The organism is Qipengyuania sp. (genome assembly GCF_048550555.1).
Lineage (GTDB): Bacteria > Pseudomonadota > Alphaproteobacteria > Sphingomonadales > Sphingomonadaceae > Qipengyuania.
The window spans coordinates 1-210733 of the sequence record NZ_JBLYYF010000018.1 but is presented as its reverse complement, the minus strand read 5'-3'; the positions used below and the strand labels follow the sequence as shown (position 1 = coordinate 210733).

219 protein-coding genes, 3 tRNA genes and 1 pseudogene are annotated in these 210733 nt (G+C 65.3%); 121 read left to right on the top strand and 102 right to left on the bottom strand.

All coding sequences use genetic code 11. The features are described 5' to 3' along the window. Both ACN4E0_RS05070 and ACN4E0_RS05065 read left to right on the top strand, forming a co-directional pair. The coding region (locus ACN4E0_RS05070; protein WP_419566262.1) for an agmatine deiminase family protein at window positions 1-727 on the top strand (727 nt) is incomplete at its 5' end. A gap of 34 nt (window positions 728-761) precedes the next feature. Further along, window positions 762-890 (top strand): hypothetical protein, encoded by a 129-nt coding sequence (locus ACN4E0_RS05065; RefSeq protein ID WP_419566260.1) that lies wholly within the window; start codon window positions 762-764, stop codon window positions 888-890. A gap of 4 nt (window positions 891-894) precedes the next feature. On the opposite strand, the gene ACN4E0_RS05060 is transcribed toward ACN4E0_RS05065, so the two are convergent. The 3 genes from ACN4E0_RS05060 to ACN4E0_RS05050 form a co-directional block, all read right to left on the bottom strand. After that, on the bottom strand, window positions 895-1638 hold the full coding sequence (locus ACN4E0_RS05060; RefSeq protein ID WP_419566258.1) for a sulfite exporter TauE/SafE family protein: 744 nt from the start codon (window positions 1636-1638) through the stop codon (window positions 895-897). A gap of 15 nt (window positions 1639-1653) precedes the next feature. Beyond that, the gene (gene thrS / locus ACN4E0_RS05055) at window positions 1654-3666 is read right to left on the bottom strand and encodes a threonine--tRNA ligase (protein ID WP_419566257.1); all 2013 of its coding nucleotides are present in this window, start codon (window positions 3664-3666) and stop codon (window positions 1654-1656) included. A 228-nt stretch (window positions 3667-3894) separates the two neighbouring features. After that, a complete protein-coding gene (locus ACN4E0_RS05050) occupies window positions 3895-5559 on the bottom strand; it encodes an alkaline phosphatase D family protein (RefSeq protein ID WP_419566254.1) in 1665 nt (554 codons plus the stop codon). A gap of 158 nt (window positions 5560-5717) precedes the next feature. Here ACN4E0_RS05050 and ACN4E0_RS05045 point away from each other — a divergent pair, with 158 nt between their 5' ends. The 10 genes from ACN4E0_RS05045 (at window position 5718) to ACN4E0_RS05000 (ending at window position 17493) form a co-directional block, all read left to right on the top strand. Then, window positions 5718-5891 (top strand): hypothetical protein, encoded by a 174-nt coding sequence (locus tag ACN4E0_RS05045; protein ID WP_419566251.1) that lies wholly within the window; start codon window positions 5718-5720, stop codon window positions 5889-5891. A gap of 3 nt (window positions 5892-5894) precedes the next feature. Next, window positions 5895-6317 (top strand): hypothetical protein, encoded by a 423-nt coding sequence (locus ACN4E0_RS05040; RefSeq protein ID WP_419566248.1) that lies wholly within the window; start codon window positions 5895-5897, stop codon window positions 6315-6317. After that, window positions 6314-6505 (top strand): helix-turn-helix transcriptional regulator, encoded by a 192-nt coding sequence (locus ACN4E0_RS05035; protein ID WP_419566246.1) that lies wholly within the window; start codon window positions 6314-6316, stop codon window positions 6503-6505. Before ACN4E0_RS05040 ends, ACN4E0_RS05035 begins: the two co-directional genes overlap by 4 nt. A 72-nt stretch (window positions 6506-6577) precedes the next feature. Then, on the top strand, window positions 6578-7669 hold the full coding sequence (locus tag ACN4E0_RS05030) for a YjgN family protein (RefSeq protein WP_419566244.1): 1092 nt from the start codon (window positions 6578-6580) through the stop codon (window positions 7667-7669). Window positions 7670-7673: 4 nt separating this feature from the next. Beyond that, a complete protein-coding gene (locus tag ACN4E0_RS05025) occupies window positions 7674-8750 on the top strand; it encodes a M48 family metallopeptidase (protein WP_419566242.1) in 1077 nt (358 codons plus the stop codon). Window positions 8751-8790: 40 nt separating this feature from the next. Further along, on the top strand, window positions 8791-9534 hold the full coding sequence (locus tag ACN4E0_RS05020; RefSeq protein ID WP_419566240.1) for an alpha/beta hydrolase: 744 nt from the start codon (window positions 8791-8793) through the stop codon (window positions 9532-9534). Beyond that, a complete protein-coding gene (locus ACN4E0_RS05015) occupies window positions 9531-10370 on the top strand; it encodes a tetratricopeptide repeat protein (RefSeq protein ID WP_419566238.1) in 840 nt (279 codons plus the stop codon). The genes ACN4E0_RS05020 and ACN4E0_RS05015 overlap by 4 nt, the downstream gene beginning before the upstream one ends. After that, a complete protein-coding gene (locus ACN4E0_RS05010) occupies window positions 10367-11344 on the top strand; it encodes an LLM class flavin-dependent oxidoreductase (protein WP_419566236.1) in 978 nt (325 codons plus the stop codon). The genes ACN4E0_RS05015 and ACN4E0_RS05010 overlap by 4 nt, the downstream gene beginning before the upstream one ends. A 177-nt stretch (window positions 11345-11521) precedes the next feature. Next, window positions 11522-16210, top strand: a complete 4689-nt coding sequence (locus tag ACN4E0_RS05005) for an NAD-glutamate dehydrogenase (RefSeq protein ID WP_419566233.1) — start codon at window positions 11522-11524, stop codon at window positions 16208-16210. A gap of 56 nt (window positions 16211-16266) precedes the next feature. Then, entirely contained in the window at window positions 16267-17493 is a 1227-nt protein-coding gene (locus tag ACN4E0_RS05000) for an NAD(P)/FAD-dependent oxidoreductase (RefSeq protein WP_419566231.1), read from the top strand. A 10-nt stretch (window positions 17494-17503) separates the two neighbouring features. On the opposite strand, the gene queG is transcribed toward ACN4E0_RS05000, so the two are convergent. Next, window positions 17504-18556: a tRNA epoxyqueuosine(34) reductase QueG gene (gene queG, locus ACN4E0_RS04995; RefSeq protein WP_419566228.1), complete on the bottom strand. Its 1053-nt coding sequence runs from the start codon at window positions 18554-18556 to the stop codon at window positions 17504-17506. Window positions 18557-18601: 45 nt separating this feature from the next. Between queG and ACN4E0_RS04990 the strand changes: the two genes are divergently transcribed. The 4 genes from ACN4E0_RS04990 (at window position 18602) to msrB (ending at window position 22880) form a co-directional block, all read left to right on the top strand. Next, entirely contained in the window at window positions 18602-19603 is a 1002-nt protein-coding gene (locus ACN4E0_RS04990) for an ABC transporter ATP-binding protein (protein ID WP_419566225.1), read from the top strand. Next, window positions 19600-20853, top strand: a complete 1254-nt coding sequence (locus ACN4E0_RS04985) for an ABC transporter permease (RefSeq protein WP_419566222.1) — start codon at window positions 19600-19602, stop codon at window positions 20851-20853. Before ACN4E0_RS04990 ends, ACN4E0_RS04985 begins: the two co-directional genes overlap by 4 nt. A gap of 105 nt (window positions 20854-20958) precedes the next feature. Further along, window positions 20959-22299 (top strand): cytochrome P450, encoded by a 1341-nt coding sequence (locus ACN4E0_RS04980; protein WP_419566220.1) that lies wholly within the window; start codon window positions 20959-20961, stop codon window positions 22297-22299. A gap of 83 nt (window positions 22300-22382) precedes the next feature. Then, on the top strand, window positions 22383-22880 hold the full coding sequence (msrB, locus tag ACN4E0_RS04975) for a peptide-methionine (R)-S-oxide reductase MsrB (RefSeq protein ID WP_419566218.1): 498 nt from the start codon (window positions 22383-22385) through the stop codon (window positions 22878-22880). Here the strand turns inward: msrB and ACN4E0_RS04970 are convergent. The 5 genes from ACN4E0_RS04970 to ACN4E0_RS04950 all read right to left on the bottom strand — a co-directional run bounded on the left by ACN4E0_RS04970 (window position 22867) and on the right by ACN4E0_RS04950 (window position 26690). Further along, complete coding sequence (locus tag ACN4E0_RS04970) at window positions 22867-24642, bottom strand: hypothetical protein (protein WP_419566216.1); 1776 nt, start codon at window positions 24640-24642, stop codon at window positions 22867-22869. The two genes, msrB and ACN4E0_RS04970, sit on opposite strands and share 14 nt — an antisense overlap. Window positions 24643-24824: 182 nt before the next feature. Beyond that, a complete protein-coding gene (locus ACN4E0_RS04965; RefSeq protein WP_419566215.1) occupies window positions 24825-25451 on the bottom strand; it encodes a PilZ domain-containing protein in 627 nt (208 codons plus the stop codon). Window positions 25452-25764: 313 nt separating this feature from the next. Then, window positions 25765-25849, bottom strand: a tRNA-Leu gene (locus ACN4E0_RS04960). Between the two features lie 67 nt (window positions 25850-25916). Further along, a complete protein-coding gene (locus ACN4E0_RS04955) occupies window positions 25917-26198 on the bottom strand; it encodes an integration host factor subunit beta (RefSeq protein WP_419566213.1) in 282 nt (93 codons plus the stop codon). 150 nt (window positions 26199-26348) lie between these two features. Beyond that, window positions 26349-26690 carry a GntR family transcriptional regulator gene (locus ACN4E0_RS04950; protein ID WP_221602439.1) on the bottom strand — a complete coding sequence of 114 codons (342 nt, stop codon included), beginning with the start codon at window positions 26688-26690 and terminating at the stop codon, window positions 26349-26351. A gap of 198 nt (window positions 26691-26888) precedes the next feature. Here ACN4E0_RS04950 and ACN4E0_RS04945 point away from each other — a divergent pair, with 198 nt between their 5' ends. From ACN4E0_RS04945 to ACN4E0_RS04925, 5 genes are all read left to right on the top strand, one after another. Beyond that, a complete protein-coding gene (locus ACN4E0_RS04945; RefSeq protein WP_419566211.1) occupies window positions 26889-28745 on the top strand; it encodes a peptide MFS transporter in 1857 nt (618 codons plus the stop codon). 104 nt (window positions 28746-28849) lie between these two features. Continuing rightward, entirely contained in the window at window positions 28850-30226 is a 1377-nt protein-coding gene (locus ACN4E0_RS04940) for an amidohydrolase (RefSeq protein ID WP_419566208.1), read from the top strand. Beyond that, window positions 30223-31611, top strand: coding sequence for an amidohydrolase family protein (locus tag ACN4E0_RS04935; protein ID WP_419566206.1), 1389 nt, complete (start codon window positions 30223-30225; stop codon window positions 31609-31611). The genes ACN4E0_RS04940 and ACN4E0_RS04935 overlap by 4 nt, the downstream gene beginning before the upstream one ends. Before the next feature lie 10 nt (window positions 31612-31621). Further along, a complete protein-coding gene (locus tag ACN4E0_RS04930) occupies window positions 31622-32113 on the top strand; it encodes an FKBP-type peptidyl-prolyl cis-trans isomerase (protein WP_419566204.1) in 492 nt (163 codons plus the stop codon). Between the two features lie 67 nt (window positions 32114-32180). After that, a complete protein-coding gene (locus ACN4E0_RS04925) occupies window positions 32181-32861 on the top strand; it encodes an NnrU family protein (RefSeq protein ID WP_419566201.1) in 681 nt (226 codons plus the stop codon). 28 nt (window positions 32862-32889) lie between these two features. Here ACN4E0_RS04925 and ACN4E0_RS04920 read toward each other — a convergent pair whose 3' ends face one another. The 9 genes from ACN4E0_RS04920 to rpe form a co-directional block, all read right to left on the bottom strand. Beyond that, complete coding sequence (locus ACN4E0_RS04920; RefSeq protein WP_419566199.1) at window positions 32890-33687, bottom strand: crotonase/enoyl-CoA hydratase family protein; 798 nt, start codon at window positions 33685-33687, stop codon at window positions 32890-32892. A gap of 84 nt (window positions 33688-33771) precedes the next feature. Then, complete coding sequence (locus ACN4E0_RS04915) at window positions 33772-34212, bottom strand: hypothetical protein (protein WP_419566198.1); 441 nt, start codon at window positions 34210-34212, stop codon at window positions 33772-33774. 94 nt (window positions 34213-34306) lie between these two features. Then, window positions 34307-36229 (bottom strand): 1-deoxy-D-xylulose-5-phosphate synthase, encoded by a 1923-nt coding sequence (gene dxs, locus ACN4E0_RS04910; protein WP_419566196.1) that lies wholly within the window; start codon window positions 36227-36229, stop codon window positions 34307-34309. Between the two features lie 74 nt (window positions 36230-36303). Continuing rightward, complete coding sequence (locus ACN4E0_RS04905) at window positions 36304-36771, bottom strand: Fur family transcriptional regulator (protein ID WP_419566194.1); 468 nt, start codon at window positions 36769-36771, stop codon at window positions 36304-36306. 37 nt (window positions 36772-36808) lie between these two features. After that, window positions 36809-37489: a peptide-methionine (S)-S-oxide reductase MsrA gene (gene msrA / locus ACN4E0_RS04900; protein ID WP_419566191.1), complete on the bottom strand. Its 681-nt coding sequence runs from the start codon at window positions 37487-37489 to the stop codon at window positions 36809-36811. Further along, on the bottom strand, window positions 37489-37620 hold the full coding sequence (locus ACN4E0_RS04895) for a hypothetical protein (RefSeq protein ID WP_419566188.1): 132 nt from the start codon (window positions 37618-37620) through the stop codon (window positions 37489-37491). The genes msrA and ACN4E0_RS04895 overlap by 1 nt, the downstream gene beginning before the upstream one ends. 109 nt (window positions 37621-37729) lie before the next feature. Further along, window positions 37730-39316, bottom strand: coding sequence for a bifunctional phosphoribosylaminoimidazolecarboxamide formyltransferase/IMP cyclohydrolase (gene purH, locus ACN4E0_RS04890; RefSeq protein ID WP_419566186.1), 1587 nt, complete (start codon window positions 39314-39316; stop codon window positions 37730-37732). Window positions 39317-39321: 5 nt separating this feature from the next. Further along, entirely contained in the window at window positions 39322-41181 is a 1860-nt protein-coding gene (locus ACN4E0_RS04885) for a heparinase II/III family protein (RefSeq protein ID WP_419566184.1), read from the bottom strand. Then, window positions 41178-41840: a ribulose-phosphate 3-epimerase gene (gene rpe, locus ACN4E0_RS04880; protein ID WP_419566181.1), complete on the bottom strand. Its 663-nt coding sequence runs from the start codon at window positions 41838-41840 to the stop codon at window positions 41178-41180. The genes ACN4E0_RS04885 and rpe overlap by 4 nt, the downstream gene beginning before the upstream one ends. Window positions 41841-42110: 270 nt before the next feature. On the opposite strand from rpe, the gene ACN4E0_RS04875 reads away from it, so the two are divergent. Next, window positions 42111-42608, top strand: a complete 498-nt coding sequence (locus tag ACN4E0_RS04875) for a DUF2141 domain-containing protein (RefSeq protein ID WP_419566178.1) — start codon at window positions 42111-42113, stop codon at window positions 42606-42608. On the opposite strand, the gene ACN4E0_RS04870 is transcribed toward ACN4E0_RS04875, so the two are convergent. Beyond that, the gene (locus ACN4E0_RS04870; RefSeq protein ID WP_419566175.1) at window positions 42599-43495 is read right to left on the bottom strand and encodes a hypothetical protein; all 897 of its coding nucleotides are present in this window, start codon (window positions 43493-43495) and stop codon (window positions 42599-42601) included. The genes ACN4E0_RS04875 and ACN4E0_RS04870 overlap by 10 nt on opposite strands. Continuing rightward, complete coding sequence (locus tag ACN4E0_RS04865; RefSeq protein WP_419566173.1) at window positions 43492-44529, bottom strand: diacylglycerol/lipid kinase family protein; 1038 nt, start codon at window positions 44527-44529, stop codon at window positions 43492-43494. The genes ACN4E0_RS04870 and ACN4E0_RS04865 overlap by 4 nt, the downstream gene beginning before the upstream one ends. 371 nt (window positions 44530-44900) lie before the next feature. Between ACN4E0_RS04865 and ACN4E0_RS04860 the strand changes: the two genes are divergently transcribed. The 6 genes from ACN4E0_RS04860 to ACN4E0_RS04835 all read left to right on the top strand — a co-directional run bounded on the left by ACN4E0_RS04860 (window position 44901) and on the right by ACN4E0_RS04835 (window position 52133). Next, window positions 44901-46229 carry a tyrosine-type recombinase/integrase gene (locus ACN4E0_RS04860; RefSeq protein ID WP_419566171.1) on the top strand — a complete coding sequence of 443 codons (1329 nt, stop codon included), beginning with the start codon at window positions 44901-44903 and terminating at the stop codon, window positions 46227-46229. Window positions 46230-46602: 373 nt separating this feature from the next. Continuing rightward, window positions 46603-47523, top strand: a complete 921-nt coding sequence (locus ACN4E0_RS04855; protein ID WP_419566287.1) for a HEPN domain-containing protein — start codon at window positions 46603-46605, stop codon at window positions 47521-47523. A gap of 143 nt (window positions 47524-47666) precedes the next feature. Next, window positions 47667-48770, top strand: coding sequence for a hypothetical protein (locus ACN4E0_RS04850; RefSeq protein WP_419566170.1), 1104 nt, complete (start codon window positions 47667-47669; stop codon window positions 48768-48770). Beyond that, on the top strand, window positions 48767-49798 hold the full coding sequence (locus ACN4E0_RS04845; protein ID WP_419566168.1) for a hypothetical protein: 1032 nt from the start codon (window positions 48767-48769) through the stop codon (window positions 49796-49798). The genes ACN4E0_RS04850 and ACN4E0_RS04845 overlap by 4 nt, the downstream gene beginning before the upstream one ends. A 222-nt stretch (window positions 49799-50020) precedes the next feature. Beyond that, window positions 50021-51109, top strand: coding sequence for an IS110 family transposase (locus tag ACN4E0_RS04840; protein ID WP_419566166.1), 1089 nt, complete (start codon window positions 50021-50023; stop codon window positions 51107-51109). 763 nt (window positions 51110-51872) lie between these two features. Further along, window positions 51873-52133 (top strand): helix-turn-helix domain-containing protein, encoded by a 261-nt coding sequence (locus ACN4E0_RS04835; protein WP_419566163.1) that lies wholly within the window; start codon window positions 51873-51875, stop codon window positions 52131-52133. Here ACN4E0_RS04835 and ACN4E0_RS04830 read toward each other — a convergent pair. Together ACN4E0_RS04830 and ACN4E0_RS04825 are read right to left on the bottom strand one after the other, a co-directional pair. Further along, window positions 52114-52521: a hypothetical protein gene (locus ACN4E0_RS04830; RefSeq protein WP_419566161.1), complete on the bottom strand. Its 408-nt coding sequence runs from the start codon at window positions 52519-52521 to the stop codon at window positions 52114-52116. The two genes, ACN4E0_RS04835 and ACN4E0_RS04830, sit on opposite strands and share 20 nt — an antisense overlap. Window positions 52522-53045: 524 nt before the next feature. After that, window positions 53046-55847 carry a TonB-dependent receptor gene (locus ACN4E0_RS04825; RefSeq protein ID WP_419566160.1) on the bottom strand — a complete coding sequence of 934 codons (2802 nt, stop codon included), beginning with the start codon at window positions 55845-55847 and terminating at the stop codon, window positions 53046-53048. Between the two features lie 500 nt (window positions 55848-56347). On the opposite strand from ACN4E0_RS04825, the gene ACN4E0_RS04820 reads away from it, so the two are divergent. The 5 genes from ACN4E0_RS04820 (at window position 56348) to ACN4E0_RS04800 (ending at window position 62185) form a co-directional block, all read left to right on the top strand. After that, on the top strand, window positions 56348-57526 hold the full coding sequence (locus ACN4E0_RS04820; protein ID WP_419566158.1) for an SGNH/GDSL hydrolase family protein: 1179 nt from the start codon (window positions 56348-56350) through the stop codon (window positions 57524-57526). Between the two features lie 171 nt (window positions 57527-57697). Then, window positions 57698-58753 (top strand): family 43 glycosylhydrolase, encoded by a 1056-nt coding sequence (locus ACN4E0_RS04815; protein WP_419566156.1) that lies wholly within the window; start codon window positions 57698-57700, stop codon window positions 58751-58753. A gap of 200 nt (window positions 58754-58953) precedes the next feature. Next, a complete protein-coding gene (locus tag ACN4E0_RS04810; RefSeq protein WP_419566285.1) occupies window positions 58954-60072 on the top strand; it encodes an aldose epimerase family protein in 1119 nt (372 codons plus the stop codon). Window positions 60073-60080: 8 nt separating this feature from the next. After that, a complete protein-coding gene (locus tag ACN4E0_RS04805; RefSeq protein ID WP_419566154.1) occupies window positions 60081-61223 on the top strand; it encodes a 1,4-beta-xylanase in 1143 nt (380 codons plus the stop codon). 227 nt (window positions 61224-61450) lie between these two features. Further along, the gene (locus ACN4E0_RS04800; RefSeq protein WP_419566151.1) at window positions 61451-62185 is read left to right on the top strand and encodes a FadR/GntR family transcriptional regulator; all 735 of its coding nucleotides are present in this window, start codon (window positions 61451-61453) and stop codon (window positions 62183-62185) included. Between the two features lie 43 nt (window positions 62186-62228). On the opposite strand, the gene ACN4E0_RS04795 is transcribed toward ACN4E0_RS04800, so the two are convergent. Next, window positions 62229-64028 (bottom strand): IlvD/Edd family dehydratase, encoded by a 1800-nt coding sequence (locus ACN4E0_RS04795; protein ID WP_419566149.1) that lies wholly within the window; start codon window positions 64026-64028, stop codon window positions 62229-62231. 280 nt (window positions 64029-64308) lie between these two features. Between ACN4E0_RS04795 and ACN4E0_RS04790 the strand changes: the two genes are divergently transcribed. Next, window positions 64309-65628, top strand: a complete 1320-nt coding sequence (locus ACN4E0_RS04790) for a sugar MFS transporter (protein ID WP_419566147.1) — start codon at window positions 64309-64311, stop codon at window positions 65626-65628. A 47-nt stretch (window positions 65629-65675) separates the two neighbouring features. On the opposite strand, the gene ACN4E0_RS04785 is transcribed toward ACN4E0_RS04790, so the two are convergent. Then, window positions 65676-66545 carry an SMP-30/gluconolactonase/LRE family protein gene (locus ACN4E0_RS04785; RefSeq protein WP_419566145.1) on the bottom strand — a complete coding sequence of 290 codons (870 nt, stop codon included), beginning with the start codon at window positions 66543-66545 and terminating at the stop codon, window positions 65676-65678. A 141-nt stretch (window positions 66546-66686) separates the two neighbouring features. Between ACN4E0_RS04785 and ACN4E0_RS04780 the strand changes: the two genes are divergently transcribed. Genes ACN4E0_RS04780 through ACN4E0_RS04765 form a run of 4 tightly spaced genes read left to right on the top strand, consistent with a single transcriptional unit; the run spans window position 66687 to window position 70150 of the window. Further along, window positions 66687-67562 (top strand): 2-dehydro-3-deoxygalactonokinase, encoded by an 876-nt coding sequence (locus ACN4E0_RS04780; protein WP_419566142.1) that lies wholly within the window; start codon window positions 66687-66689, stop codon window positions 67560-67562. After that, window positions 67559-68191, top strand: coding sequence for a 2-dehydro-3-deoxy-6-phosphogalactonate aldolase (locus ACN4E0_RS04775; protein WP_419566139.1), 633 nt, complete (start codon window positions 67559-67561; stop codon window positions 68189-68191). Before ACN4E0_RS04780 ends, ACN4E0_RS04775 begins: the two co-directional genes overlap by 4 nt. Further along, on the top strand, window positions 68188-69165 hold the full coding sequence (locus ACN4E0_RS04770; RefSeq protein WP_419566137.1) for a Gfo/Idh/MocA family protein: 978 nt from the start codon (window positions 68188-68190) through the stop codon (window positions 69163-69165). The genes ACN4E0_RS04775 and ACN4E0_RS04770 overlap by 4 nt, the downstream gene beginning before the upstream one ends. Continuing rightward, window positions 69089-70150, top strand: a complete 1062-nt coding sequence (locus ACN4E0_RS04765) for an SGNH/GDSL hydrolase family protein (RefSeq protein ID WP_419566135.1) — start codon at window positions 69089-69091, stop codon at window positions 70148-70150. The genes ACN4E0_RS04770 and ACN4E0_RS04765 overlap by 77 nt, the downstream gene beginning before the upstream one ends. Before the next feature lie 226 nt (window positions 70151-70376). Here ACN4E0_RS04765 and ACN4E0_RS04760 read toward each other — a convergent pair. The 4 genes and pseudogenes from ACN4E0_RS04760 to ACN4E0_RS04745 all read right to left on the bottom strand — a co-directional run bounded on the left by ACN4E0_RS04760 (window position 70377) and on the right by ACN4E0_RS04745 (window position 73986). Continuing rightward, a pseudogene (locus ACN4E0_RS04760) lies at window positions 70377-70841 on the bottom strand (KUP/HAK/KT family potassium transporter). A gap of 385 nt (window positions 70842-71226) precedes the next feature. Then, window positions 71227-71757, bottom strand: coding sequence for an outer membrane beta-barrel protein (locus ACN4E0_RS04755; RefSeq protein ID WP_419566283.1), 531 nt, complete (start codon window positions 71755-71757; stop codon window positions 71227-71229). 97 nt (window positions 71758-71854) lie between these two features. Then, a complete protein-coding gene (locus ACN4E0_RS04750; RefSeq protein WP_419566132.1) occupies window positions 71855-72430 on the bottom strand; it encodes a hypothetical protein in 576 nt (191 codons plus the stop codon). A gap of 56 nt (window positions 72431-72486) precedes the next feature. Further along, window positions 72487-73986 (bottom strand): hypothetical protein, encoded by a 1500-nt coding sequence (locus tag ACN4E0_RS04745; RefSeq protein WP_419566129.1) that lies wholly within the window; start codon window positions 73984-73986, stop codon window positions 72487-72489. 145 nt (window positions 73987-74131) lie between these two features. Between ACN4E0_RS04745 and ACN4E0_RS04740 the strand changes: the two genes are divergently transcribed. From ACN4E0_RS04740 to ACN4E0_RS04730, 3 genes are all read left to right on the top strand, one after another. Continuing rightward, window positions 74132-74698, top strand: coding sequence for an ECF-type sigma factor (locus ACN4E0_RS04740; RefSeq protein WP_419566126.1), 567 nt, complete (start codon window positions 74132-74134; stop codon window positions 74696-74698). 60 nt (window positions 74699-74758) lie between these two features. Then, window positions 74759-77581: a protein kinase domain-containing protein gene (locus ACN4E0_RS04735; protein ID WP_419566123.1), complete on the top strand. Its 2823-nt coding sequence runs from the start codon at window positions 74759-74761 to the stop codon at window positions 77579-77581. A gap of 144 nt (window positions 77582-77725) precedes the next feature. Beyond that, window positions 77726-78136 carry a hypothetical protein gene (locus ACN4E0_RS04730; RefSeq protein WP_419566121.1) on the top strand — a complete coding sequence of 137 codons (411 nt, stop codon included), beginning with the start codon at window positions 77726-77728 and terminating at the stop codon, window positions 78134-78136. Between the two features lie 129 nt (window positions 78137-78265). Here ACN4E0_RS04730 and ACN4E0_RS04725 read toward each other — a convergent pair. After that, window positions 78266-78342, bottom strand: a tRNA-Arg gene (locus ACN4E0_RS04725). Between the two features lie 18 nt (window positions 78343-78360). Next, window positions 78361-78503, bottom strand: a tRNA-Arg gene (locus tag ACN4E0_RS04720). Window positions 78504-78638: 135 nt separating this feature from the next. On the opposite strand from ACN4E0_RS04720, the gene ACN4E0_RS04715 reads away from it, so the two are divergent. From ACN4E0_RS04715 to ACN4E0_RS04680, 8 genes are all read left to right on the top strand, one after another. Further along, complete coding sequence (locus ACN4E0_RS04715) at window positions 78639-79040, top strand: hypothetical protein (RefSeq protein ID WP_419566119.1); 402 nt, start codon at window positions 78639-78641, stop codon at window positions 79038-79040. A 68-nt stretch (window positions 79041-79108) separates the two neighbouring features. Further along, window positions 79109-79588, top strand: a complete 480-nt coding sequence (locus ACN4E0_RS04710) for an MmcB family DNA repair protein (RefSeq protein WP_419566117.1) — start codon at window positions 79109-79111, stop codon at window positions 79586-79588. Window positions 79589-79636: 48 nt separating this feature from the next. Next, entirely contained in the window at window positions 79637-80353 is a 717-nt protein-coding gene (locus ACN4E0_RS04705) for a sterol desaturase family protein (protein WP_419566115.1), read from the top strand. After that, window positions 80317-80802 carry a DUF2141 domain-containing protein gene (locus ACN4E0_RS04700; protein ID WP_419566113.1) on the top strand — a complete coding sequence of 162 codons (486 nt, stop codon included), beginning with the start codon at window positions 80317-80319 and terminating at the stop codon, window positions 80800-80802. Before ACN4E0_RS04705 ends, ACN4E0_RS04700 begins: the two co-directional genes overlap by 37 nt. Before the next feature lie 108 nt (window positions 80803-80910). Next, window positions 80911-82785 (top strand): hypothetical protein, encoded by a 1875-nt coding sequence (locus tag ACN4E0_RS04695; RefSeq protein WP_419566112.1) that lies wholly within the window; start codon window positions 80911-80913, stop codon window positions 82783-82785. Between the two features lie 85 nt (window positions 82786-82870). Next, on the top strand, window positions 82871-83773 hold the full coding sequence (locus ACN4E0_RS04690) for an alpha/beta hydrolase (RefSeq protein WP_419566110.1): 903 nt from the start codon (window positions 82871-82873) through the stop codon (window positions 83771-83773). Between the two features lie 11 nt (window positions 83774-83784). Beyond that, on the top strand, window positions 83785-85164 hold the full coding sequence (locus ACN4E0_RS04685; RefSeq protein ID WP_419566109.1) for a M48 family metalloprotease: 1380 nt from the start codon (window positions 83785-83787) through the stop codon (window positions 85162-85164). A gap of 16 nt (window positions 85165-85180) precedes the next feature. Continuing rightward, a complete protein-coding gene (locus tag ACN4E0_RS04680; RefSeq protein WP_419566107.1) occupies window positions 85181-85867 on the top strand; it encodes a DsbA family protein in 687 nt (228 codons plus the stop codon). Window positions 85868-85871: 4 nt separating this feature from the next. Here the strand turns inward: ACN4E0_RS04680 and ACN4E0_RS04675 are convergent, their stop codons facing one another. After that, window positions 85872-86483: an HD domain-containing protein gene (locus ACN4E0_RS04675; RefSeq protein ID WP_419566103.1), complete on the bottom strand. Its 612-nt coding sequence runs from the start codon at window positions 86481-86483 to the stop codon at window positions 85872-85874. A gap of 82 nt (window positions 86484-86565) precedes the next feature. On the opposite strand from ACN4E0_RS04675, the gene ACN4E0_RS04670 reads away from it, so the two are divergent. The 6 genes from ACN4E0_RS04670 to ACN4E0_RS04645 all read left to right on the top strand — a co-directional run bounded on the left by ACN4E0_RS04670 (window position 86566) and on the right by ACN4E0_RS04645 (window position 91183). Further along, window positions 86566-87801 (top strand): sensor histidine kinase, encoded by a 1236-nt coding sequence (locus ACN4E0_RS04670; RefSeq protein WP_419566100.1) that lies wholly within the window; start codon window positions 86566-86568, stop codon window positions 87799-87801. Then, the gene (locus tag ACN4E0_RS04665) at window positions 87798-88595 is read left to right on the top strand and encodes a LytR/AlgR family response regulator transcription factor (RefSeq protein ID WP_419566098.1); all 798 of its coding nucleotides are present in this window, start codon (window positions 87798-87800) and stop codon (window positions 88593-88595) included. Before ACN4E0_RS04670 ends, ACN4E0_RS04665 begins: the two co-directional genes overlap by 4 nt. Beyond that, window positions 88595-89455, top strand: coding sequence for a carboxylating nicotinate-nucleotide diphosphorylase (gene nadC, locus ACN4E0_RS04660; protein ID WP_419566094.1), 861 nt, complete (start codon window positions 88595-88597; stop codon window positions 89453-89455). The genes ACN4E0_RS04665 and nadC overlap by 1 nt, the downstream gene beginning before the upstream one ends. Before the next feature lie 44 nt (window positions 89456-89499). Continuing rightward, window positions 89500-89922, top strand: coding sequence for a hypothetical protein (locus ACN4E0_RS04655; RefSeq protein ID WP_419566091.1), 423 nt, complete (start codon window positions 89500-89502; stop codon window positions 89920-89922). Window positions 89923-90048: 126 nt separating this feature from the next. Next, on the top strand, window positions 90049-90483 hold the full coding sequence (locus tag ACN4E0_RS04650) for a hypothetical protein (RefSeq protein ID WP_419566089.1): 435 nt from the start codon (window positions 90049-90051) through the stop codon (window positions 90481-90483). Beyond that, complete coding sequence (locus tag ACN4E0_RS04645) at window positions 90470-91183, top strand: ribonuclease T2 family protein (protein ID WP_419566086.1); 714 nt, start codon at window positions 90470-90472, stop codon at window positions 91181-91183. Before ACN4E0_RS04650 ends, ACN4E0_RS04645 begins: the two co-directional genes overlap by 14 nt. A 21-nt stretch (window positions 91184-91204) precedes the next feature. On the opposite strand, the gene ACN4E0_RS04640 is transcribed toward ACN4E0_RS04645, so the two are convergent. Beyond that, window positions 91205-91660 carry a nucleoside deaminase gene (locus tag ACN4E0_RS04640; protein ID WP_419566085.1) on the bottom strand — a complete coding sequence of 152 codons (456 nt, stop codon included), beginning with the start codon at window positions 91658-91660 and terminating at the stop codon, window positions 91205-91207. Between the two features lie 159 nt (window positions 91661-91819). Here ACN4E0_RS04640 and rpmB point away from each other — a divergent pair, with 159 nt between their 5' ends. Continuing rightward, on the top strand, window positions 91820-92107 hold the full coding sequence (gene rpmB / locus ACN4E0_RS04635) for a 50S ribosomal protein L28 (RefSeq protein ID WP_370190163.1): 288 nt from the start codon (window positions 91820-91822) through the stop codon (window positions 92105-92107). 52 nt (window positions 92108-92159) lie between these two features. Here rpmB and ACN4E0_RS04630 read toward each other — a convergent pair whose 3' ends face one another. The 4 genes from ACN4E0_RS04630 to xseA all read right to left on the bottom strand — a co-directional run bounded on the left by ACN4E0_RS04630 (window position 92160) and on the right by xseA (window position 95790). Continuing rightward, complete coding sequence (locus ACN4E0_RS04630) at window positions 92160-93140, bottom strand: esterase-like activity of phytase family protein (RefSeq protein WP_419566281.1); 981 nt, start codon at window positions 93138-93140, stop codon at window positions 92160-92162. Between the two features lie 44 nt (window positions 93141-93184). Beyond that, complete coding sequence (locus tag ACN4E0_RS04625) at window positions 93185-93937, bottom strand: M23 family metallopeptidase (RefSeq protein ID WP_419566083.1); 753 nt, start codon at window positions 93935-93937, stop codon at window positions 93185-93187. Window positions 93938-94095: 158 nt separating this feature from the next. Beyond that, window positions 94096-94305: a DUF2093 domain-containing protein gene (locus ACN4E0_RS04620; protein WP_419566081.1), complete on the bottom strand. Its 210-nt coding sequence runs from the start codon at window positions 94303-94305 to the stop codon at window positions 94096-94098. Window positions 94306-94329: 24 nt separating this feature from the next. Further along, the gene (xseA, locus tag ACN4E0_RS04615; RefSeq protein ID WP_419566078.1) at window positions 94330-95790 is read right to left on the bottom strand and encodes an exodeoxyribonuclease VII large subunit; all 1461 of its coding nucleotides are present in this window, start codon (window positions 95788-95790) and stop codon (window positions 94330-94332) included. Here xseA and purD point away from each other — a divergent pair. Further along, a complete protein-coding gene (purD, locus tag ACN4E0_RS04610; RefSeq protein WP_419566076.1) occupies window positions 95789-97063 on the top strand; it encodes a phosphoribosylamine--glycine ligase in 1275 nt (424 codons plus the stop codon). The genes xseA and purD overlap by 2 nt on opposite strands. Before the next feature lie 5 nt (window positions 97064-97068). Here the strand turns inward: purD and ACN4E0_RS04605 are convergent, their stop codons facing one another. Further along, entirely contained in the window at window positions 97069-97866 is a 798-nt protein-coding gene (locus tag ACN4E0_RS04605; protein ID WP_419566073.1) for a hypothetical protein, read from the bottom strand. A gap of 84 nt (window positions 97867-97950) precedes the next feature. Between ACN4E0_RS04605 and ACN4E0_RS04600 the strand changes: the two genes are divergently transcribed. Continuing rightward, window positions 97951-98454: a helix-turn-helix transcriptional regulator gene (locus tag ACN4E0_RS04600; RefSeq protein WP_419566071.1), complete on the top strand. Its 504-nt coding sequence runs from the start codon at window positions 97951-97953 to the stop codon at window positions 98452-98454. Between the two features lie 45 nt (window positions 98455-98499). Here ACN4E0_RS04600 and ACN4E0_RS04595 read toward each other — a convergent pair whose 3' ends face one another. The 3 genes from ACN4E0_RS04595 to ACN4E0_RS04585 all read right to left on the bottom strand — a co-directional run bounded on the left by ACN4E0_RS04595 (window position 98500) and on the right by ACN4E0_RS04585 (window position 101483). Continuing rightward, window positions 98500-99318 (bottom strand): proline dehydrogenase, encoded by an 819-nt coding sequence (locus ACN4E0_RS04595; RefSeq protein ID WP_419566068.1) that lies wholly within the window; start codon window positions 99316-99318, stop codon window positions 98500-98502. Beyond that, window positions 99315-100412 (bottom strand): GNAT family N-acetyltransferase, encoded by a 1098-nt coding sequence (locus tag ACN4E0_RS04590; RefSeq protein WP_419566066.1) that lies wholly within the window; start codon window positions 100410-100412, stop codon window positions 99315-99317. The genes ACN4E0_RS04595 and ACN4E0_RS04590 overlap by 4 nt, the downstream gene beginning before the upstream one ends. A 75-nt stretch (window positions 100413-100487) precedes the next feature. Next, on the bottom strand, window positions 100488-101483 hold the full coding sequence (locus tag ACN4E0_RS04585) for an adenosine kinase (RefSeq protein ID WP_419566063.1): 996 nt from the start codon (window positions 101481-101483) through the stop codon (window positions 100488-100490). Window positions 101484-101595: 112 nt separating this feature from the next. Between ACN4E0_RS04585 and ACN4E0_RS04580 the strand changes: the two genes are divergently transcribed. The 3 genes from ACN4E0_RS04580 to ACN4E0_RS04570 all read left to right on the top strand — a co-directional run bounded on the left by ACN4E0_RS04580 (window position 101596) and on the right by ACN4E0_RS04570 (window position 103683). Further along, window positions 101596-102279, top strand: a complete 684-nt coding sequence (locus ACN4E0_RS04580; protein ID WP_419566061.1) for an EI24 domain-containing protein — start codon at window positions 101596-101598, stop codon at window positions 102277-102279. Continuing rightward, on the top strand, window positions 102272-102691 hold the full coding sequence (locus tag ACN4E0_RS04575) for a hypothetical protein (RefSeq protein ID WP_419566058.1): 420 nt from the start codon (window positions 102272-102274) through the stop codon (window positions 102689-102691). The genes ACN4E0_RS04580 and ACN4E0_RS04575 overlap by 8 nt, the downstream gene beginning before the upstream one ends. A gap of 62 nt (window positions 102692-102753) precedes the next feature. After that, window positions 102754-103683, top strand: coding sequence for a hypothetical protein (locus ACN4E0_RS04570; protein WP_419566056.1), 930 nt, complete (start codon window positions 102754-102756; stop codon window positions 103681-103683). Window positions 103684-103701: 18 nt separating this feature from the next. On the opposite strand, the gene ACN4E0_RS04565 is transcribed toward ACN4E0_RS04570, so the two are convergent. The 12 genes from ACN4E0_RS04565 to ACN4E0_RS04510 form a co-directional block, all read right to left on the bottom strand. Beyond that, window positions 103702-104061: a HesB/IscA family protein gene (locus ACN4E0_RS04565; RefSeq protein WP_419566053.1), complete on the bottom strand. Its 360-nt coding sequence runs from the start codon at window positions 104059-104061 to the stop codon at window positions 103702-103704. Then, window positions 104061-104567, bottom strand: a complete 507-nt coding sequence (locus tag ACN4E0_RS04560; protein WP_419566051.1) for an SUF system Fe-S cluster assembly protein — start codon at window positions 104565-104567, stop codon at window positions 104061-104063. Before ACN4E0_RS04560 ends, ACN4E0_RS04565 begins: the two co-directional genes overlap by 1 nt. Then, window positions 104564-105778: a cysteine desulfurase gene (locus tag ACN4E0_RS04555; RefSeq protein WP_419566049.1), complete on the bottom strand. Its 1215-nt coding sequence runs from the start codon at window positions 105776-105778 to the stop codon at window positions 104564-104566. Before ACN4E0_RS04555 ends, ACN4E0_RS04560 begins: the two co-directional genes overlap by 4 nt. Continuing rightward, window positions 105775-106533 (bottom strand): SufD family Fe-S cluster assembly protein, encoded by a 759-nt coding sequence (locus ACN4E0_RS04550; protein ID WP_419566047.1) that lies wholly within the window; start codon window positions 106531-106533, stop codon window positions 105775-105777. Before ACN4E0_RS04550 ends, ACN4E0_RS04555 begins: the two co-directional genes overlap by 4 nt. After that, window positions 106533-106847, bottom strand: coding sequence for a hypothetical protein (locus ACN4E0_RS04545; protein ID WP_419566045.1), 315 nt, complete (start codon window positions 106845-106847; stop codon window positions 106533-106535). Before ACN4E0_RS04545 ends, ACN4E0_RS04550 begins: the two co-directional genes overlap by 1 nt. After that, window positions 106844-107590, bottom strand: a complete 747-nt coding sequence (gene sufC / locus ACN4E0_RS04540; RefSeq protein WP_419566042.1) for a Fe-S cluster assembly ATPase SufC — start codon at window positions 107588-107590, stop codon at window positions 106844-106846. Before sufC ends, ACN4E0_RS04545 begins: the two co-directional genes overlap by 4 nt. Window position 107591: 1 nt before the next feature. After that, window positions 107592-107927, bottom strand: a complete 336-nt coding sequence (locus tag ACN4E0_RS04535; protein ID WP_419566040.1) for a hypothetical protein — start codon at window positions 107925-107927, stop codon at window positions 107592-107594. Then, window positions 107924-108469: a DUF559 domain-containing protein gene (locus ACN4E0_RS04530; protein ID WP_419566038.1), complete on the bottom strand. Its 546-nt coding sequence runs from the start codon at window positions 108467-108469 to the stop codon at window positions 107924-107926. Before ACN4E0_RS04530 ends, ACN4E0_RS04535 begins: the two co-directional genes overlap by 4 nt. Further along, on the bottom strand, window positions 108462-108698 hold the full coding sequence (locus ACN4E0_RS04525) for a hypothetical protein (protein WP_419566036.1): 237 nt from the start codon (window positions 108696-108698) through the stop codon (window positions 108462-108464). Before ACN4E0_RS04525 ends, ACN4E0_RS04530 begins: the two co-directional genes overlap by 8 nt. Beyond that, complete coding sequence (sufB, locus tag ACN4E0_RS04520) at window positions 108695-110176, bottom strand: Fe-S cluster assembly protein SufB (protein WP_419566035.1); 1482 nt, start codon at window positions 110174-110176, stop codon at window positions 108695-108697. Before sufB ends, ACN4E0_RS04525 begins: the two co-directional genes overlap by 4 nt. After that, window positions 110173-110583, bottom strand: coding sequence for an SUF system Fe-S cluster assembly regulator (locus ACN4E0_RS04515; RefSeq protein WP_419566033.1), 411 nt, complete (start codon window positions 110581-110583; stop codon window positions 110173-110175). Before ACN4E0_RS04515 ends, sufB begins: the two co-directional genes overlap by 4 nt. A gap of 110 nt (window positions 110584-110693) precedes the next feature. Continuing rightward, window positions 110694-111611, bottom strand: coding sequence for a hypothetical protein (locus tag ACN4E0_RS04510; RefSeq protein ID WP_419566031.1), 918 nt, complete (start codon window positions 111609-111611; stop codon window positions 110694-110696). A 339-nt stretch (window positions 111612-111950) separates the two neighbouring features. On the opposite strand from ACN4E0_RS04510, the gene ACN4E0_RS04505 reads away from it, so the two are divergent. The 3 genes from ACN4E0_RS04505 to ACN4E0_RS04495 all read left to right on the top strand — a co-directional run bounded on the left by ACN4E0_RS04505 (window position 111951) and on the right by ACN4E0_RS04495 (window position 116607). Then, a complete protein-coding gene (locus ACN4E0_RS04505) occupies window positions 111951-112979 on the top strand; it encodes a quinone-dependent dihydroorotate dehydrogenase (protein ID WP_419566029.1) in 1029 nt (342 codons plus the stop codon). A 10-nt stretch (window positions 112980-112989) separates the two neighbouring features. Then, window positions 112990-114708 (top strand): gamma-glutamyltransferase, encoded by a 1719-nt coding sequence (gene ggt, locus ACN4E0_RS04500; RefSeq protein WP_419566027.1) that lies wholly within the window; start codon window positions 112990-112992, stop codon window positions 114706-114708. 96 nt (window positions 114709-114804) lie between these two features. Then, on the top strand, window positions 114805-116607 hold the full coding sequence (locus ACN4E0_RS04495; RefSeq protein ID WP_419566025.1) for an AMP-dependent synthetase/ligase: 1803 nt from the start codon (window positions 114805-114807) through the stop codon (window positions 116605-116607). A gap of 3 nt (window positions 116608-116610) precedes the next feature. Here the strand turns inward: ACN4E0_RS04495 and ACN4E0_RS04490 are convergent, their stop codons facing one another. From ACN4E0_RS04490 to ACN4E0_RS04475, 4 genes are all read right to left on the bottom strand, one after another. After that, window positions 116611-117210 (bottom strand): hypothetical protein, encoded by a 600-nt coding sequence (locus ACN4E0_RS04490; protein WP_419566023.1) that lies wholly within the window; start codon window positions 117208-117210, stop codon window positions 116611-116613. 50 nt (window positions 117211-117260) lie between these two features. Beyond that, window positions 117261-117788, bottom strand: a complete 528-nt coding sequence (locus ACN4E0_RS04485) for a hypothetical protein (RefSeq protein ID WP_419566021.1) — start codon at window positions 117786-117788, stop codon at window positions 117261-117263. A gap of 173 nt (window positions 117789-117961) precedes the next feature. Continuing rightward, window positions 117962-118933 carry a sulfur carrier protein ThiS gene (gene thiS, locus ACN4E0_RS04480; protein WP_419566019.1) on the bottom strand — a complete coding sequence of 324 codons (972 nt, stop codon included), beginning with the start codon at window positions 118931-118933 and terminating at the stop codon, window positions 117962-117964. Between the two features lie 10 nt (window positions 118934-118943). Next, window positions 118944-119348 (bottom strand): MerC domain-containing protein, encoded by a 405-nt coding sequence (locus ACN4E0_RS04475; protein ID WP_419566016.1) that lies wholly within the window; start codon window positions 119346-119348, stop codon window positions 118944-118946. 142 nt (window positions 119349-119490) lie between these two features. On the opposite strand from ACN4E0_RS04475, the gene ACN4E0_RS04470 reads away from it, so the two are divergent. From ACN4E0_RS04470 to rpsI, 5 genes are all read left to right on the top strand, one after another. Then, complete coding sequence (locus ACN4E0_RS04470; RefSeq protein WP_419566014.1) at window positions 119491-120513, top strand: COX15/CtaA family protein; 1023 nt, start codon at window positions 119491-119493, stop codon at window positions 120511-120513. After that, entirely contained in the window at window positions 120510-120815 is a 306-nt protein-coding gene (cutA, locus tag ACN4E0_RS04465; RefSeq protein ID WP_419566012.1) for a divalent-cation tolerance protein CutA, read from the top strand. Before ACN4E0_RS04470 ends, cutA begins: the two co-directional genes overlap by 4 nt. Before the next feature lie 21 nt (window positions 120816-120836). Then, window positions 120837-121568, top strand: coding sequence for a hypothetical protein (locus tag ACN4E0_RS04460; RefSeq protein ID WP_419566009.1), 732 nt, complete (start codon window positions 120837-120839; stop codon window positions 121566-121568). A 167-nt stretch (window positions 121569-121735) separates the two neighbouring features. Then, on the top strand, window positions 121736-122215 hold the full coding sequence (rplM, locus tag ACN4E0_RS04455; protein WP_221602372.1) for a 50S ribosomal protein L13: 480 nt from the start codon (window positions 121736-121738) through the stop codon (window positions 122213-122215). Next, entirely contained in the window at window positions 122215-122739 is a 525-nt protein-coding gene (rpsI, locus tag ACN4E0_RS04450) for a 30S ribosomal protein S9 (RefSeq protein WP_419566006.1), read from the top strand. The genes rplM and rpsI overlap by 1 nt, the downstream gene beginning before the upstream one ends. Window positions 122740-122807: 68 nt before the next feature. Here rpsI and ACN4E0_RS04445 read toward each other — a convergent pair whose 3' ends face one another. From ACN4E0_RS04445 to ACN4E0_RS04430, 4 genes are all read right to left on the bottom strand, one after another. After that, window positions 122808-123005, bottom strand: a complete 198-nt coding sequence (locus tag ACN4E0_RS04445; RefSeq protein ID WP_419566004.1) for a hypothetical protein — start codon at window positions 123003-123005, stop codon at window positions 122808-122810. A gap of 119 nt (window positions 123006-123124) precedes the next feature. Beyond that, a complete protein-coding gene (locus tag ACN4E0_RS04440) occupies window positions 123125-123985 on the bottom strand; it encodes a metallophosphoesterase family protein (RefSeq protein ID WP_419566002.1) in 861 nt (286 codons plus the stop codon). After that, complete coding sequence (locus ACN4E0_RS04435; protein WP_419565999.1) at window positions 123975-124829, bottom strand: diacylglycerol/lipid kinase family protein; 855 nt, start codon at window positions 124827-124829, stop codon at window positions 123975-123977. Before ACN4E0_RS04435 ends, ACN4E0_RS04440 begins: the two co-directional genes overlap by 11 nt. 40 nt (window positions 124830-124869) lie before the next feature. Further along, entirely contained in the window at window positions 124870-125136 is a 267-nt protein-coding gene (locus ACN4E0_RS04430) for a hypothetical protein (protein WP_419565997.1), read from the bottom strand. 191 nt (window positions 125137-125327) lie between these two features. On the opposite strand from ACN4E0_RS04430, the gene ACN4E0_RS04425 reads away from it, so the two are divergent. Continuing rightward, entirely contained in the window at window positions 125328-125621 is a 294-nt protein-coding gene (locus tag ACN4E0_RS04425) for a UrcA family protein (RefSeq protein ID WP_419565995.1), read from the top strand. Between the two features lie 96 nt (window positions 125622-125717). Here ACN4E0_RS04425 and ACN4E0_RS04420 read toward each other — a convergent pair whose 3' ends face one another. The 3 genes from ACN4E0_RS04420 to ACN4E0_RS04410 all read right to left on the bottom strand — a co-directional run bounded on the left by ACN4E0_RS04420 (window position 125718) and on the right by ACN4E0_RS04410 (window position 129291). Continuing rightward, on the bottom strand, window positions 125718-126467 hold the full coding sequence (locus ACN4E0_RS04420; protein ID WP_419565993.1) for a LytR/AlgR family response regulator transcription factor: 750 nt from the start codon (window positions 126465-126467) through the stop codon (window positions 125718-125720). Beyond that, entirely contained in the window at window positions 126460-127695 is a 1236-nt protein-coding gene (locus ACN4E0_RS04415; protein WP_419565991.1) for a sensor histidine kinase, read from the bottom strand. The genes ACN4E0_RS04420 and ACN4E0_RS04415 overlap by 8 nt, the downstream gene beginning before the upstream one ends. A gap of 78 nt (window positions 127696-127773) precedes the next feature. Next, window positions 127774-129291: a fumarate hydratase gene (locus ACN4E0_RS04410; protein WP_419566278.1), complete on the bottom strand. Its 1518-nt coding sequence runs from the start codon at window positions 129289-129291 to the stop codon at window positions 127774-127776. 161 nt (window positions 129292-129452) lie between these two features. Here ACN4E0_RS04410 and ACN4E0_RS04405 point away from each other — a divergent pair, with 161 nt between their 5' ends. The 4 genes from ACN4E0_RS04405 to ACN4E0_RS04390 are packed head-to-tail and all read left to right on the top strand — an operon-like array spanning window position 129453 to window position 132442. Further along, window positions 129453-130049 carry a protein-L-isoaspartate O-methyltransferase family protein gene (locus ACN4E0_RS04405; RefSeq protein WP_419565988.1) on the top strand — a complete coding sequence of 199 codons (597 nt, stop codon included), beginning with the start codon at window positions 129453-129455 and terminating at the stop codon, window positions 130047-130049. Beyond that, window positions 130050-131531, top strand: coding sequence for a TolC family outer membrane protein (locus ACN4E0_RS04400; RefSeq protein WP_419565986.1), 1482 nt, complete (start codon window positions 130050-130052; stop codon window positions 131529-131531). A gap of 51 nt (window positions 131532-131582) precedes the next feature. Further along, a complete protein-coding gene (locus tag ACN4E0_RS04395) occupies window positions 131583-132050 on the top strand; it encodes a DUF2497 domain-containing protein (protein ID WP_419565984.1) in 468 nt (155 codons plus the stop codon). Window positions 132051-132067: 17 nt separating this feature from the next. Further along, complete coding sequence (locus ACN4E0_RS04390) at window positions 132068-132442, top strand: (2Fe-2S) ferredoxin domain-containing protein (RefSeq protein WP_419565982.1); 375 nt, start codon at window positions 132068-132070, stop codon at window positions 132440-132442. Here ACN4E0_RS04390 and ACN4E0_RS04385 read toward each other — a convergent pair. Then, window positions 132439-132729: a hypothetical protein gene (locus tag ACN4E0_RS04385; protein ID WP_419565980.1), complete on the bottom strand. Its 291-nt coding sequence runs from the start codon at window positions 132727-132729 to the stop codon at window positions 132439-132441. The two genes, ACN4E0_RS04390 and ACN4E0_RS04385, sit on opposite strands and share 4 nt — an antisense overlap. A 115-nt stretch (window positions 132730-132844) precedes the next feature. Between ACN4E0_RS04385 and ACN4E0_RS04380 the strand changes: the two genes are divergently transcribed. Genes ACN4E0_RS04380 through xth form a run of 3 tightly spaced genes read left to right on the top strand, consistent with a single transcriptional unit; the run spans window position 132845 to window position 134460 of the window. Continuing rightward, a complete protein-coding gene (locus tag ACN4E0_RS04380) occupies window positions 132845-133276 on the top strand; it encodes a CBS domain-containing protein (protein WP_419565977.1) in 432 nt (143 codons plus the stop codon). A gap of 31 nt (window positions 133277-133307) precedes the next feature. Next, window positions 133308-133637, top strand: coding sequence for a HesB/IscA family protein (locus tag ACN4E0_RS04375; protein WP_419565974.1), 330 nt, complete (start codon window positions 133308-133310; stop codon window positions 133635-133637). 37 nt (window positions 133638-133674) lie between these two features. Then, a complete protein-coding gene (gene xth, locus ACN4E0_RS04370) occupies window positions 133675-134460 on the top strand; it encodes an exodeoxyribonuclease III (protein ID WP_419565972.1) in 786 nt (261 codons plus the stop codon). A 64-nt stretch (window positions 134461-134524) separates the two neighbouring features. On the opposite strand, the gene ACN4E0_RS04365 is transcribed toward xth, so the two are convergent. From ACN4E0_RS04365 to ACN4E0_RS04325, 9 genes are all read right to left on the bottom strand, one after another. Further along, on the bottom strand, window positions 134525-135181 hold the full coding sequence (locus tag ACN4E0_RS04365) for a cell wall hydrolase (RefSeq protein ID WP_419565971.1): 657 nt from the start codon (window positions 135179-135181) through the stop codon (window positions 134525-134527). A 201-nt stretch (window positions 135182-135382) separates the two neighbouring features. Continuing rightward, window positions 135383-135718 (bottom strand): DUF1491 family protein, encoded by a 336-nt coding sequence (locus ACN4E0_RS04360; protein ID WP_419566275.1) that lies wholly within the window; start codon window positions 135716-135718, stop codon window positions 135383-135385. Window positions 135719-135723: 5 nt separating this feature from the next. Then, window positions 135724-136188, bottom strand: a complete 465-nt coding sequence (locus ACN4E0_RS04355) for a PaaI family thioesterase (protein WP_419565968.1) — start codon at window positions 136186-136188, stop codon at window positions 135724-135726. Window positions 136189-136203: 15 nt separating this feature from the next. Then, on the bottom strand, window positions 136204-136773 hold the full coding sequence (hpf, locus tag ACN4E0_RS04350) for a ribosome hibernation-promoting factor, HPF/YfiA family (protein WP_419565966.1): 570 nt from the start codon (window positions 136771-136773) through the stop codon (window positions 136204-136206). Between the two features lie 79 nt (window positions 136774-136852). After that, window positions 136853-137548, bottom strand: a complete 696-nt coding sequence (gene dnaQ / locus ACN4E0_RS04345) for a DNA polymerase III subunit epsilon (protein ID WP_419565964.1) — start codon at window positions 137546-137548, stop codon at window positions 136853-136855. A 41-nt stretch (window positions 137549-137589) separates the two neighbouring features. Beyond that, window positions 137590-138204: a dephospho-CoA kinase gene (gene coaE / locus ACN4E0_RS04340; protein WP_419565962.1), complete on the bottom strand. Its 615-nt coding sequence runs from the start codon at window positions 138202-138204 to the stop codon at window positions 137590-137592. Next, window positions 138201-139055 carry a shikimate dehydrogenase family protein gene (locus ACN4E0_RS04335; protein ID WP_419565960.1) on the bottom strand — a complete coding sequence of 285 codons (855 nt, stop codon included), beginning with the start codon at window positions 139053-139055 and terminating at the stop codon, window positions 138201-138203. Before ACN4E0_RS04335 ends, coaE begins: the two co-directional genes overlap by 4 nt. Then, complete coding sequence (locus ACN4E0_RS04330) at window positions 139052-139657, bottom strand: Maf family protein (protein ID WP_419565957.1); 606 nt, start codon at window positions 139655-139657, stop codon at window positions 139052-139054. Before ACN4E0_RS04330 ends, ACN4E0_RS04335 begins: the two co-directional genes overlap by 4 nt. Continuing rightward, entirely contained in the window at window positions 139654-140532 is an 879-nt protein-coding gene (locus ACN4E0_RS04325; RefSeq protein WP_419565956.1) for a pyruvate, water dikinase regulatory protein, read from the bottom strand. Before ACN4E0_RS04325 ends, ACN4E0_RS04330 begins: the two co-directional genes overlap by 4 nt. A gap of 285 nt (window positions 140533-140817) precedes the next feature. Here ACN4E0_RS04325 and hemE point away from each other — a divergent pair, with 285 nt between their 5' ends. The 4 genes from hemE to ACN4E0_RS04305 all read left to right on the top strand — a co-directional run bounded on the left by hemE (window position 140818) and on the right by ACN4E0_RS04305 (window position 144235). Then, window positions 140818-141843, top strand: coding sequence for a uroporphyrinogen decarboxylase (hemE, locus tag ACN4E0_RS04320; protein ID WP_419565954.1), 1026 nt, complete (start codon window positions 140818-140820; stop codon window positions 141841-141843). Window positions 141844-141876: 33 nt separating this feature from the next. Continuing rightward, window positions 141877-142320 (top strand): CopD family protein, encoded by a 444-nt coding sequence (locus tag ACN4E0_RS04315; protein ID WP_419565952.1) that lies wholly within the window; start codon window positions 141877-141879, stop codon window positions 142318-142320. 196 nt (window positions 142321-142516) lie between these two features. Then, a complete protein-coding gene (gene rho / locus ACN4E0_RS04310; protein WP_221602346.1) occupies window positions 142517-143782 on the top strand; it encodes a transcription termination factor Rho in 1266 nt (421 codons plus the stop codon). Between the two features lie 69 nt (window positions 143783-143851). Next, window positions 143852-144235, top strand: a complete 384-nt coding sequence (locus tag ACN4E0_RS04305) for a BLUF domain-containing protein (protein ID WP_419565950.1) — start codon at window positions 143852-143854, stop codon at window positions 144233-144235. Window positions 144236-144253: 18 nt separating this feature from the next. Here the strand turns inward: ACN4E0_RS04305 and ACN4E0_RS04300 are convergent, their stop codons facing one another. The 3 genes from ACN4E0_RS04300 to ACN4E0_RS04290 are packed head-to-tail and all read right to left on the bottom strand — an operon-like array spanning window position 144254 to window position 146960. Next, window positions 144254-144649: a nuclear transport factor 2 family protein gene (locus ACN4E0_RS04300; RefSeq protein ID WP_419565949.1), complete on the bottom strand. Its 396-nt coding sequence runs from the start codon at window positions 144647-144649 to the stop codon at window positions 144254-144256. Then, window positions 144634-146202: an FMN-binding glutamate synthase family protein gene (locus ACN4E0_RS04295; RefSeq protein ID WP_419565947.1), complete on the bottom strand. Its 1569-nt coding sequence runs from the start codon at window positions 146200-146202 to the stop codon at window positions 144634-144636. The genes ACN4E0_RS04300 and ACN4E0_RS04295 overlap by 16 nt, the downstream gene beginning before the upstream one ends. Window positions 146203-146261: 59 nt before the next feature. Next, window positions 146262-146960, bottom strand: coding sequence for a dienelactone hydrolase family protein (locus tag ACN4E0_RS04290; protein WP_419565945.1), 699 nt, complete (start codon window positions 146958-146960; stop codon window positions 146262-146264). 94 nt (window positions 146961-147054) lie between these two features. Here ACN4E0_RS04290 and ACN4E0_RS04285 point away from each other — a divergent pair, with 94 nt between their 5' ends. From ACN4E0_RS04285 to ACN4E0_RS04260, 6 genes are all read left to right on the top strand, one after another. Next, window positions 147055-147315 carry a DUF6489 family protein gene (locus ACN4E0_RS04285; RefSeq protein WP_419565943.1) on the top strand — a complete coding sequence of 87 codons (261 nt, stop codon included), beginning with the start codon at window positions 147055-147057 and terminating at the stop codon, window positions 147313-147315. A 15-nt stretch (window positions 147316-147330) separates the two neighbouring features. Beyond that, window positions 147331-148602: a tRNA uridine-5-carboxymethylaminomethyl(34) synthesis GTPase MnmE gene (gene mnmE, locus ACN4E0_RS04280; RefSeq protein WP_419565941.1), complete on the top strand. Its 1272-nt coding sequence runs from the start codon at window positions 147331-147333 to the stop codon at window positions 148600-148602. A gap of 62 nt (window positions 148603-148664) precedes the next feature. Then, window positions 148665-150515, top strand: a complete 1851-nt coding sequence (gene mnmG, locus ACN4E0_RS04275; RefSeq protein WP_419565939.1) for a tRNA uridine-5-carboxymethylaminomethyl(34) synthesis enzyme MnmG — start codon at window positions 148665-148667, stop codon at window positions 150513-150515. After that, a complete protein-coding gene (gene rsmG, locus ACN4E0_RS04270; protein ID WP_419565937.1) occupies window positions 150512-151141 on the top strand; it encodes a 16S rRNA (guanine(527)-N(7))-methyltransferase RsmG in 630 nt (209 codons plus the stop codon). Before mnmG ends, rsmG begins: the two co-directional genes overlap by 4 nt. Continuing rightward, complete coding sequence (locus tag ACN4E0_RS04265; RefSeq protein ID WP_419565935.1) at window positions 151138-151929, top strand: ParA family protein; 792 nt, start codon at window positions 151138-151140, stop codon at window positions 151927-151929. Before rsmG ends, ACN4E0_RS04265 begins: the two co-directional genes overlap by 4 nt. Then, complete coding sequence (locus ACN4E0_RS04260; RefSeq protein WP_419565933.1) at window positions 151926-152906, top strand: ParB/RepB/Spo0J family partition protein; 981 nt, start codon at window positions 151926-151928, stop codon at window positions 152904-152906. The genes ACN4E0_RS04265 and ACN4E0_RS04260 overlap by 4 nt, the downstream gene beginning before the upstream one ends. 55 nt (window positions 152907-152961) lie before the next feature. On the opposite strand, the gene ACN4E0_RS04255 is transcribed toward ACN4E0_RS04260, so the two are convergent. Together ACN4E0_RS04255 and ACN4E0_RS04250 are read right to left on the bottom strand one after the other, a co-directional pair. Further along, complete coding sequence (locus ACN4E0_RS04255; RefSeq protein ID WP_419565932.1) at window positions 152962-153879, bottom strand: glycine zipper 2TM domain-containing protein; 918 nt, start codon at window positions 153877-153879, stop codon at window positions 152962-152964. A 122-nt stretch (window positions 153880-154001) separates the two neighbouring features. Then, window positions 154002-154484 (bottom strand): GAF domain-containing protein, encoded by a 483-nt coding sequence (locus ACN4E0_RS04250; RefSeq protein ID WP_419565929.1) that lies wholly within the window; start codon window positions 154482-154484, stop codon window positions 154002-154004. Between the two features lie 77 nt (window positions 154485-154561). Here ACN4E0_RS04250 and ACN4E0_RS04245 point away from each other — a divergent pair, with 77 nt between their 5' ends. Beyond that, complete coding sequence (locus ACN4E0_RS04245; protein WP_419565926.1) at window positions 154562-156022, top strand: PQQ-dependent sugar dehydrogenase; 1461 nt, start codon at window positions 154562-154564, stop codon at window positions 156020-156022. Window position 156023: 1 nt separating this feature from the next. Here ACN4E0_RS04245 and ACN4E0_RS04240 read toward each other — a convergent pair whose 3' ends face one another. Then, entirely contained in the window at window positions 156024-157763 is a 1740-nt protein-coding gene (locus ACN4E0_RS04240; protein WP_419565923.1) for an acyl-CoA dehydrogenase, read from the bottom strand. 46 nt (window positions 157764-157809) lie between these two features. On the opposite strand from ACN4E0_RS04240, the gene ACN4E0_RS04235 reads away from it, so the two are divergent. After that, the gene (locus ACN4E0_RS04235; protein WP_419565921.1) at window positions 157810-158739 is read left to right on the top strand and encodes an L-threonylcarbamoyladenylate synthase; all 930 of its coding nucleotides are present in this window, start codon (window positions 157810-157812) and stop codon (window positions 158737-158739) included. Here the strand turns inward: ACN4E0_RS04235 and ACN4E0_RS04230 are convergent. The 7 genes from ACN4E0_RS04230 to ACN4E0_RS04200 all read right to left on the bottom strand — a co-directional run bounded on the left by ACN4E0_RS04230 (window position 158736) and on the right by ACN4E0_RS04200 (window position 164864). Next, window positions 158736-159068 carry a hypothetical protein gene (locus tag ACN4E0_RS04230; RefSeq protein ID WP_419565920.1) on the bottom strand — a complete coding sequence of 111 codons (333 nt, stop codon included), beginning with the start codon at window positions 159066-159068 and terminating at the stop codon, window positions 158736-158738. The two genes, ACN4E0_RS04235 and ACN4E0_RS04230, sit on opposite strands and share 4 nt — an antisense overlap. Window positions 159069-159123: 55 nt before the next feature. Beyond that, window positions 159124-159942 (bottom strand): head GIN domain-containing protein, encoded by an 819-nt coding sequence (locus ACN4E0_RS04225; RefSeq protein WP_419565917.1) that lies wholly within the window; start codon window positions 159940-159942, stop codon window positions 159124-159126. Between the two features lie 135 nt (window positions 159943-160077). Beyond that, window positions 160078-160815 carry a head GIN domain-containing protein gene (locus tag ACN4E0_RS04220; RefSeq protein ID WP_419565915.1) on the bottom strand — a complete coding sequence of 246 codons (738 nt, stop codon included), beginning with the start codon at window positions 160813-160815 and terminating at the stop codon, window positions 160078-160080. 166 nt (window positions 160816-160981) lie between these two features. Next, complete coding sequence (locus ACN4E0_RS04215; RefSeq protein ID WP_115415586.1) at window positions 160982-161515, bottom strand: CarD family transcriptional regulator; 534 nt, start codon at window positions 161513-161515, stop codon at window positions 160982-160984. 255 nt (window positions 161516-161770) lie between these two features. Beyond that, the gene (fdxA, locus tag ACN4E0_RS04210) at window positions 161771-162109 is read right to left on the bottom strand and encodes a ferredoxin FdxA (RefSeq protein ID WP_221602298.1); all 339 of its coding nucleotides are present in this window, start codon (window positions 162107-162109) and stop codon (window positions 161771-161773) included. 51 nt (window positions 162110-162160) lie between these two features. Beyond that, window positions 162161-162418, bottom strand: a complete 258-nt coding sequence (locus tag ACN4E0_RS04205) for an RNA-binding S4 domain-containing protein (RefSeq protein WP_221602295.1) — start codon at window positions 162416-162418, stop codon at window positions 162161-162163. A 13-nt stretch (window positions 162419-162431) separates the two neighbouring features. Further along, window positions 162432-164864, bottom strand: a complete 2433-nt coding sequence (locus ACN4E0_RS04200; RefSeq protein ID WP_419566272.1) for a helicase-related protein — start codon at window positions 164862-164864, stop codon at window positions 162432-162434. 295 nt (window positions 164865-165159) lie between these two features. On the opposite strand from ACN4E0_RS04200, the gene ACN4E0_RS04195 reads away from it, so the two are divergent. Genes ACN4E0_RS04195 through ACN4E0_RS04170 form a run of 6 tightly spaced genes read left to right on the top strand, consistent with a single transcriptional unit; the run spans window position 165160 to window position 169761 of the window. Beyond that, on the top strand, window positions 165160-166746 hold the full coding sequence (locus tag ACN4E0_RS04195; RefSeq protein WP_419565911.1) for a M23 family metallopeptidase: 1587 nt from the start codon (window positions 165160-165162) through the stop codon (window positions 166744-166746). A 37-nt stretch (window positions 166747-166783) separates the two neighbouring features. After that, complete coding sequence (gene hemB, locus ACN4E0_RS04190) at window positions 166784-167782, top strand: porphobilinogen synthase (RefSeq protein WP_419565908.1); 999 nt, start codon at window positions 166784-166786, stop codon at window positions 167780-167782. Further along, on the top strand, window positions 167775-168338 hold the full coding sequence (locus tag ACN4E0_RS04185) for a GNAT family N-acetyltransferase (RefSeq protein WP_419565906.1): 564 nt from the start codon (window positions 167775-167777) through the stop codon (window positions 168336-168338). The genes hemB and ACN4E0_RS04185 overlap by 8 nt, the downstream gene beginning before the upstream one ends. After that, a complete protein-coding gene (locus ACN4E0_RS04180; protein ID WP_419565904.1) occupies window positions 168331-168903 on the top strand; it encodes a GNAT family N-acetyltransferase in 573 nt (190 codons plus the stop codon). Before ACN4E0_RS04185 ends, ACN4E0_RS04180 begins: the two co-directional genes overlap by 8 nt. Then, window positions 168900-169502: a gamma carbonic anhydrase family protein gene (locus ACN4E0_RS04175; RefSeq protein ID WP_419565901.1), complete on the top strand. Its 603-nt coding sequence runs from the start codon at window positions 168900-168902 to the stop codon at window positions 169500-169502. The genes ACN4E0_RS04180 and ACN4E0_RS04175 overlap by 4 nt, the downstream gene beginning before the upstream one ends. Further along, window positions 169483-169761 (top strand): DUF167 domain-containing protein, encoded by a 279-nt coding sequence (locus ACN4E0_RS04170; RefSeq protein ID WP_419565898.1) that lies wholly within the window; start codon window positions 169483-169485, stop codon window positions 169759-169761. Before ACN4E0_RS04175 ends, ACN4E0_RS04170 begins: the two co-directional genes overlap by 20 nt. Here the strand turns inward: ACN4E0_RS04170 and ACN4E0_RS04165 are convergent. From ACN4E0_RS04165 to ACN4E0_RS04140, 6 genes are all read right to left on the bottom strand, one after another. Continuing rightward, window positions 169758-170402 carry a YoaK family protein gene (locus ACN4E0_RS04165; protein WP_419565896.1) on the bottom strand — a complete coding sequence of 215 codons (645 nt, stop codon included), beginning with the start codon at window positions 170400-170402 and terminating at the stop codon, window positions 169758-169760. The two genes, ACN4E0_RS04170 and ACN4E0_RS04165, sit on opposite strands and share 4 nt — an antisense overlap. 34 nt (window positions 170403-170436) lie before the next feature. After that, entirely contained in the window at window positions 170437-170949 is a 513-nt protein-coding gene (locus ACN4E0_RS04160; protein WP_419565893.1) for a DUF1993 domain-containing protein, read from the bottom strand. A gap of 52 nt (window positions 170950-171001) precedes the next feature. Further along, window positions 171002-172594 (bottom strand): cisplatin damage response ATP-dependent DNA ligase, encoded by a 1593-nt coding sequence (locus tag ACN4E0_RS04155; RefSeq protein ID WP_419565891.1) that lies wholly within the window; start codon window positions 172592-172594, stop codon window positions 171002-171004. Window positions 172595-172597: 3 nt separating this feature from the next. Continuing rightward, window positions 172598-173605, bottom strand: a complete 1008-nt coding sequence (locus ACN4E0_RS04150; protein WP_419565888.1) for a ligase-associated DNA damage response exonuclease — start codon at window positions 173603-173605, stop codon at window positions 172598-172600. 64 nt (window positions 173606-173669) lie between these two features. Next, a complete protein-coding gene (gene clpA / locus ACN4E0_RS04145) occupies window positions 173670-176063 on the bottom strand; it encodes an ATP-dependent Clp protease ATP-binding subunit ClpA (protein ID WP_419565885.1) in 2394 nt (797 codons plus the stop codon). A gap of 130 nt (window positions 176064-176193) precedes the next feature. Next, complete coding sequence (locus ACN4E0_RS04140) at window positions 176194-176394, bottom strand: DUF1192 family protein (RefSeq protein ID WP_419565883.1); 201 nt, start codon at window positions 176392-176394, stop codon at window positions 176194-176196. A 106-nt stretch (window positions 176395-176500) separates the two neighbouring features. Here ACN4E0_RS04140 and ACN4E0_RS04135 point away from each other — a divergent pair, with 106 nt between their 5' ends. The 6 genes from ACN4E0_RS04135 (at window position 176501) to ACN4E0_RS04110 (ending at window position 182776) form a co-directional block, all read left to right on the top strand. Beyond that, window positions 176501-177511, top strand: a complete 1011-nt coding sequence (locus ACN4E0_RS04135) for an NAD(P)H-quinone oxidoreductase (protein WP_419565881.1) — start codon at window positions 176501-176503, stop codon at window positions 177509-177511. Further along, on the top strand, window positions 177504-178118 hold the full coding sequence (locus ACN4E0_RS04130; protein WP_419565879.1) for a glutathione S-transferase family protein: 615 nt from the start codon (window positions 177504-177506) through the stop codon (window positions 178116-178118). Before ACN4E0_RS04135 ends, ACN4E0_RS04130 begins: the two co-directional genes overlap by 8 nt. A 99-nt stretch (window positions 178119-178217) precedes the next feature. Further along, the gene (locus ACN4E0_RS04125; protein WP_419565877.1) at window positions 178218-179114 is read left to right on the top strand and encodes a UDP-2,3-diacylglucosamine diphosphatase; all 897 of its coding nucleotides are present in this window, start codon (window positions 178218-178220) and stop codon (window positions 179112-179114) included. A gap of 50 nt (window positions 179115-179164) precedes the next feature. Beyond that, window positions 179165-180151: a glycosyltransferase family 4 protein gene (locus tag ACN4E0_RS04120; RefSeq protein WP_419566270.1), complete on the top strand. Its 987-nt coding sequence runs from the start codon at window positions 179165-179167 to the stop codon at window positions 180149-180151. A 104-nt stretch (window positions 180152-180255) separates the two neighbouring features. Further along, the gene (locus tag ACN4E0_RS04115; protein WP_419565875.1) at window positions 180256-180987 is read left to right on the top strand and encodes a DUF1013 domain-containing protein; all 732 of its coding nucleotides are present in this window, start codon (window positions 180256-180258) and stop codon (window positions 180985-180987) included. A 97-nt stretch (window positions 180988-181084) separates the two neighbouring features. Continuing rightward, window positions 181085-182776, top strand: coding sequence for a long-chain-fatty-acid--CoA ligase (locus ACN4E0_RS04110; RefSeq protein WP_419565872.1), 1692 nt, complete (start codon window positions 181085-181087; stop codon window positions 182774-182776). Between the two features lie 104 nt (window positions 182777-182880). Here ACN4E0_RS04110 and ACN4E0_RS04105 read toward each other — a convergent pair whose 3' ends face one another. Further along, a complete protein-coding gene (locus tag ACN4E0_RS04105; RefSeq protein WP_419565869.1) occupies window positions 182881-183264 on the bottom strand; it encodes a bactofilin family protein in 384 nt (127 codons plus the stop codon). A 16-nt stretch (window positions 183265-183280) separates the two neighbouring features. Next, window positions 183281-184399 (bottom strand): M23 family metallopeptidase, encoded by a 1119-nt coding sequence (locus ACN4E0_RS04100; protein ID WP_419565866.1) that lies wholly within the window; start codon window positions 184397-184399, stop codon window positions 183281-183283. A 293-nt stretch (window positions 184400-184692) separates the two neighbouring features. Between ACN4E0_RS04100 and ACN4E0_RS04095 the strand changes: the two genes are divergently transcribed. From ACN4E0_RS04095 to wecC, 10 genes are all read left to right on the top strand, one after another. Then, the gene (locus ACN4E0_RS04095) at window positions 184693-185355 is read left to right on the top strand and encodes a nicotinate-nucleotide adenylyltransferase (RefSeq protein ID WP_419565864.1); all 663 of its coding nucleotides are present in this window, start codon (window positions 184693-184695) and stop codon (window positions 185353-185355) included. Window positions 185356-185412: 57 nt separating this feature from the next. After that, a complete protein-coding gene (gene rsfS, locus ACN4E0_RS04090) occupies window positions 185413-185832 on the top strand; it encodes a ribosome silencing factor (protein WP_419565861.1) in 420 nt (139 codons plus the stop codon). 112 nt (window positions 185833-185944) lie between these two features. Further along, window positions 185945-186367, top strand: a complete 423-nt coding sequence (locus ACN4E0_RS04085) for a 23S rRNA (pseudouridine(1915)-N(3))-methyltransferase RlmH (RefSeq protein WP_419566268.1) — start codon at window positions 185945-185947, stop codon at window positions 186365-186367. Window positions 186368-186385: 18 nt separating this feature from the next. After that, window positions 186386-187597 (top strand): murein hydrolase activator EnvC family protein, encoded by a 1212-nt coding sequence (locus tag ACN4E0_RS04080; protein WP_419565859.1) that lies wholly within the window; start codon window positions 186386-186388, stop codon window positions 187595-187597. A gap of 103 nt (window positions 187598-187700) precedes the next feature. Next, window positions 187701-189041 carry a S41 family peptidase gene (locus ACN4E0_RS04075; protein ID WP_419565857.1) on the top strand — a complete coding sequence of 447 codons (1341 nt, stop codon included), beginning with the start codon at window positions 187701-187703 and terminating at the stop codon, window positions 189039-189041. Window positions 189042-189056: 15 nt separating this feature from the next. Then, complete coding sequence (locus ACN4E0_RS04070; protein ID WP_419565854.1) at window positions 189057-189533, top strand: disulfide bond formation protein B; 477 nt, start codon at window positions 189057-189059, stop codon at window positions 189531-189533. Further along, window positions 189530-190057 carry a demethoxyubiquinone hydroxylase family protein gene (locus ACN4E0_RS04065; RefSeq protein ID WP_419565851.1) on the top strand — a complete coding sequence of 176 codons (528 nt, stop codon included), beginning with the start codon at window positions 189530-189532 and terminating at the stop codon, window positions 190055-190057. The genes ACN4E0_RS04070 and ACN4E0_RS04065 overlap by 4 nt, the downstream gene beginning before the upstream one ends. A gap of 91 nt (window positions 190058-190148) precedes the next feature. Then, the gene (locus ACN4E0_RS04060; RefSeq protein WP_419565848.1) at window positions 190149-190721 is read left to right on the top strand and encodes a hypothetical protein; all 573 of its coding nucleotides are present in this window, start codon (window positions 190149-190151) and stop codon (window positions 190719-190721) included. Window positions 190722-190760: 39 nt separating this feature from the next. Further along, the gene (gene wecB, locus ACN4E0_RS04055; protein ID WP_419565846.1) at window positions 190761-191885 is read left to right on the top strand and encodes a non-hydrolyzing UDP-N-acetylglucosamine 2-epimerase; all 1125 of its coding nucleotides are present in this window, start codon (window positions 190761-190763) and stop codon (window positions 191883-191885) included. Window positions 191886-192048: 163 nt separating this feature from the next. Next, window positions 192049-193314: a UDP-N-acetyl-D-mannosamine dehydrogenase gene (gene wecC / locus ACN4E0_RS04050; RefSeq protein ID WP_419565845.1), complete on the top strand. Its 1266-nt coding sequence runs from the start codon at window positions 192049-192051 to the stop codon at window positions 193312-193314. Window positions 193315-193320: 6 nt separating this feature from the next. On the opposite strand, the gene ACN4E0_RS04045 is transcribed toward wecC, so the two are convergent. The 4 genes from ACN4E0_RS04045 to ACN4E0_RS04030 are packed head-to-tail and all read right to left on the bottom strand — an operon-like array spanning window position 193321 to window position 196533. Beyond that, window positions 193321-193719 (bottom strand): GFA family protein, encoded by a 399-nt coding sequence (locus tag ACN4E0_RS04045; protein WP_419565843.1) that lies wholly within the window; start codon window positions 193717-193719, stop codon window positions 193321-193323. A gap of 46 nt (window positions 193720-193765) precedes the next feature. After that, the gene (fabI, locus tag ACN4E0_RS04040) at window positions 193766-194569 is read right to left on the bottom strand and encodes an enoyl-ACP reductase FabI (RefSeq protein WP_419565841.1); all 804 of its coding nucleotides are present in this window, start codon (window positions 194567-194569) and stop codon (window positions 193766-193768) included. Further along, window positions 194566-195582 carry a YihY/virulence factor BrkB family protein gene (locus tag ACN4E0_RS04035; RefSeq protein WP_419565839.1) on the bottom strand — a complete coding sequence of 339 codons (1017 nt, stop codon included), beginning with the start codon at window positions 195580-195582 and terminating at the stop codon, window positions 194566-194568. Before ACN4E0_RS04035 ends, fabI begins: the two co-directional genes overlap by 4 nt. 3 nt (window positions 195583-195585) lie before the next feature. Then, window positions 195586-196533, bottom strand: coding sequence for a DnaJ C-terminal domain-containing protein (locus tag ACN4E0_RS04030; protein ID WP_419565837.1), 948 nt, complete (start codon window positions 196531-196533; stop codon window positions 195586-195588). 191 nt (window positions 196534-196724) lie between these two features. Between ACN4E0_RS04030 and pdxH the strand changes: the two genes are divergently transcribed. Genes pdxH through ACN4E0_RS04015 form a run of 3 tightly spaced genes read left to right on the top strand, consistent with a single transcriptional unit; the run spans window position 196725 to window position 199073 of the window. Continuing rightward, the gene (gene pdxH / locus ACN4E0_RS04025) at window positions 196725-197333 is read left to right on the top strand and encodes a pyridoxamine 5'-phosphate oxidase (RefSeq protein WP_419565834.1); all 609 of its coding nucleotides are present in this window, start codon (window positions 196725-196727) and stop codon (window positions 197331-197333) included. Window positions 197334-197343: 10 nt separating this feature from the next. Beyond that, window positions 197344-198279 (top strand): cation diffusion facilitator family transporter, encoded by a 936-nt coding sequence (locus ACN4E0_RS04020; protein ID WP_419565831.1) that lies wholly within the window; start codon window positions 197344-197346, stop codon window positions 198277-198279. Then, the gene (locus ACN4E0_RS04015; RefSeq protein WP_419565829.1) at window positions 198276-199073 is read left to right on the top strand and encodes a PhzF family phenazine biosynthesis protein; all 798 of its coding nucleotides are present in this window, start codon (window positions 198276-198278) and stop codon (window positions 199071-199073) included. Before ACN4E0_RS04020 ends, ACN4E0_RS04015 begins: the two co-directional genes overlap by 4 nt. On the opposite strand, the gene ACN4E0_RS04010 is transcribed toward ACN4E0_RS04015, so the two are convergent. Further along, window positions 199070-200200 carry a serine hydrolase domain-containing protein gene (locus ACN4E0_RS04010; protein ID WP_419565826.1) on the bottom strand — a complete coding sequence of 377 codons (1131 nt, stop codon included), beginning with the start codon at window positions 200198-200200 and terminating at the stop codon, window positions 199070-199072. The genes ACN4E0_RS04015 and ACN4E0_RS04010 overlap by 4 nt on opposite strands. Before the next feature lie 31 nt (window positions 200201-200231). Between ACN4E0_RS04010 and ACN4E0_RS04005 the strand changes: the two genes are divergently transcribed. Next, entirely contained in the window at window positions 200232-200576 is a 345-nt protein-coding gene (locus ACN4E0_RS04005) for a hypothetical protein (RefSeq protein ID WP_419565824.1), read from the top strand. Here the strand turns inward: ACN4E0_RS04005 and mnmA are convergent. Further along, on the bottom strand, window positions 200573-201727 hold the full coding sequence (gene mnmA / locus ACN4E0_RS04000; RefSeq protein WP_419565821.1) for a tRNA 2-thiouridine(34) synthase MnmA: 1155 nt from the start codon (window positions 201725-201727) through the stop codon (window positions 200573-200575). The genes ACN4E0_RS04005 and mnmA overlap by 4 nt on opposite strands. A 104-nt stretch (window positions 201728-201831) precedes the next feature. Between mnmA and ACN4E0_RS03995 the strand changes: the two genes are divergently transcribed. The 6 genes from ACN4E0_RS03995 to ACN4E0_RS03970 all read left to right on the top strand — a co-directional run bounded on the left by ACN4E0_RS03995 (window position 201832) and on the right by ACN4E0_RS03970 (window position 209032). Continuing rightward, on the top strand, window positions 201832-202125 hold the full coding sequence (locus ACN4E0_RS03995; protein ID WP_419565818.1) for a hypothetical protein: 294 nt from the start codon (window positions 201832-201834) through the stop codon (window positions 202123-202125). After that, window positions 202122-202421 carry a DUF1153 domain-containing protein gene (locus ACN4E0_RS03990; protein WP_221602178.1) on the top strand — a complete coding sequence of 100 codons (300 nt, stop codon included), beginning with the start codon at window positions 202122-202124 and terminating at the stop codon, window positions 202419-202421. Before ACN4E0_RS03995 ends, ACN4E0_RS03990 begins: the two co-directional genes overlap by 4 nt. A gap of 139 nt (window positions 202422-202560) precedes the next feature. Then, window positions 202561-202824, top strand: coding sequence for a GlsB/YeaQ/YmgE family stress response membrane protein (locus ACN4E0_RS03985; RefSeq protein WP_419565816.1), 264 nt, complete (start codon window positions 202561-202563; stop codon window positions 202822-202824). 236 nt (window positions 202825-203060) lie between these two features. After that, window positions 203061-204263 (top strand): efflux RND transporter periplasmic adaptor subunit, encoded by a 1203-nt coding sequence (locus ACN4E0_RS03980; RefSeq protein WP_419565813.1) that lies wholly within the window; start codon window positions 203061-203063, stop codon window positions 204261-204263. Between the two features lie 15 nt (window positions 204264-204278). After that, entirely contained in the window at window positions 204279-207755 is a 3477-nt protein-coding gene (locus ACN4E0_RS03975; RefSeq protein ID WP_419565811.1) for an efflux RND transporter permease subunit, read from the top strand. A gap of 65 nt (window positions 207756-207820) precedes the next feature. Then, window positions 207821-209032, top strand: a complete 1212-nt coding sequence (locus tag ACN4E0_RS03970; protein WP_419566265.1) for a DUF445 domain-containing protein — start codon at window positions 207821-207823, stop codon at window positions 209030-209032. Between the two features lie 54 nt (window positions 209033-209086). Here ACN4E0_RS03970 and ACN4E0_RS03965 read toward each other — a convergent pair whose 3' ends face one another. Both ACN4E0_RS03965 and ACN4E0_RS03960 read right to left on the bottom strand, forming a co-directional pair. Further along, window positions 209087-210016: an electron transfer flavoprotein subunit alpha/FixB family protein gene (locus tag ACN4E0_RS03965; protein ID WP_419565808.1), complete on the bottom strand. Its 930-nt coding sequence runs from the start codon at window positions 210014-210016 to the stop codon at window positions 209087-209089. A 28-nt stretch (window positions 210017-210044) separates the two neighbouring features. Continuing rightward, a partial coding sequence (locus ACN4E0_RS03960) for an electron transfer flavoprotein subunit beta/FixA family protein (RefSeq protein ID WP_419565806.1) occupies window positions 210045-210733 on the bottom strand: 689 nt, incomplete at its 5' end.

Genomic DNA, 210733 nt, shown 5'->3' with positions numbered 1-210733 from the left:
GGGGGGGGGGCGCGCGGCCTCCGCCCCCCCCCCCCCACGACGCTTCGGCTTCAACGGCTGGGGCGGGAAGTATCTGATGGACGGCGACCAGACGGTGGGCGCCGAACTCGCCGAGGATGCCGGGCTGCCGCTCGACGTGGCCGACTGGATCCTCGAGGGCGGGGCGGTGGACGGCGACGGGACCGGCCTCGTTGCCACCACCGAGCAGTGTCTGCTCAATCCCAACCGCAACCCCAAGCTTTCGCGCGACGAGATCGAGCAGCGGCTGGAGTGTGACCTGGGCTTCAGCCGGGTGTTGTGGCTCGGCGAGGGGCTGATCAACGACCATACCGATGGCCATGTCGACAATCTGGCGCGCTTCGTCGCCGCCAATACGCTGTGCCTGCCGCGCGCGACGAGCAGCGACGACCCCAATGCCGCCATCTATGCCGACGCCAGGCGGCGTGCGGAGGAGGCGGGCGTGACGGTGAAGGAAATTCCCTCGCCCGGCCTCGTCACCAGCGGCGACCGGATCGAGCCCGCGAGCTACGCCAATTTCGCCATCACCAGCCACCTCGTCGTGGTCCCCACATTCGGCAGCCCGCACGATGAGGATGGTGTGGCGGCGATCGCCGAATTGTTTCCCGATCGCGCCACTGTCGGACTGCCGGGCGATGCGGTGCTGGTGGGCGGCGGCGGGTTCCACTGCGCGAGCCAGCAGATGCCCACCGCCGGATGGCGTCCTTAACAATTCGTTAGGGTTTGCAGCGGAGAATGGGCGCATGGCCAAGGCTATCGCTCTCGCCCGCTCCAAAAGCGCCGACAATCGCATCGTCGATATCGCACGCGCGCTGATTGTTGGCGGATGCGGCCTTGCGCTGGTCCTCGCCGGACCGGTCCTGCCCTTCTGATCCGCTAGATCAGGCGCGCGAGCGCGGCCAGCGCCGCACCGCCCAGAATTGCACCCACAGCGATACGCCATAGCCCGTCGCCGATCCGGCCCGAAGCGCGGTTGCCGAGCCAATTGCCCAGAAGCACCGCGGGAAACAGCAGTACGGCGAGCGGCGGCAGCGACCAGTCGAGCACACCCAAGGCCGCTCCGCTCACCAGGCCGGTGGTCGAGGCGCAGGTGAAGATCAGGAGCATCGAGGCCTTGGCCGTCTCGCGCGGAATGGCTCGCCCGACGTAATAGGGCACCACCGGCGGGCCCGGCATGCCGGCATAGCCCGTCATCAGCCCGCTCAAGATGCCCACACTCACGGTGGTCGCCGGATGATGCTCCAGCGCGGCGCGGCGGGGCAACAGGATCGCGCCGAAGGCCGACAAGGCAATGATGGCGATCGCCAGACGCGCCACGTCCGGCGTGGTCATGCTCAGCAGATACAGCCCCGCGGGCGTCGTCAGCACGACCAGCGCGATGATCATCCAGGCCGATCGCTCCGCCCCGCGCACCAGCCGCCGGATCTCCGACAGGCCGACGAAGACCGAGAGGAAATTGGTCAGCAGCACGGCATGCACCGGCGACAGCGCGAGCGCGAGGATCGGCACCAGCAGGATCGCCATGCCGAAACCGGTCAGGCCGCGCACGAAGGCCGAGATGAAGGCGGCAGCCAGCACCGCCGCCAGTTGCCACGGCGCATAGGCCGCGAGCAGCTCCATCGCGCGCCGGCCCTCCTAGCGCAAATCGGGCGGCGTGCCCGCGTCCTTGAGCATCGCGATCGCCTCGTCGAGGCTCATCACCTTCTGGTGCTGTTCGCCGAGCGTGCGGACCGCGACGGTGCCTTCCTCGGCCTCGCGCTTGCCGACCACCAGCAGGTGCGGGACCTTGGCGAGGCTGTGCTCGCGGACCTTGTAATTGATCTTCTCGTTGCGCAGGTCGCTTTCGACCCGAATGCCCGCCGCCTCGAGCTTCGCGACCGCATCCTTGGCGTAGTCGTCGGCATCGGAGACGATCGTCGCGACCACCGCCTGCACCGGCGCGAGCCACACCGGCAGGCGCCCGGCGAAATGCTCGATCAGGATCCCGATGAAGCGTTCGTAGCTGCCGAAGATGGCGCGGTGCAGCATGACCGGGCGATGCTTCTCGCCGTCCTCGCCGATATAGGTCGCATCGAGCCGTTCCGGGAGCACGCGGTCGCCCTGGATCGTGCCGACCTGCCAGGTACGGCCGATCGCGTCGGTCAGGTGCCATTCGAGCTTGGGCGCATAGAAGGCGCCTTCGCCCGGAAGTTCTTCCCAGCCGTACTCCTCGTTGTCCATGCCCGCTTCGGCGACCGCATCGCGCAGTTCCTGTTCGGCCTTGTCCCAGTCCGCCTCGCTGCCGAAGCGCTTCTCGGGGCGCAGCGCGAGCTTGACGTGATAGGCGAAGCCGAAGTCCTTGTAGACGCTGTCGGCGAGCGCGCAGAACTTGCGCACCTCCTCGACCACCTGTGCCTCGGTGCAGAAGATGTGGGCATCGTCTTGCGTGAACTGGCGCACGCGCATCAGCCCGTGGAGCGCGCCATGCGGCTCGTTGCGGTGGCAGCAGCCCATCTCGCCCAGCCGGATGGGCAGGTCGCGGTACGAGGTTATGCCCTGCTTGAAGACCAGCACATGCGCCGGGCAGTTCATCGGCTTGATCGCCATCCACTCCGCATCGTCGGCAACCTTGGGCGAGGCAGCCGTTTCGCCCGCGTCGTCGACTTCGGGGACGATGTCGGGGACGGCGAACATGTTCTCGGCGTACTTCCCCCAATGGCCCGACTGGGTCCACTGGCGCACGTCCATCAGCTGCGGCGTCTTGATCTCGCGATAGCCGCCGCCGTCCATCTTGCGGCGCATATAGGCTTCCAGCTCGCGCCAGATGCGATAGCCCTTGGGATGCCAGAAGACGCTGCCATGCGCCTCTTCCTGCAGATGGAACAGGTCCATCTCGCGGCCCAGCTTGCGATGGTCGCGCTTCGCTGCTTCCTCGAGCCGCGTGAGGTGGGCATTGAGCTGCTTCTTGTTGAGCCAACCCGTGCCGTAAATCCGCGTGAGCTGGGCGTTCTTCTGGTCGCCGCGCCAATAGGCCCCGGCGACGCGCATCAGCTTGAAGGCATCGGGATCGAGCTTGCCCGTGCTGGCGAGGTGCGGGCCGCGGCACATGTCGAGCCAGTCGTCCCCCGACCAGTAGACCGTCAGTTCTTCGTTCTCGGGCAATTCCTTGGCCCATTCGGCCTTGAACACCTCGCCCTCGGCCTCCCATTTGTCGATCAGCTGCTGGCGGCTCCAGACCTCGCGGCGGAGCGGCTTGTCCGCGCGGATGATCTCGCGCATCTTTTCCTCGATCGCGGGGAGATCGTCCATGCTGAAGGGATCGCGGCTCTCGGGCGCCTTCACGTCGTAATAGAAGCCGTCGTCGGTCGCCGGGCCGAAGGTGATCTGCGTGCCGGGCCACAGCGCCTGTACCGCTTCCGCGAGCACATGCGCGAAATCGTGGCGCGCGAGCTCGAGTGCGTCCTCCTCGTCGCGACCGGTGACCAGTGCGAGCTCGGCATCGCCCTCGAATGGCCGGTTGATGTCGCGCAGTTCGCCGTCGACACGCGCGGCGATCGCGGCCTTGGCGAGGCCGGGGCCGATCGCGGCAGCCACATCGGCCGGCGTCGAACCCGCTTCCATTTCGCGCACCGAACCGTCGGGCAGGCTGATCTTGAGAAGTTCCGTCATCGTCTCTTACCGTTGCTTGGCGCGGCCATGGCACAGGAGCGCGCACGCTTGAAGCGGCGTTTGGCGGAATTTCGCGATTTCGGGAGGAAACGCCCACCGCCCGAAACCGGGCGGCGGTGGATCGCTATGCCGCGACCGACCGCCCCCGGTTGCCCGGAGTGGTGGTAGTCGTGGTCGTGATCCGAAGCTGCGTCATGCGGCGAGAGATAGCGCGGAAGGCGGGGATGCTCAACCCGCCTCGAGCTTGCGGCTCCCCGCCAGCGTGGTCATCCGCTTGGTCGCGACAACGCTCGCACCCTTCTCGCGCACGCTCGAGAGGAAGCGATATTCGCTGCTCGCGCTGCCCGGAGTGAGCTCGACCGCCATGTAGCCGCGGCGCGAGGCATCCATCCACTTGAGCTGCGCATTGTTATCGACCGTGTCGCGCGCAAAGACGTCGGCGGGGATTTGCGGGAGATAGCCTTCCACCCCCGGCGAGGTGACCGACTGGCCGCCGAACTCGACGCCGACGGGCGTGCCCGCGTGGTCGAGATCGAAGGCCCAGGCATTGTGCGTATCGCCCGCGAGGCTGATGAAGTTCGCATCGGCCGCGAGCGCGGCTTCGAACACACGCGCCCGTGCGGCGGGATAGCCGTCCCAGGCATCCATGTTGAACGGCACGCCCTCGGCGCCGGCCATCGCGCCTGCCAGCACGCGCTGGCGGATGTAGTCGGGCGCATCCTTGGGCAGGGCGGCCGCAAGCGAGGGCGAAGAGACGAGCTTGCCCATCAGCACCTGCTGGACGAGCACCTGCCAGGTCTTGCCCGCTCCCTTCGAGGTCTTGAAACCTTCGGCGAGCCACACCTGCTGCCTGGCGCCGAGCAGTTCGCGCGCGGGATCGGCGTAATCGCCGTCGCGGAAGGCGGCCAGCGCCGCCTGCGCCTCCTCGGGCGAGCCGTTGCCGCCGCGGAGGATTTCGCCGAGGCTGAACTGCTTGGCGCGAGCGGTCAGGCGGGTCTCGAGACGGTAGAGCGTCGCCAAGTCGCCGACCTCGTAGGAAGCCCAGGGCTCATCGGAGACGGGCATCCATTCGCGATAGGCCTTCATCGCTGCCGCCTTGCGCACCGACCATTCGCCTTCGGTGTCGGGCTGGTGGTTCTCGGCCCCGCCTTCCCACGAATCATTCGCGCTCTCGTGGTCGTCCCACACCGCGATCATCGGGAAGAGCTGGTGCAGGCGCCGCAGGTCGGGATCGCGGCGATAGGCGGCATAGCGCGCGCGATAGTCGGCGAGCGCGACGAGTTCGGTCGCGGGCCAGACGATGCGGCCTGCCGCGGTCTCGTCGGTCGAAGGGTAAGTCCCCGGCGCGTATTCGTAGAAATAGTCGCCCAGGTGCAGCGCGCAGTCGAAGCCGCCGTCCGCCGCGGCATGGGCATAGGCGTTAAACCAGCCGAAGCCGATGTTCGAGCAGGAGAACACCGCCATGCGGAACTTGTCGGTGGCACCCGCAGGCAGCGTTTTTGTCCGCCCGACATCCGAATGCGATCCGTCGGGAGCGGTGAAGCGGTAGTAGTACCAGCGGCCCGGTTCGAGGCCCTCGGCCCAGGCCTTGCAGCACCAGTCGTGTTCGGCGCTCGCGGTCACCGACCCGCCCGCCACGGCGCGCGCGAAATCGAGCGTTTCGCTGACTTCGAAATCGAGCCGCGTGTCCTGCGTACCGACGTAGCGCGTCCACAGGAGCGCCCGATTCGCGCCCGGCTCGCCGCTGGCGACGCCATGCGTGAAACCGCCGAGCGAACCCTGCGCCGATAGCGGCGCGCCAGCGACACCCAGACCGAGCAGCCCTCCCTTGAGCAGGCTGCGGCGATCAAGTGCCGGAATTTTGGGCGATGCAGGGGGTTCGGTGGCGATCATCGTCTGTCTCCTCACTCGCGCCATGCCTGCGCCCGATGACCGCGCGGTGACAAGAGAAAACGCATTTCGGAAAGCGTGCGCGTCAAAATGGAAAGCTATCTTGACAATTTGCGAATCTTGTGACAAACACACTTTACATCAAGAAAAGGACCATTGTCATGACCCAGATTCAGAAAGCCCTCGCCCTCGCTACCGCGATGATCGCGGTCGCCGTGCTGGCGGTCTTCGACATCATCCCCGAGCAGATCGCGCAGTTCGCGCCTTTCGCGCTGCTGGCGCTGTTTCCATCGGCCTGGCTGGGCCGCGGCCGATGCCGCACCAAGGAGGCCTGATCCATGGCTGTCTGCTGGACCTCCGCCGCCAAGCGCTACACGCGCCGCCTCGCGGTGCTGATGACGATCTATCTCGTCCTGCTCTTCATCGCGGTATGGCTCTTCCGCCACGACCAGGTCAGCGGCCCGCTGGCCTGGCCGCTGGCCATCGCCCCGGCGCTTCCGGTCATCGGCGTGTTCTGGGCGGTGATGCGATTCATCGTCGAGGAGAAGGACGAGTTCATCCGCATGCTGATCGTCCGACAGTGCCTGGTTGCGACCGGCTTCTGCCTGACGGTCATGACCATCTGGGAATTCCTCCAGAACTTCGAACTCGTCGCGCAGGGCAATGGCGGCTTCGGCGCAGCCTTCTTCTGGTTCATGGGTCTGGGTGTCGGGGCGATCTACAACAAGATCACCATGGGCACTGCGGGGACCCTGGCGTGAAGAACCGCCTCAAGGTCCTGCGCGCCGAACGCGACTGGAGCCAGCAGGATCTGGCCACCGCGCTCGAGGTTTCGCGCCAGAGCGTCAACGCGATCGAGACGGGCCGTTACGACCCTTCGCTGCCGCTGGCCTTCCGTATTGCCGATGTATTCGGCCTCGCGATCGAGGATATCTTCCAGCGCGACTGACGATCCTGCCGGAGCGTCATTGACACGGCCCCTTCGATCCACGACCAAGTATGTGGGTCGAAGGGGTTTTTCATGGAATACGGCAATAACGCGCAGGGCGACGATTCCGCCTTTGCTTTCGAGGGCGGCTGGCGCGACTTCGCCAAGATTGCCTTCCCCAATCTGTTGCTGACTATCGTCACACTCGGTATCTACCGGTTCTGGGCGACCGCGCGCGAACGGCGCTATCTGTGGTCGCGCACGCGGTTCGTCGACGAGCATCTCGAATGGGCGGGCACGGGCATGGAGCTGTTTCTCGGTTTCGTGATGGTGATGGTCCTGTTCGGCGTGCCCTATTTCGCCATGACCTTCATCGCGCAGGCCCTGATCGCGCGCGGCTACGAGGCTCTCGGGGTGGCGCTGGGTTTCCTCGCCCTCACCTCGATCTTCTACCTCGGCGGCGTCGCCCGTTTCAGGGCGCTGCGCTATCGCCTCTCGCGCACCCGCTGGCGGGGTATCCGCGGGGGTAGCGACAGCAACGGCTTCCTCTTCGGCCTGTCCTACATGTGGAAGACCATGGTCGGCTGGCTGCCGCTCGGACTGCTGATTCCCTGGTCGATGACCAGCCTGTGGAACGAGCGCTGGTCGAAGATGAGCTTCGGTCCATCCGAATTCGAATCCGACGCCGAACCGGGCGAGGTCTTTGCCCGCTTTCTCCTGTTCTACCTCGCACCCTTCGTGCTGTTCGTGGGCGGGGTCATCATGGCCGGTATGGGCGCGCTCGCCGGCTATGGCATAGGCGGCGAGGATGGCATGGCGATCGGCGGGTTGGCCGCGATCGGCGGATTGGTCCTGTTCTTCTATCTCGGCCTCGGCCTCATCGCGGTGGCCTTCTACGCAAAATTCTACCGCGTCGTCGTGGGCGCGACGCGCTGGCGCGACCTGCATTTCAGCTTCGAGGCATCGACGCTGGACTGGGTGAAGCTGCTGGTGGTCGATGTCCTGCTGGTGGTATTCACTTTCGGGATCGGACTGATCTTCCTGCCCTATCGCCACTGGAAGTTCTTCATAACGCATCTCGAGGCGGGCGGGGAAATCCTGCTCGACGAACTCACCCAGTCGGAAACCAGGACCGCCAAGCATGGCGAAGGCCTGCTCGACGCCTTCGACATGGGCGCATTCTAAACCGATGGAGGATGCTTTCCAGACCGAGGCGCAATGGTACGACGGGACCAATGCGCTCCGCCACGAAGGCAAGCTGACCTGGGACGGGGACGGGATATTCCGGCTCGTCGGCCCGACCTCGGAGCAGGCATTCGCGGCCGAAGACCTGCGCTATGCGGAGACGCGCCCGGGAAAGCTCCTCTACCGGCGCGAGAGCATTCCCGACTTCCGCCTGATCCTGCCCGACGACCTTCCCGCCGGGCTTGCCGCGCGGCTCCCGGGGAAGAGCGAATACGGGGCCTGGGTCGACAAGCTCGGCCTTGGCCGCGCCGCGGCGATATTCGGAGTCGCCAGTGCCGCCGCGGTCGCGCTCTTCCTTACCGCCCCCACATGGCTCGGCCCACGGATCCCCGAAAGCTGGGAGCGCAATATCGGCCAAGCGATGATCGGCGACTTCGGGGGGCGGCTATGCGAGACCCATGCCGGTACCGCCGCCCTCGACAAGCTTGTCGCCGAGGTCGATCCCGGCAAGGTCAAGGTGCGGGCGGGCGTGGCCAACATGGGCATGATCAATGCCGTCGCCCTCCCCGGCGGGCAGGTGTTGCTGTTCGATGGTCTCATCCAGCAGGCCGAAAGCCCCGAAGAACTGGCCGGGGTGCTCGCTCACGAGGTCGGCCATGTGCGCGAGCGCCACGTGATGACCGCGCTGCTGCGGCAATTCGGCCTCTCGATCCTGCTTGCCGGTACCGATTCTCGCGTGACCAATTCGGTGTTCGGACTCGCCTCCATGGGCTATTCGCGCGAGGCCGAGCGCGAGGCCGACGATTATGCCCGCTCGCGCATGGCCGAAAGCGACATCTCGCCGCTCGGTGCCGCCGGATTCTTCGAGCGCGTGGCGGAAGAGACGGGCGAGGACGAAGATGCGCCGGCGCTGGTCGGCTGGATCGCCAGCCACCCGTCGTCGGTCGAGCGCGCCAAGGCCTATCGCGCTGCGGCACGCAAGGGTGAGACATATCCGCCGGTGCTGACCGAGAAGGAGTTCGCCGCGCTCAAGTCGATGTGCGACGACGATCCCGACGTCGAGGAGTTCGAGTTCTTCTGAGGGTTGCAATCGTGCGCCGCGCGGTGAACAGCGATGCGCCATGAGCGAAACCCGGTTTCACACCATGTCCGACGGGCGCCGCATCGCCTATCGCTACACGCCCGGCAAAGGACCGGCCCTGGTCTTCCTGCCGGGCTACATGTCCGACATGGCGGGCGGGAAGGCGACCGCCCTGTTCGCCTGGGCTCAGGAACGCGGGCACGCCTGCCTGCTGCTCGACTATTCGGGCTGCGGCGAAAGCGCGGGCGATTTCGCCGAGGGCACGCTGTCGCGATGGCGCGACGAGGTGCTCGCGCTGGTCGAGGCGGTCGTCAAAGGTCCGGTCGTGGTGATCGGCTCCTCCATGGGCGGCTGGCTCATGCTGCTAGTGGGGCTTGCGCTAGGCGAGCGGCTGGCGGGCCTCGTCGGCATCGCTTCCGCGCCCGACTTCACCGAATGGGGGCGTTCGGACATCGACAAGGCGAAACTCGCTGCAGGCGAGACTGTGTTGGACGAGAACCCCTACGGTCCCGATCCCACGCCGATGCATCCCGGCTTCTTCGCCGATGGCCAGGCGCAGCTGCTGCTCGACCGGGAGATCGCGATCGACGCGCCCGTGCGGCTGATCCACGGCCAGCGCGATGCCGACGTGCCGTGGGAGATCAGCCTGCGCCTCGCCGCCTCGCTGCGTTCGGACGATGTACAGGTCACGCTGGTAAAAGACGGCGACCATCGCCTCTCGCGCGAGCAGGATATCGCCCTGCTGCTGCGCACGATCGACGCGCTTTCGAAAGGCCTCGCATGATTACCTCCGCCCTCGCCCTGCTCCTGATGCAGGTCGGCCCCGGTACCTCCACCAGCGACTTTCCCGACCTGCCCGAGGAACTGCGCGAGCGTGTCAGGGAACAGCAGGCCCCGCCTCCGACGACCACAGCGGGCACATCCGGCGGCAAGCTGGCCGAATGCGTCACGCTGGCGACCGAGGACGCCGAGGCTGCGAGCGACATGGCGCAGACCTGGCGCGAGACCGCGGCGAACCAGCTAGAACTGGCGCAGTCCGCGCATTGCCTCGGCCTCGCGCTCGTCCGGCTCGAGGATTTCGCCGAGGCGCAGCGCGCCTTCGACCTCGCCGCCGACGAAGTGCCCGACGGTGCGCCCGCCTATCAGGCGCGGCTCGCGGCGATGGCGGGCAATGCCGCGATGGCGCAAGACAAGCCCGCGATCGCGGAAATCGCCTTCGCCCGCTCGATCGGCTTTGCCACCCAGGCCGGCGATGGCCCGCTGATGGCCAGCGTCGCGGTCGATCGCGCACGCGCGCTCGTCGCGCTGGGCCGTAACGACGAAGCCGTCGAAGCTCTGGCGAGCGCGCGCGGCAACGATCCCGCCAATTCCCGCGCCTGGCTGCTCTCGGCAACGCTTTCGCGGCGCCTCGAACGGTTGGGCGAGGCGCGCGAACAGATTGCGCAGGCCGCGCTGCTCGCGCCGCAGGATCCCGCCGTCGGGCTGGAGGCAGGCGTGATCGCCGCGCTGGCGGGCCGCGAGGACGAGGCGCGCCGCAGCTTCGAATCGGTGCTGCAGGTCGCCCCGCAGAGCCAGGAGGCTGCGCGCGCCCGCGCCTATCTCGAGCAGCTCGACTCGTGACCGGCTATTCGGTCCTCGACCTCGTCCCCGTTCGCGAGGGCGGCACGGTGGGCGAGGCACTCGATGCCGCCACGCAGCTGGCCAAGACGGCCGAAGACGCGGGGTGCAAGCGCTTCTGGGTCGCCGAGCACCACGCCATGGCCGGGATAGCGGGCGGCGCGACCTCAGTCGTGCTCGCGCATATCGGCAATGCCACCTCGACCATCCGCATCGGGTCGGGCGGGATCATGTTGCCCAACCACACGCCGTTCCAGATCGCCGAACAGTTCGGCACGCTCGACGCGCTGTTTCCGGGCCGTGTCGACCTCGGCCTCGGACGGGCGCCGGGAGCCGGGCCGGAACTGCAACGCGCGCTGCGCAAGGACCTCCACCGCGCGGCGGAGATGTTCCCGCAGGACGTGGTCGAGCTGATGGCGCTGATGGCGGGCGACACCGCCATCCACCCGACCCCCGGCCTCGGAGCGCGCCCCGAATTCTGGATGCTCGGCTCGAGCCTGTTCGGCGCGCAGCTCGCCGCGAAGCTCGGCCTGCCCTACGCTTTCGCGAGCCATTTCGCGCCCGACCACCTCGATTCCGCGCTCGAACTCTATCGCCGTGATTTCCAGCCGTCGGAGGCCTTCGAGAAGCCGCATGTCATGGTGGCGATGAACCTCTTCGTGTCCGATACCGAGGAAGATGCAGAATATCTCGCTTCCTCACAGCTGCAGGCCTTTGTCGCGCTGCGCACGGGGACGCCGGGCAAGCTGCCGCCGCCGGTGCGCGGCTATCGCGACAGCCTGCCGGCACCGGCGCAGGCCATGCTGGCGCATATCGGCCAGGCCAGCGCAATCGGCACCCCTGGGCAGGCTGCCGAGGCCGTGCGCGCCTTCGTTGCGCGCACCGGTGCCGACGAAGTGGTCTTCGGCGGGAGCATGTTCGATCCGCAGGCCCGCTGCCGTTCGTTGCGCCTGGCGATGAAGGCGCTGGCCGAATGAGCATGCCGTAACGGCATCGCTCCGCACATGTCGCGCATACGATTGCGAAATTGCACGCGCAGCACCTTGCGACACGCGGGCAAGGGGCCTAGGCGCGGCTCATAGGTCGTAGCGCAAAACGACTCGGATATTTCGCGGCGCCGAAATGATCATGCGCCGCCAGGAGAGAGGCCCCTCATGGGTTCGACAACTGCCGCACTTCCCAAGAAACTCCAGAATGCCATCACCGACCGCATGCGGCTCTCGCTGCTGAGCGGCGATACGCCTTTCGACAAGGCGCAGCTCGGCGATGCCGCCGAATTCGTCGGCCAGCTGGCGGTCCAGCGTACTCCCGGTCGCTCGGCGATGGCAATCGAGAGTGTCAGCGACGAGCGCCGCATGACGCGCATCGCGATCATCAATGACGACATGCCCTTTCTGGTCGATTCGGTGGCTGCGACGATCGCTGCGCTCGGCCTGTCGATCGACCGTCTGGTCCACCCGGTCATTCCCGTGGAGCGCGACGAAAAGGGCGCGCTGAAGGCGATTCCCGAGGGCGATCCCGAGGACGCTTTCTGGGAATCGATGATCTATATCGAGGCCGCGCGCGTCGACGCCAAGACCCGCCGGCAACTGCAGGAAACGCTCAAGACCACGCTCGCCGACGTCCGCGCGGCGGTGGCTGATTGGCCCCGCCTGCAGGAGGCCATGGCCGAAGATGCCAAACGCATCGCTGCAGTCGATGCCGAGGGGGCCGAACTGCTCGACTGGCTCAATTCGGGCATGCTGACCCAGCTCGGCCATGTCACGCGCTTTCGCGACGGGCGCCAGGAGGACGAGCTCGGCATCTGTCGCCAGAGCGCGCAGGAACTGCTCGCCGAAAGCTCCTACGAGCGCGCCTTCGCCTGGTTCGAGCAGGGCGACGACCCGCGTCGCCCGCTGATCATCAAGGCCAACCATCTCAGCAACGTGCATCGCCGCGTCCCGCTCGACCTACTCATCGTCCCGGTCGAGGACGTCGGCAAGACGGTCGCGCTCTCGGTTCATGCCGGCGTCTGGACCAGTGCGGCGCTCGCCGCGCCGCCGCGTAACGTGCCCCGCCTGCGCCGCCAACTCGATGCGCTCCGCACGCGCCACGGCTTCGACGATACCGGCCATGCCGGCAAGGCGCTGGTCCACGCGCTCACCACGCTGCCCCACGATCTGCTGATCGGCTTCTCTGAAGACGATGTCGAACGTGTCGCCACGACCATGATGAGCCTGGTCGACCGCCCGCGTCCGCGCCTCGCACTGATCGAGGCACCGCTCGCCCGCCACCTCTTCGCCTTCGTCTGGCTGCCGCGCGACATGGTCGCGACCCAGGTTCGGCTCGAGATCCAGGCGCTGCTCGAAGAGGCCGCCTCGGCCCGCCTGCTCGACTGGAGTCTCGAGGTCGAGGGCGGCAACCTGGCGACGCTGCGCTTCGTCTTCGACATTCGCGACGGCGACCAAGCCCCCGACGAGGACGCGCTCGAGGAGCAGATGCAGACGCTGCTGCGCGGTTGGAGCGAAGCAGTCGAGGCCGAACTCGGGACCATCGAGGAGGGATCGCGCGCCGCGGGTCTCGCCATGCGCTTCGCCGAGCATTTCCCGACCGCCTTCCGCGGTCGATTCGGCCCGCGCGAGGCGGCCTTCGACATCGCCCGCCTGCATGAGCTCGGCGCGAGCGTGGAAAACGAGGAAGTGGTGCGCGGCGCGCGGATGTATTTCTGCGAGCGCGAAGTGCCCGGCTGCCTGCGCTTGAAACTCTACCAGTCCGAAGGCAGCCTGCCGCTGTCGGAAGGCGTTCCCGCACTCGAGGACTTCGGCTTCTACGTCCGTTCGGAGATGCCCACCGTGCTCGACGACGGCCGGCTGGGGACGATCCACGACTTCCTGCTCGACCTGAAGCCCGGTGCCGATCCCAAGACCCTCATCGAACGGTCGGAAGGGATCGAGGAGGCGATCGCCGCCGTGCTCAATGGCGTGGCGGAGAACGACCCGTTCAACCGGCTTGTGCCCGAGGCCGGGCTGGCCGCGCGCGAGGCCAACTGGCTGCGCGCTTTCTACCGCTACCTGCGCCAGGCGGGGATGGGCTTCACCATCTACACCGTGGTCGACGCCCTCGCCGCCGCACCGGACGTGACACGCGCGCTGGTGGCGCTGTTCACCGCGCGCCACGATCCCCAATTCGGAAGCGGACGGGACAAGGCGGTCGAAGACGCCCGCGCGGCGATCAAGCGCGGGCTTGCCAAGGTCAAGGCGATCAACGACGATCGCCTGTTGCGCCTCTACAATTCGCTGATCGATGCGATCTTGCGGACCAACGCCTTCGCCCCGGCGGCGGGGGAGGCGCTTGCCTTCAAGATCGACTCGGCCAGGGTGCCAAATCTTCCCAAGCCGGTCCCCTATCGCGAGATCTTCGTCTATTCGCGCCGGGTCGAGGGCATCCACCTCCGCAGTGGCCCGGTCGCGCGCGGCGGGCTGCGCTGGTCCGACCGGCGCGACGACTTCCGCACCGAAATCCTCGGTCTGATGAAGGCGCAGCGGGTCAAGAATGCGGTGATCGTGCCGACCGGGGCCAAGGGCGGATTCTATCCCAAGCAGCTGCCCAATCCCGCCATCGACCGCGAAGGCTGGGCCGCCGAAGGGCGCGCCAGCTACGAGATTTTCATTCGCACACTGCTGTCGGTCACCGACAACATCGTCGACGACAAGGTCGTCCATCCCGAGGAAGTCGTCATCACCGACGGCGAAGACCCCTATTTCGTGGTCGCCGCCGACAAGGGCACCGCGACCTTCTCCGACGTGGCCAATGCGATCGCCGAATCGAAGGACTTCTGGCTCGACGATGCCTTCGCCAGCGGCGGCTCGAAGGGCTACGACCACAAGGCCATGGGCATCACCGCCAAGGGTGCCTGGGTCAGCGTCCAGCGTCACTTCCTCGAAATGGGCACCGACGTGCAGAGCGAGAGCGTCGAGGTGGTCGGCTGCGGCGACATGTCGGGCGACGTGTTCGGCAACGGCATGCTGCTGTCGCAGGCGATCAAGCTGGTCGCCGCCTTCGACCATCGCCATATCTTCCTCGATCCCGATCCCGATCCGGCAGCAAGCTGGAAGGAACGCAAACGCCTGTTCGAACTCCCGCGCTCGAGCTGGGAAGACTACGACAGCACGCTGATCTCGAAGGGTGGCGGCGTCTTCGCGCGCGATGCCAAGAGCATCAAGCTGTCGAAAGCGATGCAGGCCAAGCTGGGCATAGAGCAGCGCGAGATCGAACCCGAGGCGCTGATCTCGGCGATCCTCTGCGCGCCTGTGGACCTCATCTGGTTCGGCGGCATCGGCACCTATGTGAAGGCGGCGCACGAAAACAACGTCCAGGTCGGCGATCCGGCCAATGACGCGCTGCGGGTCGATGCGCGCGAGTTGCGCGCCAAGGTCATCGGGGAGGGCGCCAATCTCGGCATCACCCAGGCAGGCCGCATCGAGTTCGCCCAGTCCGGCGGCCGCTCGAATACCGACTTCATCGACAATTCGGCCGGGGTCGACTGCTCGGACAACGAGGTCAACATCAAGATCGCGCTGGCCGCGGCCAAGCGCGCCGGGAAGCTGAGCGAGCCCAAGCGCGTCGCGCTGCTCGAATCGATGACCGACGAGGTCGGCCGGATCGTGCTCGAGGACAACCGCCTGCAGGCGCTCGCGCTCTCGATCGCCGAGGTCGGCGGCGCCCGCGCGATGGCATCGCAGCGCCACATCATCGAGACGCTCGAGGCGGGCGGCAATCTCGACCGCCGGACCGAAGGGCTCGCCGACGACCAGACGCTGCAGCGCCGCGCTGCCGACGGGCAGGGCCTGACGCGGCCCGAACTGGCGGTGCTGCTGTCCTCGTCGAAGCTGGTGCTGCAGGATGCAATCGAACGCGGCACGCTGGCCGACGACGCCCTGCTCGAGGCCACGCTGTTCGCGGCCTTCCCCGAACCGATGCGGAAGAAGTTCAGGACGCAGATCGAAGGCCACCAGCTGCGCCGCGAGATCATCGCGACCAAGCTCGCCAACCGCATGGTCAACCGCCTCGGCATGGTCCATCCTTTCGAACTCGCCGAAGAGGAGGGCGTCGAGCTGATCCAGGTCGCTGCCGCCTTCGTGGCGACGGAGGAGCTGTTCAACCTGCCCGCGCTGTGGACCTCGATCGATAGCACCGCCATGCCCGAGAACGCCCGACTGATGCTGTTCGACCGGATTGCCGCCGCGGTCGGCAATCTCATGTCGGACGTGCTGCGCACCTCTTCGGGCAGCGTCGACCCGAGCGCGCTGGTTGCCGAAATCGGCAAGGGCGCGGCCCAGCTGTCCGATGCGACCGGCGAATTGCTGAGCGCCGAGTCGCGCCAGCAGTCCGATCGCCTGCGCGAACAGCTGATCGCTGCCGGCGCGCCTGCCCCGCTCGCCGGACGGGTGGCGCATCTCTACGATCTCGACGGCGCAGTAGGCCTCGCCAAGCTGGCCAGCGAATCCGGCATCGGGGCGCGCAATCTGGCCGCGGCCTTCACCGATGCCGGTCGCCGGCTTGGTCTCGACTGGGCGCAGTCGACCGCGGCGCTGATGAGCCCGTCGGATGTGTGGGAGCGACTGCTCGTCTCGGGCCTCGCCCGCGACTTCCAGCAGATGCGGCTCGAGCTGTTGCGGCGCCTGGCGCGGCGCAAGGATGCCAAGAAGGACATGTCCGCCATCGTCGCGAAATGGGCCGAGGAGCAGGAAGTGGCGGTACGCGGCTTCCGCTCGATGGTCGCGCGCGCGCAGGGCCAGTCGCCGGTCGCTCCGGCCATGCTGGCACAGGTGGCGAGCATGGCGCGCAACCTGCTCTCTCGCTAGCAGCCCACCAGCACTGTGCTTGACCGGCTGGCGTTTTCGCGCCAGCCAGCGCGGCGATGGAACATTTCGACGTCGTTATCGTGGGATCGGGGCACGGCGGTGCACAGGCCGCCATCGCCCTGCGCCAGAACGGGCATGAGGATTCGATCCTCATGGTCAGCCGCGATCGCAACCCGCCCTACGAGCGCCCGCCGCTGTCGAAGGAGTACCTCGCCGGAGAGAAGCCCTTCGAGCGCATCCAGATTCGCCCCGAACAGTTCTGGACCGACAAGAACGTCGAGCTGCGGCTGGGTCGCAACGTCAACGAGATCGACCCGGTGGCGCATACGCTGGTCCTCTCGGACGATACGCGAATCGGTTATCGCAAGCTGATCTGGGCCGGGGGCGGCGATGCCCGGCGCATGTCGTGTCCGGGCAGCGATCTTGGCGGGATCCACTACGTCCGCACCCGGCGCGACGTCGACACGCTGAAGGATGACCTCGCCGCCGGTGCGCAACGCGCGGTCATCGTAGGTGCCGGCTATATCGGGCTCGAGACGGCCGCGGTCCTGCGCAAGCTCGGCTGCGCGGTGACGGTTGTCGAAATGCTAGACCGCGTGCTGGCGCGCGTCGCCGGACCCGAGCTGGCCGATTTCTACGCCGCTCACCACCGCGAACAGGGCGTCGACTTGCGCCTGTCGACAGCGGTCGAGACGATCGAGGGCGCCGATGGGCGCGTCACCGGCGTCACCACCGACAGCGGCGAGAAGATCGCTTGCGACGTCGTCATCGCAGGGATCGGTATCGTGCCCTCGGTCGGACCGCTGATCGCTGCCGGGGCTGCCGGATCGAACGGCGTCGACGTCGATTCCTTTTGCCGCACCACGCTCGACGACGTCTATGCCGTGGGCGACTGCGCGAGCCATGCCAATCCCTTTGCGGCCAATGCGGTGATCCGCCTCGAATCGGTCCAGAACGCCAATGACATGGCGACCGTCGCGGCCAAGGCGATCATGGGCGACAAGCAGGATTACGATGCGGTGCCGTGGTTCTGGTCGAACCAGTACGATCTCCGCCTGCAGACCGTCGGCCTCTCGCTGGGCTACGACGCGACCGTTCTGCGCGGCGACCCGGGGGAGAAGAAGTTCAGCGTGATCTACCTCAAGGAAGGGCGCGTGATCGCGCTCGACTGCGTCAACAACACCAAGGATTACGTCCAGGGGCGCAAGCTGGTGATGGACCGGGCGGAGATCGATCCCGCCCTGCTCGCCGACAGCTCGGTGCTGCTGAAGGAAATGCGCTAACCGGCCGCGATTAGCGCGCGGACTGCGCCAGACGGCCCGCCGCCCAGCGCGCAGCCTCGGCCACAACCGGGTCGGGATCGCTGCACAAGCCGCGTACAAGTGGTTCAATCGAGGCCAGCCCGCTGTTGCCCGCGGCATAGAGGCAATTGCGCACGAAGCGGTCGCGCCCGATCCGCTTGATCGGCGAGCCGGAAAAGAACTCGCGGAAGCCCGCGTCGTCGAATTGGAGGAAACGCGCCAGCTCGGGCGCGGTCAGTTCGGCGCGCGGGGCGAGCTTGATATGGCGGTGCGCGGTATCGGCGAACTTGTTCCACGGGCAGACCGCCAGGCAATCGTCGCAGCCGTAGATGCGGTTGCCGAGCGCCTCCCGGAATTCCTTGGGGATCGGACCCTTGTGCTCGATCGTGAGGTAGGAAATGCAGCGCCGCGCATCGAGCTGGTAGGGCCGCGGGAAGGCGTCGGTGGGGCAGGCGTCCTGGCAGGCGCGGCAATTGCCGCAGCGGTCGGGATGCGGATCGTCGGGCACGAAGTCGAGCGTCGAATAGACCGCGCCGAGGAACAGCCACGAACCATGACGGCGGCTGACGAGGTTGGTGTGCTTGCCCTGCCAGCCGATTCCCGCTGCCTGACCGAGCGGCTTTTCCATCACCGGCGCGGTATCGACGAAGACCTTGAGTTCGCTGTCCGGCTCGCGCTCGATCAGCCAGCGCGCGAGCGCCTTGAGCGCCTTCTTGACCACGTCGTGATAGTCGCGCCCCTGAGCATAGACCGAAATCCGCGCTGTGTCCGCCGCCGCCTCCAGCGCCAGCGGATCGACGTCAGGGGCATAGCTCATGCCGAGCGCGATCACGCTCTTCGCCTCGGGCCACAGCCCCTGCGGCGAAGTGCGCTGCGCCTTGCGCGCCTCCATCCATTCCATCGCTCCGTGGCGACCCTGGCCGAGAAATTCCTCCAGCCGCGCGGCACGCTGCGGGTCGGGCGCGGCAGAGGCGAAACCGCATGCCACGAAGCCAAGCTTCGCCGCCTCTTCGCGCAACGCTTCCTGCAACCCTACGTTAACCACGCTTGCTTGTGCTCCTGTTCACTGCCAGCCCTTAGGCATGCAGCCATGCTTACCGAGACCGGCACCATGACGCGAGCCCGGGCCGACGGCCTTGGCCCGCTCGCTATCGAGGCCCGCGGCCTGGTCAAGCGCTTCGACGGCACGCTGGCGGTCGACGGAGTGGATATTTCGGTGCCCGAGGGGGCGATCTACGGCATCCTCGGCCCCAATGGCGCGGGCAAGACCACCACCTTGCGCATGCTGCTGGGGATCATCGACCCCGACGAAGGCGTGCGCTGCGTATTCGGCAACGACCGCCCCCACGAAGTCGCCAAGCTGATCGGTTACCTGCCCGAGGAACGCGGCCTCTACCCGGCGATGAAATGCGACGATGCGATCGCCTTCATGGGCGCGCTGCGCGGCCTGCCTCTCGCCGAGGGCAAGGCGCGGGGGCGCGAGATGCTCGAGAATTACGGGCTCGGCCACGCGGTCGATCGCCAGATCCGGCAATTGTCGAAGGGCATGGCGCAGACCGTCCAGCTGCTCGGCACGCTGGTCCACCGCCCCCGGCTGGTGGTGTTCGACGAACCCTTCAGTGGGCTCGATGCGATCAACCAGGGCAAGCTCGAGGGGATGATCCGCGATCTCGCCGTTGGCGGCACCACGGTCATCTTCTCGACCCATGTCATCCACCACGCCGAACGCCTGTGCGACGAGGTCGCGATCATCGCCGGAGGCAAGGTGCCCTATGCCGGTTCGGTCGATGCCGCGCGCGATCGCATCCCGGCGCAGGTGCGGCTCGAAACCCGCCGCAGCGAAGGCGCCTGGCTCGGCGCGCTGCCCGCCGACGCGCGCCACGATGCCAAGGCCGAGGGCAGCCACTTCTGGTACTTCCCGGTGCCAGACAGCGGCATCGAGGCGCTGCTCAAGCGGCTGATCGAGGGCGAGGCGGGAATCCTCTCGCTGTCGATCGAACGCGCCGGCCTCCACGATGCCTTCGTCGAGATCGCCGGCGCGGCCGCCGCGCGCGCGCTCGCCGAGGATAATGCGCAGGGAGAAGCGCGATGAGCGATACCACCCGCCTCTCGCTGGTCGAGGCGGCGCGCGTCGTCGCCCGCCGCGATTTCCGCGCGATCCTGTTCAGCCGCGCCTTCCTGTTCTTCCTGCTCGGGCCATTGTTCCCGATCATCGTCGGCGCGCTGGCCGGGGGGATCGGCGGGCAGGTCCAGCGGGATGCCACCACGAGGCTCGTCGCGGTGGCGATGGCCGATGCCGATGCGCAGGCGATGATCGCGGCGCGCGAGCGGCTCGCCCCGCGCGTCGGTGCGGCACTGCCCGAACTCGCCGTGAGCGAGAGCGCTGACGCCCCCGCGGAGATCCTGCGCGAACCGGGGCGCAACTATTCCGCCGTCGTCTCGGGAGCGCTCGACGCCCCCGAACTGACCGCGCCGCAGGAGGCGATCGATGCCTGGACCGGCCCGATCGCGATGATCGCCGCCGAAGCCCGCACCAATGCCCCCGCAACCTATCCCGAAGTCGCCGCCCACCCCGTCGCGACCAGCGTCGCGGCACAGCGGACCGATCGCATCCGCACCGCGCAGGCGGGCCAGCTGATCCTGTTCCTGCTGATGATGCTGCTCGCCGGCATGGTGCTGTCCAACCTCGTCGAGGAGAAGGCCAACAAGGTCATCGAGGTGCTCGCCGCGGCAATCCCGATGGACGCGGTATTCCTCGGCAAGCTCGTCGCCATGCTCGGCGTCAGCTTCGTCGGAATCGTCGTCTGGGCGCTGGCTGGCGGGACGATCAGTCTGCTTGCCGGAAGCGCGCTACCGCAACTGCCCGAGCCCGCGCTGGGCTGGCCGCTCTTCGTCGCGCTGGGCATCGTTTATTTCGCCATGGGTTACCTGCTGCTCGGCTCGCTCTTCCTGACCATCGGCGGGATGGCGACGACCGTGCGCGAAGTGCAGACGCTGTCGATGCCGGTGACCATGGCGCAATTGCTGGTGTTCTTCCTCGCCGCCTCGTCGATCACCCGCCCGGGCTCGCCGATGGAGCTGTTTTCAGCCATCTTCCCGCTGTCCTCGCCCTTCGCCATGCTGGCCCGCGCGGCGCAGTCGGAAGCGCTCTGGCCGCATGCGCTGGCGCTGGCCTGGCAGGCGCTCTGCGTGATCCTGTTCGTGCGCGTGGGGGCAACGCTATTCCGCCGACGGGTGATGAAATCGGGCAAGGGCGGCCGCGCAATCAAGGGCCATGTCGGCGGCGGCGCACCTGCGATCGGTCTCGCGGGCACTCGGGACGCCCGATCGCCAGGCGATTGAGTATCGATTTGCAACGCACTATTGACATAAATGTCAGTTGGGGCAGAGTAGTCGCGAAATGGAGGGAGAGCGACCTCGACGAGTCGCTCCCGCGAGGAGAGAGACATGGCAACCGCTGCAATCGAACGCCCCCAATGCCGCACTTCGCCGACTGCCTACGAGGCGCTGAAGGAGCATTTTGCGGAGCATCCCGAGGACAAGCTGGAGCATCTGCACAAGTGGGATGTCAGCCGCAGCGACATCTACGCAGAAAACACCTGGCATCCGATCTTCCGCGAAATGCGCGAGGCCGGACCGCTGCATTACATCGATGAGAGTCCCTTCGGTCCCTATTGGGCAGTGGTCGGCCACAAGGCGATCCAGCACATCGAAGCGCTGCCCGACACCTTCTCTTCCAGCTGGGAACATGGCGGGATCACCATCCTCAACCGTCTGACCGAAGAGGAAATGGCCGAGCGCGGGATCGAGGAACGCCGCGAGCTGCCGATGTTCATCGCGATGGACCGCCCCCAGCACACCGGCCAGCGGCGCACCGTCGCGCCCAAATTCACCCCCAGCGGCATGGCCGAAATGGAAGGCGAAATCCGCCAGCGCACCGGCGAGCTGCTCGACAGCCTGCCGCGCGGCGAGGTGTTCGACTGGGTCGACAAGGTCTCGATCGAACTCACCACGGGGATGCTCGCGATCCTCTTCGGCTTCCCCTGGGAAGACCGTCGCCTGCTGACCTACTGGTCCGACTGGTCGGGCGACACCGAACTGGCGACCGTGCGCGACCTCGACGACGTCCGCTGGGGCATCCTCCAGGAAATGGCGGCCTATTTTCAGTCGCTGTGGATCGAGCGGACGCACGACAAGGAGCCGGGCGACGACCTCATCAGCATGATGATCCACTCCGAGGCGATGAACCAGATGAGCCCGCAGGAATTCATGGGCAATCTGATCCTGCTGATCGTCGGCGGCAACGACACCACGCGCAATTCGATGAGCGGCTTCGTCTACCAGCTCGACAAGAACCCCGACCAGCGCAAGCTGTTCGAACAGAACCCCGACATCATCCCCAATGCGGTGCAGGAAATGCTGCGCATGCAGACGCCGCTGGCGCATATGCGCCGCACCTGTACCGAGGATACCGAAGTCTTCGGCCAGACGATCAAGGCGGGCGACAAGGTCGTGCTGTGGTATCTGTCCGCCAATCGCGACGAGGAAGTGTTCGAGAACCCCGACAAGCTCGACCTGACGCGCGAGAATGCCCGCCGCCACATCGCCTTCGGTTACGGCATCCACCGCTGCGTCGGCGCGCGGCTGGCCGAGCTGCAGCTGCGCGTCCTGCTCGAGGAAATGCACAAGCGCCGCATGCGCGTGCACCTGGCGGGAGATATCGAGCGGGTGAAGGCGAATTTCGTCCACGGCTTCCGCAAGCTCGAGGTCGAGGTCACCCAATTCTGATCGCGGTGGGGATGTAACCTTTGGTGCCTCCCGTGCGTAGAGGAAGCGTGGGCGCGCGCGGCCCACGCCGGAAAGGGACGACAATGACCGACCAGACCCTGAACCGCCGCCGGCTACTCGGCTGGCTCGGCGCATCAGCCAGCTTCGCGGCGCTGACCGCCTGCGGTTCGGACCGGGCGGAGGCGAAGGACTTCCCCAAGGGCCGCAGCGATGCCGAATGGCGCAAGGTCCTCACCAAGCAGGAATACTGGATCCTGCGCGAGGAGGGGACCGAACGCCCCTATTCCTCACCGCTGAATGCGGAAAAGCGGGCCGGCACCTTCGTCTGCGCGGGCTGCGGCAACCCGGTCTACAGTTCGAAGACGAAGTATGATTCCAAGACCGGCTGGCCGAGCTTCTGGGCGGCGATCGACAAGGGCGCGGTCGGGACGCAGACCGACTACAAGATCGGCTACCCGCGGACCGAAGTGCACTGCGCCGATTGCGGCGGGCACCTGGGTCATATCTTCAACGACGGCCCCAAGCCGACCGGCAAGCGCCATTGCATCAACGGCGCGGCGCTGGATTTCAATCCGGCCTGATCCTCCAGAACAGCAAGCCCCCGCGGGTCTCGACCGGCTCGAGCCAGTCGAGGCGTTCACCACGCAGGATCCGGTCGGCGAGTCCTCCGGGCACGCGTTCGGACGCAAGGTGCACCTCCGCCAGTCCGGGGCAAAGCGCCAGATAGCGCGCCCCCCGGGCGGCCAGCATGGCATGCGCCTGCGCCGGGTCGGCGGCGAAGAGGTCGAGCATGAAGCGGATCCCGGCCGAGCTGCGCCGATGCCCGCTCGCCACCAGTGAGTGGGGCGTATCGAGGAGCAGCGCGGGCGCGATGTCGACCGTCGCGGCGATCTCGCCAAGAGGCAGCTCGGCGATCACGGGCGCCGCCGCAGAGACATCGCAGGCCGAGGCCCGCGCGGGCACTCGTTCGACCTGTCCCTGCGCCGTCTCGTAGCTTCGCGCATCCCCCCAGGCCAGCAGCGGAAGCGTCGGCACGAAGGCGAGCAGGATCGCGGTCACGGCGAACGAGCGTCGCGGCAGCGAGGCGGGGCCGCGCAGGGTCGCGAGCCATTCGCGCAGCTGCCAGCCGAGCGGGACGGCGGCGAGCACGGCCGCGATGGCCCCCGCCCGCGCGGCCAGGCAGGTCGCCGCCAGCGCAGCGAGCAGCAGCAGCAGATAGTCGAACCAGAAACGCCGCAGCCAGTCGTACGAACGCAGCTGGAGGCGGCAGGCGGCGCCAAGCCCGAACAGCGGCAGGACGAGCAGCTGGAGCGCGGTCGCGGGTTGCTGCCGCCAGACGGGCATGCCCTCCATCACCCCCGAGAGCCATGGCTGGCGGGCCAGCGGGTCGGTCGCGGCGAAACTCCCGGCGGTGCATTGCGGCGCGCCGAGGAGCAGGATCCCCACCCCGCCTGCCACGGTCAGTGCAAAGCCGCCGATGAGCCAGGACGGCGGCAGCCGCTGCGCCGCGAGCAACGTCGCGCCAAGCGCGCTCCAGCACAGCACGGCCAGGAAGGGCGGCGAGAGCGTATCGCAATGCGGGGCAAGGTCGCCGATGCCGCGCGTCGCGGCGAACAGTGCGAGCGAGGCGAAGGCGAGCACCTGCAGCGTGCGCACGAGCAGAAGGCGGTCCTTCGGGTCGCGCAGCCAGCGCAGCGCGGCGATGCCGCAGAAGGCAAGCGCCAGCGGCAGGCCCTCGAGCGAGATCGCCAGCCAGATCGCGAGCGCGAGGCCGAGCAACACGCCGCCGCGCGCAGCCGATCGCGTCGCCAGCGCATTGGCCGCCGCGAGCGCGCAGACCACCTGCCAGCCGTGGTGGTCGATTCGGAGCGGGGTGAACTGGACCAGCAGCGGGGCGGACAGCGCCACGACCAGCGCCGTCAGCGTCGCCGCCTCGAGATCGACCATCCGCCAGGTGAGCCGCGCGGCGAGCAGCATGGCGCAATAGAGCGTGAGCAGCGGAACCGCGACCAGCGCGGTGAACTCGGCGACTTCGGCCCCGGCCAGCGGAGTCACCATGCCGACCACCAGCAGCAAGGGAATGTCGACCAGCCGCGACCAGTGCATCGGCGTCCCGCCATGCGGTGCATCGAGCCGGTGCTGCGTGAGGTCGAACCAGCCCTGCCCGTCGATCAGATCGCGCAGCTGGACCAGCCGCAGCATGTCGTCGGGATCGGGAAAGCGCCGGTTCGCGATCGCGGCCCAGTGCGTGACCAGCAGGAGCACGGCGACGAGCGCCCAGGCGAGCGTCGTCCGCAGGACGAGGGGCCCGCTCCATCCGCTCCGCCGACGCTCGACGATCATGTCACATCGCCGGCGGTGTGCGAAAGCCGATCGGGCTGCTCCCCGGCAGCGACAATCGCTGCGGCGAGTTGGCGCGCTTGCTTGCGACCCATCATGTTCTCCCCCCGGTTGAACACGCTGCGGGCATGACCGGTAGAGGTTAGGATATCGTTAGACCCGTCTTCCGGCGGCGGGGACCAAGCTCACCCCTGCAGCAGCAGCGGGCACTGCACCTTGGCCGCGGCGAGGGCGAAGTCGCGCAGCGAGAAGGTGTCCTCGAAGACCAGGCCGTAATTGGCATCCCGGCGCCAGCGCACGACGCAGCGGATATCGGGCATAAACTCTGTCGAGATCGTCACTCGCTGGCCGATCGCGAAGACATGGTCGCATTCGATCCGTGCGCCCTGTTGCGAAATGTTGAGCGTGACCGCTTTCGCCTTGCCCGAGAGCGAGGAAACCAGCAGCGGCAACATGATGTTGAGGCGCAGTCCGCGCTTGGGGAAATCCCAGTTTTCCCGAATCAGCCGATCGACCTCGATCGGGCGGTCGAAACGATAGCTGGCGTCGAAGCCTTCGGAGCGCACCAGTTCGAGCTCGTAGCTTTCGCCATTCTGGAGTTCGAGCGCGAGCGCGGAGTCGGTCGGCAGCTTGTGAAAAGTGCGCAGGGAAACGCCGGTGGCGGAGACGTCGCGGATGACGCAGACGAACTCGCCCTGTCCGCACAGCAGCTTCGCCGCACGGATGAGAGAGGTGTAGCGCGGCGCACCACGCTGGTCGGATCCAGAGCTCGTCGCATTGTCTTCCATGACGAATCCGGGAGTGAATTCCATCGCCGCAAACCATCCACAACGCCAACAGCCGGGTAGTGGCTGAATGCCACGTATCTAACCTGGGTGCGTTCGACGTATGGTAATGACACCCTAAGTGTTAATACCAATCTAAAGACTGTATAGTTTTTTCGTGTTCGTGACTTGGCGGAGCCGAATTCCCGACTGTTTCGAGGCCTTCCTACCCAGCCAGCTCTCCCGATATGGCGGCGCTATTGCGGCCGGTAATAAGGCGCGGCCCGCGCTGGAAGGGGGGGCCTGCATTCGGGCCGAATATGGCGACCTTCGCCCTGCTTGGCGAAAAGGCGAAGCGGGCTGGTACGGGTGGCGGGACTCGAACCCGCACGAGCAAAGCTCAGGGGATTTTAAGTCCCCGGCGTCTACCATTCCGCCACACCCGCAACGGCAGGCAGCCCTAGTCGCTGCCCGCCGGGCGGGCAATCGCGGATCGCGCTCCTTTAGGGAGCCTCAGCCTTCGTTGAGACGACGGCGCATGTCCTTGCCGGGCTTGAAATAGGGCACCCGCTTGGCCGGAACGTCGACCGTTTCGCCGGTGCGCGGATTGCGGCCCTTGCGCGCTTCACGCTCGCGCGTCGAAAAGGCACCGAAGCCGCGAAGTTCGACCCGTCCGCCTTCGGTCAGGCGCTGCGAGATTTCCTCGAAGAATATGTCCACCACCTGCTCGACTTCTTCGGCGCGCAGATCGGGATAGTCCTGGCCAAGGGCGGCGAGAAGTTCTGATCGGATCATAGAAGGTCTCCCGGTGCCATCGACCGCAAAATGTCGTTTCCTCTATGCGACCCTCGGGACCGCGCTTTTCCGCCCGATTCCAACTGGATGAATGTGGCAGAAGGCGGTGCCGCCCGCAAGTTCACAATTGTAAATTTTCGCCATCTTCGGTCAGGCGTCGGCGAGCAGTTCGGTCGCCGAGACGCCCAGCCGTGCCATGCGCGCGCGGATCTCGGGCCATTCATCGCGCAGGAAGTTCTCCCGCTCGGACCGGCGCAGGCGCTCGGCCGCGCCCCGGACGACATACATGCCCACGCCGCGCTGGACCTCGACCAGGCCATCGTTCTGGAACTGCTGATAGGCCTTGGCCACCGTGAGCGGGTTGGCGCCCTGTTCGGCCGCGAGTGCGCGCACCGAGGGCAACATCTCGCCTTCGGCGTAGCGGCCATCGATGATCGCGGCGGCGATCATGTCGCGCAACTTCAGATAGACCGGCTTGGACTGCGTGCTCATCGTATATTCCCCGCGACAGACTGCATCAGTGCCATAATACACCACTGCGCACAAGGTTCCCGCGCCGGTCGTTCAGGCGCGCGCAAGGCAGTGACAGCTGTAACTAAATGCTTCACATGCGCGTTTGAACCGCTAGGGTGCGCGCCATTCCGACGCCCCCGCGCGTCCAATCGAGAATTATGGTTCGGGGATATCTCAATGAAAGACATGGCCTTATGGAATGAGGGGGACTGGATCGTCACGATCGCTGCGGTGATCCTGACGGCCTTCCTGGTGATTGGCGCGCTTGCGATCACGCGCCCCAAGGAAGAGGTCATGGGCCACCCCAAGGGCCTTTATGTTCTCTTCTTCGCCGAGATGTGGGAGCGTTTTTCCTATTACGGGATGCGCGCCCTCCTCGTGCTCTACCTCGTCAAGCACTGGCTCTATTCCGACGGCAGCGCGAGCCTGATCTACGGCGCCTATACCAGCCTCGTCTACATCACGCCCGTCCTCGGCGGCTGGCTCGCCGACCGCTATCTCGGGCAGCGCAAAGCTGTCGCTTTCGGTGCTGTCCTGCTGACACTGGGTCACTTTTTCATGGCCTTCGAGGGCGACGGCAGCGGCTATGCCAACGATCCGACCCTCAACGTCTTCTGGTTGGCCCTCGCGCTGATCATCGTCGGCTCGGGCTTCCTCAAGGCCAACATCTCGGTGATCGTCGGACAGCTCTATCCGCGCACCGACATGCGCCGCGACTCGGCCTACACCATCTTCTACATCGGGATTAACCTCGGCGCCGCCGCGGGTACCATCATCGCCGGCTATCTGGGTGAGACGCTGGGCTGGGCCTACGGTTTCGGTGCCGCCGGCGTCGGCATGCTGCTCGGCCTGTTCGTCTTCGTGCTCGGCAAGCCGCTGCTGCGCGGCCAGGGCGAACCGCCCGTTCCCGCGAAACTCAAGGAAAAGGTCGCCGGCCTGAATCTCGAGTGGTTGCTCTACATCGTCGGTTTCGGCGGCGTCGCGGTGATCTGGGCGCTTATCCAGTTCCAGGAAGCGGTCGGCTGGCTGCTGCTGGTCTCGGGCATCCTGCTGCTCGGCTACGTGCTGCAGCAAGCGCTCTACAAGATCGAGGACAACACCGGTAAAGTCAGCTCCGGCTCGACCAGCGGGGTCTTCTACGGCGGCGTCGGCGTGCTGCTCGCGACGGCAGCCTGGATGATCGTCCAGCAGGGCGCCGACACGATCGCGGCGGTCGGCGGTGTGCTGGGCCTCGTGCTGGTCGTCGCTGCCTGCGTTATGGAAGCCGGCAAGACCGCCAATGACGCCCGCGACCGGGTGTTCGCGATGATCTTCATCATCCTGCTGATGCCGCTGTTCTGGGGCCTGTTCGAACAGGCCGGTGGTTCGGTGAACCTGTTCACCGACCGCTATGTCGACCGCCAGGGCGTACCGACCTCGCTCTTCCAGTCGATCAACCCGATCTACATCATCTTGCTGGGTCCGATCTTCGCTGGACTGTGGCAGTTCCTCGCCAAGCGTGGCTGGGAACCCAACACCTACGCCAAGATGGGCCTCGGCATCATCCAGATGGGCCTCGCCTTCGTTGTGCTGGTGCTCGGCGCCAACGCGGCAGGCAATGCCCTTGTCCCCGTGCTCTTCATCTTCCTGTTCTACCTGCTGTCCACGACCGGCGAACTGTGCCTGTCGCCGGTTGGCCTCTCGGCGATCAACCGCCTGTCGGTGCGCCACATGGCCTCGCTGATGATGGCAGCGTTCTTCTTCGGGACGGCCGGCGGCAACTTCGTCGCTGGCTTCATGGGCACGCTGATGGGTGAAGGCGGCCACGGCGGCGAAATAACCCGCGATGGTGCGCTCGACGTCTACTGGACTATGGGCCTGGTTGCGGCAGGGATTGGGGCCTTCGTCGTGCTGGTCAGCCCGCTGGTGCGCAGGCTGATGCATCTCGATCGCCTGCGCGACGACGATGTCGGCGACGATCTGCTCGGCCAGAGCGAAGGCCCGGGCGAAGCGCAGGGTGCCGGGGCTCACCCGGAAACCCGCCCGGCAGGCTGATCTGCTCCGGTGCCAATCGGCGAAACGCTGGCTGACACCGACAAATGCATTTGACCGATCGGGCCGGGGCAGCGATGCTCCGGCCCGACTGCATTGGGGGATCCATGATAAAATACGCCTTGCTCGCCTGTGCGGCTGCCTTCGCGGTGGCCGGTTGTTCAACCACCGGCGGGGGCGACGACGTCGCCTCGGCGGGCGACTGGACCGCACCGGTCGGAGAGGACGGCAACGCCCCCTTCCCCTCGACCTATCAGCGTTTTCCCGGACGCCCCACCGCACTCGTCGGTGCGACCGTCTACGACGGGAAGGGCGGACGGATCGACAGCGGCACCGTGCTGTTCCGCGATGGCGAAGTGGTCGCGGTGGGCGATGCCGGGCTTTCTACCGAAGGCTACGACCGGATCGACGGCAGCGGCAAGTTCGTGACTCCCGGAGTGATCGACATCCACTCGCACCTCGGCGACTATCCCACACCAAGCGTGGAGGCGCATTCGGACGGCAACGAGGCAACCAGCCCGATGACTCCCGAGGTCTGGGCAGAGCATTCGGTCTGGCCGCAGGATCCCGGCTTCACCCGTGCGCTCGCCAACGGCGGCGTCACCAGCCTGCAGATCCTCCCCGGTTCGGCCAACCTGACCGGCGGACGCTCGGTCACTCTAAAGAACGTGTCCTCGCGCACCGTGCAGGGGATGAAGTTCCCCGGCGCGCCCTACGGCATGAAGATGGCCTGCGGGGAGAACCCCAAGCGCGTCTATGGCAGCAAGGGCCGCATGCCATCCACCCGGATGGGCAATTTCGCGGTGAACCGGCAAATGTGGCTCGATGCGCAGGCCTATGACGGCAAAAAGCGCGATCTCGGCAAGGAAACGCTCAAGGGCGTGCTCGACGGCGAGATCCTGGTCCACAACCACTGCTATCGCGCAGACGAGATGGCGCTGGTCATGGATATGGCCAAGGAGATGGGCTACAAGGTGACTGCCTTCCACCACGCGGTCGAGGCTTACAAGATCGGCGATCTGCTGCGCGAGAACGACGTCTGCAGCGCGATCTGGGCGGACTGGTACGGCTTCAAGATGGAAGCCTATGACGGCATCCTCGAGAATGCGGCTTTCCTGCGCCAGGCCGGTGCCTGCGTGATCATCCACTCGGACGATGCCAACGGCATCCAGCGCCTCAACCAGGAAGCCGCCAAGGCTCAGGCCGCAGGCCGCCGCCTGGGCATCGACATCCCCGACGCCGAAGTGGTGGGATGGTTCACTTACAACGCGGCCAAGGCGATGGGTATCTCCGACATGACCGGCAGCCTCGAGCCCGGCAAGATGGCGGATGTCGTGTTGTGGAACGGCGACCCGCTGTCGGTCTACTCGCGACCCGAGAAGGTCTGGATCGACGGGGCCCTGATGTATGACGCGATGGACCGCAAGCGGCGCCCGGTGAGCGATTTCGAGCTCGGCCAGCCCGGTGAAGGAGACGTGAAATGAAGCGCGCGCTGAACGCATTCGCCCTCGGCGCCGCGAGTCTGGTCGCGCTCGCTTCCGCCGCTCCTGCGCTGGCGCAGGATGTCGCCATCACCAATGCCACCGTCGCCACCGGTGACGGCTCCGAGCCGATCGAGGGCGCGACGGTGGTCGTGCGCGGCGGCAAGGTCGTCGCGGCGGGTCGCGGCGTCGCCGTTCCCGCGGGCGTCGAGGTGCTCGACGCCAGTGGCAGCTGGGTCACGCCCGGCATCTTCGCCACGGTTACCACGCTCGGCCTGTGGGATGTCGGGGCGGTCAGCGAGTCGAACGATACGCGCGCTTCGAATTCCCCCTTCAGCGCGGCTCTCGACGTCAGCCCGGCGATCAATCCTTCGTCGCAGCACATCCTCGTCCACCGTGCCGCTGGCGTGACACGCGCGGCGACGATGATGCCGCCCTCGGCCTCGATCTTCGGCGGACAGGGCGCCATCATCGACCTCGGTGCGGATGCGAATGCGGTCACCCGCCAGCGCGCCTTCCAGTTTGTCGATCTCGGCGAGGGCGGCGCCCGCCGCGCCGGGGGGAGCCGGGTCTCGGCGCATGCGCTGTTCCGCAACGCGCTGCGCGAAGCGACGCGGCTGGGCGAGGACGCTCGTATCCCGGGACGCTCGTCGAACCGCGGCGATATCGACCTTGGCGACGATGTCCCGCTCGACCCGCGGCTTTCCGGCAGCCCGACCGATCGAGAAGGCGATGTCCTGCTGACCCGCTTCGACGCGGCGGCGCTGGTGCCCGTCGTGCGCGGCGAACAGAAGCTCTATGTCGGCGTCGAGCGCGCTTCGGACATCCGTAGCGTGATCGCCCTCAAGCGCGATTTTCCCCGCCTCGACCTCGTACTGGTCGGTGCAAGCGAGGGCTGGCTGGTGGCGCGCGAGATCGCGGCAGCGGGCGTGCCGGTGATTGCCGATGGCCTCGACGACCTGCCCGAGAACTTCGAGGAGCTCGCCTCGACCCAGTCCAACGTCGGGCGCATGGTCAAGGCGGGCGTGCGCGTCGCGATCAATGCCAGCGCGATGGAGAACCCGCGCAATCTCGGCCAGTATGCCGGTAATCTCGTCGGCCTCACCCGCTTGCCCGGCGCCGACGGGCTGAGTTGGGGACAGGCCTTCGCCGCGATCAGCTCGGTCCCGGCGACGATCAGCGGCATGGGCGGCAAGGCGGGCGTGCTCGCCCCCGGTGCGATGGGCGATGTGGTGATCTGGGACGGCGATCCGCTCGAAGTCGGCTCGGTCCCGGTCAAGGTGTTCATCGACGGCGTCGAACAGCCTCTCGACAACCACCAGAGCCGGCTCAGGGAACGCTATCGCGATCTGGATACGAGCGACCAGCCCAAGGGCTACGACTGGTAGGATGAACGAGATGCGCACGACCATGCTCGCGCTGGGCGCGGCAATCCTTGCCGTGGGCGGCTATGCCGCCTGCGCGCAGGAGAGCCCGCCCGACCGGTCACAGGACATCGCCTGGATGAATGCTCAGCAGGCCTATCTGACCAAGCTCGATGCCGAGGGCGGCTGGCGCGTCATGCCCGGCGGGCTGCGCTGGCGCTACGTCAATTTCGCCGGAAGCGAGGTGCACCCCACGGTCGAGGACACGGTGACGGTCCACTACGCCGGTACCTTCATCGACGGCGAGACCTTCGATTCCTCCTACGACCGCGGCGAACCGGCGACCTTCCCGCTCGGCAGGCTGATCAAGGCCTGGCAGATGGCGATCCCGGAAATGGGCGTGGGCGACACGATCGAGATCGCCGCTCCCGCCGACCTCGCCTATGGCGCGAGCGGCAAGGGGCCGATTCCCGGCGGCGCGACGCTGCTGTTCAAGGTGGAACTCATCGGTATCGAGGGGCGCTGAGCCGAGACGGCTTGCCGCGCCGCGTGTCTATGATAGCCTGCCCCCCGACCTTTGGGGGGAGGACACCATGGATCCGCTGCTATCGCTCGTTGCCGCTTCGATCGCTTTCGTCGGCAGTCATTTCGCGCTTTCGCACCCGCTGCGCGCGCCGCTGGTCGGGGCGCTGGGCGAGAACGGCTTCCGCGCGCTCTATTCGCTCATCGCGCTCGCCACCTTCGTCTGGGCCGTAGTCGCCTTCCGCGCGGTCGGCCCCTCGGGCCCGGTCCTGTGGAACGCCATGGGCGAGATCGGCTGGGCGGTGGCGACGCTGGTCATGCTCGTCGCCTCGGTGCTGCTCGCCGGCTCGTTCATCGGCAATCCCGCACTACCCGCACCGGGTGCGGCGAGCCTTGCCGCGCGCGGCCCGCACGGCGTCTTCCATGTGACGCGCCACCCGATGATGTGGAGCTTCGCGCTATGGGCGGCGACGCACCTGTTGTTGAGCCCGACCGCGCGGCAGATCGTGATGGCGGGCGCGATCGGCGTGCTCGCGCTGGTCGGCGCGCATCTGCAGGACCGCAAGAAGGAGGTGCTGATGGGCGAGGCCTGGGCGGGATGGGAAGCGCAGACGAGCTACTGGCCGCGATTCGGCAGGCTGCTGCGCGCGGGCCCGGTTGCCTGGATCGGCGGCGTGATCATCTGGCTCGCCGCGACCTATGGCCATATCCACGCGAACGGGATGCCCGCCGGGATCTGGCGCTGGATCTAGTCGTCAAGCAGTAGTGCGGCGATAGGCCCTACCGTCCGCTGAAGTTCGGCGCGCGCTTTTCGAGCAGAGCGTCGATGCCCTCGATGTGATCTTCGGTCAGGTGCATCATCGCCTGCGTGTTGGCGGCCATCTCGAGCGCGGTGTCGTAGCCAACCGAGCGCCCCTGGCGCATGAGGTTCTTCGCCTGCCGCAGCGCATGCGGGGGCATGGCGGCGACCTTGGCGGCGAGCGCGCGCGCCTCGTCCATCAGCGCCTCGCCATCGACAACGCGGCTGACTAGGCCCCAGTCCAGCGCGGTCGCCGCATCGATCACGTCGCCGGTGTAGAACAGCTCCGCCGCGCGCGCCTCGCCGATGATGCGCGGGAGGATCCACGTGCCGCCGTCGCCGGGAATGATGCCGAGCTTGAGGAAGGTGACACCGAACTTTGCGGAGGTGCTCGCAATGCGCATGTCGGCAAGGCAGGCAAGGTCGCAGCCGAGCCCGATCGCCGGCCCGTTGACCGCCGCGATCAGCGGTACGCGCAGCCCGTAAAGCGCGCGCAACACCTTGTGGATGTTGTTGCGATAGCCGTCGGAAATCTCGGGCGCGGTCCCGCCGAAGGTCCCGGTCCGCTCCTTCATCGCCTTGATGTCGCCCCCCGCACTGAACGCCCGCCCAGCGCCCGTCATGATCACACAGCGCACGTCCATGTCAGCATTGATCGCATCGCAGGCCGCGGCGAAAGCGTCGCCGTCGCCCTTCGCGCCGAGCGGGTTCATCGTGTCGGGTCGATTGAGCGTAAGCGTGGTGACGTGGTCGGCGGTTTCGGTGGTGAGCAGGGTCATGGGCGGTCTGTCCTCTCGCGTCCGCCTATCAATGCGGGATAATCCTTCTTTGGCGTACCCTCTTTCTGCAATTTCACAACCTTATCAGTGGAGGGGATGGATGCACTCTCCGAATACGAAGCGCTGGGCCTTTGGATCGTAAACAACTTGCACCGCTTCGCAACCGTCAGCGGACGCGGCCGGAAGGTCATCGATATCCACCCAGCGTCGTTCGCCAATGGCGACATCTGCCAATGCTGGACAATCCACCTCTTTCAGCTCGAAGTCCTCCAATAATTCAGTACAACCTTCATCTGGATCTCGTTCTTCGATCTCTCGAGTATAGGTTCCCACCAGCATGCCGTCGCGCGCAATCGTGTAGTAGCGAGCGTAACTGCTAAGTGGCCCCGCACCGTCCGGTAGGACAACTTGCGCTTCGACCTCGTTCATGAGGCTCTCTTGTTTTGGATCCGCAGTTTGCGAAACGCAGGCAACAAGCAGCAAAATCGGCAGTGCGAAGATCGCCTCAAATTTCAATTTGAGCACCAATCGAGAGATGGAACAGTCTCGATATCAAAAGTGGTGGAAGCGATGGATTCGAATTCTTCATGTCAGTTGCTGAGAATGGTTCAAGGGACACCTAAGCCCGCGCTTCTTCCACGCCTGCGCTGTTGTGACGCAGCGCGCTCAGCACCGTATCGACGATATGCGGCGCGTTGAGGCCCGCCTCGTCATACTGCTTCATCGGATCGTCTTGGTCCTGAAACACGTCGGGCAGGCGCATGGTGCGGACCTTCAGCCCGCCGTCGGTCAGCCCGCTATCGCTGGCAAAGGTCAGCACATGCGCGCCGAGGCCGCCCACGGCGCCTTCCTCGACCGTCACCACGACCTCGTGGCTGCGCATCAGCTTCTCGATCAGCGCGGTGTCGAGCGGCTTGGCGAAGCGCATGTCGGCGACCGTGGTCGAGAGGCCCTTGGCCTCGAGCTGGTCGGCGGCCTTCTTGGCCTCCTCCAGCCGCGCGCCCAATGACAGGATCGCGACCTTGCTGCCCTCGCGAACGATGCGGCCCTTGCCGATTTCGAACTTTTCGAGCGTCTCGGGAAGCTCGACCCCGACGCCGTTGCCGCGTGGATAGCGGAAGGCGATCGGCCCCTCGTCATATTCGGCCGCCGTATAGGTCATATGCGCCAGCTCCGCCTCGTCCGCGGCGGCCATGACGACCATGTTCGGCAGCGTCGCGAGATAGGTGATGTCAAAGCTGCCGGCATGCGTGCAGCCATCGGCCCCGACCAGCCCGGCGCGGTCGATGGCGAAGCGCACGGGCAGGTTCTGGATCGCCACGTCGTGGACCACCTGGTCGTAGGCGCGCTGGAGAAAGGTCGAGTAGATAGCCGCGAAAGGACGCATGCCTTCCGCCGCGAGGCCCGCGGCAAAGGTCACCCCATGCTGTTCGGCGATGCCGACGTCGAAGGCCTTGTCGGGATGCGCCTTGGCGAACTTGTCGACCCCGGTGCCGCTCGGCATGGCCGCGGTGATGGCGCAAATGCGCGGGTCGTTGTCGGCAAGCTTGGCCAGCGTTTCGCCGAAGACGTTCTGATAGGCGGGCGGGCCGCCGGAGGACTTCTTCTGCTCGCCGGTGACGACGTCGAACTTGGCGACGCCGTGATATTTGTCCGCGCTGTTTTCGGCCGGGGCGTAACCCTTGCCCTTCTGCGTCACGACATGAATCAGCACCGGGCCCTGTTCGCTGTCGCGGACATTCTCCAACACCGGGATGAGGTGGTCGAGATTGTGCCCGTCGATCGGGCCGACGTAGTAGAAGCCGAGTTCCTCGAACAGCGTCCCGCCGGTCACCATGCCGCGCGTGTATTCCTCGGCCTTCTCGAGCCCGCCCCACACGCGGCGGCCGAGCTTCTTGGCAATCTTCGAGGCCATCGAGCGGAGGCCGAGATATTCGCTGCTCGAGACCATCCGCGCGAGATAGGCCGAAAGACCGCCCACCGGCGGCGCGATCGACATGTCGTTGTCGTTGAGGATGACGATCAGGCGATTGCCCGCCTGTTCGGCATTGTTCATCGCCTCATAGGCCATGCCGGCGCTCATCGCGCCGTCGCCGATCACCGCGATGCCGCGACCGGGCCGGTCCTGCATCTTGTTGGCCATGGCGAAGCCGAGCGCCGCCGAGATCGAGGTCGACGAATGCGCCGCGCCGAAGGGATCGTATTCGCTCTCGGCGCGCTTGGTGAAACCCGAGAGGCCGCCGCCCTGGCGCAAGGTGCGGATCCGGTCGCGCCGCCCGGTGAGGATCTTGTGCGGATAGCACTGGTGGCCGACGTCCCACACCAGCTTGTCGGTCGGCGTGTCGAAGACGTAATGGATCGCGGTGGTCAGTTCGACCACGCCGAGGCCCGAGCCGAGATGCCCGCCGGTCTGCCCCACCGCATCGATCATTTCGGCGCGCAATTCATCGGCCAGCTGGCGGAGCTGGTCCTTCCTGAGCTTGCGGAGATCCTCGGGAATGGCGACCGTGTCGAGTAACGGCGTCTTGGGGCGACTAGTCATGACTGCGCTCTACACGCGTCAGAGGAAACTGTCGATGAACGCTTCATCGCGAGAAAAGAACGACCTGCGGGAGGCTAGGCAGCGCAATCGTCGCACAGACCGCGCAGCTCGATCACGGGGCGGACGTCGGTAAAGCCCGCGTCCTTGCCCGCCTCCCGCAGCGCGCCGGTCACCCGGTCGTCGTCGACATGCGTGGCCTTCCCGCAATCGTCGCAGATCAGGAAGATGCAGTCGTGGCGGCAGCCGGGGTGGGTGTTGACGAGGTAGGCATTGGCGCTCTCGATGCGGTTGGCGAGATTGGTCCGCACGAACAGGTCGAGAATGCGATAGACGCTGTTGGGCGCCACCCGCTTGCCGCGGCTCTGCGAGAGATTGTCGGCTATGTCGTAGGCGCTGGCGGGCTTGTCGTGCCGGGCCAGCTCTTCGAACACCGACTGGCGCATGCCGGTCCATTGCTCGCCGCTGGCGGTGAGCGTGCTGCGCGCGGCGTCGATCAGGGCCGCGCCCTCGTGTTCCTTGTGAGCATGGTGATGTCCGGCCATGAACAGAGAGGTAGGGCGCAGTACGTCCCCGCGCAAGCTAGTCGCGCCGGAAGCTCGCCGAATAGACGCCCGGATACATCCGCTTGAGCGCGGCGACCTTGGGCGCGTCCCAGCGCACGATATAGGCATGGCGGGGGTTTTTCGCGGCGAAGTCCTGATGGTAGCTCTCGGCAGGGTAGAAGCCCTGCGCTCGCTCGATCCGCGTGACGATTGGGCGGTCCCACAGCTTGGCCGCCCCGAGCTGCGCGAGATAGGCCTTCGCCACGGCGTTCTGTTCGGCGGACGTCGGCACGATCGCGCTGCGGTATTGCGTGCCCGTATCCGGGCCCTGCCGGTTGAGCTGGGTCGGATCGGCGACGACCGAGAAGAATATGCGGAGCAACTGGTCGTAACGGATGACGCTGGGGTCGTAGGTGACCTTCACCGCCTCGGCATGGTCGGTGACGCCGCTTGAGACGAGATTGTAGGAAGCCTGGCGCTCGGTGCCGCCGTGATAGCCCGACACCGCACTCCTGACGCCCTTCACATGGCTGAAGACCGCCTCCACGCCCCAGAAACAGCCGCCCGCGAAGATGGCGGTCTTGAGGCCCTCAGCCTCGCGCGCCTGGCGCTTGGCCTTCGGAGCGGCGACCGTGCTTTCCGCCGCAAGGGCGGGCTGCTGGCAGGCGGCGACCCCCAGGGCCAGCGCCGCGGCGGCAAGGGCGGCGCGACCGCGCATCAGAAGACTGCGGCGATCAGTTGCGGAACCGCGCCGAGGATTTCGCCGCCATTGGCGAGGAGCACGGCGATGGCGCCGGCTCCGAAGCCGATGCCGAAGTTGCGATAGAGATCGGGGGTAAACAGGTTCATGGTCGGGTCTTTCGTCAGTCTCGCCGACATGGTTACACGGGCTGCGCTTGCAACCTGCTTAATGCGATGGTTGTGAACGGTTCAGGCGATGATACGCCGGACCGGCCGCTCAATGGCGGAAATGGCGCATTCCGGTGAAGACCATGGCGAGCCCCGCCTCGTCGGCGGCAGCGATCACCTCTTCGTCGCGGATCGAGCCGCCCGGCTGGATGATCGCGGTCGCACCCGCTTCGGCTGCGGCCAGAAGACCGTCGGCAAAGGGGAAGAAGGCATCCGAGGCGACTGCGCTGCCGACTGTGCGGCTCTGGTCCCAGCCATATTTCTCGGCCGCTTCGGCGGCCTTCATCGCGGCGATACGCGAGGAATCGCGACGATTCATCTGGCCCGCGCCGATCCCGGCGGTCGCGCCGTCCCTGGCATAGACGATCGCGTTCGACTTGACGTGGCGCGCCACGGTCCAGGCGAACAGGCAGTCCTTCAGTTCCTGCTCGGTCGGCTCGCGCTGGGTGACCACCTTGAGGTCGCTCGCTTGAATCGCGCCATTGTCGCGCGTCTGCACCAGCAGGCCGCCGGTGATCGGCTTGACCAGCAGCCCGCCGCGGCGCGGATCGGGCAGGTCGCCGGTCACGAGCAGGCGCAGGTTCTTCTTCTTCGCGAAAGCGGCCTTCGCCGCCTCGCTGACCGAGGGCGCGATCACGACTTCGGTGAAGATCTCGCAGATCGCCTCGGCCGTCGGCCCGTCGAGCTCGGTGTTGACCGCGACGATGCCGCCGAAGGCCGACACGCTGTCGCAGGCGAGCGCCTCGTTCCACGCCTCGAGCAGCGTCGCGCCCTGCGCCACCCCGCAGGGATTGGCGTGCTTGACGATCACCACCGCAGGCTCGCCGCCGGCGAATTCGGCGCACAGTTCGAGCGCGGCGTCGGCATCGTTGTAATTGTTGTAGCTGAGCTCCTTGCCCTGGACCTGCTCGGCCTGCGCGATGCCTTTCCCGTGCGGACCTGCGGGCGTGTAGAGCGCCGCCTTCTGGTGCGGGTTCTCGCCATAGCGCAGCTCGACCGGGTCCTTGCCGTTGATCGCGAGGAAATCGGGGAACAGCTGCTGCTGGTCGGCGAAGGCGAACCACTGGCTGATCATCGAATCGTAGGCGGCGGTGGCGGCAAAGGCCTTGGCGGCGCATTTGCGGCGGAAATCGAGCGAGGTCGCACCGGTCGCTTCGATCTCGTCGATGAGCGTTTGGTAGTCGGCCGGATCGGTGACGATGGTGACGAACTGGTGGTTCTTCGCCGCGCTGCGCACCATGCTAGGCCCGCCGATATCGATATTCTCGATGATCTCGTCGCGCTCGGCGCCGCGCATCACGGTCGCCTCGAAGGGATAGAGATTGACAACCACGAGATCGATCGCCCCGATCGCATGCTCGTCCATCGCCGCGGCATGTTCGGGATTGTCGCGCACAGCGAGCAGGCCGCCATGGACCATCGGGTGGAGCGTCTTGACGCGCCCGTCCATCATCTCGGGAAAACCGGTGAGGTCGGAGACATCCTTCACTGTGAGCCCGGCGTCGCGCAGCGCCCTGGCGGTGCCCCCGGTCGAGACCAGTTCGACGCCCTTGGCTGCCAGCACCTGGCCGAGCTCCACCAAGCCGCTCTTGTCGGACACCGAGAGCAGTGCCCGCTTGATCGCCACGTCGGTCATGAATTCTATCCCATGCGTTTGAGCAGCCAGGGGAAGCGTCCCCCGCTGCGCGATGTCAGTCCTTCGACGACCAGCTGCTTGGTCGCGCGCGGGCGGCCTTGCCCGTCGACCCAGAGGCTGTCCTCGATCGCGATATGCGCCTCGCCGCTATCGCCTCCGAGGCGGAATTGCCAGTAGCTTCCGTCGGGCAGGGCGAGACCCGCGCCGCGCCGATCGTCGGACAGGCCGACGTCGATGCCGACCCCGAGGTGGAAACGGATCGCGAAGGCTATCTTGCCGCGCTTGCCCTGGCGCCCCGAGGGTTCGAGCACGTCTTCGCCCGACAGCCCGCTGCCATCGGCACCGAGCAGCAATGTGCGGCGGTGGATCAGCCCGTAGCGCGCGGCATAGCCGTTATGCGACGCTTCAAGCCGCACGGCATCGCGACCCTTCTGCTTGACCGTGGTCCGCGCAATGTCGACTTCCTCGACGCCCTTGCCGATCTGGCCCTTGATCAGGACCGCGGTCGAATTGGCTTCGTCAAGCACCAGCGTCGAATGTGCCGCGCTGCCGCGCAGACCCTGCTCGATCCGCACCGGGACCAGCCCGCCGGCAAGCTCCGCGCCGCCGCAATTGACCACGATGCGCTGTTCGCCATGCGACAGCTCGAAGGCCAGCGTCGAGGCGCAGCCATAGCGCGCATGGCGCGAACGCGGCGGCGGCGCGGCGTCGAGGACCAGCGTGGCCTTGCCCGCATCGACGCGCTGGTAGCCCCAGTGTCGGCTATCCTTGCCGGGCCGCGCGCGAATCCCGCTCGCCGCAATCAGCGTATCGACACGCGCCGCCGAGGTCGCACCGGCACCCTGCCAACTGCCCAGTCCGCGATCGCCCATGCGCAGCGCAAGCAGCGGGGGCACGAGCAGTCCGAGCATGGTTTCGAGCGCCTGGGGCGGCTCGCGACCGGCCGCATCGTAGCAGGCGCGCAAATCGACCAGCAGCGCGATCGCCTCCATCTGTGCCAGCGGGCTGCGCGAGAGCACGCCGCCATCGTCGGCGACGAGTTCGCCGAGTGCGCGCAGCAGCCCCGCCTCGCCGAACAGGCGGCGCGGGCGACCGTCGGGCAGCAGCAGGCCGGCGGCGACGATCGCGCACCACCCGGCGACCTGTCCCAGCCCGTCCTCGGCGCGAGCGACCTGCCGGTCGAGATAGCGGGCACTCGCTTCCATCGCCGCCAGCGCCTCGCCGCGCAGCTTGGCCTCGCCGCCGAGCAGGAACGGCGCGTGGACCAGCCAGGCGAGGAGCCGCAGACCGGTGTGCTCGACCGTCCATGCGGGGCCCTTGCCGGGCACCGGATTGGCCTTGAGCCAGCGGGCGAGCAGCTTTTCGGCGATCCCGGCGCAGTCCTCACGCGGGGCGCAGGCGGCCAGGTCGCGCAGCCAGGTGAAGCCCTGGACGACGCGCTGGACCGGCGGGGTCAGCGGCGCGCTGCTGGCGAAATCGACCTTGTCAGCCGGGACCTTGAGCCCGTGGACGAGGAACTGTCCCGCGCGCAGCGCCATGCCCGCCGCGCGCTCGCCGCCGAGCGGAGTGGCCACCGTGGCGAGCAGGCGCGGCGCGGCAGGCTTGCGCAAGGGCGCCGCGAGGACCGGACCGGGCACGCCGAGCCGGTATGCCCAGCGCAGCATGCTGTCGATCGGCCCGGCACGCGGCGGCTGCAGGTCAGCGAGTACCAGCGCACGCGCCGGCTCGAGCGGGATGGCTTCGGGAAGCGGCGGAGTATCGTCGACGAGTGGCTCGGCCAGGCCCTTGAGCGGCAGCGCCGGCGCGGTGGCCTGTTCCGGCGCGCCGGCCTCTTCGCGAAGAAGGGTGCGCGCCCCGCGGCTCATTGCGCGCCCTTCAGCGCGGCGATGTTTGCCGCATAGTTCGCCGGGCCGCCCTTGAAGGTCGCCGAGCCCGCGACCAGTACGTCGGCCCCCGCGTCTACACACAGCCGCGCGGTCTCTTCATTGACCCCGCCATCAACCTCGAGATGGATCGGCTTGCCCAGCGCGTCGATGCGCTTGCGGATCGCCTCGACCTTCCGCAGCTGCGAATGGATGAAGCTCTGCCCGCCGAAGCCCGGATTGACGCTCATCACGAGCACGAGATCGGCATCCTCGAGAACGTAGTCGAGCGCCTCTACGGGCGTGCCGGGGTTGAGCACCACGCCCGCCTTCTTGCCCAGCGCGGTGATCGCCTGCAGCGTCCGGTGGATATGCGGACCTGCCTCGGGGTGGACCGTGATGATATCCGCCCCGGCTTCGGCGAAGGCTTCGAGATAGGGGTCGATCGGCGCGATCATCAGATGGACGTCGAACGGCTTGTCGGTGTGCGGACGCAGCGCCTTTACCACCGCCGGTCCGATGGTGATGTTGGGCACGTAATGCCCGTCCATCACGTCGACATGGATCCAGTCGGCCCCGGCGGCGTCGATCGCGCGCACTTCCTCCCCCAACGCAGCGAAATCGGCGGACAGGATCGATGGGGAAATCAGCGGTTTCGTCATGCGGGCGGCGGCCTTGGGTCGCGAGGTATGCTGGCCCTGCCCTACGCGCGCGAAAGGAGGGTTAACAAGCGAGGCCCGGGCCTTTTCCACATGGACCGCCTCTCGCCGCTCTGGCCCCCGTCGCCGTAGGAAAGGAAAGACTGAATGATGCGCGGCGAAGAAATTCAGCCGTAATTCAGCGCAATTTGCTAAACGTCAGGCAAATCGCGGGGCACAGCGACCGGCACGATGGTGCCGCGGGCCCCGTCCAGTTAGAAACGGATTGCCCTTATGACCCGCACTTTCATCGCCACCGCCGGCCTCGCCGCGCTCGCCCTCGGCGGACTTGCCGCTCCTGCGCCCGCCGCAGCGCAATACCGCCAGAAGATTTCCAACGATGCCGCGAAATGCGCCGCCGGCGCCGGCCCCTCGGTGCGCGTGACGGTGACCGACATCAAGGAAAGCAGGGGCACGATCCGCGTCCAGAGCTATCGCGGGACCAAGGAAGACTGGCTCGAAAAGGGCAAGTGGATCTACCGCATGGAAGCCCCCGCAAAGGCGGGATCGATGAGCTTCTGCATGCCGCTTCCGCGCCCCGGCACTTATGCCATCGCGGTGCGCCACGATCTCAACGGCAACGGCAGCACCGACATCTTCACCGATGGGGGAGCAATGTCGAACAACCCCAGCCTCAACATCTTCAACCTCGGCAAGCCGAGCTACAAGAAGGTCGCCTTTCAGGTCGGCAGCGGGGTCGAGTCGATGTCGATCCGCATGCGCTATCGCTGAGCGCGGCGCCTGCGCCATAGCTCGATGAGCGCACCCGGTGCGGCCAGCAGCGGGTGCTTGGCGCGGAACAGCGTGACCTCGATCGCGATGCCGGTATGCCGGTGGAGCTTCCAGGCGGCATAATCCGCCGCTCCGTCGAATGTCGTCGTCGCCTTCGCCAGTCGCAGCAGGTTGAGCGGCTTGCCGAGCCTTCGGCGCCGGTCCCACCAACGCAGGATCGCGGCACGCTCTTCCGGCGATAGCGCGGGGCGCAAGACCTCGCCCTCGCGCGCGAACCCGATCCCGTCCGCCTCCCAGGCGAGCGGCAGCAGTCCGTCGAAATGCGCCGCATTGACCTCGAGAATGGCGTTCTCGCGCCCCGGCTGCTCGATCCGGAATTCGGCGCGATAGGTCGCGCGGAACAGCGCCCGCCAGTAATCCTGCGCCGTCCCGCTCGCCGGGCCGACAGCAGCAGCGAGGCGCCCGGCGGTCGCCGCGGCCCCGCACAGCGCCTCGAGCACCGCGCCCCGCGCGGCCTCGTCCTGCGCCCAGGCCAGGGCCGAAGGCTGGACGAAGCGCGCCCAGATCGTGGTGTCGCGCGACTGCCCGCTGGCCGCGCGCGCGAATTGCGCCAAGGACATGGTCGCGATCTTGGCACGCAGCCGCTCGCCCGCATGATCCCACTCGCGATAGGCGACGCGGGGCCAGATTCTCTCGCGCTGCTCGCCCGGCAGCAGGACATAGAAATCGAGCACGCCCTCAAGCGAGCCGGTCCGCAAATTCGATCCGTAGAACAGCACCGCGCCAGCCCCGGCCTCCTCGCCGAGCAGGCGGGCGTAGGCCGCGACTTCATCGCGCACGGGGCTCTCTAGCGCGGTGGCGATGCGCTGCGCGAGCGCGGTGCTCACGGGCTGATGAAGGTCAGCTCGGGTCCCTGCTCGACGCGGTAGCGCCCGGGCGGGAAAGCCTCGCCATCGAGAATGACCGGTTCGCCAACCTCGATCGCCAGCGCCTCGGCGTCGAGCTGGTGCAGACCGGCCGCGGCGAGCCAGCGCGGTCGCCAGCCCGAGAGAATTGCCGGCAGGGCGGCGAGGAGGCGGCGGCGCGGCCGGTCGAGCACCGCCAGCTTGAGCCCCGCCCTCGCCGCGCCGAAGACCTCGATACCCATCGGCAAGCGTTCGAGCGTTGAGGCGAGCAACACGCTGCGGCGCGCGGGATCGCCATGGTCCGAGCGCGGCACGGGCGCGCCCGACGGTTCGAACCGCAGCGCCATCTCGGTGCCGCGACGCCACTTGTTGCGATCGGTGCCGAACAGGGCCTGCATCACCCCCCAGGCGCCGGTCGCAGCGACCGCCAGGCTGTTGAAGAAGCCGAGCGAATGCGCCTCCTGCCCGGCCTCGATGCCCAGCGTGAACGCCCCGGCACCGAAGATGAAACCGAGCATGGGCGGTCCGACATCGTTCCCGCTGCTGATCGCGAGCGGCCGGCGCTGGATACGGCGGCCGGCGGCATAGGCCGCGATCGCGCCTTCGACCGACCAGTCGGCGGGGGCGCCGAGATCGACGTTGAGCGCATTGGTCTTGCCCTTGGGCAGCACGGCGATCGCCGGCCAGCGATCGGCGAAGACCGCCTGCCCCATGGTGAGGACGTCGCGCACGGTGCCGTCGCCGCCGTTGATGATCAGGAAATCGATCCCGTCGCGCGCGAAACCGGCCAGCGCATGGGCGATTTCCTCGCGCGTGCGCGGCTGGGCGACCTCGATTCTGCCCGCGCCGGTACAGGCGAGGTCCTGCCCCTTGTTGCGATGGCTACGCGGGTTGTAGATGATCCCGATCCGCGGCTCGGGCACGCGCGAGGCACGATAGATCGACCGGCGCTGGGGCGCGGACATCGCCGTCTGACGCAGCGGCAGGCTGTCGAAATTGTAGATTACCCGGTCCATGAACCTTGTGCCTTAGTCGCCCCCGCGTGCGCCTACCTAGGACATTTTCGCCAAATTGTAATAGTGTCGCAATGGATTCTCGGTCCGCCCTGCGGCAGGGAGACCATCGGATGCGGCCAACGGGCTCGGCCCAGACAATCGAGAAGGTCGGGGAGGTGGCGCACCCGACAGGATTCGAACCTGTGGCCTCTGCCTTCGGAGCCGGTACAAAACTGGCACGCCAGACTACGAAATTCCACCCTAAGCTACTGTTATTAAGTGATTTAGATTGATTGCAGTTTGCGCTGGGCTAACCGCGTTGACGCCTCGACTTGCAGCCGCGTGCTTACTTCATGCTTACGCGAAATTGAGGCCCCGAGACGGAGATCGCCATGGTCAAATTGACCAAACGCGCTGTCGAAGCAGCCGAAGCCAAGACTAAAGACTACATTCTCTGGGACGGAGAACTGCCAGGCTTCGGGCTACGTGTCTTCCCCTCAGGCAGACGTAGCTACATTGTCCAGTACCGCAAAGGCGGAAGATCGCGACGAATGGCGATCGGACTGCACGGAGTCTGGACTGCCGAGCTTGCCCGGCGCGAGGCCAAGGCTCAGCTGGGGCGCGTCGCCGCCGGTGATGATCCGGCGGAGGAGCGCTTGGAAGATCATCAGGCGATGACGATGAAGCAACTCTGCGAGCGGTACATCCAAGACCTCGAAGACGGGCTTATACTCGGCAAGGGTGGTCGACCCAAAAAGCAGTCCACGATCGACACGGATATCGGACGGATCAAGCGACACGTTATTCCGTTGATGGGCAATCGGCGTGTCAAGGATCTCACCCGGGCCGACATGGTCAAGATCATGCGCGATATTATCGCAGGCCGGTCGCGCATTGTAGTCAAAACTAAGAAGCTAGGAGGCAAGTCGATTGTGAAGGGTGGGCCTGGTACCGCCACACGCACACTAGGCTTGATCGGCGGCATCCTGACATACGCCATCGACCTTGGCGTCATCGACCGCAATCCTGCTCACGGCATCAAGAAGCCAAAATATGAGGTCCGTGAGCGGAGACTAACCGAGGCCGAATATGGCATTCTGGGCCAGTTGCTCATCGAAGCGAAAGAGAAGGAACGGTTCTGGCCATCAAGCGAAATTATTCGCCAGATCGCGCTCACTGGCTGCAGGCGAAGCGAGATCATCAATCTCAAATGGTGCGATGTCGATCTCGACGGCAGTTGTCTACGACTTTCCGATAGCAAGGAAGGTAGGTCGATCCGACCTGTTGGCTTGCCGGTGATCGAGTTCCTAGAGGCGGAGCACCGAGCAGCGACGGGCAGCTATGTTTTTCCGGGCTATGGGACAGACACTGCCTTTGGCGGCTTCCCGAGGCAGTGGAACCAGTTGCTAAATGGCACACCGCTGGAAGGCGTTACAGCTCATGTCCTGCGACACAGTTTCGCCAGCATCGGCAACGATCTTGGGTTCACGGAAATAACGATCGCCGCGCTCTTGGGGCATGCAAGGGGATCGATCACGAGCAAGTATATTCATGTCCTCGATGCAACCCTGATCACGGCTGCCGACATGATCGCTGGCTATGTCGACGCTCTCCTAAAGGGAACGCGATTTCAGGAGAGCGCCTACTCGCTCGATCGCGCGACACGAAAGAACACGATGAGCGAATTTCTGGCTGGCCGTGAGGCCAGAACTTCCAGATGATCAGGAGCGCTCGAATTGGGCTTGAGTCCTGCAACTTGCCGCTTACGCGCTTCTTGGATCAAGCCCTATCCCCAGAAATGGGGATGGCCAACTCTGTAGATAATGCGCTGGTCCGCTCGGACTATCGGGAACCCGATTGTTCGGACGAACGGGAACCGGAGACTCGGACTATCTGTAACCGAATCCGGCCTCAAACCCGTAGGAATGCTGGGACACAGCGTCCCTTAACATTTCTAACGACAATCCTCATCAGATTGTTGCTAACGCGCAGCACTCCAGCGCGCGGTTCCTCAGCGCTCTGGAGTGCGCCGTCACCGCTCGCTTTTGTACTTGGCAGGTGCAAGCATTCCACCACCTTGCTAGGTGTGGGATGATGAAGACGGACCTTGATCATCTGCCCCCGCAAAAGCAGCGCGAGCTGGAACGCGTGGTGCAGCTTATCTTCGAGGAATTCGACGACGCCTTCGCTCTCGCCAAACACGAGTGGAAGAAGGCCGGACGCATCCTCAAGGTGATCCTCTACGGAAGCTACGCCCGCGGCACCTGGGTCGACGAACCGCACACCGCCAAGGGTTATCAGTCGGACTACGACCTGCTCGTCATCGTCAACGACAAGCGTCTGGTCGACCGGGTCAAGTACTGGTCGAAGCTCGATGACCGGCTGATGCGCGAATATGGCGTGACCAAATCGCTCAAGACCCCGGTCAACTTCATCGTCCACAACCTGCAAGAGGTGAACGACGGTCTGGCGCACGGGCGCTACTTCTTCATGGACGTAAAACAGGACGGGATCGCGCTCTACCAGTCCGACGAAACCGAACTGCATACGCCCAAGCCCAAGACGCCCGAACAGGCGTTGGCAATGGCGCAGGAATATTTCGATGAGTGGATGCCTGCTGCTTCCGGAATGCTAGAAACAGCTCGCTTTAGTATGGAGCAGGGCCGCTTGAAGGATGCTGCATTTCTCACGCACCAAGCTTGCGAGCGGTTGTATCACTGCGTACTCCTTGTCTGCACTTTCTACACGCCCCACGTGCACAATCTCGGGTTCCTCCGCACTCAGGCCGAGCGCATCGATCCGCGCCTAACCCATGTTTGGCCGCGCGACACACGGCGCGATCGCGCCCGTTTCGAGAAGCTGAAAGAGGCTTACGTGAAAGCGCGCTATTCGAAGCACTATCGCATCACCAAAGAAGAGCTCGAATGGCTTGGAGAGCAGGTCGAAGAGCTTGGCCGCGTGGTGCACGAGGTGTGCTCGGAGCGGATCGAGAAACTGAAAAGCGCTGCGGAGTAAGCAAGCGAATCCCATAGACTCCCGCTGAGCCACTCAAACAAATTGAATTGGCGATATGGCGTCCCGATATGGCCTCGATGTTGCTTCACCCCTCTCTAACTTCTCCCTACTCAGGGCCTCCGCCTCTCAAGGCCGTTGCCAAGATGAAGCCCAATGAACCTTGTTGGTGCGGTCAGGGAATCAAGTGGAAGAAATGCCATAAGGGGCACGAGGACGAAGAACCATTCAACGTATTCGACGTCGAAGCTGACGCGCGCAAACGCGGGCGCAAAGGTTACTGCTCCCACTCGCTGGAAGGCGAAGGCTGTTCCGACAAGATTATCAGCTCGCACACGGTGCAAAGGGCTGGAGGCCTGGCCGCGATAGCGGAGGGAAACTCGCGGGTTCTAACAGTTAAGCCGAACTTGCGAGCCTTGATGGATCATGATGGCCATCCGCCACCTTTGGAGGTCGGCATAGGGAAAGCCTCTGTATTTCTGGGCTTCTGCGGGACGCACGACGACAAGCTGTTCAAAGCCATCGAGGGCGAGGATGTTGAAATGACCGCCAACGAGGCGCTGCTCTTTGCCTATCGAGCGATCGCCTACGAACGCTTCACGAAAGCTGTTCAGGTGGCGAATTCCCCCATTCAGCGAATGATGGACTGCGGCCAACCGCTCGCCATGCAGGAGGTTATCCAGCAGCATTGCCATCTTCTCGAAGTGGGAGCGCGGCGCGGTCTGGCGGAAACTGAACGCCAACTGGGAGATTTTCGCATTCGCGTCGAAGGTCAGGACACCGCTGGCTTTCGTTTCCGAGCCTATCGGTTCGACCGCATTCTGCCAATTGTAGGATGCGGCGGGTTCATGCCCGAAATCGCTATCGACGGTACTCGCCTCCAGCGGCTCGGCCGCGGAACAGCGGCGTTGGAGCATCTTACGCTGACGATCACGTCGTACTCCGGCAAAAGTGTCGCAGTCTTCGCTTGGATCGGACAGCAACGGGGCCCTTCCGGCCGCTACCTTGAAGCTTTCGACTCCATCGATTCTGACGCGAAAGCGGACGCACTCATCCAGATCGCATTTGAGCAATTAGAAAACATTTTCCTGCGCAAGAGCTGGTGGGAGCACCTGCCGGATGAGCAAAGCGCAGATCTCACGCAGCGCATCCAGAGCGGGATTGGCCTGAACATGAGGTCACCGGGGTATTATTCGCGCGGGGAACCCTTGTTGTTCGAAGCTGACACGGTTGAGAGTAAGCGTGGATGAGCAGTCAGGCCGGCCCCGATGACTTTGAATCCATGCTTGGCGAAGCGCTGGATGCCATCGATCGTGGACTGGCAGAAGCCGACATGGCACTGACGACGCGGCCACTGACAGCAACGCGTTACTTCGTTCGCTACTGGGTCTTGCAGGTACAAGACGCCCACTCTGAAGGTTCACACGAGCCCGGTGTGTTCTCTGACTATTTGACTAGCGACTGGTTCGAGGTGATCTACGCAAGGACCGTGGCCTGGTATGCGGATCGCTACGGTAATGCGATGGATCGCGATGAACGCAGCTTTGCAGGTTGCATCCCGATCCTCGGGACCGCGTTTCTGCTTCGTGTCCCGATCATTACGAAGAGACCTGGCACGCCAGGCGAAACGATCTGGATCTGCTATCCAGACAAGATCGAGGATGATGAGGACGCGCTCGAATGGCTTGAGAATGGACCCAACATTGGCTCTCTGCCAAGGGGAGATGGTCTGAAGGCTTGCAGACTAGCGAATGAAGTTGCAACACTCCTGCGAGGTATTCACGTCAACCTTGCGACCGTCGAGAAGACTGACACGAGGGTGTGGCAGCTGCGCGATCAGATCCTGAACCACCTGGAGGGTGCTGCGGACAAGATCGTGCGCGGCAAGCCCGAGGACCTAAAGCACGCGCAGTGGGACATGCAGATGGCGTGCGAGCTTGGTTTGAAGATGCTTGCGCAGCAACGAAGTGGACGGTTCGTCGAGAGCCATGACCTTTACCATCTTTACGACCAGCTGCCGCCCGGAGTTTCACCATTCGATCGCAAGCGCCTCTCCCAAATCCCGAACTGGGAACGCATGGCGGAATGGCGATATGGCGGCGGTCCGGGCATCTCAACGATAACTGCTTTTTCGCGATACAAAGCCGCACTCAAGATTGTCTTTGGTGTCGCATCGGTGGCGCAGCGAAAAATACGGATTGGCGGCGCTCGGATTGAGATCCGAAAAGCGCCATTCCTGCATGATGATCCCGAGATGTTTAAACCGAAGGCACGCTAGCCCATCGGATTGAGTTTGGTCCGATTGCCAGGATCGCGCGCTCCAGTCCTTGTTTCTAGCCGCCTTGCTCATGCCAGTTTCTTGTCAGAATTCGACAACATAATGGCAGAGAAAGGGATTGCCGCTGTATTTGGCGAGGACTTGGCGACAGCCAAGGCTTGTACGGTGGCTGCACCTGGCGCTTCCTCCGCTTCGGTTAAACGCAAGCGAAGGAGTCGGGTGATGGAGTACTTTGCAGGGCTCGATGTATCGATCGAGGCGACCGCCATTTGCGTGGTAGGCGATGACGGTAAGGTGGTGCTGGAGACCGAGGTCCCGACCGAGCCGGAGCTGATCGCCGAGGCGCTGGAGCGCTTTACGGGGCGCCTGCGCCGGGTCGGCCATGAGGCGGGATCGGTCTCGCCCTGGCTGCATGCCGGATTGATCGCACTGGGTCTGCCCGCTGTCTGTCTGGAGACCCGCCATGTGCGCGCTGCACTGTCGGCCCAGCGCAACAAGACCGACGCCGCCGACGCGCTCGGCATCGCCCACATAATGCGCACCGGGTGGTTCCGGCAGGCGCATATCAAGACCGAGGAGTGCTACCGGATACGCCTGCTGCTGGTCCAGCGGCGCAACCTCAAGCGCAAGTTCCCCGATATCGAGAACGCGATCAGGCACTCGCTGAAGGTGTTCGGGATCCGGCTCGGCAAGGTCGGGCGCGGATCGATGGAGAAGGCGGTACGCGAGGCGGTTGCACACGATGCGATGACCGCAGGGCTGATGGAGTGCATGCTCAGAGCGCGCGCAGCGCTGTGGGACGAGTATCTGATCTTGCACAAGCTGGTCACCCAGCTCGCCATGCGCGATGAGCTGTGCCGCCGGTTCATGGCGATCCCCGGCGTCGGCCCGGTGACGGCACTGAACTTCAAGAGCGCGATCGACGATCCTGCCCGGTTCCGTCGCTCGCGCAACGTCGCGGCATACTTCGGGCTCACCTCGCGCCGCTGGCAGTCGGGCTCATCCATCGATGTGAAGGGCCGGATCAGCAAGGCTGGGGATCCGGACATGCGCCGCGCGCTCTACGAAGCCGCATCCGCGATGCTCACCCGCTTCAAGGGCCGTGACACGATCAAGACATGGGGACTGAAGCTCGCGAAGACCAAGTGCCACGCCAAGGCGCGCGTTGCGGTTGCCCGCAAGCTCGCCATCGTGATGCACGCGATGTGGCGCGACGGCACGTTCTATGCGGGCGACCCCGACGCCGAAGCGCACGAGATCGACACCGCCTACGCCGCCAAGATGCAGCGACTGAGCTACGCGCGGTCATGAGGACGAACACGACGAACGCAGCCGGCTGACGGCTCGACGACATACGGAGGTCCGCGCGAGCGGCAGAAGGAATGGTACAGACCAGGACAACGGGAAGCACGATATCTCGCCTGTGGCCGCTCTTAGCGGACCACGCGCGATTGCCTGTGACGATGCCCCGTAACTCCGATAGCGACGTGTGCCGCAAGGGCTCGCTTATCGCCTCAATGCAGAGCGATATTGCCCTCGATGAGCACGGAGGATTGCGCGGCGTATCAGACCTCAATCGCACCTTCGCATCCCTGCGCACAGCAGCGTCGAATAGTCGGTCTATTAGTGCTAAAGAGAGGAAACGACGATGGCGAATACTACGAAAACCAGACAGCCAAATAGGATGGCGAGATAAAAGCAGCGCCGTCGGTCGGGCTGCAGGTGGTTGGTTTTGTTGAGCAACATACGACGGCATCCAAAACAGCCCGGCGGCGACTTTCTGAAATTCCCGTTTCTTTTCAGCATGCTTGACGACGGCGGTCGGTCGGGATGCGCGTAAATCGGTTCTTAGACACCGCAAATTGCTTGGCCGCTATCGTCCCAAAGGATGCATACGGATGTAGTGTGTCCAAGTCCTACGACGGATCGGTGCGACGGAGTGAAAACAGCGACGCCAGCGTAGAAACGTCATGTGACGCGATCGGGCTATTTTCACCGATAATCGGTCTCGATGGCGGGCCTGACCTGCGCCCCCTCCATGTCCCCTCGGGGTAGGTCCGTCATCACCCCAATGATGAAAGGACCGACCGGCATGGCGATATCGGGCGCGAACGATCAGCGAGTAACCGAGAAACGCCAGACCGACATGGAGCCAATCGCAATTCGGGTTCACGAAGCCTGTCGCTATCTCGGGATTGGGCGCAGCACACTCTATGTGCTGATCGGCGAAGGCGAGATCGAGTTCATCAAGCTGGGCAATTCCACGCTAGTGCTGACTCAAAGTTTAAGGAGCCTGGTCGAGCGCCGACGATTTTTTACTGCAACGGAGTATTGAGTTCGGCATAGCTCGTAGGCTGCAGGCTTTTGGCCACGAAAACGACCAAATAGCGGATCGAGACTTGCTCATGATCCGTCAGTCCGAAATATCTGGAGATGAGCTCGTCGATTCCGTCACGAACAATCTCATAAGCAGCTTGAGCTTGTACGGCTGTTCCTGGCTTTTCGAAATGTGAGAGTTGCTGTTTCGCCTGATCGAGCAAATCCTTTGCCAAGGATGAATTTGGATGATCGGCGGGCGACAGGAACAGAAGCGACTTGATTTCCCGCACAGTAACGCGCGCTCGCTCTGCGGCTGCGGAATAACCAGTCAGGATAAGCCAGGGGGCCGGAACATAATGCGCATCGGGGCTTGAGGTGGCTGCTGAAGACACTTCAATTTGCACTGAGCGAAAGCTTCCTGCCGAGTACCCCTCCGACTGATTCACCCGCCGCCAAGCCCACCGCCTGGGAACACCGTCCAACCCGCCACGGCTGGCCCCTCGGCAATGGGCCGACCAATGCAGCGGTAAGCGCAGGTAACGAGGGCGTATCTCTGGTCGGATTCCGGGCACTTCAATTTGTGATCGATGATGGGAAATCGATGTCCCCGTCCGATCCGGGCAGAGCGGGTAAGGCCTTCGGAATTCGCTGCAAGACGCATATTCGGCCATGAACCGACGCGAGGGCCCAGAGCCGCTGACCGACGATCAGCCTTAATCGCGTGCGAAAAAATGTCCCACAGCAATATGCAGGCAATCCGTTTGCTCGGCGGGATTGGGGCGACAGCCTGTCATGATCAATATCGCCACACTTGCACACGGTGCGGAGACCGCGTGCAAATTAAATCGCCGCGTCCCGGGGAGAAACGGGACGCGGCGCACAATGGGGGCTCGGCGACTCTGCAGTCTAGCGATCCCCTCCACTTGCGTCAGAAACGGAAACGCACGCCGACTGCGAAAGTCCTGTCCAGATAGTAGGTTTGTCGGGCGTAGTCGTTGCCGTTGCCATCCACATCCCGGTAGGTCCGCAGCGGATTGGCGAGGATATTGATTATGTCGAAGGTCAGGGTCGCGTTGTTCGTCGGCGTCAGCGATGCCGAGAAATCGAGCTGTCCGCGGCCATTCTGATAGGTCGGACGCGCAGAGGTATCGATAGCCTCGAGGTTGTAAAAGGTAACGTACTTCGACCGGTAGTTATACGCGAGCCTCGCAGAGAAGACAGGCCGAGCGTAAATCGCAACGACGTTGTAAATCCACTTAGACACTCCCGGAAAACGCTGCTGCTTGAAATCGACGGTCGGGGCGAGCGACGAGTTGAGGTCACCCTTGGCGTCAAGATACGTCGCATTCAGCTGTATTCCGAAGCCTTTTGCCCAGTTCGGCAGGTTGTCGATGTCGAGGAAGCTGGTGAACGCGGCTTCGGCGCCCTGGATCCGCGTTTGGCCCAGATTGACAGGCTGAAAGATGCGCAAGGGGCCATATTGAGGGTCATCGACATTGACCGGGATGACCGAAAGGAATCCGCGAGCGTCACGGCGGAAGATGCCCGCAGTCAGCGAACCCGTGCGCGAGAAGTAGTATTCCAGGCTTGCGTCGTAATTCTGCGAATTGAGCGGATCGAGGTTGGGGTTGCCTTGCGAACCTACACGGCGGTTACTGTTCTCGCATCCTGGGGTTGTTGTGTTGTTGTAGCAGGGGCTGGTGGGCGGAATAACGACTGGTGGGCCGAGCTGAAGTGACGGATTGAGAGAACCGAAGTCGGGTCGCGTGCGCGTTTCCGTGTAGGCGAGACGCAACTGCAACTGATCCGTGAATTTGATGCGTGCGCTCGCGTTGGGCAACCAGTCGGTATACTCCTTTTCCGCCACGATCGGCGGGAAGGTGATCGCCCCAGCTCCGTCGGTGATACGCGAAAAACCGCTCATTTTTGTTTTCGTGTTGACCCCGCGCAATCCGACGAGGCCATCGACTTCGATCGCGCCGATATTGAGGCCGTATTTGACCTGGGCGTAACCCGCCAGGGCCGTCTCGTCCGCAGAAAATTCCTGGACTGGATCGTAGATCGGACCATCGGGCGCATTGTAGAGCGTGCGAAGCGAATCGATGTTATCGCGGATCGAGGATGGCGGGATACCGATAATCGTACGCACGGGAATGTCGCCCCCGAAATCGAAACCGGGGGTCACATTCCTGATATCCACGGGCAGGTCCGCCAGCAGGGTCGGGTTGGCGAAGTCAAAATTGATCGCGATGCCGAAGGCATTGCCTGCTTTGCGGTTGCTATACCGCGTGCCGACCTGCAATTTGCGGATAAGACCAGTGTCGCTGACGATGTATTCCGCATCGAGCCGGGCCTGCTTTTGCTTTCCCTCGAGATTGAGGCCCAGCTGATACAGGCCGGTACCCCAATAGTTCGCAGGATCGGTCGCACTGAAATCCAGGAATTCGAACGACGGGGTGCTGAGACCGCCTGTGCCGAACTCTATCTGCCGCGAGGGCGACGAGTTCATGAGGAAAAATACGGCGAGCTGATCGAGCACGGACTTGCTGTCGGTATAGGAAACATCCCCCGACAGGGTCAGGCGATCGTGTGTCCAGTTGAACCCCGTCCCGACCTGGTAGGTGTTGGTGTCGCCCTCGAAGTCGGCATAGAAACCGCTCGGATTGAGGGCGTTGGTCACCGTCAACGAACTCGCCAGGTCCGGCGATCCGTCACGCAAAACGACGTTGGAGAATTGGGGGGCGCCGCCTGCGATCGGCGTCGAAAGGCTCGTCACATCGTCAAGCGCGCGAAAGGCCTGCCACAGGCCATCGACGTAGATCTCAAGATCCGACGTGGGGCGCCACTGGATCGCGGCGTTGACCGACGGACGCCAACGATAGCCACCTTGCCACAACTGATCCTGGCTGGATGGATAGCGGAACTGCGTAGTCGCCCCGCCAACTGTGGTCGTGCCGGTCTGGAAAACTGCCGACTGGTTTATCACGGAATCGAGGAACTTGAGCCCGGTGAAAGATCCGTTCACCAGCACACCGATTTCGCCGATCCCGGTGTCCCAGCGATCGCTCACCAGAAGATTCCCGTTGAAGGCCGTCTTGCCCGACTGGTCGAAAACGAAAATGCCGGCGGACCCGGAGATCTCGAGACCACTGAAATCGAACGGCTTGCGCCCCCGCACATTGACCTCGCCGGCAATGCCCGCCTCGATCATGTCGGCGGTTCCCGATTTGTAGACTTCGAGAGCGGAGACCGTGCCCGATGGGAAATCCTGAATCGCGACCGATCGGCCATTGCCAGTAAACAGTTCGCGACCGTTGTAGGTTGTAGTCAGATTGGGCAGACCGCGCACGAGAACGTTGTTCGTTTCGCCCGCACCGCGATCAACGGTAACACCAGCGACGCGCTGCAGGGCGGACGAGGCGAAGATATCCGGCAGCTTGCCGATGTCCTCGGCAACAATCGCGTCCACGATGGCATCCGAATTGCGTTTGATCGACTGGGCCGATTCCAGACTCTGGCGGATCGCCTGCACAATGATCACGTGCGAATCCTGTGAGTCCTCTTCGTTTTTCTTTGCCGTCGTCACGGGGGGAGTATCGGCATCCTCACCGTTCTCGGCTGTGTCTGCTTCCTCCGTCGGCGTCGACTGCGCTGCAGCCTGCGCCGGGACGAGCAGGCCGAGGAGAACCAAAGGCGAAGCGGAAGCACGAAGCAGCGGTTTCAGGATCATCATTCCCTCCCATGTCTGCCCCCGACCAAACGGATCGCCGGAGACCGTTTTTTCTCAAGGGCGCGAATCCAGGTGGTTCGTACCCACTGTTTCGACCGCCCTAACGGAATTCGATTTGTCATACAAGTGCCGATGAGCGGTATCGTGCCATTCGGGGTTCATGGTGAGAAGTCATGCCCGCCTCATTGGGCCCGGGGGCTTGGGATAAAGGCGGCCTACGAGAGGGGGCGGGCCTATGGTCATCGATGTCAATTGCGACCGATCGAAGGTGAAGAGAGCACGTCAGCGTGGACGAGTGGCTCCCGTCAAGCCATACAGCATCGGGCACCGTCGGATCCAATAATCAGACTTTTGACTTGATCGGCGGAGCTGTTCCATGCGATCCAATGATCCTGCTCTGATCTGCTGCAAAGGTCGTCAGCCTGACGCAATTTCGTCACTGCCTCCGGTCCCGGCACGGTCTCGCACGAAAAGAAGCAAAATTCTTGGGGAGGTTACGAATGATCCGCCACCGCCTTGTCGCCTTTTCCGCCGCGTTGCTGATGCCAACCCTTGCCATAGCCGCCGATGAAAGCCGCGGCGATTGGGCGGCTGCATGGGGCTACGCCGCGACCGAGCCTAACCCCAACGACGTGACTTACGGCCCGGGCACATACGAATACAGGGCGCGCCTGACCAACAGCGGCTCGGCAATCGTTCTCACATTTGAAAATCCCGAGAATCATCCGGCCACGACTCTTGCGAGCGTCGAAATCAGCCTGCCTGCCGCCGCGGACGGCTTCGTGATCGAGCCCGGCACCACTCATTCCGTAACCTTCTCGGGACGGGCAGGGGCAGAATTGGTTGCCGGGCGGGCACTCACGAGCGACGCAATCGAATTCCCAGCGATTGACGGCCAGGACGTCATCGTGCGCGCGCGCTTTACCAGGCGAACCCAGCCGGGTCGCGCCGATCTGGCCATGCCGGTCGCATTCGTTGAGGATGGCGGGCAGACGCGCACGGAAATCAATGCGCGCCCTTTTCTAAGCCTGATATCCGTCCGTGACCCCGGCCACACCTGCACGGTTCTGGCATTCGGAGATTCCATCACTGATGGCGTGCTATCCAGGTCGCGTTCGATCCGCGGCTGGCCTGGGCGATTGGCCGAACGCTTCGCGGCGCAGCCAGCCGACCAACGATGCGGTGTGGTAAACATGGGCATCGGCGGCAACAGGGTCTTGCGTGACGGGCGGGGGGCGGCAGCGCTCGAGCGATTTACGCACGATGTCGCCGCCGTGCCCGGCGTGACCCACTTGATCGTCCTCGAAGGGATCAACGACATAGGGAACGATGGAGGCGGCGATCACCCCACTGCCACCCCCGAATCTCTTACCCAGGCCTATCAGCAGATCATCGCGCGCGCGCATCAGCTCGGCATCAAGGTTATCGGTGGCACACTGACACCGGCGCTACATGCTGCCTACATGTCGCCTGAGAAGGAGCGGACGCGGGTTGCCGTGAATGAATGGATCAGGACCAGTGGGGCTTTCGATGCGGTAATTGACTTCGACGCAGCAGTCCGCGATCCAAAGGCTCCCGCGGATTTGCAACCCGCATTCGACCCCGGCGACCATCTCCATCCGAACGACTTCGGTTATCGCGCGATGGGAGACGCGATCGACCTCGACATTTTCAAATAGATCGAAGGCCGTCCGGCGGACGAGAACTCGATAGACACAAATGTCAGACAATACGTTCCCGAGGTTTACAAAGTGGCCCAGGCGCAAGAACCAATTTGCGGATCGAAGGAACGGCGTCGCCTGCGACTCGAACCAGCTTCTCCGGCGCCAAGGCGAAAGGTGCCTGATGCAATGAACTGGAAAACCTGGTCCACCGCCTTTCTTATGACGTTTGCCTGGTGCGCAGTCCGGGCCGGTGCGGAACCAGTTCCCGCCGGCGCGCCGACGACGCCCTATGTTGCGGCGGACAAGGCGTATCTCTTCGCCCACATGAAGACCGGACATTACGGCGTCCTGTACTATGCGGTCAGCCGCGACGGCCTGCACTGGAAGGCGCTCAATCACGGGGAGCCGGTGTCTCAGCAATACCACGGGCACGCCTCCATCGCGCGTGGCGGAGACGGACGGTATTACCTCGTTGGAAATCGGAGCGATGCAGATCCCCTGATCCGCTTCTGGGTGTCCGACGATCTGGTAACGTGGAAAAAGTTCGGCACGTACCAGCCCAGGCTGACAGACATTCCTGGCCATCCGCACGCGCTGCAACGAATTGGCGCGCCGAAGCTCTATTTCGACGACCGGGACGGCCGCTTCCTGCTTACCTGGCATACCCCGAACATCGAGGGTTCGCCCGATGATCCAGAGCGTTACTGGGCGAGCCAGCGGACCCTTTATGTCGTTTCGCCTGATCTGAAAACTTTCGCGGACCCGCCGCGTCGATTGTTCGATTGGGAAATGGCAACGATCGACACGACCATCGTGCGTGACGAACTGGGCGACGGATATTGTGCGCTCGTCAAGGACGAACGGTACCCCGATTACAACTGGCCGACGGGCAAGACGGTACGGATCAGTTGCGGCATCGCGATGACCGGGCCGTATCCGCCGCCCGGCCCTCCGTTGAGTCCGAACTTCCGTGAAGCGCCGACGATCATTCGCTCACCCGACGACGCAGAGTGGCTGCTCTACTACGAACAATATGCCGGAACGAGCTACGGGCTGACCAAGGGCCGCACGTTACAAGGACCGTGGTATCAAGTCTCCGGCAATAGCGGAGTGGAGGAATGGAACCGGTTCGAGATGGTGCCTGGCGCCCGCCACGGGTCCATGCTGCAGATCAGCAAGAAACAATACGACGTGTTGGTTGCCGCGTTCGGCACAGACCTCGGCGCGCCTTCTGCGCGTTAGACCTCCCTGCCGCGCACGCTACCATCAGTACCGATACGTAGCAGGCGTCTCAGCGAAAAAATTTTATCACTTTATTTATCGGACAAATACGTTTTAAGATGGCCGGACAATATCGGTCAGCGGCGTCACGCGGGTTGGCTCAAGGCAATCACAACAACGGGAGAAGGAAATTGCACACATTGATCCTCCGCACCGCTGCCATGGTTGGCGCGGCCCTGTCATCATCGGCGGCGCTGGCCGCCACTGCGGATCGCGCGTCGTTCGGCAAGCTCGAAGATGGACGCGCTGTTGAAGCGGTCACGCTGGACAACGGAACCGTTTCCGCCACCGTCATCACCTATGGCGCTTCGCTCCAGGCGCTCGAAATGCCCGATCGCGAAGGTAAGCGCGCCGATGTCGTCCTGGGTTATGCCGGGATCGGGCAGTACGTCGATCAGCCACAGTATTTCGGGTCCACCGTCGGCCGGTTTGCCAATCGGATCGCACGGGGCAGATTCGTGCTCGACAAGCGAACTTATCAGGTTCCCGTCAACAACGGCGTGAACAGCCTGCACGGCGGGACTGTCGGGTTCGACAAGGCCCTGTGGACCGTTCAGTCGATCAGGAATGGACCGGTCGCCAGTGTGACCATGCGGTACGTGAGCCCTGACGGCGACCAGGGGTACCCCGGCAACATGACTGTCGACGCCACCTATTCGCTCGACGCCAATAACAATCTGAGCATCGAATATACGGCCACGACCGATCGGCGAACGATCGCCAATGTCACCAACCACACGTACTGGAACTTGTCAGGGGAAGGTTCGGCCGCAGGCGCATTGGGACATATCCTGGCAATTCCGGCAGACTCCTATCTGCCGACCGACAAAGGCTCCATTCCGACCGGTGAGTTTGCGCCGGTCAAGGGAACCGCATTCGATTTCCGCCAACCGCAGACGATCGGCGACCGGGTCCGGGACGCCTCGGAAGACCAGTTGGTCTTTGCCCGAGGATATGACCACAACTGGGTCGTCGGGCGCGAGGTAACGAGTGACGAGCACCTGATGGCGCGGCTCTACGATCCCATATCGGGGCGCGGGTTCGAATTATGGTCGAACCAACCCGGATTGCAGTTCTATTCGGGAAATTTCCTTGATTCGACGACCAGCGGTAAGGCCGGGCGGCTTTATCGAGAGGGTGACGCGCTGGTTTTCGAGCCCCAAATATTCCCCGACACGCCCAATCAGCCGGGTTTCCCGACCGCGGTGCTCGACCCCGGCCAAACCTACCGAAACACCATGACCTATCGTCTGTTCGTCGATGGCCGCGCCAGGAAGTGAGACATCCAATGAAATTGCCCATGCTTGCGCTCTTGGCGCTCTCAGCTTTCGCATTCGCCACCACGCCGCTCGAAGCGCGTGACCAGTGGAGCAAAACCGAAGCACACGAATGGTATGACACGCAGCCGTGGCTGATTGGCGCGAACTACAACCCGCGCACGGCGATCAATCAGCTTGAAATGTGGCAAGCCGAGACCTGGGATCCCCAGACGATCGATCAGGAGCTGGGCTGGGCCGAGGGCATCGGCATGAACACGATGCGCGTGTACTTGCATAACCTTGTCTGGGAGAACGATCCCGAAGGCTTCAAGAAGCGGATCGATCAGTTCCTGGCGATCGCGGCGAAACACAAGATCCGGCCCGTTTTTGTCCTTTTTGACAGTTGCTGGGATCCAAACCCCGTCGCCGGGCCCCAGCATCCCCCGATCCCGGGCGTGCACAACTCCGGCTGGGTACAAGCTCCTGGAGCCACCCGTCTTGCGGATGCGTCCCAGTATGGTGAGTTGGAGGCCTATGTGAAAGATATCGTCGGCACATTCGCGGAGGACAAGCGCGTGCTGGCGTGGGACGTCTGGAACGAGCCGAGCAACAGTGGAGGCGGAAACTACGCGCCGACTCCCAACAAGATCGAGATGGTCGCAAAATTGCTCGACAGGGTATTCGACTGGGCGCAATCGGTCGATCCGGCGCAACCGCTAACGTCGGGCGTGTGGATCGGTGAGCCTTGGGATCAGCAGGCGACGCTGGGCGAGATAGAGAAAATCCAGCTTTCGCGGTCGGACGTGAATACGTTCCACGACTACAACTGGCCGGAAGATTTCAAGCGTCGCGCGGATGAGATCCTCAGTTACGGTCGACCGGCCTTCTGCACCGAATACATGGCGCGCGGCAACGGGTCGACGTTCGATGGGATCCTGCCGATCGCCAAGAAAATGAACATAGGCATGATCAACTGGGGTCTGGTAGATGGAAAGTCCCAGACCCGGCTTCCGTGGGATAGTTGGAAGAAGCCCTACACTGCAGACGAGCCGACAGTATGGTTCCACGACGTGTTCCATTCAGACGGAACACCGTATCGCAAGGCCGAAACCGACCTTATCCGGGCCTACAGTCGGGCGCCCAAGGGAGTATTGCCGGCGTTCGCCTACTGAACATGGACTGACGTTTCAAAATCCGGATGTCGGCTGAGCATATGCCAACAGATCAATGGCAATCGCTGCGACTGCCGGTTCCGGGCTAATTGTTCAGCGCCAGCTGGCTAGTTGTTGACATCCGGGGCGGTCGGTAGAAGGTTCAATTCGCTGCTCTCTCGTCGACGCCTTCATGTCCGACAGAATCGTTCGAGCGCTGCATCGCTGAGCAAATTGAGATAGTTCGAATGCGTCTGAGGAAGGATAAGGGGACCAAGGGCGAGGGCGCGAAACGCGAACCTTCTCACGTCACCGTCTCACGTCAACTCGGGGTCGCCATCGTTACCGGGCGCCATGAAGCGGGTAGCGTGCTGCCGGGCGAGATCGAGATTGCCGAACAATTCGAAGTCTCACGCAGCGTGGTAAGGGAGGCACTGCGGATGTTGTCGGCGCGCGGCCTCATTGAAAGCCGTCCCAAGGTGGGGACGCGGGTCAAGGATCGCGGTTCCTGGAATCTGCTTGATCCGATCCTGCTGGAATGGATGTTCGAATCCACCCCGTCCAAGAAATTCGTCCGAAATTTGTTCGAATTGCGGATGATCGTCGAGCCGGCCGCGGCCGAACTCGCCGCACAGAAGAAGACCGCGCGTCATCTGGCGGCGATGGGTCATGCGGTCGAGGAAATGGCGCGCCATTCGCTGCGCACATCCGAAGGGCAACTGGCCGACCAGGAATTTCACGCGGCTATTCTCGATGCAACCGATAACGAGTTGATGATCAACCTTTCGGCGAGCATCGGTGCAGCAGTCCGCTGGACTACTTTCTTCAAGTTCCGCAACACCAAGACCCCGCGCGATCCGATTGATGAACATCGCGCATTGTTCGAAGCCATCGCCGAAGGCGACAAGGAACGCGCACGCCAAGTTGCGATTGACCTCATCATCAACGCCGAGCGTGACATCGACGCTGTGCTCGATGGCTGATGGCAATTCCAACGCAGATGCGTGAGAGCGGATTCAGTTTTTGTCAGTGGCTTTCGCGAGGAGTGCCGCGCGTTTGCGCAATGCGCTGATATTTCTCCGCACCCTCGAGGATCGCGCCTGTCGACATGTCGCCGACGACCTTGCGCTGAAGTTCCTGCCACGGAGTCTGGCTTTTGGGATACTGGAAGCCGCCCTCATCTTCGAGTGCGGCCCGGCGAGTGGCCAGTTCTTCGTCGGTCACGAGCATATCGGCTGTGCACGCTTTTAGGTCGATGCGTACGCGGTCGCCGGTTTTCAGAAGGGCCAACCCTCCGTGCGCCGCCGCCTCGGGACTAGCGTTGAGGATCGACGGACTGCCGCTAGTCCCCGATTGGCGACCGTCACCCACACAGGGCAGCGAATGGACGCCCTCGGCAATTAAGTGGACGGGTGGGCGCATGTTCACCACTTCGGCTGATCCCGGGTAGCCAATCGGACCCGCACCGCGAATGAACAGTATGGAGTCGGGCGTAATGTCGAGCGAGCGGTCGTCGATCCGTGCGTGATATTCCTCCGGCCCATCGAAGACCACTGCCTTGCCTTCGAACGCTTCAGGATCGTTGGGGTCGGAAAGGTAACGCTCGCGGAATTCGTCGGAAATGACGCTGGTTTTCATGATCGCAGAATCAAAAAGATTCCCCGACAGGACGATAAAGCCGGCGCGTTCGAGCAAAGGTCTGTCGAACGGACGGATGACGCGCTCGTCCTGGATCGCGCAGTCTCGCACTGATTCGCCGACTGCTTTTCCCGTCACGGTTATCGGGCTGTCGTGCAGCAGGCCGTGAGCAAGAAGCTGAGCCATTACCGCCCCCACGCCGCCGGCTCGGTAATAGTCCTCGCCTAGGTACTCACCCGCGGGCTGCAGATTGACCAGCAAGGGGATATCGTAACCCAGTCGCTGCCAGTCTTCGATCGAAAGGTCGATCCCGATATGACGGGCTATTGCTGCCAGATGGATGGGAGCATTGGTCGAACCACCGATCGCCGAATTGACCCGGATCGCATTCTCGAACGCTTCGCGAGTGAGGATGTCCGATGGCTTGAGGTCGTCCAGTGTCATTCCCACGATCCGCTTGCCGGTCAGGTACGCATTCTCCTGCCTGTCACGATACGGCGCCGGTATTGCTGCCGAGCCGGGAAGAGACATACCCAGCGCTTCGGTCAGCGAATTCATAGTCGTGGCGGTACCCATCGTGTTACAGTAACCGGTCGACGGGGCAGAGCTGGCGACAAGCTTGATGAATTCCTGGTCATCGATCTCCCCCGAAGCGAACATCTCGCGCGCCTTCCACACGATCGTGCCCGACCCTACACGCTGCCCCTTGAAATATCCGTTCAGCATTGGGCCCACCGACAGCGCGATAGCAGGTATGTTGACGGTCGCCGCCGCCATCAGTTGCGAAGGCGTGGTCTTGTCGCAGCCGATCGTCAGCACCACGCCGTCGATCGGGTACCCATAGAGGGTCTCAACCAGGCCCAAATAGGCAAGGTTGCGATCGAGCCCCGCGGTGGGCCGCTTGCCGGTTTCCTGGATCGGGTGGATAGGGAACTCAATCGCTATTCCCCCCGCCTCGCGTATGCCTTCGCGGACCCGCTCGGCAAGGACGAGATGGTGGCGGTTACAGGGGCTGAGATCGCTTCCCGATTGTGCGATGCCGATAATCGGCTTTCCGCTCTGCAGTTCATCCAGCGTAAGGCCGAAATTGAGATAGCGTTCCAGGTACAGCGCTGTCATGTCGGGGTTGGCCGGGTTGTCGAACCAGGCTCGGCTGCGCAGCTTGGCAGGGCTTGCTTCATCACTCATTGGGCCGATTCCCGATCGAACGCAGCAGCATGATCGATCCCCCCGATAGGGCGGACGCGAGCAGCCTGACAGGTATTGGCAAATGTCCGGCAAAAAACTGCACTCGGAGTCATCGGGCACCAAACCGCAACATTCCGACCTTCATAAGATACTCTCCGCCAATGTTGCTGCAACGATTTTCGCCGTTGACGCTGCCATCGAAATTCATATAGTCAGACATATTAGATTTTGGCAACGGCGAAGAGCGCCTGTCATCTTATGCCTATGCGGGAGTGAGGGAGTGGCGGGGCCATCGATCTATTCAGAAAGTCCAGTGGTGAACTCCGGCGCTCCGTCGCACTCATACAGGAAGGCGCTTGCTTTGTTGGCGAGCTTGTTCTTCATGTGGGGCTTCATTACCGTAATCAATAACACGCTGCTTCCGCATCTGCGCAGCGTTTTCGAATTGAATTACTTCGAAACGACGTTGATCGAGTCGGTATGGTTTATTGCCTACGGCGTGATGGGAATGCCATCGGCCTATCTGATCGAACGCATCGGATACAAGAGCGCGCTGATTGTGGGGCTTGCTGTCATGGCGACGGGGGCCTTCGGGATGATTGGTGCTGCGCAAGTCATATCCTATCCGGTCACTTTGGTCGCACTTTTCGTGATCGCCAGCGGGATAACTCTATTGCAGGTGGCGGCAAATCCATACGTCGCCGTGATTGGCCCTGCCGAGAGCTCGGAAGCGCGTCTCACGCTGGTGCAGGCGTTCAACTCGATGGGAACGTTCTTCGCACCCTATTTCGGCGGCTACCTGATCCTCAGTCGGACCGTCGGCGGGACGTCACTCCAGGGCACCCGCCTGACTCTCGACCAACGCATTGCGGATGCACAGGCAACCCAGCTCCCGTATCTTTTGGTCGCGCTCGTGCTGATCCTGATCGCTGTCGTGATCTGGAGAGCGAAATTGCCGCAACTCGGCAGCGGGACACGCAAGGCCGATCGGGCTCTGCGCAAGTCCCTGTCGCTATGGTCGCATCGCAATCTCGTTTTCGGGATTCCCGCGATATTCATCTACCTGATCGCCGAAATCGGCGTAGCGAACCTGTTCATCAATTTCACCATCTTGCCAAATATTGGCGGCATCACTCCATCCCAGGCGGCAAATTACCTGATTCTGCTATGGGGAGGCATGATGGTCGGGCGCTTTGCCGGAAGCTTCATCCTGTGGCGATTTGACGCCGGAAAGATCTTGGCCGGTTTCGCCTTTTTCGCTCTTGTTGTCATGTTTGGTGCCGCGACGCTGGAGGGGCCTGTTGCCATGTGGTCCTTGATCCTTGTCGGGCTCGGCCACTCTATCATGTTCCCTGCGATTTTCGCCTTGGCCATCAAAGGATTGGGGCCATTGACTGAAGAAGCGTCGGGTTTGCTTATTACGGCCATCGCCGGCGGGGCCCTTGTAGCGATCCAGGGCCTGCTTGCCGATGCGTTTGGCCTGCAGAATAGTTTCTGGCTCACCATTGCCTGTGAGATATACGTGATCTGGTATGGCCTTTCCGGATCCAGGCCGACTAGCGTATTGGCTGACGAGCCCGTCTCACCTCCCGCCGCCTAATCGCGCGGCGACCCAGCCCGTACTCGCGCCACACAATAGGAAAAGTCTCAGCTCGTCGCTCCGACTGTTACGATGCCGGGTATGTCGACTTCGAACGAGAAGATGCATCCGGCATCAGGCTGCCTTGCAAGTTCGCTTGCGTCCAGGCCCGCGCATGCGGTGGTGACGAACGCGGTCTTCAGATCAGGGCCGCCCAACGCAATCTTGGTCACGTTCGACACTGGCAAACGCACTTCGCGCAGAACGTCGCCGTCGGGTGAGTACAACCGCGCGCGCCACCCGCCCCAAAGGCCAAGCCACACGTTGCCAGCGCGGTCTGTGATACATCCGTCGGGATACCCGTCGGCCGGATCGATTCGCGCAAAGACTCGATTCGAGACAACCCGGCCCGCGTGGTCGAGGTCTGCCACGTAGACCACGCCCTCAACGGTATCGACATTATAGAGACTGCGCTGATCCGGGGAGAGCGCCGGGCCGTTCGTTATGCGCACCGGATCTATCGCGAGCGGAGTGGCCGTGCGACCGTCCCACCGGTAATAACGACCGGTAGTCGCAGCCTCCCCGTCGTCCATACTTCCGAAGAAAATTGCCCCATCCGCCGCGATCGTCGCGTCGTTCAGACGATTGGTCGGCAGATGGGCTTCTATTTCGCACAGCGTTTCGAAAGAACCGTCAAGCGGATCGAAGCTCGCCAGGCCGCTCTGCAGCCCCGCAATCAACTTGCCGTTGCGAGCTGGAAGAATCCAGCCGATCTGTTCGGGTGCATCCCATCGCGTTGTCGCGCGCGTTGCGGGATCAAGTCGGTGCACTTTGCGGTCCTTGATGTCGACGAACCACAGCACGGCGCCGAAGCTGTCCCAGACCGGACCTTCGCCAAGAATGGCCCTGCCGCCCCAAACTCGCGAAACTTGGATCAAGCCCGTCTCCCAATCAGTTTTGTCAGACCAATATACGGTCTTTTGCCGTCAGAGCAATTCCGACAGGTCAACAGGGAAGGTTGACCCACGTATGCATTGAGATATTGTCTAACAAATATCCTTGCAGTGGGAGCGGAAGTGTTGTCAGGCGACTACATTGCGATCGACTGGGGGACGACGAATCGTCGGATCTTCGCGTTGCGTGGGGATGGCGTCGTCGCTCGTAGCGTTCGGGACTCACGCGGCGTGACGACCACGGATGCGAATGCGTACAAGACAGAGATCCAGGCGATCCGCCGCGAATTCGGTGATATGCCGATCATTATGGCGGGGATGGTGGGTTCGACTCTGGGGCTCCGTGAGATACCCTACTGCACCGCTCCGGCCTCGCTGGAAGACCTCGCGACCAGCACCGTAGAGGTCATGGAGCGCGTACATATCGTGCCGGGGATCAGCCAGACAATCCTGGGGGAAGAAAGTGTGATGCGCGGAGAGGAGGTGCAGGTTTTTGGAGCGCTCCGAAATGGATTGGCGCGCGGACCGGCGCTTTTCTGCCAACCCGGCACACACAACAAGTGGATCGAGACCGACGAGCGCAGCATCGTCAGCCTGTCGACCGCAATGACCGGAGAATTGTTCGCGCTTTTGAAAGACCGATCGGTCTTGGGCGACATTCTCGAGGGCGACGTTGCGGATAGTCCGGCATTTCGCGAGGGACTCGACCGCGGTGCGGGATGCCGCGATTTGACGACTGCGCTTTTTGGAGCGCGCGCCTCCGTACTCCTCGGGCGGCGTTCCCGGATCGAGGCAAGCTCGTATGTGAGCGGCATCTTGATCGGAACCGATGTCGGTGCGCGGGAAGGCCTGCAGGATCGGTTGGTCTACCTCCTCTCCTCGGGTGGGATCGGAGACCTGTACGAGGTCGCAATTCGAAGGTTCGGTGGACGCGTGCAAAGGCTCGACTCCCATGTTGCGTTCGCTGCTGGCATCCACGCAATAAGACGGAACATCACGTGACTGAGCTCGACTTCGACACTGCCCTGCGCGCATGCCCGCTGATCGCGATCCTGCGCGGAATTCTGCCCGACGAGGCGCTCGCGATAGGTGGTGTTCTGGTCGAGGCAGGTTTTACGCTGATCGAGGTGCCGCTCAATTCTCCCGACCCATTGCGCTCGATTGCTTCTCTGGCAGACCGGTTCGGCGACCACGCATTGATCGGTGCGGGTACGGTGCTGAGTTGTCATGACGTTCGCGATGTGGCGGCGGCGGGAGGCAAGTTCGTCGTTTCGCCGAACACCGATCCGAAAGTCATCGGAGCAACTCGTGAAGCAGGGATGGCCAGCCTGCCTGGCTATTTCACCGTCAGCGAGGGGTTCTCCGCACTCTCTTCAGGCGCCAGTGCGCTTAAGCTCTTTCCGGCGGACGGCATCGTTCCTGACCTACTTAAGGCGCACCGGACCGTACTGCCAGTGGGAACTCGTATTTTCGCGGTCGGCGGGGTGGATGCGCAATCGATGGGGAAATGGCTTGTTGCAGGTGCTGCCGGGATCGGTTTCGGCTCGAGTCTCTATACGCCGGGAAAGGCGGCGCATGCAGTTGAAGCGGATGCGCGTGCGATGGTTGCAGCATGGAAAGAGCGGGCGTGAACGATTCCGGTCACTCTTCGCGCACCGGTTCCGCGGTCGCGCCACTCAGGCTGGCGATTATCGGGTTTGGCAAGATTGCTCGCGATCAGCACTGGCCAGCCGTCGATGCCAGTGAGCAGATCGAACTAGTGGCAACCGTCGATCGCGACGGACGTGGCCTCGGCGATGTGCCCTTTTTCCCGACAGTTGATACCTTGGCGTCGAGCGGGATACCGGTTGACGCGGTGGCGATTTGCACACCCCCGCAGGTGCGATACCCTGTCGCCAGGCAGGCGTTGAGGCAGGGTTGGCATGTCCTGTTGGAAAAGCCGCCTGGGACGACGTTGGCTGAGGTAGATGCGCTCTACGATCAGGCGCGTGGTGCGGGCAAGACCCTGTTCGCCGCATGGCATTCGCGATTCGCTGCGGGGGTTGAGCATGCTCGCAATTGGCTGGCGGGGCAGCAAATCCAACGGGCGCGAGTAGTCTGGCGGGAAAATGTACGCGTGTGGCATCCTGGGCAAACCTGGATCTGGCAACCCGGAGGCTTCGGTGTGTTCGATCCAGGAATCAACGCCTTGTCGATCCTGACGCAAATACTCCCTGACCCCATTTTTGTGCGTGAATCGCGTTTGTCAGTGCCAGAGAATCAAGCAGCGCCGATAGCTGCCAATATGACCCTGGAAGATAGCTCGGCAAATCCCGTCATTGTTCACCTGGATTTCCGCGAGGAAGGTCCGCAGCAGTGGGACATTGTGGTTGAGACCGTCGCTGGTGTTGTCACACTCTCCGCGGGAGGTGCTGACATGTCGATCGACGGGGTGAGGCTGCCGATCAAAGGTAACGGTGAGCATACAGAGTACGACGCCCTCTATCACAGGTTCGTCGACCTGGTCCGCGCGGGCCGTTCCGAAGTCGATGTTGCGCCCCTCCGCCTTGTGGCGGACGCGTTTTTCAAGGGGCGTTTCGAGACCGTCGAACCATTTCACGAATAGTGCGCGTAGTACGCACCTAGACCTGTGCAGAAGGCCGTCTGGGTTCTCCTACGGGGCCATCGCGGAGCACGGCTTTGTCGCCCCGCTCGATAAAGAGTGTAGAAAGATGAAGGGGAGGCTATTCTTGAAACATACGGGACTTCGGAAAGTTCTCTTCGTAGCCTGTCTACTCCTTTGCGCGTCGTGCGCCGCTCCCGGAATGCCGCCGGGCACTGCGCCGCCGCCAGGTACGAAGTATGTCGCGCTCGGTTCGTCATTTGCTGCGGGTGCCGGGATTGGTCCATTGCAACCGGGCGCCCCCGAGCGGTGTGGGCGGACGGCAAACAACTATGCTTCACTTCTGGCTGAGGCTCTTGATCTCAGACTTGTCGACGCGAGCTGTGGCGGCGCCACCACGTCGCACGTGCTTGGGTCCTGGAACGAGCTCGCTCCACAGATCGCCGAAGTCGATGCGGAGACGCGATTGGTGACGATCACCATCGGAGGCAACGACTTGAATTACATCGGCGACCTTTTCATGGCGAGCTGCATGGCGTCCAAACGAGGAGTGGAGGCTGGGGCCGAGAAACCTTGCGCATCGCCGACTTGGCCGACCGATGAAGACTATACGAATGTCCAATCAGCTCTCGAGGCGATCGCGCTGGCAGTGCGGGAGAGCGCTCCCGCTGCACGCATCGTCTTCGTCCAATATGTGTCGCTCGTTCCCGATCGACCGTGCGATTCGACCGCCATGCCCGCGGGCTACGCCGTCCGGACGCGGCGGATAGGAAGGCGGCTTGCCGAAGCGACCGTGCGCGCGGCAGAGGCGGCGCAGGTCGAGGTGTTTCCAGCCGACCGCCTTTCACGCGAACACACGGCATGTGCGCCCGTTCCATGGGCGAAAGGAGGGACCGCAACTGTCGGCGATCAGCCAGGGGCGCCATGGCATCCAAACGCTCTTGGCCACCGCGAGATTGCAGCCGCCCTGGCGACGATGCTGCGTTAATGTGGAGTTCCGCCGCCCTGCACAGTACGCAACGGCCAAGTTTGCGGAAATTTGAGAAACTGTCATGCCGACGCTCGCCCACCTCGCGTTCACTTTCATGAGCAATGCCAATGTCAGGACTGCCCACAATCATATTGTGCCGGCTCGCGGCACATGACTGAATTCCGGCTCGCATGCCTGAAAATGGAGGCAGGCATTAAATCTTCCCATCGTTACGGTGATGGCATCAAAATGGCAGTGCACTAAACTGACGGCTTTGATAGACGCTGCTTTCGTCGGCAATGGATCGTCTTCGGCGACCATTCACCGCTACCCCGAAGCCGCCCGGATAGTCGACGAAGACTGCGGCGACACGCTCAACCGCATCGCGCAGCTCAGCGCGATGCGGTGGCTCTTGATAGAGGAACAGGCCGATGATGATGGCGATCGCGATCGGCAGCACCAGTGCCTCCAGCGCAGAGTTGACGATGGTCAGCCCCTCGACCGCCGAAAGTACCGAAATCGCGGGCGTCGGCATCGCATCGCCTTAGAACAGCGAAGCGGCAAGCACTCCGAGCATGTGCCGGGCCGCACCGAGCCTGCGACCCTGCACATGCCGCGCAATGAGCGCGAGCAGCGCGAAGGAGTCGCCCTCGCCCTTGTTGCCGGCCCACATCGCCACGAGCAGATCTTTAAGCTTCACGATCAGCATCAGCACAGGAAGCGGATCGCAGGGGCCAAAGTCATAGACGAGGGTGGTGTCGGCGGTCGAAGCGCCGGAATGTGGGTTATGCATGCGCCTTCATGTGCGCCCGATGGGCATAAAGATTCCATGTGGATTGCGGATCACAGTACCCACAACGGCTTGGCGTGCAGGCCATTGTGGCGCATCTTGCGCCGTTTTCGCACGTGTAGCGCACCGGCCTGCCGCTTTCGAACTCCACCACCTCCGGATAATACCGGCGCTCGACCTCAACGATGCTCCGCGGGGGCGGCTGTCTGTCGCCCGCCGGTTCCGTCGCCCTGGCGGAGGGCGCCGCAGCAAGGGCTATTCAAAAGATCGGATGCATGGCAGATTCCCAGCGACTGACGGTGGTTCAGAAGGAGCGGACAAAGGCGATGCCGATCAGCCGGTGATCGAGCTTCGGTCCTTGGTCGTCATCGAGAGAACCCGTCAGCGCCGTATAATCGGCGCGGATCGCGTTGCGGTCCCAGTGGTAGGAAAGGCCCAGCCCATATGCGAAGTCGTCGAAGTTTTCCGTTTCCCGCGCTCCTTTTGCTTCGAGCGGAACAGTGCCGATGTAATAGCCTCCACGAGCGTGAAGCGTGACTCGATCGCCGACCGGCAGACGCGCGACCGCAAAGGCAGCGGCGTAGCGATCGAGGATCAGGCGCGAGCCCTCAGATGGATCGTGCAGTTCTGGCTTGAGCACGGCAAGCGAGCCCTCCGCCTCGATCGCCAGATAGCGGTTGAAGGCATATCCCAGGCGCAGCTGGAGATGCCCGCTATCCCCGTCGAAGTCGCCCAATTCGCTGCCATCGGTCGCGGCATGGGCCACGCTAGCCGATGCATAGGCTCCGGCATCCTGAGCCCGCAGGGCCGAGCCCGGGACGGTGAGGGGCAACACCAGTGCCAAGCGGACCACTGCGGTGGGAAATCTCAATTTTTTTCATGCGCTCAACTCCTTGTATGATTGGCCGGTCACGGTCGCACTGTCCGCGCCTTCAGAGCGATGCGCGGAGCACCCGTTCGGCTTCGTTGGCAAAGTCTTGCGCGCTGCGGCCACCGCCCGGGATGCTGCACAAATCGCCGCGTTCTTCTGCGGTCGCATTCCGGCACGCCGCTGCGAGCTGGCGGGTATTGTCCATCAACCGCATCCGCATCTGGTCCACCCGGCCCTGCAGTTCTCGCTGGCGGCGGTCGATCTCCTGATACCGCCGGTTAAGCTCGCTATAGCCTTCCTCGATCTGCCGGCTGGTTCGGTCGATCTCACTGCCCCATTGCGGGCACTGGTTGGCAACCGTGCCAGACCGGGTACAGTTCTTGTTGTAGTTGCTGATCGTCCAGTCGAGGTTGGAAGAAATCGACTTAAGCTGTTGCTCCTCGCGCTCGATCTCCCGGAACTCACTCTGGTTCCGGTTCTGCTCCCCCATCATCTGATCGAGATTGCCAAGCGTCCATTCGACCTGCGAGCGCGCGTCCCGGATTTCCGCAGCCTTAGCGACCGCAGGTGTCGACTGAGCCAAAGCAAACGCGCCGAGTGCCAGCAGCGCGTGGCGATATTGTTTGGGTTGCTTCATGAGTTGGTCCTCATTCATTGTTTGCGAAATTGCCTACCGCCGCGCGCAGTGGGGGATCAGCGGTTGGGGCTGGCGACATCGATCGCGCCGATTGCGATCAATCCGCTTTCCACGATCAGGGAGAGATCGTTTGATCCAGATGGCGTCGAATAGAGACGGGTTGCCGGGCTTCCTGCGACGTCAACGCCTGCAGAAAATACCAATCGGGATGAATCCGGGGCCCAGTGAAGACTCTTCACGTCATAACCCGGGATTTCAAATATGACGGGACTGAGGTCGCTTACGCGAACGCGTATAAGCTCAATGAGCCCGTTATCGATGGTATCTGCAAGGTAAGCGATCCACTTGCCATCGGGCGACCAGGCGTAGTCGATCACATTCTTCCCGCCTTGTAGCGAAGGGGAGACCCGACGGGGTAGATCAGTGTCCGTGAGCGCAATAAAAAGGTGGCGGTTGTTGGGTGTATCGATCTTGCCGAGGAAGGCGATCAGGCCGTCGTTGGCCGGATTAAAGCGGATATCGAAGATCTCTTGCGGCGTTCTTGCCATTTCGGTCAGTGTCCTGACGGTGCCGTTGGTTAGGTTCCGGGTGCGGAGCGTGCCGCTAAAGAGGCCATTGTTACGCTCGATATAGGCGACGACATTGCCGGTGCTGTCCCACGCACATGTATCGTTCAGATCCGAGTTCTCAGTGATCAGGAAGTCGAACTGTCCCGAATTGGGGACATTTCGATAGGACAGGCGAAAATCGGTCCCGTTGGGCGAAACGGCAAAGCAAACCTTGCTGCTGTCGCTCGACCACTTCCCGTTTCGGACTTGGCCACTTGCCTCGCGCTGCAGGATCGCTCCGGAACTGCCATCGATCGCATAGAAATTGTAACCGTTGGGAGTGCTTTCCACGCCGGCGGCGGATGCTCCGAAAGTCTGTGTCAAAACAAACCTGCCATCAGGCGAAACGGTTGGATTGGTAATCGACACAGAAGGCGGATTGCCCAGGCTGCCACTTATCCGGGCGCGACCGCTGCCATCAGGCTTGACGACATAGATTTCCTCAGCCTCCACCGGGTTCACCTGGTTGAAATTGCCCGCATAGACGAGCCGCTGGCTGTCTGGCGCCCAGTCAAAGCTGCTGACATCGCGCTGACTGTCCTGCGAAACCTTTATTGGAGTTCCGCCTTCGATTGGCACGACGTAAAGCGCGAAGGTCGCCGCGGACCGGTCCTTAGCGATGAAAGCGACCTGCCTGCTGTTCGGGGAGACTTTAACGTCCCGCACATCAGCGCCGGCCGCGAAGCCTTCCGACAACAGGCGAAAGCCGTTCCGTGTGCTGTCCGCTCCACGCAGCGAGAAGGTCCCCTGGGTTGAAGAGCCCGAAAACACTATGTCGATTAGCCCGGATGGTGTCGGGGAAGGCGTCGGCGCGGGCGTGGGCACGCCACCTCCTCCTGTCGGGGGGGCGCTGTTGCCGTCTCCACCTCCACATCCGGTAAGGCCCATCACCAACGCAGCAACCAGGGCGTACCGCGCCGCTCCCTGCTTTTTGACTGCGTTTTTCATAGCCTTGCTCCCATCCCTGCCCACCAATGGAGCGTTCACGAGTGCAAGCAGCGAGAGGACGCCAAAACGATCACCGTCGGCCAAAATTATTGACCGACCTTGCAAATTACGGAAAAAATACCGCTTCCGCTGGGGGGCTTTTCGATTGGACAGCGATAGCGACATCACGCGCCTGCTCGGCGAATGGCGTGAAGGCGACGACGAGGCCGAAGAGGCGCTGGTCCCGCTCGTTTACGAAGAACTGCATCGTCAGGCCCAGCACCTGATGGCGGGGGAACGTGCCGGACATACGATCCAGCCGACGGCCCTGGTGCACGATGCCTATCTCAAGCTGCGCGGTTCGAATGTCGACTGGGCCGACCGGACGCATTTTTTCGCCCTCTCCGGACGGCTCATGCGCCGACTGCTGGTCAACCACGCCAATGCCCGGACTGCCAAGAAACGCGGTGGCGGCGACGTGCGGGTCACGCTGAACGAGGGGCTGGCCCAAGGCGGCGATACCGATCTTGCGATCATCGAGCCCGACGAGGCCCTGCAGGCGCTGCGCACAGTCGATCCGGACAAGGCACAATTGATCGAGCTGCAATATTTCGGCGGCCTGTCGGTCGGCGAGATGGAAGAATACACCGGGCTGTCGAGCGCAACGATCGGCCGCCACCTGCGTTTTGCCCGCGCGTGGATCCGTGATTTCATGGTGGATGGCACGGACTGATCGATTCCTCGCGCCGCTGCTGCTTGATGGGCTGGGAGGGCCTCAATGACATCGGGCGACATGACTGTTCTGGAAGCCGCATTCGACCGGGCTATCGGTCTCGACGATAGCGAGCGAGCGGCATTTCTTGCAGAATTTGCGCGCCAGCACCCCGGCCTTGTGGCCAAGCTCGCCGCGCTCCTTGCCGCCGATACCAGCGCGACCGATTTCGGCAGTCCCATCGTCCATTCGATGGAACGGCTGATCGAAGAAGGCGCCGAGCGCGTTATTGGCTACGAATTCGGTCCGTGGAGGGCGATCGGCACGGTCGGGTTCGGCGGTATGGGCGCGGTCTATCTGGTCGAGCGCAGCGATGGTTCCTACGCACAGACCGCCGCGCTCAAACTGATGTCGCCCCATCTCGCAACACGGGGCCTCGCCTCGCGTTTCCTTCGCGAACGCCAGATCCTTGCCAGCCTCAACCACCCCGGGATCGCGCAATTGGTCGACGGCGGTTCGACCGAGGATGGCGATCCTTGGCTGGTCATGGAACTGGTCGAAGGACAGCGGATCGATACCTATTGCAAGGAACACGGGCTGGGTTTGGCTGCGCGGCTGGAATTGGTGCGCCAGACCTGCGAGGCGGTCGATTACGCGCACCGCAATCTCGTAATCCACCGTGACCTCAAGCCGTCCAACATCCTGGTCACGCCGGCAGGGCAGGTAAAAATCCTCGATTTCGGCATTGCCAAGCTGCTCGAGCCCGAGGATGCGCCCACCGACATGACGCTGGCCGACAGGCGCGTCCTCACACCCGATTTTGCAAGCCCTGAACAGGTTCGCGGCGAGCGAGTGACCGTGGCGACCGATGTTTATTCGCTCGGAATGCTGCTATACCGACTGCTCACGGGCAAATCGCCCTACGCGACCACCGCCGATGCCACGCCCTTCGAAATCGAGCGCGCAATACTCGATGAGGAGCCGAGCCGACCCAGCACGGTGGTCTTGGGTGCAGGCCAGGAGGAAGGGCCGCAATTCCTGCCGCTGGGGCCCGACCAGTTGCGGCGCAAGCTACGCGGCGATCTCGACAATATCGTCCTGAAGTGCCTGCAGAAGGAACCCGGGCGCCGGTATGGCGGCGCGCGGGCGCTGGCCGACGATCTGGAGCGATATCTTACCGGACGCCCGGTCGAGGCGCGCGGCGATGCCTGGACCTATCGCGCGCGCAAGTTCATCGGCCGCAATGCGATCGGCGTTGCGGCCACGACAGTGGTGGTTGCAGGTGCTGCCGGTTTCGGCATCTACCACACCAGCCGGTTGGCGGCCGAACGCGACCGGGCCGAATTGGCCGCGCAGCAAGCGACCGAGGTTTCCGACATTCTCACTCAAACCTTCGCCAGTGCATCGCCCTTCGTCGCACAAGGCGATGAGGTCAGCGCGGTCGACCTGCTCGATGCGGCAAGGTCCAAGATCGCCGAGCTGGACGGACAACCCGATCTGCAGGCGCGGCTTCTCGTCGTTATTGGTGAAAGCTATCGCGGTCTCGGCAAGCACGATCAGGAGTACGCCGTCTTCCGGCAGGCCCTCGCGGCTGCTCGCTCCGCATCCGAGCAGGACACCGCGACCCTCATCGACATCTACAACGGCTTGGGCGAATCCCAGCGTCATCTTGGCGATATCGAAAGTTCCATGGATCACCGGCGCCGTGCGCTCGGGCTTTCCGAACGTTTTTATGGCGCCGATCATCCCGAGACGGCCAATATAAGGGCACGGATCGGGGCGACGCTCTCTTCTGCCGGGCGATGCGATGAGGCCATGCCCTTGCTAGGGAGGGCGACCGACGAGCTGGCCGGGGAGACGGGCGAATTCGCCGCACTCAGATTGAATGCGCTGGGCGTACTCGCCGTATGTCACGATACGCTTGGCCAATATGCCGAAGCAGCAACGATCGGTCGGCGCATTGTGCGCGAATCCGAGGAAACTCTCGGCCCGCTCGAACCAAACACGATTATCCGACTGGGCAATCTGGCGCTGGTCCTGAGGCGGCAAGGCAAGCTCGATGAAGCCGCGACACTGTTCAGCACGGTCATCAGTCGCGTCGACAAGGCGCTGCCCGAAGAGCACGCAGACCGCGCCGACTATCGCAACAAGCTCGGCAATGCGCTGCAGAAGCTGGGCCGCTTCGACGAGGCGGAAGAGGCTTTTGCCGAAGCGGAGAACTTGACTCGCAAATACGCCGAACCGGATGGCGCCGCGGCTGCCGCCAATGCCTATTACCGCGGCAGCTTCTACCGGGATATCGGTAAAACCTCGGGTGCCATTACGGAATTCGCGCAGGCGATCGCGATCTCGGAGAGATTGCAGGGCAGGAATTCCTACCTTGCGACGATCAGCAGGATCAATCTGGCGGGCGCGCGGCTCGATGCGGGTGACCTTTCGGGCGCGAGCCGGACGCTAGCCGAGGCAGCACCGTCGCTGGCCGGTGTGGGTGTCGACCATCAGGACAATGCCCGGATCGTCCGGGCCAGGCTTGCGAGCGAGCGGCGCGACTTCACCAGCGCCACGCGGATTTTCGAGCGCGTGCTTGCCCGGCAGGAGGAGACACTCGGACGGGGTAACCCGATGCTGGTCCCGCTGCTGACCGACATGGCGGCGCATTTTCGCCGCGCGGGTGACGATGCCCGGGCTGTCGCGCTTGCCGGACAGGCGGTGGATTTGGGTGCGAAATCGCTGCCCGCAGGCAATTGGCTCACAGCCCTCGCGATGGCGGAACAAGCCCTCGCTCTAAACCGGACGGGGCGCCGCGAGCCCGCGATACGCATGGCGCAGCGCGCTCGCGGCGTGCTGGTGCCGTTGCTTGGCGCCGACGACAGGCGCGTCGTCCGGTTAAGCTCGATCCGCTGACCAGCTTCGGCCGAGAGGTCGATGCGATTTGTCGAGAAACTTCTGCGCAAGTGATCGAACGGCGCGCGTTTCGCTGCTTCCGCAGCGTACGACAATCAATGCCGCATGCGTCACCTAGATTTAACTGCAAAGAGGGATTTCGACATGAAGCCTGCCATCATTTTCGCCGCAGCCGCCCTGTTCGCGACCGACCTACCGCTGGCCGCGCAGAATATCGAGAATACTCAATCCTACGAATGGTTGATGCGCCAGCCAGTCCCGGTGACAACTGGCGACATCACTGACCGCCCCTATCGCGTAATCGGGCACATCACCAAGGGGGTGCATAAGGCCACGATCTTCCACGCCGACCCTTCGCACGATAAGGTCATGCGCGAGCTGTGGGAAAAAGCCCGCAAGATGAAGGCCGACTCCGTCATCTATGCCCAGTTTGGCGAAGCGCGAAACCGTGGTTTCGTTAAGGGCGGTCGCGATGCCCGCGGTACTGCGATCCAGTTTTTGAGAGGCGAGGAGCTGCGCGCTTGGCAGGAGCAGCATAGCCCAACACCTCAGTAAGATCGCCGTTGTGCATGGTCACAAGATACCAGAGCGAGAAGATTTCTTTCAACGCCCGAGATTTCAGTTCTTTTTCATAAAACCGTACAGTCGGCAAGCGGAACAAAAACTGATGTTGAATGAGGCAGCTGGCGCACCCGACAGGATTCGAACCTGTGGCCTTCGCCTTCGGAGGGCGACACTCTATCCAGCTGAGCTACGGGTGCTTTGTGCTTACGCGATGCTTACGCGGAAAGAATTGCGATGTGAACCCAAACCTTGCGATCATCTAAGCCACTAAATTACTTACCAATTCCTTCAAAACTTTCCACCCAAACCGGCTTGACACCTGCCTTCGGAGGGCAGCGCTCTATCCAGCTGAGCTACGGGTGCCTGCACGCCATGCGGGCGAGCGGGGCGCTTAGCAAAGCCGGCCGGGGCTCGCCAGCCCAAAACGACCCGGCGCGAACGGTGCGCCGCGCGTTAGGCTTTTCATAAGACTGGCGACCTATTCCAGAACACCATGAACGCGCCATCACACGAGTTCGATCTGGCCCAGGCCACCATGCTCCCACCCGCCTCGGCGGACGGGCTGCGGACGGCTCCCGACCTACACCTGCTGACCGAACAATGGGAGGCGGTCCATGAGGCGGCGGGCGCGATCGCCGCACTTGCGCAACTCGCGCATGAACCGCCCGCACCCGCGATCGCCGCGCTGCCGCAGCGCGCTGCACGGATCGGCGGCTGGACTTACGAAATGACCGCACGCGGGATCGACGATCTCGCCGCCTTCATGCAACCCGGCCTGCGCGCGCTGCTCGCGCTCACCGCCAAGGGCCAGGATACCACCGCCGCTGCGCTTACGCTGTGGCGCGAGTTCCACACCGCGCGCACCGCGCTGCTGGAGCTGTCCGAAGCCGGCTGATCGCCGCCGAGCGCGTCGGAAGGCCTCGAGGCCTTGACCGTGTTCGCACTATGTTCCAAATCGCGGGCATGACGGATTCGCAAACGGAAGCCCAGACGGCGGCCATTGTTGCGCGCGGGATCGCGCGGCTCTTCGCGCGCAACGACATCTGGTGCCTCGCGGAAATGCCGCTGCGCAACGGACGCCGGGCCGACCTCATGGGGGTCGATCCCAAGGGGCGCGTGATCATCGTCGAGATCAAGGTCCAGCGCGGCGACCTGCTCGGCGACGGCAAGTGGCCCGACTATCTCGACCATTGCGACCGCTTCTTCTGGGGCGTCCCGCCGCGGCTCGACCGCGGCCCGCTCGAAGGCGCGGATTACCGTCCCGATTGCTGCGGGATCATCGTCGCCGACGGCTATGACGGCGAGATCCTGCGCCCCGCCCCGCTCCAGCCGCTCGCCGCGGCGCGGCGCAAGGTCGAAGTCGAACGGCTCGCCCGCGCCGCGCTGCGCCGCGCGACCGTGGCGCTCGATCCGCATTGCGCGCCCTGGGGCACGCCTGAATAAACATCCCCTGTATCGCGCGGAGCCGCGCGCAGCTAGGGTCGGCCCGCGATGCTCACCGCCATCATCCTGTCCGCGCTTGCCATGACCGCGATCGTCGCGCTGCGCTATCTGGCGACCAGCGGCATTTTCGCGCTGGTCACCGACCGTGTGCGTCCCGGCTATCACGCGAAGCTGGGGGCGCAGATCCGCCGCGAGATCGGCTGGTCGCTCGCCTCCGCAGCAATCTACGGCATTCCCGCAGGCGTGGTCGCCTGGGGCTGGCAGGACCGCGGCTGGACGCAGATCTACAGCAGATGGGACGCCTACCCGCTGTGGTATCTCCCGCTCGCCCCGCTGCTCTACCTTCTGGCGCACGACACCTGGTTCTACTGGACGCACCGGCTGATGCACCGCCCGGCATGGTTCCGCGCCATGCATGCCGTGCACCACGCCAGCCGCCCGCCGACCGCCTGGGCAGCGATGAGCTTCCATCCGTGGGAGGCGCTGACCGGCGCGATCGTGATCCCGGCGCTCGTCTTCCTCGTCCCGATCCATGTCGCCATGCTCGGCCTCGTGCTGCTGGTCATGACGGTGATGGGGGTGACCAATCACATGGGCTGGGAAATCTTCCCGCGTCGACTGGTTCACTCGGGGTTAGGAGGATGGCTGATAACCGCCAGCCACCACCAGCGTCATCACGAAGAGTATCAATGCAACTACGGCCTCTACTTCCGCTTCTGGGACCGGGCATGCGGGACCGATCGCGGGCTCAGCGCCTCCGCCTGAGCCGCGCCGCGGTACTCGCGCTGTTGCCGCTCGGCACGGCGCTCGCCGCCGCTGCGCCGATCGACCCGGCTGGCGCGACGATCACCGTCACCGTGACCGGTCTGCGCAATGCCGAGGGCGTGGTGCGCGCCTGCATGACCACCGACGAGGACCGCTTTCCACGATGCCGCGGAGTGCCGGGCGCCTATGGCGCGACGACCGAGGCGCAGGAGGGCAATGTGACCTTCACCTTCACCGGCGTGAAACCCGGTCGCTACGCCATCGCGCTGCTCCACGACGAGAACGCCAACGGCAAGGCCGATCGCGCGCTGGGCATGATGCCCAAGGAAGGCTTCGGCTTCTCGCGCGATGCCAAGGTGCGGATGGGGCCGCCGCGCTTTGCCGACGCCGCCTTCGACGTGGGCAGCGAGAACCGCGCGATGACGATCCACATGCGCTACATGCTGTGAAATCCCCCCGCGCCGATAGGCGCCATGGTTAACGCACTTAACCCTATTTTTACCTCGCCACCTGCATAGGTTTTTCCGAATAGGCAGACCCCGCGAAAGGTGGACGCAGTGATAGACAGGCTGGGCGGATTTTTCGGCTCGCGCGAAGCGGAAGACGACTTCGACGATGCGGGAGTCGAAGACTACGACGCCGATGTCGAAGCGCCGCCTTCCCCCGTCGGGCAGGACGAGCGCCGCATGCAGGTGCGCGCCTACAACCACTGGGCAAGTCTGCTGGGCGACCGCAACTTCCCGCATATCGACGATCTGCATCCCGATACGCTCGAGGATTTCGGCCCCTATTCGGTTCTGCTCGACCTGACGCAGGACATCGAGGATCCGCGCCTGCGCTACGTCGGCGGCGAACTGGCTGACGAATGCAGCGCGGAGGGATCGCTTTCGCATCTTTCCGCAGTTCCCAGCCGCTCGGTGCTCAGTCGCCTGACCGATCACTACATGCAAATCCTGGCGAATCAGGCGCCGATCGGCTTCGAGGCGGAATTCGACAATGCGGTCGGCGCCAGCGTGCTCTATCGCGGCATCTTGCTGCCCTATTCGAGCGACGATACAACGGTCGACCACATCTACGGCGTGATCAACTGGAAGGAGATGGCCGACCGCCAGACCGCCGACGCGCTGCTACTCGAGCTCGACCAGGCGCTGGGCAATTCGGAGGAAGAATTCGAGCCTGCCTATGCGGACAGGCTCGAAACCGCCGAGACGTTCGGCGGGTTCAGGGACGAGGATGTGCTCGAGCTGGGTGGCGCCGAGATGATGGAACTCGCCGGCGCCGACGGCGCCCTGCCGCGCCCGGCCTTCGGGACGATGGAAGGCTCGGAAGGCGATTTCACGGCGCCGAGAAATTCCGCCCCGCTCGCCGCGCGGCTCGATGCGCTTGGCAACCCGATCGGCGGCTATGCCGCGCATGACGAGACCGACGACGAAGACGAATTCGACGGCAGGATGAAGACCGCCGCCGACTACGGCCTGCCCGACTGGGACGAGGAGGACGAAAGCGAGGACGACGTCGATGATGTGGTCGACCCGCTCGCCGACGAAGAGGCATCGAGCAGCCTCGTCGCGCTGGTCAATCGCGGCGACCGTACCAAGAAGAGCGTCGACCTCTCGTTCGGCGAGGGCGTGCCCGTGCCGGATGCGGGCGAGAATGATTCTGCCGCCCATCGCATTCCCGAGGCCTATGTTCCGCCGCCCGCACCGATGGTCGAGGCTCCGGTGGCCGAGACCGACGATGCGAATACCGGCGATCTGTCCCCCGCAACCGACGAATTCGAACAGATCGAGGATTCCGCCCCCGACTGGTCGGACGATTCCGGCGCGCCCGAGAACCTCTACGACGCCCTCGCCGCGGCGCGCGAACTAGCGCAGGCGGCGCAGAACACCGAGGATCGCAGCCGCAAGACGCTCTACGAGGCGGTCGGCCGCGCCTACGACTTCAGCATCGAGGCCCAGAGCGACCCCGCCGGTTTCGACGAGCTCCTCACCGAGAGCGGGCTGACCATCCAGGATCGGGCGCCGATGACGCCGGTGGTGAAGCTCGTCTTCGGCGCCGATTACGACAAAACCCGGCTGACCGAATACGCCGCCGTGCTGACGCATGGCCACCGGCTGGGCATCGAGCGCGGCAAGCTCGCGAGCTTCCTGCGCGAGGCCGAAGGCGGCCTCAAAGGCGTGGTCCAGGCCGAGCGCGCCGCGCGCAAGGAAGAGCAGGGCAAGCCGGCCGGGCACAAGAAGACCGTCCGCGCCAAGCTCGCAGAGAAGCTGCGTGCGCTCGACGCAGTCTCGCTCGCCGAACTCGACGAAGAGGGCGCCGAATTTGCGCTGGTGATGGTCCGGCGCACCGCCGACGGCGCGATCGAGATCATTGGCGAGGTGCCAGAGGACATCCCGCTGGTCGAACGCGCCGCGCGCAAGCTGCTCGACTAGTCCGAAAGGTCGACAAAGCCCTTGTCGCCCGTGCGCGACAGCGGCTAGCCCCGGGCGCGATGCGCAAACGGGAGTGCGAGACCACATGAAGATCCTGCTCGGCGGCCTCGCCGCGATCCTATTGGCAGGAGTCCTGCTGCTGCTCGCGATCCGCAACAACGGCCCGGCGGTGCTCGATGCCGTCGACCGGATGACGGGCGGAACGCGCGGCGTCAGGCTGGTGGCAAACACCCGCTACGGCCGGGACCCGGCGCAGAAGCTGCGGATCTATGCGCCTGCTGAAGCAGACGGCCCCCTCCCGGTGTTTCTCTTCGTCCATGGCGGGAGCTGGAGCTGGGGTGATCCCGACGACTACAATTTCATCGCCCGTGCGATCGCGCCGGCGGGCTTCATCGTCGTGCTTGCCGGATACCGGCTGGGCGAGGAGGGGCGCTACCCCGCCATGCTCGAGGACACCGCTGCCGCTGTGACCGAGACCGCCCGGCTCGCGCCGCGCCTTGGCGGCGATCCCGACCGCATCGTCCTGGCCGGCCATTCGGCGGGCGCCTACAATGTCGTGCAGGTTGCACTCGAGACCAAATGGCTGGCCGCGAGCGACGTGGAACCGCGCGGGGTGATCGGTCTCTCAGGCCCGTACGACTTCTATCCCTTCGACAAGCCCTCGAGCCGCGCCGCCTTTGGATCGGTAGGGGCCGGCGCCGAAAGCCAGCCGATCAGCCACATCCGCGCCGATGCGCCGCCCATGCTGCTGGTCCACGGCGAGGACGACACGCTGGTCAGGCCGCGCAACACGCGCGCACTGGCACGGGCGCTGGAACAGGCCGGGGCACCGGTCGAAACGCGTATCTATCCCGGATTCGATCACAATGCGCCGCTGATCTCGCTCGCCAGCCCCTGGCGCCAGCGGCGCGATGTCGATGGTGCGGTGGTGGATTTCGCCCGCCGCGTGAGCGAGGTTTCAGTTCCGGTTCAGGCCGAAACGCCTTAGGCTCGACCTCAATGCGCCTGACCTCCCGCCTGCTCGCCCTGCTTGCCGCCGCCGTGCTCGCGGCGCAGCCCGTCGCCGCTCAGAGCATCTTGCGCGATGCCGAAACCGAGGCCTTCTTCCACGAGATTTCCGCCCCGTTGATCCAAGCCGCCGGCCTTCAGCCGGACAATGTCGATATCGTCCTGATCAACGACCCGTCGATCAACGCCTTCGTCGCCGGCGGTCAGACCGTGTACATCCATTCGGGACTGATCGAGGCCGCCGATAGCGCCGAGGAAGTTCAGGGCGTGATCGCACACGAACTCGGCCACATCACCGGGGGGCACGTATTGCGCTATGGTGAGGGTGCGGCAGCGGCGACGAAGATCTCCCTGCTGTCGATGCTTGCCGGGATCGGTGCCGCCCTGGCCGGGGCGGGCGAAGCCGCCATGGGGATCATGGCGGCCGGCCAGCAGGCCGCTATGGGCAAGTTCCTCGCCTTCAGCCGGACGCAGGAATCCTCCGCCGACTTCGCCGGGGCGGATTTTCTCTCCAAGGCGGGGATTTCGGGCCGCGGATCGCTCAGCTTCTTCGGCAAGCTGCTCAACCAGGAATTTCGCTACGGCTACAGCCAGAGCGACGAGGCGGGGTTCTATCGCACCCACCCGTTGTCGGGTGACCGTATCTCGGCCCTGCGCGAGGTCTATGAAAAGGACCCTGCGTGGGATCACCCCGCCAACGCCCGCAACCAAGCCCATTTCGAGCGCGTGAAGGCCAAGCTGGTCGGCTATATTTCCAAGCCTTCGGCGACGCTGCGTGACTATCCCGAGACCGACCGGAGCGTGCCTGCGCTCTATGCGCGGGCCTATGCCTATCACCAGAACGCGCGCGTCGACCTGGCGCTCGCGGCGGCCGACCAGCTGCTCGAGGTCGACCCCGACGATCCCTATTTCCTCGAGCTCAAGGGGCAGGTGCTGCTCGAATCGGGCCGCCCCGAGGATGCGCTCGATCCCCTGCGCCGCGCCACCGAGCTGACCAATGCCGAGCCGCTGATCGCCGGCCTATTCGGCCATGCGCTGATCGCCACCGAGAACAAGGACAATTACGAAGAGGCGGAGCGCGTGCTGCGCGCCGCCGTCGGTCGCGATCGACAGAACCCCTTCGCATGGTACCAGCTCGGCGTGGTCTATGCCGCGCGCGGCGATACCGCCCGCGCCCGCCTGGCCTCGGCCGAACAGCAGGTCATGAGCGGAGAATACGGGCTCGCGCTGCGCAGCGCGCAGGCGGCCGAGGCCGGGCTCGATCGCGGCACGCCCGACTGGATTCGCGCTCAGGATATCGGCATGCAGGCGCGCGCGCTGATCGAACGGCAGTGCGAAATGGAGCGTGGGCGCGATTGCGCGCCGGGCTGAGCGACGAAGGATCATCATGAAGAACCACCTGCTGACCGCGCTGATCGCGCTGGTGTTCGGCTTTGCCGGCGCCGGCCTGTGGTCGCTCTCCGGTCTCGGCAACGGCCAGACACGCAAATATCTTGTCGCCAATCCCCAGATCCTGCCCGACATGGCCGAAGCCTATCAGCGCGAGCAGGCGAAGGACCGGCTGGCGCAGGTTTCGGGCGAGGTGAAGCAGCCCTTCCCCGGGGCGGTGCTCGGCAATCCGAAGGGATCGAAGGTGCTGGTCAAGTTCACCGATTACGGCTGCACCTATTGCCGCCAGTCGATCGCGGGCACCGACAGGCTGATCGCCGAGGATCCCGAGCTCAAGCTGGTAATCCGCGAATGGCCGATCTTCGACGGCAGCGAGCAGGCCGCCCGCATGGCGCTCGCCGCAGCGAAGCAGGGCAAATACGATGCCTTCTTCCATGCGATGTTCGAACAGGGCCCGCCGAGCGCGGCAAGCATCGAGCGCGCGGCGCGGATTGCCGGGCTCGACCTGGCAGCTGCGAAGAAATTTGCCGATTCGGAGGAAGCGACGGCGGAGCTCGCCCGGAACATGGCCTATGCCCGCCAGCTGCAGTTCAGCGGCACGCCGAGCTGGATCGCGGGCAATGAAGTGATCGAGGGGCTGGTGCCGCCCGAACGGCTCGCCGAGGCGCTCGACGCCGAGGGCTAGGCGCCTATTCCTCTTCCATCGCCTTGGCGTACATCGAGGCGAGCGGCTTCGCCATCACCCGGCGCACCATCGGCTCGAAGAATTCGAGGCTCTCGCTGTCGTAGTCGGGATCGAAGGCGGACTGGTCGTATTTCTCGCAGAACTCGCGGCACGCCTCGAAATGCGGATTGTCGCGGAATTTCTCGCGCGCATTCTGATCCATGCCGAGGAAGTGGAAGTAGTAATAGCCCTGGAAGGCGCCGTGGTTCTGGCAAATCCAGTGCACTTCCTCGCTCACGAAGGGCTTGATGATCGAGGCGGCGACCTCGGGGTGGTTGTAGCTACCCAGCGTGTCGCCGATGTCGTGCAGCAGCGCCATCACGACATATTGCTCGTCGCGCCCGTCGCGATGCGCGCGCGTAGCGGTCTGCAGCGAATGTTCGAGCCGGTCGACCGGGAAGCCCCCGAAATCGCCGTCGAGCAGTTTGAGGTGATCGAGCACGCGGTCGGGCAGGCCCTGGGCGAAGGCGCGGTATTCGCCGCCGATGATGGCCCAGTCTTCCGCCGTGCCCTGTTTCATCTCGCGGAACCTGGCGCGCTCGGCCCCCGCCTCGTCGATCGTTTCCTGCACGCCCATCGCTTCTCTCCCTCGTTTCGCCTGTCGCGGCCATTCTAGCGACTGGTGCAACGCGTCGCAATTGCGCTAGAGGGGCGTGCAAATGGCAGTACTGCCCATTCGACCTACGCCGTTCTTCGCCAACAAGAACCAGGCGTTCTGGAACCTCCAGCTGGGCGGCTGGGGCGGAGCCGCCATGCTGCGCGCCATGTCAGCTTTGGCCAACGGCCAGCCGCCCGACCGCCTGGTGATCATCCTCATCGCGACGATCACCGGCTTTTCGCTAAGTCTGATCCTGGCGGTGGTCTACGGCCAGCTGATCAAGCAGCGCCCGCTGGTGACCTGGGGGGCGACCGCGCTGGTACTGGTGTTCGCGACCGGCATCTATGCCTTCATCGACAGCTGGGTCCTGCAGGTCGCGGGCGCGGCGACAGACGGCAATTTCGTCAAGCTCTTCGTCGGCATGTACTTCATCGACCTGACGCTGCTCGGAGCCTGGTCGGCGCTCTATTACGCAATCAATTTCTTCCTTCAGGTGGAAGAGCAGGCCGACCGTCTCGAACGCCTGGAAGCGCAGGCGACCAGCGCGCAGCTGGCCATGCTGCGGTATCAGCTCAACCCCCATTTCCTGTTCAACACGCTCAATTCGATCAGCACGCTGGTGCTGCTGAAGCAGAGCGAAACCGCCAATGCTATGCTCACCCGCCTGTCGAGCTTCCTGCGCCATACGCTGGTGACGCAGCCGGGCGGCAAGGTCAGCGTGGCGCAAGAGGTCGAGACGCTGCAGCTCTACCTCGGCATCGAGCAGATGCGCTTCGAGGAGCGCCTGCGGACGACCTTCCGCGTCGAGCCGCAGGCGGCAGACGCACGCCTGCCCGCCATGCTGCTGCAACCGCTGGTCGAAAACGCGATCAAATACGGCGTCAGCCCGCAGGAAGAGGGGGCGGAAATCTCGATCGTCGCCCAGGTCGTCGGGCCGCGCCTTAGGGTAACCGTGTCGGATACCGGGCCAGGCATGACGATGAACGATATCGAGGACGGGCTGCCCGCGGTCCGCCCGACGCATGCCCGCCGCGATTCGACCGGCGTCGGCCTGACCAATATCCGCGACCGGCTGGCGCAGGCCTATGGCGAGGAACACCGCTTCGAGATCCGCTCCCCCGAGAGCGGCGGCTTTTCCGTCCTCATCGAGCTGCCCTACGAAACCGAAGAACAGGACGAGGCGTTAAGCGCGCCGCAATCCGCACCCGCGCAGCAGGGCGCCCGAACGCAGAAACCCTCGGCTCCCCCGGCCGTTCTCCCCTCATCATTACCCCCGAAAGCACACCAGACGACATGACCATCCGCACCATACTCGTCGACGACGAAAAGCTCGCCATCCAGGGCCTCCAGCTTCGCCTCGAACCGTTCGAGGACGTCGAGATCATCGCCACCTGCCAGAATGGGCGCGAGGCGATCCGCGCGATCAAGACCGAAAAGCCCGACCTCGTATTTCTCGACATCCAGATGCCCGGCTTCGACGGCTTCTCGGTCGTCCAGGGGGTGATGGAAATCGACCCGCCGCTGTTCGTATTCGTCACCGCCTTCCAGGAACACGCGATCCGCGCCTTCGAGGCCAATGCGGTCAATTACCTGATGAAGCCGGTCGACGAGGACAAGCTTGCCGACACGATCGAACGCGTGCGCCAGCGCCTCACCGAAAAGAAATCGACCGAAGAGGCAGAGAAGCTCAAGAGCGTGCTATCGGAAGTGGCCCCCGAAGCGGCGGAGGAACTTGCGGGCGAGGACGCCGAGACCGCGAGCCGCTACGAGAAGCTGATCAACGTCAAGGATCGCGGGCAGATCTTCCGCGTCGAGACCGACACGATCGAGCACATCGAGGCCGCGGGCGATTACATGTGCATCTATACCGGCGACAATTCGCTGATCCTGCGCGAGACGATGAAGGACCTCGAACGCCGGCTCGACCCGCGCAAGTTCCAGCGCGTCCACCGCTCGACCATCGTCAACCTCGACCAGGTCCGGCAGGTCAAGCCGCATACCAATGGCGAGTGCTTCCTCGTGCTCGACAGCGGAGCGGAGGTGAAGGTCAGCCGCTCGTACCGTGACGTCGTGGCGCGCTTCGTCCACTGATGGCGTTCGCTCTCGACGGCTTCGACCTCGACCGGTTCGTTCGGGAAACGCTGGCGGAGGACCTCGGCGAGGGGCTGCCGGGCGGCGGGATCGACGTGACCAGCGAGAGCGTGATCCCAGCCGAGGCGCGCTTCTCCGGTGTGATGGACACACGCGATGCCATCGAGGTTGCGGGGCTTCCCGTAGCCGAGGCCTTCTTTCGCGCACTCGATCCGGACATGAAGATCGGCATCCTCGTCGAGGAGGGCGCGAGCGTGCCGGCAGGCACCGATCTGATGCGGCTGGAAGGCAATGCCCGCGCGATGCTGACCGCCGAACGCAGCGCGCTCAACACCGTCCAGCACCTCTCGGGCATCGCCACCATGGTGGCACACTACGTCCGCGCGATGGACAATCCCGGCTGCACACTGCTCGACACGCGCAAGACCATCCCGGGTCTGCGCATGCTCGAGAAATACGCCGTGCGCATGGGCGGCGGCGCGAACCACCGCATGGGCCTCTGGGATGCGGCGATGATCAAGGACAACCACGTGCTCGTCGCGGGCAACGTCGGCGAAGCCGTGCGACGCGCGGTCGAGGCGGGGGTGAAGGACATCATCTGCGAGGTCGACCGGATCGACCAGATCGAGCCCGCGCTCGAAGCGGGTGCCACCCGTCTGCTGCTCGACAACATGGAGCCCGACACGCTGCGCGAGGCGGTGGCGCTGGTGGCCGGCCGCGTGCCGACCGAGGCGAGCGGCGGGATCACCCTTGCCACTATTCAGGCCAAGGCCGCGACGGGCGTCGATTACGTCTCCGTCGGACGCCTGACGCAGAGCGCGCCCGCTGCCGACATCGGTCTCGACTTTACGCCGCTGTGATAGCCCTCCATGAGTGAGGTCAAAGGACTGTGGAGGGAAACCGCATGAAACCCGCTTCGATCAGGACGTTCGACTGGCTGTTCCTCGGATCGCTCGGCGTCACAATGCTTGGTATCCTCCTCAGCTTCGGCACGCTGTCGGCACAGGCCGAAGCCGAATTCGCCGCCCAGGGCCTGCCCGAGATGGGCACCGGCATGCTGGTCGGCGCCCTCCTTCTCAGCCTCGCGATCAACCTGGGCCTGTGGTTCCTGATCTCCGTCCTGCGAATTGGGCTCGCCCGATGGGCGCTCGTCCTGCTCACCGCGTGGTCGGTCCTGACCACGGTGAGATCTCTGGAATCGGGCTTCGACAGCTCGATGGCCTGGGGCCTCCTTGCCACGGTGATGACCGTGACGGCGATCTGGTTCCTGTTCCGCCCCGACGCCAAGGCCTGGTTCGCCGGCGCGCGGGGCGAAAGCGGCGAATAGCCTAGCCGCCACCCGACGGTCCGGCATGTTCCGCCGCGCCCGACAATCACGGATTCGCCTCCTCACAGACCTTTACCTCCCCCGCAGTTTGTTGCATCTCCAGCGAGCAAATGGGGGAGACGAGGGGTGAAGCCGAGTTCGATCAAGCTGTTCGACGTCCTGTTTCCGATCGCGACGCTGCTGGTCTTCGCTTCCGCAGTACTCAGCTTCGCCGGACTCGAAGAGCAGGCCTTGGCGGGATTTGACGGTGTAGGCGAGGGCGCGCGCGGAATGGCCATCTGGATGGTCACCGCCTCGATCTTCATCTTCCTGCTGCTCGCGAGCATCCTGTGGACCACCATCTCGCTGCTTCGGATGGGCATCATGCGCTATGTTCTGGTCCTCGTCGTACTTTATGCGCTGTTCCAGAACTATCGCGAGCTCACCGTCCTCGGACCGAGTGCCGGCGCCTGGTTGGATCTCGCCGCGAGCCTTGTCGCCGGGGCGGCGGTTGCGATCCTGTTTCGACCCGACGCCAAGGCATGGTTTGCCGAAAATCCCGACGACCGTGCCACGCCCTAGGCGGATCGCGCTCGCCTTTCTCGCGGTCGGGCTGCTCGACGCCGCGCCGCTCGCCGCACAGCACTACCAATGCCGTCTGCCACGAATGCTCGACCTGCCCAGGGTCGAGGCGGAGGCCCCGCCGCGGGTCCTGCCGGTCACGGGCTATACGCTGGCGTTGAGTTGGAGCCCTGAATTCTGCAAGCCACGCAAGCGCCAACCGGCCCATGCGCGCCAGTGCAGCGGACAGGCGGGGCTGTTCGGTCTGGTGGTGCATGGGCTGTGGCCCGAGAGCGGGCGAAGCTGGCCGCAATGGTGCAACGCGGCGCGCGAGCCACTGCCGCGCGAGGTGGCAACGAACATGTGCCTGACGCCTTCAGCAGCCCTGCTCGCGCGGCAATGGGCGAAGCACGGCGCCTGCATGACCAAGCGCCCGGCAACCTATTTCAAAGTCACGCGCATCCTGTGGCAGGGCCTGCGCCTTCCCGATCTCGACCGCGTGAGCCGCGAGAAGGACCTCACCGCCGGGACCATTCGCACCCGTTTCACCGATGCCAATCCAGACTGGCCGCGCGAAGCGGTGGGCGTTCACCTGAATGCGCGCGGTTGGCTGGAAGAATTGCATCTCTGCTACGACAAGCGCTTCATGCCCGCCGCCTGCGACCGTCGACGGTTCGGGGCGCGGGACGACGCCGATGCCAAGATCTGGCGGGGTTTGTGAGGGACGCCGGCCCCGCCGCCGTCAGCGCCGCTCCCTGAAGAACTCGCGCAACAGTTCCGCCGCATGCCCCTCGCCCATGCCCGCATAGACCTCGGGCCGGTGGAGGCACTGTCGTTGCTCGAACACGCGGGCGCCGTGCTCGACCGCGCCCCCCTTGGGGTCGCTTGCAGCGTAGTAGAGCTTGCCGATCCGTGCATGGACGATCGCACCGGCGCACATGGCGCAAGGCTCGAGCGTGACCCAGAGCTGGCAATCGGTGAGGCGTTCGTCGCCGAGCGCCTGCGCCGCGCGGCGAATCGCGAGAATTTCGGCATGCGCGGTCGGATCGTGCGTTTCGCGCGGAGAATTATGCGCCTCGGCGATCACCTCGCCGCCGCGCGTCACCACCGCCCCGACGGGCACCTCGCCGAGGGCAGCGGCCGCTTGCGCGAGCGCGAGCGCACGGTTCATGGGTTGCGGAAGGGTCCAGGCGCTCATAGTGCGGACGCGCTAGCCCCCGGAGGGCGGACGCGCAACGTGCTTGACGATTCGCACCCTCGCCGCTATGCGCGCCGCTTTCCGGGACAAGAACGGACCCACGTTGCCGCGAGAGCAGCACGGGAAAGCTCGCCCGCCCATTCGAACGAGAGACGTATCATGTCGCGCATTTGCGAACTCACCGGCAAGGGCCGCCAGGTCGGTCACAATGTGAGCCACGCCAACAACAAGACCAAGAAGGTCTTCCTGCCGAACCTGCAGAACGTCACGCTGATGAGCGAGAAGCTCGACCGCAGCTTCAAGTTCCGCGTATCGACTCACGGCCTGCGCTCGGTCGAGCACAATGGCGGCCTCGACAACTGGCTCCTGAAGACCAGCGACGAGAAGCTCTCGGCCAACGCGCTCAAGGTGAAGCGCGAGCTGAAGAAGGCCGTCGCAGCCTCGTAAGGCCTGACGCGCGCTCCGGCGCCGCAGCGAGAATTCGAAAGGCGCGCGAGGGCTACTCGCGCGCCTTTTCGCGTGGATTCCACCTTAGCTTGAGCAGCAGCGTGCGCTGGAACGACATCGAATTGTCGTCCGAGATCAGCCAGACGTGCCGCCCATCGTCGTCGTCGGTGACCGCGATCCCCTCGTAATTGTCCTTCGGGATCGAATTGCCCAGTTCCGCGAGCAGGCGTGCCCGGACAATGCCCCGGTCGTCGCGGTGGTCGATGTCGAGCAGCGCCAGCGCGGTGTCGAATGTGGGCGGGATGCCCCACACCAGACGCCGAAGCAGGACCAGCGCCTTCCCGTCTTCGAGCGGGGTCGCATCGACCGGACGATAGCCGCGCGGGACCTCGACCACGAGGCTCTCGGGATGCGGGTCGTCGATCGGATCGCCGGCGAATAGCAGCGCCGCATGATGGTGCCCCCGCCAAAGCTGGGCACCCTCCTCGATCACCAGGAATCGCCCGTCGGACAGGCGCACGAGACTCTCCGGTCCGGCGTTGTCGTCCCAGCGGCGCATGGCGCGCGGATGGACCTCGCCATCGGGTCGATACTCTGCGTCGAAGCGGACGATCGACTGGCGGTATTCGAAGCCGCCCCACACCGTGCCGCTGGACGGATCGATCGTCAGCGATTCGAGGTCGCGCCCCTCCTTGATACTCTCTTCGTTGTCGTGGAATCGGCCAAGCACGCCCGGCAGCCTGCTGCGGTCGGGCCGTTCGAAGACCATCCGGCGCCCGCCATCGGATCCCGCGAGGAAGCGCTGGTCGTCGAGCGCGACCATTGCAGACCAGCCGCGGAACTCCAGGCGGTCTCCGGTCAGCTGCCAGGCCGCGACCGGTTCGAAAGGTCCCGCGTGCGTCACCCCGACGGCGAGCGGAGTGATGCTCACCAGCGGCTCGAAACGGTACGGCTCGACGGGCACGCGCAACCAGGTGCCGGGCGCGAGCGCGGCAGCGAGCAGTATGGCGAGGACGAGACGCTTGCGGCGCATGGGCAAAGGGCGGTGTTGGACGCGGGCGGCCGGGCGTCAAGCGCTCAGCGCATCGGCCCGGTGAATAGCAGCGGATCGAGCCGAGCATTGCGCCATTTGAGACTCCAGTGGAGATGCGGGCCCGTCGCGCGGCCGGAAGAGCCGATGTCCCCGATATGCTGGCCTTGCGTCACCCGGTCGCCCTCTTCGACATAGAGTCGCGAGGAATGGAGGAAGGCGCTGTTGAGCCCCTGCCCGTGATCGATGATCAGCAGCTTGCCCTCGAGGCTGAAATCGTCGACCGCGAGCACCACCACCCCGTCGGCAGGCGCAACGTAGGCGGTGCCGCTCGTGCCGGTGGTGATATCGATCCCCGAATGGTAGCTGCCCGGTTCGCCGCGATAGATCCGCTGCGAGCCGAAGCGGCCCGAGATGCGCCCCGTGACCGGCCAGATGAAGTCCTGCTGCCACCCTCGCGCACCGGTTTCTTTCAGCCGTGCATTCCAGATGGCGTCGAGTTCTGGCTGGCGAATCTTCATGAACGCCGCCGAGGGTCCGCCCGGCGTGCGGGCTACGTTTACGTGCTCGATCTCCCAGTCGCGTGGCGCAATGGCGAGTGGGCTTTCGATGCGCCGCCCGTCCGCGAAACGAGCAACGAGCTTGATCGCCGGCGCGGCATCGCGGTCGAACGCGGCGAAGAAGCGTCCGGCCTCGTCGAATGCCAGTTTGTCCTCGCCCAGCGTGGCCTCGACCGTGGCTTGAGGAACGATCCCGCGAATCCAGCCGCCCTGTTCGAGCTCGCCGGCGAAGGTGAACACCGAAGGACGGAGCGGAGCCCTCTCCGGGGTCGGGCGCGGAGTGGGCGCAGGGGCGACACGCACGGGCTGCACTACCTTGGCGGCGCCCGAAGACTCGGGCTCGGCAGCGGGGACGCAGGCGGTGGTGAGCAGAAGGAGTGGTGCAACCCTCGTGAAATTCACAGCGCCAGCCGCTCGGTCGCGAGCTGGGGGCTGGCATAGGCCTCCTGGTGCTCGACCGACCAGTAGCGCAGTTCCTCCAGCGGGATCGGCACGCCACTCATCGCGCAGAAGACATGGCTGCCCGCGCGCAGTACGCGAAAGCCCGAGGGGCCGTAGTGCAGTTTGGCCTCGCCGTTCGACGGACCCGAATTCTTGTTCATCAGCATGGTGCGAATCCTAGCAGGTCCACCTTAACCGAACAAATCATCCTGTTTCGGCGCGGTTCCTTTTTTCGGCAGTTTGCGGCGCGGGGCGGTGGTCGGCGTCGGACTGCCCCGGGGCACCACATCGAGATCGCCGTCGCGGAACTTGAGCGTCAGCGTCGCTTCGTTCTCGGCAACCGCCTTGTCGGTGAGGGTCCGCCCGTCGGGCCCGGTCACGCGGACATAGCCGCGCCTGAGAACCGTGTCGGGATCGAGCGAGCGCATCACGCGCTGCAGCGCCGCGAGCCGCTCGCGTCGCTCGGCGAGCGGGCGCGCGACCAGCGCGGGCGCCAGCTTCTGCCCCGCCAGTGCCCGCTGCGCCTCGCGCAGGTTGCGCGAGAGCACGGCGGGCGAGAGGCGGAGTTCCGAAAGCCGCTCGCGCCCCTGCCCCGCGCAATCGCGCAGGCCTCGTCGCAGTCGCTCGGCGAGTTCGTCGAGCCGCTGCGCCTGCGGTTGCAACAGCCCCTCGGGCGTAGGCAGGCGTTCGCTGCGCGCCTGCAGCCTCTCGCGGCCCAGCTGGACCGGGCGCAGGATCGCGCGCTTCTTGCGCGCCTCGAAATCGGCCAGCGTCGCGGCCAACTCGGCTCGCACGGGCACCGCGATCTCGGCCGCGGCTGTGGGCGTCGGCGCGCGGCGGTCGGCGGCGTAATCGGCGAGCGTGGTATCGGTCTCGTGCCCGACCGCGCTGATCGTCGGGATCGAGCATTCGGCGATGGCACGGACCACCGCCTCCTCGTTGAAGCTCCACAGATCCTCGATCGAACCACCGCCGCGCGCAACGATGACGAGATCGGGCCGGTCGGGATGGCCTTCGGGCATGGCGGCGAAGCCGCGCACCGCACCGGCGACCTGGTCGGCGGCGCCCTGGCCCTGGACCAGCACCGGCCAGACCACCACCCGGCTGGGGAAGCGATCGGCCAGCCGGTGGAGGATGTCGCGGATCACCGCCCCGGTCGGCGAGGTGACCACGCCGATCGTGCGCGGCAGGAAGGGCAGCGGCTGCTTGCGTTCCTGCGCGAACAGCCCCTCCGCCGCCAGCCGTGCGCGCGTCTTCTCGAGCAGCGCCAGCAGCGCGCCTTCGCCCGCCAGCTCCATCCGCTCGATCACGATCTGGTATTTCGAGCGGCCGGGATAGGTCGTCAGCTTGCCGCTGGCGACGACCTCGAGCCCGTCCTCGGGCCGGAAGGGCAGGCGTTCGGCATTTCCACGCCACATCACCCCGTCGAGCACCGCCTTGTCGTCCTTCAGCGCGCAATAGAGGTGGCCGCTCGCAGCGTGCTTCACCCCCGACAGCTCGCCGCGCAACCGGACGAAACCGAAGCGGTCCTCGACCGTGCGCTTGAGCAGGTTGGAGATTTCGCTGATCGAGAGCGGCTCGGCGTTGTCGCCCGCGCGCCCCTTCGCTACCAAGCCCCCATCCTCGCTATCTGACGGAAAGTGGCTGGCCATGAATATCCTTTTGCTCGGGTCGGGCGGGCGCGAACATGCGCTCAGCTGGAAACTGGCGCAATCGCCGCTCTGCGACAAGCTGTGGGCGGCGCCGGGCAATCCGGGCATCGCGCAGGATGCGACCTGCATCGCGCTCGATGCGACCGACCACGAGGCGGTGATCAACTTCTGCCAGCAGAACGACGTGGGCCTCGTCATCATCGGCCCCGAGGCGCCGCTGGTCGATGGCCTTGCCGATTCGCTGCGGGCTGAGGGGATCGACACCTTCGGCCCCTCGCGCAAGGCAGCGCAGCTCGAAGGCAGCAAGGGCTTCACCAAGGAATTGTGCCGCCGCGCGAATATCCCCACCGCGCGCTACGAGCGCTGCACCTCGCTCGAGGCGGCATGGGGCGCGCTCAAGAAGTTCGACCCGCCCTTCGTGCTCAAGGCCGACGGGCTCGCCGCGGGCAAGGGCGTGGTCATCGCCGAAACGCGCGAGGAGGCGCAGCACGCGCTCGACGAAATGTTCGACGGCCGCTTCGGCAGCGCGGGCAGCGAGGTGGTGATCGAACAGTTCCTGACCGGCGAGGAGGCAAGCTTCTTCGCGCTGACCGACGGAACGACGATCGTGCCCATCGGCACGGCGCAGGACCACAAGCGCGTGGGCGAGGGCGATACCGGCCCCAACACCGGCGGCATGGGTGCCTATTCGCCTGCTCCGGTCCTTTCCGAAGCGCTGCAGGCGCAGGTGATGCGCGAGATCGTCGAACCGACCGTGCGCACCATGCGCGACGAGGGCATGCCCTATTCCGGCGTGCTCTATGCAGGGTTGATGCTGACCAAAAGCGGCCCACAATTGATTGAATACAATGCGCGCTTCGGTGATCCCGAATGCCAGGTCCTGATGATGCGGCTCGAAAGCGATCTCGTCGAGCTGATGCAGGCTTGCGCTCGGGGGAGACTGGCCGAGGTAGCCGCGCCGATCCTGTCGGACGATTTCGCGCTGACCGTGGTGATGGCGGCCGAGGGCTATCCCGGGACGCCAAAGGCAGGCGGGGCGATAGAGCTTGGCGAGGCCGAAGCGAACGGCGCCAGGGTCTTCCACGCCGGCACCAAGCTGGACGGCGACACGCTGATTGCCAGCGGCGGACGCGTGCTCAACGTGACCGCGCGCGGCAAGAGCGCCACCGACGCGCAGCGCAACGCCTATGCCGCAGTCGACGCGATCGCCTTCCCCGACGGGTTCTGCCGCCGCGACATCGGCCAGCGCGAGGTGCGGCGCGAACAGGGGTAGGCGCCCTACCCCGCTGCGGCGCGTCGTTCCGCCCGCTGGGGTACGAACAAGATCAGTACGAGGATCGCTCCGGCAAGCACCAGCGAGGCGATGGGGCGGCTGAGTTCGAGCCCGCCATGCGCGACCGGTTTGTCGAGAAAATCGCCGACCACCGCCCCCAGAGGACGGGTGAGGATGAATGCGGCCCAGAACAGCGCCACCCGGTCGATGCTGGACCAGAAATAGGCGGCCGCGACCAGTGCGAGCAGTCCACCGAAGATAACCGCCGCACCGAGATATCCCAACGTGCCGTCGGCAACCCAGTCGCCCAGCGCGGTGCCGAGGGTCTGCGAGAAGGTGATCGTCAGCCAGTAATATAGCTCCGCACGCGGTTCGTGCACGGTGCTCACCGAAATACTTCCCAGTGCTCGATGCCAGACGAAGAGCGAGGCAAGCACCATTCCCAAGAGCAGGGTAGAACCGCCCGGATAGCCAATCCCGAGCGAGCGCGTGGCGAAATCCGCGAGCGTCGTTCCCGCGGTGGTCGAAGCGATGATCGTCGCCCAGTAGAGCAGGGGATGGAAATGGCGCGCCCTGATCTGCGCCGCAACGAGCAACGCCAGCACAGTGCCGAACAACGCGGTCCCCACCAGATAGCCGTTGAGGCCCGACTGGCCGGCGCTGGCAGTGGTTTCACCCAGCCAGCTCATGCTGACCGTATCGCCCATGGTTTCCCCGAAAGTGGTCGCGAGGATCTTGATGACCCAAAAGCCGAGGGTGACCGCAGGCACCTTGGCCAGCGCGTCTTTCGCTTGCTCGTTCATTGCGTTACTCCTGACGCCCGATGCGTCCGAAAGAGCTAAGATCGATGCGAGGGACCAGGCCATAAGCGGAAGTCCAAAACAGCCATGACCAGCCAAAGTGCCATGACAGCGGAGCGCGATCGCGAGCTTATCCCGATCGCCCTCGTGATCCTCGTGCAACTCGTCGCGGTGGCTTATTTCCTGTGGGACGCCGTGCGCGAGGAAGGTGGTCTGCCGGCCCTGCTCGACTTGTTCGTCGGGCTTGCCCTTTTTGCTGGGATCGCCCTTGGCGCGCTCGTGATCCGGCGATTGCTGGGAGAAGCACGCAAACGCGAGGAAGTCGTGGCAATCGCACGCGGGGCTTTGGGCGACCTCATGCGCAAGCGCTTTTCGGACTGGAACCTTTCGCGCGGCGAAGCCGAAGTCGCGCTGTTCGCGCTCAAGGGATGTTCGATCGCCGAGATCGCGGCGCTGCGCGGCTCTTCGCCGGGGACCGTCCGCTCGCAGCTGAGCCAAGTCTATACCAAGTCCGGCGTTACGGGGCAGCCGATGCTGATGTCGCTCTTTCTCGACGACCTGCTCGACGCAACTCCCATGGCACCGAACTAGCCGCGCAAACCCCCTTGGAAATTGATGTCCCGGCTTGCAAGGAGGCTAGCGTCCGATCCGGTCGCGCAGCGCCCAGACTGGCAAGTAGGGTTTCCGCAGAGCCTGCTCGATCGCATAGGGCCACCAGCCGGGACCGTAGGGGTAATAGTAGCGCACGGGTACCTTGTGTCGCAGCGCAACCGCACGGCTGCGACGTTGCGGTAGCCCGCGAAGCTGGCCCAGCTCGGCAGGGGTTCCGCTCGCGACGAGGATCGCGAGCGCAGCCTCGGCGAGCCGGGGGTCATGCGTCGCCACCTCGACCGGCGCGGTGCGGCCCGCGAGCGCGCGGACCACATCGAGAAAGGCCTCGGCAGGATCCTCCGGATCGTTCTGCGGGTCGGCCCATTCGCCCTTGATCACCCGGATGCGACAGTCTTTCTTCCGCAAGGCGCCCGCATCGTCCACGCTGCGCCGCCAGCGCGCGGGAAGCGCCACGCCGCAGCCCGGCGCCTCGGCCAGCGAGAGGGTCTGGGGAGCCTGCTCGGGCGTCAGGGCATCGAGGATCAGCGGAATGCCCTCGCCCGCGATGTTCCTGAGCAGTGCTTGGTCGAAGCCGAGCGGCGGCACTTTGACCGCCAGTTCCGCATCGATCGCCTCCACCTCTCTGAGCGCCCGCGCCGCCTGGACAAAGGCTTGCGCAACGGCGGCGGGTTCTTCGTCGGGCCGCGCAAAATAGCCGAGCGTGATCCTGACATTCGTCCTTGTCGCGATCCGGGCGCAGGCGGCAGCCGCCGCTTCGCTCGATTCCATCGGCAGGCACGCGCCCACCACATCGGGCATGGCATATCGCGCCTGGCGAAGCAGGGCCTTGCCGGGAAAATTCATGCGTCGTCCGGGCGAAACCGCCGATTGAGCCGCGCCTTCGCCCAGCCGAGGCCGTCCTGCGCGAGCCCGGCAAAGCCGGCGAAGGTGCGCGGATAGAAGCGCAACCGCACGCAGGGATGCGCCTCGCGGGTCCAGAACTCGCTGATCCAGCTGTCGGCTTCGCCCATCATCTCGAAACCGGTGAGGCCCTCACGCGCCGCTTCACCGAGCGCATGGAGCATCAGCAGGGTGCCGGGAGAGCATTTGGCGACGTCCTCGTCGAAGCCGATTTTGTAGAGCCAGTAGCGCCCGCGCCAGGCCACGGCGAGCTGCATCGCGACCATCGTGCCGTCGATCCGCATTGTGGCGATGCGCGTTTCGCCGCGCTCGGCGCAGGCGCGCAAGTAGCTGCGAAAGAAGCCCTCTTTCGCCGGATCGCACAGGATCGCCGTGCCCGCCGCGCGCTTCCAGCTCTTCGCCTCGACCGCGATCGCCTCGTCGAAGAGACCGTCGAATTCCACCGGCGCCGGGCGATGCATGGCGTAGCTCACCTCGCCCTGCGCTTCGGCCTTACGCTGCGCACGACGGAAATCGGAGCGGCGGCGCGAGGAGAATTGGCTCTCGGCCTCGCTCCATCCCGCATCGATCGAAAGGAAGGGGCACGAATCGGCCTCGCGAACGATCAGCGTGCCGTGCGCGGGGGCCACCTCGCGCAGCGCGGCCACGATCGGCGAATCGAGCGGCACGCGGGCGAGCTCTACGGGCCGCTCTAGCGCGCACACCGCTTTCGCGAGTCGCATCGCGGCTTCCGCATCGCGCAGCAGCGGTGCTCCGGGCTCGTGCACCTCTCTATCACCCAGCAGTCGCCAGCGCGCCAACCGGCCTCGATCGCGCACAAGCGGTGCGATCGCTTCGACGCCCGCGGGCCCCGATTGCTCGACCAGGATCAGCGGGGTCGAGGGCAGGAGGGTCTGCGCGGCCGCTTGTCCGAAATCGGGATGTTGCGTCGGCAGGGCGGCCGCCTCGCCGAGCTCGGCCCACGCCTGGACGTGCGCCAGCGCGCGGCTGGTCAGCCCCGGAGTGGCGCGGCGTTCGGCGAGCGGTTCGTGGCGCAAGCGCGTTTCCCTTTCGCGCGCCCTCTACCACGCAATCCCTAAGATTCGATGGCCCTCGGGATATCGGTCGCCCCGTCAGCCGAGCTTTTCGGCGACCAGCGCCTTGAGGTCGGCCTCGCTACGCGCGCCATAATGCGAGATGATCTCGGCCGCGCAGATCGCGCCCATCCGCAGACATGTCTCGAGGCTTTCGCCGCGCGCATGGCCGGTCAGGAAGCCGGCGGCGAAGAGATCGCCGGCCCCGGTGGTGTCGATCACCTTGTCGATCGGCTCAGCGGCGATGGTCACGCGTTCGCCCTGAGCAACGCCGACCGCGCCCCTGGCGCTCCGGGTCGCGACGAGCACGGGGACCTTGCCTTCGACCATCGCCACGCCTTCGTCGAAATCGCTCGTACCCGTGAGCGTAGCGAGTTCATGCTCGTTGACGAAGAGGATGTCGATCTGGCCTTCTTCGATCAGCGCACGGAAATCGTCGCCATGGCGTTCGATGACGAAGCTTTCGGATGCCGTGAAGGCGACCTTGCGACCGGCTTTGCGTGCGACCTCGATCGCCCGCCGCATCGCGCTGCGCGGTTCTTCGGGATCCCACAGATAGCCTTCGAGATAGAGGATGCCCGCGCTGGCGATCAACTCGTCGTCGAGCGCTGCGGGCGGCAGGAACTGGCTCGCGCCGAGGAAAGTGTTCATCGTACGCTCGCCATCGGGCGTCACGAAAATCAGGCAGCGCGCGGTCGAGGGCTCGCCGTCGCGAGCGGGCGTGTCGAAATCGATACCGACGGCGCGAATGTCGTGGGTGAAGACGTCGCCCAGCTGGTCCTTCGCGACCTGGCCGACGAAGGCGCATTGCGCGCCCAGTGCGCTCATTCCGGCCAGAGTATTCGCCGCCGAGCCGCCCGAAATCTCGCGCGCCGGGCCCATCGCCGAATAGAGGCGCCGCGCACCCTCCTCGTCGACCAGGGTCATGCCGCCCTTGTTGAGATCGAGCTCGTCAATCAGCTCCTCGTCGCAAGGGGCCATCACATCGACGATGGCATTGCCGATCGCGATTACGTCGTAGCGGGGTGCGGTCATGAATACTCCGGAGGGATCAGAATTCTGTACTCCCGCGCCGTTAGCGGTTCGAGGGGCGAAGTCCAAGGGCGGCGTTGACTCGGGCGCGGGCGGCGCGCATCCCCGCGATCCGATGCTGTCGCTCCCTCGCGCCCTTGCCCTCGCTCTCGGCCAGCTCGGCGACCCCGCGATCGTCAGGATCCTCGGCAAGACGGCCGTGCTGACGCTGGCGATTTTCGCTGCTGGCGGGGTGGGTTTCTACGTCGCGCTCGATGCAATGTTCGGCGACAGGGCCCTTGCCGGCCTCGGTGCCCTGGCCGCAGCGCTGGTCACTCTCGTTGCCGGCTGGTTCCTGTTCCGCGTGGTCTCGCTGTTCGTGCTCCAGTTCTTCGCCGAGGACGTCGTGCGCGCGGTCGAGAAGCGGCATTATCCGCAAGCCGCCGCGACAGCGCGCCCGATCGGTTTCGGGGAGGAATTGCGCGGCGCGCTGCGCTCGCTGGCACGGACGCTGGTCGCCAACATTCTGGCGCTGCCCGTGGCGGGGCTGCTTTTGCTGTCGGGCTTCGGACCCGCGCTGGTATTTCTCTTCGTCAACGCCTGGCTGATCGGGCGCGAGCTGCAAGATCTGGTGTGGCTGCCTCACCGCGCCGATGCGGCCGAGCTTGCCCCGATAAGCGGCGGGACGCGCCTCCTGCTCGGCGGAGCGGTGGTCGCGCTGCTTGCGATACCTTTCCTCAACCTCCTAGCTCCGATAGTGGGCGCAGCCTGTGCCACGCACCTCGTCCACCGCGCTCGCGAGAAAGAGCTACATGCGTAAAACCGCCCTCCTCCTGCTCCCCCTGCTGGGCGCCTGCGCCACGGGGCCCGTGCCAAGCGGAACCTCGCCCTCCACTCGTGCGCCCGTCGCGGCGCCGCCGCCCCAGCAGGTTCGCGTGGCGCCTTCCACCACCGCCTTCCGTGCGCCGCGGGTCATGAATCTTCCCGGGCTCGAAGGCGTGATCGGCCGCAACGAAACCGCGCTTGCCAACCTCTTCGGCACGCCGCGCCTGGCGGTGAAGGAAGGCGATGCCAGGAAGCTGCAATTCACCGGCGAGGCCTGCGTCCTCGACGTCTATCTCTATCCCCTGCAGCCCGGCGCAGAGCCGAGCGCGACCTATGTCGATGCGCGGCGCGCGAGCGACGGACTCGATGTCGACCGGGCCGCCTGCGTCCGCGCGCTGAGGCGCTAACGCGGTCTTAAGCAAGCTGCGCTATTCCCATCGGATCGGAATCCTGCAGGAGGTCGATCCCGATGAGTGTGCATTTCGGCGAACTGACGAAGAAGGCCGGCGCGGACGGCGCGATTTCCTCGGAGGAGATCCTGTCGTTGCGCCGCGAGGCATGGTCCGACGGTCGCCTCTCCCAGGCCGAGGCCGAGGCGATTTTCTCGCTCAACCGACAGCTTGCAACGAAAAGCGCCGAATGGGTGGATTTCTTCGTCGAGGCGCTGGGCGAATACATCGTCAATCAGCGCGCGCCGACGGGCTATGTCGATGCCGAAAACGCGAGCTGGCTGATGGAGCGGATCGACGAGGACGGCGAGCTCGGATCGATGGCCGAAATCGAACTCCTGATCCGCGTATTCGAACGTGCGCTCAACGTCCCGTCGGCCCTCAAGGACTATGCGATTTCGCAGATCGAGCTGGCCGTCATCGAGGGTACCGGTCCGACGCGCGACGGCGGCAGGCTGGAAGCAGGCAATGTCAATGCGACCGAGGTCCGGCTGCTGCGCCGCGCCATCTTCGCGCCGGCGAGCGAACGCCCCGCGGCGGTCGGCCCGAAGGAAGCCGACATGCTTTTCCGCCTGAAGGATGCGACGCTGGATGCCGACAACGCGCCCGAATGGAAACAGCTCTTCGTCCAGGGCGTCGCCAACTATCTGCAGGGCTATGCCGACGCCGACGCGCAGCTCGGCCGCGAGCGCGCTGCCGAGCTGGAGGCCTTCATGGCCCAGACACAGGTCAGCGTCGGCCGGTTCCTCGGGCGCATGGCGAAAGCCTCGCCCGATGTGTTCGGAAAGATCTTCCGCAGCACGCCCGGTGGATCCTCACGCGAGGAGGATGTCGCCGCTGCGCATGCGGTGACGCATTCGGAGCGCGAATGGCTCGACGCACGAATCGATGCCGATGGCGAAATCGACCAATACGAACGCGCGCTGCTCGATTTCCTCGCCGGGGACTAGACGCAAGCGCCGCAGCGCTCAGACCATGAAACTCTCGCCGCAGCCACAGGCGCCCTTGGCGTTGGGGTTTTCGAACACGAAACCGGCGGTGAAATCGTCCTCGACCCAGTCCATCGTGCTGCCGACGAGGTAGAGCACGCTCGCGCCGTCGATGTAGAATATGCCTCCGGGCGTCTCGATCTTCTCGTCGAACCTGGCTTCCTCGGTGACGTAGTCGACCGAATAGGCGAGTCCGGAGCAGCCGCGGCGCGGGGTAGACAGCTTCACGCCGATCGCATCCTCGGGCGCCTTGGCCATCAGATCGGCGACACGCTGTTCCGCCGCCTTGGTCAGGATCACGGCGGCCTTGGGTGCGGGCCGGGTAGCGGCATCGCTCATCACAGCATCCCCAGTTCGAGGCGTGCCTCGTCGGTCATCTTGTCGGGGCCCCAGGGCGGGTCCCAGACGAGATTGACCTCGGCATCGCGCACGCCGGGCACGCTGGCGGCGCGCAGCTCGACCTCGCCCGGCATGGTCTCGGCAACCGGGCAATGCGGCGTCGTCAGTGTCATGGTGACGGTCACATCGCTCTCGTCGTCGACCTCGACGCCGTAGATCAGCCCGAGATCGTAGATGTTCACGGGGATCTCGGGATCGTAGATTTCCTTGAGCGCGGCGATCACCGCTTCGTAGAGATCGCCTCCCGGCGCGCCTGCTGGCACGTTCTCGGGCTTTTTCTGCAGGAAGCCTTCGAGATAGTCGCGCTTGCGCTCCATCGTCTCGCGCGGCGATTCCTCGGGATCGACGGCATCCTCCACCCGCGCGCGCGGCGGCTTGCCAGCCACCACGTCGGCGGGCGACGGGGCCGCGATGAAGTCGGTATCGGTATTCGTTTCTTCGTTCATCCGAAGATCCTCTGGGTCCGGTCTATGCCGCGCAGCAGCGCGGCGATGTCGCTTTCGTCGGAATACAGCCCGAAGCTCGCGCGGGCCGTGGCGGGGACGCCGAGATGGTCCATCAGCGGTTGCGCACAATGGTGTCCGGCGCGGATCGCGACATGCTCTTCGTCCAATATGGTGCCAAGATCGTGCGGGTGAACCCCCTCGATCGCGAAACTGACGATACCGGCGCTTTCCTCCGGCCCGAACAGCGTGACCGAATTGAGCGCGCGCAACTCGTCGCGCAAATGCTTCGCGAGCGCGCTTTCATGCGCGAACAGGCGATCGGGGCCGAGCGCGGCGACGTAGTCGATCGCCGCGTGCAACGCGATCGCCTCGGTGATCATAGGCGTGCCCGCCTCGAAGCGCTGCGGCGGCGGGGCGTAGGTGGTCTTCTCGAACGTCACCCGGTCGATCATCGCGCCGCCGCCCTGCCACGGGGGCATGGCATCGAGGATCTCCTCGCGCGCCCACAACACGCCGATACCGGTCGGCCCGTAGAGCTTGTGGCCCGAGAAGGCGTAGAAGTCGCAATCGAGCGCGGCCATGTCGACGCCCAGTCGAGGGACGGCCTGGCAGCCGTCGAGCATGAGTTTCGCGCCGACCGCATGCGCAAGGTCGGCGGCCGCGCGTGCATCGAGCACGCTACCGAGCACGTTCGACACATGCGCCAGCGCGACGAGCCTGGTCCGCGGGGTCAGCAGCGCTTCGAGCGCGCCGAGATCGATCCGCCCGTCCTCGGTCAGCGGACAAACGTCGATCTGCGCGCCGGTGCGTTCGGCGACCATCTGCCAGGGCACGATGTTCGAGTGATGCTCGAGCGTCGAGAGGACGATGCGGTCGCCCTCGCCGATCGTGGCCATCCCCCAGCTCGCTGCGACGAGATTGATGGCCTCGGTCGCGCCGCGCACGAAGACGACTTCGTTCTCGCTTCGCGCACCGATGAAATCGGCGACACGCTTGCGGGCCGCCTCGTAGCCGAGCGTCATCTGCGCGCTGCGGCCATAGACCCCACGGTGCACGGTCGCGTAATCGCGGCCCAGCGCGCGGGCCATCGCATCGACCACCACCTGCGGCTTCTGAGCGGAGGCGGCGGTGTCGAGATAGTGCCAAGCCTCGCCTTCTGCCGTGAGGAGGCCGGGGAAATCGGCTTTGCGCGAAAGGGTGGCGGTGTTCACAGGTATTTGTCCACCTTGTCGAGCGCGACTCGCATGAGCTGCTCGCGCAGCGCCTCGTCCTCGAGCGCGACCAGCGCATCGCCGAGGAAGGCCTGGACCAGCAGGCGCCGCGCAAGGTCGGGAGAGAGACCGCGCGCGCCCATGTAGAAACCCGCGGTCTCGTCGAGCTGGCCGACGCTGGCGCCGTGGGCGCATTTGACGTCGTCTGCGAAAATCTCGAGCTGCGGCACGGCATTCACGCTCGCGCCCTTTTCCAGCAGCAACCCCTTAAAGTCCTGCGCTGCGTCGGTCTTCTGCGCATGGCGCACGACATCGATATTGCCGAGGAAATTGCCCGTGCCATGGCCCCAATGAACGCTGCGGACGGACTGGTTGCTGGTCGCCTCGGGCTCGGCATGGATCACGCGGGTGACGAATTCGCGCACGGTCTCGCGCCCGCCGACGGTGATGCCGCCAAGCTCGAAATGCGCACCCTGTTTCAGCGTCACCTCGATTTCCAGCCGCGCATATTCGGCCGAGGAGAGCACGGCGAACAGCTCGCATCGCGCGCCTTCGCCAACCGTCACGCGCCAGCGGTGGAGTTCGGTCGGCCTGGTATCCGGACGGTCGGCGATCAGCAGCGTGTCGTGGAAGCTCTCGCCAGCCGCGATGTCGATCGTCCGCCAGTGGTCGAGTTTCTCGCCCTGCAGGCGTTCGACACGCGAATAGCGCCAGGCCTCCTCGCGCCGCGTGGGAAGGGTCTCGGTAGCGGTCATTAGCGCGCCCTTTCCCGTTCGAGCTTTCGCAGCAGGCCTTGCTTGGTCGTCGCAACGCACTGCTCGACATCCGCATCCGACACGGCGCCCTTGCGAACGCATGTCGTCACCGCCTTGCATAGACGCTTGTCGAGCGAGAGCCGGCCGGTCGAGCCATCCATGCCGCAATACCATTTGCCGTCGGGTCCCCGGCCGACATGAACTTCGATCGCCTGCAGGCGCTGGCCGATGACCACGATCGGATCGGTCTCGGGACCGGGATCGGCCACGGGCGCGAGGCCCAGCGCAGCGAGAAGCAACAGTGCGCCGATCATGCCGCCATCACCGCGTCGTAGCCCTCGCTCTCGAGGCGCAGCGCAAGCTCGGGCCCGCCGGTCTGGACGATGCGACCCTGCGACAGGATCGAGACCTTGTCGGGCTTCACCACCTCGAGCAGGCGCTGGTAGTGGGTGATCAGCAGCACGGCCTTGTCGGGCGCGCGCATGATCGCGTTGATGCCCTCGCCAACCACGCGCAGCGCATCGATATCGAGCCCGCTGTCGGTCTCGTCGAGCACCGCGAATTTCGGGTCGAGAATGCCCATCTGGACCATCTCGGCGCGCTTCTTCTCGCCGCCCGAGAAGCCGACATTGACGTGGCGCTTGAGCATCTCGGGGTCGAGCTTGAGCAGCCCGGCCTTCTCTTTCGCCAGCTTGAGGAATTCGCCGCCGGTGAGCGGCTCCTCGCCCCGCGCCTTGCGCTGCGAGTTGAGCGCCTCGCGCAGGAACTGGAGGTTCGAGACGCCGGGGATCTCGACCGGGTACTGGAAGCCGAGAAACAGGCCCGCCGCGGCGCGTTCGTGCGGTTCGAGGCCGAGCAGGTCGACCCCGTTGAACTCGACCGAGCCCTGCGTCACCTCATAGCCCGGACGCCCACCGAGGACATAGGCGAGCGTCGACTTGCCCGCGCCGTTGGGACCCATGATCGCATGGACCTCGCCCGCGGGCACGGTCAGCGAGAGGCCGTTGAGGATTGTCTTGCCGTCGATTTCGGCGTGGAGATTGTCGATTTTCAGCATGTCAGAGCGTCAGTCCGGTATATTTTGCGATGACGAGCGCGATCTCGTCGTTGAGTTTGCGGGTGGCGGCGTCGTCGGCCGCCTTGCGGGCGACACCCGAGAGGCCTGCGGTGGCTGCCGCGACGCGATCGTTGCGCACGCGCTTGATCTGCGGCGCGCAAAAGGCGCGCACCGAGACCACCGCCTCGCGCAGGTCGTTTCGCGGAGCAGCGGTCGAGCCTGCGAGCAGGCAGCCGTTGAGGCGCGATTCGGCGAGTTCGGGCGAGATGTCCTTCTCCGCCGCGACGGGTGCCGCGACGATCAGGGCCAGAACGGGGGCGAACGCGAGAGATTTCATCGGCGCGACCTTTCCCGGTCGCCGTCGCGGCGCGGCGCGCGGGCGCGGCGCGGCGTCGAACCGTATTTCGACTGGTGCGCGCGGCGCGCGACCTCCTTCTCGCGGTAGCGCGCGTTCATGGCGGCGAAGATCGGTTTCATCGCTTCCTCGACATCGGCGAGGATCGTCGCGGCGGGAATGCGCAGCACTTCGACGCCGACGCTGGCGAGGCTCTTGTCGCGGCGCTTGGCGAGCGTGTCGTTCTGCCCCTCCTCGTCGATCGCGATCGCAAGGCCGAGCGGATGCGAGACGAAATCGAGGATCGCCGAGCCGACCACCGTGTGGCGGGTGAACTTGTACTTGCCGAAATCTTCCTTGCCGAAGCGCACCGCGAGCGCCTTGTGCGCCTCGGTCGAGTGGCGCCGCAGATAGCGCGCACGCTCGTGGATCGCGTCGAGCCGCTTCTCGCTGATTTCCCAGCCGCGGCCCTTTTTCTTGAGCGCGGGGGTATCGTCGGCGGTTTCGCCAGGATCGCGAAGCTGGAGAGTCTTGCGGTCAGTCATTCTTTACTCGCAAAATTGTAGGGTCGCGACCATTTCGCTTTGCCGAACAGACATCCCAAATGCGCTTGATGCCGAGGAAAGCGAACAGGGCCCCCGTGCCTATTCCGAGGCCGAGGCGATTGCCGTCACCAGCTTGAAAACCTTGCAAAGCTGACCAAAAGTTGAGGGCCGACACAGCCAACATTGCCAATGGAAGCAAACCATATTTGTCGGTGTAAACGGTCTTCACCCCACACTCCCCTCGAGCGAAATTGCCAGCAGCTTCTGCGCCTCGACGGCAAACTCCATCGGCAGCTCCTTGAGCACGTCCTTGGCGAAGCCATTGACGATCAGTGCCATCGCCTCCTCGTCGTCGAGACCGCGCTGCATGGCGTAGAACAGCTGGTCGTCGCTGATCTTGCTGGTGGTCGCCTCGTGCTCGATCTGCGCGGAGGGGTTCTTCACCTCGATATAGGGCACGGTGTGCGCGCCGCACTGGTCGCCGATCAGCAGGCTGTCGCACTCGGTGCGGTTGCGCACGCCATCGGCATTGGCCGCCACGCGCACGAGGCCGCGATAGGTGTTGTTGCTCTTGCCCGCCGAAATACCCTTTGAGATGATCGTCGAGCGGCTGCCCTTGCCGTTATGGATCATCTTGGTGCCGGTGTCGGCCTGCTGGTAATTGTTGGTCACCGCGACCGAGTAGAACTCGCCCACGCTGTCTTCGCCGTTGAGCACGCAGCTGGGATATTTCCACGTCACCGCGCTGCCGGTTTCCACCTGCGTCCAGCTGATCTTGCTGCGTGCCCCTTGGCACAACCCGCGCTTGGTGACGAAATTGTAGATCCCGCCCTTGCCTTCGGCATTGCCGGGGTACCAGTTCTGCACGGTCGAATATTTGATCTCGGCATCCTCGAGCGCGACCAGCTCGACCACCGCGGCATGGAGCTGGTTCTCGTCGCGCATCGGCGCGGTGCAGCCTTCGAGATAGCTGACGTAGCTGCCTTTCTCGGCAACGATCAGCGTCCGTTCGAACTGGCCGGTATTCTCCGCATTGATGCGGAAATAGGTGCTGAGCTCCATCGGGCAGCGCACGCCTTCGGGCACATAAACGAAAGTGCCGTCGGAAAAGACTGCGCTGTTGAGTGTGGCGAAGAAATTGTCGTGCTGGGGTACGACCTTGCCGAGCCACTTCTTCACCAGCTCGGGATATTCCTTCACCGCCTCGCTGATCGAGAGGAAAATGACGCCCGCCCTCTTGAGCTCCTCGCGGAAGGTGGTGGCGACGCTGACACTGTCGAACACCGCATCGACCGCAACCTTGCGCGCGCCTTCGACCCCTGCGAGCACTTCCTGCTCCGCCACGGGAATGCCGAGCTTGTCGTAGACTGCCTTGATCTCGGGATCGAGCTCGTCGAGCGAGGCGAGCTTCTCCTTCTTCTTCGGCGCGGCGTAATAATAGGCGTTCTGGTAATCGATCGCCGGGTAACCGAGCTTGGCCCAGTCGGGTTCCTCCATCTCCTGCCACAGGCGGAAGGCCTTGAGCCGCCAGTCGAGCATCCATTCGGGCTCGCCCTTCTTGGCGCTGATGAAGCGGACGGTGTCCTCGGTCAGACCCTTCTCGGCGAATTCGGTGTCGATCTCGGCCGACCAACCGTGCTCGTATTCGGCCGCCCTGGCAGCGGCCTCCTTCGCTTCGCGGTCCTGGATGTCGATCTCTTCGTTCATGCAATCTCTCTTGTCGGGGCGAGCCGGGTCAGCGGAATCGCTGCCAGCGCGCCACGCAACGCTTCGTTGACGACCGGCCAGTGCGGCCTGACGGAGCAGTCGTGCCCGACCGTACACTCGGCTCCCTCGATACAGGCGGTCAGCGCGATCGGCCCTTCGACCGCCTCGACGATGTCGGCGAGGGTGATTGCCGCCGCCGGCCGCGCGAGCTGGAGCCCGCCCCCCGCGCCGCGCGTCGAGCGCAGCAGGCCCGCCGCCGAAAGCTTGCTGACCAGCTTCTGCACGGTCGGCACCGGGAGACCGGTTTCCGCCGCCAGCTCGGCGGCGCTGGTCCTGCCGCCACCGCAATGGCGTGCGGCGGCGCACATGGCGACCACGGCATAATCGGCAAGGTTGGACAGTCTCATCTGGGCATCGCAAAGCTTAATCGGACCAAATCGTTCCGATTGGTCAGCTAGGCGCGCGAAACCGCCATTTCAACGGGAATCCGCTTGTTGCGAGTCGTTAGCAGGCAGTCCTAGCCAAGCAGATCGTGACCCAGTTGATCCGCCTCGCCCGAGCCGAACAGGTCGACCGAGCCGTAGCCATCGGGTCCGAGCATGTCATTGATGCTCGATTCGCCGCCGGGCTGGAGCCGCTTTGGCGTGCGCCCCGTGAAGAAGCGGATTTCCTTGATGAGATGCGCCTGATCGTAGAACGCCTCGCGGATTTCCGCTTCCAGTTCCTCGGGCAGTTGCGGCATCGACAGCAGCGTGGCGGCACGGACCGCGCGATAGCGCCGCACGAGCCGCACCGGCGATTGGCCGAAGAATTGGGCCACCAGCCGCTGCGCCTGGCGCTTCGAATAGGGCAATTGGTCATAAAGCCGATCGAGGTCGGGTTTGAACGAGCTCGACAGCCATTCAAGCGTCCGGTCAATCACGGTCAGATGCTGTTCGGGCAGCTGCGAGATCCCCTGTCGGACGATGTCGCTCATCGCATCGAGCAAGGCGCCGTCGTCTAGCTCGCCTTCGCGCCAGCGCGCAGCAAGCCCCTGGAATTTCCGTGCCAGCGAATCCCCAAGCACCATTCCGGGCTCGAGAAAGCAATCGTGGTAATCGTGGACCGACAGGCCCGAAAGCGCCGCCCAACCGCGAAAGTTGAGCGAGACGCCGAACAGGGTGGCCGGACCGCTGACGCTGAAATTGCGCGCCTGGCAGAGGGGGGCGAGGAAGAACGCGTCGCTGCTTTCGGAGACCGTTGCCTCGTCGAATTGCATCCGCCCAACGCCTTGGCCGAACACGACCATCTGGCCCGAATAGGCAGGCAGGACGTCGTCGAGCTGCTCGGCCGGACTGCGCCAGATATAGAGCGAGTTGAGATACGGCGTCAGATCGCTCGGCGCCGCTACGAATTCGAATGAATGTGACGCGGTGTCACCTGGCGGACCCGACAAACCCCTGTTCCGTTTCTTTCAGCCCCAAAGAATTGTATAAATACGCCAAACTGCTGGGCATCGCAATCACCTTCTGGGCAAAGCCGCCCGCGCTGGCAGTCCGCGAAAAAAAGGGGCGGCCGATTGAGCCGCCCCTTTGAAGTCGAGAACTCGTTGCAAAACTGCACCGAGCCCTTCGGGTCGCACAATTGTGTTACCCCGAGTCCGCGACGATTGATTGTATGCAAGCGACAAGCGATAGGCCGGTTGTTTTTTCTTGCTTTGTCCGGGGGATGCGACACCCGCCCGAAGCGGGGAAACGGCTCGACAGCCCGCAAGGGAGACGGCATTGCGCGCACCATGCTGTTCGATCTCGCCCGTCCCGCCCTGTTCGCGCTCGATCCCGAACGGGCCCACCGCCTGACGGTCCGCTCTCTGGCACTTTCGCCACGCCTCGGCCCGCCAGCCAAGGGCCCGTTGGCGACCACGATCGCCGGCCTGGACTTTCCCAATCCGCTCGGCATGGCCGCCGGTTTCGACAAGGATGGCGAGGTGCCCGACCAGTTGCTCGGACTGGGGTTCGGCTTCGCCGAAGTCGGTTCGATCACTCCGCTACCGCAGCCAGGCAACCCGAAGCCGCGCCTGTTCCGGCTGGTCGAGGATCGCGCGGTGATCAACCGCATGGGCTTCAACAATGGCGGGGCCGAGCAGGCCGGCGAACGGCTTGCCCGGCGCGTGGGACGCCCCGGCATCGTCGGCATCAATATCGGCGCCAATAAGGACAGCAAGGATCGCATCGCCGACTACGCCGTGATGAGTCGGCTGATGGCCCCGCTGGCCTCCTATCTCGCCGTCAACATCTCCAGTCCCAACACGCCGGGCCTCCGCGCGCTGCAGGACGAGGGTGCGCTCACCGGCCTGCTCGACGCGGTGATCGAAGCGCGCGGCGAAGGCGGTCCACCCGTGTTCCTCAAGGTCGCACCCGATCTCGAACCCGCAGATATCGATGCGATCGCCCGCATCGCGATCGAAAGGCAGCTCGGCGCGCTCATCGTCTCGAACACGACGATCTCGCGGCCCGCGCTGCGCTCACGCCTCTCAGGAGAGACGGGCGGCCTGTCGGGCGCTCCGCTGCGCGATCTGGCACAGCAGCGGCTGCGCGACTTCCACAAAGCGACAGGCGGCGCGATCCCGCTCGTGGGAGTCGGCGGAATCGCCAGCGCCGAAGACGCCTGGGCCCGTATTCGCGCCGGCGCCAGCCTCGTCCAGCTCTACAGTGCGATGGTCTACGAAGGCCCCGGGCTGCCGCGTCGCGTTCTGCGCGGGCTCGAACGGCTCATGCACCGCGATGGCTTCGCTTCGATTGCCGAAGCGGTCGGAAGCGAATAGCCTCACGCGCATGATCAAACATCTCGTCACGTCCAGCCTGCTGGCGCTCACCCTGTGCGGCTGCGCCGCCACTCCTCCGGTCGCTTCTTCCTCTGCCGCAACGCAGAACGCATTTGCCGGAGCCGTTTCGGCCGCCGATCCCCGCGCGCAGGCCGCGGGCGAGGAAATGCTCGCACGGGGCGGCAGCGCCACCGATGCGGCGATCGCGGTGATGCTGGCACTCACCGTGGTCGAACCGCAGAGTTCGGGCATCGGCGGCGGCGGCTTCATGGTCCGCGGTACGGAGGCAGGCGGCGTCGAGACGTTCGACGGGCGCGAAACGGCCCCCGCCGGAGCGACACCCGAATGGTTTCTCGGCCCCGACGGCAAGGTTCCACCCTTCATCGAATCGGTCCGCAGCGGACTATCGGTGGGCGTGCCGGGCAATGTCGCGCTCGCCGCCAAGGCACATCGGGAGCACGGCAAGCTCGCCTGGGCCGAGCTTTTCGGTCCCGCGATCCGGCTGGCTCGTGAGGGGTTCGAGATGAATCCGCGGCTCAACGGCATGCTCGCTTCGGCGAAGGATCGCTCGGCGCACACTGCCGCCGCGCGCGCACTGTTCTTCGATGCTGCGGGCAATCCCAAGCCCGTGGGCGCGCGCATCATCAACGAACCGCTCGCACAGACCTTCGAGAAAATCGCCGCCGCGGGTCCCGAGGCCTTCTATTCGGGGGCCCTTGCACGCGAGATCGCGACGACGGTTGCGGCCGACACGCCGCACGATGGAGCGATGACCTATAGCGATATCACCTCGTATGAAGCGAAGGCGCGCGAGGGTGTCTGCGGCAGCTACCGCGGCTATCGCATCTGCACGATGGGGCCGCCGACTTCGGGCGGGGTCGCGGTGCTGCAGATCCTGGGGCAGCTCGAACGCTTCGACCTTGCCGCGCTCGGCGCACAGAACCCGGTCACCTGGCACCTGTTCGTCGAATCGCAGCGACTCGCCTATGCCGATCGCGAACTCTATCTCGCCGACAGCGACTATGTCTCCGTGCCCGTCGCAGGGCTTGTCGATCCGGATTATCTGGCGCAGCGCAGCGCGCTGATCTCAGCAGATGCGACGCTGCCGAAAGCGGTTGCCGGCAGGCCGCGCGGAGCACCGCAAGCGCGCGCCGACGGCGACGAACCGGTGGAGCATGGCACCACCCACTTCGCCGTGGTCGACGCGCAGCGCACCATGGTCAGCTATACCTCGACCGTCGAGGGTCCGTTCGGCTCGGGCCTGATGGCCGGCGGCTTCTTCCTCAACAACGAGCTGACCGATTTCAGCCGCTCGCCCGAAGTCGACGGGAAACCGGTCGCCAATCGCATCGAGGGAGGCAAGCGTCCGCGCAGCTCGATGGCGCCGACGGTGATCTGGGACCCCGAGGGCAAGCCTTTCCTCGCGGTGGGCGCTGCGGGCGGAGCCACGATCCCGGTGCAAACCGCGCGCAGCATCATCGGCGCGATCGACTTCGGTCTTTCGGCGCGCGACATCCTCGGCCTGCCCTTCATCATGGCCTTCGATGACAAGGTGATGGTCGAGGAGGGCACCTGGCTGGAAGAACAGGCATCCGCCTTTCGCGCTCTCGGACATGGCGAGGTCTTCGTGCGCGAAGCCCCGGTGAAGGCCGGTGCGGTACTGCGTGGACCGAAGGGCTGGGACAGCGCGCGCGATCCGCGGCTCGAGGGCAAGATCGAAACGCCCTGATCGCGCCAGCCATTCGCTTGCCGAGGCGCTGCGCGCGGCCTAAGCCCGCGCTACTAGAATGGTCGCACAAGAAAATAACTGTTGAGGAGCCCAGCCGTGCTGTCGGACATCGATTCCGCCAACAACCTCGTCGAACTCTTCCTGAAGCGGGCTGCCGAGAAAGGCGACCGGCCGTTCCTCGGCGCCAAGATCGGGGGGAGCTGGGAGACCATCAGCTGGGCCGACGCCGCCGAGCGGGTGTGCCTGCTGGCGGAGAACCTGCGCGCGCTGGGGCTTAAGGACGGCGATCGCGTCTGCCTGGTATCCGAGAACCGCCCCGAATGGTGCATCGCTGATCTAGCGATCATGGCGTCGGGCTGCATTACCGTACCCACCTACATCACCAATACCGAGCGCGATCACGCCCATATTCTCGACAATTCGGGAGCCAAGGCGGTCATCGTCTCGACCGAAAAGCTCCTCCGGCCGCTCCACGGCGCATTGCAGGCCTCGGGCATTGCCGACCATGTCATCGGGATCGACGACCTCCATCGCCAGCAGTCGAGCGGATTCATCTTCCATCGCTGGGACAGCATGTTCGCGGGCGATGCAGCCGCAGCCCGCCAAGCCGTCGATCAGAGGCTGGCTGGGATCGGCCGCGGCGATACCGCGTGCATCATCTACACCAGCGGAACCGGGGGCGCGCCGCGCGGCGTGATGCAGCATCACGGCGCGATCCTGTGCAACGTGGCCGGCGCGGCGGAAATCCTCATCGAGGATTTCGGCATCGCCGACGACGAGCGGTTCCTTTCGTTCCTGCCGCTGAGCCATGCCTATGAGCACACCGGCGGCCAGTTTCTGCCGATCAGCGTCGGCGCGCAGATCTATTATGCCGAGGGGCTCGAGAAGCTCGCCAGCAACATCGAGGAGACCCGCCCGACGATCATGGTCGTGGTGCCGCGCCTGTTCGAAGTGCTGCGCACGCGGATCATGAAGCAGGTCCAGAAGCAGGGCGGACTGGCCGAGAAGCTGATGAACACCGCTCTGGAGGTTGGCGAACGCCGTGCCGCGGGCAAGCCGAAGTTCGGCGATGGCCTGCGCGATGCACTGGTGGGGCGCCTGCTCAAGCCCAAGATCCGCCAGCGCTTCGGCGGGCGGATCAAGGCGATGGTGTCGGGCGGCGCCCCGCTCAACCCCGAAGTCGGCATCTTCTTCGAAGCGATGGGGCTGACGATGCTCCAGGGCTATGGCCAGACCGAGGCCGGTCCGGTGATCAGCTGCAACCGTCCTGCCGCAGGGATCGCCATGCATTCGGTCGGCCCGGCGATGCGCGGCGTCGACATCCGGATCGCCGAAGACGGCGAAATCCTCGTCCAAGGCGAGCTCGTGATGCAGGGTTACTGGCACAACGAGGCCGAGACCGAACGCACGATCAAGGATGGCTGGCTGCATACCGGCGACATCGGCCATGTCGACGACAAGGGCCGGATCGTCATCACCGACCGCAAGAAGGACATGATCGTCAACGACAAGGGCGACAATGTCGCCCCGCAGAAGGTCGAGGGCATGCTGACGCTACAGCCCGAGATCGGACAGGCGATGGTCGCCGGGGACAAGAAGCCCTACATCGTCGGACTGATCGTGCCCGACGCCGAATGGACGCTCGAATGGTGCCGCGAACAGGGCAAGCAGTTCGACTGCAAGAAGGTGCAGGAACTACCCGAATTCCGCAATGCGGTGCGCGCCGCGGTCGACCGGGTGAACAAGGATCTGTCGGTGGTCGAGAAGGTCCGCCAGTTCGCCTTCGCCGACGAACCCTTCACCATCGAGAACGAGGAAATGACCCCCTCGATGAAAATCCGGCGGCACAAGATCAAGGAACGCTACGCCGAGCGACTCGACGGGTTGTATCGAAGTTAGGGGCTAATCAGCGATGGCGGATAGCTCCTCGCAGGCTGAGCGCGCAGCGAGGGCGCTGATGCTTGCCGAGTATCCCAACCCTTTGCTCTCATCGGTCAGGTACCACCCAGCGTTGTCATCCGTGCGAGCCTCATCCCATTCCTCGGTGACGAGAAGCTGCAGAAAGACCGTGATGTCGCGCTCGCCGAAACTTATGCAGTTGAATTCGCGAGAAAGTCGATCAGGCTCCTCCGGGAACGCCCATTCCTCGAAAAGGAAATCGCCGAGATCCGCTATTCTGAGATCAGTCCGCTCAGATGTAATCTCTTTGATCGCGTAACCTCTCCGGTAGCCGGTGTGGACCATCAGGCTTTGTAGATAATCCTTAGGGAGTGACCTGCGAAGAACATCTACGGCGTCCTCCAATGAACGAGGCCGTGAATCCGGCCAGGATGACAATGTGATCTCATTCTCCCCAGCGACCTCGGGCAGCTCGTATTTGACGCCTTGGATGGTGGGGCGTGGTGGGGCTTGGGGCACTGCAACATCCGCGCTTCCAGCGTTCGCCTGCTCGGCACACACAAGCGGGACAATTGCCAGAATGACGCACGCGAAAAGTCTCACCAGCATTGGGACGGTATATGCTCTTTTGGAGAGCGAGCCAGTGGGGAACTTCAGGCTGCAGCTTCCTCGATAAACTCGGGATAGAAGCTCGGCTGGCGATCGCTCCAGCCGGGCGCGGTGGCGGCGGCTTCGCTAAGCGACTGCAAGAGCATCTTGCGGCGCTCGGGGCGGATCTGCGGCAAAGCAGCGGCGGCGCAGAAAGCGCTCGGCAGCCACGGACGCACATCGGCGGAGATCAGGCGCTCGTACAGGAAGCGAAAGGCGGAGAAGCTGTCGATCCGTTCCTGCGCGAGATCGAAGGCAGCCACCCGGGTGAGCTTGCCGACGAAACCCTCGATGCTGTCGAAGCCCGACTGCTCGGGGATCGAGTTACGCAGCGCCTTCAGTTCCTGATAGGCGACATACTGGCTGCGGATCGCGGCATTCTCGCCCGGGTTGCGGCCCCAGATGCGAAAGGCGTCGCAACGGCTGAGGCCGATGTCGAGACTGCGGCGGATATAACGCTGTTCGGCGGCGGTAAATCCGGCAAACTCGCGCATTTCGGCGATGGTCAGCGATGCGGTATGCGTAACGGCCATGATGGCACTCCCCTGCTGCGAGGCCGAGTGTCGCCGAATATGGTTAACAAGCGGTGATCTGCGTCGCATCTCGCCACCGTCGTGCCGGTCTTCGTGCCAAACGGTCTCGTAACCAAGGACGGCCCGAGCACGCGCGAATTAAAGACTCGCCGCGCTCGAATCTGCGGGAGGCCCTAGATCAGCCCGGCGAGAGGGCTGCTCGGATCGGCGTATTTGCGCGTCGCCATCCGGCCGGCCAAATAGGCGTCGCGCCCCGCCTCGACCGCGAGCTTCATCGCGCGGGCCATGCGGATGGGATCCTTTGCCTCGGCGATCGCGGTATTCATCAGCACGCCGTCGCAACCGAGCTCCATCGCCACCGCCGCATCCGACGCCGTGCCGACTCCGGCATCGACCAGCACCGGTACGTTCGCGCCTTCCTTGATCAGCCGGATCGTCACGCGGTTCTGGATACCGAGCCCCGAACCGATCGGCGCGCCCAACGGCATTACCGCGACCGCGCCCGCATCCTCGAGCTGCTTGGCCGCGATCGGGTCGTCGACGCAGTAGACCATCGGCAGGAAGCCTTCCTTGGCGAGCGTTTCGGTTGCGGTGAGCGTTTCGCGCATATCGGGATAGAGCGTGCGCGCCTCGCCCAGCACCTCGAGCTTGACGAGGTCCCAGCCGCCCGCCTCGCGCGCCAGCCGCAGCGTGCGGATCGCCTCGTCTGCAGTGAAGCAGCCCGCGGTATTGGGGAGGTAGGTGACCTTCTTGGGGTCGATGTAGTCGGTCAGCATCGGCGCCTTGGGATCGCTGACATTGACCCGCCGCACCGCGACGGTGACGATTTCCGCACCGCTCGCCTCGAGCGCGGCGGCGTTCTGCTCGAAATCCTTGTACTTGCCCGTGCCGACGATCAGGCGGCTCGTGAAGGTCCGCCCGGCGACGCTCCACGTGTCGTCACTCTGGCCCCCACCGACGAAGTGGACGATCTCCAGCGTGTCGCCGTCGGCAATCGCGTGTTCCGCCAGCGCGCTGCGCGGCGCGATCACGCCGTTGTGTTCGACCGCGACCTTGGCAGGATCGAGTTCGAGTTCGCGCACCAGGTCGGCGATGGTGGCGGCAGCGGTGCGGCGGGTTTCGCCATTGACGGTGAGGGCAATCATGCCCGCCCACTTAGTCGGCGTGGCCGTCCTTGCAAGCGCAGGCATGGGAATGGCGCATATTCAGGATGTGGCCGAGCGACACCAGGGCAACCCCGATGATGGTCAGCACGGCTTCCTCCGCCCCGTGCGGAACCGCGAGCGCTCCGCCCATGAAGGTGAGGCCGGTCATGGCCACAACGAAGGGTGCCGCAACCCGGTGGCGCAGTGCACCCCAGCCGATCGCAACGCCTGCGATCAGCGTGGCGACGAGCAGGCCGACACGATGGATATCGGGCGAGAGGAACATTTCGCCTCCCACGCCGAGGCCCGAAACGAGCACGATCGAGAGCAGGCAATGCACGGCACAGGCGCCCGAGAGGAATATCCCGGCACGGTCGAGCCTCCGACGAATCGGCGAAATGGCGCGTTGCAACATGACATGCCAGTTATGTTATGGTGTAACTTCTTTCAAGCGGAACAGGCAAAAATTCACCTCCGTTCGGCGGTTGCAGCCACCGGACCGGCGCTTTCGAGATTTGCACTTGCGCCAGGGCTGCGCGCCAACCACAGACGGGCCCATGTCCGATAGATTCAAGCAGGGGCGCCCGATCGCCCTGGCCAACTGGTTGCTGGTCACCGCGGCGATGGTCGTCATCATGGTGGCGGTTGGGGGCATCACCCGCCTGACCGAAAGCGGGTTGTCGATCACTCACTGGAGCCCGATCACCGGGGCCGTCCCGCCGCTTTCCGAAAGCGCCTGGCAGGCCGAGTTCGATCTCTACAAGGCTACCGGCGAGTACAGGAACGTGTCCGGTCCGGCGGGCATGGATCTGGCCGCGTTCAAGTTCATCTTCTTCTGGGAATGGTTCCACCGCTTGTGGGGCCGGCTGATCGGACTCGCCTTCGCGCTGCCGCTCGCCTGGTTCTGGATCCGGGGCGCCATCCCCGCAGGCTACAAGGGACGGCTGCTGGCCCTGCTCGCGCTGGGCGGGCTGCAGGGCGTGTTCGGCTGGTTCATGGTCCGCAGCGGCCTGTCGGCGACGATGACCGACGTGAGCCACTTCTGGCTGTCGATCCACTTGCTGACCGCACTTGTCACGCTCGGCGGGCTGGTCTGGACCGCACTCGACCTGAGGCAGTTCGCGGCACGCGGCGCCGCACAGGCACGATGGACGCTCACGGCAACCTGGGTCGGCGCGATCGTCACCGTCCAGCTGCTGCTCGGCGCCTGGGTGGCAGGGCTAAACGCCGGACTTGCCTCCGACAGCTGGCCGCTCATGCAGGGCCGGCTGGTGCCCGAATACGACGGCTCGCAAGGCATCCTCTGGGCGGCCACGCACGACCCCTACCTGATCCATTTCCTTCACCGCTGGTGGGCGTGGATCGCCGTTGGTGCGCTGATCGTCTTGGCGCGGCGGGTCAAACCGCTCGAGCGCAAGGCCTCGGTGGCAATTCACACGGCCTTCGGCACCCAGATACTGCTCGGCATCGCCACGGTCCTGACCGGCGTCGCACTATGGCTTGCGGTGGCGCACCAGATCGTCGGCGCGCTGCTGCTGGCGAGTTTCGTCTGGGGTGCCCACGTCCTCGGTCGGCGATGACCGCGCTGATCTATTGCCCCTTTCCCGACGCCGCGAGTGCGGAAGCGATCGGCCGCACGCTGATCGACGAGCGACTGATCGCCTGCATCAACATCGGTGACCCGGTCCGCTCGATCTTCGCCTGGAAGGGCGTGGTTGACGAAGGAGCGGAAGTGCCCTCCCTGCTCAAGACGACGGGCGGGCTGCTCGAACGCGCCATTGCGCGGCTCGAGGACTTGCACCCCTATGAAGCTCCCGCAATAACGGGCTGGCATTGCGACGCGGCGGGGGCTGCCACGCAGACTTGGCTCGACGCACTCTAGGCGTCGCCGTTCAGGGGGAGGGTGGCTTTGATCACATACGACCGTCGCGTGGTCCTGCGAGCGATGGGCGCGCTCGTGGTGGGTTGTGCCGCCGGCGCGACCGCGAAGGCGCGGGCCGAGGCTCCGGCCTTCGTCGTACCGACTCGCTCCTTCGTCCTGCGCCGCGAGCTCGAGCGAGGGCTCGCCCGTGGAGCCTCGCTGCTGGTGATCCGCGAATGGCGGGGTCGCTTCGAGCAATCCGGGCGCGATACCCTGGTCGAGGGAGCCCAGATTTCATGCACGGTCGACGCGCCCGCCGTGCTCGAACCGATTGCGGCCATCGAACGCGAGCGGATCGCACCCGGACCGTTTCCGGCGAGGCTCGATACGCAAGGAAGGATCGTCGACGATCCGACCACTGCAGTCGGTACCGGCAGGATCGCCGCGGTTCGGGCCGCCATTGCCGTGCTCGAGAAGCTGGGGGCATCGGGCACCGAAATGCGCGAGGCGCGCGAATACCTCGGCCGATTGGCCGAGGCATCCGGCACGATCATCAGCGAGACCCCGCCCGATCTCTTCTTCCCTGTCGTCGGAGAGGCAAGCGAGCGTCGCGAAATCACCCTGCCGGATGGCACCAGGGGCGAGGTTTCGGTTCACCTGGCCGCCAGCGCGGGTCCGGGCGGCCTGCTCGAAAGCCTCGATCGCCGGATCTCCACCCGGATCGGCGACGAGGCCCGCAATTCGCGTGAAACCTGGCATCTGCGCATGACTTGAAATGGTTGGGGTTTTATTTTACCCCACGCCAAAGGCGCGGAAATACTTGACTGACAGGCGATCCGGCGCCATTTGCCGCGCGCTTCGCGGGTTCGTATCTACGGATTCGCCGATTGGCGCCGCTGCCCGGAAAGGTGCGGCACGAACACTAGGAACGGAAACCAGCCATGAAGGCTCTTACGAAGGCCACCCGGTCGATCAAGCCGGCCGAGGTCGAAAAGAAGTGGCACATCATCGACGCCGAAGGTCTCGTCGTCGGTCGTCTCGCTGCCATCATCGCCAACCATCTGCGCGGCAAGCACAAGCCGAGCTACACCCCCCATGTCGATTGCGGCGACCATGTCGTCGTCATCAATGCTGACAAAGTGAAGTTCACCGGCAAGAAGCTGAACGACAAGGTGTATTACAAGCACACCGGCCATCCGGGCGGCATCAAGGAAACCACTCCGGCCAAGGTGCTGGGAGGCAAGTTCCCCGAGCGCGTCCTCGAGAAGGCTGTCGAGCGCATGATCCCGCGCGGCCCGCTCGGCCGTGCGCAGATGCGCGCGCTCCATGTATTCGCCGGCACCGAGCACCCCTATGACGGCCAGAAGCCCGAAACGCTCGACGTTGCCTCGATGAACCGCAAGAACAAGGTTGTCGCATAATGGCCGACGAAACCAAGAACGAAACCGTCTCGGATCTCGCCGATCTGAAGGACATCGCCGGTGACGCGCCCGAGGGCGATTCGGCAGACATCGCTGCAACCGCGGACGTTCCGCTGCGCGAGCAGGAACTCGACGCGCAGGGCCGTGCCTATGCTACCGGTCGCCGCAAGGACGCCACCGCGCGCGTCTGGCTCAAGCCCGGCAGCGGCAAGGTCATCGTCAACGGCAAGGACCAGGAAGTCTATTTCGCGCGTCCGACGCTGCGCCTGATCATCGACCAGCCCTTCACGATCACCGATCGCCAGGGCCAGTACGATGTCGTCGCCACCGTTCGCGGCGGCGGCCTGTCGGGCCAGGCCGGTGCGGTCAAGCACGGTATCAGCCAGGCTCTTTCCAAGTACGAGCCGGCTCTGCGCAGCACGGTCAAGGCCGCCGGCTTCCTGACCCGCGACAGCCGCGTGGTCGAGCGTAAGAAGTACGGTCGCGCCAAGGCACGCCGCAGCTTCCAGTTCTCGAAGCGCTAAGAGCTACCGATCTTTCCGATCACCGGGGGGCGGTTCCGCAAGGAGCCGCCCTTCTCGTTTGCACCCGCCTAACGCTGCAGCAGCATGATGCCCCAGGCGAGCGCTGTGGCGGCGAAGAACAGCGGCCACGACCACCAGACATCGTACTGGTAGATTTCGGCGCGAAAGATCGCGAGCTGGCCGCCCCTTGAACCCTGCGATCCGATCGCCAGCGCTACGATGAAGGTGAGTATCGCGCCCAGCGGCGCTGCCTTGACGAGTTCCATCGACCTGACCCTTCCCGGCGGTTTCCGGAGACAAGCCTAGGCGCCGATCCTTTCGACAAGGATGCCGGATGCGTTTAGCATTCGTGGTTGGGCAAGGCGGTTAACGGGCCTGCCGCCACTCAATGCACCGGCGGATCGACGCGCGGGATCTGATGGACCGGCGCCACAGGCTCGCCGGGCCTCCGCGGCGGCAAGGCGTTTTCCGGAACATCGTCGATCTGCATGTCGGGCGTGTCGACGGCGTGCAGGTTGCGCACGCAGACTTTCAGATTTTCACCGTCCCATTCGATCTCGTTGAAGCTCGGCGGGGTCGAGCGCGTGCGCTGCGACAGTGTGCCGGCGCCGATCATCCGCACCGGACCTTCGGTGGTATCTTCCATGATGTCGAAGGCATCGTGGACGTGGCCGGAGAGCACCGCGGCGACATCGCGCCGCGCCAGTTCGCGCAACGCCCTGCCGCCATGCTTGGTAAGCGCGGTGCCCTGCGTTCCCACCTCGCGCAGCGGATGGTGGACCGCGACTAGGGCGCTCGTCCCCGGGGGCAGGGCATCGAGCGCCGCGAGGCAGCGCTCGAGCGCCGCGCTGCTGACCCAGCCCTTCGACCAGTTGAGCCGCGGCTGCATCCGCACCGCGGTCTTGAGCGGCACGATCGCCAGGCAGCCGAGGTCGAGCTCCCTTTCGACCTTTTCCTGCATGCCGCGAAACCGGCGGTAGGGCGCGAAGAACCGCTCGACCGGGTTGAAATAGGGCATGTCGTGATTGCCCACTTCGACCGTGACCGGTGCTTCGAGCGTATTGATCCACTGGGTCGCCGCCGCGAATTCGCGATGCCGCGCGCGCATGGTCAGGTCGCCGGTGATCGCCACCGCGTCGGGCCGCTTTTCGGCGATCTCCCGCCTCACCCAATCGAGTGCGCGGTTGTTCTCGAGCCCGAAATGGATGTCGGAAAGGTGGAATATCCGGCGAAAGTCAGAAGCCATGCGCGGTCGCTAGCAGATCGACGGGGCATTCCACCACCGAGAATTCGGCGCGCGGGCCGAGCGTCCCGGGCTCGCCGTCGAGCAGGACGTCGAGCGCCTCGCCCGCGCAGTTCTCGATCACCAGCCTGTCATAGAGACCGAGCCGTTCGTGCGGACCTTCGCGAAAGCGCCGCCGCAGCAAGGCCCAGCCCTGCTGGAGGAAATCGCCGGTGGTTTCGGGGCGATAGCCGTCGACCTGCAGTCCGCGATGGCTAGGGACCAGTTCGATCAGCGGATAGCCACCGGCATGACCGATCTCGGGATCCACCATGCGCACGCGCGGACCGCCAGTGGTCTCAGCGAAAGCCTCCCCCGTCCCGCGGGCGAACTCGCCAATGTCGAAATCGCGCATCGCCTCGCGCACTTCGGCCCAGGCGGTGCCGGGCCCGACCAGCAGGCCCGCATGCGCATGGCCCGCACCGCAGCTGGCCATCATCGGTCGGACCGCGCGATAGGCACCGCGATGGATGCAATCGAGGATTGCCTCGCAGGCCGTCTCCTCGCCGTGCAGTCGCGCGCACAGGAGGTTCATCGTGCCGCCCGGCAGGACGAGGACCTCGCCGTCCCAGCCTGCCACCGCCTCGATCACGGCATTGAGGCTGCCGTCACCGGTAAAGACGATCAGCCGGTCGACATGCGCATCACGCAGCTCGCTGCAGCGCGGCAGGTCCTCGGTCGGGAATTCGACGGTTTTGTCGGGCGCCAAGCCGCGCGCCGCAAGCATCTGCTCGAGCGCGTCGCGCGCAGCATCGCTGTTGCTGCCGCTACGCGCATTGACGACCAGCCATGCTTTCGTTGCTTCCATGTCGATGAAGCGCCGGGCCGCGGTGGCGGTTCCCGCCCGCTCAAAATCGCTCGGTCAGCAGCAGCCAGCCGGTTATGGCATTGATGACGCTGTAGAAACCATAGACCCAGGCCGCGGTCGGCCAGCCATTGGCGGTCAGCAACATGCTGCCGAGCAGCATGAGGAACTCGAACAGGAGCGAAAGACGGCCGCCGCGCGCCCGCAAAGCTGCGGGGAGCGCGCCGACCAGCGGGTGTCCCGATTCGAGCACTGCCTTGTGAATGGCGAAATTCGCTGTTCCGAGAAGGAAGAGGACGACGATCGGCATCGATCAACGCCTTACGCCCGTCACCCGCCGATTGCCAATCGCGGTTGGTCGGCAATCGTCCGTCGCCCGTCAATCGCACCAGCAGTCGGTCGATCACGACGTGCGGCTACAGTTGTAGCCATGCAATACAGTTCGTGCGGCGGGCCTCTCCCCCCATTGATCGGGCCCGCCGCAGACCTGGAGGAGAACCCATGAAGACGACCCTCGCAACCCTCGCCGCCGCCGCTCTCGCCCTGTCGGCGACGGCAGCCCAGGCAAAATCGGTTTTGGTAACCTACGACGACCTCGATCTCGGGAGTATCGCCGGCCAGAACGTGCTCACGCAGCGCATCGACAAGGCCGCGCGCGAAGTCTGCGGCCACAAGCGCGGCGGGACCCGCAACCTGCGCTTCGACATGGAAACCCGTGCCTGTTTCGAAAAGGCCAAAGCGAGCGCCGGGGCCGAAATGGCCGCGCGCGTCAACGGCGAGGCCTTGGGCGGCTAATACCCCGAGTCCGCCCACCTAGGGACCCCGGCCGGATGCAGTCCCCCGGCCGGGGTCCATTTTTGTGGGCGTATGAATTGTTCTGTGCCGACGCGGTCAGCGTCCCGCCATGGCCTTGACCTTGGGCAGGTAGGTCCGCCCGATGCGCAGCGTCTCGCCATCGTCCAGTTCGACCGACCAGACCCCGAGGCCGTCGTGCCGCAAGCCGGAAATACGGTCCTTGCGCAGGATGGTCGAGCGATGGATGCGGATGAACTTTTCCGGATCGAGACGCTTCTCCAGCCCCGCGATGGTCTGCAGCAGGAGATAGGTCCGGGCCGCTTCTCCCTCTCCGACGTGCAGGCGCACATAATCGCGTTCGGCGTCGATCCGGCCGACCTCCGATGTCGCGATGCGGATCAGTTCCGACCGATGCGGAATCCACAATTCCTCCAGCCAGGCGCTTTCCGAACGTTCGCCATCGCCGCGTCGCGCCATGGCCCGCGCCACCGCCCGCTCGAGCCGATCCGGCTTGACCGGCTTGAGCACGTAATCGACCGCGTCGAGGTCGAAGGCTTCCACCGCGTAATTGTCGTGCGCCGTGACGAAGATCACTGCCGGGCGCTGGCCCTTCTTGCCGAGCGCCTTGGCGACCGAAATTCCATCGACTTCGGGCATGGTCATGTCGAGCAGAATGAGATCGGGCTGCAAGGCATCGACCAGCCGCAGGGCCTGCGCGCCGTCGCTCGCGGTGCCGACGACCTGGAGTTCGCCGATCTTCGCGCAGATCACCTGCATCCGTTCAACCGCCAACGGTTCGTCGTCGACGATCAGGGTCTTGAGTTTCTCGTTCTCTTCGTCAGCCATGCTTCACCATCGGCAGCCTCAATTCGGTTTCGTAGCCGGTCAGCGAGGGACCCGAGACGATCGTGGCGGCAGTGCCGAACCGTGCCTCGAGCCGATCGCGAACATTGGCGAGGCCGATGCCGAAACCGTGCGTCCCCGCCGTACTGGTCGCCACACCCGGACCATCGTCGCTCACGGTCAGGACCAGCCGGCCATATTCCTCGCGCGCGGCGATCGTAATGGTTACCGGCTTGCTCGAGGCGGATACGCCGTATTTGACCGAGTTCTCGACCAGTGGCTGGAGAATCATCCCGGGCACCTTGTAGCCGGCCAGTTCGGAAGGCAGGTCGACCCGCACCCTGAGCCGCTCGGGAAAGCGCACCGACTCGATATCCAGATAATGCTCCTGCAGGTCGATCTCGTCCTCCAGGCTTACATCGCCGGTGGGGTCGTCGGCGAGGCTGTGGCGGTAGAAACGCGAGATCGTCTGGATCATCTGCTCTGCCCGCTCGGCCTTGCCGGTCATCACCAGCGCCGAGAGCGAGTTGAGCGTGTTGAACAGGAAGTGCGGGTTCACCTGGTAGCGCAACGAGCGCAGTTCGGCCGCCTTGGCCGCGCTCCGGAACCGCTCCCCCCGGCGTTCGGCAGCTCTCGCCTGCGCGCCCGCCAGCAGGGCGAGGAACAGGGCGGCCCAGGCGAGCAGCACGAAATACCGCCCGACGGCCAGGTCGAAGGTCATGCGCCACTGGTCGAGCGAGGTTGGCGCCGGCGCGATCACCACGCTTTGCGGAGTCGCCTCTTCCGCCTCATCGACGTTTTCATCCATTTGCTGGCGCGGCAGGTCGATAAGCAAATTGCCGGCATCGTCGCGGCGGAGCGCGATCCCGCGTTCCTTGCCCATCTGCTCTTCCACCTTGGCTTCGATCGAATCGAAGATCCAGCGATTGACCTGGGCGATCATGATGGCGCCGGGCATCGCAGCAATCAGAGCCACGGCGATCTTGATTCCCAATGCACGGTTCTCGACCGCGCGCAGCAACAGCCACAGCAAGCCGGTCACCGCCACTCCGACCGTGCAGACCAACGCGCGGCGCCACAGCAACTCGTCCTGGAAATCCAGCCCGACGATCACACCACGCAGGGTGATGAGGAGGAAATAGCACAGCCACACGCCGACCATCGAGGCCAGCACGACCTTGCCCGAGAGGCGTTCGCTTTGGGGATTCATCTGGCGTTCATCGATCGACACGATCTGCGATGTGCCCATTTGCACCGGCAAATGCCAGCGCGGCGGTCGAACGGGCAACGCGGTTGGTCGAGCGTCCTGCTATTCGGCGGGTTCCAGATCCCCTTCGGCGATACGGCGGCGCCATTCGGCGGGGGCGAGCGTGTGGACGTTGTTGCCCTCCGCATCCACCGCCACGGTGACGGGCATGTCCTGCACCTCGAATTCGTAGATCGCCTCCATGCCGAGATCCTCGAAGGCGACGACCCTGGCGCCCTTGATCGCCCGGCTGACAAGATAGGCCGCGCCGCCGGTCGCCATCAGATAGGCGACCCTGAATTTGCTGATCACCTCGACCGCATTGTGGCCGCGTTCGGCCTTGCCGATCATCGCGAGGAGCCCGAGATCAAGCATCATCTCGGTGAACTTGTCCATGCGGGTGGCGGTGGTCGGGCCGGCGGGGCCGACGACCTCGCCCATCACGGGATCGACCGGGCCGACGTAATAGATCGCGCGGCCCTTGAAATCGACCGGCAGCTCTTCACCCTTCTCCAGCATGTCATGGATACGCTTGTGCGCCGCGTCGCGCCCGGTGAGCATCTTACCCGAGAGGAGCAGGCGGTCGCCATGGTTCCAGCTGGCCACTTCCTCGGGCGTCAGCGCGTCGAGATTCACGCGCTTGGCCGAGGCGTCTGGCTTCCACGTGACTTGCGGATAGTCGTCGATCCTGGGCGGCTCGAGATAGGCGGGCCCCGATCCGTCGAGCGTGAAATGCGCGTGACGCGTCGCGGCGCAATTGGGGATCATGCCGACCGGCTTGCCCGCGGCATGGCACGGCGCGTCGAGGATCTTCACGTCCAGCACGGTAGAGAGCCCGCCCAGACCCTGCGCGCCGATACCCTGCGCGTTGACCGCGTCGAAGATGTCGATCCGCAGCTGCTCGATGTCATTTTCCGCCCCGCGGGCTTTGAGCTGGCCCATGTCGATCGGGTCCATCAGGCTGAGCTTGGCGAGCTTCATGCAATGCTCTGCCGTGCCCCCGATGCCGATCCCGAGCATGCCTGGCGGACACCAGCCGGCCCCCATCGAGGGCAGCTGTTCGACCACCCAGTCGACGATATTGTCGGATGGGTTCATCATCTTGAACTTCGACTTGTTCTCGCTGCCGCCACCCTTCGCCGCGACATCGACCGAAATCGTGTCGCCCGGGACCATCTCCACCGACAGTACGCAGGGCGTGTTGTCGCGCGTATTGCGCCGGGTGAAGGCCGGATCGGCGAGGATCGACGCGCGCAGCTTGTTGTCGGGATGGTTGTAGGCCTGCCGCACCCCCTCATCTACGACCTCCTGCAGCGAACGGTCGCTGTCGAGGCGGCAGTTCATGCCCCATCTGACGAAAACGTTGACGATGCCGGTGTCTTGGCAGATCGGGCGATGGCCTTCGGCACACATGCGGCTGTTGGTCAGGATCTGCGCGATCGCATCCTTCGCCGCGGGTCCCTTCTCGGCCTCGTAGGCCTCGCCCAGCGCGCGGATGTAGTCCATCGGATGGTAGTAGGAGATATATTGGAGCGCATCGGCCACGCTCTCGATCAGGTCGCTTTCGCTGATGACGGTCATGTCGCTCATCGCCACAAATTCCCATGTTGCAGATTTGCGCTCCCCGATAGGCGCGTTTGCCGCCATCGGTCAAAGCGCTTGGCCGCAAGGGGCCTTGCGCCTAAGGCAACCGGAGCTTGCATAAGCGTGTTATTGTTGTAATACAGCTCGCGGAAACGACCATGACCCTGACCACCACCCGTCCCGATTTCGCTGCCGCCCGCAAGGCGATGATCGACAGCCAGCTGCGCACCAGCGGCGTCAACGACGCCTTCGTGCTCGAGCGCATGAACGCCGTCGCCCGCGAGGATTTCGTACCCGAGAATGCCAAGGCGACCGCTTATATGGACCGCGCGATCCGGCTGGAGGACGGCGGCTTCCTGCCCGCCCCGGTGTTCCACGGAGCCATGCTGGCCGAGGCGCGCCCCGCCGCAGGAGACCGCGCACTCGTGATCGATGCCGGCAGCGGCTATCTGCCCGCGCTGGTCGAACCGCTGGTCGGCAAGCTCGACATTATCGCGCCCGACACGGCTGCCAATGGCGGCAAGCGCGGCGACTATACTCTCGTCCTCGTCGACGGGGCGATCGAACATGTCCCGCCTGCGCTAGCCAAGCTGGTCGCCGAAGGCGGCCGGATCGTCACCGGCATGGTCGATCGCGGCGTCACCCGCCTCGCGACGGGCCGCAAATCGGGCAAGGCGCTGGCGCTGCTGCCGCTTGCCGAAATGGGAATCCCGCGGCTCGGCGCATTCGACCGGCCGCAAAGCTGGAGTTTCTGAATGCATCGCACCGGGTTTGCAAAATCTCTGGTCCTGGCAACGAGCACCGCGGTTCTGGCGTGGGCGGTACCGGCTCAGGCCGATACGCTTCAGGAAGCGCTTACACAGGCCTATGTGAACAACCCGACGCTGCTTTCGGCCCGGGCCAGCCAGCGCGCGGTCGATGAGAACGTACCGATCAACGAGGCGCAGGGCATCCCGAGCATCGATGCGACGGCGAGCTATGTCGAGTTCATCAAGAAATCGCCCAACAGCTTCACAGCGCCCGACCGGACGATCCAGATCGGCCCGACCCTGACCGTCCCCGTCTATGCCGGCGGCGCGATCAAGAACTCGGTCAAGGCCGCCAAGGAACGCGTAGGCGCAGGACAGGCCGATCTGCGGGCGATCGAAAGTGCGATCTTCAGCCAGGTGGTCGCGGCCTATATGGACGTGTTGCGCGCCGAGGCGCTCGTCAGCCTCTCGGCGAACCAGGTCGATGTGCTATCGGTCAATGTCCAGGCGACTAGCGACCGTTTCGAAATCGGCGACCTGACGCGCACCGACGTGGCTCAGTCACAATCGCGCTTGGCACTGGCGCAGGGCGATCTGCGTAATGCACAGGCCAACCTGATCAATGCGCGTGAAACCTATATCCGGCTGGTCGGCGATGCACCGACCGACCTCGCACCGCCGCCGCCGCTGCCCAACCTTCCCGAAGATGCGGACAGCGCCGTCGATATCGCACTGGCCAACAATCCCGACCTGATCGCGGACAAGGAGCGCGCCAAGGCCGCCGGTTTCGATACCGAGGTTGCCGGGGCAGGGCGCCTGCCGAACGTCTCGCTGTTCGCCTCGGCCACCTATACCGACTATTTGAACACGCTTGCGGGTGGAGCCGGCGGCATCGCGCAGGACGAGACCACGGCGCGGGCCGGCGTCCAGCTCAGCATCCCGATCTTCCAGGGCGGATTGCCCGCCGCGCGCCAGCGGCAGGCCCAGGCGCGAGAAACGGCGGCGCTCGAACAGGTCGTCGCCACCGAACGCGACGTCATCGCACAGGTCCGTGCGGCCTGGTCGAGCTGGCGCGCCTCGCTCGCAGTCATCGAGAGCAGCCAGGTCGCGGTCGATGCCGCATCCCTGAGCCTCGAAGGTGTCCGCGCCGAAAATTCGATCGGCAGCCGCCAGATCCTCGACGTGCTGAACGCCGAGCAGGAGCTGCTCAGCGCGCGCGTCCAGCTGGTGACCGCGCGACGCAACGCCTATGTCGCCGGCTTCAGCCTGCTCGCCGCCATGGGGCGCGCCGAAGCGCGCGACCTCGGTTTCATCGGCGAAGGCCTGCTCTACGATCCGGCCGTCAACTACGAACGCGTGCGCGGTAAAGTGTGGGATTGGGATCGCGATCCCGAGCCCGTCGCCACCGCCACGAGCACGGTCGATGTAGCTGCGCCCGATGCCAGCGTTCCCGAAGTTGGTGAAAACGAAACTGTTTCAGGCTATTGAACTCTTGTATCGAATCGGGACACGCCGATTCGCAATGGGGGCCTGAGTACGATGCAACAGCCGGGTGAACCTTCGGTCGAGGAGATCCTCGATTCGATCAAGAAGGTGATTGCGCGCGACAACCGCGAAGGCGCTCTGCTCGAGCGTCGGCGCCGCGCCGCACCCGCGACCGGCCATCATTCAGCCGAACCTGCCGATGCGGAAGAGGCGGAGGAAGTGCTGGAACTCGCGGAGGAAAGCGCCCTCGACGACGAGTTGCACGAGGACGAGAGCGAAACAGATGCCCTTACCCGCGGCGACACGCGCGAGGCGATGCGGCAGAACTTCGCCGCGCTCGCCATGCTCGCCAAGCCGGGCAAGCAGCCGCAGATCGTCCGTTCGGGCGAAACCTCGCTCGAGGGGCTGACACGCGAAATGCTTCGCCCGATGCTGGCCCAGTGGCTCGACGACAATCTTCCCGGCATGGTCGAGGATCTGGTGAAAGCCGAGATTGCGCGGATCGCCGGCAAGCGCGGCTAGCCGTCGCCGCACCCGATTTGACCGCCAAGCCGAAAACCCTCCGCAAGGCCGAGGAAGCGCTGGCCAAGACCGGCGGCGCCGCGGTCGAGCGGCAGATATTCCTGTGCGCGGTTTCCGAGAAGCAGAAATGCTGCCGCTATGATGAGGGCAAACAGGCCTGGAACTACCTCAAGCGCCGGCTCAAGGAACTGGGTCTGGTCGGACGCGACGGCACGGTCCAGCGGACCAAGGCCGATTGCCTCCAGATTTGCGAGGCCGGACCCATAGCGGTGATCTGGCCCGACAACGTCTGGTATCACTCCTGCACCCCAGACGTGCTCGAGGCGATCATCCAGCGGCACCTGATCGGCGGTGTACCCGTGGAAGAATTCCGGCTCAGGCCGGCAGACTAGTCCCGGTCGGAAAGCGGGTCCTCGACCGACTCGTCGTGGCCGGTGCCCGAAGACAGGAAAACCAGCCCCATGAGCGCGCTGGTCAGCAGCATGGTGAGGCCGATCCCCAGAGCGGCGGCGATGTAGTAGTGGACCGAGACCTCGTCATTCCCCTGCTTGTAGAGCAGCGCCATCGCAATCGCCACGATGCCCACCGTCAGCAGGAACATGAAGCGCATGATGCGCCGATAGCGGGCCCAGGCAAAGGCGGCGTTCCTGGGGTCGTCGAGGGGAGACTTGCGGGCCATCGCACGCGAGATGGTGGGATTCGGGGCAAGTTGCAACGCCGCAGTGCCACCCGGCTGGCTTTTTGGCGGCGGTAATGGCATTCTGTCGCCCCGAAAAAGAGAGAGGCACGCACATATGGATATCGCCACGCTGCTCGAGGGACGGGCAACCTCCGAGGTGGTTTCCTGCGCCATCGACACCTCGGTTCGCGATGCGGTGGCGTTGCTTGCGTCCCGTCGAATCGGCGCGGTGCCGGTCATGGATGGCGGCCGGGTGGCCGGCATCTTCTCCGAACGCGACGTGATCTATCGCCTCGCCGAAGAGGGCGATGCCTGCCTGTCGCGCCCGCTCGGCGAGGTCATGACCGCTCCGGCGATCACAGTCGCGCGGAACGCGGCGATCCTCGACGCGCTGGCGCTGATGACCAAGCGGCGCATTCGCCACCTCCCCGTGGTCGATGGTGAAGCGATGTGCGGGTTCATTTCGATCGGCGATCTCGTCAAGGCGCGGCTGGACCAGATCGAGCACGAGGCCGAGCAGATGCGCACCTATATCCAGACCGCTTGAGACAAGCGCACCGGCTTCCTACATCCTAGCCATGACACCCGCCCCCCAATTGACCGATGCGGCTGCGGCACGCGTTTCCGCGATCGCCGCCAAGCAGGCCCAACCCGCCATCCTGCGCCTGTCGGTGGAGGGCGGCGGCTGTTCGGGCTTCCAGTACAAGTTCGCGCTCGCCGAGGCGCCCGAGGGCGATGATGCTGTGAGCGTGAATGGCGGCGTGAAGCTGGTGGTCGATCCGGTCAGCCTCGACCTCGTGGCGGGCAGCAGCGTTGATTTCGTCGAATCGCTCGGCGGTGCCGCCTTCAGGGTGGAAAATCCCCAGGCGGCGGCAGGCTGCGGCTGCGGATCGAGCTTCGGGATTTAGGTTAGACCCGCGCTGGCGTTTCGGGCATCAGACCCGCATGCGTATCGCCAGCTTCAACATCAACGGAATCAAAGCCCGCCTGCCGCGCCTCAAGGAGTGGCTCGAGGAGACCCGTCCCGCCGTCGCCTGCCTGCAGGAGATCAAGACGATGGACGAGGGCTTCCCCGCGGAGGAATTCGAAGCGATCGGCTATCACGCGATCTGGCACGGCCAGAAAGCCTTCAATGGCGTCGCGATCCTTGCCGACGGCGTTGCGCCGAAGGAGATCCGGCGGGGGCTGGGCGTCGACGGGCCCAAGGATGGCGAGGGCGAGCAGGCCCGCTATCTTGAGGCCGAGGTCAACGGTGTCCGCATCTGCAACCTCTACCTGCCAAACGGCAATCCGCATCCGGGGCCCAAGTTCGACTACAAGCTCGCATGGATGGAGAAGCTGCGCGCGCGCATGCGCGAGGTCTGGGCGGAAGAGGTCCCGGCGGTGGTGCTGGGCGATTTCAACGTCATTCCCGAAGACAAGGACGTCTGGTCGGTCAAGGCCATGGCCTCCGACGCGCTGATGCAGCCCGAATCACGCGATGCTTACCGCCGCCTTCTCGGCGATGGCTGGACCGATGCGATCGACTCGCTCAACCCGCGTGGCGGTGTCTGGACCTATTGGGACTACCAGGCCGGGGCGTGGCAGCGCGATCACGGTTTCCGGATCGACCATGTTCTGCTCTCGCCCGAACTGGCCGACCGGATGGCGGCTGCGGGTGTCGACAAGGAATACCGCGGGCGCGAGAAGGCCAGCGATCATGCCCCAGTGTGGGTCGAGTTGCGCGACTAGTGCGCGCTCGAAGACCAAGGCCGCCGCTCAAGGCGACGGCCCCCCCATCACAGGAACAGCCCGCTCAGCGATAGAAGATGTGCGTATCGATCGTTGCGAGCGCCACCTTGCGGCGGCTCCAGCTGGGCCGGACGTACCGCGCATGGAAATAGACGGCATCCTGCGCACTGCTGTCCCACAACCCGCGATGCGCAATGCGGGCGATGGCCTCGGCGCGCTTCCATGCCTTCGAGCCGGTACGGATATGGGGCATGCGGCCGTTCTTCACGAAGGAGAACTGCGCGCGCTGGTAGACGACACCGCAATAGCTCGAGGGCCAGCGGCCGTCCTCGGCGCGGTTGACCACGACCTGCGCCACGGCGAGCTGGCCTTCGAGCGGTTCACCGCGCGATTCGAAATAGACTGCGCCGGCAAGGCACTGCAGCTCATCGGAAAGCTGGCCTGCGGCGGGTAGGGTGTCGACGAGTTGGCGCAGGCTGGCCGCCTGCTGCGCTTCGTCCTGTGTCTCGGGATTGGCTTCCGCCTGCTCGGGAAGCTCCTGCACCACCGCCTTCTCGACGAAGACCGGCACAACCTCTTCGGTGAGCTGTGCCTGGCTGATGGCGTTTTCGGTTGCCTCGGCCCCCACTTGGGCGTTGGCGCCGGAACCTTCGGCTCCGGCAAAAGTAGTAAGGGCAATCGCCGCGAGAATCGCGGTGAACCCGGTAGCCTTGCGAATCATTTGTCACTGACAACTGAGCGGTTGGCGGTCTGTCGCAGGCTGGGATCCATGGCGCGTTTCTAGCGTCCGGAAAGTCGGATCCGTTGCTGGCCTGCCGGCCACCCCCCGTCTGCGTGCTCGCGTGTCGACCCCATTGTCGTCCAAACGCCGCCTGCGCATCGAAGTTCGCGGCCAAATAGTCGCAAATGAAATCAAGTCAAGTTAACGCGGCGCTCCTGCGACGAACCGTTCTGCGTTTTCGATATCCAGCTCGATCAGCCAGGAATCGGGGTCGGAGCGCCTGCGACGACTCAGATATTCGTCAAATTCTTCTTTTTTTTCATCATCTTGATCGCGCACACAAACGAATGAACGCGACCCGTCGAGGCTCGGCATGCGCTCCCACAAGCGGGTATTTTTGCCACTGTGCGTGGTTAATATGAGAATGACGCCCGCGTCTTTTTCCCCCTTTTGCAGCACCATGCCAAAGCCGCCAGCCGCCTCTACCGCACGGATAAGGCCGGAAATTTCGAGATGGGCAGGCAGGCGCGCGTCCATCTCGCTCAACCGTCGGCAAGATAGCCGGGAAGGCTGGACAAGGGGATGTGCGACCGCATGAAGGTGCCCGTACCGCGGCCGATCTCGTCGCCTTCGGCGTCGACCAGCCGCGATTCCGCGACGAAGACCCGCTTGCGCCCGCTCACCCAGCGCCCCTCGGCCACCACCTGGCCCACCCGGACCGGCTTGGTGAAATGCAGGTTGAACGAGGTGGTCAGCAGGAACCGGTCGGTGACGAAGGTATTCGCGGCATAGAAGCCGGCATCGTCGAGCATCTTGAAATAGATCGTGCCATGCGCCGCGCCCGCCGCGTGGTAGACTTCCTCGGTGACGTCGAAGGTGATCCGCGACGCGCCCTCGCCGGTAATTTCGAGATGCGAGGAAAACAGCGCGTTGACCGGGGCCGAGGCATAGAGGCTCTCAAGCGCACGGTAATGGCGCTCCGCCCCGCTGGATGCGGCCCCGGTCATCGCTGTTTCGCCTCCTTAGCGCGGTTCGACCCAGCCGATCGACCCGTCGTGGCGGCGATAGACCATATTGTGTTCGCCGCTACCCGCATTCTTGAACAGCAGGCCGTTGGCATTCTGCAGGTCGAGCATCATCACCGCGTCGGCCACGCTGCATTCGGGAATGATCGCCCTGGTCTCCGCGATCACGGGCGGGCTGTCGGCGGTCACTTCTTCGTCATTGTCGGGTTCGGGGGCGGCGAGGATGGTGTAGGCCGCCTCGGCTTCGCGAACCGCATGATCGGCCTGTTCGTGGCGATCCTTGATCCTCCGCTTGTAGCGGCGCAGCTGCTTCTCGATCTTGCCCACCGCGGCATCGAAAGCCTGGTGAACGTCGTGTGCCTCGGCGTGCCCCTTGAGGATCAGGCCCTGCATGACATGCGTGACGATGTCGGAGGTGAAGGCGCCGCCGGGACCCTTGCCGAAGGTCACGTGCGAGGAAATCGCCCTGTTGAAATACTTTTCGACGATGGAGTTCAACCGATCGCCGACATGCTCCTGAAGCGCTGCACCGGTGTCGATCTGGTGGCCGGAAACACGAATATCCATCTTGGCGTTTTCTCCTTCTACCGTCCCCCGTGCGATCCCAACTCGCCAGCCCGCCGGTCGGTTTCCGATCGGACCCTGATCATCCCCACAGGGGATTCTCTATCGCAGTCATGAATTCGCGGTGGCGCGCCAGTTCCGCCGGGCTCGCCCGATGCGGGCGGGGCTCGCGGCGCGGGCCCGCAGGCGCCGGGCGCACGACCTGCTCCAGCCGGACCGGGCCCGCCTCGGCGGCCGCCACCTCGGCAGCGAGTTCGAGGCCGATCTGGCGACCGCCCTTGAGCTCCACATAGACCTGCGCAAGCAGCTCGGCATCGAGCAGCGCGCCATGCTTCACGCGGTGGCTGCGATCGATCCCGTAGCGCGTGCACAACGCATCGAGCGAAAGCTTGGCACCCGGATGGCGTTTGCGCGCCAGCGCGACGGTATCGACCATGCGGCTGGTGCAGACCTGATCGAGCGCGCACAGCGCCAGTTCGGCGTTGAGGAAGCCGAAGTCGAAGCCGGCATTGTGCGCGATCAGCGGGGCATCGCCGATGAAATCGAGCAGTTCCGCAGCATGCTCGCGAAACAGCGGCTTGTCCGAGAGGAAGGCGGCAGAGAGGCCGTGCACCGCCTCGGCGCCCGCGGGCATATCGCGCTCGGGGTTGAAATAGGCGTGGTAGTAGGCACCGGTCGGAACGAGATTGACCAGCTCGATGCAGCCGATTTCGACCATCCGGTCCCCCGTCTTGGGGTCTAGTCCGGTGGTTTCGGTATCAAACACGATTTCGCGCATCGAGTCTTCTATCGGCCTCGTATCGCCAGATTACAAGAGGGTTACAGTGACGGGCGGGTGCGGCTCGCGGCGCGCAATTCGGCCACCAACGCCAGCACCGCATCCTCGGTCCGTGCCAGCGTCGTCCCCGTATCGACGACATGGTCGGCGCGGGCGCGTTTCTCGCTGTCGGGCGTCTGCAGCGCGAGGATATGGGCGAATTTGTCCTCGGTCATGCCCGGGCGGGCAAGCACGCGCTTGCGCTGTGCCTCGGCAGGGGCGGAGACCACGACGACCCGGTCGACCGCCGCCGCGCCGCCCTTCTCGAACAGCAACGGGATGTCGAACACCACCACCGGAGCGCGCGCATGCTCGATCAGGAATGCCTCGCGCTTGCGTGCGACAGCAGGGTGAACGATCGCCTCGAGCCGGGCGAGCTGTTCGGGATCGCCGAACACCAGCGCGCCGAGCCGGTCGCGCGACACGCCGCCTTCATCGGTGCTGCCCGGGAAAGCGGATTCGATCGCGGGCACCAGTTCGCCCTCGGGGCCCTGCATCGCGCGCACTTCGGAATCGGCATCGAACACCGGCACTCCCGCTGCCTCGAACATCGCCGCGACGGTCGATTTGCCCATCCCGATGGAACCGGTGAGGCCGACGATCAGCGGGCGGCTCATGCAACGAGCCTTTCCCGCAGTTCGGCATCATATTCGCGCGGCGGCTCGACCCCGAAAAAGTGGGCGAAGGCCGCCGCCGCCTGACCGATCAGCATGGAGAGTCCGTCGATGGTCTCGAAACCGGCCGCCCGCGCGTTCTCGAGGAACTCGGTCTCGACCGGATCGGTGACGATATCATAGGCGATCGATCCAGGCGGCGCATGGCTCCAGTCGAAAGCGAGAGGCGGCTGCCCGCGCATGCCGAGCGGGGATGCATTGACGACGAGGTCGCAACATCCCTCACGGTCGTCGAAGGCGAAATCCGTGGCATCGGAAAAGTGATCGAGCGGGGCCACATGATGGTCGCCCTCGGGATCGAGCTCGTCGAGCAGAGCGCGCGCCTTGTCCGGATTGCGCCCCGCGAGCACGAGCGTGAAGCCCTCTTTCGCGAGGCCGACCACGATAGCACGCGCCGCGCCGCCGGTGCCGAGAACCCGCGCCATACGGAAATAGTGCCGGTCGCGAAGGCGCTCGCCGAGCGGTTCGAGGAAACCCGCCATATCGGTGTTGCGTCCGACCAGGTTCCCGTCGGGTGCTTTGACGACTGTGTTCACCGCGCCGACGCGTTTCGCCAGCGGCTCGAGCCGGTCGAGGAGCGGCATCACCGCCTGTTTGTGCGGCATGGTCACATTACAACCGCGCCACGCCACATCCTCGCGCCGCGAGGCGAGATATTCTTCGAGTGCGGGCCCTTCGACATGGGTCGCACGATACTGGGCATCGAGTCCGAGCTTCTCGATCCAGAATCCGTGTATCGCGGGCGACTTCGACTGGGCGATCGGATCGCCGATAACTTCGGCGTAAACGGTCACGAGAGCAGGGCACCTTCCTCGCGCAAGGCCTCGAGCACCTGCAGCAACGGCATGCCGAGTACTGTGAACTGGTCGCCCATGACGCTCTCGAACAAATGCACGCCGGGACCCTCGATGCGGAACACGCCGACGCAGTGCGAAACGGCGGGCCACTCGGCCGCGAGATAGGCGGCGATGAAATCCTCGCTCAGCGTCCGCACCCGCAGGCGCGCGAAGTCCGATCCGATCCAGGTGATCTGTCCGCCGCGCGCCAGCGCCGCGGCGCTGTGCAGGGTCATGACCTGTCCCGAGAAGAAGCGCAGGTGTTCGGCCGCTTCTTCGCGACTGCCCGGCTTGTCGAAGCGCCGGCCTGCCACCTCGACCAGCGAATCCGAACCGAGGACGAGGGCATCGCGACGCAAGGCCGAAACCGCTGCCGCCTTGGCGGCGGCGAGCGCCTGCGCGATCTCGCCGGGCTCGGCATCGTCCATCTCGGCCTCGATGGCGCGTTCGTCCACACCGGCGCCAATTGCTTCAAAGGCGATCCCCGCGGCTTCGAGCATGGCCTTGCGCGAACCACTGTTCGAGGCGAGCAGGATTCCGCTTCCCGTCAGATCGGTCATATCGGCTTGGCTCCCTGGCGCGTGCCACGCGCTTCGCGTTCGTTGTAGAGACGGATCACGGCGGCGGCGGTCTCCTCGATCGAACGGCGGGTGACGTCGATCACCGGCCAGCCGTTGTCGGCGAACATCCGCCGCGCGAACTTGACCTCGTCCTTCACACGCTCGTTGTCGACATAGTGCGTTTCGCGCTCCTCATTGAGCGTCAGCAGCCGGTTGCGGCGGATCTGGACCAGCCGCTCGGGTGCGGTGGTGAGGCCGACCACCATCGCGCGTTCGAGTTCGAACAGCTTGGGCGGGGGCGGGCTTTCGACCACCAAGGGGATATTGGCGACCTTGTAGCCGCGGTTGGCAAGATAGATGCTGGTCGGCGTCTTCGAACTGCGCGAAACGCCGGCGAGCACGATGTCCGCCTCGTCCCAGTTCTCCCACCCGACCCCGTCGTCATGCGCGATGGTGAACTGGATCGCCTCGACCCGCGCGAAATAGGCCTGGTCCATGGCGTGTTGGCGCCCGGGTCGGCCATGCGCTTCCTGTCCCAACGCCTTTTCGAGCGCCTCGGTAACCCGGTCGAGGATCGGCACCGCCGGCAGGCCGAGCTGGGTGCAGGCTTCCTCGAGCCGCTCGCGCGTTTCGGGATTGACCAGCGTGAACAGCACCAGGCCGGGATTGGCCTTGAGTTCGGGAAGGATCCGTTCGAGATGCTGGCGGCTGCGCACCATCGGCCAGAAATGGCGCACGACATCGGCATCCTCGAACTGCGCGAGCGCCGCCTTGGCGAGCATCTCGAGCGTTTCGCCGGTGGAGTCGGACAAGAGGTGGAGATGGACGCGGTTGGAGATTTCGAGGTCCTGCGGCCTGTGGAGAACGCGAGGCATAAACCACGGGAAAAAGCTGGCGACAAGTTCGGGAAGGAAAAGCCTCCCCGATGCGAGTCCTTCACGGGCCGATTCCCGCACAGCAAATGCGATTTATGCGCAGGGGTGGGGACAGCGAGGATAAGTTTGACTCGACTCATGCACGCTGGCGAGTCGCAATCGGGCCTCGACCCTTTGCAGCGCGGGAGAAATCGGGCAGGGCCCGGTTATCCCTGAAATCCACAGGGCCAACAGACTCCTTCAACCCTTATATAAATATCATTATTTATTGGATTGGACTCCTCGATGCCCGGTCTCCTCCTCGATACGCTCAACGGCAAACGCGGTGATCGCGTGCCTCTCTGGCTCATGCGCCAGGCCGGTCGCTACCTGCCCGAGTATCGCGCGCTGCGGGAAGAGAAGGGCGGGTTTCTCGCCATGGCCTACGACAGCGAAGCGGCCTGCGAGATCACGCTGCAGCCGATCGAGCGTTTCGGCTTCGACGGGGCGATCCTGTTCTCGGACATTCTCATCGTCCCGCATGCGATGGGGCAGCATCTCGAATTCCTCGCGGGTGAAGGGCCCAGGCTCTCGCCGCCGCTGGTCGACGCGGAGCTCGGTGGTCTCACGCCCGACCGTTCGCGTTACGAGCCGATCTACGAGACGGTCAGGCTGTGCCGCCAGCGGCTGGGCGCGGACACGACCATGCTCGGCTTTGCCGGCAGCCCATGGACGGTCGCTACCTACATGGTGGCGGGCGAGGGCAGCCGCGATCAGCACGAGGCTCGCGCGATGGCCTATCGCGATCCTGCGAAGCTCGATGCGATCCTCGACCGGATCGTTGCAGAGACTATCGAATATCTCTCGGGCCAGATCGAAGCTGGTGCCGAGGCGGTGCAATTGTTCGACAGCTGGGCGGGCAGCCTGGCGCCCGACGAATTCGAGCGGCTGGTGATCGCACCCAATGCGCGGATCGTCGCGGCGCTGCGTGAGAGGCACCCCGATACGCCGGTCATTGGCTTTCCGAAGGGGGCAGGCGAAAAGCTTCCCGGCTATGCGCGCGAGACGGGGGTGCAGGCGGTCGGAGTCGACGAGACGATCGAGCCGCTCTGGGCCGCGCGCGAACTTCCCGCAGGGATGCCCGTACAGGGGAATTTCGATCCGCTTCTGCTGCTGGCGGGTAGCGATCGGCTCGAGCGCCGGGCCCGTTTCATCCTCGAAGCCTTCGCCGACCGTCCGCATGTCTTCAATCTCGGTCACGGCATCGACCGCCGCACGCCGATCGAGCATGTCGAACGACTGATCGCGGTCGTCCGCGCTTTCGAGGGGTGACGCGGGCATGTGCGATCCCTACATGATGGCGCGATGCAGGATGTCCTCGCGATGACCTATTACTGGATCAAGGCCGGCCACATCATCTTCATGGTGTTCTGGATGGCGGGCCTGTTCATGCTCCCGCGCCAGATGATCTACCTCCATGCAGCGGCACCCGATTCCGAGGAAGCGGCGCTATGGGCGAAGCGGATGGGTCTGCTGCGCAAGGTCATCCTCACCCCCAGCGTGATCGTGGTCTGGGTTCTGGGCCTGCTGCTGGCGCAATCGATCGGTGCATGGAGCCAGGGGTGGTTCCACGCCAAATTGGCCATTGTGGTGGCTCTGACGGCATTCCACGGCATCATGGTCGCCCGATCGAAGAAAATGGCCGCCGGCGAACGACCGATGACCGAGAAGCAGCTGCGGATCTGGGGCGAGTTCCCGGGGATCGCGCTGGCGATCATCGTGGTGCTGGTCGTCGTCAAACCCTTCTGACGCGCGCCACGCCGAATACGGTGCTCGTAGCCGCCGGGAAAGCACACGTCGCTTTGTCAATTGACGCCCCATCTGCGCGGGCGTAACTGCACACCATCTACCGGCTACGGGCTTCGTTTCGCACGAGGCCGGGTCCGCTTTCTCCAAGCCCTTACCGACCCGCCGGCCATCCAAACCCGAATACCGAGTAAAACATATGCATCTCAAGGATTTGAAAGCAAAGACCCCAGCGGATCTGGTCGCGATGGCCGAAGAGCTGGGAGTCGAGGGCGCCTCGACCATGCGCCGCCAGGACCTGATGTTCTGCATCCTGCGCGAACTGGCCGAGGACGAGGAATACGAAGAAAAGATCATGGGCATCGGCACCATCGAGGTGCTGCAGGACGGCTTCGGCTTCCTGCGCAGCCCCGAGGCGAACTATCTCGCCGGTCCGGACGATATCTACGTCTCGCCCAACCAGGTCCGCAAATGGGGCCTGCGCACCGGCGATACGGTCGAGGGCGAAATCCGCGCGCCGCAGGAAGGCGAGCGCTATTTCGCGCTGACGACGCTCTACAAGGTCAATTTCGACGACCCGGATGCCGTTCGTCACCGCACCAATTTCGACAACCTCACGCCGCTCTATCCGGAGCAGAAGCTCAATCTCGACACGCTCGATCCGACGGTGAAGGACAAGAGCGCGCGGGTGATCGACATCATCTCGCCGCAGGGCAAGGGCCAGCGCGCGCTGATCGTCGCCCCGCCGCGCACGGGCAAGACGGTGCTGCTGCAGAACATCGCCAAGGCGATTACGGACAACCATCCGGAAGTCTTCCTGCTGGTGCTGCTCGTCGACGAGCGCCCCGAGGAAGTCACCGACATGCAGCGCAGCGTGAAGGGTGAGGTGATTTCCTCGACCTTCGACGAGCCGGCCAACCGCCACGTCCAGGTCGCCGAAATGGTGATCGAGAAAGCCAAGCGCCTCGTCGAGCACAAGCACGACGTCGTCATTCTGCTCGATTCGATCACGCGTCTCGGCCGCGCCTACAACACCGTGGTCCCGAGCTCGGGCAAGGTGCTGACCGGCGGTGTCGACGCCAACGCCCTCCAGCGGCCCAAGCGCTTTTTCGGCGCTGCGCGCAATATCGAGGAAGGCGGTTCGCTCTCGATCATCGCCACCGCGCTGATCGATACCGGCAGCCGCATGGACGAGGTCATCTTCGAAGAGTTCAAGGGCACGGGTAACAGCGAAATCGTGCTCGACCGCAAGGTCGCCGACAAGCGAATCTTCCCCGCGCTCGACGTGGGCAAGAGCGGCACCCGCAAGGAAGAGCTGCTGGTCGAGAAGGACAAGCTCTCCAAGATGTGGGTCCTGCGCCGTATCCTCATGCAGATGGGCACGGTCGACGCGATGGAATTCCTCCTCGACAAGATGAAGGATTCCAAGACCAACGAGGACTTCTTCGCAACGATGAACCAGTAAGCGTTCGCTCATGCCTTGCGCTTTTGCGAGACGAGGCTTTCCCGTCGAAGAAAGGCGCAAGGTCTAGCGATGCATCGAATTCTCTACCGATCGGTGGCCTCCGACGATTTCCGTTCGGACGATCTGTTCAAGGTGATCGAGGTTTCGGCCCGGAACAATCCCGAACGCGATGTCACCGGTTTCCTGCTCTACAAGGCGTGCCGATTCCTGCAGTTCATCGAGGGCCCGCAACAGAATCTCGGGCAGCTATTGAGTCAACTCGCTAAGGATCCGCGGCACCACGATGTCGAGGTGCTCGTGGACACTCCGGCATCTCGGCGATGTTTTCCCAAATGGCGCATGCAGCGCATCGGTTCGAACGACCAGGCAATTGCCGAGCTCACCGAGGCGATGCGCGCGGCAGGGCTGGAAGAAAAGTTCGTCGCGGAGATCGGGCGGTTCCTGCAAGCCTAACGGACCGCCGGGCGCTGCCTATTGCTGCGACTTGAGCTGCGCGGCCATCTGCTCCCACACCTTGTTCACCGCCTTCAGCGGGCGCACCATCACCTTGAAATCGACGATCATGCCGTCCGCGTCGAAGCGGATCAGGTCGATGCCGTTGACGTGGATGCCGTCCATCTCGGTAGTGAATTCGAGCATGGCATTCTCGCCGTCGACCAGCTCGCGGACGTATTCGAAACTGTCATTGCCCAGAGTCTGTCCCGCAGCCGAGAGATAAGCGACCACGATCGCGCGGCCCCGTTGTGGCGTATGGACCACCGGTGAGTGGAACACCGCGTTTGCATGGATGATGGCGGCAAGCGCTTCGGGCGAGGAACCGCCTTCGATCACCTCGTGCCAGCGTTTCAGCCCTAGTTCTGCCGACATGTCGCTTCTCCGAACGTAGCCGCCTGTGCGGCGCTCCAATCGGCAGCATATGGCGTCGATCCGGGATCGTCGAGCAGCTGGTTCGGTTCGAGGAAGCCGTAGATCTGGTCGATGCTCGCCGCGCGAGCGGAATCGAGCCGTTCCGAGATATGGCACGGTTCGATCTGCCACGGATTGTCGAGCCCCATCGCGACCACCATTTCCCGCAGCGAGTGGAGCGTGTGACGCTGGAAGCGAGCGACGCGCTCGGCCTTGTCGCCGACGACCAGGCCGCGCTGGCGCGTCGAATCCTGCGTCGCGATGCCGGTGGGGCAAGCATCGGTATGGCACTTCATCGATTGGACACAGCCCAGCGCGAACATCATCGCCCGGGCCGCATTGCACCAGTCGGCACCAAGCCCGAGGTTCATCGCCATGCCGGCGCCCGAATGGACCATGCCGGCCGCCGCGAGCTTGACCTCGTCCTTGAGACCCGTGCCGACGAGAGCGTTGCGGACGATGATCAGGCCTTCGCGCAGCGGCATGCCGACGCGGTTGGAGAATTCGACCGGCGCGGCACCGGTCCCGCCCTCGGCGCCGTCGACGACGATGTAATCGAGCCTGATGCCCGTTTCGCGCATGGCCTTCATGATCGCGAAGACCTCGTGCGGCTTGCCGACGCAGAGCTTGATGCCGACGGGCTTGCCGCCCGACAGGTCGCGCAGCCTGGCTGCCCATTCGAGCAGGCCCACGGGGGTCGAGAAGGTCGAGTGGGCGGCCGGGCTGATGCAGTCCTTGCCCACGGGTACACCGCGCGCCTCGGCGATCTCTTCGGTCACCTTCGCGGCGGGCAGGACTCCGCCGTGGCCGGGCTTGGCGCCCTGGCTGAGCTTGATCTCGACCATCTTGACCTGGTCGGTCTGCGCCGTGTCGGCGAAGCGCGCCGGGTCGAAATGGCCCTCATCATCTCGGCAACCGAAATAGCCGCTGCCGATTTCCCAGACGAGGTCGCCGCCGTGCGAGCGGTGATAGCGCGACAGGCCGCCTTCGCCTGTATCGTGATAGAAATTGCCCGCCGCCGCGCCCTTGTTGAGCGCCATGATCGCATTGGCCGACAGCGAACCGAAGCTCATCGCCGATATGTTGAGCAGCGAAGCGGAATAGGGGCGGGCGCATTGCGGGCCCCCGACATCGACCCGCCATTCGGCTTCGGCCTTCTCGTTCGGGACGATGGAATGGGCAAGCCATTGATATTCATCGGAATAGACGTCAAGCTCGGTACCGAAGGGGTGCGCATCGAGCTGTCCCTTGGCGCGTGCATAGACCAGCGATCGCTGGTCGTGATTGAACGGCCGTCCCTCGAGATCGCCCTCCACGAAATAGGCCCGCGCATAGGGCCGCAGATCCTCCATGATCCAGCGGATATGCGCCAGCAGAGGGTAGTTGCGCCACAGCGTGTGGCGCCGCTGGAGCAAGTCGTAAACCGCAAGGATCAGCAGCGGGACGGTGAGGAACAGGCCTCCGTTGAGGCGCTCGACGCTGGCGAAGACCCCGGTCAGGAGCAGGACAGACATCGTGGGCCCGAAGCGCATCAGCAGCTCCGAGGATCCGCGAATCCTTGCGAAATTGCGCATCAGCCGAGGTGTTCGGCGAAGAACTCGGCCGTGCGCTTGTCGGCCAACTGCGCCGCCTCCTCCGCCCGACGCTTGCCGAATTCGGTGGCGAAACCGTGGTCGAGGCCTTCGTAATCGTGGAGTGTCAGCTTGGGATGGTCGTCGAGGCCTTCGTGCATGGCTTTCTGAGTGTCTTTGTCGACGAAGCCATCCTCGGTCGGGATATGCAGCATCAGCGGGTGCGCGATGGCATGTTTCTCGCCCAGCAGGCCGTCGATGCCGACGCCGTAATAGCCGACGCTGGCGTTCACGTCGGTGCGCGCCGCGGTCATGTAGGCGAGCCGCCCGCCGAGGCAGTAGCCGACGCAGCCCACCTTGGGCACGCTCTCGGTGTTGCGGATGTAATGGATCGTGGCTTCGATGTCGCGGATGCCCTGATCCTGGTTGAACTTGCCCATCAGATCGAGCGCGCGCTGGAATTCGGGCTCGACATCGGGATCGAGCTCCACCCCCGGTTCGAGTCGCCAGAACAGGTCCGGCGCCACCGCGAGGTACCCGTCCTCGGCGAGCCGGTCGCACTTGCGCCTGATGCCGGCGTTGACTCCGAATATTTCCTGGATGACCACGATTGCGGCGCGCGGGTTGCCGGCCGGTCGGGCGACATAGGCGGTGAAGCTCTCGTTGCCCGAGAGGGTTTCGATGGTGACGGTCTCGCTCATGATGGGGTCCCTCGCTGCGATTGGTGTCTTACGCTTGCATGACGCGTGATGCGGACCCAAATAGGGCCTTGCAAGAGGTAACGGAGAAAGCGCGATGAAGGTCCATATCGAAATCGACTGCACGCCCGAAGAGGCGCGGACCTTCATGGGGCTGCCCGATGTCGGCAAGGCCAACGACATCTATGTCGACATGATGTCGAAGGCGATGAAGGGCGTCAGCAACACCGACCAGCTGCAGGAATATGCCAAGCAGCTCGCGCCGATGGGGCAGGCGGGCTTCAAGCTGTTCCAGAGCTTCATGGAGGGCGCGAACAACGCGCGCGGCGGTTCGAAGCCCAAAACCGACGACGACTAGGATCGCCCAGGCGCGATGAACGAGACGATCTATGCCCTGTCGAGCGGGGCGCCGCCGGCTGCGATCGGAGTAATCCGGATAAGTGGGCCGCGCGCGGGCGAGGCGCTGGCACAGCTTTGCAACACGATCCCGCCGCCGCGCTCGCCGCGCCTCCGGTTGCTGCGCGATGGTGATAGCGAGATGCTCGACCGCGCGCTGGTGCTGTGGTTTCCGGGGCCGGCGACGGCGACGGGCGAGGATCTGGCCGAACTGCATTGTCACGGGGGCAGGGCGGTCGTTGCCGCCGTCCTCGCTGCGCTGGGCGCTGTCGAGGGATTGCGCGAGGCCGAGCCCGGCGAATTCACCCGCCGCGCATTCGCCAATGGCCGGATCGACCTTGCCGAGGCCGAGGGCCTGGCCGATCTGCTTTCAGCTGAAACCGAATTGCAGCGCCGCGGCGCGATGATGGCCGCGGGCGGCGAATTGTCGCGTCGCATCGAGGAATGGCGGGACCGCCTGCTGGGTTTCGCCGCAGCCATCGAGGCGGTGATCGACTTCGCCGACGAGGACGATGTCGCCAGCCTGCCTGCAGAGTTTGGAAGTGAGTTGGGCGCGCTCGCCGACGAAATCCGTGGCATCGCGGATCGTCCTGCGACCGAACGGCTGCGCGATGGGATCAGGGTGGTGCTGGCCGGGCCGCCCAACGCGGGAAAATCGTCGCTGTTCAACGCCTTGCTCGCCGATGACGCGGCGATCGTCGCCGCAGAGGCGGGGACGACGCGCGATGTCCTGGAGCGACCCGTGGCTATCGGTGGCATACCCTTCGTCCTCGTCGATACGGCGGGCATGCGCGAGGAGGGCGCGGGCGCCATCGAGGCCATCGGTATCGAGCGCGCCCGGCGCGCGGTTGAGGGCGGGGAGATCGTTCTTTGGCTCGGCGATGCGGCGGAGAGGCCGGATGGGGCGGTGCTCGTTCGCTCGAAGTCCGATGTGGGCGGGCCTTCCGGGCGCGCCGACCTGGAAGTTTCAGCCGTAACCGGTTCGGGGCTCGAGAATTTGACGCATTTGCTCGTGGAGCGAGGACGTGCGGCTTTGCCTCCGGTCGATCGCCTTGCGTTCAATCGGCGGCAACGCGAATGGGCACTGACGGCAGCGGCACATATCGAAGCCGTCGAGCCCGCTGGCAACCTCCTGCTTGCGGCGGAAGATCTGCGTAGCGCTCGCCGCGCGCTTGACCGTCTGGTCGGGCGCGATTCGACCGAGGAAATGCTCGACGCGCTGTTCGGGCGCTTCTGCATCGGCAAGTGATGTTTCACGTGAAACATGCGGGCTTTGACGCGAATCCCTGCGCGAGCTAAGGCGCGCATCCCATGCACTCATTCGATGTCCTGATTGTCGGCGGCGGCCATGCCGGGGTCGAAGCGGCCTGCGCGGCGGCCCGGATGGGTGCGCGCACGGGGCTCGTGACGCTCGACATCGACAAGGTCGGCGCGATGAGCTGCAACCCCGCCATCGGCGGCCTGGGCAAGGGCCATCTGGTGCGCGAGGTCGACGCGCTCGACGGCGTGATGGCCCGCGCCGCCGATGCGGCGGCGATCCACTATCGGATGCTCAACCGCTCGAAGGGGAGCGCGGTCTGGGGCCCGCGAGTTCAGGCCGACCGGCGCCTCTTCCATGCAGCCGTGCAGAAGCTGGTCGCTGCGCGGCCGGGTCTCGAGCTGGTTGCGGGCGAAGTGGCGGCGTTGCGCATGAAGGGGGGCAGGGTCGCCGGCATCGAAATGGCGGACGGGACGGCGCTCGCTTCGAGAGCGGTGGTACTCTGTACCGGAACGTTTCTCGGTGGAGTGCTCTTCCGCGGCGAAGAACGTTTCGAAGGGGGCAGGATCGGCGAGGGGGCCGCACATCGCCTGGCGCAGCAATTGCGCGCGGCCGACTTGCCGATGGGGAGGCTCAAGACGGGTACGCCTCCGCGCCTCGACGGGCGGACGATCGACTGGGCGGCACTGGAGGAACAACCTTCCGATGCCGAGGCGTGGACCATGTCCTCGCTGACGAGGGGCAGAGCAAATCCACAGGTCTTCTGCGCGATCACGCGCACCAACGCGCGCGCGCACGACATCATCCGCGCCAATCTGGATCGTTCACCGCTGTTCTCGGGGGCGATCGGCGCTTCGGGGCCGCGCTATTGCCCGTCGATCGAGGACAAGATCCATCGCTTCGGCGATCGGGAAGGGCACCAGGTTTTTCTCGAGCCCGAGGGGCTCGATACCGCGTTGGTCTATCCCAACGGGATCTCCACCTCGCTGCCCGCCGACGTGCAGCTCGCGATGCTGCGGGAGATGGACGGCCTCGGCGAGGTCGAGATGGTTGTCCCCGGATATGCGGTCGAATACGATCATATCGACCCGCGCGCCCTGGGCTCCTCGCTCGAGCTCCATGCCATGCCCGGCCTCTACTGCGCCGGACAGATCAATGGCACGACGGGCTACGAAGAGGCTGCAGCGCAAGGTCTGGTAGCAGGTATGCATGCGGCCGCTTCGGTTCTCGACATCGAGCCCGCCGCGCTCGACAGGGCCAATTCCTATATTGCGGTCATGCTCGACGATCTGACGCTGCAGGGGATTACCGAGCCTTATCGCATGCTGACCTCGCGTGCCGAATATCGCTTGCGGCTCCGCGCGAGCAATGCCGATACCCGGCTTACCCCGCTGGGCATGGCCTGCGGTCTCGTCGGACGTGAGCGTGCGGAATGGTACGAGAAGCGCGAAGAACGACGCGCGCAATACGAGGAGCAGCTCACCAACCCCATTCACGCCAGGGAACTCGTCGCGGCAGGGTTTCACGTGAAACAGGATGCCGGCCCCCGTCCGGCGGTGGACTGGCTCGCGGGAGGGCATGCAGACCTCTCCGAGCTATCGCCCTGGCTGGAGGATGTCGATCCGTCCGATCCTCTCGCTATCGAGCTCGCGGAAGATGCCTTCTATGCGCCCTATCTTGCCCGTCAGCAGGCCGAACTCGCCGATCTGCGCACAAACGAGGCGCAGACGCTCGCACCCGACTTTCCCTTCGCGGACGTACCAGGCCTATCGAATGAGATGATCGAACGCCTGTCGCTGGCGCGTCCCGAATCACTTGCCGCAGCCGGACGAGTCCGGGGGATCACACCGGCCGCGCTCGCGGCCCTGCTGGTCCATGCGCGCAAGCGGGATCGCGCCGCGTGATCGGATCGGAGGAACAGGCAAGGGCCTATGTCGGGAGCCTGTGCGACGAGGCGGCCATCGACCGTCTATCCTTGCTCGTCGGAGACCTGGTCGAAGAAAACCTGCAGCAGAACCTCGTCGCGAAGGCGACGCTGGAGATGGTATGGCAGCGGCACATCGCCGACTCGGCGCAGCTTCTCGCGCTGAGTTCTCCTGCGGAGGGTGCCTGGCTCGACCTCGGGAGCGGCGCTGGCTTTCCCGGCTTGGTGATTGCGGCGATGCGTCCCGAGGCGCGCGTTGTTCTCGTGGAGTCCCGCAAGCGGCGTGTGGAGTGGCTCAATCGCGCCTTGGCACGGATGCACCTCGCCAATTGCCGGGTCGAAGGGCGGCGTCTCGAGCAAGTCGAGAGCTTCGATGCGGGGACGATTTCCGCGCGCGCCTTCGCTCCGCTGGACCGTTTGCTCAGCTTATCCGCACGCTTCTCCACAAGCACCACCTCCTGGGTGTTGCCCAAGGGGCGGTCGGCAGAGCAAGAAGTGCAGGGGTTGTCCCGCGCCGGTCAGGCTATGTTTCACGTGGAACAATCTTTGACCGATCCAGAAGCGGGCATCGTCGTCGGCCGCGGGCAGTGGAGCGAAAAGTCATGATAACCATCGCAATCGCCAATCAGAAGGGCGGAGTCGGCAAGACCACCACCGCCATCAACATCGCGACGGCCATGGCGGCGACCGGCTGGAAGACGCTGCTGATCGACCTCGACCCTCAGGGCAATGCCTCTACCGGCTTGGGAATTCCGAGTGCGGCGCGCGAGAATACGAGCTATGATCTCCTTCTCGATCAGGCCACGCTCGCCGAATGCGCGCAGGAAACCGAAATTCCCGGGCTCGACATCGTCCCCGCGACGCAGGATCTTTCCGGAGCGGAGGTCGAGCTGGTTTCGGTCGAGGACCGCACCGCGCGGCTGACGAAGGCGCTGTCTGCCCGGGCGCGCGGCAGTTTCGCCGCTTACGATGCCTGTTTCATCGATTGCCCGCCCTCGCTCGGCCTGTTGACGCTCAATGCGCTCTGCGCGGCCGATACGCTGATGGTCCCCCTGCAGTGCGAATTCTTCGCCCTTGAGGGGCTGAGCCAATTGTTGCAGACCGTCGAACGCGTCCAGCAGGGCTTCAATTCCGATCTCGGTATCGTCGGCGTGGTGCTGACCATGTTCGACCGCCGCAACCGGTTGACCGACCAGGTCGCCGACGACGTGCGCGATTGCCTCGGCAATCTGGTGTTCGAGAACGTCATTCCGCGCAATGTACGCCTGTCGGAGGCACCGAGCCACGGAATGCCGGCGCTGGTCTACGACCACAATTGTCCGGGAAGCCGGGCCTATATCGGGCTGGCGCGCGAACTGATCGGGCGGCTGCCCGAAAAGAGGAAGGCGGCATGAGCGATAATACCGCGAATACGGGAGCACGACCGATCGATCGCAAGAAAAAGCTGGGGAAGGGCCTGGGTGCCCTGCTGGGCGAAACCCGGCGTGAGGAGCCGCTGGTCCGGGCCGGACAGGCGGCCAGTTCCGGCGGAGCAGCCGCATCGGCTGGCGCGGCAGCGGGTTCGGCTCCGCTCGAAGGGCTCGCATCGATCCCGGTTGCCGACATCGAACCGCTTCCGGGTCAGCCTCGCTCGCGCTTCGACGAGGAGAGCCTCGATGCGCTCGCCTCGTCGATCGCCTCACGTGGAGTCATCCAGCCCATCATCGTCACCCCGCTCGGCCGCGGCCGATACCGCCTCGTCGCGGGCGAACGCCGCTGGCGGGCGGCGCAGAAGGCGCGGCTGCATGAAATTCCCGCCCTGGTGCGCGATCTCGATCAGCGCGAGGTGATGGCGCTGGCGCTGATCGAAAACCTCCAGCGCGAAGACCTGAATCCCGTCGAAGAGGCGCGGGCCTATCACAAGCTCGCCGAGGATGAGGGAATGACACAGGCCGAGATCGCCCGGCTGGTCGACAAGTCGCGCAGCCATGTGGCCAATTTCCAGCGGCTTCTGGCACTGCCCGATACCGTTCTTGCGCTGCTCGCCGATGGGTCGCTGTCGATGGGCCACGCCCGCGCGCTGGTCGGGCGCGAGGAAGCGGTCGATCTCGCGCGCCGCGCCGTTGGCGAGGGCCTCTCGGTGCGCGAAATGGAAGCGTTGACGCGCAAGCCGCGCAGCACGGCTCCGGGCAAAGGCAATTCGCCCGCGGCAGCCCAGGGCGAGGACAATGCCGATATCGCAGCCGTGCAGGGTCACCTCGAGGAATTCCTCGGCATGCCGGTGAAGATCACCACCGAAAGCACGCCCAACACCGGCAGCGTTACCATCCGCTACCGGACACTCGATCAATTAGACCTTATTTGCCAACGGCTTACGGGTGGGGACATCTAAACCGCTCCGTGGCCATTCGAGCGGCCCCGCTTGGCGGAGCACCGCGCGATAGCGTCTACCGCGGCATCGCCACCGTTACCGGCACGAGCATGTACTGCCCGGGTTGGCTGTATTGCACCCGGCCCGCGCTGGCGTTGGCCTGCTGCATATAGTCGTCGAGATAGGCCTCGCACTGGCCGTAGCTGTCTGTCCGCCGATCCTTGCGATCATCGATAGCGTCGCCCACGGCCATTCCCGCCAGCGCCCCGGCTCCCGCGCCAATCAGCGTGCCGGCAGTGCGGTTGCCGCGTCCCGCAACGCGGTTGCCAATGACGCCTCCGGCGGCCGCCCCGACCAGCGCCCCGATCACTTGCCCGCGATCGCTGTCGCTTTGATAGGTATCGAGCCGTGAACGGCACTGTTCGAGCCAGGAATTGCGATCGAAAGCGACCAGCTGCGCCCCGGCGGGCAGGTAGAGTTGGGTCGAGACCTGGCCCGGCTGGTAGCCGTAGCCGTATTCCACCGGTTGCACCGGCTGGGCCTGCTGCGCTGGCGCATCGCGATAGATCACCCGCGAGGCGCCGGCGGTGGGCTGCGCATAGGTCACCGGGGCCGGATAGGCATAGAGCACCTGCGGCGGCTGCTGGACATAGACGTAGGTCGGCTGCGCCTGCGCTGCCGTTGCGACCGGTGCCGCATTGCGCGCCGGAATGGTCCGCGCTGCGGGCAAGGGCACAGCCGGGTCGGCGGCCGGCATCGCACTTTGCGGCGCCGATGGGTCGATCGACTGGATCGTCGGAGATTCGACGAAGACCACGGCGGGCGCTTCGGCGTTGGGTACGGTTTCGGTCACGACATCGTCGTCGAGCTCGGCCTTGGGCTGGGCATATTCGTACTGGCCGGTCTCGTAGGACAGCGTGCTCTGCGCCAGCGCCACGCCAGGAAGCACGGCGAGGCCGGAAGCGGAAAGGACGAGGGCGGTACGAACGAACATGACACGGGCTCCTTCAGGCGACTCGGCCCACGACCGACCCACTGTGGTTACCGCGATGTTAGCATTCCCCGGCGCAAGCGCAAAAGCGCAGCCCGTGTTGTGCCGCTATGGGGCAGGCGGGATCAGATCCGCTCCGCCAGCAGGGCGGCCAGCGCCTCGATTCCCGTGGCATCTTCTTCATCGAAACGCGCCGCCAGCGGGCTGTCGAGGTCGATCACGGCGACCACCGCGCCTTCGCGGCTGACGGGCACCACCAGTTCCGAATTTGTCACCGCATCGCAGGCGATATGGCCCGGGAAGGCGTGGACGTCCTCGACCAGCTGGGTCTTGCCTTCGGACGCCGCCACGCCGCAGACCCCCTTGCCCAGCGGGATGCGGATGCAGGCCGGCCGGCCCACGAAGGGCCCCAGCACCAGTTCGCCGTCGATCACCCGGTAGAAACCCGCCCAGTTGAGATCGGGCAGGAAATCGCCCAGCAGCGCGGCGACATTGGCCATATTGGCTACGCCATCGGGCTCACCCGCGGTGAGCGCGTCGGCCGCGTCCACCAGCTGGCGATAGGCCTCGGGCTTGGGCGTTTCGGCATCGGGGCGAAAATCGAACATGTCGCGCGATGTAGCGCGCGCAATCCCGGCTGCAACCCCCATTGCCCGATCAGGCACGCTCGCTTATTCCCCGCGCCATGGGTATCCTCAAGAAGCTGGGCATCGCGCTCCTCGTCATCCTGCTGGTCGTCCTCGTCGCAGGCTATTTCTTCACCCGGGGCGACACGGCCGACGTTCCCTTCGACGAAACGGTCGGAACCGATCCGAAGCTCGACGAGCCGGCGGCGGAAGGCTTCCCCACCGTGGCGATCGCCGAACCGATCGGCTGGGGGGAGAAGGAGGTCCCGGTCGCGGCCGAGGGGCTCGCCGTCTCCCGCTTCGCCCAAGGCCTCGACCATCCGCGTACGCTGCAGGCGCTGCCCAATGGCGACGTGCTGGTCTCACTCACGCGCGCGCCCTCGCTCGGGAGCGGCGAGAGCAAGGGGCTGCGCGGCATCATCGAAGGCTTCCTCTTCCGCAAGGCGGGCGCCGGCGGTGAGAGCCCCAACCAGATCGTTCTGCTGCGCGATGCCGATGGCGACGGGGTGGCAGAAGGGCGTTTCGTTCTGCGCGACGACCTCGATACGCCCTCGGGCCTCGCATGGGGCGACAACACGCTCTACGTCGCCAATCACGACGAGGTGTTGGCCTTCGACTACGAACTCGGGGCCACCCGCCTTGCCGGGGAGGGGCGGAAGATCGCCGACCTCGCCGAGGGCACCGGCCATTGGATGCGCAATCTCGCGCTGCATCCGGACGGCGACCGGCTCTATGCCGCGGTCGGCTCCAAGACCAATATCGGCGACGACGGAATGGAGATCGAGGAAGGTCGCGCATTGATCTGGGAGATCAATCTCGAGACAGGTCGCCAGCGCGTCTTCGGCGCCGGCTTGCGCAATCCCAACGGGCTCGATTTCAGTCCCTGGTCGGGCGAGCTGTGGACCACGGTGAACGAGCGCGACATGCTCGGCTCGGACCTCGTGCCCGATTATCTCACCAATGTTCCCGTCGGCTCGAATTACGGCTGGCCGTGGGTCTATTACGGCGACAATTACGATCGCCGGGTGAAATATCCGATCCCGCAGTTCATCAATTATGTCCGCACGCCCGAATATGCGCTCGGTCCGCACGTCGCCGCGCTCGGCCTCGTATTCAGCACCGAAGGCGCGAAGATGGGGCCGAAATTCGCCAACGGTGCCTTCATCGCGCGGCACGGCTCGTGGAATCGCAAGCCGCCGTCGGGCTACGACGTGGTCTACGTCGCCTTCGACGAGCGCGGCAACCCGACGGGCAAGCCGGTTCCCGTCCTGTCGGGCTTCCTCGCGGATGGCGGGAAGACGCATGGGCGGCCGACCTGGGTCGAATGGGGCGGCGACGGCTCGCTGCTGGTATCCGACGATACCGCCGGGATCATCTGGCGGGTCTTCGCTCCCGGCGCCGAAGGGCAGAAGGGCATCGCGCGCGTGACGGGCGATCGCCTGCCGCCCCAGCGCGAGCTGAACGGGATGGAGGCGAGTTTCGGCAAGGACGACTATGCGCGGCGCGTAACCGCCGAATAGCTCAGCCCGCGAGCTGGTCGGGCGACAGCGCGTAGAGCGCTGCGGCACCGGCCGTGGCCGAGGCCTTCAGACCCGCCGCTTCGGGTACGATACGGTCGAGGAAGAAGCGCACTGTGGCCGCCTTTCCGGCGGCCAGGGCCGGTGCTTCTGCGTTCTCGACGGCGCGCAATTGGTTCAATAGCTGCCAGCCCGCGACGGCCACCGCCATCATGGTGCAGAAGGGGACCGACCCGGCGAGCCGATCGTCGAGACTCGCCTCCTCGCGCATCCACCGGGCGACCGCTTCGCAATCGGCGGCGAGCGCGGCAAGTGCCGGCTCCTGCGCCGCATCGCGCGCGATATCGGAAATCAGGGCGCTCAGCGCCTCGCCGCCATCGAGCCCCAGCTTGCGCGTGACGAGATCGGCGGCCTGGATGCCGTTGGTGCCCTCGTAGATCGGGGCGATGCGCGAATCGCGCCAATGCTGCGCGGCGCCGGTTTCCTCGATGAAGCCCATGCCGCCATGGATTTGCACGCCGAGGCTGGCGACCTCGATTCCGATATCGGTGCCCCAGGCCTTGATCAGCGGAGTGAGCACTTCACCGCGCGCGCCGGCGGCTTCGTCGCCCAGCGTCCCGCGATCGACCTGGCCGGCCGTGTAGTAGAGCAGCGCGCGGGCGGCTTCGGTCAGCGCCTTCATCCGCAGCAGCATGCGCCGCACGTCGGGATGCTCGACGATCGCCACCGGGGACTTGTCGGGCGATCCGGCGCGCGCCGACTGTACGCGTTCGCGGGCATAGGCGAGCGCCTGTTGCGTCGCGCGCTCGCCGATCTGCACACCCTGGTTGCCGACGTTGATGCGCGCATTGTTCATCATCGTGAACATCGCCATCAGACCGCGGTTCTCCGCGCCGACCAGCTCGCCGATGCATTCGTCATTGTCGCCGTAGCTCATCACGCAGGTAGGCGAGGCGTTGATGCCGAGCTTGTGCTCGATGCTGACGCAGCGCAGGTCGTTGTGCGGGCCGAGCGAGCCGTCGTCCTTCACATGATACTTGGGGACGATGAAGAGCGAGATGCCACGGCTTCCCTCCGGCGCGTCGGGCAGGCGCGCGAGGACGAGATGGACGATGTTCTCGGCCAGCTCGTGTTCGCCCCAGGTGATGTATATCTTCTGGCCCTTGATCCGGTACTTGCCCGCATGGTCGCCCTCGGTGATCGGCTGCGCCGTGGTACGCAGCGCGCCGACGTCGGAACCAGCCTGCGATTCGGTGAGGTTCATCGTCCCCGACCATTCGCCGCTGACGAGCTTGGGCAGGTATTTCTCCTGCAGTTCCCTCGACCCGTGATGCTCGAGCGATTCGATCGCCCCGACGCTCAGCATCGGCAGCAGGTTGAAGGCCATGTTCGCCGTGCCGAGGTTCTCGAGCACATTGCACGAGAGCGTGAAGGGCAGTCCCTGGCCGCCGAATTCGACAAGACCCGAAATCGCATTCCAGCCTTGCTCGACATAATGCGCATAGGCCTCGGCGAAGCCCTCGGGCAGGCGCACCGCGCCGTTCTCGAGCCTGGCGCCCTCGAGGTCGCCGATGCGGTTGAGCGGAGCCCATTCGCCCGCGGCGAATTCGCCGATCCCGCCGACGATGGCCTCGACCATGTCGGGCTCGGCGGCGGCGAATCTCTCGGCATGCGCCAGCTCCTCGATCCCGGCATTGACGCGGATGGCGAGCAGCTGGTCCTGGGTGGCGGGGGTGTAGGTCACGTGTAATCCTCTTGGCTTTGCCTGCCCGCAGATATAGCGCGCGGGCATGGGCGGCAAATACGTTACGGAAACGCTTCGCGCAGAGGCCGGCGGCCTGGCCCGCGCGGTCGCAATTCTACGCGAGGGCGGCCTTGTCGCGGTGCCGACCGAGACCGTCTATGGCCTCGCCGCACGCGCGGACAGCGATACGGCGGTCGCGGGGATATATGCAGCGAAGGGTAGGCCGAGTTTCAATCCGCTGATCGTCCACGTCGCGTCGTTCGAGCAGGCTCATGCGCTCGCCGAGTTCACGCCGGAAGCCGAGCGGTTGGCCGAGGAACACTGGCCCGGGCCGCTGACGCTGGTGCTCCCGCGTCGCCACGATGCCGGACTGGCGGCTGCCGTGACCGCGGGTCTCGACACCCTAGCACTGCGCATGCCCGCGCATCCGGTGATGCAGCGCCTGCTGAAAGAGGTCGGCCTGCCGCTCGCGGCGCCCTCGGCCAATCGCAGCGGCTTCATCAGCCCGACCACGCCCGCGCATGTGCTGGCCTCGCTCGATGGGCGAATCGATGCAGTGCTCGATGGCGGCGAATGCGAGCGCGGTCTCGAATCGACGATCGCCGCAGTCCGCGCCGACGGTTCGGTCGAAGTGCTGCGCCCCGGCCCCATCGCGCTTGAGGCGGAGGCAGGCGAGCGCAGGCGGATCGAAGCCCCCGGCCAGCTCGCCAGCCATTACGCGCCGGGCAAGCCGGTGCGGCTGAATGCGACGCAAGTTGCGCCAGACGACTTCATGATCGGCTTCGGCGCGGTCGGGGGGGACTGTACCCTATCGGCCCGCGGCGATCTCGCCGAGGCCGCGGCGCGGCTCTATGCCTGCCTCCACGAGGGGGCCCGCTCGGACAAGCCGCGCATCGCGGTGGCGCCCGTCCCGGAGCAGGGTATCGGCATCGCGATCAACGACCGGCTGCGCCGGGCCGCGACCCCGCCCGACTAATCGCCTTCGGGCGCGACCGGGATCGAGGGGATGATCTGCTGCATCTCGGCATAGGTATCGCGCGCCTCGTCGCAGGCGCGCCGGCTGCCGTCCTCGCAGTCGTCGAGCTGCTTCTGGTACTGCCGCTCGAGCTTGGCGAGGCGCTCCTCGCGCCGACGGATCTCGCGCCCGCGCTTCTCGTCCGCTTCGGACTGGCTGGTGGTGGCGAGGTCGACGCCCTTGCTGACGACTTTCACCGGCGCCGTGGCGACATCGACGACGGTCTTGGCGAGGCAACCGGGCAGCATCACGGCGGAAGGCAGCAGGATCAAAAGAGCTAGGCGACGCATGACGAAATCCTTTCGCCGCGCCGCCTAGCCGAAAACCGGTGAGCCGTCGATGAACTCAGGCGTCGGGTGCTTCGGGCGCCTCGGGCGCCGGCGGGGCGATGGGGGCTGCCGGAGCCTCGGAGGCCTTGCTTGCGCTGGTCACTTCGCGGCAGTTGAGCTTGCCCGAGCCCATCGCGCTGACGGTACAGTTGGCGCGGCCGTTCACGGTGATCGAGCCCGATCCCATGATGCTGGCGTCGACCTTGCCGTCGGAGGTGAACTCGGCATTACCCGAGCCGGCAACCGAAATGTCGGCGCCGCCGACCTCGAGCCCGGCCATGTCCGCTTTGCCCGAGCCGGCGATGGTCAGGTCGAGCGTTTCGACCTTCCCGCTGGCGGCGAAATCGCCCGACCCGGCGATGGTCAGATCGAGCGAGGTGGCGTCGATCTTGGCGACCCTGGCCTTGCCCGACCCGGCGATGGTGACATCGGCCTTGCCGGTCATCGATTCGGCCTCGATATCGCCCGAACCGGCCAGGACCATGGCGGTAAGGCTGGGCATGGTGACGCGGATGGTTGCGCGACCCTTGTCCTTCCAGCTGTTCTTCTCGCGGCTGATGCCGAGCGAACCGTCGTCGAGCGAGAAGCGCAGCGCATCGACCGCCGCGTCATCGCCCGAGACCGAGATGTCGAGCGCCGCACCTTCGCGGACGATGACCGTGTCGGGGCCGGCGAGCACCAGTTCGGTGGGGGCCGGTCCGCTGGTATCGAGTTCGGCCAGCGGCACGCCGTCGCTGTCGCCGATCTGGATGTTCAAGCCATCGCATCCGGTGACGAGTGCGGCGCCGGCCAGCACGGCCAGGGGCGCGAGGCCCTTGAATAAACGGTGGATCATCGCAGTGGTATTCCTCTCGCAGCGGCAGTCCGTATTGCTGATATAATACAGCGCGCGACGATCATCAAGCCGGAGGATGCGGATCGACCGGCGAGCCTGGCCCGCCGATCGACCCGAGGCTGCCGTTCGTAGAACTCAGCGCGAGCAGGTGAGGCGGCCCGAACCCATCCGGGTCTGCGAACAATCGGTGGTCCCCGTCACCACCGCACCGCCGCTACCGACGATGCTCGCGGAGACCCGCCCGTCGGCGCGGAAGCGCGCGTCGCCCGAGCCTGCGATCGAGACGCTCGCGCGTCCCACGCGCAGGTTGCGGCCGTCGATATCGCCGCTGCCCGCTATGGTGATCTTGCCGTCATCGGCCTGTCCCGCGATGCGCAGATCGCCCGAGCCTGCGATGGTCGCCTTGAGTTCCGATGCCTGAACGCGGCTCACGTCGATCGTGCCCGAGCCGGCGACGGTCGCGCCGATCTCGGAGCCGTTCATTGCGTCGACCGAAAGACTGCCCGAACCGGCAAGGACGACGTCCTCGACCGCGGGTGCGACGATCTCGATGCGGGCGGTGCCTTCGATCCGGTCGTGGCGATGACGCCGCCCGACGGTGATCTTGCCGTCCTCGACGAGGAAGCGCAGCTCGGCGAGCACTTCCGCGCTGCCGCTCGCGCGGATCTGCCAACTGTCGCCGCGCGTCACGGTGACGTTGTCGGCGCCCGCGAGAATGACCGAATCGAAGCGGCCGGTGCGGGCCCAATCCTGCGAGATGGGTTGCCCGTCGTCGAGCTTGGAGCGCCATTTCTCGTGCGCGAGTGCGGAACCGGCGGGCAGGGCGACAATCGTGGCGAGGCCGAGCGAGGCGGCGGCAAGAATGCGAAACATGGACGTTCTCCCGAATGGTGGAGGCATAGGTCTCACCATCGGCAGGCAAAGTCGAGGACGCTCGTCGACAACTGTAATCGTTTGATGGAATCGACGGTCGCTGACCGTGCAAACGAAAAGGGGGCGCCTTGCGGCACCCCCCTCATGCGTCCGGGTTGCGAAGCGCTTACGCGTCTTCGGTGTTCTCGTAATACTGCGGCGCGTGTTCGCGCAGCACGTCGAGGATCTTTTCCAGCGCAGTCGCCTCGTCGGTCTTCTCCATCGCCGCGAGTTCACGGGCGAGACGGCTCGAGGCCGCTTCGAAGATCTGGCGCTCCGAATAGGACTGTTCGGGCTGGTCGTCGGGGCGGAACAGGTCGCGCGTGACTTCCGCGATCAGGACGATCTCGCCCGAGTTGATCTTGGCTTCGTATTCCTGCGCGCGACGGCTCCACATGGTCCGCTTGACCTTGGGCTTGCCTTTCAGCGTCTCCATCGCCTCCTTCAGGGTCTTGTCGCTCGACAGCTTGCGCATGCCGATCGATTCGACCTTGTTGACCGGAACGCGCAGCGTCATGCGTTCCTTTTCGAAGCGGAGGACATAAAGATCGAGCTGCATGCCGGCGATTTCCTCGCTCTGGAGCTCGATGACACGGCCAACACCGTGCTTGGGGTAAACAACGTAGTCGCCAACGTCGAAGGCATCAGCCTTGCTTGCCATGCAATCTATCCTTTCGTCCGGGCTCGACCGGAGGGACAGCAGCGTCGTCGAAACCTTGGCCGCAATCCCGCTCGGGGGAGTGCGGTCTGGTACCGGTTGTGACGTTGCTGGTGGCCTGCCCTTTCAATTCTCACACCTGGCCGGGAGCAAACCGGCGCAGTTGTTGCATTATATAGCACAGCCGCAAGAAAATTGCGAATCGCAATTGAATGGGCCGGAGGCTGCAGGCGAGCGGTCCGTGACGGCCGCCCCGGATCAGTCGCCCTCGCCGGGGTCGGGCGAGAAGTACTTGTCGAACTTGTCTTCTTCGTCCTTGTGCTCGTCGGCGTCGGCCGGCGGCTCCTTCGACTGGGTAATGTTGGGCCATTCGGCGCTGAACTTGGTGTTCAGCTCGAGCCACTTCTCCAGTCCGTCCTCAGTGTCGGGAAGAATCGCCTCCGCGGGGCATTCGGGTTCGCATACGCCGCAGTCGATGCACTCGCTGGGATTGATGACCAGCATGTTGTCGCCTTCGTAGAAGCAATCGACCGGACAGACCTCGACGCAGTCGGTGTACTTGCACTTGATGCAGGCCTCGGTGACGACATAGGTCATGGGTAGCGTAATCCCTAGAAATGGTTCCCTGATCCGCGCTGCTAGGGCGGATTATCCGTTGGGGTCAAGCTCCCGGTAACAGGCCTGCGCTTCGCGCGGTGGCCCGCGCCTTTCGGGAAGCGTGATGATTTCGATCAGCCGGACCCTTTCGCCGAGCGGGAGAGTGAGGATGTCGCCCGCGCCGATGTCGCGCGAACAGCGCGTCACGCGCTCGCCATTGCGGCGGATATGCCCCTCTTCGACCAGCCTGTGCGCCGCGCTGCGCGTCCGCACGAAGCGCAGGTAGCACAGCAGCCGGTCGATCCTCACCGCGCGCGGTCCATCAGCGCACCAGGCCGGCGAGCGCGGCGAAGGCGTTGCCTTCGCGCGGCTGCGCGGGCTTCTGCCGCTCCTGCTTGCGCCGCGCGGGGCGCCATTCCCAGCTATCGGGGCGCGGCGGGCCGAATTGCCCCTCCGTCAGCGGGCGAGCCTTCTGCACGCGGAAGCCGGCATTGCCGAGCAGGCGCGCGATATTGCCTTCGTCGAGCCCGATCGAGATCGGCAGCGCATAGTCGAGCACGAATTTGCGCCTGCGGTCCTTGCCCTGCGCCTTGGCGCGGACCTCGTGCGCGGCGCGCAGGATCTTCTCGGCGAGATCGATGCGGATCGCCTGGCTGCCCGCATGGCGATAGCCCGAGGGCAGCTTCTTCGCATCGGCGATGACCGGCAGCATCGCGTCCTGCAGCGGGCGCCGGTCGATCCCCAGCGCATGGAGCAGCTGGCGCGGCGCGGGCTTGAGCAGCGCGGGCGCGAAGATGTCGAGCGCGCCGAAAGTCACGCCGATCTTGCGCAGGAAGGGGCGCATCTCCTTGGGCAGGTGCTCGATCCCCGCCTGCTCGCGGGTGACGTAGCCATGCCCGGCGATGAGGTTGAGCAGCAGCGCGCGCGCCTGCGACCCGGCCTCGGGATTGCCCGCCGCGTGATGCAGCTTTTCGAGCGCATCGAGCGGCTCGAGCGTCTTCGCCAGCCAGGCCTCCAGCGCGGCGACGAGCTTGGTCCGCGCGCCCTCGGGCAGGGCGGCGACTTCGCGCGTCGGCTTGATCAGCGGCACCACGCTGCCGGGGCGGGGCTCAAGCTGTGCCAACTCCTGCCCGTTCCAGCGGATCGCGCCGCGCGCCAGCTCGACGCCGTCCATGTCCGATGCCGCCAGCGCCTCGGCCTTTTCGCCGAGCAGCCTAGGCAGCGCCTTCTCCGCCGCAGCGAGCAGCATGCGCCGGTCCTCGTGGCGGGCGGAGGGATCGACCGCGAAGCGCAACCCCTCGACATGGCCGAGCACTTCGCCCTCGACGCTCACTTCGCCCGCATCGTTCAGTTCAATCGGCAACATGCCTGCATCCTGTCCCAGCGACTTCATCAGGATCGCCGTCCTCCGGTTTACGAATCTCTCGGTCAGCCGCGCATGGAGCGCGTCCGACAATTTGGCCTCGACCCCGCGCGCCCGCGCGGCCATCTCGTCGCGCGCCAGCACCCAGTCGGGCCGCTGGCAGATATAGGCCCAGCTGCGAATCGCCGCGATGCGACCCTGCAGCGTATCGATGTCCCCGGCCATGTTGTCGAGTTCGCTGATCCGCGCCGCGACATAGTCGGCCCCGATATGGCCCTGCGCGAGATCCTGCCACAGCCGTGCGACGAAGCGGGCATGGACGTCGGGCCCCCGCTGGCGGAAGTCGGGGAGCGAACAGGCCTCCCAGAAGCGCCGCACCATGCCCGGCCCGCGGACCTGCGCGGCCATGGGCTCGTCGGCCAGTCGCTTGAGCGTGGCGAGGTCGATCGCCTCGGGCGCAAGCCGCAGCGCAGGGTCTTCCGGCGGGGCCTCGAGGTCGGCGATCAGCACGCCGAGCGAATCGTAACGCGGTTCGGGCTCGCGCCAGAAGAGGTGGGTCAGCGGGGCGAAACGGTGTTCCTCGATCGCATAGACCTCTTCATCGGTGAATTCGGGCGCGGCGCCGTGCTTGCTGGTGCCCGCCAGCGTGCCGAAGGTGCCATCGCGCTGGTGACGCCCCGCGCGTCCCGCGATCTGCGCCATTTCGGCGGGCAGGAGGCGGCGCATGCGCACGCCGTCGAATTTGCCGAGCCCGGCGAAGGCGACGTGATTGACGTCGAGGTTCAACCCCATGCCGATGGCATCGGTGGCGACGATGTAGTCGACCTCGCCATTCTGGAACAAGGCGACCTGCTTGTTGCGCGTCTCGGGGCTCAGCGCGCCCATCACCACCGCCGCGCCGCCACGGAAGCGCCGCAGCATCTCGGCCACGGCGTAGACCTGCTCGGCGCTGAAGGCGACGATCGCGCTGCGCGGAGGCAGGCGCGACAGTTTGCGCGGCCCGATGTGCGTTAGGGTGGAAAAGCGCGGTCGGTCCGAAATCTCCGCCTCGGGCACCAATTGCCGTACCAACGGCTCGAGCGTCGCCGCGCCCAGCAGCATGGTCTCCTCGCGCCCGCGCGTGTTCAGCAGACGGTCGGTGAAGATGTGCCCGCGCTCGCGGTCGGCGGCGAGCTGCGCCTCGTCGAGCGCGACGAAGGCGGCATGGGCGCCGTCGCGCGGCATCGCTTCCACCGTGCAGCAGCGATAGCGCGCATTCGGAGGCTCGATCCGCTCCTCGCCGGTAATAAGCGCGACCGCATCGTCGCCCTTGATCGCGCGCACCCGGTCGTAGACCTCGCGCGCGAGCAGGCGCAGCGGGAAGCCCATGCAGCCGCTCGAATGCGCGGCCATGCGCTCGATCGCCAGATGCGTCTTGCCGGTATTGGTGGGTCCGAGGACCGCCTTGATTGCGCTACCCTGCACCCCCCCTAGGTGGCAGCGGCAGGGGCCAAGGGCAACCACCCGGCGCCCCGTTCCCTCGATTCGCCGCAATCGCGACTCGGACCGCCGCAAGTTAAGCGGGCCTTTACTTTGTTTTGGCAAGCGGAACGGGCAAAGGACCCTGCAGGAAGGGTCGAGGCCGCCATTTATCGCAGCGAGCGGCCGGAAAGAAGGGACAGCGCAGGTGTACAGGTCCCCAGCGGACATGGACGATACCCACGGGCACGAAGCCACCGGCGGACAGGGTCAGGCCCCCGCTTCGCTTGCGCATGACCAGATCGTCCAGCCGCCGCGCCAGCCCGCATTTTCCTGGGCCACCATGCGCGACCAGCTGTCGGGCCGGATCGCCGCGCTCGACCTCGCGCCCGATCTCGGCAGCGAGATCGGCAGCAAGCGCTGGATGCGCGGGCTCGGGACCTTCGTCGGGCTGAGCGCCGCGGCGATCGCCTTCTGGCCCAGCTTCGCCCCGCTCGAGGCCGCACCCCCGGCGCATGTCGACGATGCCGTGCGCGACGAATACCGCAGCCAGATGATCCTCCCGCTTGCGCTGGGCGCCGACAGCGGCCGTCACATGGGCGCCACCGCGCTGGTCGAACCGCTCGCTGCCGCGCCCGAACGGCCGACGCTGGAGACGGTCCTCACGATGGGCCGCGGCGACACCTTCGAACGCCTGCTGCGCCGTGCCGGTGTCGGTCGCGACGACAGCCTGCGTGTCACCGAACTCGTCGGCGGCGCAATGAACCTGTCCGACCTCGGCCCGGGCACGAGCTTCGACATCACTCTCGGCCGGCGTCCCGCACCGGGGGCGCCGCGCCCGCTCGAGACGATCGCCTTCCGCGCCCGCTTCGATCTTGAGCTGGCGGTCGAACGACCGGGCGAAGGCACCGACCTCGCGCTGACCAAGCATGTCATTCGCGTCGACGAGACCCCGCTGCGCATTCGCGGCACCGTCGGCGACAGCCTTTATCGCTCGGCGCGCGCCGCCGGGGCGCCGGCAAGCGCGGTCCAGGCCTATCTCAAGACGCTCGGCCAATATGTGAATCTCGACCGCGACGTCCGCTCTGACGACACTTTCGATTTCATCGTCGCCCATCGCCGCGCCGCCACCGGCGAGCGCCAGGCGGGGCAATTGCTCTACGCCGGGCTCGAGCGGGCGGAAAAGCCGCGCGTCCAGCTGATGCGCTGGGGCAAGGAAGGCGAATTCTACGAGGCGTCTGGCGTCGGCGAACAGCGCGGCGGATTGATGGCCCCGGTCCCGGGCCGCATGACCTCGCGCTTCGGAATGCGGCGCCACCCGATCCTGGGCTATCGCCGGATGCATTCGGGGCTCGATTTCAAGGCCAGCTACGGCACGCCGATCGTCGCTGTGACCGACGGACGCGTCACCGGCGCGGGTCGCATGGGCGGCTGCGGCAATGCGGTGCGGCTGCACCACGACGGCGGGATCGACACGCGCTATTGCCACATGAGCCGGATCGCGGTGAACCGCGGGCAGAGCGTCCGGCGCGGGCAGGTGATCGGCTATGTCGGCTCGACCGGCCTCTCCACCGGGGCGCACCTCCATTACGAAATGTACCGCAGCGGTCGCGCGATCGACCCGTCGAGCGTCCAGTATGTCAGCAGGGCGCAGCTGGCCGGCGCCGAACTGCGGCGCTTCAAGGATGCGCTGGCGCGGATCAAGACGGTCGAGCCGGGCGCCGCGCTCGCCGCGCTCGAACAGACTTCGGCCGAAGTCGCCGCGAGCGAACCGGCGCGCGAGATCGACCGGCTCTCGCCGCCCAAGAAGGGCTGAGATTGCGCCGCGCGCGCGCTTGCGGCACAGCGTCGCCATGACCAATTCAAACTATCCCGCCACCCGCCTGCGCCGCACCCGTGCGAGCGGCTGGAGCCGCGCCATGCACCGCGAAACCGTGCTGACCCCCACTGATCTGATCTGGCCGCTGTTCGTGACCGACGGCACGGGGGTCGAGGAACCGGTGGCGAGCCTGCCCGGCGTGTCGCGCTGGTCGGTCGACGGCATCGCCAAGCGCGCGAAGGAAGCGGTCGATCTGGGCATTCCCTGCATTGCGCTGTTCCCGAACACCCAGGCGGACAAGCGCAGCGACGATGGCGCCGAAGCGCTCAATCCCGACAACCTCATGTGCCGCGCGATCAAGGCGGTCCGTGACGCTTGCGGCAGCGACATCGGCATCCTCACCGATGTCGCGCTCGACCCCTATACCAGCCACGGGCAGGACGGGCTGCTCGACGATACGGGCTATGTCCTCAACGACGATACCGTCGCCGTGCTGGTCGACCAGGCGGTCAACCAGGCCGATGCGGGTGCGGACATCATCGCCCCGTCGGACATGATGGACGGGCGAGTGAAGGCGATCCGCATGGCGCTGGAGATGAACCAGCACCCCAATGTCCAGATCATGGCCTATTCGGCCAAATACGCCTCCGCCTTTTACGGCCCCTTCCGCGATGCGGTGGGGTCGGGCGGCCTGCTCAAGGGCGACAAGAAGAGCTACCAGATGGACCCGGCAAACGGCGACGAGGCGATGCGCGAAATCGCGCTCGACATCGCCGAGGGCGCCGACAGCGTGATGGTCAAGCCGGGGCTCGCCTATCTCGACATCATCTGGCGCGCCAAGCAGCAGTTCCACGTTCCCGTCTTCGCCTATCAGGTGAGCGGCGAATACGCGCTGATCGAGGCGGGTGCGGCGGCGGGATTGGGCGATCGGGATGCGCTGCTGATGGAAAAACTGCTCGCCTTCAAGCGCGCCGGCTGCAGCGGCGTGCTGACCTATCACGCCCCGCGCGCGGCGCAGCTGCTGAATGGGTGAGTTCCGGCTGGAGACCGAAAGGCTGATCCTGCGCGACTGGCGCGGCGATGCCGACTGGGCGGAGTTCTTCCATGGCACCAACACGCCGGCAGTCATGGAATGGCTCGGCGGCGTGCTCGACGCGGAGGGGCGGACAAAGCAGCGCGCGCGGGTCGAAGCCTGCGCCGCGCGCAATGGCTTCTGCTTCTGGACGATGGAGCGCAAGCGGGACGGCGCGCTGCTCGGCTTCTGCGGCCTCAAGCGTGCCGATGCGCCGGGATCGAGCGTCCCCGGGGCGATGGAGGTCGGGTGGCGCATGCGCGAGGATGCCTGGGGGCAAGGCTATGCGAAGGAGGCGGCGCTGGCCGCGCTCGCGACGGCATTCGAACGCTTTGGCGCCGGGGAAGTCGTGGCGCTCACGGTCGAAGGCAATGCGGCGAGCTGGGGGCTGATGAAGCGGCTCGGCATGCGGCGGCGCGAAGATCTCGACTATCCAGACGAGCGATACGATCACCCCTGGCGTGACACGGTGGTCTATTCGATCGACCGCGAAGAATGGAAGAAAGCGCATGGCTGACATCATTGCCGAAACCGAGCGGCTGGTGCTGCGCACGATCGACGAGGGCGATGCCGCCGAGCAGGACCGGCTGCTCAACACGCCGTCGGTGATGGCGCGTCTTGGCGGCGTCAAGGAACTCCACGAGATCGAGGCCAAGCACGCCAAGTCGCGGGCGCTCTATGCACGCGAGGGCTTCAGCTTTCTCTTCATGATCGAGAAGGCCACGGGCGAAATGGTCGGCCATTGCGGAATCAAGCGGGTCGACAACCCGCAGGCGAAGAATGTCGGCGATCACGAGGTCGGCTGGCTGGTGCGCGAAGACCGCTGGCGCCGCGGCTATGCCGAGGAGGCGATGCGCGCGGTGTTCGATTGGGCCTTCACCCGCGTGGGTGCACCGCATGTCGTGGCGTTGACCAGCGAAGGCAATGTCGGCAGCTGGAAACTGATGGAAAAGCTCGGCATGGTCCGGCGCGAGGATCTCGATTTCGACGATCCAGGCTATCCGCCGGAAGACAATCCGACGATCCTGTATTCGCTTTCAAGAGACCAATGGGCAAGAGACCAACGGGAGAGCACACGATGACCGCGAGCCGCGCCCCCAAATCCCGACCGGGTGTCACCCTCATTCCGATCCACGGCCACACGCCGAAGATCCACGACAGCGCCTTTATCGCACCCGGCTGCACGATCATCGGCAATGTCGAGATCGGGGCCGACAGCTCGGTATGGTACAATTGCGTACTGCGCGCCGATGTCAGCCGCATCGTCATCGGCGAGCGATCGAACATCCAGGACGGCACCGTCTGCCATTGCGATCCCGAACGACCGGGCGATCCCGACGGTTCGCCGCTGATCATCGGCGACGACGTGCTGATCGGCCACATGGCCATGGTCCACGGCTGCACGATCGAGGATCGCGGCTTCGTCGGCCTCGGAGCGATCGCGATGAACAAGGCGGTGATCGGGTCGGACGCCATGCTCGCCGCGGGCGCCATGCTCACCGAGGGCAAGGTCATGGGTGCGCGCGAGCTGTGGGGCGGGCGCCCGGCACGCAAGATGCGCGATCTCGACGCCGCCGCGATCGCCGGCATGCGCATGGGCGTCGCACATTACGCCGAAAACGCGAAGCAGCACGCGGCCGCCGTCGACGCCGCGACGGGTCATGGCGCGGCCCAGGGCTGACCTTCCCGATCCAGCCGGCTTGAAGGCGCTCGTCATGGATGGGCAGCTACGCGTGCGCGTAACTCCCGGGGCCCGCAGCGAGAGTATCGCCATCGAGGACGGCAGCGTGTTGGTGAAGGTGCGGGCAAGGCCTACCGATGGCGCCGCCAATGCAGCGGTGGAGGCACTCGTGGCACGCGCCCTTGGCGTGGCGACGTCACGCTGTCGGATTGTGCGCGGCGCGACTTCTCGCGACAAGGTGCTGGCGATTGCGGTCTAGCGAGCGGTCGCCGGTAGCCTGCGCGCCCGCAGCCAGAGCAGCGCCGCTCCCGCTGCCGCCAGCCACAGCGACAGGGCGGGAATGTGGATCGCCACCAGTGCCCCGCCGAGCGCACCGACCAGCAGGCTCGCCCAGAGCCCGGCGAACAGCCAGGGACGGGCGGCGACGTCGCCCCGCAGCCGGTCGGCGATCAGCTGTCCGGTCCGGACCAGCGCGCCGGTCATGTAGGTGAGGCCGACCGGGCTTTCGCGGCGATTGCCGCTCATCACCGTATTGGTCGCGCCCATGGCCATGACCAGCAGGCCCAGCGCGAGCTCCGCTGCGCCGAGCGCGCGCGCCGCTGCGGCCAGGACAAGCCCGCCAAGCACCAGTTCCATCACCCTGCGCTTGCGCTGCTTGGCCGCACCGTCGCCCGCCAGCGTGCCGATCGTCACCCCGATCACGAATCCCGCCAGCAATAGCGCGGGCACCAGCATGCGCGGATTGCCGCTCGCCAGATCGTGTGCGAGCAGGGTCGTATTCCCGGTCATGAAAGAGACGAAATAGCCCTTGAGCTGGAAGTAACCGGTCACGTCGACATAGCCGGCCAGGGCGGCGACCGCATAAGCGAAATTCCGCTGGCTCGGCGTGAAGCGCTGCATGCCGGGCTATCGCAGCGACCGGGTCATGGCGGCCCTAGCCCTCCGGCGCGCGGGCATACCGCGCCATGTGCCCGACGAAATCGCCCTTGCCGAGATCGAGCCCCTTATGGCGCAGCAGCGCGTAGGCCATCGTGGTGTGGAAGTAGAAGTTGGGCAGCATCCAGTCGCGGATATACTCGCGCGCGTTCATGACGAAGCGCATGCCGTTCGGCAAGGTCATGTCGATCTCGGCCTCGGGATCGGCCCAGCTGGCGGGCGGCACCACGGCCAGCCCCTCGCGCACCGCGTGCAGCCGGTCGCGGACATCCGCGAGCGAGGTGTAGGCCTCTTCATCGAGCGGCAGTTCTTCGGGCCCTACGCGACCGAGCGCGAGCCAGACCTGGTTGATCGCTACCCGGAACTGCGTTTCGAGCGGGTACATGTCCTCGGCCAGTTTCGCATCGAGGACGGCATCGTCCATTCCGCCGGCTTCGGCCTTGTCGAGCAGGCGTTCGAGCGTGCCGAGCATGTCGGTGAAGGTGGTCGTCGTGTCGTCGGCATAGCTCATCGGCAATCTCCATGGAGGATGCCGACCGTGTCTAGTGCGTAGCCGACGCGGTTCAATCCCTGATCAGCGCCCGCAGCGTCTCGATCCGGTCGGCCTCGTGCGGCGGCTTGTCCCAGCGGACGCGGTGGATACGCGGGAAGCGCATGGCGAGCCCCGATTTGTGGCGCTTGCTTTCATGGACGCTGTCGAAGGCGACCTCGAAGACGAGGCTTTTGTCGGTCTCGCGCACCGGGCCGAAGCGGTTGACCGTGTTCTGGCGGACGTGCCGGTCGAGTTTCTTCAGCTCCTCGTCGGTAAAGCCCGAATAGGCCTTGCCCACCGGCAACAACTCGGCACCGGCGTCGGGATCGCCGTCCCAGCACCCGAAAGTGTAGTCGGAGAAGAAGCTCGAGCGCTTGCCGCTGCCGCGCTGGGCATACATCAACACGCAGTCGATCAGCAGCGGGTCGCGCTTCCACTTGTACCAGTAACCGACGCGCCGCCCGGCGATATAGGGGCTGTCGCGGCGCTTGAGCATCAGCCCCTCGATCGCATCGTCGCGCGCACCCTCGCGGATTGCGGCGAGCTGGTCGAAATCCTGCGCCTCGACCAGCTGGCTGAGGTCGAAATGCGATTCGGGAATGCGCGCCATCAGCGCCTCGAGCCGTGCGCGGCGCTCGGTCCAGGGGAGACCGCGCAGATCCTCGCCTTCGAGCAGGAGCGCGTCGTAGAGCCGGACGAAAGCAGGAAACTCGACGAGCATCTTCTTGCTCACCGTCTTGCGCCCGAGCCGCTGCTGCAGCGCATTGAAGCTCGCCGCGCCGCCCGCTTCGCCCCCCTGGTGCGCGCCGCGCACGAGCAGTTCGCCGTCGAGCACGGCGGGGAAGGGCAGGACGTCGAGCAGTTCGGGGAAGGTCGCCGAAATATCATCGCCCGAGCGCGAATAGACGCGGGTCTCCTCGCCCGCGCGGACGAGCTGGACGCGGATACCGTCCCATTTCCATTCGGCCGCGTAATCGGCGAGATCGACCACCGTCTCTTCCAGCGGATGGGCGAGCATGAAGGGGCGGAAGGTCGGCAGGTTCTCGATGTCCGGCGGCGCCTCGCCCCGCGCGGCCCAGGCGAACAGCGGATCATAGGGCGCATCGAGCCCGTGCCAGTACTCCTCGACCTCCTCGACCGATACGTCGAAGGCCTGCGCGAAGGCGGTCTTGGCCAGACGGCTGGAAACGCCGATCCGCATGCCCCCGGTGGCCAGCTTGAGCAGCGCATAACGACCCGAGGGATCGAGGCGGTCGAGCAGGCGCGGTAGCTCGGTCAGCACGCTTTTGCGATTCATGCCGCCAAGCTGGTCTACCGCCTCGCTCACCGTCGGCGGCGAGGGCGAATCGTCGGGCGCGGGCCACAGGAGGCTGGCGGTCTCCGCCGTGTCGCCGACGAAGTCGCGGCTCAGCGTCCAGAGTACCGGGTCGATCCGGTCCTTGAGCAAATTGCGGATGGTCGAGCTCTTCACCGCCGGGAAGTCGAGCCCGTCGGCGAGCGCGGCGAGGGCCCAGCCGCGGTCGGGATCGGGCGTCGCGCGCAGATACTCCGCGATCAACCGCAGCTTCTCATTCCGGCTGCGCGTATAGACCAGCGCGTCGATCAGGGCGGCGAATTCCTCCACCGCTCAGTCGTCCTCGTCTTCATAGCCGACCAGCGCCAGCGCACGGGCGCGGCGCTGGTGGAGCTGGCACCAGCGCAGCAACGCATCCTCGCGGCCATGCGTGATCCAGTTTTCCTCGGCGCCGACTTCCTCGATCGTCCGCGTCAGCTCGCCCCAGTCGGCATGGTCGGAAATCACCAGCGGCAGCTCGACATTGCGCTGGCGCGCGCGCTGACGGATGCGCATCCAGCCGCTTGCCATGGCGGTGATCGGCTCGGGCAGGCGGCGCGACCAGCGATCGTTGAGCGCGGAGGGCGGACAGACCACGATCGAGCCGCGCATGGCGTCCTTCGAATGATCGGCCACCAGCCGCAATTCGCCGAGATCGACCCCGTGCTCTTCGTAGAGCCGGCACATCTTCTCCATCGCCCCATGGAGGTAGATCGGCGCGGCGTGCCCGGCGCGGCGCAGTTCGGCGATCACGCGCTGCGCCTTGCCCAATGCATAGGCCCCGACGAGCACGCAGCGTTCGGGATGCGCGGCGAGCCGATCGAGCAGCTTCGCCATCTCCTCTTGGATCGGCGGATGGCAGAAGACCGGCAGGCCGAAGGTCGCCTCGGTGATGAAGACGTCGCAGGGGGTGACTGCGAAGGGCGGGCAGGTGGGGTCGTGACGTCGCTTGTAGTCCCCGGTCACGACGACGCGCTCCCCGGCATGTTCGAGCAGGATCTGCGCGCTGCCGAGGACATGGCCTGCCGGGATGTAGGTGGCATCGACTTCGCCCGGCAGGCGGATCGTCTCGCCGTACCGGACCGGGGTGGCGCCGTCGGAAGTCGCGTAACGCAACTTCATGATCGCCAGTGTCTCGGGAGTGGCGACGGTCTGCCCGTGCCCGCCGCGCGCATGGTCGGCATGGCCATGCGTGACCAGCGCCCTGTCGACCGCGCGGCTGGGATCGACCCAGCAATCGGCGGGCACCACATGGATGCCGTGCGGCTCGGGGCGGATCCAGGAAAAGGGGGCTGCGGCCATCCCCGACTCAAACGAAAAGGGCGCCGACCGTTCCCGGTGGCGCCCCTTCAAATGTCGGCGTCGATCAGTTCTGGCCGCTGTCGCTGCCCTCGCTCGCATCGGCCTCGGGCTTCTTGGACGCGGACTTCTTCGCCGGAGCCTTCTTCTTGGCCGCGGGCTTCTTGCGCTTGGCGCCGCCGGAGGGCGGGGCCGGGGTCAGCTCGAAGCTCGGCTTGTCGTCCTTCATCGTCACCGAGACCTCGCCGCCATCGGCGAGCTTGCCGAACAGCAGTTCCTCGGCCAGCGGCTGCTTGATCTTTTCCTGGATCAGGCGGCCCATCGGACGGGCGCCATAGAGTCGGTCGTAGCCCTTGTCGGCGAGCCAAGCGCGGCTTTCCTTGTCGAACTGGATATCGACATTCTGTTCGGCCAGCTGGAGTTCGAGCTGGAGGATGAACTTGTCGACCACGCGCGCGACGGTGTCCTTGCCGAGATAGCCGAAGGGCACCACCGCATCGAGGCGGTTGCGGAATTCGGGGGTGAACATGCGCTTCACCGCTTCCTCGCTGGCGTCTTCCTTGCTCACGTCGCCGAAGCCGATGCCCTGGCGCGTCATGTCGGCGGCACCGGCATTGGTGGTCATGATCAGCACGACGTTGCGGAAGTCGACCGTCTTGCCGTGGTGGTCGGTCAGGCGGCCGTTATCCATCACCTGCAGCAGGATGTTGAACAGGTCCGGGTGCGCCTTCTCGATCTCGTCGAGCAGCAGCACGCAATGCGGGTTCTGGTCGACCGCATCGGTCAGCAGCCCGCCCTGGTCGTAACCGACATAGCCCGGAGGCGCGCCGATCAGGCGGCTGACGCTGTGGCGCTCCATGTATTCGGACATGTCGAAGCGCTTCAATTCGATGCCCATGATGCTGGCCAACTGGCGCGCGACCTCGGTCTTGCCGACGCCGGTCGGGCCGCTGAACAGGAACGAGCCGATCGGCTTGTCCGGATCGCGCAGGCCCGCGCGGCTGAGCTTCATCGCGGTCGACAGCTTCTTCACCGCGGCGTCCTGGCCGAAGACGACATGCTTCAGGTCGCGTTCGAGGTTTTCGAGCGCCTTCTTATCGTCCTTGCTCACCGATTTGGGCGGGATGCGCGCCATGGTGGCAATGACCGCCTCGATTTCCTTGGCGGTGATCTTCTTCTTGCGCCGGCTCGGCGGGACCAGCATCTGCATCGCGCCGACCTCGTCGATCACGTCGATCGCCTTGTCGGGCAGCTTGCGGTCGTTGATGTAGCGCGCCGAGAGTTCGACCGCGGTCTTGAGCGCATCGACCGTGTAGGTGACCTTGTGATGATCCTGGAAGGCGGTCTTGAGGCCCTTGAGGATCTTGATCGTATCCTCGATCGTCGGCTCGTTCACGTCGATCTTCTGGAACCGGCGCAGCAGCGCGCGATCCTTTTCGAAGTGATTGCGGAATTCCTTGTAGGTGGTCGAGCCGATGCAGCGGATGGCGCCGCTCGACAACGCCGGCTTGAGGAGGTTCGAGGCGTCCATCGCCCCGCCGCTGGTCGCGCCGGCGCCGATCACGGTGTGGATCTCGTCGATGAACAGGATCGCCTCGGGCATGCCCTCGAGTTCGTTGACGACCTGCTTGAGCCGTTCCTCGAAATCGCCGCGATAGCGCGTGCCCGCGAGCAGCGCGCCCATGTCGAGCGAGTAGATCACCGCATCCTGCAACACTTCGGGCACCTCGCCCTCGACGATCTTGCGTGCAAGGCCTTCGGCGATCGCGGTCTTGCCGACGCCCGGATCGCCGACATAGAGCGGGTTGTTCTTGCTCCGGCGGCAGAGGATCTGGATCGTGCGGTCGACTTCGGGACCGCGGCCGATCAGCGGATCGATCCGCCCGTCCTCGGCCTTCTTGTTGAGATTGACCGTGAACTGGTCGAGCGCGGTTTCCTTCTTGCCCTTCTCGGCAACCTTTTCGTCGCCCTGCGCTTCGGCTTCTTCGGCGCCTTGGGGTGACCGGCTCTCGATCTGCTTGCCGCCCTTGCCGATGCCGTGGCTGATGAAGCTCACCGCATCGAGCCGGCTCATGTCCTGCTGTTGCAGGAAATAGACCGCATAGCTGTCGCGTTCGGAGAACAGCGCCACCAGCACATTGGCGCCGGTCACGGTGTCCTTGCCGCTCGACTGGACATGCAGGATCGCGCGCTGGATCACGCGCTGGAACCCGGCGGTCGGCTGCGGGTCGGCGCTGTCGTCCGACTGCAGCGACTGGTATTCCTGCTCGAGATACTGCTTCACCACCGCGGTCAGCTCGGTCAGGTCGACGCCGCAGGCGTTCAGCACCTGCGCCGCGTCCTCGTCGTCGATCAGCGCCAGCAGCAAGTGCTCCAGCGTCGCATATTCGTGCCGACGCTCGCCCGCATCGCTGAGGGCGGCGTGGAGGGTCTTCTCGAGATTGGCGGCGAAGCTGGGCATGCAGGGGTCTTTCTCAAACAGACTCGCGCGGGGCGAACAGGGGACAGACTATGGGCCGAAGGTTAGCCAATGCTGTATCTACGCTAGATAGGGATATGCAGGGTGGATTTTCAGCCCCCCGCCGCACCAACTATTCCTTTCGTCCGAACAAGGCCTCGGCCGCATCGCGTTGCGCGGCGGCCATCAGGCGGTGCTTCTCCACCCGCGCGATCTCGGTTTCGAGCAGGGCGATGCGTGCCTCGAGCTCGTCCTGCGAATAGGGGGCGAGGTCCTCGGTCGCGAGCTGGCTCGCGGCATCGCCTCGCGGGCGCGGACGGGCTTCGTCATCCATCGGCGGCAATGTCGCAAGTATGGGCGGTTGCTGTCAACGGGGCTGCGGGTTATTGCACCGCCTTCGTGGCCATGGCGCCACGGCGACACGGACAACGGGGACGGGCGTGGCAGCAGATTTGCCTGAGACGATGACGGCGGTGGGGTTCGAGAAACCGGGCGGGCCCGAAGTGCTCCGCCCGCAGGAGATGCCGCTTCCGACGCCCGGCGCCAACCAGGTGCTGATCCGCGTCGCCTATGCCGGGGTCAACCGGCCCGACGTGATCCAGAGACAGGGCTTCTATCCGCCGCCGCCCGGCGCCTCTCCCATTCCCGGCCTCGAGGTCGCGGGCACGGTGGTGGCCGTCGGCGAGGGCGCGGCGCCCGAAATGCTCAACCGCCGCGTCTGCGCGCTGGTTTCGGGCGGTGGCTATGCCGAATACTGCCTCGCCCATTCGGCGCATTGCCTGACGATTCCCGAGACCATGCCGCTCGACGTTGCGGCGGCGATTCCCGAAACGCTGTTCACCGTGTGGCACAATGTCTTCGAGCGCGGCTGGGCGCGCGAGGGCGACCGGCTGCTGGTGCATGGCGGCACCAGCGGGATCGGGACCATGGCAATCCAGCTTGCCAAGGCCTTCGAGCTCACGGTGATCGCGACCGCGGGCAGCGAGGACAAATGCCAGGCGATCCGCGATCTCGGCGCGGATCTCGCGATCAACTACAAGACGCAGGATTTCGTCGAGGAGGTGAAGGCCTTCACCGGCGGGGAAGGGGTCGACATCGTGCTCGACATGGTCTCGGGCGATTACGTCGCGCGCAATATCGAATGCCTCGCCGACGACGGCCGTCATGTGACGATCGCCGTGCTCGGCGGGCTCAAGGCCGAGATCAACATGGCGACCGTGATGCGCAAGCGCCTGTCGCTGACCGGCTCGACGCTGCGCCCGCGCTCGGACGAGTTCAAGGCGCTGCTGGCCGACGAGATCCACAATTACGCCTGGCCGCTGTTCAGCGACGGCAGCGTTGCCCCGGTGATGGACCGGACCTTCGCCCTCGCCGATGCGGCGGCGGCGCATGCGCGGATGGAAGGCGGCGAGCACATCGGCAAGATCGTCCTCGAGGTCGCGGGTGGCTGACCCGATCCTCCACGAGGATCCGCGCAGCGGCAATTGCTACAAGATCAAGCTGACCGCCGCGCTGCTCGGCATCGACATCGAGACGCGCCAGTACGATATCCTCGCGGGCGAGACGCGGACGCCGGAATTCCTCGCCACGGTCAATGCCAACGGCCGCATCCCCGTGCTGCAGATCGGCGAGCGTTTCCTGCCCGAGAGCAATGCCGCCTGCTGGTATCTGGCCGAAGGCAGCGCGCTGGTGCCGCGCGACCGCTTCGATCAGGCGGACATGCTGCGCTGGATGTTCTTCGAGCAATACAGCCACGAGCCCAACATCGCGACGCTGCGGTTCTGGCTGCGCTTCGTAGGCGAGGCCAATCTCTCGCCGCAGCAGAAGGCGCAGATGATGGCCAAGCGCATCGCCGGCTGCGAGGCGCTGACGCTGATGGATCGTCATCTCGCGAGGCGCGACTGGTTCGTCGGCGACGGCGTCACGCTCGCCGATATCGCGCTCTTCGCCTATACCCACGTGGCGGAGGAAGGCGGCTTCGGCCTCGACGACTATCCTGCGGTCGGGGCCTGGCTCGACCGCCTGCGCGGCCGGCCCGGCTTCGTGGCGATGGACTGACGCGCAAGTGACGCAATGTCGCCGTTTCGCAACGACAATGTGAATCCCCTGTAACAATCATGCGCCATGGCAGACCCGACGTTGAACGGGGGTCGGCCCATGAACGATTTGCCCAGACATTTCGATGCCGCTCACAAGGTGGCGAATTTTCCTTCGATCAAACCGAGCGTGCCCGAGCGCGTGATCGGCGAGCGGCGCCGATTCCGCACCATCTGGATCAGCGACGTGCATCTCGGCACCAAGGGCTGCAATCACGAGCTGCTGATCGATTTCCTCGACCATACCGACAGCGAGACGATGTATCTCGTCGGCGATATCATCGACGGCTGGCGGCTGAAGAAGAAGTTCTACTGGCCCGCCGAACACAACGACATCGTCTGGCGCATACTCAAACGCGCCAGGCGCGGTACGCGGATCGTCTATATCCCGGGCAATCACGACGAGATGGTGCGGCCCTTTGCGGGGATGGATTTCGGGGGCGTCGAGATCCTGCGCGCGGCGTTCCACGAGACCGCCGACGGGCGGCGGCTGATGGTGCTGCACGGCGACGAGTTCGACACCATCATGCTGGCGCACCGCTGGCTCGCCTTCGTCGGCGACGCGCTCTATCACGTGATGATGAAGCTCAACAATTGGGTGGCGCGCGTGCGCACTGCGCTCGGCCTGCCCTATTGGTCGCTGTCGAAGGCCGCGAAGCACAAGGTCAAGAACGCGGTCGAGTTCATCTCCAAATACGAGGAGGTGGTTGCCCGCGCGGCTGGCGAGCGTGGCGTCGACGGCGTGGTCTGCGGCCATATCCACACCGCCGAATTTCGCAGCTTCACCCACGACGGGAAAGAGGTCGAATACTGGAACGACGGCGACTGGGTCGAGGGCTGCAACGCGCTGGTCGAACATTTCGACGGGACGATGGAAATCCTCAACTGGCCCGAGGAAGTCGCGCGGCGCGAGATCCGCGCCGATGACGTCAAGACTGCAGTGCCGGAGGCCGCGTGACCGGGGTTCCGCAACGGATCGCCATAGTCACCGACGCCTGGCTACCGCAGATGAACGGGGTGGTGCGCACGCTGACCACGACCTGCGAGCAGTTGCGCGAACAGGGGCGCGAGGTTCTGGTGATCTCGCCCGACCAGTTCGCCTCGCTGCCGTGCCCGACCTATCCCGAGATCCGCCTCGCGCTGGCGCGACCCGGCCGGGGCGCGCGGCGGCTGCGCGACTTTTCGCCCGAAGCGATCCACATCGCCACCGAGGGGCCGCTGGGGATGACCGCGCGGCGCTATTGCGCGAAGCATGCGATCCATTTCACCACCGCCTATCACACGCAGTTTCCCGACTATCTCGCACAGCGTTCGCACCTCCCGGCCGAATGGTTCTGGCGCTACATCCGCTGGTTCCATAGCCCGGCGCAGCGCGTGCTCGTCGCCACCGAGAGCATCAGCGAGGAATTGCGCGCGCACGGGTTGACGCGTCTCCACCGCTGGAGCCGTGGCGTCGATCTGTCCTGCTTCACCCCCGACGCGCCGCCGCCGCCCGAATTCGCCGACCTGCCGCGGCCGATCCAGCTCTACGTCGGGCGGGTCGCGGTCGAAAAGAACATCGAGGCCTTTCTCGAAGGCAAGTATCCCGGCAGCAAGGTGGTGGTCGGCGACGGACCCGCGCTCGCGGCGCTGCAGGCGAAGTTTCCCAAGGTGCGCTTCCTTGGACGCAAGTCGGGTCGCGACCTCGCGGGCTGCTACGCCGGGGCCGACGTCTTCGTCTTCCCCAGCCGCACCGATACCTTCGGCCTCGTGATGATCGAGGCGCTCGCCTGCGGGACGCCCGTCGCCGCCTATCCGGTGGCCGGCCCGCGCGACATCGTGACCGATGACGTGGGGGCGCTGTGCGAGAACATAGATAGGGCGATCGACGTCGCGCTGATGTGCGATTCTGCCGCATGTGCTGCCTATGCGGCGGGGTTCACCTGGGCCGCGGCGACCGGCCAGTTCCTCAGCGGCCTTGCCGCTTTCGATGCGGATGTGCTGCCCGAAGCCTGAGGCTTTCGCTTGCCGAATCCCGCCATTCCGCCTACATCGGCAGGATAACGGCCGTCCCGCGAGGGGCGGCCCTTCTATTTTCGGATACGAGAAAAGGCATTTCCATGGCCGACCAACCCAAACCGCTGATGCCGCATGCGACCGCCACCTGGCTGGTCGACAACACCGGCCTGTCGTTCGAGCAGATTGCCGAATTCTGCGGTCTTCACATCCTCGAAGTGCAGGCGATGGCCGACGATCTCGCGGGCAGCAAGTATACCGGCCGCGATCCGGTGCATTCGGGCGAGCTGACGCAGGCCGAGATCGAGAAGGGCCAGGCCGATTCCGAGTACCGGCTCAAGATGCAGCGCGCGCCGGTCGCGGTCAGCCGCACCAAGGGTCCGCGCTACACGCCGGTCTCGAAGCGCCAGGACAAGCCCGACGGCATCGCTTGGATCCTGCGCAACCACCCGGAAATTTCAGACGCGCAGATCGGCAAGCTGATCGGCACCACGCGCAACACGATCACCGCGATCCGCGAGCGCAGCCACTGGAACATCCAGAACATCCAGCCCAAGGATCCGGTGACGCTGGGCCTGTGTTCGCAGCGCGAACTCGACGCGGTGGTGGCCAAGGCCGCCAAGAACCTACCGGTCAGCGAAGAGGGCGAGGACGCCCCGGTCGCCGCCAGCGGCACGAGCGATCGCGATAAGCTGATCGAGGAACTGCGTGCCGAGCGGGACGCCAATGAAAAGGCCGCCGCCGAAGCCGCACAGGAGGCCGAAGCCGCCGCCTGGCTCGAAGCCAAGCGCGCTGCGGAAGAAGCCGGCGAGACCGGAGCGACCGACGAAGGCTGAGCGGTCCGAGGAACGAGACATTTTCGGGGCGGGGGAAGCAGGGGCTTCTCCCGCCTTTTTGCTTGCGTTTCAGCGATAAAGGGCCAAGTCTATTGACATGGATGTAAGCAGGCTGCCGAACCACCACCCGGTGCCGTGGGACACGCATTTCGAGGCGATGGCGCTGGGCGAAATGCTCGCGCGAACCGCCCGCCGGACGCCCGCCGCCCCGCTGCTGCAATTTCTCGGGCGGACCTATTGCTACGCCGAAATTCTGCGCGAGGCTCAGGCCTTCGCCCATGCGCTCATGGCGCGCGGAATAGCGCCGGGCGATCGCGTCGGCCTCTTCCTGCCCAATGTGCCCAGCTATGTCGCCGCCTATTACGGGGCGACGATGGCCGGCGCGGTGGTGGTCAATTTCTCGCCGCTCTATTCGGTGGAGGAACTTGCGCACCAGGTCGGCGATTCGGGCACGCGCCTGCTGGTGACGGTCGATGTGCCCGAACTCTACGCGACCGCCGAGAAGGTGTTGCACGGCTCCGCGCTCGAAACGCTCGTCGTCAGCTCGCTCGCGCAGATGCTCCCGCGGCTCAAGGGCCTCGCCCTGCGGCTTTTCGCGCGCAGCAAGGTCGCCAAGGTGGCCTTTTCCGATTCAATCATCGGCTGGCGCGATTTGCTCGTTGAGGTCAACTGGGGGCTGTTTCTCGAGGGAAAGCTGCCAGATCTTCCATCGATCGACCCGCACTCGCTGGCGCTCCTGCAATATACCGGCGGCACCACGGGGACTCCCAAGGGCGCGATGCTCACCCATGCCAACCTGTCGATCAACGCGCAGCAGACCGCCGGGCTCAATCCCTTCGGCAATCCCGCGAGCGAGGTCTTGATGGGCGCGCTGCCCTTCTTCCATGTCTTCGCCAACACCACCCTGCTCAACCACGCGGTGATGACGGGGGCCTCGATCGCGATGGTCCCGCGGTTCGAGACGAAGCAGGTCCTGCAGACGATCGAGAAATACGGTTCCACCGGCTTCCCCGGTGTGCCGACCATGTTCCAGGCGCTGCTCGACCATCCCGATCTCGCGAAGACCGATCTCTCGACGCTCAAGGTGTGCATCTCGGGCGGCGCGCCGCTGCCCGGCCCGCTGCGGGAGAAGTTCGAGGCGGCGACCGGCGTGCGGCTGGTCGAGGGCTACGGGCTGACCGAAAGCTCGGGCGTGGTCTCGGCCAATCCCTATCAGGGCATGCGCAAACCTGGCACCATCGGCCAGGTCGTGGCCCGCACCGAGGTGCTACTGCTCGACAAGGAGGATCCGTCGGTCATCGTCCCTGACGGTGTTCCGGGCGAGCTCGCGCTCCACGGTCCGCAGATGATGCAGGGCTACTGGAACCGGCCCGAGGCGACGAAGGAGGTCTTCGTCGAGCATCACGGCAAGCGCTGGCTGCGCACCGGCGACGTCGCCACGCTGGACGAAGACGGCTTTCTGGAGATCGTCGACCGGATCAAGGACATGATCGCGGTCGGCGGCTTCAAGGTTTTTCCGAGCCAGGTAGAGGACGTGCTGCTCGACCATCCGGCGGTCAAGGAAGCGCTCGTGATCGGCCGTCCCGACGCCTATCACGGCGAAATTCCCGTGGCCTATGTCACGCTGAATGCAGGAAGTGCGGCCACCGGCGACGAGCTCAAGGCCTGGCTCAACACCCGCGTCGGCAAGCACGAGCGGGCGGGGGACGTCGTGATCCGCAGCGAACTGCCCAAGACGATGATCGGCAAGCTCGACCGCAAGGCGCTGCGCGCCGAGCTGCAGGACTGAAACGCGAAGCTCGCACCCGGTCTCGTGACCGGCACGCAAATGAAAAGGCCGCCGGCACCTGGGTGCGGGCGGCCTTTCTCACCTCACATACTGCCGCAGGCTGCTCAGCCGGCTACGGTGAGCTCCGGCTTCGCCGTGGTGCTCGCGGCCGCCTTGGGCTTGGCGTCGCGATGGGCGAAGCGACCCTCGACCTGCGCACCCTGTTCGATCGTCAGCGCGTCGTAGAACACGTCGCCCGTGATCTTGGCGCTCTTGAGGATCACCAGTTCGCGCGCGGTGATCGACCCTTCGACGGTGCCGGCGAGACGGGCGCTTTCGGCCTTGATCGCGCCCTTCACGCTGCTGGTTTCTCCCTGGACGAGCGAGGAACAGGCGATGTCGCCCTCGACGTTGCCATCGATATGCAGGTCGGCCGAAGCCACGATGTCGCCGGTGATCGAAAGATCCGAACCGAGCACGGAAAAGGTCGAATTGCTCTTGCTGGCCATACGATCGCGTCCCGGATTACCTGGCTGAGGCGAGTTGGGGAGCTCGCCGGATTTCTTCGAGAACATTGGGAGCGGTCTCCAGGAAGGTACGCGGGTTTACCGCGCGATTGTTGATGCGCACCTCGAAATGGAGGTGCGGGCCGGTCGAGCGGCCGGTCGAACCGATCGCGCCGATGGTCTGGCCGGCCTCGACCGGCTGCCCGACCTTGGCGGCGAATTTCGACATATGCGCATAGCGGGTCATCAGCCCGTTGCCATGGCTGATCTCGACGACATTGCCATAGCCCGAGCGGCGGCCGACGAAGCTTACGCGGCCCTTGGCGGCGGCGAAGATCGGCGCGCCCACGGGGCCGCGAAAGTCGAGCCCCTTGTGCATGGCGGCGGCGCCGGTGAAGGGGTCGCGGCGATAGCCATAGCTCGAGCTAACCATTTCGACCTTGGCGGGGGCGACCTGCGGCACGCCAGCCAGCCCGCGTTCGAGCGCGTCCATTCGCGCGATCGACAGGCCGAGGCGCTCGAAGCGCGGATCGATACCGCCGTCGGCATCGGTGCTCAGCTTCTCGAGCGGACCACCCATCGCGCCGCGATCGGCATTGCGGATCATGCTGTCGGGGTTGAGGCCGAGCTTCTTGAGCGCGGCGGAAGCCCGGCTCGCTCGCCAATCCGCGTAGTGGGTCAGGCGTTCGACCAGGGCGAGCTGGCGTGCTTCGATCTTGGCAAGCACGGCGGCTTCGGGAATTGCGATACTGACCTTGTCCACCGTCTCGGTCGCCTCGCCCGACGAATCGGTGACCGGATGCGACGATTTGATGTCCTCGGGTAGGGCGGCGGACATCTCTTCGAGGAATTCCTGGCGCTTGACGAGATCGGTCGCGACCGCGTCGATATCGTCGCGATAGGCGTTCACGCGTTCGGTCGCGGTGGCGACCTTCGCTTCGCGGTCGAGCAGCGACAGGCGATCGGCGGTCGCGCGATACTGTGTCCAGCCGGCGACCGCCATCGAGAGTGCCCAGACGATCAGCACCGCCACGGCGATCGCCGCGGCGGTTATCTGAACCCGCGAGGAAATGGTGATGAAACGAACCTGGCCTTCGGAGCGCATGAAGAATTCGCGATCCGGGAACCAGCTGCGCATACGGCTCCCCCAGCCATTCGCGCCAATGTGATTGCTCAAAACGACCCGTCCCTTATGGTCTTAACGTCCCGGGCGTTGCGCTAACAAAGGTTGCTTGTGAAATCGAATCTCGGTTCCCGCAGAATCCATGAGTCGAAGGATCGACGGGACGAGTCGTTTCAAATCCGGATAATTTTTGAATCGACCCGGGAACCGGAGATTAAGTCGTGGTTTTATAATAGCTTGCGTTTCCTTGCGCGGGTGCCTTTCAAGCCATTGTATAAAAACGACAAATCCCCGGAATGTGCGGTTCGATGAGGCGGGGGCCGCGAATCGGCCTGCTCGGCGGCAGCTTCAATCCGGCGCATGGCGGGCATCGACGGATTTCGCTCTTCGCCCTGCGCGCGCTCGAACTCGACGAAATCTGGTGGCTCGTCTCGCCCGGCAATCCGCTCAAGCCGCGCCAGGGCATGGCGCCGCTGGCGGCGCGGGTGCGTTCGGCGATGGATCAGGCGCGGCGCGCCCCGATACGCGTCACCGCGATCGAGCGCGAGCTGGGCACGCGCTATACGGTGGATACGCTCGCCGCGCTCCGGCGTCGCTACCCCAAGCGCCGGTTCGTCTGGCTGATGGGGGCGGACAATCTCGCCCAGTTGCACCGCTGGAAGGACTGGCGGGGAATTGCGCGCAGTATGCCGATTGCGGTGATCGCGCGGCCCGGCTATGATGGTGCTGCCGTCGCGAGCCCCGCGATGGCCTGGCTGAGGCGCTTTTCGGTGCCGCTGTCCAGCTTCGTGAACAGGGGCGAATGGAGCGCACCGGCACTGGTGACATTGCGTTTTGATCCCGATGAAAGATCGGCCACGGCCATTCGCCGCGCCGATCCCGACTGGGCCTTACGCTATGCCGGACCGCCTCCGAGGGACCAGCTGACGCATCGATCGATCTCGTCGGGGGAGGAAACCACCGCGCCATGATGCGCGTTGGTCCCCGCATGGTCCAAGCCTCTCAATCCAGGAGTATCGTATCCGCCTATGACACAGGCGCAAACCAGCCCGGCCGCCGCCGGGACCGCTTCGGCCCAGGTGATCAACTTGGCTGACGCAAGCACCGACCCGCTGCTTCAGCTCGTCCTGCAGCAGCTCGACGACGACCAGGCGCAGGAGGTCGTGACCATCGATCTCGAGGGCAAGAGCTCGATCGCCGACCACATGGTGATCGCCTCGGGCCGCTCGACCCGCCAGGTCGCCGCCATGGCGCAGAAACTCGCCGAGAAGATCAAGCAGGCCGGTTTCGGCCCGGTGAAGCTCGAAGGGCTTCCGACCGCCGATTGGGTGCTGCTCGATGCGGGCGACGTGGTCGTCCACCTGTTCCGCCCCGAAGTGCGCAGCTTCTACAATCTCGAGCGCATGTGGGCGTTCGGCGACGCACCGCCGGTGGCCGGCCGGGCATAACGGTTTCTCGCAGCCGCCCGCGTGGCTGCGTCTTCGCTGATCGCGTAGTACTGCTGCGCATGCTGCGGGTGGGCATCGCCCTGCCTCGCCTGCGGCCCGCAAAGGATGTCCGATTCTCCTCCACGTCATCGCCCGCGGTAAGATTGCTCGCTCGCCCGAGGCGGATCTGGTCGCGCGCTATCACAAGCGCCTGACCTGGCCGGTGAAATTCACCGAGCTGCCGGAGACGGGAGGGCGCATCCCCGAGCCGCAATCGCCCTGCAAGACCGTCCTGCTCGACGAGCGCGGCAAGGATCTCTCGTCCGAGGCGCTCGCCGAAATCCTCCGACGGTGGCGCGACGACGGGATCCGCGAATGCCGCTTCGTGCTCGGCGCCGCCGACGGCCATTCGGAGGATGAGCGGGCCGAAGCCGACCTGCTGCTCGCCTTCGGCAAGGCCACCTGGCCGCACCTGCTCGCCCGCGCCATGCTCGCCGAGCAGCTCTATCGCGCGACGACGATAATCGCCGGCCACCCCTATCATCGCAGCGGCTGATCGGGCAGGACAGCGGGCATGAACCGCAGCCGCGCCGCTTTCGCCGGACTGGTCGCCGCAGCCCTGCTCGGCCTGCCCGCGCTCGCGCAGGTTCCGCCCGGGCTCGACACGCCCGAGGATGCGCGCGACGCGCTCGCGTCCGCCCGGCAACAGCAGCGCAACGCCCGCGCGCGGGGCGAGCGGCTCGAGAGCGAAGCGGTCCGGTCGCGCGAGGCCGCGACCAAGGCGAAATCCGCTGCGGCCGCGCTGGCGGCGCGGGTGCAGCAGGCCGAGGCGGGTATCGCGGCGGCCGAGGCGCAGCTGGCGCTCACCAATCGCGAGCGCCGCGCCCTGTCGGCCAGGCTGGCCGAGCGACGCACCCCGCTGGTTCGCCTGACCGGCGCGCTCCAGGCGATGTCGCGGCGTCCGCTCGCGCTCTCGGCCCTGCAGCCGGGCAGCCTGCGCGACCTCGTATACACCCGCGCCGTGCTCGACAGCACGATCCCGCTGGTGCGCCAGCGCACGGCGGCGCTGCGCAGCGATCTCGACCGGGCGAGGTCGCTCGAGGCCGAGGCGCGCGAGGCGCTCGCCGATCGCCGCGACAACGAGGTGGCGCTCCGCCAGCGCCGCAGCCAGCTGGTCGCGCTCGCAGAGCAGGAACGGCTCAAGGCAAGACAGGCCGCGGGGGGCGCGGATCGCGAGGCGGAGCGCGCGCTGGTGCTGTCCGAGGAGGCACGCGATCTCGACCAGCTGGTCGGTCGGCTCGAGGCGGCGGGCGCGCTGCGTGAACGGCTGGCGGCGCTGTCTGGACCGCTGCCGCGCCCGGCCGACCCGAGTGCGGCGCGCCTGTCCGCAACGCCGCAACCCGTACCCAGCGCCACCGAACCGCCCGCGCGCTACCAGCTGCCGGTGGCGGGCGCGATCGCCACCGGCTTCGGCGAGGCGGAGGCCAGCGGTCTGCGTCAGGCGGGGATCGCGCTGGCGGCACGCCCGCGCGCGCAGATCGTCGCGCCGGGAGCCGGGCGGATCGCCTTTGCCGGGCCCTATCGCGGCTATGGCAGGATCGTGATCGTCGAACACGCGCATGGCTGGACAAGCCTCGTCACCGGGCTTGCCACGCTCGACGTCGCGGTCGGCCAGCAGGTCACTGCGGGATCGCCGCTCGGCCTCGCCCCGGCGCAGCGCGGAGAGGTGACGCTCGAGCTCAGGCAGGGCGGCGAGCCGGTCAATCCGCTCGACCATCTGCGTTAGGCACCGGTCGAAAACTATTTCCCGCGCCGGAAATCCCGTGCTCATCTGGTATTAACCGCCCGCAGACGATAGGCTGCGCCCGCGCAAAGGAGAGTTCCCGCCCATGAAGTTCGCCGCCCTGGCCCGTTCGGCCGCCCTTGTGACCGCGGTCGCGCTGATCCCCGCAACGACGGCGGGTCTTGCCCAGGTCGATGGCCGGGCCGGACCCGAATTCGCGAAGGTGCTCGCGGTCTACCAGCGGATCAAGGCGAGCTATGTCGAGCCGGTCGAAGACGACGTGCTGATGCGCGGGATGATCGACGGCATGCTCGCCGCGCTCGACCCGCATTCGGCTTATCTCGACGGCAGCGATCTCCAGCGCCTCGAAACGATGATCGACGGCAATTATTCGGGCCTCGGCCTGTCGGTCGTGGCCGAGGACGGTGCGGTCAAGGTGATCTCGCCTTTCCGCGGCAGCCCGGCCGACAAGGCGGGAATCAAGGCGGGCGACTTCATCACCCATCTCGACGGCAAGCTGATTGTCAACCAGACGCTCGACGAATCGGTCGCGCAGATGCGCGGTCGTGAAGGCACTTCGATCCAGCTGACCATCTTCCGCCCAGGGCGCGACGAGCCCTTCGACGTCAATGTAACCCGCGGGGTCATCGAGCTCGAACCCGTCACCTGGGAACTCGAAGACGGCAATATCGGCCACATCATGATCAACGAATTCTCGCGCGACGTCGGCGGCGACGTCTTCTCCGCGTGGGAAGACCTCAAGAGCAAGGCCACCGGCCGCCTCAACGGTCTGGTACTCGACCTGCGCTCCAACCCGGGCGGCTCGCTCGACGAGGCGGTCGCGCTGTCCGACCTGTTCCTCACCGACGGACGGATCGTTTCGCAGCGCGGCCGCGCCCGGGGTGAGAACATCGCCTACGATGCCGAGACGGTGTTCCGCGGCGACATCGCCGAAGGGCTGCCGATCGTCGTGCTGATCGACGCCGGCTCCGCCTCGGCCTCGGAAATCGTCGCCGGCGCGCTGCAGGACCATCGCCGCGCGGTGGTGATGGGCGAGCGCAGCTTCGGCAAGGGCAGCGTCCAGTCGCTCCTGCCGCTCGGTCGCGACGCCGCGCTCAAGCTGACCACCGCGCGCTATTACACCCCCTCGGGGCACTCGGTGCAGGAGGGCGGGATCAAGCCCGATATCGCGGTGCCGCAGCTCTCCGATCCCGATCTCGCCAAGCGCTCGCGCTTCCAGATGCGCGAATCGGACCTGCGCGGCCATCTGATCAACGAGATCGGTCTCGACGACGATGCGGTGGAAAAGGATTCGCGCGAGGATCCCCGCTTCCAGCAGACGGCGGACGAGCTCAAGGAGAAGGGAATCGAGGATTTCCAGCTCTATTATGCGCTCGAGACGCTGCGCCGGACGAGCCCCAAGAGCATTGCCGCCCGCGTGAAATAGGCTAGATCGCGGGGCATGAGCCTTTCGCAGCCCGCCCGCTTCGCCCGTCTTCTGGCGCTAGCCGTGCCCGCCGCCCTGCTCGGCGGCGCCTATGTCTCGCAATACGGCTTCGGCCTCTATCCCTGCGAGATGTGCTGGTGGCAGCGCTGGCCGCATTTCGCCGCGCTCGGCCTGGCGATGCTCGCCTTCGCCGTGCCGCCGCCGCGGCTGTGGACCGCGCTCGCGGCGCTGGCGATCCTGGCGTCGGGGGCGATCGGCCTGTTTCATGCCGGGGTCGAATACGGCTGGTGGCCCGGCATAACCTCCTGTGCCGCGATCGCCTCGACGGGCGGCGGCAATGCACTCGACAATATCATGAACACTCCGCTCGTGCGCTGCGACGAGCCGGCCTGGACGCTGCTGGGAATCAGCCTGGCGGGCTTCAATTTCCTGATTTCGACCGCCGCCGGGCTGGCCATCCTGACTCTTCTGGTGAAGGATCGCCGCGCATGACCCAGCTGCCCGACCATCTCGCCCGCATGATCCGTGTCGACCAGGCCGGCGAGTTCGGCGCCACCCGCATCTACGCCGGCCAGCTCGCGGTGATGGGCGATCGCGGTCCGCATTCGGCCGAGATCGCCGGCATGGCGGAACAGGAAGCGGGTCACCGGGCGAAGTTCGACGCGCTGATGGCGCGGCGCGGCGTCCGGCCCACCGCGCTCCAGCCCTTCTGGGACCGTGCCGGCTTCGCACTGGGGGCAGCCACCGCGCTGCTCGGCCCCGAAGCCGCGATGGCCTGCACCGCGGCGATCGAGACCGAGATCGACGATCACTATTCGCGCCAGCTCGACCAGCTCCACGAGAGCGGCGAGGATCCCGAGTTGGCGGCGATGATCGAGGAGTTCCGCGATGACGAGCGCGAGCACCGCGATGCCGCGCTGGCGGCGGGGGCGGAGCGCGCCCCGGCCTATCCGCTATTGTCGGGGCTGATACGTCTCGGATGCCGTGCCGCGATCCGCATTTCGGAGCGCGTGTGAGCGGAACCGCCGGTCTGCGCATGCGCTTCATTGACAGTTCACCCGTGCGGGCGCTCAATGCCCGCCGCCCCATTCGCGAAGAGGACGCACGATGACCAAACCGCTGATTGCCCTGGCCGGCCTGGCTCTCGCCCTGCCTGTTTCCGCGCAGGCGCAGGACGCCGCCGATGCGGGCGACGACAGCTACAACATGATCATCGTCTATGGCGACGACGAATGCCCGCAGAGCACGCCCGAACAGATCGTCGTCTGCGCGCGCAAGGGGGAAAGCGAACGCTATCGCATTCCGGAAACCCTGCGCCTTTCGGAGAGCCCGGAAAACCAGTCGTGGGCCGAACGGGTCGAGAGCTTCGAGATGGTCGGCGATTTCGGCACCATGTCGTGCTCGCCCACGGGCGCGGGCGGCTTCACCGGCTGCACGCAGGAGATGATCAACGCCGCCTATGCCGACAAGGCCAACAATGCCGGCGTGCGCTTCGGCGAGATCATCGCCGCCGAACGGGCCAAGCGCCTTTCGACGATCGACGAGGACGCCGCCGCCGAGCAGGAACGGGTGGAAATGATCGAGCGCGAATACATGGAACGGCTCGAACGCGAGCGCGCGGCCGAGACCCCCGGCGCGGAGCCGCTGCCCCAACCCGAAACCACGAGCGATCCCGGCTAGTCTATCGCCGCTTAACCATTTGCGGTTACTAGGCCGGACATGAGTTCGCGCCGGAAAATCCTCACCGTATTCGGGACACGGCCCGAAGCGATCAAGCTGTTCCCGCTGGTGCATGCGCTGGCGGAGGACGAGCGGTTCGAGAGCCGCGTGTGCATTTCGGCGCAGCATCGCGAGATGCTCGATCAGGTGCTCGCCATCGCCGGCGTGGTGCCCGACCACGATCTCGACCTGATGACCCCGGGGCAGACGCTCGATGCGCTGACCGCCCGCGCGCTGGTCGAGATCGGCAAGGTGCTCGATGCGGAGCGGCCCGACTGGGTCGTGGTGCAGGGCGACACCACGACGGTGATGGCGGGCGCGATCGCCGCTTACTACCGCCGGGTTCCCGTCTGCCATGTCGAGGCGGGCTTGCGCAGCGGCGATATCCACCATCCCTGGCCCGAGGAGGTGAACCGCCGCGTCGTCGGCAGCTTCGCCGCGCTCCATTGCGCGCCGACCGACACCGCGCGCGACGCCCTGCTGCGCGAGAATGTCGATCCGGCCACGGTCCATGTGACCGGGAACACGGTGATCGATGCGCTGTACTGGGTGACGCAGCGGGTCGAACGGAATCCGGCTCTCGCCGCGGGACTCACCGATCTCGAGCGCCGTTTCGCGGGCAAGCGGATCATCGGAATGACCAGCCATCGCCGGGAGAACTTCGGCGAAGGCATGCAGAATATCGCCAATGCGGTTAGGGACATCGCGTCACGCCCTGACGTGGCGGTTATTTTTCCGGTCCATCTCAACCCCAATGTGCGGGCCGTGATGAACGAGCAACTCGCCGGGCTCGACAATGTCGCGCTGATCGAGCCGCTCGACTACCCGCATTTCGCGCGCCTGCTCGACATCAGCCATCTGATGCTCACCGACAGCGGCGGGGTGCAGGAAGAGGCGCCCGCACTGGGCAAGCCCGTCCTCGTCATGCGCGAGACGACCGAGCGGCCCGAGGGGGTCGAGGCAGGCACGGCCATGCTCGTCGGCACCGATGCGGCGTCGATCGTCCGCGAGACCACCCGCCTGCTCGACGACGAGGCGGCCTATGAGGCGATGGCGCGGGCGCATAATCCCTTCGGCGACGGCCATGCGGCCGCGCGGATCGCGGAGCTCCTTGCCCACGCCTAGCCAGTCATTGCGAGCGCAGCGAAGCAACCCGGTCTCGCACCGTCCCGATTGCCGCGTCGCCTGCGGCTCCTCGCAATGACTTAGGAAAGATCGAACCTCCATTACTGTAAAATTTACCGACAGGCGCTAGACCCTCGCGCAAAGGATCAGGGAAACACTCTTCATGCGTGGTGATACCAAGCCCGACGTCTGCGTCATCGGCCTCGGCTATATCGGCCTGCCTACCGCTGCCATCATCGCGCGCGCGGGCTGCCCGGTGCACGGGGTCGACGTGACGCAGCGCGTGGTCGACACGATCAACCGCGGCGAGATCCATATCGAGGAGGTCGATCTCGACGGGCTGGTCCAGGCGGTGGTCCAGCGCGGCCTGCTCGAGGCCTCGACCGAGGTCGCGCCCGCCGACGTCTTCGTCATCGCGGTACCAACACCCTTCGCCAAGGACGGCAACCATACGCCGGACACCTCCTATGTCATGGCCGCCGCCGAGACGGTCGCAGAGGTCCTGAAAAAGGGCGACACGGTGATCCTCGAGTCGACCTCGCCCGTCGGCACGACCGAGGCGATGCGCGATGCCATCGCGGCCAAACGCCCCGATCTCGCCATGCCCGGCCTTTGCGACGGCCAGCCCGACGTCAGCATCGCCTATTGCCCGGAACGCGTGCTGCCGGGGAAGATTCTCGAAGAGCTGACGCATAACGACCGCTCGATCGGCGGCATCACTCCGCGCTGTGCGCGCAAGGCACTGGCCTTCTACAAGCGCTTCGTGAAGGGCGAGTGCGTCACCACCGATGCGCGGTCGGCAGAAATGACCAAGCTGGTCGAGAACGCCTTCCGCGACGTCAACATCGCCTTCGCCAACGAACTCTCGATGATCGCCGACCGGCAGGGGCTCGACGTGTGGGAGGTGATCCGCCTCGCCAACCGCCATCCGCGCGTGAACATCCTCACTCCGGGGCCGGGCGTCGGTGGGCACTGCATCGCGGTCGACCCGTGGTTCATCGTCCACGGTGCGCCCGAAGAGGCGAAGATCATCCGCCAGGCACGCGAGACCAACGACGCCAAGATGCACCACGTTCTCGCCCGCGCGAAGGCGCTGGTCGAGGCCAATCCGGGCGCGAAGGTCGCCTGCCTCGGTCTCGCCTTCAAGGCCAATATCGACGACTTCCGCGAATCGCCGGCGCGCTACGTCGCCGCCTCGCTCGCGCGCGAATTCGGCGAGCGCGTGCAAGTGGTCGAGCCCTATGCGGGCGAACTGCCGAAGGAATTCGAGGGGACCGGCGCCGAACTGGTCGATATCGACACCGCGCTCGAGAAATCGGGCGTGCTGATCACGCTGGTCGACCACGATGTGTTCAAGGTCATCCCGCCCGAAGAGCGGCAGGCCAAGGCTGTCTACGACACGCGCGGCATCTGGCCCGACGTCGCCTGACTAGCGTCACGCTCCGGGGTAGCGATCGAACTCGGGCATCGCGCCGAGTTCGGCCATATAGGGCAACCGCTCGGCCGTCTGGATCTGCGCGCCGGGCGCATGGTCGGCGGCATCGTCGAGCGTCGCGGACTGAATATCGACGATACCCGGCAAACTCGTTTCGTTGATGAAGTAGAGCCCCGTGCCGCAGGTCCCGCAGAAGTGGCGCCAGGAATCGCCCGACGAATTGTAGCCGACCGCCTCACCCTTGATGACCCGGAAATTTTCGGCCTCGTAGGCCATCCACGCCGTCGCCGGCGCGCCCGACGAGGCGCGGCAATCGGCGCAATGGCACAGCGCATGATGCGCCACTTCGCCCTGAACTTCGTAGCGTACCGCGCCGCACTGGCATCCACCGGTCAACATCGCCGTCTCCTCTCGACTCGCGAGGAACATATCGCGAACGCTCACTTCAGACAAGCCCGATGTCGGGTGCGTCCTCCTGTTTCATCCCGACGACGTGGTAACCGGCATCGACATGGTGCGTTTCGCCGGTCACGCCCGAGGACAGGTCGGAGAGGAAATAGAGGCCCGAGCCGCCGACATCGTCGATCGTCACGTTGCGGCGCAGCGGGGAATTCAGCTCGTTCCACTTGAGGATGTAGCGGAAGTCGCCGATGCCGCTGGCGGCCAGCGTCTTGATCGGCCCGGCGCTGATCGCATTGACGCGGATGTTCTGCGGGCCGAGGTCGTTGGCGAGGTATTTCACGCTCGTCTCGAGCGCCGCCTTGGCCACGCCCATCACGTTGTAGTGCGGGATGACCTTCTCCGCGCCGTAATAGGTCAGCGTCAGGATGCTGCCGCCGTTTGGCATCATCGCCGCCGCCCGCTGCGATACGGCGACAAGGCTGTAGGCGGAGATGTTCATCGTCATCAGGAAATTGTCGAGGCTGGTGTCGACATATTTCCCGCGCAGCTCGCTCTTGTCCGAAAAGCCGATCGCATGGACGACGAAATCGATCGTTTCCCAGCGTGCCTTGAGCGCGTCGAAGGCGCTGTCGAGCGCGGCCATGTCCGACACGTCGCATTCGATGAGGAAATCGCTCCCGAGCTGTTCGGCGAGCGGACCGACGCGCTTCTTCAGCGCCTCGCCCTGGTAGGAGAAAGCAAGTTCCGCGCCCTGGTCGCGCAATTGCCTGGCGATGCCCCAGGCCAGCGACTTGTCGTTGGCGAGCCCCATGATCAGCCCGCGCTTACCTGCCATCAACCCGCTCATAGGGCGTGCTCCTCTTCTTCCATCTCGCGGGCCAGCGCGGCCCGGCGGTTCTCGTCGGTTTCCTCGACCATTTCCTCTTCCGGCGTTTCCGCGAGCGCCGCATTCAGTTCCGCGCCGATAACCACGCCGAGCCCGACAAGCCAGAAAAAGAACAGCGCGATCATGACGCCAGCGAGCGCGCCATAGGTGAGATCATAGGCGAAGAAATTGCGCAGCACCGCCGGCATGATCGTGGTCACCGCGATCCACCACAGCGTCGTCAGCAGCACGCCGGGCCACTTGGGATAGCGCTTGCGGCGGTACTTGGACGGGGTCAGCGAATAGAACAGCAGATAGAGCGAGCCGAACAGGCCCAGCGCCGGGACGATGCGCGACAGGCGCAGGTCCATCACCCGGTCGACCAGCTGCGGGTAATAGGCTTCGATCACCTCTTGCGCCGTGCCGATCAGGAATTGCGCGATCAGGCTGACGAGCAGCAGGAAGACCGCGGCCAGGATCACCCCCGAGGAAAACAGGCGGTATTTCCAGAAGGCATGCGTCGAGTGCGTGCCGTAGGCGCGCCGCAAGATGTCGCGAATCGTCTCGACCAGGCTGCCGACGGTCCACAGCCCGACGATCGCGCCGACCCACAGCAGCCAGCCGCTCCGCGCTTCGATGACGTCGCGCGCCACCGGTTCGATGACGTCGCGCACCACTCGCGGCAGGGCATAGAGCACCGCGTTGATCATCGCCGCACGCTCGGCCGCCTCGCCGAAGGCGGAAAAGATCGCCGCACCGAGGATGAAGAAGGGGAAGATCGCCAGCATCGACAGATAGGCGAGATTGCCGGCGTGGATGAAGCCGTCGTTATAGGTGCCGATCAGCGTCCGCTTGGCCACGTCCCATGCACGGGTTCCCGGGCCGACGCGCCGTTCGAGGCGTTCGCGCAGATCGCGCGCCTCCTTTCTGCGCTGCTCGGGCGAGAGCGAGTGAATCTCGCGCTCGGGAAGGTCCGAAAAGGGCTCCGACGACAAGTGTTAGACCCCGAGTCCTGCTCGCGGATCGCTCTCGTCCTTCCATCCTTGGAGCCGCTTCGCCAGCTCGTCGAGGTCACCCGGAAGCTGGATTTCGAGCGTGACCAGCTGGTCGCCGCGGGTGCCGTTCTTGCGCGTGAAACCCTTGCCCTTGAGCCGCAGCACGGTGCCGCCATCCGTTCCGGGTTTGATGGTCATCATCACCGGGCCATCGACCGTGGGAACGCGCACCTTACCGCCGTTGACCGCCTCGTCGAGCGTGATCAGCAGGTCGAGGCGCACGTCGTCGCCCTCGCGCTTGTAGGCCTTGTGCTTGTCGATCGCGATGGTGACGAGGCCGTCGCCCGCGCCGCCGGGGCCGTGCTGGCCCTTGCCCTTGAGCCGCATCTGCGTGCCGTCCTCGACACCCTTGGGCAGCTTCAGGTCGATCGTCTTGCCGTCGGCCAGCGTGATTCGCTGATCTTTCAGGGTCGCGGCATCGATGAACGGCACGCGCAGCTTGTAAGCGATGTCGGCGCCCTTCTGCGGCGGCTGGCGGCGTTGCTGCCCGCCGCCGAATGGGCTGCCCCCGCCGCGCTGGCCGCGCCCGCCGAACAGGCCTTCGAAGATGTCGCCGAGATCGACGTCCTCGCCGCCGAAGCCCTGGAAATCCTCGGCGCGGAAGCCGCGCTGCCCGCCGCCATTGGGGCGGAAGCCGCCGCCGCCCATCCCCGCGAAGGGATTCGCGGGATTGCCGTCGGCGTCGATTTCGCCGCGATCGAAGCGCGCGCGCTTGTCCTTGTCCGACAGCAGGTCGTAGGCATTGGTGACCTGGCTGAAGCGCTCCGCCGCCTTGGGATTGTCCTTGTTGCGGTCGGGGTGCAGCTCCTTGGCGAGCTTGCGATAGGCGCTCTTGATGTCCTGTTCGGACGCGCCGCGCGCGATGCCTAGGGTGGTATAGGGGTCGGCCATGGTGTGTTAGCTAGTTGCGACGCCTCGCGCATGCAAGCGGATGCGGTTTCCTATGCGGCGCAATGGGGATAGGGGATGGTTCATGGACGGCGTTTCTCTCCTGCTTGCACCGGCTACCGGGCAAAAACGGGTCGTAGCGCATTTTGCTCCTGAACAGTGTTCCATGTGTTCCAGTCTGTAGGAAAGGCCCGATGCAGGACGACGAGAGCGCCATCCCCCCGAGCGACCCGCTCACATTGTTCGAAGTGTGGTTCGCCGAAGCGAAGGAAAGCGAGCCCAACGATGCCAACGCGATGGCGCTGGCGACGGCGACTCCCGAAGGCCTGCCTTCGGTCCGCATGGTGCTGCTCAAGGGCCATGGCACCGACGGTTTCGTCTTCTATACCAATGCCGAAAGCCGCAAGGGCGAACAGATTCGCGCCAATATGCGCGCCGCGCTGCTGTTCCACTGGAAGAGCCTGCGCCGCCAGATCCGCATCGAGGGCCCGCTCGACGAAGTGAGCGAGGTGGAGGCCGACGCCTATTTCCATTCGCGCCCGCGCGTCTCGCAGATCGGCTCGGCGGCGAGCGACCAGTCGCGCCCGCTGCCCGACCGGAAGGTCTATCTCGACCGCGTCGCCGCGCTCGAGCAGCGCTACCCCGAAGGCGATATTCCGCGCCCGCCGCACTGGACCGGGTTCCGCCTGAGCCCGCGGCGAATCGAATTCTGGCACGACCGCCAGTACCGCCTGCACGACCGGCGCCTGTTCACCCGCGACGGTGCGGATGCGGCGTGGTCGAACACGCTGCTCTATCCGTGATGGCACCGCGATGACCGACAACCGCGCCTTTCTCGCCCGCTCGGCCGCCATGGCCTCGATCTCGGTCGCCGTGGTGCTGGTCGCGCTCAAGACCTGGGCCGCCTGGCGCACCGGCTCGACCGCCATGCTCGGCAGCCTCGCCGATTCGGCGCTCGACCTCATCGCCAGCATGGCGACGCTGACCGGCGTGTGGGTCGCCTCGATGCCGGCCGACGAGGACCACCGCTTCGGGCACGGCAAGGCGGAGGCGCTGGCAGCGATCTTCCAGGTCATGCTGATCGCGCTGTCGGCCTTCGGCATCGCGGTGCGCGCGGTGATGCAACTCGCGGGGCAGGGTGAGACATCGGCGGCGGGCGAGGGCATCGCCGTGTCGGCGGTGGCGATAGTGCTGACCTTCGCGCTGCTCGGCTGGCAGCGCCATGTCATGAGCCGCACGCGCAGCCTGGCGATCCGGACCGATCACCTCCACTACAAGTCCGACCTGCTCCTCAACCTGTCGGTCATCGCCGCGCTGGTGCTCGACCAGTATCTCGGCCTCAGCCTCGCCGATCCGTTGTTCGGCCTCGCCATCGCTGCCTGGCTCGCCTTCGGTGCGTGGCGCGGGGCGAGCGATGCGGTCGACGATCTGATGGACCGCGAATGGCCCGAGGAGAAGCGAATCGCCTTCGTCGAGGCGGCGGCGAAGCATCCCGAGCTGTCGAATCTTCACGACCTGCGCACGCGGACCAGCGGCCATCGCGATTTCGTCCAGTTCCATGTCGATTTGCCGCCGGCCATGACCATCGAGGAAGCGCACGCCATCATCGAACGGGTGGAGGCCGACCTGTGCCGCCAGTTTCCGGAGATGGAGCTGCTCATCCACATCGATCCCGAAGGCCATGTCGACGAGCCAAACAATCCGCTCGTCGAGAAGGACGAGTTCGCGCAGCTGGAGAAGGACGCATGACCCGCACGCTCCCCTATTGGCATGTGGATGCCTTCGCCTCGCAGGCATTTTCAGGCAACCAGGCTGCGGTGATGCCGCTCGAGGCATGGCTCGACGACGCCACGCTGCAGGCCATCGCCGAAGAGAACAATTTCGCCGAAACCGCCTTCGTCGTGCCCGATGCCGGAGGCGAAGCCGATTGGGAATTGCGCTGGTTCACCCCGTCGGAGGAAGTGCGCCTGTGCGGGCATGCCACGCTCGCCAGCGGGCATGTGCTGCTGAGCCGCGACGGGGGCGATCGGGTCCGCTTCCGCACCCGGAAGGCGGGGGTGCTCGAGGTGGCACGCGCCGGGGAGGGCTACGAACTCGCGCTGCCGCTGATCCGCACTGCGCCCGATGCCTGGCCGGAGGCGGTGGCGCTGCTCGGCGCCGAGCCGCAGGAGGTCTGGCTCAGCCCCGATCGCTACGGCGTCTACCTCTTCCCCGGCGAGGACGAGGTGCGCGCGCTCGATCCGGACCTGCGCGGCCTGGGGGCGCTGGGCAACGATCAGTTCATCTGCACCGCGCCGGGCAGGGACAGTGATGTCGTGAGCCGCGTCTTCGTCCCCGGCGGCGGGGTCGACGAGGACAGCTTTACCGGCTCGGCGCATGCCGCGCTGACCTATTTCTGGACCGAGCGTCTCGGTCGCGAAAGCTTCACCGCCTTCCAGGCCTCGCAGCGCGGCGGCCATGCGACCTGCCGCCGCGATGGCGACAGGGCGATCCTGTCGGGGTCCTGCGTGACCGTGGTAGAAGGCAGCTTCTTCCTGCCCTAGCTCTCCGGATAGAGCTCGATCACGTCGGCGAGCTGCTGGAGCATGGCCTCGCGCTCGGGCGCGTTCGAATGGCCGAGCCGCACCACGGTCAGCTTCTGGTTCGGCGAGACGAAGACGTACTGGCCCATGTGGCCGATCAGCGAGAAGGCGCTGTGCGGCGCGCGGTCGGGGAACAGCGGGTGCTCCTCGCCCTCGGGCAGCGGGCGGTTGAGCCAGATCTGCAGGCCGTATTGCGGGCTCTTCGGGCTGGGTTTGACCATTTCCTCGACCCAGGCGCGCGGGACCAGCTGTTCGCCGCGATAGGAACCCTTGTTGCGCAGCAGCTCGCCGAACTTCGCCCAGTCGCGGGCCGTGGCGTGGATCAGGCTGCCGCCGATCAGCGTGCCCGAACGGTCGAATTCGGGCACCGCGCTGGTCATGCCCAGCGGGCCGAACAGCCGCGCCTCGAGATAGTCCGCCACCGCCTTGCGTCGCTCGTCGGGGTCGGTGCTGTCGGTCAGCGCCCGCGCGGCGATGTCGGCCAGGATGACGGTGGTGTTGGACGAATATTCGAACTTCGCGCCGGGTTCGGCCTCGAGCGGCTGGGCGGTGGCGAAATCGGCCATGTCGTCGCGCCCGTCGAGAAACAGCATGCGCACCTCGCTGCTTTCCCACGGCGGATCGCCCGCCTCGGTATGGTCGAGGCCGCTGCGCATCTGCAGCAGGTGGCGCAGGGTGATCTCGGCGCGCGGATCGCCGGTGCGCTGCCAGCGAGGAACGGGCGCTGGCGCGTCGAGCCGCAATTGGCCGTCGGCGACCAGCATGCCGATCAGCACCGCGGTGACGGTCTTGGCCATCGACCAGCTGACGAACCGCGTATCCTTGTCATAGCCGGGGGCATAGCGTTCCACGGCCAGCCGGCCGCCATGATAGACCACCAGCGCACGTGTCTCGCCGAGGCCGTCGAGCGTGAACAGATCGTCGGCGGCGCGCGCCAGCGGCCGGGTCGGCGCGCCGGGATGCGCGGTCACCGCGGCGAGCGCTTCCTCGCTCACCGGGGGTTCGGCCGGGGGCCCCGAGGATCCGCAACCGGCAAGGCTTGAGGTGACGAGGGCAAGCGCGATAAGGGGGGCGGTCCGCGTGGTCATGGCCCGCGTCACTCGCACGAAGGAATCCCGCTTGGCAACGGCCAAAACACGCGCGCGCAACATGCGCTTCCGGCTGATACTGGTGCTGCTCTTCGCCGCCCTGCTGGGCGCCGCCTGGTTCGCCTGGGGCGCAGACCTGCGCAGGACGGGCGAGGCCGGTTCGGCCTATGCCGCGCGGGTCGGCTGCTCGTGTCGCTTCGTCGCCGGGCGCAGCCTCGACGATTGCGCCAAGGACAAGCTGGAGGGGATGGAGCTGGTCTCGCTCAGCGAGGACGTGCAGGCGAAAAGCGTGACTGCTTCGATCCCGCTCATCGCATCGGACACCGCCACCTACCGCGAAGGCTACGGCTGCGTCCTCAGGGAGTGGGGGCGCTAGGCGACTACCCGGCGGGTCGAATCGATCCAGCCGCCGCCGATCACGCGCTCGCCGGCATAGATCACCGCCGCCTGTCCGGGCGCGACGCCGAATTCGGGGTCGGCGAAACGGATCTCGGTCGCCGCGCCGCCGCCGATCGGGCCCTCGAGCACGATCGGCACCGGCCTGGCGAGGCTGCGCACCTTGGCGGTCAGCGGGACGTCGGGCAGCGGGCCGATCCGGTTGGTCTCGACGATTCGCGCCGCGGTGACCGCGAGCATGCGCTTGGGGCCGACCATGACCTGCGCCGCCGCGGCATCGATCCCGACGACATAGAGCGGTTCGGGCTGGCCGCCGATCTCTAGCCCGCGGCGCTGGCCCACGGTGTAGTGGATCACGCCCTTGTGCTCGCCCAGCGTTTCGCCCGTCGCGGCGTGGACGATCGCGCCCGGCCGGCCCCCCTCGGGGCGCATCTTCTTGACGATCCTGGCGTAATCGCCGTCGGGCACGAAGCAGATGTCCTGGCTGTCGGGCTTGGCGGCGTTGCGCAGGCCCGCCGCCTCGGCGAGCTCGCGCACTTCGGTCTTCGGCATGCCGCCGAGCGGGAAGCGCAGGAAGTCGAGCTGTTCCTCGGTGGTCGCGTAGAGGAAATAGGACTGGTCGCGCGCCGGGTCCTGCGCCCGGTGCAGTTCCGCGCCGGCCGGGCCCATGACGCGGCGCACGTAATGACCGGTGGCGAGGCAATCGGCACCGAGCTCGCGCGCCATCGCCAGCAGGTCGGTGAACTTGGGGCCCATGTTGCAGCGAATGCAGGGCACCGGCGTGCGCCCGGCGAGGTAATCGTCGGCGAAGGTTTCGACCACTTCCTCGCGGAAGGCGCTCTCGTGGTCGTGCACGTAATGGGCGATGCCGAGCCGTTCGGCGACCGCGCGGGCGTCGCGGATGTCGTCGCCGGCGCAGCATGCGCCCTTGCGCCCGGTGGCGGCGCCGTAGTCGTAGAGCTGCAGCGTGATGCCGATGACTTCCGCGCCCGTCCGCGCCGCCAGCGCGGCGACGACCGAGCTGTCGACGCCGCCCGACATGGCGACCACGACGCGGCATTCGGCGGCCGGCCGGGGCAGGTCGAACAGGGCGGCCGCCTGGTCCGGCAAGAGGGTTCCGATTGCGGGCATGGCGGGCCCCATACACGGCTTGGCCCGCCGCTTCCAGTGGGACACCGTAGGCCCCGCAGGTGGGGCTTCACGGAACGTTTACCATGCGGGGCTATTGCACCCTTATGTACGAGGGCCGTTTCAAAGCGAAATCCGTCGAGGAAGCGAGCGAAAGCACCGGTTTGCGCCAGTTCCGCTGGACCGATCTGGTCGCCAAGCTGGCGGCGACTCGCGAGCTGCGCGACGAACTGGACAAGATCGACGGTGGATTCAACGCGTTCGCCGAAGCCCGCCGCGAAGGCTGCCAAGAAAGTAAACTGGCCGTTAACCAAGCTGCTTTAAGCGATGGCAAAGCCGTCGGCCTAGGTCTTGGGGATGCCGCAGGTAACGCGGCCCAAGGCGACAGAGAGAAAGAATGATCGAAAACCAGGACATCCGCCCTGCGCAGGTTATCGGTCCCCTCGGGGAACCGTTGACTCTGAAGGACTTGCCTTCGCCCAACACCAAGCGTTGGGTGGTCCGTCGCAAGGCCGAGGTGGTGGCTGCGGTCAACGGCGGCCTGCTGACGATCGACGAGGTTCTCGAGCGCTATTCGCTCAGCCTCGAGGAATTCGCATCCTGGCAGCGCGCGGTCGACCGTTCGGGCATGCAGGGCCTGCGCGTGACGCGTATCCAGCACTATCGCGATCTCTACGAACGCCAGCTCAAATACTGACCGCGCCGCGATCCGGCGCGGGAACCAAACTCCCGAACACACGCTCCCATTCCATCTCCGGCATTAATCGGGGAACCGCCTGTCGCGCCTGACCGTTGGCAAGGTACAGGGTCCTGGCGGGAAAACAGGAGGAATTGGAATGGGTTGGATTATCGCAATTATCGTCGGTGGGATCATCGGTTGGCTCGCCAGCCTGGTGATGAACCGCGACGCCTCGATGGGCATCTTCTGGAACATTATCGTCGGCATCATCGGCTCGTTCATTGGCGGCTTCATCGGCTCGCTGATCGGCATCGGTGCCACTCTCACCACTTTCAGCGTTCCCGGCCTGCTGATGTCGCTGCTCGGCGCGATCGTGCTGCTGGGTATCGCCAACATGGTCCAGCGCGGCCGCGTCCGCTAAGGGCAAGCACTTCAACGGATCGGGGCGGGACGTCGGAACGGCGTCCCGCCCCTTTTTCGTGAGATCCCGAGTGTGGTCGCCATGCGACATTCGTCCAGCCTCAGACGCCCCCGGTCGAAGCGTCGATTGCTCTCTGCCCGCCGCCCGTCTACCTCCCGATTGCGAAATTCTTGCGCTAAGTGATATAGCAATGTAATACACTGCTGATCCGCAGCGCTTCTGGGGCATGGTACGGTATGAACTACGAATCTGGAGTGATGGCCGAGAAGGGTGAGCCGATCACGTTCGGCCTGGGCGAGGATCCCGCCGAACTCGAAGCCTCCGAACGTCGCAGCAAGCGCCGCCTGATCCTCATCGGCGCGCTGATCGTGCTCGGCCTCGCCATCGCCACCTTCTTCGCCATGCGTGGCAGCGGCACCGCCACGCCCGCCGGCGACGACGATTCCCAGGCTCCGACGGTCACTGTCGTGACGCCGGGCAAGACCACCGTCGAAGGCCAGATTACAGCCACCGGGACGCTGGCTGCCCGTCGCGACATGCCCGTCGGCGTGGTAGGCGAAGGCGGTCGGGTCGTTTCGGTGCCGGTCGATGCCGGCGACTGGGTGCGGCAGGGCCAGGTACTCGCCAGCATCGACCAGTCGGTCCAGTCGCAGCAGGTCCAGAGCGCTGCCGCCAACGTCCAGGTCGCCCAGGCCGATGCCAAGCTTGCGCAGGCGAATCTCGACCGCGCGCTCAAGCTGGTCGAGCGCGGTTTCGTCTCCGATGCCGATGTCGATCGCCTCACTGCGACCCGCGATGCCGCCAATGCCCGCGTTCGCGTGGCCCAAGCGCAATTGGGCGAATTGCGTGCGCGCAACGCCCGCCTCAACGTGCTCGCTCCCGCTTCGGGCTATGTGCTCGAGCGCAATGTCGAAACCGGCCAGACGGTCGGCGCCGGATCGCCGCCCCTGTTCCGCATCGCGCGCGGCGGCGAAATGGAACTCCGCGCGCGCCTCAACGAGGATTCGCTCGCGGCGATCTCGGTCGGCACCACCGCGCAAATCCGCCCCGTCGGCACGGACAAGCTGTTCACCGGCCAGGTGTGGCAGGTGTCGCCGACCATCGACCAGCAGGACCGCCAGGGCACCGCGCGGATCGCGCTGTCCTACGCGCCGGGCCTGCGCCCGGGCGGCTTTGCCACTGCGACCATCGCAAGCGGCACGGTAGTCGCGCCGATCCTTCCCGAAAGCGCCGTGCTGTCGGACGAACAGGGAGCCTACGTCCTGATCGTCAACGGCGAGAACAAGGCCGAGCGTCGCCCGGTCACCACCGGCGCCGTGACCCGCAAGGGGATCGTCATCAGCGAGGGACTGACCGGGTCGGAACGCGTGGTGTTGCGCGCCGGCGGCTTCCTGACCGAAGGCGAAACGGTCAAGGCCCAGCTGGCCAAGCGCGACTGAGCAGAGGGCAATTCGATGAGCTTCCGCAACATCTCCGCCTGGTCGATCCGCAACCCGGTGATTCCGCTGGTCGCGTTCACCGCGCTGCTGCTCGCCGGGCTGATCGCCTTTGCGCGGATGGACGTGGTCAACAACCCCGACATTGAATTCCCCGCCGTGAACGTCTCCATCTCGCAGCCCGGCGCCGCGCCGACCGAGATCGAGAACCAGATCACCCAGCGCGTCGAATCTGCTGTGCGCTCGATCAACGGCGTCAGTTCGATCAACTCGACCGCGAGCGAGGGGAATTCGAACACCTTCATCGAGTTCGAGATCGGCACCGACCCCAACGATGCCGTGGCCGAGGTCAAGAATGCGGTCGACCAGATTCGCGGCTCTTTGCCCGACGGAATCATCGAACCGCGCGTGACCAAGGAAGAAATTTCGGGCGGCTTCCTCGCGATCTACGCGGTCGAGGCCGACGACATGACGATCGAGGGGCTCAGCTGGTTCATCGACGATACCGTGGCCAAGCAGCTGCTCGGGATCGAGGGCATGGCCGAAGTCAACCGCTTCGGCGGGGTCGACCGCGAGATCGAGGTCATTCTCGACCTGCCCAAGATGCAGGCGCTCGGCGTCACTGCCAGCCAGATCAACGGCGTGCTGCGGCAGAGCAATATCGACGCCGCCGGCGGTGCCACCGAAGTCGGCGGGACCAAGCAGTCGGTCCGCGTGCTCGGCAACAGCGATGATGCCTATGCGCTGAGCCAGCGCCAGATCCAGCTCGGTGGCGGCCGCACGGTCAAGCTCGCCGATGTCGCCACGGTGCGTGACGGCTATTCCGAGCGAACCTCGATCAGCAAGGTGCGCGACAAGGAGGTCGTCAACTTCGCCATGAGCCGCGCCAAGGGTGCCTCGGACGTGACCGTCTACGAAGGGGCGCTCGAGAAGATCAAGGAGATCGAAGCGGAGAACCCGGGCGTCAAGTTCATCCCGCTGTTCAACACGGTCAAATACACCAAGGACCAGTACGAAAGCGCCATGGCGGCGATGATCGAGGGCGCGCTGCTCGCCGTGGTCGTCGTGTTCTTCTTCCTGCGCGACTGGCGCGCGACCGCGATTTCGGCAGTTGCCATCCCGCTCTCGGCGATCCCGACCTTCTGGTTCATGGATCTGCTCGGCTTCAACCTGAACCAGCTCTCGCTGCTGGCGCTGGCGCTGGTCGCGGGCGTGCTCGTCGACGACGCGATCGTCGAGATCGAGAACATCGTCAGACACATGCGCATGGGCAAGACTGCCTATCAGGCGTCGATCGACGCGGCCGACGAAATCGGCCTGCCGGTGGTCGCAACGAGCTTCTGCATCGTCGCGGTGTTCTTCCCCGTCGGCGCCATGCCGGGCATCTCGGGCCAGTTCTTCAAGAACTTCGGCTTCACCGTGGTGGTCGCGGTGCTGATGTCGCTCGCCGTGGCACGCATGATCACGCCGATGCTGGCGGCCTATTTCCTCAAGGCCAAGGGGCAGGCTGCGCATGGCGAGGGTCCGCTGATGGACCGCTACATGAACGTGCTGCGCTGGTCGCTCGATCGCGGCAAGATGTTCGCCGCGCGACAGGACATCGACGGCCCGCGACACCGCTGGCTTTACATCCTTTCCATGTTCCTGGTCGTACTCGGGGCGCTGGCCGTCTCTGCGATGGCCACCTTCACGGTATCGGGCATGATTCAGGGGCTCGGCCTGCCCGACCTCGTCACCGGCGGCGATCCCAATGTCGGCGGCTTCCTCAAGTTCATCGCCACGCTCATCGGCCTCGTCCAGCTTGCGGTGTCTCTGGCGATCGGTTTCATCGCCACGCTGGCCTTCTTTAGGATCATCGGCTTGGTCGTCCGCCGCTTCGGCGATCACATGGCCCAGGCCTGGCAGTATCTCTACGCCCGCTTCCTCGACCACCGCATCTGGATGCTCGGCGTGGGCTACTTCTCGCTGCTGCTGACGATCCTGCTGTTCGGCATCGTGCCGGCGCAGTTCCAGCCGGTGATCGACGACGAGAACAGCCGCGTCGAAATCGAGATGGTGCCCGGAACCACGCTCGAAACGACCGAACGCGTGGCCGACCAGGTCGCCGCGATCCTTTATGAGCAGCAGGAAGTCGAGCGGGCGCTCGAACGCGTTCGCGAAGGGCGCGCGACGATCTATGTTTCGCTGCGGCCCGATCGCGAGCGTACCTCGATCGAATTCGAACGCGCGCTGGCGCCGACCTTCGCCCAGATCGCCGACGCGCGGGTACGCTTCGCTTCGCAATCCGGCGGCTTCGGCTCGGGTCGCGACATGACCGTGATGCTGGCGGGCTCGAATCCCGAACTGCTCAACCGCACGGCGGCGACGCTGGTCGAACAGATGAAGGGCATCGATATGCTGGTCGCCCCGCGCATCAGCGCGGACATCAACCGGCCCGAGCTGATCATCGAGCCGCGCGAGGACCTCGCGGCCGAACTCGGCGTGACGACCATCGCGCTGAGCCAGACGATCCGCATCGCGACGATGGGCGAAATCGAGCAGAACGCGGCGAAATTCTCGCTGTCCGACCGCCAGATTCCAATCCGCGTCAAGCTCCCCGAACAATCGCGCGAAAATCTGGAGACGATCAGGAACCTGCCGGTGCAGACCGCCAGCGGTGGGTCGGTTCCGCTCTCGCGCGTGGCCGATATCTCCTTCGGCTCGGGCCCGACGACGATCCAGCGTTACAACCAGAACCGCCGCGTACTGGTCGGTGCCGATCTCGCGCAGGGCGTCATCAAGGGCGAGGCGCAGACCAAGATCGATGCGCTGCCGATCCTGCAGGACCTTCCGCAGGGCGTCACCCGCGACGTCGTCGGCGAGGATCAATGGCAGCAGGAACTGATCACCAGCCTGCTGATCGCGATCGTCTCGGGCGTGCTGCTGGTCTTCGCCGTGCTGGTGCTGCTCTACAAGCGGTTGATGAGCCCGCTGGTCAACATGACCAGCCTCGCGCTCGCCCCGCTCGGCGGCATCCTGCTCGTGTGGCTGTTCGGCCAGCCGCAGTCGATGCCGGTCTATATCGGCATCCTGCTGCTGCTTGGCATCGTCTCGAAGAACTCGATTCTGCTGATCGACTTCGCGATCGAGGAGATGGACAAGGGCACGCGCAAGCTCCACGCGATCGTCGATGCGGGCCACAAGCGTGCCCAGCCGATCGTCATGACCACGGTAGCAATGACCGCGGGCATGGTGCCCACCGCGCTCTCGGGCGTGCTGGGTTCGGGTGATGGCGCATGGCGCGCGCCGATGGGCACGGTGGTGATCGGCGGGTTGATCCTGTCGACGCTGCTGACGCTGCTGATCGTGCCCGCCGGCTTCAGTCTTGCCGATGGCTTCGAAAAGCGTGCCGGCCCGTGGCTGCGCAACCGCCTGCTGACCTACAAGGATGGCGACGATGTGCGCGGGACAATCGGTGCCGGAGCGCATGAACCCGGGATCGAACCGGCCGAGTGAGCGACCGCATCCCCGCCGGCCTGCCGACCGCGCGGCCGCCTCTCTCGCCCGATCGTGCGCGCGCGATGCGGCGGACGGCGACCGGACTGATCGTGCTGATGGCGGGGCTGTTCCTGCTCTCGGGCCGCTATCTCGACCTGCACCCCGCCTGGGGCTATCTCCACGCCTTCGCCGAAGCGGCGATGGTCGGCGGGCTGGCGGACTGGTTCGCGGTCACCGCGCTGTTCCGCCATCCGCTCGGCCTGCCGATCCCGCACACCGCGATTATCCCCGAGAACAAGGACCGCATCGCCGACACCATGGCGGGCTTCCTGCGCGAGAATTTCCTCACCCCGGCCGTCGTCGGCCGGCGGATGGGGTCGATGAACCTCGCCCACGCCGTGGGCAGCTACCTCGCCGATCCCAAGGCGACCAGGGACTCGCGCATCCGCGCCGGCGCGGGCGAGCTGGCGATCGAAGTGCTCGAATCGCTCGATCCCGAGCGGCTCGGCACGCAGGTGCGCAGCGGGATCAAGAGCCAGCTCGGCAAGCTCGACATCGCTCCGCTGCTCGGCGGCATGCTCGAGGCGATGATCGCCGACGGGCGGCACAAGCCGCTGATCGACAAGATCATCCGCTGGGCGGGGCTGGTGCTCGAGGACAACGAGGCGATGGTGCGCGACATGGTGCACAAGCGCGCCAATGCCGTGCTGCGCTTCACCGGACTCGACGAGCGGCTCGCCAATTCGGTGCTCGACGGCCTCTACAAGCTGCTCGCCGAGGTGCTGGTCGATCCCGAGCATCCGCTGCGCGACAAGATCGAGGAGGGGCTGCAGGAACTCGCCCGGGGTCTGAAGGAGGATCCCGAGATGCAGGAGCGGGTCGAGCGGATGAAGCGCGAGCTGCTCGAGAACCCCGCGATCGGCGAGTGGTGGCAGGGCGTGTGGGAGCGGCTGCGTGCCAATCTCATCCAGACCATCCGCAGTTCGGGCGGCACCGGCCACGACTATATCGGCGTCACGCTGGGCGAACTCGGCGCGGCGCTACGCGACGACGAGCGGCTCCAGCGTCAGGTCAACCGCTTCGCCCGCCGCACCGCCGTGGGCGTGGCGACGCGCTATGGCGACCAGATCGTCCGGCTGGTGTCGGAAACGGTGAAGCGCTGGGATGCGCAGACCATCACCGACCGGGTCGAGGGCGCGGTCGGCCGCGACCTGCAGTTCATCCGGATCAACGGCACGCTGGTGGGGGGGCTGGTGGGGGTGACGATCCATGCGCTGGATGTCTACGTGATCTGATACAAAAAAGGGCGGACCAAACAGCCCGCCCTTTCTCTTGAACCGGCTTTGCAATCAGAGCTTTTCGGTCAGCTCCGGCACGGCCTTGAACAGGTCGGCGACGAGGCCGATGTCGGCGACCTGGAAGATCGGGGCGTCCTCGTCCTTGTTGATGGCGATGATGGTCTTCGAATCCTTCATCCCCGCAAGGTGCTGGATCGCGCCCGAGATGCCGATCGCGATATAGACTTCGGGAGCGACGATCTTGCCGGTCTGGCCGACCTGGTAGTCGTTGGGCACGTATCCCGCATCGACCGCCGCGCGGCTCGCGCCGATCCCGGCGCCGAGCTTGTCGGCGAGCGGGGTGATGACCTGTTCGAAGGTCTCCGCGTCCTTCAGCGCGCGGCCGCCCGAGACGATCACCTTGGCGCTGGTCAGTTCGGGGCGGTCGCTCTCGGCGATCTCCTCGCTGACGAAGGTCGAGATGCCGGCATCGGTCGGGCCCGAAACCTCCTCGATCTCCGCCGAGCCGCCTTCGGCCGCGGCCTTTTCGAAGGCCGTGCCGCGCACGGTGACGACCAGTTTCTCGTCGGAGGATTCGACGGTCGCGATGGCATTGCCGGCGTAGATCGGACGGGTGAAGGTCTTGTCGCCTTCGACCGAAAGGATGTCCGAGACCTGCATCACGTCGAGCAGCGCGGCGACGCGCGGGGCAACGTTCTTGCCGGTGGTGGTGGCGGGCGCGACGAAGGCGTCGTGATGGCCCATCAGATCGGCCACCAGCGGGGCGACGTTTTCCGCCAGCGCGTGTTCGTAGGCCGCGTCGTCGGCGAGGTGGACCTTGCCCACGCCCGCGATCTTGGCGGCTGCCTCGGCCACCGCGCGGCAGCCCGCGCCGGCGACCAGCAGGTGGACTTCGCCCAGCTTGCCCGCCGCGGTGACCGCGGCCAGCGTCGCGTCGGCGAGGCTCTTGTTGTCGTGTTCGACCCAAACGAGGGTTTTCATGGCTGTCTTCCTTCTCGTTCAGTGTTGCTCAGGCGATGCCGAGGGCTTTGATCTTGGCGACCAGCGCGTCGACGTCCTCGACCTTCTCGCCGGCCTGACGGACCGGCGGCTCGGCGACCTTGGTGGTCTTGAGGCGCGGCGCGGTGTCGACGCCGAAATCGGCCGGCGACTTGGTGTCGAGCGGCTTCTTCTTCGCCTTCATGATGTTGGGCAGCGAGGCATAGCGCGGCTCGTTGAGGCGCAGGTCGGTGGTGACGATGGCGGGCATGGTCAGCTTGACGGTCTGGAGGCCGCCGTCGACTTCGCGCTTCACGGTGACGCTGTCGCCCTCGACCTCGACGGTGTTGGCGAAGGTGCCCTGCGGGCGGCCCATCAGCGCGGCGAGCATCTGCCCGGTCTGGTTCGAATCGTCGTCGATCGCCTGCTTGCCGAGCAGGATCAGGCCGGGCTGTTCCTCTTCGGCGATCGCCTTGAGGATCTTGGCGACGGCCAGCGGCTCGGCCTCGTCGTCGGTCTCGACCAGGATCGCGCGGTCGGCACCCATGGCCAGCGCGGTGCGCAGCGTTTCCTGCGCCTTTGCCGGGCCGATGCTGACGGCCACGATCTCTTCGGCCTTGCCTGCTTCCTTGATGCGGATGGCTTCCTCGACGGCGATTTCGTCGAAGGGGTTCATGCTCATCTTGACGTTGGCGAGGTCGACGCCCGAGCCGTCGGCCT

Excerpts from the sequence above, each read along its gene's own strand:
- ACN4E0_RS05060 (WP_419566258.1), bottom strand. The coding sequence starts at position 1,638 with ATGGAGCTGCTCGCGGCCTATGCGCCGTGGCAACTGGCGGCGGTGCTG.
- ACN4E0_RS04300 (WP_419565949.1), bottom strand. The coding sequence starts at position 144,649 with ATGTCGGCAGAACTAGGGCTGAAACGCTGGCACGAGGTGATCGAAGGC.
- ACN4E0_RS04800 (WP_419566151.1), top strand. The coding sequence starts at position 61,451 with ATGCGTCTGAGGAAGGATAAGGGGACCAAGGGCGAGGGCGCGAAACGC.
- rpsI (WP_419566006.1), top strand. The coding sequence starts at position 122,215 with ATGGCCGACGAAACCAAGAACGAAACCGTCTCGGATCTCGCCGATCTG.
- ACN4E0_RS04255 (WP_419565932.1), bottom strand. The coding sequence starts at position 153,879 with ATGTTCGTTCGTACCGCCCTCGTCCTTTCCGCTTCCGGCCTCGCCGTG.
- nadC (WP_419566094.1), top strand. The coding sequence starts at position 88,595 with ATGGCGTTCGCTCTCGACGGCTTCGACCTCGACCGGTTCGTTCGGGAA.
- ACN4E0_RS05050 (WP_419566254.1), bottom strand. The coding sequence starts at position 5,559 with ATGATCGCCACCGAACCCCCTGCATCGCCCAAAATTCCGGCACTTGAT.
- ACN4E0_RS04125 (WP_419565877.1), top strand. The coding sequence starts at position 178,218 with ATGAACGATTTGCCCAGACATTTCGATGCCGCTCACAAGGTGGCGAAT.
- ACN4E0_RS04925 (WP_419566201.1), top strand. The coding sequence starts at position 32,181 with ATGGATCCGCTGCTATCGCTCGTTGCCGCTTCGATCGCTTTCGTCGGC.
- ACN4E0_RS04980 (WP_419566220.1), top strand. The coding sequence starts at position 20,959 with ATGGCAACCGCTGCAATCGAACGCCCCCAATGCCGCACTTCGCCGACT.
- ACN4E0_RS04765 (WP_419566135.1), top strand. The coding sequence starts at position 69,089 with ATGTTGCGCCCCTCCGCCTTGTGGCGGACGCGTTTTTCAAGGGGCGTT.
- ACN4E0_RS03975 (WP_419565811.1), top strand. The coding sequence starts at position 204,279 with ATGAGCTTCCGCAACATCTCCGCCTGGTCGATCCGCAACCCGGTGATT.
- ACN4E0_RS05020 (WP_419566240.1), top strand. The coding sequence starts at position 8,791 with ATGAGCGAAACCCGGTTTCACACCATGTCCGACGGGCGCCGCATCGCC.
- hpf (WP_419565966.1), bottom strand. The coding sequence starts at position 136,773 with ATGGATATTCGTGTTTCCGGCCACCAGATCGACACCGGTGCAGCGCTT.
- ACN4E0_RS04690 (WP_419566110.1), top strand. The coding sequence starts at position 82,871 with ATGAAGATCCTGCTCGGCGGCCTCGCCGCGATCCTATTGGCAGGAGTC.
- ACN4E0_RS04860 (WP_419566171.1), top strand. The coding sequence starts at position 44,901 with ATGGTCAAATTGACCAAACGCGCTGTCGAAGCAGCCGAAGCCAAGACT.
- ACN4E0_RS04895 (WP_419566188.1), bottom strand. The coding sequence starts at position 37,620 with ATGAACCTGTTTACCCCCGATCTCTATCGCAACTTCGGCATCGGCTTC.
- sufB (WP_419566035.1), bottom strand. The coding sequence starts at position 110,176 with ATGAACGAAGAGATCGACATCCAGGACCGCGAAGCGAAGGAGGCCGCT.
- ACN4E0_RS04355 (WP_419565968.1), bottom strand. The coding sequence starts at position 136,188 with ATGACCGGGGCCGCATCCAGCGGGGCGGAGCGCCATTACCGTGCGCTT.
- ACN4E0_RS05065 (WP_419566260.1), top strand. The coding sequence starts at position 762 with ATGGCCAAGGCTATCGCTCTCGCCCGCTCCAAAAGCGCCGACAATCGC.
- ACN4E0_RS04215 (WP_115415586.1), bottom strand. The coding sequence starts at position 161,515 with ATGGCAAGCAAGGCTGATGCCTTCGACGTTGGCGACTACGTTGTTTAC.
- rpmB (WP_370190163.1), top strand. The coding sequence starts at position 91,820 with ATGTCGCGCATTTGCGAACTCACCGGCAAGGGCCGCCAGGTCGGTCAC.
- ACN4E0_RS04120 (WP_419566270.1), top strand. The coding sequence starts at position 179,165 with ATGAACGGGGTGGTGCGCACGCTGACCACGACCTGCGAGCAGTTGCGC.
- rsfS (WP_419565861.1), top strand. The coding sequence starts at position 185,413 with ATGACACAGGCGCAAACCAGCCCGGCCGCCGCCGGGACCGCTTCGGCC.
- ACN4E0_RS04630 (WP_419566281.1), bottom strand. The coding sequence starts at position 93,140 with ATGCGCCGCAAGCGTCTCGTCCTCGCCATACTGCTCGCTGCCGCGCTC.
- ACN4E0_RS04825 (WP_419566160.1), bottom strand. The coding sequence starts at position 55,847 with ATGATCCTGAAACCGCTGCTTCGTGCTTCCGCTTCGCCTTTGGTTCTC.
- ACN4E0_RS04705 (WP_419566115.1), top strand. The coding sequence starts at position 79,637 with ATGCTCACCGCCATCATCCTGTCCGCGCTTGCCATGACCGCGATCGTC.
- ACN4E0_RS05040 (WP_419566248.1), top strand. The coding sequence starts at position 5,895 with ATGGCTGTCTGCTGGACCTCCGCCGCCAAGCGCTACACGCGCCGCCTC.
- ACN4E0_RS04015 (WP_419565829.1), top strand. The coding sequence starts at position 198,276 with ATGACCCGCACGCTCCCCTATTGGCATGTGGATGCCTTCGCCTCGCAG.
- ACN4E0_RS04575 (WP_419566058.1), top strand. The coding sequence starts at position 102,272 with ATGCGTAAAACCGCCCTCCTCCTGCTCCCCCTGCTGGGCGCCTGCGCC.
- ACN4E0_RS03965 (WP_419565808.1), bottom strand. The coding sequence starts at position 210,016 with ATGAAAACCCTCGTTTGGGTCGAACACGACAACAAGAGCCTCGCCGAC.
- ACN4E0_RS04295 (WP_419565947.1), bottom strand. The coding sequence starts at position 146,202 with ATGTCTGTCCTGCTCCTGACCGGGGTCTTCGCCAGCGTCGAGCGCCTC.
- ACN4E0_RS04070 (WP_419565854.1), top strand. The coding sequence starts at position 189,057 with ATGAGCCTTTCGCAGCCCGCCCGCTTCGCCCGTCTTCTGGCGCTAGCC.
- ACN4E0_RS04550 (WP_419566047.1), bottom strand. The coding sequence starts at position 106,533 with ATGACCGCTACCGAGACCCTTCCCACGCGGCGCGAGGAGGCCTGGCGC.
- ACN4E0_RS04315 (WP_419565952.1), top strand. The coding sequence starts at position 141,877 with ATGCAGGATGTCCTCGCGATGACCTATTACTGGATCAAGGCCGGCCAC.
- xth (WP_419565972.1), top strand. The coding sequence starts at position 133,675 with ATGCGTATCGCCAGCTTCAACATCAACGGAATCAAAGCCCGCCTGCCG.
- ACN4E0_RS05025 (WP_419566242.1), top strand. The coding sequence starts at position 7,674 with ATGGAGGATGCTTTCCAGACCGAGGCGCAATGGTACGACGGGACCAAT.
- ACN4E0_RS04405 (WP_419565988.1), top strand. The coding sequence starts at position 129,453 with ATGACCCTGACCACCACCCGTCCCGATTTCGCTGCCGCCCGCAAGGCG.
- ACN4E0_RS04855 (WP_419566287.1), top strand. The coding sequence starts at position 46,603 with ATGAAGACGGACCTTGATCATCTGCCCCCGCAAAAGCAGCGCGAGCTG.
- ACN4E0_RS04220 (WP_419565915.1), bottom strand. The coding sequence starts at position 160,815 with ATGTTTCGCATTCTTGCCGCCGCCTCGCTCGGCCTCGCCACGATTGTC.
- ACN4E0_RS04325 (WP_419565956.1), bottom strand. The coding sequence starts at position 140,532 with ATGCCTCGCGTTCTCCACAGGCCGCAGGACCTCGAAATCTCCAACCGC.
- ACN4E0_RS04010 (WP_419565826.1), bottom strand. The coding sequence starts at position 200,200 with ATGACCACGCGGACCGCCCCCCTTATCGCGCTTGCCCTCGTCACCTCA.
- ACN4E0_RS04600 (WP_419566071.1), top strand. The coding sequence starts at position 97,951 with ATGACCAGCCAAAGTGCCATGACAGCGGAGCGCGATCGCGAGCTTATC.
- ACN4E0_RS04250 (WP_419565929.1), bottom strand. The coding sequence starts at position 154,484 with ATGTTCGATTTTCGCCCCGATGCCGAAACGCCCAAGCCCGAGGCCTAT.
- ACN4E0_RS04305 (WP_419565950.1), top strand. The coding sequence starts at position 143,852 with ATGCATCGAATTCTCTACCGATCGGTGGCCTCCGACGATTTCCGTTCG.
- ACN4E0_RS04150 (WP_419565888.1), bottom strand. The coding sequence starts at position 173,605 with ATGGCCGCAGCCCCCTTTTCCTGGATCCGCCCCGAGCCGCACGGCATC.
- ACN4E0_RS04840 (WP_419566166.1), top strand. The coding sequence starts at position 50,021 with ATGGAGTACTTTGCAGGGCTCGATGTATCGATCGAGGCGACCGCCATT.
- fdxA (WP_221602298.1), bottom strand. The coding sequence starts at position 162,109 with ATGACCTATGTCGTCACCGAGGCCTGCATCAAGTGCAAGTACACCGAC.
- ACN4E0_RS03985 (WP_419565816.1), top strand. The coding sequence starts at position 202,561 with ATGGGTTGGATTATCGCAATTATCGTCGGTGGGATCATCGGTTGGCTC.
- ACN4E0_RS04950 (WP_221602439.1), bottom strand. The coding sequence starts at position 26,690 with ATGAGCACGCAGTCCAAGCCGGTCTATCTGAAGTTGCGCGACATGATC.
- rpe (WP_419566181.1), bottom strand. The coding sequence starts at position 41,840 with ATGACGAAACCGCTGATTTCCCCATCGATCCTGTCCGCCGATTTCGCT.
- msrB (WP_419566218.1), top strand. The coding sequence starts at position 22,383 with ATGACCGACCAGACCCTGAACCGCCGCCGGCTACTCGGCTGGCTCGGC.
- ACN4E0_RS04530 (WP_419566038.1), bottom strand. The coding sequence starts at position 108,469 with ATGACTGACCGCAAGACTCTCCAGCTTCGCGATCCTGGCGAAACCGCC.
- ACN4E0_RS04425 (WP_419565995.1), top strand. The coding sequence starts at position 125,328 with ATGAAGACGACCCTCGCAACCCTCGCCGCCGCCGCTCTCGCCCTGTCG.
- ACN4E0_RS05005 (WP_419566233.1), top strand. The coding sequence starts at position 11,522 with ATGGGTTCGACAACTGCCGCACTTCCCAAGAAACTCCAGAATGCCATC.
- ACN4E0_RS04750 (WP_419566132.1), bottom strand. The coding sequence starts at position 72,430 with ATGAAGCAACCCAAACAATATCGCCACGCGCTGCTGGCACTCGGCGCG.
- ACN4E0_RS04505 (WP_419566029.1), top strand. The coding sequence starts at position 111,951 with ATGCTGTTCGATCTCGCCCGTCCCGCCCTGTTCGCGCTCGATCCCGAA.
- ACN4E0_RS04715 (WP_419566119.1), top strand. The coding sequence starts at position 78,639 with ATGAACGCGCCATCACACGAGTTCGATCTGGCCCAGGCCACCATGCTC.
- ACN4E0_RS04865 (WP_419566173.1), bottom strand. The coding sequence starts at position 44,529 with ATGGACCGGGTAATCTACAATTTCGACAGCCTGCCGCTGCGTCAGACG.
- ACN4E0_RS04030 (WP_419565837.1), bottom strand. The coding sequence starts at position 196,533 with ATGGCCGACCCCTATACCACCCTAGGCATCGCGCGCGGCGCGTCCGAA.
- ACN4E0_RS04535 (WP_419566040.1), bottom strand. The coding sequence starts at position 107,927 with ATGAAATCTCTCGCGTTCGCCCCCGTTCTGGCCCTGATCGTCGCGGCA.
- ACN4E0_RS04835 (WP_419566163.1), top strand. The coding sequence starts at position 51,873 with ATGAAAGGACCGACCGGCATGGCGATATCGGGCGCGAACGATCAGCGA.
- ACN4E0_RS04850 (WP_419566170.1), top strand. The coding sequence starts at position 47,667 with ATGAAGCCCAATGAACCTTGTTGGTGCGGTCAGGGAATCAAGTGGAAG.
- ACN4E0_RS04580 (WP_419566061.1), top strand. The coding sequence starts at position 101,596 with ATGCTGTCGCTCCCTCGCGCCCTTGCCCTCGCTCTCGGCCAGCTCGGC.
- ACN4E0_RS04885 (WP_419566184.1), bottom strand. The coding sequence starts at position 41,181 with ATGAGCCGCGGGGCGCGCACCCTTCTTCGCGAAGAGGCCGGCGCGCCG.
- ACN4E0_RS04620 (WP_419566081.1), bottom strand. The coding sequence starts at position 94,305 with ATGCTGATGAACAAGAATTCGGGTCCGTCGAACGGCGAGGCCAAACTG.
- ACN4E0_RS04820 (WP_419566158.1), top strand. The coding sequence starts at position 56,348 with ATGATCCGCCACCGCCTTGTCGCCTTTTCCGCCGCGTTGCTGATGCCA.
- ACN4E0_RS04675 (WP_419566103.1), bottom strand. The coding sequence starts at position 86,483 with ATGGGCGTGCAGGAAACGATCGACGAGGCGGGGGCCGAGCGCGCCAGG.
- clpA (WP_419565885.1), bottom strand. The coding sequence starts at position 176,063 with ATGCCCAGCTTCGCCGCCAATCTCGAGAAGACCCTCCACGCCGCCCTC.
- ACN4E0_RS04680 (WP_419566107.1), top strand. The coding sequence starts at position 85,181 with ATGAAGAACCACCTGCTGACCGCGCTGATCGCGCTGGTGTTCGGCTTT.
- rho (WP_221602346.1), top strand. The coding sequence starts at position 142,517 with ATGCATCTCAAGGATTTGAAAGCAAAGACCCCAGCGGATCTGGTCGCG.
- ACN4E0_RS04440 (WP_419566002.1), bottom strand. The coding sequence starts at position 123,985 with ATGGCTTCTGACTTTCGCCGGATATTCCACCTTTCCGACATCCATTTC.
- ACN4E0_RS04935 (WP_419566206.1), top strand. The coding sequence starts at position 30,223 with ATGAAGCGCGCGCTGAACGCATTCGCCCTCGGCGCCGCGAGTCTGGTC.
- ACN4E0_RS04170 (WP_419565898.1), top strand. The coding sequence starts at position 169,483 with ATGGCGCGGCCCAGGGCTGACCTTCCCGATCCAGCCGGCTTGAAGGCG.
- xseA (WP_419566078.1), bottom strand. The coding sequence starts at position 95,790 with ATGGCCAGCCACTTTCCGTCAGATAGCGAGGATGGGGGCTTGGTAGCG.
- ACN4E0_RS04435 (WP_419565999.1), bottom strand. The coding sequence starts at position 124,829 with ATGGAAGCAACGAAAGCATGGCTGGTCGTCAATGCGCGTAGCGGCAGC.
- ACN4E0_RS04400 (WP_419565986.1), top strand. The coding sequence starts at position 130,050 with ATGCATCGCACCGGGTTTGCAAAATCTCTGGTCCTGGCAACGAGCACC.
- ACN4E0_RS04410 (WP_419566278.1), bottom strand. The coding sequence starts at position 129,291 with ATGACCGTCATCAGCGAAAGCGACCTGATCGAGAGCGTGGCCGATGCG.
- ACN4E0_RS04100 (WP_419565866.1), bottom strand. The coding sequence starts at position 184,399 with ATGCGCAGCTGGTTCCCGGATCGCGAATTCTTCATGCGCTCCGAAGGC.
- ACN4E0_RS04815 (WP_419566156.1), top strand. The coding sequence starts at position 57,698 with ATGAACTGGAAAACCTGGTCCACCGCCTTTCTTATGACGTTTGCCTGG.
- ACN4E0_RS04875 (WP_419566178.1), top strand. The coding sequence starts at position 42,111 with ATGACCCGCACTTTCATCGCCACCGCCGGCCTCGCCGCGCTCGCCCTC.
- ACN4E0_RS04235 (WP_419565921.1), top strand. The coding sequence starts at position 157,810 with ATGGGCGGCAAATACGTTACGGAAACGCTTCGCGCAGAGGCCGGCGGC.
- thiS (WP_419566019.1), bottom strand. The coding sequence starts at position 118,933 with ATGATTGCCCTCACCGTCAATGGCGAAACCCGCCGCACCGCTGCCGCC.
- ACN4E0_RS04075 (WP_419565857.1), top strand. The coding sequence starts at position 187,701 with ATGAAGTTCGCCGCCCTGGCCCGTTCGGCCGCCCTTGTGACCGCGGTC.
- wecC (WP_419565845.1), top strand. The coding sequence starts at position 192,049 with ATGCGTGGTGATACCAAGCCCGACGTCTGCGTCATCGGCCTCGGCTAT.
- ACN4E0_RS04110 (WP_419565872.1), top strand. The coding sequence starts at position 181,085 with ATGGATGTAAGCAGGCTGCCGAACCACCACCCGGTGCCGTGGGACACG.
- mnmG (WP_419565939.1), top strand. The coding sequence starts at position 148,665 with ATGCACTCATTCGATGTCCTGATTGTCGGCGGCGGCCATGCCGGGGTC.
- ACN4E0_RS04545 (WP_419566045.1), bottom strand. The coding sequence starts at position 106,847 with ATGATCGGCGCACTGTTGCTTCTCGCTGCGCTGGGCCTCGCGCCCGTG.
- ACN4E0_RS04430 (WP_419565997.1), bottom strand. The coding sequence starts at position 125,136 with ATGCCGATCGTCGTCCTCTTCCTTCTCGGAACAGCGAATTTCGCCATT.
- ACN4E0_RS04670 (WP_419566100.1), top strand. The coding sequence starts at position 86,566 with ATGGCAGTACTGCCCATTCGACCTACGCCGTTCTTCGCCAACAAGAAC.
- ACN4E0_RS04640 (WP_419566085.1), bottom strand. The coding sequence starts at position 91,660 with ATGAGCGCCTGGACCCTTCCGCAACCCATGAACCGTGCGCTCGCGCTC.
- ACN4E0_RS04940 (WP_419566208.1), top strand. The coding sequence starts at position 28,850 with ATGATAAAATACGCCTTGCTCGCCTGTGCGGCTGCCTTCGCGGTGGCC.
- ACN4E0_RS04985 (WP_419566222.1), top strand. The coding sequence starts at position 19,600 with ATGAGCGATACCACCCGCCTCTCGCTGGTCGAGGCGGCGCGCGTCGTC.
- ACN4E0_RS04330 (WP_419565957.1), bottom strand. The coding sequence starts at position 139,657 with ATGACCGATCTGACGGGAAGCGGAATCCTGCTCGCCTCGAACAGTGGT.
- ACN4E0_RS04845 (WP_419566168.1), top strand. The coding sequence starts at position 48,767 with ATGAGCAGTCAGGCCGGCCCCGATGACTTTGAATCCATGCTTGGCGAA.
- ACN4E0_RS04560 (WP_419566051.1), bottom strand. The coding sequence starts at position 104,567 with ATGAACGAAGAAACGAATACCGATACCGACTTCATCGCGGCCCCGTCG.
- ACN4E0_RS03995 (WP_419565818.1), top strand. The coding sequence starts at position 201,832 with ATGTACGAGGGCCGTTTCAAAGCGAAATCCGTCGAGGAAGCGAGCGAA.
- ACN4E0_RS04930 (WP_419566204.1), top strand. The coding sequence starts at position 31,622 with ATGCGCACGACCATGCTCGCGCTGGGCGCGGCAATCCTTGCCGTGGGC.
- ACN4E0_RS04175 (WP_419565901.1), top strand. The coding sequence starts at position 168,900 with ATGACCGCGAGCCGCGCCCCCAAATCCCGACCGGGTGTCACCCTCATT.
- ACN4E0_RS05030 (WP_419566244.1), top strand. The coding sequence starts at position 6,578 with ATGGAATACGGCAATAACGCGCAGGGCGACGATTCCGCCTTTGCTTTC.
- ACN4E0_RS04945 (WP_419566211.1), top strand. The coding sequence starts at position 26,889 with ATGAAAGACATGGCCTTATGGAATGAGGGGGACTGGATCGTCACGATC.
- ACN4E0_RS04225 (WP_419565917.1), bottom strand. The coding sequence starts at position 159,942 with ATGATCCACCGTTTATTCAAGGGCCTCGCGCCCCTGGCCGTGCTGGCC.
- ACN4E0_RS04160 (WP_419565893.1), bottom strand. The coding sequence starts at position 170,949 with ATGAGCTATGCCGACGACACGACGACCACCTTCACCGACATGCTCGGC.
- hemB (WP_419565908.1), top strand. The coding sequence starts at position 166,784 with ATGACCAATTCAAACTATCCCGCCACCCGCCTGCGCCGCACCCGTGCG.
- ACN4E0_RS04955 (WP_419566213.1), bottom strand. The coding sequence starts at position 26,198 with ATGATCCGATCAGAACTTCTCGCCGCCCTTGGCCAGGACTATCCCGAT.
- ACN4E0_RS04970 (WP_419566216.1), bottom strand. The coding sequence starts at position 24,642 with ATGATCGTCGAGCGTCGGCGGAGCGGATGGAGCGGGCCCCTCGTCCTG.
- ACN4E0_RS04470 (WP_419566014.1), top strand. The coding sequence starts at position 119,491 with ATGTCCGATAGATTCAAGCAGGGGCGCCCGATCGCCCTGGCCAACTGG.
- ACN4E0_RS04905 (WP_419566194.1), bottom strand. The coding sequence starts at position 36,771 with ATGGCCGGACATCACCATGCTCACAAGGAACACGAGGGCGCGGCCCTG.
- ACN4E0_RS04665 (WP_419566098.1), top strand. The coding sequence starts at position 87,798 with ATGACCATCCGCACCATACTCGTCGACGACGAAAAGCTCGCCATCCAG.
- ACN4E0_RS04475 (WP_419566016.1), bottom strand. The coding sequence starts at position 119,348 with ATGTTGCAACGCGCCATTTCGCCGATTCGTCGGAGGCTCGACCGTGCC.
- purH (WP_419566186.1), bottom strand. The coding sequence starts at position 39,316 with ATGACCGACGTGGCGATCAAGCGGGCACTGCTCTCGGTGTCCGACAAG.
- ACN4E0_RS04260 (WP_419565933.1), top strand. The coding sequence starts at position 151,926 with ATGAGCGATAATACCGCGAATACGGGAGCACGACCGATCGATCGCAAG.
- ACN4E0_RS04065 (WP_419565851.1), top strand. The coding sequence starts at position 189,530 with ATGACCCAGCTGCCCGACCATCTCGCCCGCATGATCCGTGTCGACCAG.
- ACN4E0_RS04200 (WP_419566272.1), bottom strand. The coding sequence starts at position 164,864 with ATGGCCGCGCATTCGAGCGGCTGCATGGGCTTCCCGCTGCGCCTGCTC.
- ACN4E0_RS04290 (WP_419565945.1), bottom strand. The coding sequence starts at position 146,960 with ATGAGCGAGACCGTCACCATCGAAACCCTCTCGGGCAACGAGAGCTTC.
- ACN4E0_RS04395 (WP_419565984.1), top strand. The coding sequence starts at position 131,583 with ATGCAACAGCCGGGTGAACCTTCGGTCGAGGAGATCCTCGATTCGATC.
- ACN4E0_RS04095 (WP_419565864.1), top strand. The coding sequence starts at position 184,693 with ATGAGGCGGGGGCCGCGAATCGGCCTGCTCGGCGGCAGCTTCAATCCG.
- ACN4E0_RS04605 (WP_419566073.1), bottom strand. The coding sequence starts at position 97,866 with ATGAACGAGCAAGCGAAAGACGCGCTGGCCAAGGTGCCTGCGGTCACC.
- cutA (WP_419566012.1), top strand. The coding sequence starts at position 120,510 with ATGACCGCGCTGATCTATTGCCCCTTTCCCGACGCCGCGAGTGCGGAA.
- ACN4E0_RS04385 (WP_419565980.1), bottom strand. The coding sequence starts at position 132,729 with ATGGCCCGCAAGTCTCCCCTCGACGACCCCAGGAACGCCGCCTTTGCC.
- ACN4E0_RS04795 (WP_419566149.1), bottom strand. The coding sequence starts at position 64,028 with ATGAGTGATGAAGCAAGCCCTGCCAAGCTGCGCAGCCGAGCCTGGTTC.
- ACN4E0_RS04140 (WP_419565883.1), bottom strand. The coding sequence starts at position 176,394 with ATGGATGACGAAGCCCGTCCGCGCCCGCGAGGCGATGCCGCGAGCCAG.
- ACN4E0_RS05000 (WP_419566231.1), top strand. The coding sequence starts at position 16,267 with ATGGAACATTTCGACGTCGTTATCGTGGGATCGGGGCACGGCGGTGCA.
- ACN4E0_RS05045 (WP_419566251.1), top strand. The coding sequence starts at position 5,718 with ATGACCCAGATTCAGAAAGCCCTCGCCCTCGCTACCGCGATGATCGCG.
- ACN4E0_RS04245 (WP_419565926.1), top strand. The coding sequence starts at position 154,562 with ATGGGTATCCTCAAGAAGCTGGGCATCGCGCTCCTCGTCATCCTGCTG.
- msrA (WP_419566191.1), bottom strand. The coding sequence starts at position 37,489 with ATGCGCGGTCGCGCCGCCCTTGCCGCCGCGGCGCTGGCCCTGGGGGTC.
- ACN4E0_RS04380 (WP_419565977.1), top strand. The coding sequence starts at position 132,845 with ATGGATATCGCCACGCTGCTCGAGGGACGGGCAACCTCCGAGGTGGTT.
- purD (WP_419566076.1), top strand. The coding sequence starts at position 95,789 with ATGAATATCCTTTTGCTCGGGTCGGGCGGGCGCGAACATGCGCTCAGC.
- ACN4E0_RS04265 (WP_419565935.1), top strand. The coding sequence starts at position 151,138 with ATGATAACCATCGCAATCGCCAATCAGAAGGGCGGAGTCGGCAAGACC.
- ACN4E0_RS04655 (WP_419566091.1), top strand. The coding sequence starts at position 89,500 with ATGAAACCCGCTTCGATCAGGACGTTCGACTGGCTGTTCCTCGGATCG.
- ggt (WP_419566027.1), top strand. The coding sequence starts at position 112,990 with ATGATCAAACATCTCGTCACGTCCAGCCTGCTGGCGCTCACCCTGTGC.
- ACN4E0_RS04735 (WP_419566123.1), top strand. The coding sequence starts at position 74,759 with ATGACTGTTCTGGAAGCCGCATTCGACCGGGCTATCGGTCTCGACGAT.
- ACN4E0_RS04180 (WP_419565904.1), top strand. The coding sequence starts at position 168,331 with ATGGCTGACATCATTGCCGAAACCGAGCGGCTGGTGCTGCGCACGATC.
- rplM (WP_221602372.1), top strand. The coding sequence starts at position 121,736 with ATGAAGGCTCTTACGAAGGCCACCCGGTCGATCAAGCCGGCCGAGGTC.
- ACN4E0_RS04485 (WP_419566021.1), bottom strand. The coding sequence starts at position 117,788 with ATGGCCGTTACGCATACCGCATCGCTGACCATCGCCGAAATGCGCGAG.
- mnmA (WP_419565821.1), bottom strand. The coding sequence starts at position 201,727 with ATGCCCGCAATCGGAACCCTCTTGCCGGACCAGGCGGCCGCCCTGTTC.
- ACN4E0_RS04990 (WP_419566225.1), top strand. The coding sequence starts at position 18,602 with ATGCTTACCGAGACCGGCACCATGACGCGAGCCCGGGCCGACGGCCTT.
- ACN4E0_RS04445 (WP_419566004.1), bottom strand. The coding sequence starts at position 123,005 with ATGGAACTCGTCAAGGCAGCGCCGCTGGGCGCGATACTCACCTTCATC.
- mnmE (WP_419565941.1), top strand. The coding sequence starts at position 147,331 with ATGAACGAGACGATCTATGCCCTGTCGAGCGGGGCGCCGCCGGCTGCG.
- ACN4E0_RS04360 (WP_419566275.1), bottom strand. The coding sequence starts at position 135,718 with ATGGACGCGCGCCTGCCTGCCCATCTCGAAATTTCCGGCCTTATCCGT.
- ACN4E0_RS04420 (WP_419565993.1), bottom strand. The coding sequence starts at position 126,467 with ATGGCTGACGAAGAGAACGAGAAACTCAAGACCCTGATCGTCGACGAC.
- sufC (WP_419566042.1), bottom strand. The coding sequence starts at position 107,590 with ATGCTGAAAATCGACAATCTCCACGCCGAAATCGACGGCAAGACAATC.
- ACN4E0_RS04685 (WP_419566109.1), top strand. The coding sequence starts at position 83,785 with ATGCGCCTGACCTCCCGCCTGCTCGCCCTGCTTGCCGCCGCCGTGCTC.
- ACN4E0_RS04115 (WP_419565875.1), top strand. The coding sequence starts at position 180,256 with ATGGCCGACCAACCCAAACCGCTGATGCCGCATGCGACCGCCACCTGG.
- ACN4E0_RS04565 (WP_419566053.1), bottom strand. The coding sequence starts at position 104,061 with ATGAGCGATGCCGCTACCCGGCCCGCACCCAAGGCCGCCGTGATCCTG.
- thrS (WP_419566257.1), bottom strand. The coding sequence starts at position 3,666 with ATGACGGAACTTCTCAAGATCAGCCTGCCCGACGGTTCGGTGCGCGAA.
- dnaQ (WP_419565964.1), bottom strand. The coding sequence starts at position 137,548 with ATGCGCGAAATCGTGTTTGATACCGAAACCACCGGACTAGACCCCAAG.
- ACN4E0_RS04045 (WP_419565843.1), bottom strand. The coding sequence starts at position 193,719 with ATGTTGACCGGTGGATGCCAGTGCGGCGCGGTACGCTACGAAGTTCAG.
- ACN4E0_RS04585 (WP_419566063.1), bottom strand. The coding sequence starts at position 101,483 with ATGACCGCACCCCGCTACGACGTAATCGCGATCGGCAATGCCATCGTC.
- ACN4E0_RS04375 (WP_419565974.1), top strand. The coding sequence starts at position 133,308 with ATGACACCCGCCCCCCAATTGACCGATGCGGCTGCGGCACGCGTTTCC.
- pdxH (WP_419565834.1), top strand. The coding sequence starts at position 196,725 with ATGCAGGACGACGAGAGCGCCATCCCCCCGAGCGACCCGCTCACATTG.
- wecB (WP_419565846.1), top strand. The coding sequence starts at position 190,761 with ATGAGTTCGCGCCGGAAAATCCTCACCGTATTCGGGACACGGCCCGAA.
- ACN4E0_RS04730 (WP_419566121.1), top strand. The coding sequence starts at position 77,726 with ATGAAGCCTGCCATCATTTTCGCCGCAGCCGCCCTGTTCGCGACCGAC.
- ACN4E0_RS04745 (WP_419566129.1), bottom strand. The coding sequence starts at position 73,986 with ATGAAAAACGCAGTCAAAAAGCAGGGAGCGGCGCGGTACGCCCTGGTT.
- ACN4E0_RS05015 (WP_419566238.1), top strand. The coding sequence starts at position 9,531 with ATGATTACCTCCGCCCTCGCCCTGCTCCTGATGCAGGTCGGCCCCGGT.
- ACN4E0_RS04185 (WP_419565906.1), top strand. The coding sequence starts at position 167,775 with ATGGGTGAGTTCCGGCTGGAGACCGAAAGGCTGATCCTGCGCGACTGG.
- ACN4E0_RS04285 (WP_419565943.1), top strand. The coding sequence starts at position 147,055 with ATGAAGGTCCATATCGAAATCGACTGCACGCCCGAAGAGGCGCGGACC.
- ACN4E0_RS04515 (WP_419566033.1), bottom strand. The coding sequence starts at position 110,583 with ATGAGACTGTCCAACCTTGCCGATTATGCCGTGGTCGCCATGTGCGCC.
- ACN4E0_RS04165 (WP_419565896.1), bottom strand. The coding sequence starts at position 170,402 with ATGCAGCGCTTCACGCCGAGCCAGCGGAATTTCGCTTATGCGGTCGCC.
- ACN4E0_RS04230 (WP_419565920.1), bottom strand. The coding sequence starts at position 159,068 with ATGCGTCGCCTAGCTCTTTTGATCCTGCTGCCTTCCGCCGTGATGCTG.
- ACN4E0_RS04570 (WP_419566056.1), top strand. The coding sequence starts at position 102,754 with ATGAGTGTGCATTTCGGCGAACTGACGAAGAAGGCCGGCGCGGACGGC.
- ACN4E0_RS03970 (WP_419566265.1), top strand. The coding sequence starts at position 207,821 with ATGCGGCGGACGGCGACCGGACTGATCGTGCTGATGGCGGGGCTGTTC.
- hemE (WP_419565954.1), top strand. The coding sequence starts at position 140,818 with ATGCCCGGTCTCCTCCTCGATACGCTCAACGGCAAACGCGGTGATCGC.
- ACN4E0_RS04810 (WP_419566285.1), top strand. The coding sequence starts at position 58,954 with ATGGTTGGCGCGGCCCTGTCATCATCGGCGGCGCTGGCCGCCACTGCG.
- ACN4E0_RS03990 (WP_221602178.1), top strand. The coding sequence starts at position 202,122 with ATGATCGAAAACCAGGACATCCGCCCTGCGCAGGTTATCGGTCCCCTC.
- ACN4E0_RS04365 (WP_419565971.1), bottom strand. The coding sequence starts at position 135,181 with ATGATTCGCAAGGCTACCGGGTTCACCGCGATTCTCGCGGCGATTGCC.
- ACN4E0_RS04060 (WP_419565848.1), top strand. The coding sequence starts at position 190,149 with ATGACCAAACCGCTGATTGCCCTGGCCGGCCTGGCTCTCGCCCTGCCT.
- ACN4E0_RS04920 (WP_419566199.1), bottom strand. The coding sequence starts at position 33,687 with ATGACCCTGCTCACCACCGAAACCGCCGACCACGTCACCACGCTTACG.
- fabI (WP_419565841.1), bottom strand. The coding sequence starts at position 194,569 with ATGAGCGGGTTGATGGCAGGTAAGCGCGGGCTGATCATGGGGCTCGCC.
- ACN4E0_RS04105 (WP_419565869.1), bottom strand. The coding sequence starts at position 183,264 with ATGGCCAGCAAGAGCAATTCGACCTTTTCCGTGCTCGGTTCGGATCTT.
- ACN4E0_RS04195 (WP_419565911.1), top strand. The coding sequence starts at position 165,160 with ATGGACGATACCCACGGGCACGAAGCCACCGGCGGACAGGGTCAGGCC.
- ACN4E0_RS03980 (WP_419565813.1), top strand. The coding sequence starts at position 203,061 with ATGAACTACGAATCTGGAGTGATGGCCGAGAAGGGTGAGCCGATCACG.
- dxs (WP_419566196.1), bottom strand. The coding sequence starts at position 36,229 with ATGACTAGTCGCCCCAAGACGCCGTTACTCGACACGGTCGCCATTCCC.
- coaE (WP_419565962.1), bottom strand. The coding sequence starts at position 138,204 with ATGAGCCGCCCGCTGATCGTCGGCCTCACCGGTTCCATCGGGATGGGC.
- ACN4E0_RS04080 (WP_419565859.1), top strand. The coding sequence starts at position 186,386 with ATGAACCGCAGCCGCGCCGCTTTCGCCGGACTGGTCGCCGCAGCCCTG.
- ACN4E0_RS04965 (WP_419566215.1), bottom strand. The coding sequence starts at position 25,451 with ATGGAATTCACTCCCGGATTCGTCATGGAAGACAATGCGACGAGCTCT.
- ACN4E0_RS04020 (WP_419565831.1), top strand. The coding sequence starts at position 197,344 with ATGACCGACAACCGCGCCTTTCTCGCCCGCTCGGCCGCCATGGCCTCG.
- ACN4E0_RS04700 (WP_419566113.1), top strand. The coding sequence starts at position 80,317 with ATGCGGGACCGATCGCGGGCTCAGCGCCTCCGCCTGAGCCGCGCCGCG.
- ACN4E0_RS04805 (WP_419566154.1), top strand. The coding sequence starts at position 60,081 with ATGAAATTGCCCATGCTTGCGCTCTTGGCGCTCTCAGCTTTCGCATTC.
- ACN4E0_RS04710 (WP_419566117.1), top strand. The coding sequence starts at position 79,109 with ATGACGGATTCGCAAACGGAAGCCCAGACGGCGGCCATTGTTGCGCGC.
- ACN4E0_RS04595 (WP_419566068.1), bottom strand. The coding sequence starts at position 99,318 with ATGAATTTTCCCGGCAAGGCCCTGCTTCGCCAGGCGCGATATGCCATG.